This window comes from Telluria sp. LT2P80 (genome assembly GCF_059685955.1).
In genome coordinates this window covers 57,672-288,357 of record NZ_JCASIO010000001.1, presented here as the reverse complement: position 1 = coordinate 288,357, position 230,686 = coordinate 57,672, and the positions used below count along the sequence as shown (strand labels likewise).

At 64.7% G+C, this 230,686-nt stretch carries 198 protein-coding genes, 12 tRNA genes and 1 pseudogene (1 of these 211 running past the window's edge); 119 read left to right on the top strand and 92 right to left on the bottom strand.

The features are described 5' to 3' along the window. From AC56LW_RS01270 to AC56LW_RS01255, 4 genes and pseudogenes are all read left to right on the top strand, one after another. Positions 1–600: the 3' portion of an alpha/beta fold hydrolase gene (locus AC56LW_RS01270; RefSeq protein ID WP_499630851.1), read on the top strand. Its footprint begins 294 nt before the window's first position; only the last 600 of its 894 coding nucleotides appear in the window; its start codon lies beyond the left edge, outside the window; the stop codon is at positions 598–600. Positions 601–875: 275 nt separating this feature from the next. Next, positions 876–1,250, top strand: a complete 375-nt coding sequence (locus tag AC56LW_RS01265; RefSeq protein ID WP_499632842.1) for a tyrosine-type recombinase/integrase — start codon at positions 876–878, stop codon at positions 1,248–1,250. A 563-nt stretch (positions 1,251–1,813) separates the two neighbouring features. After that, positions 1,814–2,818 carry a CFI-box-CTERM domain-containing protein gene (locus tag AC56LW_RS01260; RefSeq protein WP_499630848.1) on the top strand — a complete coding sequence of 335 codons (1,005 nt, stop codon included), beginning with the start codon at positions 1,814–1,816 and terminating at the stop codon, positions 2,816–2,818. A 444-nt stretch (positions 2,819–3,262) separates the two neighbouring features. After that, positions 3,263–3,629 (top strand): annotated as a pseudogene (locus AC56LW_RS01255) (transposase); the annotation flags it as partial. A 194-nt stretch (positions 3,630–3,823) separates the two neighbouring features. Here the strand turns inward: AC56LW_RS01255 and AC56LW_RS01250 are convergent. Both AC56LW_RS01250 and AC56LW_RS01245 read right to left on the bottom strand, forming a co-directional pair. Continuing rightward, positions 3,824–5,200: an ATP-binding protein gene (locus AC56LW_RS01250; protein WP_499630845.1), complete on the bottom strand. Its 1,377-nt coding sequence runs from the start codon at positions 5,198–5,200 to the stop codon at positions 3,824–3,826. Beyond that, positions 5,190–5,852 carry a response regulator gene (locus AC56LW_RS01245; RefSeq protein ID WP_258834815.1) on the bottom strand — a complete coding sequence of 221 codons (663 nt, stop codon included), beginning with the start codon at positions 5,850–5,852 and terminating at the stop codon, positions 5,190–5,192. Before AC56LW_RS01245 ends, AC56LW_RS01250 begins: the two co-directional genes overlap by 11 nt. 160 nt (positions 5,853–6,012) lie before the next feature. On the opposite strand from AC56LW_RS01245, the gene AC56LW_RS01240 reads away from it, so the two are divergent. The 5 genes from AC56LW_RS01240 to AC56LW_RS01220 all read left to right on the top strand — a co-directional run bounded on the left by AC56LW_RS01240 (position 6,013) and on the right by AC56LW_RS01220 (position 14,249). Then, on the top strand, positions 6,013–8,055 hold the full coding sequence (locus tag AC56LW_RS01240) for a glycoside hydrolase family 97 protein (protein WP_499630842.1): 2,043 nt from the start codon (positions 6,013–6,015) through the stop codon (positions 8,053–8,055). A 149-nt stretch (positions 8,056–8,204) separates the two neighbouring features. After that, the gene (locus AC56LW_RS01235) at positions 8,205–9,356 is read left to right on the top strand and encodes an MFS transporter (RefSeq protein WP_499630839.1); all 1,152 of its coding nucleotides are present in this window, start codon (positions 8,205–8,207) and stop codon (positions 9,354–9,356) included. Between the two features lie 46 nt (positions 9,357–9,402). After that, positions 9,403–10,236 carry a PhzF family phenazine biosynthesis protein gene (locus AC56LW_RS01230; protein ID WP_499630836.1) on the top strand — a complete coding sequence of 278 codons (834 nt, stop codon included), beginning with the start codon at positions 9,403–9,405 and terminating at the stop codon, positions 10,234–10,236. A 179-nt stretch (positions 10,237–10,415) separates the two neighbouring features. Further along, the gene (locus AC56LW_RS01225) at positions 10,416–11,174 is read left to right on the top strand and encodes an N-acyl amino acid synthase FeeM domain-containing protein (protein WP_499630833.1); all 759 of its coding nucleotides are present in this window, start codon (positions 10,416–10,418) and stop codon (positions 11,172–11,174) included. A gap of 135 nt (positions 11,175–11,309) precedes the next feature. Next, a complete protein-coding gene (locus AC56LW_RS01220; protein ID WP_499630830.1) occupies positions 11,310–14,249 on the top strand; it encodes a putative bifunctional diguanylate cyclase/phosphodiesterase in 2,940 nt (979 codons plus the stop codon). Positions 14,250–14,329: 80 nt separating this feature from the next. Here AC56LW_RS01220 and AC56LW_RS01215 read toward each other — a convergent pair whose 3' ends face one another. Further along, positions 14,330–14,713: a DUF4124 domain-containing protein gene (locus AC56LW_RS01215; protein WP_499630827.1), complete on the bottom strand. Its 384-nt coding sequence runs from the start codon at positions 14,711–14,713 to the stop codon at positions 14,330–14,332. A 191-nt stretch (positions 14,714–14,904) separates the two neighbouring features. On the opposite strand from AC56LW_RS01215, the gene AC56LW_RS01210 reads away from it, so the two are divergent. Beyond that, positions 14,905–15,897 (top strand): 2-hydroxyacid dehydrogenase, encoded by a 993-nt coding sequence (locus AC56LW_RS01210; protein ID WP_499630825.1) that lies wholly within the window; start codon positions 14,905–14,907, stop codon positions 15,895–15,897. 89 nt (positions 15,898–15,986) lie between these two features. Next, entirely contained in the window at positions 15,987–16,490 is a 504-nt protein-coding gene (locus AC56LW_RS01205; protein WP_499630822.1) for a hypothetical protein, read from the top strand. Here the strand turns inward: AC56LW_RS01205 and AC56LW_RS01200 are convergent. Continuing rightward, positions 16,435–17,757, bottom strand: a complete 1,323-nt coding sequence (locus tag AC56LW_RS01200) for a S41 family peptidase (RefSeq protein WP_499630819.1) — start codon at positions 17,755–17,757, stop codon at positions 16,435–16,437. The two genes, AC56LW_RS01205 and AC56LW_RS01200, sit on opposite strands and share 56 nt — an antisense overlap. Positions 17,758–17,956: 199 nt before the next feature. On the opposite strand from AC56LW_RS01200, the gene AC56LW_RS01195 reads away from it, so the two are divergent. Next, positions 17,957–18,925 carry a threo-3-hydroxy-L-aspartate ammonia-lyase gene (locus tag AC56LW_RS01195; RefSeq protein WP_499630817.1) on the top strand — a complete coding sequence of 323 codons (969 nt, stop codon included), beginning with the start codon at positions 17,957–17,959 and terminating at the stop codon, positions 18,923–18,925. A 13-nt stretch (positions 18,926–18,938) separates the two neighbouring features. Here AC56LW_RS01195 and AC56LW_RS01190 read toward each other — a convergent pair whose 3' ends face one another. Both AC56LW_RS01190 and ompR read right to left on the bottom strand, forming a co-directional pair. After that, positions 18,939–20,324, bottom strand: coding sequence for a sensor histidine kinase family protein (locus tag AC56LW_RS01190; RefSeq protein ID WP_499630814.1), 1,386 nt, complete (start codon positions 20,322–20,324; stop codon positions 18,939–18,941). After that, on the bottom strand, positions 20,324–21,091 hold the full coding sequence (gene ompR, locus AC56LW_RS01185) for an osmolarity response regulator transcription factor OmpR (RefSeq protein ID WP_258834804.1): 768 nt from the start codon (positions 21,089–21,091) through the stop codon (positions 20,324–20,326). The genes AC56LW_RS01190 and ompR overlap by 1 nt, the downstream gene beginning before the upstream one ends. A 200-nt stretch (positions 21,092–21,291) precedes the next feature. Here ompR and AC56LW_RS01180 point away from each other — a divergent pair, with 200 nt between their 5' ends. The 3 genes from AC56LW_RS01180 (at position 21,292) to AC56LW_RS01170 (ending at position 24,356) form a co-directional block, all read left to right on the top strand. Further along, positions 21,292–21,657, top strand: a complete 366-nt coding sequence (locus AC56LW_RS01180) for a hypothetical protein (protein WP_332531124.1) — start codon at positions 21,292–21,294, stop codon at positions 21,655–21,657. Positions 21,658–21,977: 320 nt separating this feature from the next. After that, complete coding sequence (locus tag AC56LW_RS01175; RefSeq protein ID WP_499630810.1) at positions 21,978–23,774, top strand: flagellar assembly protein A; 1,797 nt, start codon at positions 21,978–21,980, stop codon at positions 23,772–23,774. A 99-nt stretch (positions 23,775–23,873) separates the two neighbouring features. Then, positions 23,874–24,356: a chemotaxis protein CheW gene (locus tag AC56LW_RS01170; RefSeq protein ID WP_332531126.1), complete on the top strand. Its 483-nt coding sequence runs from the start codon at positions 23,874–23,876 to the stop codon at positions 24,354–24,356. Positions 24,357–24,374: 18 nt separating this feature from the next. Here AC56LW_RS01170 and AC56LW_RS01165 read toward each other — a convergent pair whose 3' ends face one another. From AC56LW_RS01165 to dapC, 7 genes are all read right to left on the bottom strand, one after another. Next, positions 24,375–26,348 carry an ATP-binding cassette domain-containing protein gene (locus AC56LW_RS01165; RefSeq protein WP_258834801.1) on the bottom strand — a complete coding sequence of 658 codons (1,974 nt, stop codon included), beginning with the start codon at positions 26,346–26,348 and terminating at the stop codon, positions 24,375–24,377. 85 nt (positions 26,349–26,433) lie between these two features. Beyond that, the gene (gene prmB / locus AC56LW_RS01160) at positions 26,434–27,324 is read right to left on the bottom strand and encodes a 50S ribosomal protein L3 N(5)-glutamine methyltransferase (protein WP_499503003.1); all 891 of its coding nucleotides are present in this window, start codon (positions 27,322–27,324) and stop codon (positions 26,434–26,436) included. A gap of 25 nt (positions 27,325–27,349) precedes the next feature. Further along, positions 27,350–28,486, bottom strand: coding sequence for a succinyl-diaminopimelate desuccinylase (gene dapE / locus AC56LW_RS01155; protein ID WP_499630807.1), 1,137 nt, complete (start codon positions 28,484–28,486; stop codon positions 27,350–27,352). Then, positions 28,483–28,842, bottom strand: coding sequence for an ArsC family reductase (locus tag AC56LW_RS01150; RefSeq protein ID WP_499630804.1), 360 nt, complete (start codon positions 28,840–28,842; stop codon positions 28,483–28,485). Before AC56LW_RS01150 ends, dapE begins: the two co-directional genes overlap by 4 nt. Positions 28,843–28,883: 41 nt before the next feature. Then, on the bottom strand, positions 28,884–30,029 hold the full coding sequence (locus tag AC56LW_RS01145) for a PilT/PilU family type 4a pilus ATPase (protein ID WP_332531130.1): 1,146 nt from the start codon (positions 30,027–30,029) through the stop codon (positions 28,884–28,886). Between the two features lie 95 nt (positions 30,030–30,124). Then, the gene (dapD, locus tag AC56LW_RS01140; protein ID WP_258834795.1) at positions 30,125–30,949 is read right to left on the bottom strand and encodes a 2,3,4,5-tetrahydropyridine-2,6-dicarboxylate N-succinyltransferase; all 825 of its coding nucleotides are present in this window, start codon (positions 30,947–30,949) and stop codon (positions 30,125–30,127) included. 42 nt (positions 30,950–30,991) lie between these two features. Continuing rightward, on the bottom strand, positions 30,992–32,206 hold the full coding sequence (gene dapC / locus AC56LW_RS01135) for a succinyldiaminopimelate transaminase (protein WP_499630801.1): 1,215 nt from the start codon (positions 32,204–32,206) through the stop codon (positions 30,992–30,994). Between the two features lie 141 nt (positions 32,207–32,347). On the opposite strand from dapC, the gene AC56LW_RS01130 reads away from it, so the two are divergent. After that, positions 32,348–33,121 (top strand): YoaK family protein, encoded by a 774-nt coding sequence (locus AC56LW_RS01130; protein ID WP_499630798.1) that lies wholly within the window; start codon positions 32,348–32,350, stop codon positions 33,119–33,121. A gap of 28 nt (positions 33,122–33,149) precedes the next feature. On the opposite strand, the gene AC56LW_RS01125 is transcribed toward AC56LW_RS01130, so the two are convergent. Then, positions 33,150–34,160: an AraC family transcriptional regulator gene (locus AC56LW_RS01125; protein ID WP_499630795.1), complete on the bottom strand. Its 1,011-nt coding sequence runs from the start codon at positions 34,158–34,160 to the stop codon at positions 33,150–33,152. Between the two features lie 254 nt (positions 34,161–34,414). Between AC56LW_RS01125 and AC56LW_RS01120 the strand changes: the two genes are divergently transcribed. Beyond that, positions 34,415–35,971 carry a glycerol-3-phosphate dehydrogenase/oxidase gene (locus AC56LW_RS01120; RefSeq protein ID WP_499630792.1) on the top strand — a complete coding sequence of 519 codons (1,557 nt, stop codon included), beginning with the start codon at positions 34,415–34,417 and terminating at the stop codon, positions 35,969–35,971. Positions 35,972–35,980: 9 nt separating this feature from the next. Here AC56LW_RS01120 and AC56LW_RS01115 read toward each other — a convergent pair whose 3' ends face one another. The 3 genes from AC56LW_RS01115 to AC56LW_RS01105 all read right to left on the bottom strand — a co-directional run bounded on the left by AC56LW_RS01115 (position 35,981) and on the right by AC56LW_RS01105 (position 39,320). Then, positions 35,981–37,339, bottom strand: coding sequence for a diguanylate cyclase (locus AC56LW_RS01115; RefSeq protein WP_499630791.1), 1,359 nt, complete (start codon positions 37,337–37,339; stop codon positions 35,981–35,983). 162 nt (positions 37,340–37,501) lie between these two features. Then, positions 37,502–38,695 (bottom strand): aminotransferase-like domain-containing protein, encoded by a 1,194-nt coding sequence (locus AC56LW_RS01110; RefSeq protein ID WP_499454680.1) that lies wholly within the window; start codon positions 38,693–38,695, stop codon positions 37,502–37,504. Between the two features lie 163 nt (positions 38,696–38,858). Then, the gene (locus AC56LW_RS01105; protein ID WP_258834787.1) at positions 38,859–39,320 is read right to left on the bottom strand and encodes a RidA family protein; all 462 of its coding nucleotides are present in this window, start codon (positions 39,318–39,320) and stop codon (positions 38,859–38,861) included. Positions 39,321–39,522: 202 nt separating this feature from the next. Here AC56LW_RS01105 and htpG point away from each other — a divergent pair, with 202 nt between their 5' ends. After that, positions 39,523–41,442, top strand: coding sequence for a molecular chaperone HtpG (gene htpG, locus AC56LW_RS01100; protein WP_499630788.1), 1,920 nt, complete (start codon positions 39,523–39,525; stop codon positions 41,440–41,442). A gap of 81 nt (positions 41,443–41,523) precedes the next feature. On the opposite strand, the gene AC56LW_RS01095 is transcribed toward htpG, so the two are convergent. Genes AC56LW_RS01095 through AC56LW_RS01085 form a run of 3 tightly spaced genes read right to left on the bottom strand, consistent with a single transcriptional unit; the run spans position 41,524 to position 43,620 of the window. Beyond that, complete coding sequence (locus AC56LW_RS01095; RefSeq protein ID WP_499630785.1) at positions 41,524–41,913, bottom strand: GFA family protein; 390 nt, start codon at positions 41,911–41,913, stop codon at positions 41,524–41,526. After that, on the bottom strand, positions 41,910–42,470 hold the full coding sequence (locus AC56LW_RS01090) for an RBBP9/YdeN family alpha/beta hydrolase (protein ID WP_499630781.1): 561 nt from the start codon (positions 42,468–42,470) through the stop codon (positions 41,910–41,912). Before AC56LW_RS01090 ends, AC56LW_RS01095 begins: the two co-directional genes overlap by 4 nt. After that, positions 42,460–43,620, bottom strand: coding sequence for an acyltransferase family protein (locus AC56LW_RS01085; protein ID WP_499630778.1), 1,161 nt, complete (start codon positions 43,618–43,620; stop codon positions 42,460–42,462). The genes AC56LW_RS01090 and AC56LW_RS01085 overlap by 11 nt, the downstream gene beginning before the upstream one ends. Before the next feature lie 575 nt (positions 43,621–44,195). On the opposite strand from AC56LW_RS01085, the gene flhD reads away from it, so the two are divergent. The 16 genes from flhD to AC56LW_RS01005 all read left to right on the top strand — a co-directional run bounded on the left by flhD (position 44,196) and on the right by AC56LW_RS01005 (position 57,233). Further along, positions 44,196–44,513 carry a flagellar transcriptional regulator FlhD gene (gene flhD / locus AC56LW_RS01080; protein ID WP_332531140.1) on the top strand — a complete coding sequence of 106 codons (318 nt, stop codon included), beginning with the start codon at positions 44,196–44,198 and terminating at the stop codon, positions 44,511–44,513. A gap of 52 nt (positions 44,514–44,565) precedes the next feature. Beyond that, entirely contained in the window at positions 44,566–45,165 is a 600-nt protein-coding gene (gene flhC, locus AC56LW_RS01075) for a flagellar transcriptional regulator FlhC (RefSeq protein ID WP_332531141.1), read from the top strand. 22 nt (positions 45,166–45,187) lie between these two features. Further along, positions 45,188–45,973 (top strand): class I SAM-dependent methyltransferase, encoded by a 786-nt coding sequence (locus AC56LW_RS01070; protein WP_499630775.1) that lies wholly within the window; start codon positions 45,188–45,190, stop codon positions 45,971–45,973. 147 nt (positions 45,974–46,120) lie between these two features. Next, positions 46,121–46,975 carry a flagellar motor stator protein MotA gene (gene motA, locus AC56LW_RS01065; RefSeq protein ID WP_332531143.1) on the top strand — a complete coding sequence of 285 codons (855 nt, stop codon included), beginning with the start codon at positions 46,121–46,123 and terminating at the stop codon, positions 46,973–46,975. Positions 46,976–47,027: 52 nt separating this feature from the next. Then, positions 47,028–47,963, top strand: a complete 936-nt coding sequence (gene motB / locus AC56LW_RS01060; protein WP_332531144.1) for a flagellar motor protein MotB — start codon at positions 47,028–47,030, stop codon at positions 47,961–47,963. Between the two features lie 34 nt (positions 47,964–47,997). Continuing rightward, positions 47,998–48,546, top strand: a complete 549-nt coding sequence (locus AC56LW_RS01055; protein WP_499630772.1) for a chemotaxis protein — start codon at positions 47,998–48,000, stop codon at positions 48,544–48,546. An 80-nt stretch (positions 48,547–48,626) separates the two neighbouring features. Next, positions 48,627–48,992, top strand: coding sequence for a response regulator (locus AC56LW_RS01050; RefSeq protein ID WP_332531146.1), 366 nt, complete (start codon positions 48,627–48,629; stop codon positions 48,990–48,992). 41 nt (positions 48,993–49,033) lie between these two features. Further along, positions 49,034–51,193 (top strand): chemotaxis protein CheA, encoded by a 2,160-nt coding sequence (gene cheA / locus AC56LW_RS01045; protein ID WP_499630770.1) that lies wholly within the window; start codon positions 49,034–49,036, stop codon positions 51,191–51,193. Between the two features lie 31 nt (positions 51,194–51,224). Then, the gene (locus AC56LW_RS01040) at positions 51,225–51,728 is read left to right on the top strand and encodes a chemotaxis protein CheW (protein WP_183558070.1); all 504 of its coding nucleotides are present in this window, start codon (positions 51,225–51,227) and stop codon (positions 51,726–51,728) included. An 83-nt stretch (positions 51,729–51,811) separates the two neighbouring features. Continuing rightward, on the top strand, positions 51,812–52,666 hold the full coding sequence (locus AC56LW_RS01035) for a CheR family methyltransferase (RefSeq protein WP_332531148.1): 855 nt from the start codon (positions 51,812–51,814) through the stop codon (positions 52,664–52,666). A 15-nt stretch (positions 52,667–52,681) separates the two neighbouring features. After that, the gene (cheD, locus tag AC56LW_RS01030; RefSeq protein ID WP_332531149.1) at positions 52,682–53,278 is read left to right on the top strand and encodes a chemoreceptor glutamine deamidase CheD; all 597 of its coding nucleotides are present in this window, start codon (positions 52,682–52,684) and stop codon (positions 53,276–53,278) included. Positions 53,279–53,295: 17 nt separating this feature from the next. Next, positions 53,296–54,360 (top strand): protein-glutamate methylesterase/protein-glutamine glutaminase, encoded by a 1,065-nt coding sequence (locus AC56LW_RS01025; RefSeq protein WP_332531150.1) that lies wholly within the window; start codon positions 53,296–53,298, stop codon positions 54,358–54,360. A 129-nt stretch (positions 54,361–54,489) separates the two neighbouring features. Beyond that, positions 54,490–54,888 carry a chemotaxis response regulator CheY gene (cheY, locus tag AC56LW_RS01020; protein ID WP_005666673.1) on the top strand — a complete coding sequence of 133 codons (399 nt, stop codon included), beginning with the start codon at positions 54,490–54,492 and terminating at the stop codon, positions 54,886–54,888. Between the two features lies 1 nt (position 54,889). Then, positions 54,890–55,540 (top strand): protein phosphatase CheZ, encoded by a 651-nt coding sequence (locus tag AC56LW_RS01015; protein WP_332531151.1) that lies wholly within the window; start codon positions 54,890–54,892, stop codon positions 55,538–55,540. Between the two features lie 32 nt (positions 55,541–55,572). After that, positions 55,573–56,787, top strand: a complete 1,215-nt coding sequence (locus AC56LW_RS01010) for an EAL and HDOD domain-containing protein (protein WP_332531152.1) — start codon at positions 55,573–55,575, stop codon at positions 56,785–56,787. A 59-nt stretch (positions 56,788–56,846) separates the two neighbouring features. After that, positions 56,847–57,233: a response regulator gene (locus tag AC56LW_RS01005; protein ID WP_499630765.1), complete on the top strand. Its 387-nt coding sequence runs from the start codon at positions 56,847–56,849 to the stop codon at positions 57,231–57,233. 23 nt (positions 57,234–57,256) lie between these two features. Here AC56LW_RS01005 and panC read toward each other — a convergent pair whose 3' ends face one another. The 5 genes from panC to metG form a co-directional block, all read right to left on the bottom strand. Further along, positions 57,257–58,096, bottom strand: a complete 840-nt coding sequence (panC, locus tag AC56LW_RS01000) for a pantoate--beta-alanine ligase (protein WP_332531154.1) — start codon at positions 58,094–58,096, stop codon at positions 57,257–57,259. Between the two features lie 27 nt (positions 58,097–58,123). Beyond that, entirely contained in the window at positions 58,124–58,993 is an 870-nt protein-coding gene (locus AC56LW_RS00995; RefSeq protein WP_499502977.1) for a segregation and condensation protein A, read from the bottom strand. 14 nt (positions 58,994–59,007) lie between these two features. Beyond that, positions 59,008–59,217: a DUF3460 family protein gene (locus AC56LW_RS00990; RefSeq protein WP_332531156.1), complete on the bottom strand. Its 210-nt coding sequence runs from the start codon at positions 59,215–59,217 to the stop codon at positions 59,008–59,010. A 103-nt stretch (positions 59,218–59,320) separates the two neighbouring features. Next, positions 59,321–60,637 carry an enoyl ACP reductase FabMG family protein gene (locus AC56LW_RS00985; protein ID WP_332531157.1) on the bottom strand — a complete coding sequence of 439 codons (1,317 nt, stop codon included), beginning with the start codon at positions 60,635–60,637 and terminating at the stop codon, positions 59,321–59,323. Between the two features lie 165 nt (positions 60,638–60,802). Continuing rightward, the gene (gene metG, locus AC56LW_RS00980; RefSeq protein WP_499630760.1) at positions 60,803–62,974 is read right to left on the bottom strand and encodes a methionine--tRNA ligase; all 2,172 of its coding nucleotides are present in this window, start codon (positions 62,972–62,974) and stop codon (positions 60,803–60,805) included. A gap of 161 nt (positions 62,975–63,135) precedes the next feature. On the opposite strand from metG, the gene apbC reads away from it, so the two are divergent. The 8 genes from apbC to AC56LW_RS00940 all read left to right on the top strand — a co-directional run bounded on the left by apbC (position 63,136) and on the right by AC56LW_RS00940 (position 66,990). Beyond that, a complete protein-coding gene (gene apbC / locus AC56LW_RS00975; RefSeq protein ID WP_183558121.1) occupies positions 63,136–64,224 on the top strand; it encodes an iron-sulfur cluster carrier protein ApbC in 1,089 nt (362 codons plus the stop codon). Between the two features lie 259 nt (positions 64,225–64,483). Beyond that, entirely contained in the window at positions 64,484–65,875 is a 1,392-nt protein-coding gene (gltX, locus tag AC56LW_RS00970; protein ID WP_499630757.1) for a glutamate--tRNA ligase, read from the top strand. A 91-nt stretch (positions 65,876–65,966) separates the two neighbouring features. After that, a tRNA-Ala gene (locus AC56LW_RS00965) sits at positions 65,967–66,042 on the top strand. A 90-nt stretch (positions 66,043–66,132) separates the two neighbouring features. After that, a tRNA-Glu gene (locus tag AC56LW_RS00960) sits at positions 66,133–66,208 on the top strand. A gap of 92 nt (positions 66,209–66,300) precedes the next feature. Beyond that, positions 66,301–66,376, top strand: a tRNA-Ala gene (locus AC56LW_RS00955). Between the two features lie 75 nt (positions 66,377–66,451). After that, positions 66,452–66,527, top strand: a tRNA-Glu gene (locus AC56LW_RS00950). A gap of 93 nt (positions 66,528–66,620) precedes the next feature. Continuing rightward, positions 66,621–66,696: transfer RNA gene (locus AC56LW_RS00945), tRNA-Glu, on the top strand. A gap of 218 nt (positions 66,697–66,914) precedes the next feature. Continuing rightward, positions 66,915–66,990: transfer RNA gene (locus AC56LW_RS00940), tRNA-Glu, on the top strand. Between the two features lie 80 nt (positions 66,991–67,070). Here AC56LW_RS00940 and AC56LW_RS00935 read toward each other — a convergent pair. From AC56LW_RS00935 to AC56LW_RS00925, 3 genes are all read right to left on the bottom strand, one after another. After that, complete coding sequence (locus AC56LW_RS00935; RefSeq protein ID WP_499630754.1) at positions 67,071–68,990, bottom strand: S8 family serine peptidase; 1,920 nt, start codon at positions 68,988–68,990, stop codon at positions 67,071–67,073. A 24-nt stretch (positions 68,991–69,014) separates the two neighbouring features. Beyond that, entirely contained in the window at positions 69,015–69,272 is a 258-nt protein-coding gene (locus tag AC56LW_RS00930) for a hypothetical protein (RefSeq protein ID WP_499630751.1), read from the bottom strand. Between the two features lie 85 nt (positions 69,273–69,357). Then, complete coding sequence (locus AC56LW_RS00925; RefSeq protein WP_499630749.1) at positions 69,358–70,257, bottom strand: hypothetical protein; 900 nt, start codon at positions 70,255–70,257, stop codon at positions 69,358–69,360. A 364-nt stretch (positions 70,258–70,621) separates the two neighbouring features. Here AC56LW_RS00925 and earP point away from each other — a divergent pair, with 364 nt between their 5' ends. Both earP and AC56LW_RS00915 read left to right on the top strand, forming a co-directional pair. Next, complete coding sequence (gene earP / locus AC56LW_RS00920; RefSeq protein ID WP_499630746.1) at positions 70,622–71,797, top strand: elongation factor P maturation arginine rhamnosyltransferase EarP; 1,176 nt, start codon at positions 70,622–70,624, stop codon at positions 71,795–71,797. A gap of 107 nt (positions 71,798–71,904) precedes the next feature. Continuing rightward, positions 71,905–72,480 carry an elongation factor P gene (locus AC56LW_RS00915; RefSeq protein ID WP_183558142.1) on the top strand — a complete coding sequence of 192 codons (576 nt, stop codon included), beginning with the start codon at positions 71,905–71,907 and terminating at the stop codon, positions 72,478–72,480. A gap of 223 nt (positions 72,481–72,703) precedes the next feature. On the opposite strand, the gene ilvD is transcribed toward AC56LW_RS00915, so the two are convergent. Beyond that, entirely contained in the window at positions 72,704–74,569 is a 1,866-nt protein-coding gene (gene ilvD, locus AC56LW_RS00910; protein WP_499630743.1) for a dihydroxy-acid dehydratase, read from the bottom strand. 175 nt (positions 74,570–74,744) lie between these two features. Here ilvD and AC56LW_RS00905 point away from each other — a divergent pair, with 175 nt between their 5' ends. Further along, positions 74,745–76,337 carry an amidase gene (locus AC56LW_RS00905; RefSeq protein ID WP_499630740.1) on the top strand — a complete coding sequence of 531 codons (1,593 nt, stop codon included), beginning with the start codon at positions 74,745–74,747 and terminating at the stop codon, positions 76,335–76,337. A 4-nt stretch (positions 76,338–76,341) separates the two neighbouring features. Here AC56LW_RS00905 and AC56LW_RS00900 read toward each other — a convergent pair whose 3' ends face one another. From AC56LW_RS00900 to AC56LW_RS00860, 9 genes are all read right to left on the bottom strand, one after another. After that, positions 76,342–76,815, bottom strand: a complete 474-nt coding sequence (locus AC56LW_RS00900) for a TssQ family T6SS-associated lipoprotein (protein ID WP_499630737.1) — start codon at positions 76,813–76,815, stop codon at positions 76,342–76,344. Positions 76,816–76,826: 11 nt separating this feature from the next. After that, positions 76,827–78,104, bottom strand: coding sequence for a PEGA domain-containing protein (locus AC56LW_RS00895; RefSeq protein WP_499630734.1), 1,278 nt, complete (start codon positions 78,102–78,104; stop codon positions 76,827–76,829). Positions 78,105–78,255: 151 nt separating this feature from the next. Beyond that, positions 78,256–79,665, bottom strand: coding sequence for an ATP-dependent RNA helicase DbpA (gene dbpA / locus AC56LW_RS00890; protein ID WP_258834760.1), 1,410 nt, complete (start codon positions 79,663–79,665; stop codon positions 78,256–78,258). A 27-nt stretch (positions 79,666–79,692) separates the two neighbouring features. Then, positions 79,693–79,926 (bottom strand): hypothetical protein, encoded by a 234-nt coding sequence (locus tag AC56LW_RS00885; RefSeq protein WP_332530905.1) that lies wholly within the window; start codon positions 79,924–79,926, stop codon positions 79,693–79,695. A gap of 77 nt (positions 79,927–80,003) precedes the next feature. Continuing rightward, a tRNA-Met gene (locus AC56LW_RS00880) sits at positions 80,004–80,080 on the bottom strand. Between the two features lie 62 nt (positions 80,081–80,142). Further along, positions 80,143–81,285 (bottom strand): methyltransferase, encoded by a 1,143-nt coding sequence (locus tag AC56LW_RS00875; RefSeq protein ID WP_499630731.1) that lies wholly within the window; start codon positions 81,283–81,285, stop codon positions 80,143–80,145. Positions 81,286–81,304: 19 nt separating this feature from the next. Then, the gene (locus AC56LW_RS00870) at positions 81,305–81,514 is read right to left on the bottom strand and encodes a hypothetical protein (RefSeq protein ID WP_183558170.1); all 210 of its coding nucleotides are present in this window, start codon (positions 81,512–81,514) and stop codon (positions 81,305–81,307) included. A gap of 56 nt (positions 81,515–81,570) precedes the next feature. Then, positions 81,571–85,320 carry an AAA family ATPase gene (locus AC56LW_RS00865; RefSeq protein WP_499630728.1) on the bottom strand — a complete coding sequence of 1,250 codons (3,750 nt, stop codon included), beginning with the start codon at positions 85,318–85,320 and terminating at the stop codon, positions 81,571–81,573. Continuing rightward, positions 85,317–86,588 (bottom strand): exonuclease SbcCD subunit D C-terminal domain-containing protein, encoded by a 1,272-nt coding sequence (locus tag AC56LW_RS00860; protein WP_499630725.1) that lies wholly within the window; start codon positions 86,586–86,588, stop codon positions 85,317–85,319. Before AC56LW_RS00860 ends, AC56LW_RS00865 begins: the two co-directional genes overlap by 4 nt. 312 nt (positions 86,589–86,900) lie before the next feature. Between AC56LW_RS00860 and AC56LW_RS00855 the strand changes: the two genes are divergently transcribed. The 9 genes from AC56LW_RS00855 to AC56LW_RS00815 all read left to right on the top strand — a co-directional run bounded on the left by AC56LW_RS00855 (position 86,901) and on the right by AC56LW_RS00815 (position 99,127). Then, complete coding sequence (locus AC56LW_RS00855; RefSeq protein ID WP_499630722.1) at positions 86,901–87,485, top strand: hypothetical protein; 585 nt, start codon at positions 86,901–86,903, stop codon at positions 87,483–87,485. A gap of 77 nt (positions 87,486–87,562) precedes the next feature. After that, positions 87,563–90,292: a DUF349 domain-containing protein gene (locus AC56LW_RS00850; protein WP_499630719.1), complete on the top strand. Its 2,730-nt coding sequence runs from the start codon at positions 87,563–87,565 to the stop codon at positions 90,290–90,292. Then, positions 90,289–90,747 carry a molybdopterin synthase catalytic subunit MoaE gene (gene moaE / locus AC56LW_RS00845; protein WP_183558183.1) on the top strand — a complete coding sequence of 153 codons (459 nt, stop codon included), beginning with the start codon at positions 90,289–90,291 and terminating at the stop codon, positions 90,745–90,747. The genes AC56LW_RS00850 and moaE overlap by 4 nt, the downstream gene beginning before the upstream one ends. Beyond that, positions 90,732–91,118 carry a fluoride efflux transporter CrcB gene (gene crcB / locus AC56LW_RS00840; protein ID WP_332530899.1) on the top strand — a complete coding sequence of 129 codons (387 nt, stop codon included), beginning with the start codon at positions 90,732–90,734 and terminating at the stop codon, positions 91,116–91,118. The genes moaE and crcB overlap by 16 nt, the downstream gene beginning before the upstream one ends. A gap of 97 nt (positions 91,119–91,215) precedes the next feature. Continuing rightward, complete coding sequence (gene yiaA / locus AC56LW_RS00835) at positions 91,216–91,641, top strand: inner membrane protein YiaA (protein WP_499630716.1); 426 nt, start codon at positions 91,216–91,218, stop codon at positions 91,639–91,641. Between the two features lie 113 nt (positions 91,642–91,754). Beyond that, the gene (clpB, locus tag AC56LW_RS00830) at positions 91,755–94,364 is read left to right on the top strand and encodes an ATP-dependent chaperone ClpB (RefSeq protein ID WP_499630713.1); all 2,610 of its coding nucleotides are present in this window, start codon (positions 91,755–91,757) and stop codon (positions 94,362–94,364) included. A 328-nt stretch (positions 94,365–94,692) separates the two neighbouring features. Next, positions 94,693–95,991 carry an isocitrate lyase gene (gene aceA, locus AC56LW_RS00825; protein ID WP_332530897.1) on the top strand — a complete coding sequence of 433 codons (1,299 nt, stop codon included), beginning with the start codon at positions 94,693–94,695 and terminating at the stop codon, positions 95,989–95,991. Positions 95,992–96,446: 455 nt separating this feature from the next. Then, on the top strand, positions 96,447–97,733 hold the full coding sequence (locus AC56LW_RS00820) for a 23S rRNA (adenine(2030)-N(6))-methyltransferase RlmJ (protein WP_499630710.1): 1,287 nt from the start codon (positions 96,447–96,449) through the stop codon (positions 97,731–97,733). Positions 97,734–97,858: 125 nt separating this feature from the next. Beyond that, positions 97,859–99,127 carry an EAL and HDOD domain-containing protein gene (locus AC56LW_RS00815; protein ID WP_499556984.1) on the top strand — a complete coding sequence of 423 codons (1,269 nt, stop codon included), beginning with the start codon at positions 97,859–97,861 and terminating at the stop codon, positions 99,125–99,127. Positions 99,128–99,142: 15 nt separating this feature from the next. Here AC56LW_RS00815 and AC56LW_RS00810 read toward each other — a convergent pair whose 3' ends face one another. Then, the gene (locus AC56LW_RS00810; RefSeq protein ID WP_499630706.1) at positions 99,143–99,892 is read right to left on the bottom strand and encodes an SAM-dependent methyltransferase; all 750 of its coding nucleotides are present in this window, start codon (positions 99,890–99,892) and stop codon (positions 99,143–99,145) included. A gap of 21 nt (positions 99,893–99,913) precedes the next feature. Further along, positions 99,914–100,528, bottom strand: coding sequence for a Maf-like protein (locus AC56LW_RS00805; RefSeq protein ID WP_499630703.1), 615 nt, complete (start codon positions 100,526–100,528; stop codon positions 99,914–99,916). Between the two features lie 96 nt (positions 100,529–100,624). On the opposite strand from AC56LW_RS00805, the gene AC56LW_RS00800 reads away from it, so the two are divergent. From AC56LW_RS00800 to AC56LW_RS00665, 28 genes are all read left to right on the top strand, one after another. Then, positions 100,625–101,122, top strand: a complete 498-nt coding sequence (locus tag AC56LW_RS00800; RefSeq protein ID WP_332530892.1) for a YceD family protein — start codon at positions 100,625–100,627, stop codon at positions 101,120–101,122. A gap of 251 nt (positions 101,123–101,373) precedes the next feature. After that, a complete protein-coding gene (gene rpmF, locus AC56LW_RS00795; protein WP_028104096.1) occupies positions 101,374–101,556 on the top strand; it encodes a 50S ribosomal protein L32 in 183 nt (60 codons plus the stop codon). Positions 101,557–101,768: 212 nt separating this feature from the next. Next, positions 101,769–102,839, top strand: a complete 1,071-nt coding sequence (plsX, locus tag AC56LW_RS00790; RefSeq protein WP_332530891.1) for a phosphate acyltransferase PlsX — start codon at positions 101,769–101,771, stop codon at positions 102,837–102,839. A gap of 19 nt (positions 102,840–102,858) precedes the next feature. Continuing rightward, entirely contained in the window at positions 102,859–103,845 is a 987-nt protein-coding gene (locus AC56LW_RS00785) for a beta-ketoacyl-ACP synthase III (RefSeq protein ID WP_332530890.1), read from the top strand. 56 nt (positions 103,846–103,901) lie between these two features. Next, the gene (fabD, locus tag AC56LW_RS00780; protein ID WP_499502951.1) at positions 103,902–104,837 is read left to right on the top strand and encodes an ACP S-malonyltransferase; all 936 of its coding nucleotides are present in this window, start codon (positions 103,902–103,904) and stop codon (positions 104,835–104,837) included. A 39-nt stretch (positions 104,838–104,876) separates the two neighbouring features. Further along, complete coding sequence (gene fabG / locus AC56LW_RS00775) at positions 104,877–105,614, top strand: 3-oxoacyl-ACP reductase FabG (protein WP_499570520.1); 738 nt, start codon at positions 104,877–104,879, stop codon at positions 105,612–105,614. Positions 105,615–105,826: 212 nt separating this feature from the next. Beyond that, on the top strand, positions 105,827–106,066 hold the full coding sequence (gene acpP, locus AC56LW_RS00770; protein WP_020653257.1) for an acyl carrier protein: 240 nt from the start codon (positions 105,827–105,829) through the stop codon (positions 106,064–106,066). A 42-nt stretch (positions 106,067–106,108) separates the two neighbouring features. Next, positions 106,109–107,356, top strand: a complete 1,248-nt coding sequence (fabF, locus tag AC56LW_RS00765; RefSeq protein WP_332530887.1) for a beta-ketoacyl-ACP synthase II — start codon at positions 106,109–106,111, stop codon at positions 107,354–107,356. 173 nt (positions 107,357–107,529) lie between these two features. After that, positions 107,530–108,084, top strand: a complete 555-nt coding sequence (locus AC56LW_RS00760) for a protein YgfX (protein ID WP_499630699.1) — start codon at positions 107,530–107,532, stop codon at positions 108,082–108,084. Between the two features lie 53 nt (positions 108,085–108,137). Further along, on the top strand, positions 108,138–108,740 hold the full coding sequence (gene rpoE, locus AC56LW_RS00755; RefSeq protein ID WP_332530885.1) for an RNA polymerase sigma factor RpoE: 603 nt from the start codon (positions 108,138–108,140) through the stop codon (positions 108,738–108,740). 72 nt (positions 108,741–108,812) lie between these two features. After that, a complete protein-coding gene (locus AC56LW_RS00750; RefSeq protein WP_499630696.1) occupies positions 108,813–109,127 on the top strand; it encodes a sigma-E factor negative regulatory protein in 315 nt (104 codons plus the stop codon). Between the two features lie 133 nt (positions 109,128–109,260). Further along, positions 109,261–110,724 (top strand): DegQ family serine endoprotease, encoded by a 1,464-nt coding sequence (locus AC56LW_RS00745; RefSeq protein WP_499630693.1) that lies wholly within the window; start codon positions 109,261–109,263, stop codon positions 110,722–110,724. Further along, complete coding sequence (locus AC56LW_RS00740) at positions 110,724–111,029, top strand: glutaredoxin family protein (RefSeq protein WP_499630689.1); 306 nt, start codon at positions 110,724–110,726, stop codon at positions 111,027–111,029. Before AC56LW_RS00745 ends, AC56LW_RS00740 begins: the two co-directional genes overlap by 1 nt. A 181-nt stretch (positions 111,030–111,210) precedes the next feature. Then, positions 111,211–113,004: a translation elongation factor 4 gene (gene lepA, locus AC56LW_RS00735; protein WP_183558236.1), complete on the top strand. Its 1,794-nt coding sequence runs from the start codon at positions 111,211–111,213 to the stop codon at positions 113,002–113,004. Then, entirely contained in the window at positions 113,004–113,933 is a 930-nt protein-coding gene (gene lepB / locus AC56LW_RS00730; protein ID WP_183558239.1) for a signal peptidase I, read from the top strand. Before lepA ends, lepB begins: the two co-directional genes overlap by 1 nt. A 10-nt stretch (positions 113,934–113,943) precedes the next feature. Beyond that, positions 113,944–114,330: a DUF4845 domain-containing protein gene (locus AC56LW_RS00725; RefSeq protein ID WP_499570533.1), complete on the top strand. Its 387-nt coding sequence runs from the start codon at positions 113,944–113,946 to the stop codon at positions 114,328–114,330. Between the two features lie 68 nt (positions 114,331–114,398). After that, on the top strand, positions 114,399–115,217 hold the full coding sequence (rnc, locus tag AC56LW_RS00720) for a ribonuclease III (protein WP_183558245.1): 819 nt from the start codon (positions 114,399–114,401) through the stop codon (positions 115,215–115,217). Then, positions 115,214–116,110 (top strand): GTPase Era, encoded by an 897-nt coding sequence (gene era, locus AC56LW_RS00715; RefSeq protein ID WP_332530878.1) that lies wholly within the window; start codon positions 115,214–115,216, stop codon positions 116,108–116,110. The genes rnc and era overlap by 4 nt, the downstream gene beginning before the upstream one ends. 24 nt (positions 116,111–116,134) lie before the next feature. Then, complete coding sequence (gene recO, locus AC56LW_RS00710; RefSeq protein WP_499630685.1) at positions 116,135–116,953, top strand: DNA repair protein RecO; 819 nt, start codon at positions 116,135–116,137, stop codon at positions 116,951–116,953. Between the two features lie 16 nt (positions 116,954–116,969). Beyond that, positions 116,970–117,752 (top strand): pyridoxine 5'-phosphate synthase, encoded by a 783-nt coding sequence (gene pdxJ, locus AC56LW_RS00705; RefSeq protein ID WP_499630682.1) that lies wholly within the window; start codon positions 116,970–116,972, stop codon positions 117,750–117,752. Beyond that, positions 117,749–118,156, top strand: a complete 408-nt coding sequence (gene acpS / locus AC56LW_RS00700) for a holo-ACP synthase (protein WP_343025526.1) — start codon at positions 117,749–117,751, stop codon at positions 118,154–118,156. Before pdxJ ends, acpS begins: the two co-directional genes overlap by 4 nt. A gap of 18 nt (positions 118,157–118,174) precedes the next feature. Beyond that, positions 118,175–120,175 (top strand): excinuclease ABC subunit UvrC, encoded by a 2,001-nt coding sequence (uvrC, locus tag AC56LW_RS00695; protein WP_499630679.1) that lies wholly within the window; start codon positions 118,175–118,177, stop codon positions 120,173–120,175. 199 nt (positions 120,176–120,374) lie between these two features. After that, positions 120,375–120,953, top strand: coding sequence for a CDP-diacylglycerol--glycerol-3-phosphate 3-phosphatidyltransferase (gene pgsA / locus AC56LW_RS00690; RefSeq protein ID WP_332530873.1), 579 nt, complete (start codon positions 120,375–120,377; stop codon positions 120,951–120,953). Between the two features lie 87 nt (positions 120,954–121,040). Next, a tRNA-Gly gene (locus AC56LW_RS00685) sits at positions 121,041–121,116 on the top strand. Between the two features lie 67 nt (positions 121,117–121,183). Beyond that, positions 121,184–121,259 (top strand) — tRNA-Gly (locus AC56LW_RS00680). A 76-nt stretch (positions 121,260–121,335) separates the two neighbouring features. Then, positions 121,336–121,411: transfer RNA gene (locus tag AC56LW_RS00675), tRNA-Gly, on the top strand. A 37-nt stretch (positions 121,412–121,448) separates the two neighbouring features. Next, positions 121,449–121,524, top strand: a tRNA-Gly gene (locus tag AC56LW_RS00670). A 76-nt stretch (positions 121,525–121,600) separates the two neighbouring features. Next, a tRNA-Cys gene (locus tag AC56LW_RS00665) sits at positions 121,601–121,674 on the top strand. Positions 121,675–121,754: 80 nt separating this feature from the next. Here AC56LW_RS00665 and AC56LW_RS00660 read toward each other — a convergent pair. The 7 genes from AC56LW_RS00660 to AC56LW_RS00630 all read right to left on the bottom strand — a co-directional run bounded on the left by AC56LW_RS00660 (position 121,755) and on the right by AC56LW_RS00630 (position 129,565). Then, a complete protein-coding gene (locus tag AC56LW_RS00660; RefSeq protein WP_499630676.1) occupies positions 121,755–122,162 on the bottom strand; it encodes a hypothetical protein in 408 nt (135 codons plus the stop codon). 101 nt (positions 122,163–122,263) lie between these two features. Then, positions 122,264–123,106, bottom strand: a complete 843-nt coding sequence (locus tag AC56LW_RS00655; RefSeq protein WP_499630673.1) for a universal stress protein — start codon at positions 123,104–123,106, stop codon at positions 122,264–122,266. Positions 123,107–123,168: 62 nt separating this feature from the next. Further along, positions 123,169–124,224 (bottom strand): NAD(P)-dependent alcohol dehydrogenase, encoded by a 1,056-nt coding sequence (locus AC56LW_RS00650; protein WP_499630670.1) that lies wholly within the window; start codon positions 124,222–124,224, stop codon positions 123,169–123,171. Positions 124,225–124,369: 145 nt separating this feature from the next. Next, complete coding sequence (locus tag AC56LW_RS00645) at positions 124,370–125,083, bottom strand: helix-turn-helix domain-containing protein (protein ID WP_499630667.1); 714 nt, start codon at positions 125,081–125,083, stop codon at positions 124,370–124,372. 53 nt (positions 125,084–125,136) lie between these two features. After that, a complete protein-coding gene (locus AC56LW_RS00640) occupies positions 125,137–126,108 on the bottom strand; it encodes a diguanylate cyclase domain-containing protein (RefSeq protein ID WP_499630665.1) in 972 nt (323 codons plus the stop codon). Between the two features lie 161 nt (positions 126,109–126,269). Then, a complete protein-coding gene (locus AC56LW_RS00635) occupies positions 126,270–128,750 on the bottom strand; it encodes a cation-translocating P-type ATPase (protein ID WP_499630661.1) in 2,481 nt (826 codons plus the stop codon). Further along, complete coding sequence (locus AC56LW_RS00630; RefSeq protein ID WP_499630655.1) at positions 128,750–129,565, bottom strand: universal stress protein; 816 nt, start codon at positions 129,563–129,565, stop codon at positions 128,750–128,752. The genes AC56LW_RS00635 and AC56LW_RS00630 overlap by 1 nt, the downstream gene beginning before the upstream one ends. A 272-nt stretch (positions 129,566–129,837) precedes the next feature. Between AC56LW_RS00630 and AC56LW_RS00625 the strand changes: the two genes are divergently transcribed. The 4 genes from AC56LW_RS00625 to AC56LW_RS00610 all read left to right on the top strand — a co-directional run bounded on the left by AC56LW_RS00625 (position 129,838) and on the right by AC56LW_RS00610 (position 133,351). Continuing rightward, entirely contained in the window at positions 129,838–130,251 is a 414-nt protein-coding gene (locus tag AC56LW_RS00625; RefSeq protein ID WP_332530862.1) for an Hsp20/alpha crystallin family protein, read from the top strand. Then, positions 130,248–130,703: a universal stress protein gene (locus AC56LW_RS00620; RefSeq protein ID WP_499630652.1), complete on the top strand. Its 456-nt coding sequence runs from the start codon at positions 130,248–130,250 to the stop codon at positions 130,701–130,703. The genes AC56LW_RS00625 and AC56LW_RS00620 overlap by 4 nt, the downstream gene beginning before the upstream one ends. Positions 130,704–130,712: 9 nt before the next feature. Next, positions 130,713–132,482 carry a PHA/PHB synthase family protein gene (locus AC56LW_RS00615; protein ID WP_499630650.1) on the top strand — a complete coding sequence of 590 codons (1,770 nt, stop codon included), beginning with the start codon at positions 130,713–130,715 and terminating at the stop codon, positions 132,480–132,482. Positions 132,483–132,625: 143 nt separating this feature from the next. Next, positions 132,626–133,351, top strand: a complete 726-nt coding sequence (locus AC56LW_RS00610) for a lipid-binding SYLF domain-containing protein (protein WP_332530859.1) — start codon at positions 132,626–132,628, stop codon at positions 133,349–133,351. A 22-nt stretch (positions 133,352–133,373) separates the two neighbouring features. On the opposite strand, the gene AC56LW_RS00605 is transcribed toward AC56LW_RS00610, so the two are convergent. From AC56LW_RS00605 to AC56LW_RS00590, 4 genes are all read right to left on the bottom strand, one after another. Next, positions 133,374–134,972, bottom strand: coding sequence for a L,D-transpeptidase family protein (locus AC56LW_RS00605; RefSeq protein ID WP_499630646.1), 1,599 nt, complete (start codon positions 134,970–134,972; stop codon positions 133,374–133,376). A gap of 146 nt (positions 134,973–135,118) precedes the next feature. Continuing rightward, positions 135,119–136,177, bottom strand: coding sequence for a TonB-dependent receptor (locus tag AC56LW_RS00600; RefSeq protein WP_499632839.1), 1,059 nt, complete (start codon positions 136,175–136,177; stop codon positions 135,119–135,121). 90 nt (positions 136,178–136,267) lie between these two features. After that, positions 136,268–136,750: a hypothetical protein gene (locus tag AC56LW_RS00595; RefSeq protein ID WP_499630643.1), complete on the bottom strand. Its 483-nt coding sequence runs from the start codon at positions 136,748–136,750 to the stop codon at positions 136,268–136,270. A gap of 8 nt (positions 136,751–136,758) precedes the next feature. After that, positions 136,759–137,226 carry a TonB-dependent receptor plug domain-containing protein gene (locus tag AC56LW_RS00590; protein ID WP_499630640.1) on the bottom strand — a complete coding sequence of 156 codons (468 nt, stop codon included), beginning with the start codon at positions 137,224–137,226 and terminating at the stop codon, positions 136,759–136,761. Between the two features lie 309 nt (positions 137,227–137,535). Between AC56LW_RS00590 and AC56LW_RS00585 the strand changes: the two genes are divergently transcribed. The 5 genes from AC56LW_RS00585 (at position 137,536) to AC56LW_RS00565 (ending at position 143,187) form a co-directional block, all read left to right on the top strand. Continuing rightward, on the top strand, positions 137,536–138,897 hold the full coding sequence (locus AC56LW_RS00585) for an MmgE/PrpD family protein (protein ID WP_499630637.1): 1,362 nt from the start codon (positions 137,536–137,538) through the stop codon (positions 138,895–138,897). A 53-nt stretch (positions 138,898–138,950) separates the two neighbouring features. After that, a complete protein-coding gene (locus AC56LW_RS00580; RefSeq protein WP_499630634.1) occupies positions 138,951–139,886 on the top strand; it encodes a LysR family transcriptional regulator in 936 nt (311 codons plus the stop codon). Positions 139,887–139,961: 75 nt separating this feature from the next. Next, positions 139,962–141,173: a CaiB/BaiF CoA transferase family protein gene (locus tag AC56LW_RS00575; RefSeq protein WP_499630631.1), complete on the top strand. Its 1,212-nt coding sequence runs from the start codon at positions 139,962–139,964 to the stop codon at positions 141,171–141,173. Continuing rightward, entirely contained in the window at positions 141,170–142,147 is a 978-nt protein-coding gene (locus AC56LW_RS00570) for a hydroxymethylglutaryl-CoA lyase (RefSeq protein ID WP_499630629.1), read from the top strand. Before AC56LW_RS00575 ends, AC56LW_RS00570 begins: the two co-directional genes overlap by 4 nt. A 53-nt stretch (positions 142,148–142,200) precedes the next feature. Beyond that, positions 142,201–143,187 (top strand): Bug family tripartite tricarboxylate transporter substrate binding protein, encoded by a 987-nt coding sequence (locus AC56LW_RS00565; RefSeq protein ID WP_499630626.1) that lies wholly within the window; start codon positions 142,201–142,203, stop codon positions 143,185–143,187. Between the two features lie 71 nt (positions 143,188–143,258). Here AC56LW_RS00565 and AC56LW_RS00560 read toward each other — a convergent pair whose 3' ends face one another. Next, positions 143,259–145,460, bottom strand: coding sequence for an EAL domain-containing response regulator (locus AC56LW_RS00560; protein WP_332530851.1), 2,202 nt, complete (start codon positions 145,458–145,460; stop codon positions 143,259–143,261). Between the two features lie 396 nt (positions 145,461–145,856). Between AC56LW_RS00560 and AC56LW_RS00555 the strand changes: the two genes are divergently transcribed. Further along, entirely contained in the window at positions 145,857–146,243 is a 387-nt protein-coding gene (locus AC56LW_RS00555; protein WP_499630622.1) for a hypothetical protein, read from the top strand. A gap of 60 nt (positions 146,244–146,303) precedes the next feature. On the opposite strand, the gene AC56LW_RS00550 is transcribed toward AC56LW_RS00555, so the two are convergent. Both AC56LW_RS00550 and AC56LW_RS00545 read right to left on the bottom strand, forming a co-directional pair. Next, positions 146,304–149,045, bottom strand: coding sequence for a TonB-dependent receptor (locus AC56LW_RS00550; RefSeq protein WP_499630618.1), 2,742 nt, complete (start codon positions 149,043–149,045; stop codon positions 146,304–146,306). A gap of 169 nt (positions 149,046–149,214) precedes the next feature. After that, positions 149,215–149,667, bottom strand: a complete 453-nt coding sequence (locus AC56LW_RS00545; RefSeq protein WP_332530848.1) for an RcnB family protein — start codon at positions 149,665–149,667, stop codon at positions 149,215–149,217. Positions 149,668–149,863: 196 nt separating this feature from the next. On the opposite strand from AC56LW_RS00545, the gene AC56LW_RS00540 reads away from it, so the two are divergent. After that, the gene (locus AC56LW_RS00540) at positions 149,864–150,820 is read left to right on the top strand and encodes a hypothetical protein (RefSeq protein WP_499630615.1); all 957 of its coding nucleotides are present in this window, start codon (positions 149,864–149,866) and stop codon (positions 150,818–150,820) included. Here AC56LW_RS00540 and AC56LW_RS00535 read toward each other — a convergent pair. Then, positions 150,795–152,003 carry a sugar diacid recognition domain-containing protein gene (locus AC56LW_RS00535; protein WP_499630612.1) on the bottom strand — a complete coding sequence of 403 codons (1,209 nt, stop codon included), beginning with the start codon at positions 152,001–152,003 and terminating at the stop codon, positions 150,795–150,797. The genes AC56LW_RS00540 and AC56LW_RS00535 overlap by 26 nt on opposite strands. A gap of 245 nt (positions 152,004–152,248) precedes the next feature. Here AC56LW_RS00535 and AC56LW_RS00530 point away from each other — a divergent pair, with 245 nt between their 5' ends. Together AC56LW_RS00530 and AC56LW_RS00525 are read left to right on the top strand one after the other, a co-directional pair. After that, entirely contained in the window at positions 152,249–153,562 is a 1,314-nt protein-coding gene (locus AC56LW_RS00530; RefSeq protein ID WP_183553327.1) for an MFS transporter, read from the top strand. 12 nt (positions 153,563–153,574) lie between these two features. Then, positions 153,575–154,714 carry a glycerate kinase gene (locus AC56LW_RS00525; RefSeq protein WP_499630608.1) on the top strand — a complete coding sequence of 380 codons (1,140 nt, stop codon included), beginning with the start codon at positions 153,575–153,577 and terminating at the stop codon, positions 154,712–154,714. A gap of 273 nt (positions 154,715–154,987) precedes the next feature. Here the strand turns inward: AC56LW_RS00525 and AC56LW_RS00520 are convergent, their stop codons facing one another. Continuing rightward, positions 154,988–155,917, bottom strand: coding sequence for a LysR family transcriptional regulator (locus AC56LW_RS00520; protein WP_499630605.1), 930 nt, complete (start codon positions 155,915–155,917; stop codon positions 154,988–154,990). Between the two features lie 179 nt (positions 155,918–156,096). Between AC56LW_RS00520 and AC56LW_RS00515 the strand changes: the two genes are divergently transcribed. The 4 genes from AC56LW_RS00515 to AC56LW_RS00500 are packed head-to-tail and all read left to right on the top strand — an operon-like array spanning position 156,097 to position 160,159. Beyond that, positions 156,097–156,894: an HpcH/HpaI aldolase/citrate lyase family protein gene (locus AC56LW_RS00515; protein ID WP_499630602.1), complete on the top strand. Its 798-nt coding sequence runs from the start codon at positions 156,097–156,099 to the stop codon at positions 156,892–156,894. A gap of 26 nt (positions 156,895–156,920) precedes the next feature. Beyond that, the gene (locus AC56LW_RS00510) at positions 156,921–157,763 is read left to right on the top strand and encodes an HTD2 family dehydratase (RefSeq protein ID WP_499630599.1); all 843 of its coding nucleotides are present in this window, start codon (positions 156,921–156,923) and stop codon (positions 157,761–157,763) included. Positions 157,764–157,792: 29 nt separating this feature from the next. Then, positions 157,793–158,950, top strand: a complete 1,158-nt coding sequence (locus AC56LW_RS00505) for an acyl-CoA dehydrogenase family protein (protein WP_332530841.1) — start codon at positions 157,793–157,795, stop codon at positions 158,948–158,950. Between the two features lie 30 nt (positions 158,951–158,980). Then, the gene (locus AC56LW_RS00500; protein ID WP_499632836.1) at positions 158,981–160,159 is read left to right on the top strand and encodes a CaiB/BaiF CoA transferase family protein; all 1,179 of its coding nucleotides are present in this window, start codon (positions 158,981–158,983) and stop codon (positions 160,157–160,159) included. A 64-nt stretch (positions 160,160–160,223) separates the two neighbouring features. Here the strand turns inward: AC56LW_RS00500 and AC56LW_RS00495 are convergent, their stop codons facing one another. After that, positions 160,224–161,207 carry a tripartite tricarboxylate transporter substrate-binding protein gene (locus AC56LW_RS00495; RefSeq protein WP_499630596.1) on the bottom strand — a complete coding sequence of 328 codons (984 nt, stop codon included), beginning with the start codon at positions 161,205–161,207 and terminating at the stop codon, positions 160,224–160,226. 253 nt (positions 161,208–161,460) lie between these two features. On the opposite strand from AC56LW_RS00495, the gene AC56LW_RS00490 reads away from it, so the two are divergent. From AC56LW_RS00490 to AC56LW_RS00480, 3 genes are all read left to right on the top strand, one after another. Beyond that, positions 161,461–163,578, top strand: a complete 2,118-nt coding sequence (locus tag AC56LW_RS00490; RefSeq protein ID WP_499630594.1) for a TonB-dependent siderophore receptor — start codon at positions 161,461–161,463, stop codon at positions 163,576–163,578. Continuing rightward, positions 163,575–166,136, top strand: coding sequence for a PepSY domain-containing protein (locus AC56LW_RS00485; RefSeq protein ID WP_499630591.1), 2,562 nt, complete (start codon positions 163,575–163,577; stop codon positions 166,134–166,136). The genes AC56LW_RS00490 and AC56LW_RS00485 overlap by 4 nt, the downstream gene beginning before the upstream one ends. A gap of 72 nt (positions 166,137–166,208) precedes the next feature. Beyond that, positions 166,209–166,796, top strand: coding sequence for a nitroreductase family protein (locus AC56LW_RS00480; RefSeq protein ID WP_499630589.1), 588 nt, complete (start codon positions 166,209–166,211; stop codon positions 166,794–166,796). Positions 166,797–167,019: 223 nt separating this feature from the next. Here AC56LW_RS00480 and AC56LW_RS00475 read toward each other — a convergent pair whose 3' ends face one another. Together AC56LW_RS00475 and sugE are read right to left on the bottom strand one after the other, a co-directional pair. Beyond that, positions 167,020–167,229: a cold-shock protein gene (locus tag AC56LW_RS00475; protein ID WP_258834693.1), complete on the bottom strand. Its 210-nt coding sequence runs from the start codon at positions 167,227–167,229 to the stop codon at positions 167,020–167,022. Between the two features lie 214 nt (positions 167,230–167,443). Then, complete coding sequence (gene sugE, locus AC56LW_RS00470; protein ID WP_258834692.1) at positions 167,444–167,764, bottom strand: quaternary ammonium compound efflux SMR transporter SugE; 321 nt, start codon at positions 167,762–167,764, stop codon at positions 167,444–167,446. Positions 167,765–167,845: 81 nt separating this feature from the next. Here sugE and AC56LW_RS00465 point away from each other — a divergent pair, with 81 nt between their 5' ends. Then, complete coding sequence (locus AC56LW_RS00465; protein WP_499630586.1) at positions 167,846–168,739, top strand: LysR family transcriptional regulator; 894 nt, start codon at positions 167,846–167,848, stop codon at positions 168,737–168,739. Between the two features lie 141 nt (positions 168,740–168,880). After that, positions 168,881–171,082, top strand: a complete 2,202-nt coding sequence (locus AC56LW_RS00460; RefSeq protein ID WP_499630583.1) for an NADP-dependent malic enzyme — start codon at positions 168,881–168,883, stop codon at positions 171,080–171,082. A gap of 90 nt (positions 171,083–171,172) precedes the next feature. Here the strand turns inward: AC56LW_RS00460 and AC56LW_RS00455 are convergent, their stop codons facing one another. Further along, positions 171,173–172,066, bottom strand: coding sequence for a LysR family transcriptional regulator (locus tag AC56LW_RS00455; RefSeq protein WP_499630581.1), 894 nt, complete (start codon positions 172,064–172,066; stop codon positions 171,173–171,175). A gap of 96 nt (positions 172,067–172,162) precedes the next feature. Between AC56LW_RS00455 and AC56LW_RS00450 the strand changes: the two genes are divergently transcribed. Further along, entirely contained in the window at positions 172,163–173,329 is a 1,167-nt protein-coding gene (locus AC56LW_RS00450; RefSeq protein ID WP_332530833.1) for a mandelate racemase/muconate lactonizing enzyme family protein, read from the top strand. On the opposite strand, the gene AC56LW_RS00445 is transcribed toward AC56LW_RS00450, so the two are convergent. Beyond that, positions 173,330–173,812, bottom strand: a complete 483-nt coding sequence (locus AC56LW_RS00445) for an RDD family protein (RefSeq protein WP_499630577.1) — start codon at positions 173,810–173,812, stop codon at positions 173,330–173,332. Between the two features lie 63 nt (positions 173,813–173,875). Then, on the bottom strand, positions 173,876–174,958 hold the full coding sequence (locus tag AC56LW_RS00440) for a tartrate dehydrogenase (protein WP_499630574.1): 1,083 nt from the start codon (positions 174,956–174,958) through the stop codon (positions 173,876–173,878). 94 nt (positions 174,959–175,052) lie between these two features. Here AC56LW_RS00440 and AC56LW_RS00435 point away from each other — a divergent pair, with 94 nt between their 5' ends. Both AC56LW_RS00435 and AC56LW_RS00430 read left to right on the top strand, forming a co-directional pair. Beyond that, a complete protein-coding gene (locus tag AC56LW_RS00435) occupies positions 175,053–175,982 on the top strand; it encodes a LysR substrate-binding domain-containing protein (protein ID WP_499630571.1) in 930 nt (309 codons plus the stop codon). A gap of 359 nt (positions 175,983–176,341) precedes the next feature. After that, positions 176,342–176,995, top strand: coding sequence for a YitT family protein (locus tag AC56LW_RS00430; RefSeq protein ID WP_499630568.1), 654 nt, complete (start codon positions 176,342–176,344; stop codon positions 176,993–176,995). Between the two features lie 441 nt (positions 176,996–177,436). Here AC56LW_RS00430 and tssA read toward each other — a convergent pair whose 3' ends face one another. From tssA to AC56LW_RS00355, 15 genes are all read right to left on the bottom strand, one after another. Continuing rightward, on the bottom strand, positions 177,437–178,564 hold the full coding sequence (tssA, locus tag AC56LW_RS00425) for a type VI secretion system protein TssA (protein WP_499630565.1): 1,128 nt from the start codon (positions 178,562–178,564) through the stop codon (positions 177,437–177,439). Between the two features lie 123 nt (positions 178,565–178,687). Further along, positions 178,688–180,079, bottom strand: a complete 1,392-nt coding sequence (locus AC56LW_RS00420) for a sensor histidine kinase (RefSeq protein WP_499630562.1) — start codon at positions 180,077–180,079, stop codon at positions 178,688–178,690. Continuing rightward, positions 180,076–180,756, bottom strand: a complete 681-nt coding sequence (locus tag AC56LW_RS00415) for a winged helix-turn-helix domain-containing protein (protein WP_332530826.1) — start codon at positions 180,754–180,756, stop codon at positions 180,076–180,078. Before AC56LW_RS00415 ends, AC56LW_RS00420 begins: the two co-directional genes overlap by 4 nt. Before the next feature lie 7 nt (positions 180,757–180,763). Then, entirely contained in the window at positions 180,764–183,937 is a 3,174-nt protein-coding gene (locus AC56LW_RS00410) for an efflux RND transporter permease subunit (protein ID WP_499630559.1), read from the bottom strand. A gap of 6 nt (positions 183,938–183,943) precedes the next feature. Further along, positions 183,944–185,137, bottom strand: coding sequence for an efflux RND transporter periplasmic adaptor subunit (locus AC56LW_RS00405; RefSeq protein ID WP_499630556.1), 1,194 nt, complete (start codon positions 185,135–185,137; stop codon positions 183,944–183,946). A 121-nt stretch (positions 185,138–185,258) separates the two neighbouring features. Then, complete coding sequence (locus AC56LW_RS00400) at positions 185,259–186,104, bottom strand: CPBP family intramembrane glutamic endopeptidase (protein WP_499630553.1); 846 nt, start codon at positions 186,102–186,104, stop codon at positions 185,259–185,261. Then, a complete protein-coding gene (locus tag AC56LW_RS00395) occupies positions 186,101–186,589 on the bottom strand; it encodes a MarR family winged helix-turn-helix transcriptional regulator (RefSeq protein WP_332530822.1) in 489 nt (162 codons plus the stop codon). Before AC56LW_RS00395 ends, AC56LW_RS00400 begins: the two co-directional genes overlap by 4 nt. A 547-nt stretch (positions 186,590–187,136) precedes the next feature. After that, positions 187,137–188,729 carry a sensor histidine kinase gene (locus AC56LW_RS00390; protein WP_499630550.1) on the bottom strand — a complete coding sequence of 531 codons (1,593 nt, stop codon included), beginning with the start codon at positions 188,727–188,729 and terminating at the stop codon, positions 187,137–187,139. Between the two features lie 23 nt (positions 188,730–188,752). Next, positions 188,753–189,400: a response regulator gene (locus AC56LW_RS00385; RefSeq protein ID WP_499630548.1), complete on the bottom strand. Its 648-nt coding sequence runs from the start codon at positions 189,398–189,400 to the stop codon at positions 188,753–188,755. An 87-nt stretch (positions 189,401–189,487) separates the two neighbouring features. Next, on the bottom strand, positions 189,488–191,110 hold the full coding sequence (locus AC56LW_RS00380) for a sensor histidine kinase (protein ID WP_499630545.1): 1,623 nt from the start codon (positions 191,108–191,110) through the stop codon (positions 189,488–189,490). Between the two features lie 13 nt (positions 191,111–191,123). Continuing rightward, positions 191,124–191,783 carry a response regulator gene (locus tag AC56LW_RS00375; protein ID WP_332530818.1) on the bottom strand — a complete coding sequence of 220 codons (660 nt, stop codon included), beginning with the start codon at positions 191,781–191,783 and terminating at the stop codon, positions 191,124–191,126. A gap of 227 nt (positions 191,784–192,010) precedes the next feature. Beyond that, positions 192,011–193,690 (bottom strand): hypothetical protein, encoded by a 1,680-nt coding sequence (locus tag AC56LW_RS00370; protein WP_499630542.1) that lies wholly within the window; start codon positions 193,688–193,690, stop codon positions 192,011–192,013. 14 nt (positions 193,691–193,704) lie between these two features. Then, complete coding sequence (locus AC56LW_RS00365) at positions 193,705–198,528, bottom strand: SdrD B-like domain-containing protein (protein WP_499630539.1); 4,824 nt, start codon at positions 198,526–198,528, stop codon at positions 193,705–193,707. 84 nt (positions 198,529–198,612) lie between these two features. Further along, a complete protein-coding gene (locus AC56LW_RS00360; RefSeq protein WP_499630537.1) occupies positions 198,613–199,923 on the bottom strand; it encodes an NEW3 domain-containing protein in 1,311 nt (436 codons plus the stop codon). Between the two features lie 128 nt (positions 199,924–200,051). Next, positions 200,052–200,603 (bottom strand): hypothetical protein, encoded by a 552-nt coding sequence (locus AC56LW_RS00355; RefSeq protein ID WP_499630534.1) that lies wholly within the window; start codon positions 200,601–200,603, stop codon positions 200,052–200,054. Positions 200,604–200,921: 318 nt separating this feature from the next. Between AC56LW_RS00355 and AC56LW_RS00350 the strand changes: the two genes are divergently transcribed. The 4 genes from AC56LW_RS00350 to AC56LW_RS00335 are packed head-to-tail and all read left to right on the top strand — an operon-like array spanning position 200,922 to position 205,529. Continuing rightward, a complete protein-coding gene (locus AC56LW_RS00350) occupies positions 200,922–202,619 on the top strand; it encodes a methyl-accepting chemotaxis protein (protein WP_499630531.1) in 1,698 nt (565 codons plus the stop codon). Positions 202,620–202,636: 17 nt separating this feature from the next. Next, positions 202,637–203,455, top strand: a complete 819-nt coding sequence (locus AC56LW_RS00345) for a CheR family methyltransferase (RefSeq protein WP_332530812.1) — start codon at positions 202,637–202,639, stop codon at positions 203,453–203,455. Continuing rightward, positions 203,452–203,943 carry a chemotaxis protein CheD gene (locus tag AC56LW_RS00340; RefSeq protein WP_499630527.1) on the top strand — a complete coding sequence of 164 codons (492 nt, stop codon included), beginning with the start codon at positions 203,452–203,454 and terminating at the stop codon, positions 203,941–203,943. Before AC56LW_RS00345 ends, AC56LW_RS00340 begins: the two co-directional genes overlap by 4 nt. Then, entirely contained in the window at positions 203,940–205,529 is a 1,590-nt protein-coding gene (locus AC56LW_RS00335; protein WP_499630524.1) for a chemotaxis protein CheW, read from the top strand. The genes AC56LW_RS00340 and AC56LW_RS00335 overlap by 4 nt, the downstream gene beginning before the upstream one ends. A 55-nt stretch (positions 205,530–205,584) precedes the next feature. On the opposite strand, the gene AC56LW_RS00330 is transcribed toward AC56LW_RS00335, so the two are convergent. Then, complete coding sequence (locus tag AC56LW_RS00330; protein ID WP_499630522.1) at positions 205,585–208,785, bottom strand: hybrid sensor histidine kinase/response regulator; 3,201 nt, start codon at positions 208,783–208,785, stop codon at positions 205,585–205,587. Between the two features lie 99 nt (positions 208,786–208,884). Between AC56LW_RS00330 and AC56LW_RS00325 the strand changes: the two genes are divergently transcribed. After that, entirely contained in the window at positions 208,885–209,583 is a 699-nt protein-coding gene (locus tag AC56LW_RS00325; protein ID WP_499630520.1) for an SOS response-associated peptidase family protein, read from the top strand. Here the strand turns inward: AC56LW_RS00325 and gudD are convergent, their stop codons facing one another. The 6 genes from gudD to AC56LW_RS00295 form a co-directional block, all read right to left on the bottom strand. Then, a complete protein-coding gene (gene gudD / locus AC56LW_RS00320) occupies positions 209,584–210,924 on the bottom strand; it encodes a glucarate dehydratase (protein WP_499630517.1) in 1,341 nt (446 codons plus the stop codon). It abuts the gene before it with no gap. Positions 210,925–210,962: 38 nt separating this feature from the next. Beyond that, the gene (locus AC56LW_RS00315) at positions 210,963–211,931 is read right to left on the bottom strand and encodes a Bug family tripartite tricarboxylate transporter substrate binding protein (RefSeq protein ID WP_499630514.1); all 969 of its coding nucleotides are present in this window, start codon (positions 211,929–211,931) and stop codon (positions 210,963–210,965) included. A 30-nt stretch (positions 211,932–211,961) separates the two neighbouring features. Further along, on the bottom strand, positions 211,962–213,035 hold the full coding sequence (locus tag AC56LW_RS00310; protein WP_499630511.1) for a porin: 1,074 nt from the start codon (positions 213,033–213,035) through the stop codon (positions 211,962–211,964). Positions 213,036–213,191: 156 nt separating this feature from the next. Next, entirely contained in the window at positions 213,192–214,076 is an 885-nt protein-coding gene (locus tag AC56LW_RS00305) for a LysR substrate-binding domain-containing protein (RefSeq protein WP_499630509.1), read from the bottom strand. Between the two features lie 60 nt (positions 214,077–214,136). Beyond that, the gene (gene alr, locus AC56LW_RS00300; protein WP_499630506.1) at positions 214,137–215,279 is read right to left on the bottom strand and encodes an alanine racemase; all 1,143 of its coding nucleotides are present in this window, start codon (positions 215,277–215,279) and stop codon (positions 214,137–214,139) included. After that, positions 215,245–216,537 carry a D-amino acid dehydrogenase gene (locus tag AC56LW_RS00295; RefSeq protein ID WP_499630503.1) on the bottom strand — a complete coding sequence of 431 codons (1,293 nt, stop codon included), beginning with the start codon at positions 216,535–216,537 and terminating at the stop codon, positions 215,245–215,247. Before AC56LW_RS00295 ends, alr begins: the two co-directional genes overlap by 35 nt. Before the next feature lie 112 nt (positions 216,538–216,649). Here AC56LW_RS00295 and AC56LW_RS00290 point away from each other — a divergent pair, with 112 nt between their 5' ends. The 3 genes from AC56LW_RS00290 to AC56LW_RS00280 are packed head-to-tail and all read left to right on the top strand — an operon-like array spanning position 216,650 to position 218,800. After that, positions 216,650–217,135 (top strand): Lrp/AsnC ligand binding domain-containing protein, encoded by a 486-nt coding sequence (locus tag AC56LW_RS00290; RefSeq protein ID WP_183553235.1) that lies wholly within the window; start codon positions 216,650–216,652, stop codon positions 217,133–217,135. Between the two features lie 59 nt (positions 217,136–217,194). Next, positions 217,195–218,256: an NAD(P)H-dependent flavin oxidoreductase gene (locus AC56LW_RS00285; protein ID WP_499630500.1), complete on the top strand. Its 1,062-nt coding sequence runs from the start codon at positions 217,195–217,197 to the stop codon at positions 218,254–218,256. Between the two features lies 1 nt (position 218,257). Further along, positions 218,258–218,800, top strand: coding sequence for a flavin reductase family protein (locus AC56LW_RS00280; protein ID WP_499630497.1), 543 nt, complete (start codon positions 218,258–218,260; stop codon positions 218,798–218,800). Here the strand turns inward: AC56LW_RS00280 and AC56LW_RS00275 are convergent. From AC56LW_RS00275 to AC56LW_RS00260, 4 genes are all read right to left on the bottom strand, one after another. After that, entirely contained in the window at positions 218,779–219,240 is a 462-nt protein-coding gene (locus tag AC56LW_RS00275; RefSeq protein WP_499630494.1) for a hypothetical protein, read from the bottom strand. The two genes, AC56LW_RS00280 and AC56LW_RS00275, sit on opposite strands and share 22 nt — an antisense overlap. A gap of 18 nt (positions 219,241–219,258) precedes the next feature. Then, positions 219,259–220,092: a universal stress protein gene (locus AC56LW_RS00270; protein WP_499630491.1), complete on the bottom strand. Its 834-nt coding sequence runs from the start codon at positions 220,090–220,092 to the stop codon at positions 219,259–219,261. Positions 220,093–220,185: 93 nt separating this feature from the next. Continuing rightward, positions 220,186–220,581 (bottom strand): MAPEG family protein, encoded by a 396-nt coding sequence (locus AC56LW_RS00265; RefSeq protein WP_499630488.1) that lies wholly within the window; start codon positions 220,579–220,581, stop codon positions 220,186–220,188. Between the two features lie 89 nt (positions 220,582–220,670). Continuing rightward, a complete protein-coding gene (locus AC56LW_RS00260) occupies positions 220,671–221,900 on the bottom strand; it encodes a metal-dependent hydrolase (RefSeq protein WP_499630485.1) in 1,230 nt (409 codons plus the stop codon). Positions 221,901–222,061: 161 nt separating this feature from the next. Between AC56LW_RS00260 and AC56LW_RS00255 the strand changes: the two genes are divergently transcribed. Beyond that, the gene (locus AC56LW_RS00255) at positions 222,062–223,696 is read left to right on the top strand and encodes a methyl-accepting chemotaxis protein (RefSeq protein ID WP_499630482.1); all 1,635 of its coding nucleotides are present in this window, start codon (positions 222,062–222,064) and stop codon (positions 223,694–223,696) included. Positions 223,697–223,775: 79 nt separating this feature from the next. Beyond that, positions 223,776–225,209, top strand: coding sequence for an oxygen-independent coproporphyrinogen III oxidase (gene hemN / locus AC56LW_RS00250; RefSeq protein WP_499630479.1), 1,434 nt, complete (start codon positions 223,776–223,778; stop codon positions 225,207–225,209). Between the two features lie 8 nt (positions 225,210–225,217). Here the strand turns inward: hemN and AC56LW_RS00245 are convergent, their stop codons facing one another. Together AC56LW_RS00245 and AC56LW_RS00240 are read right to left on the bottom strand one after the other, a co-directional pair. After that, positions 225,218–225,700 (bottom strand): hypothetical protein, encoded by a 483-nt coding sequence (locus AC56LW_RS00245; RefSeq protein WP_499630476.1) that lies wholly within the window; start codon positions 225,698–225,700, stop codon positions 225,218–225,220. 115 nt (positions 225,701–225,815) lie between these two features. Continuing rightward, on the bottom strand, positions 225,816–226,781 hold the full coding sequence (locus AC56LW_RS00240) for an arsenic resistance protein (protein ID WP_499630473.1): 966 nt from the start codon (positions 226,779–226,781) through the stop codon (positions 225,816–225,818). Between the two features lie 89 nt (positions 226,782–226,870). On the opposite strand from AC56LW_RS00240, the gene AC56LW_RS00235 reads away from it, so the two are divergent. Further along, entirely contained in the window at positions 226,871–227,218 is a 348-nt protein-coding gene (locus tag AC56LW_RS00235) for a hypothetical protein (protein WP_499630470.1), read from the top strand. Between the two features lie 139 nt (positions 227,219–227,357). Beyond that, positions 227,358–229,190: a DUF885 domain-containing protein gene (locus tag AC56LW_RS00230; protein WP_499630468.1), complete on the top strand. Its 1,833-nt coding sequence runs from the start codon at positions 227,358–227,360 to the stop codon at positions 229,188–229,190. A gap of 87 nt (positions 229,191–229,277) precedes the next feature. Here AC56LW_RS00230 and AC56LW_RS00225 read toward each other — a convergent pair whose 3' ends face one another. Both AC56LW_RS00225 and comJ read right to left on the bottom strand, forming a co-directional pair. Then, positions 229,278–229,649, bottom strand: a complete 372-nt coding sequence (locus AC56LW_RS00225) for a hypothetical protein (protein WP_499630466.1) — start codon at positions 229,647–229,649, stop codon at positions 229,278–229,280. 526 nt (positions 229,650–230,175) lie between these two features. Beyond that, the gene (gene comJ / locus AC56LW_RS00220; protein ID WP_499630463.1) at positions 230,176–230,637 is read right to left on the bottom strand and encodes a competence protein ComJ; all 462 of its coding nucleotides are present in this window, start codon (positions 230,635–230,637) and stop codon (positions 230,176–230,178) included. Positions 230,638–230,686: the final 49 nt, after the last annotated feature.

Genomic DNA, 230,686 nt, shown 5'->3' with positions numbered 1-230,686 from the left:
TTTGCCACCTTCCGCGTGCTGGCCCACGATCGCGGCGCGCGCGTGGCGCACCGGATGGCGCAGGACCATCCGCAGGCCGTCGAGCGGATGGCGCTGCTGGACATCGCGCCCACGCTGGCGATGTACGAGCAGACGTCGGACACCTTTGCGCGCGCCTACTGGCACTGGTTCTTCCTGATCCAGCCGGCGCCGCTGCCCGAGCGCCTGATCGAGGCCGACCCGGCTGCGTACGTGCGCGATGTGATGGGCAAGCGCAGCGCGGGCCTGGCGCCTTTCGATCCACGCGCGCTGGCCGAATACCAGCGCTGCCTGGCATTGCCGGGCGCCGCGCATGGCATCTGCGAAGACTACCGCGCTGCGGCGACGATCGACCTCGAGCACGATCGGGTGGACCGCGATGCCGGACGCCGTTTGGCGCTGCCGCTGATGGTGCTGTGGGGCGAGCAGGGCGTGGTCGGACGCTGCTTTGATCCGCTCGCGGAGTGGCAACGGGTGGCGGCTGATGTGCAGGGCGGGGCGCTGCCGTGCGGGCACTACATTGCCGAGGAAGCGCCGGATATGCTGCTGGAACGGGTGTTGCCGTTTCTGGTGCAAGGCTGAATCGGAAAACTAATAGCATAAGGCGACAATGGCCGATATTTATGCAATAGTAACCCGCATCAACTGTGGGGCGGAATGGCTTATCGGTTTACAGGACGAACTTGAGCGATCGCCCCAGTAATACTCAATTGCGATGGCACGGCGGAAAGAATATTTGCTGTCAACTTGGCTAGAAACCAAAGCTTATACAGTACGCTCCTCAGTGTATTCAGTAGATAGGGGCTTTTCCGAGGACCGCAGTAAACAGGCCGTGGAATGCTCGAAAAACAGCCTGAATAGTTCTCCCTCTGAATTTATCTCCAATCCACTTTATTCAGAGCTTCACATGGCTCCAAACCACTTCGCTCCAGCCTGGGCAAATCCGACACCTTCTTCGTGTCACATCGGCCACGAGCAGGCAGAGGAGGCGAGACTGTTTGGTCCTACTGCTCGGCTTGACAGCCGGCATGCGCGTAACCGAGCTTGCGCAGATCGAAGTTCAAGACGTGCTGTTCCGGCCCGGCGCGCGTCGGGACGAAATCAGCCTTCGCGTAGCGATCACGAAAGGGGGCCGACAGCGTTGCATCTACCTCATCCACGTAAAGGCCATCGAGGTGCTTAATCGATACCTGGAATATCCGAATGGCGCGCCGTCTACGCACGACGAGTGAGCTAGGCCGCTACCGGGCCTTAGAGAAGGCGAGCAAACTCATCCTTACGCACAGCGGGGGCAAGTTCCACCTCAATACCAAGCGCCGCGTGATCTGGGCCGGCGAGCCTGTCGACTACCTTGCTTGCGAAAGCCTGCAGTCTCACATCACAAAGCTGTACCGCGACGCTGCATACGGGGCGGCTCGTCACACAGCGGCCGCCGTACGATGAGATCACGGTTGATCCAATAGGGCGAATAAGTCGAAACAGTCCAGTTGCTGCTTTGGCACGCCGAGCTTGATCAGGTTTGTCCGTACCTGCAAGTGTCGCAGAAAAAGCTCGAAAAGATGTTCGCCACAGTTCACTAGCTAGCCAAGTCAAAAAAACACACCCAAAAGACAACAACTGCAGGGCATTGTTATGGTTGTCATGTTTTATTCCATCAATGCTTATCGACTTATTAAGCGTTAGCTTATAATATTGCAAATACGAAACTCGTGTTGTCGCACGATCAAATCCCGTCAGCGATGCGCATTTGTGCTACGCACACCGCTGCACCCATGTACAAACCAAGGATAAATCAATGACTACCAGAACCGTAACATATTCTTCATGTGGGAAGAATCAACAGGTACCTGCAGATTTAATTGCTGCGCACTGCATGTACTGTGGCCAGACTGTTACCATTCAGGGCTTGACGCAAGTATCAATGGGCCCGGCTCTCGAGAACCTACTGGGTATGGCACGTACGGCTGAATCGTCTAATAACGTTGACGAAGCGGTAGCGTATTACAACCGGGTACTTGAAATGAATCCTAACCTGGCCGAAGCATGGATCGGCAAAGGGCGCGCCGCGGGCTTTCAGTCAACATTGGCATATTTGCGAATTAACGAAAGTGTTGTGGCGTTCAATCATGCGATCGCCAACACACCAGTCCAGCAGCGTGATCATGTGATCGACACATGTGTAGCTGAAACAAATGGGCTGGTGGCGACTATTTACGGCATGTCTGTAGATCAGGCTCACCAGTTCGCCGCCGTTGACGGGCAATGGGCCGACCATATCGGCCGTGTGACGCAACTGCTTCAGGCTTTAGAAACCGTACGGGCTTGGAGACCTGATGATAAAAATACGCTTGAGAATATTGTTACCTTATGTTCGCAGTTAATTGAAGGTGTGCAATATGTTGGTTTTGACCAAGTTCCCAAAGCAAATTTTCTTGTTCCTCAGTTTGAGCAAGAGATTCGTGACCAAATGCTGTCTGCGGCGAACCGTCTAGCGGAGCTTAACCCGGACTTTGTAATACCGAATCCGGTAGCTAAAAAGCCGGCATCTGCGTGCTTTGTGGTCGCCGCGGCCATGGGAAGCGAAGATCACCCGACGGTGGAGACACTTCGCCAATTCCGCGATCGTTGGCTGAACAAGCGGAGCTTGGGACGTGGTTTCATTTCGTTCTATTATCGCCGGGCTCCAGCTGCCGCTGATTACATCCGACATAGAAAACTCGCGAGGGCTGTAGCCTACGCCATTCTAGTGGCCCCAGCTGCTGCCGTTGCCCGCGTTATTCTGAGCAGTATTCGACGTTGACAAACGTATTGTCCGAATTCGAAGCGTTGAAACGTCGCATAGGTAAGGCAGCAGCATGCTTTAGGGCCTCGGTGACGTCACCGGATGTCAACAGAAACCCTTTGGTTTTGGTGGCACCTTCATTGCTTGATGAAGAATAGGGAAAAACACATGGCCGATATTTATCTCTAGAATGTTGTTGACGAAAACGGAAAGACCTAGACCATTCATGCAGAGCGTACCGAGTCGCCGTTTAAAGGGCACGAGTTCGACGCTTATTGGAGCCGAGCTCTGGACGGGACGGATTGGGCCGTATCTGATGTTGAAACGGGTGCTTTGGTTATGACCGGGGACACAAATATGAATGGATACTCCCCTGCAAAAAGAGCACGTTCAGAAGTAGAATTTTCTACTTAAGAAAGAGAAAGTTCTACATGAAGACGTCCCTGCTTTACTGACAGCCAGATCATTACCATCCTCAAGCAGGCCGAAGCCTGCAACCCGGTACAGGAGCTATGTCGAGAACATGGCATCAGCAATGCCACGTTCTACAAGTGGCGCACCAAGTTCGGTGGTATGGAAGCGTCACCGATGGCACGCATGAAGGAGCTGGAGGAGGAAAGCCATCGCCTCAAGAAGATGTATGCAGAGGAGCGTCTCAAGGCTGAAATTGTCACCGAGGCCCTCACAAAAAAATGGTGGCGCCATTTCAGCGGCCGGAGATGGCGCAGTGGCCGTTGCCCAACGGTGAGCCACAATCAGCTTGGCTTGCCAGGCGTCCGGAATCAGCCAGACCTGCTACCGAAACAAAGCCAAGCTGGACGCGGAAAACAACGTGCGAGAGCAGAAGGAACCGATCAAGGTATACAACTGAGCCACGGTCGCTAGTGAAATTGGGATGTCCTACGAGTTTATTCAGAAGTTGGCTATTCGATCGAATGTGGTAACAACGGCGTCACGGAAACGGCGCTTGGCGGTGTAAGCGATTGACCGCGGCGCTCAAGAATCTCTTACCACCAAGAAAAGCTAGCCGACGGCGCCAGTGAACGTGATGGTCGCGCACACGCCGCGACCATGCTCGCCTGCCTCCAGCGAAATCGTGCCGCCATTTCTCGCCGCACCCCGTTCAGCAATCGCCAGCCCCAAGCCAGAACCCAGCTGCTCCTGCCCCGGCACCCGGTAGAACCGCTCGAATACCTTGTCGCGCAAATCCGGCGCAATCCCCGGCCCCCCGTCGCAGATCGCCAGCCGGTAGCCATGAGCAGCACGCGTCAGGTAAACAGTGATGCGGCCATCCGTCGGTGAATACTTGATTGCGTTGCTGATCAGGTTATCGACCGCCGACGCCATGCTTTCCAGATGCAGCGGCAGCATGCCGCCGGCGTCCGGGGCAGCGTCGAATTCGATCTCGATATTGCGTTGCACCGCCAGGTGCGCTGCCGTTGCCACGCGCTCACGAACGAAATCGGCCACGTTCGTCAGCGGACACGCCTGCGCCACCTGCGGTTCGGCCCGTGCGCGTTCGAGCGCCAGCAATTGGTGCACCGTGTGCGTGGCGCGCGCGACGCCGCTGCGCAGGCCGGCCGCCGGCTCGGCGCAGCGCTCGGCCATCTCGGCGCCGGCGCGGCTCATCAAGACGTGGGCGTTGATCTGGATGGCCGCCAGTGGCGTCTTGAGTTCGTGCGCGGCGTCGGTCAGGAACTCGTGTTCGTGCTCGATGCGTTGGGAGAGGCGATGCATCAGGCCGTTGATCGCCACCACCAGCGGCGAGAGTTCCTTGTACTTCGAGTCGGGCAGCGGCGTCAGGTCGGCATCCGTGCGCTGGGCGATGCTCGACGCGATCGAGCGCAGCGGCCGCAGGCCAATGCCGACGATCAGCCATGCCGGGATCAACAGCAGCGGCAGGCTGAAGAAGGTCGACGACAGTAAAAAGCTCACGCCCCAGATGGTCAGCATCCACTCGTCGTCGACTTCGTGACGGCGCTCGACGACGATGCGGTTGGTCGCGTCATGCGCTGTCCAGCGTACCCAGCCGTAGGCGCCGCGCGCGGCCACCTCGGGCAGCACGTCCGGCAGTTCCGGCATCGAGTTGTAAAGCAGGCGGCCATCGAGCCAGACGCGCACGCGCACGCGCGAGTGGTAATCGAGCTCCTTGAACATGCGCTCGCGGTTCACCTCGATCGCAGCGAGGGCTGGCAGCATGCGCTCGGGCCGCGCGCCGGAGTCCACCAGGTGCGACAGGATGTTGAGCGTGTGCGCCTTGTTTTCGCTGAAGGTGCGCGTGCGCTGCGTGACCTTGGCTTCGTAGAACATCCACAGCACGCCGATGATCGCGACGCTGACGATTACGCCGGCAAAGCTGAACATCAGGCGCCGGAACAGCGAGGACTGCCTAAACGTCACGCTGCACCATGTAGCCGACGCCGCGCACGGTGCGGATCACGCCTTCGCCCACTTTCTTGCGCAGGTTGAATATGTGCACGTCGAGCGTCTGGCTCTGGCCTTCGCCGGAGGGCAGGGCGCGCCGTTCGAGCTCGACGCGCGTGAGCACGCGGTTGGCCTGCTTCATCAAGGTAAGCAGCAGCGCGAATTCGGTTTTTGACAGCGTGACGCTCTGGCCGGCGCGCGTGACGAGCATGCGGTTTTCGTCCAGTTCGATGTCGCCCGCCACCCACAGGTTTTCTTCGAGTGCACCGTGGCTGCGGCGCACGATCGCGCGCAGGCGCACCAGCAGTTCGGGAATCTCGAAGGGCTTGATCAGGTAATCGTCGGCGCCCAGGTCGAACCCCTTCAGGCGGTCCTGCAGGCTGTCGCGCGCGCTGATGATCAGGACCGGCAGGCGCACGCCTTCATCGCGCAGCGCGCGCAGCACGTCGGTGCCGTCGCCATCGGGCAGGCCCAGGTCGAGCACCACCGCGTCGAACGATTCGCTGCGCATGCGCGCGGCCGCGCCCTGGGCCAGGCGCAGCCAGACTGCCGTGTGGCCTTCGTCCTGGAACACCGACAAGAGTGCCTGGCCGATCGCCAGATCGTCTTCGATCATCAGAATTTTCATGCCGGAAGTGTAGCAGTGCGCTGCGCTTCGGGCGTCGCAGCGAATCTTCAGATTCGCTTTAGCCATACGTTGACCGCGCATCCCCGATGCCGGACTATCCGGGGCGACCGCTTTCAGGTTGAAAATGCAATAGAAAACAAGACGAGACAGGAGACGAAGGATGCGTACCAGTTTATTGAAGATGAGCCTCGTAGCGCTGGGCATGGTGATCAGTACCGGCGCGTTCGCCGCCGAAGATCTGATGGCCACCGTCGAGTCGCCCGGCAAAGTGCTCAAGGTGTCGTTGCAGGTCGCCCCGGACGGGCGCCTGTCGTACCAGGTCGAGCGCAATGGCCAGCCGGTCATCGCCCCGTCGCGCCTGGGCTTCGTGCTGGCCAGCGACAAGCCGCTCGATGCCGGCTTCGCGATGGAGCGCCATTTGGTCACGGCCCATGACAGCACCTGGGAGCAGCCGTGGGGCGAGCGCCGCACGGTGCGCAATCATTACAGCCAGCTGCGCGTGGACGTCCACCAGAAGAAGGATGGCCGTCGCCTTGCCATCGTGTTTCGCGTGTTCGACGATGGCGTGGGCTTTCGCTACGAATTCCCGAAGCAGGCCAATAACCGCGCCGTGCACATCGCTGACGAGCTGACCGAATTCGTGGTGGCGCAGCCAGCTACCGCCTGGTGGCAGCAGGCCGGTGAAGTCTGGGCGCTTGAATACCCGATCCAGAAGACGCCACTGCGCGAAGTGGGCATGGCCAACACGCCGATGACGGTGCGCATGGAAAACGGCACGCACATCGCCTTCCACGAAGCCGCACTGGTCGACTACGCGTCGATGTGGCTGCGCCGGGTCGAAGGCCAGCGCCTGCGCGCGCACCTGACCCCGTCCGCCAATGGCGCGCCCGTCGTACGCACCGGCAGCTTCACGACGCCGTGGCGCACGATGCAGATCGCGGGCGATGCGGCGGGCCTGTACATGTCCGACCTCGTGCTGAACCTGAACGAGCCGAACAAACTGGGCGACGTCTCGTGGGTCAAGCCATCGAAGTACGTCGGCGTCTGGTGGGACATGCACCTCGAAACCAAAACCTGGGCCGCGGGCGACCGGCTCGGCGCGACGACCGAGTACACGAAGCGCTACATCGACTTCGCTGCGAAGAACGGCTTCCGTGGCGTGCTGGTCGAAGGCTGGAATCCGGGCTGGGACAGCGACTGGGCCGGCAACGGTGCGGACATGGACTTCACCCGTTCCACCCCGCGCTTCGACCTGCCGGCACTGGCAGCGTATGGCAAGCAGAAGGGAGTGCACCTGATCGGTCACCACGAGACCGGCGGCAATATCGCGCACTACGAGAAGCAGCTGGATGCGGCGCTGCGCCTGTATGCAAAGAACGGCGTGGACAGCATCAAGACCGGCTACGTGACCGATGGCGGCGCCGCCCAGTTCATGGGCAAGAATGGCAAGGTCCACTTCGGCTATACGGATTCGCAAGAGGGCGTGCGCCACTACCAGAAGGTGGTCGAGGATGCGGCGCGCTACAAGATCGCGATCAATACGCACGAGCCGGTCAAGGACACGGGCCTGCGCCGCACGTATCCGAACTGGATCTCGCGTGAAGGCGCGCGCGGCGTGGAATACAACGCCTGGGGCAATCCGGTCAACAGCGTCGAGCATGAGGCCAATCTGGTGTTCACCCGCATGCTCAGCGGTCCGCTTGACTATACGCCGGGCATCCTGAGCCTGGAAGGCAAGGACAAGAAGCCGTTCAACTCGACCCAGGCCAAACAGCTGGCCAACTTCGTCGTGATCTATTCGCCGGTGGTGATGGCGGCCGATCTGATCGAGCACTACGACCGCTATCCGGGCGCGTTCAAGTTCATCCGCGACGTGCCGACCGACTGGGACGATACGCGTGTGCTGCATGGCGCCGTGGGTGAATACGCGACCATCGCGCGCAAGGATCGCAACTCGAGCGCCTGGTACGTCGGCTCGGTCACCGATGGCAATGCGCGCACGCTCGATCTGCCGTTGTCGTTCCTCGATGCCGGCAAATCGTATGTGGCCGAAATCTACCGCGATGGCGACAAGGCCGACTACCGCAGCGAACGGCGCTTCGACTTGGTGATCGAGAAGCGCAATGTCAAGAGCACCGACACCATCAAGATGGTGCTGGCGCCGGGCGGTGGGCAGGCGATCCGGCTGGTGCCGGCCGGCTGACCGACCGTTAGTCAAAGAACCGGCGCCCGCGGGCGCCGGTTTTCGCATATCCTGTCGGACTGTTCTGTCCACCCGCGTCGTCCATGTCCACATCTTCCTCGCCGTCCAGCACCACCTCCGCTACCACCCCGGCCGTCCCGGGTGCGGTCATGCAAATCCTTCTCTCGGTTGCCTTCGTCCACCTGCTCAACGATTGCGTGCAGGCGGTGCTGCCGTCGATCTACCCGCTCCTGAAGCACGAATTCAACCTGACCTTCACCCAGGTCGGCCTGATCACGCTGACGTTCCAGTGCACTGCCTCGCTGCTGCAGCCATGGATCGGCCTGTACACCGACAAGCGGCCGATCCCGTTCCTGCTGCCGGCCGGGATGTGCGTGACGCTGTTCGGCGTGGGCCTGCTCGCGTGGGCGAACAGCTATCCGATGCTGCTGGTTGCTGCCGGCATGATCGGCGTGGGCTCGTCGACCTTTCACCCGGAAGCCTCGCGCGTGGCGCGCCTGGCGTCGGGCGGGCGCTTCGGGTTTGCACAGTCGGTGTTCCAGGTTGGCGGCAATGCCGGCTCGGCCCTGGGGCCGTTGCTGGCGGCGGCGATCGTCGTCGGCCGCGGGCAGGCCGAGATCGCCTGGTTCATGTTGCTGGTGCTCGTTGCGGTGGCGGTGCTGGTGGGCGTGAGCCGCTGGTACAGCAACCACCTGATGAACATGGTCAAGAAGGCCGCGCTGCATGCCGGTCCGGCGTTGCCGCGCAAGAAGGTGATCCAGGCGCTGGTGGTGCTGGCGCTTCTGGTGTTCTCCAAGTACATCTATATGGCGAGCCTGCAGACCTATTACACCTTCTTCCTGATCGAGAAGTTCAAGCTACCGGTGGGCACCGCGCAAATGTACTTGTTCCTGTTCCTGGCATCGGTGGCGCTCGGCACGTTCGCGGGCGGGCCGATCGGCGACAAGATCGGGCGCAAGCGCGTGATCTGGTTCTCGATCCTGGGCGCGGCGCCGTTCACCATCGCGCTGCCGTACGCCGACCTGTTCTGGACCGGCGTGCTGTCGGTGATCATCGGCCTGGTGATGTCGTCGGCATTCTCGGCCATTGTCGTGTTCGCACAGGAACTGGTGCCGGGCAAGGTCGGCCTGATCTCGGGCATCTTCTTCGGCCTGATGTTCGGCATCAGCGGCGTGGGCGCGGCTGCAATGGGCAGCATCGCCGACGTGCACGGCATCGCGCAGGTGTACCAGATCGCCTCGTTCCTGCCACTGCTGGGCATCCTGGCCGTGCTGCTGCCGCGCATCGATACCCGGCGCTAGCGGCCCGGCGCTATGATGGGTGTTTCCAATCACTGAGGAAGCATCCATGCGCCAGGATATTGAACTTCTCGCCGCCTTCGACGACCACGGTGAGGGCGGGAATCCGGCCGGCGTCTGGATCGGCGCGGCCTTGCCGCCGGCTGCCGAGATGGCCGCGATGGCGCGCGACGTCGGTTTTTCTGAAACCGCGTTTGCCGCGCCCGAAGGCGAGGGGTGGCGCGTGCGCTACTTTTCGCCTGCTTCCGAGGTGCCGTTCTGTGGCCATGCGACGATCGCCCTGGGCGCTGCGCTGGCACGCCGACATGGCGCTGGCCGCTTTGCGCTGACCCTGAACGCCGCCGCCATCACCGTCGAGGGCCGGCAGGATGGTGCCCGGCTGCAGGCGGCCCTGCAGTCGCCGCCCACCCGCAGCCGGCCCGCGCCGGCCGCTCTTGTCGACGCTGCGCTCGCGCTGTTCGGCTACGGGCACGCCGACCTCGATCCCCGCCTGCCGCCCGCATGCATCCATGCCGGCGCTGATCACCTGTTCCTGGCACTGTCCAGCCGCGCTACGCTGGCGGCGATGGATTACGCCCTCGACGCAGGTCAGGCATTGATGGCCAGCCACGGCCTGGTGACGGTCGTGCTGGCCTGGGCCGAGCACGATAATCTGTTTCATACGCGCAACGCTTTTGCGTCCGGTGGCGTGCTCGAAGATCCGGCCACGGGCGCCGCGACGGCAGCGCTGGCCGGGTATCTGCGCGATCTCGGCTGGCCGCATGGCGGCCGGATCGAGATCGTGCAGGGCGAGGACATGGGCATGCGTTCGCTCATTACTGCCGAATTTACCAATGTAATTGGCAGCCCGATCCGTGTGGCGGGCAGCGCGCGGATGCTGTGATTGCGGCAGCCATTATGCAACGCACATGGTGTGCGTGACGCAGCCATTTTTCCCGGTTTCCCGCTCATTCAAACTGAAGGTGAAAAGTACGCCTGCTCCGCAAATCGATTTTCCGTAAGCGGATTGATAATTGAATCCAGTTAATTTCTGTTTCACTCAATCAACCCAGGAGTCCCGCCATGGAGCAGTTCACCGCCGCCGTCATCAACCCAGCCACGCTGTCGCGACCACGTTCCGTGCGTCCCCCGGCCGCCGGCAGCGTGACCGAACGATTGCCGTTCACGATCCGCCGGGTACAGACCCAGGCCGACCTGCAGAAGGCCGTGCGGATCCGGCACGCCGCCTATGCGCGCCACGTGCCGGATTTCGCACGCACGCTCGCGCAGCCTGAAGCGGCTGACTTCGATGCCGACACGATCGTGCTGCTGGCCGAGTCCAAGCTCGATGGCACGGCGATCGGCAGTACCCGCATCCGCACCAATCTGCACCGGCCGCTGGGTGTCGAAGAATCGGTGGTGCTGCCTGACTGGCTGCAGGGCAAGCGGCTGGTCGAGGCAACCCGGCTGGCCGTCGACGAAGGGCGGGTGGGGCGCATGGTAAAAATTGCATTGGTCAAGGCGTGTTTCATGTATTGCGAAGACAACGCGATCGACTTCTCGGTGGCGACGGGCCGCCCGCCGGTCGACCGGCAGTACGAGCAGATGCTGTTCGTCGACGTGTTCCCGGAAGATGGCCTGGTGCCGCTGCGCCATGTCGGCAATATCCCGCACCGCGTGATGGCCTTCGAGATCGCCACCTTCCAGCAGCGCTGGACCGAAGCGCGGCATCCGATGCTCGACTTCTTCTTCAACACGCTGCACCCGGATATCGACATCGGTCCGGTCGTCGTCCCATCGGTGCAGGCATGGCCGGCGCGGGAAGAACTGGCCGTCGCCTGAGACCCTGTTGCACGGCGCGCGATCGACGTTTGTTCAACTACGAAGGGCATGACGGCACTACGCTAAAGCTGTATCCTTGCGCTTTAGTGGCCGTCGCTGTCTGCACGGTGGTCACGCGTATTACCAAGGCCGCTCATGCCCAAGCTTTCCCATCAGTTTCGTGCTTCGCTGCCATCCGCGTTGCAAGCGGCGGTCGAACTGATTCTCAAGATATTTTCTTACTACCTCATCCCGATCGGGATCGCGGTGGTGTCGCTGATCGCGCTCGTTTTCTGGCACGACGAATACCGCACCAGTGGCGACGTGCCATTGACGATGCATGTGCTGGCCGATCCGGCCGGCACACTCGATCCTGCCAGCGCACTCGGGCAGGCGCGCGCGCGCCCGCTGACCAACACCCATGACACCCATCTGTCCGAAGCACCGGTCTGGTTCGTCGTCGAACCGATGCCGCGCCCGGGTGCACAGGTGCTCGAATTCCCGTCGCGCCATGCACTCGATATCGCCTGCTGGAATGCGGTCTCGCTGGCCCCGCTGGGCACTGCCAGCCGCAGCGACAGCACCGGTCTGCTGAGCGCCGACAAGGCCGGCTTCGCGCTGAGCGTCGCGCCGTTGCCGCGCCAGTTGCTGTGCCGCGGCACGTTCGCGGGCCCGGCCCGCCTGACGGTCGTGCAGTGGCCCATCGAGCAGTATGTGCTGTCGGTCAAGCAGTATCACCGCAAGTCGGGGCTGCTCGATGGCGGCATGATCGTGCTGGCGCTGTTCATCCTGATCACGGCACTGATCAACCGGCAGCCGGTGTACGTCATGTTTGCCGGCTGGCTGATCCTGAACCTGCGCGTGGGTGCGCTGTCGGCCGGCTGGGACATCCAGTGGCTCGGCCAGGCGGTACCGTCCGAATGGCTGCTGCGCAGCCGCGCCGTCACGTTTACGATGTACGGCATCGCGACGCTGACGCTGTACCAGGCGCTGCTGAAGGATCACCTGGCCGAGATGCGCTACGTGGTGCCGATGCGGGTCATGCAGTGGCTGTGCATGCCGATGCTGGCCGCCGCCATCCTGGTCCCGTATGGCATGTACCTGCCGCTGATGTGGGGCATCCTGGCGTGCTGCTTCTCGTTGATGACGATCGGCCTGTTCAAGATCATCGTCGAATCGCGCACGCGGGTCGCGGCCTGGTTCGCGGCGTCGTTCGCCGTCACCTTCATGGCGTCGCTGGCCGAGGTCGCGTCGGCCGCGTTCGGCATGCGCGAACTGCTGGGCGTGATCAACAGCGTCACCGCCGCGCTCGCGTCGAGCCTGCTGGCGGCGCTGGCCGTGGCCGAGCAGATGCGCATGGAAACCGAGAAGCGCCAGGAAGCGCAGGAAGAACTCGAGCATGCGTACAAGGCGATGCCGGTGGGCCTGTTCACGCTCGATATCTACGGCCACTTCCTGAGCGTGAATCCGGCGCTGCAGAAGATGCTCGGCATGACCGACTTCACGGCGGGCCGTACGGCGTGGCGCCAGTACTTCACTGAAGCGAGCTGGGCCGCTCTGCACGAGCAGGTCCATGCGAAAGTCGAAGCCGAGATGGAGCTGACGAGCCGCGACGGCGGCCAGCGCTTCCAGGTCAGCGCCACACTGGCCAGGTCGCGCATCGAGGGCGTGCTGCAGGACACCACCGAAAAACACAAGGCCACCGAGCAGCTGCGCTTCATGGCCAATAACGATCCATTGACCAAGGTCTTCAACCGGCGCGGCATCGAGCGCGAGTTCAGCAATGCCAGCGCTAGCCTGGCCGCCGGTCGACCGATGGCGCTGGCATATGTCGACCTCGACCGCTTCAAGCTGATCAACGATCTGTTCGGGCACGGCGCCGGCGATGAAGTGCTCAAGCAGGTGTGCGAGCGCATGGGCGCGATGCTGGCCGGCGGCCAGCAACTGGGCCGCGTGGGCGGCGACGAATTCGTGATCGTGATGCCCGAGACAGCGATACCGCTGGCCTCGATCATCGTCCGCGGCATCGTCGACCGGCTCGGCAGCACGCCATACCGCGTCGGTGACAAGGCGTTCCACGTGCGGGCGTCGGTTGGCCTGATCGAAGTGGTGCCAGGCATGCCGATGAAGGATGCCGTCTCCACCGCCGACCGCGCCTGCCGCGAAGCCAAGACCGGCACGGGCGACGGCCTGGTCGTGTACGAGCGCGACGCCGATGCGTTCCGTCAGCGCGCCGCCGAACTCGACCTGGTCGAGCGCCTGTCGGGGCCGGCCGCCACCGATGGCCTGCTGCTTGAGATGCAGCCGATCATGTCGCTGCGCACGCCGTTCGAATCGCTCAATTTCGAGGTGCTGCTGCGCATGCGCGAGCCGGATGGCCGCATCGTGCCGGCCGGCGCCGTGATTGTCGCCGCCGAAAAGAGTGGGCGCGCGAGCGTGATCGACCGCTGGGTGCTCACGAGTACGCTGGCCTGGATCGCCGAGCACAACGACGAACTGGTCAATACCCGCTTCGTCTGCATGAACCTGTCGGGCGCATCCCTCAATGACGAGCGCTTTGTGCAGGACACGTTCGACATTCTCGGCCGCTATGTGCACGTGGCCAGCCGCCTGTGTCTCGAAATCACCGAAAGCGTTGCCTTGCACGATCTGGACAACACGCGCCGCTTCATCGACCAGGTACGTGGCTTCGGCGTGAAGGTGGCGCTGGACGATTTCGGCGCCGGCTACACCTCGTTCTCGTACCTGAAAGAGCTGCCTGCGGACGTGCTCAAGATCGACGGCAATTTCATCGTCAATATCAACGCGCATCCGGCTAATGTGGCCATTGTGGAGGCCATCGTGAGCCTTGCCGTGAACCTGGGCATGAAGACAATCGCGGAATGGGCCGAGGACGCGGCCACGGTCCAGACACTGCAGGAAATCGGTGTCGATTACGTGCAGGGGTTCGTCGTGGCGCGCTCGATGCCACCCGAGCGCATTCTGGAGGGCCGCTCCAGTGCCAGCTTCATTCAGGATGCCGCGTTGCTGGCATTGTTGAGCGAGTGGGACAAGCCGCCCACGTCACATCTGGCCAGCGTCACGCGCTTGCATTAACCGGTCACGCTCACGGCAGCTCGTTCAGCCATGCAAAATGCCGTTCAGTTTGCACTGAACGGCATTTCTTGCATTGGGGGTCAGTCGAGGCCCGCCAATGCCGGAGTCGACCGCACGTCACTCAATACGAACTGGGCGCGCGCCGCCTTCAGCGTGGCAACGTCACTGGCCAGCGGTATTTCTGCTGCACGCGGGGTCGGAACATAACTACGTTGCATCGCGCGCGGTGGCGGCAAAACGCTGGCCTCGGCGACCAGAGGGTACGCGTGGACACGGGTCACGCCTTCGTTGGCTGGTTCGCTCGCCATCTGCACGGTCGTTGCGCCGACTTCACAAGGGCGGTCGGTCAGCGTCACGCGCCCTTCGTCATCGACGCACTTGACGATGCTGGTCTCGGAAAACGCGACCGGTGCAGCCATCATGGTGGCGGCCAGCAGGCACAGTTGGCAGAAATTACGCTTCATGATCGACTCCTCGGCTTTGTTTTAATTTCAACAATTTAATTGTCTTATTTGCATCATTTTTCTTCTGTGCGCCAATTCACACAGGCTTGTAGGCCTGCGCGCCGTCCGTTTGACAGCGTGCGACGGTAAGACTGTCCTTATCGCGTCCGAGGGCGTATAAGGGCTTGTTCATCATCCAGCAGGAGACTCGTGTGAAAACAGCCGTATTCAGTGCACGTCGCTATGACAAGACCATGCTGGCGCAGGCCAACGATGGCGTCGGCCATGCGTTGCTGTTCATCGAAGAGCGGCTCAGTGTCCAGACGGCGAGCCAGGCGGCCGGGTGCGTGGCGGTCTGCGTGTTCGTCAACGACACGGTCGATGCTGCCGTGCTGGAGATCCTGGCGCGGCAGGGCACGCGCCTCGTGGCCACGCGCTCGACCGGCTACAACCATATCGACGCCGCCGCCGCGCGCCGGCTCGGAATCGAAGTCGTGCGCGTCACCGACTATTCGCCCAATTCGGTCGCCGAATTCGCGGTCGGCCTGTTGCTGGCCGTGAACCGCAAGATCGCGCGTGCCAGCGTGCGCACGCGCGAAGGCAACTTCGACCTCGACGGTCTGATGGGCTTCGATTTGCATGGCAAGACGGTCGGCGTGATCGGCACCGGCAAGATCGGGCTGATCTTTGCCCGCATCATGGCCGGTTTCGGCTGTACGCTCGTGGGTCACGACCTGTATCCGACGCCGGCGTTCGAGGCGCTCGGTGGCCGCTACACGGGCGTGGACGAGCTGCTCGCCTGCAGCGACGTGGTCTCGCTTCATTGCCCGCTGCTGGACGCGACGCACCACATCGTCGATGCGGCCGCACTGGCGCGCGTCAAGCGCGGCTGTGTGCTGATCAACACCAGCCGCGGCGGGCTGGTCGATACCGATGCCGTAGTCCAGGCGCTCAAGACCGGCCAGCTGGGCGGTCTGGCAATCGACGTCTACGAGCAGGAAGCGAGCCTGTTCTTCCAGGACCTGTCGTCGACGATCATCCTCGACGACGTGATCCAGCGCCTGGTGTCGTTTCCGAACGTGATCGTCACCGGGCATCAGGCGTTCTTCACGGTCGAAGCGATCGGCCAGATCATGCGCACCACCATTGACAGCATCAGCGCATTCGAGCGCGGCGAGGCGCTGGTCAACCGCATTCCCGGCTGATGCAGGGCGCATGAATCGTCCCGCTTGCTGGACAGCGCACCTGGCCTGCGTTACGGTGCAGGGAGCACGCCAGCCACAAAGGAGCACACATGCACATCGAGACGATCCGCTTCGAGCGGGTATTTGACGTCCAGTCGGAGATGTTCAGTTTTGAGTCGGGCGGAAAACGCGAGTTTGCTGTGGCGTTCGATCGCAAGAGTGTGCCTGCCACAGGCTCGACGTTTGCCGTTGCATTCGAGGAGGCGGGCAACTGGCAGACGGTGAGCGGCTGGCGTGACCTGTCGACCACCAGGGTGAAGCTGCAACGCAGCGCCTGGGGCATCGCGATTGATCTGCTGCTGGATATGTACCTGTACGGGATTCCCATCCTTGTCATCGTGCTGGGTGGCGCGCTGCTGCTGGGTGGCCCGTGGGCGGCCTTGTTGGCCGTTGTCCTGATGGTGCTGGGAGCCTGTGCGATCGTCGTCGGCGGCGCCCTGCACAACCGCCAGATCGAGCAGGCGCTGCTTGCCGTCTCGCCGGATCAGGCGCGCACGGTCACAGCGCCTGACACGCAGGCGCGGCACCCGGATCCCACGGCCCCTGCGCGCTGAGCAGAGCACCCTTCGGTGCGCCGCCCGGTGGATCGAGCACGAACCGCGGTATCCACAGCGTCAGGCCCGACTGCGGCAGCGGCACGCCATACACGCCGCCAGACTGGCTGCGCCTGGCCGCGCCGCCGGATCCGACCAAGGTGGCAAAGCCGAAGTCCTGCATCACGTTCGCAAACAGCACGCTTGACGAGTAGGTCAGCGGACCGATTGCCACCTGGACCTTGCCGTTGAAGCGGGCTGGGTGATCGGGTTGCGGTTCGCGCCAGGTGGCGATCTGCGTGTGGATGATCTGGCCGACCTGTTCGCCGCGCTCGGGGTTGGCGCGCAACACGCGCTTGACGGCGCTCGAGCCGACGCGGTAATGCGCCGTCGCCAGGTACGGCATCAAGCCGTCGAGCCACATGACGTCGTCGCCGCCGGTGTTGGCGCGGATGTCGATGACGAGGTGCCTGATGTGTTCCTGCCGCATGCGTGTGAACGCGGCCTGCGTAAAGGCAACGAAGTCTGCCAGGTGGGCGCTATCGAACGAGCTGACGGTCATGACCGCCGAACAGCCGGGCACGGTGTCGAGCCGGTACAGGCGCGCGATGTCCACCTCGTCCTGCAGCATGCGCGGCTGGTCCGTGCTGCCGGGGATCGCAAGTTCGCTGCGCTGGCCATCACGTTCGATCACGAGCCGGTACTGCTGCGCAGGGCCGAGCGTTTTCCAGTGATACAGCCACCAGCGCTGCGCCAGCAGGGCCATGCGCATCGCGGGCGTATCGCCGTGGACGCGGGATGCCAGGCTGGCCACGAGCGTGTCGGCCGGCACACCGTCGATGGCGACGATGCGCGCGCCGGCCAGGGGTGACGCTGCGCCTCCCAATGCAGCATCGATGACGAGGCGGCCCTGCGAATCGAACGCCACATTGAACGGGAACAGGGCGCCGCCGGCAGCGCGGTGCGCTGCGGTATCTGCGCGCCAGTCGGTCAGCGTGATCGCAAGATGTCCGTCGGCCAGCAGCGGATTGATGCGGGCCACCTGGCGCCACGCTTCATCGCGCGTCATCGACGCCGGCAGGTCGCGCCCGATCGCTTCCAGTGCAGCAGTCACGGCCGCGTCGCTCGTCGAAAAACCCGGGTCCGGATGCTGGTCGCGCACGGTCCTGAGCACGAGATCGATATCCTGTTGCAGCGCTTGTTTCGTGATGACGGGCGCGGCGTGCGCAGCTTGCCCCAACAGCAGAAAAGCGAACCAACTGGTGACGGCAAAATGCAACGGATACATATGCTTCCTCGGTGTATGCAACGTGGCGTCTCCTGCGACGATCGGTTACTGTGCCAACAATTACATCGAAAAACTATCTGATTGGCAACGTCTGCATACGATTGTTCAGCCACCTCGCCGTCGGGTTTGACGTTCGTCCGGGTGGCCGATAGACTGCGCCATCGTCTTCCTTACCCATGCCCCTGAAAGGACCACCCGCATGACCATGCTCCAGCTTCCCACGTATGACGACGTCGTCCAGGCCGCCGAACGCATTGCCGGCGCCGCGCACCGCACGCCGGTGCTGACCTCACGCACCGTCAACGAGGAGTTCGGCGCCGAGGTGTTCTTCAAGTGCGAAAACATGCAGCGCATGGGGGCCTTCAAGTTCCGGGGCGGCTACAACGCGCTGGCCAGGTTCAGCCCGGCGCAGCGGCGCGCTGGCGTCGTGGCGTTCTCGTCGGGTAATCACGCGCAGGCGATCGCGCTGTCGGCGCGGCTGCTGGACATCCCGGCCACGATCATCATGCCCGAGGACGCGCCGGCCGCGAAGGTCGCCGCCACGCGCGGCTATGGCGCCACCGTCGTGACCTACGACCGGTATACCGAGGACCGCGAGCAGATCGGCCGCGCGCTGGCCGAGCGTGATGGCCTGACGCTGATCCCGCCGTATGACCACGCGGACGTGATTGCAGGGCAGGGCACCGCGGCCAAGGAACTGTTCGATGAGGTCGGCCCGCTCGACGCGTTCTTCGTGTGCCTGGGCGGCGGTGGGCTGCTGTCGGGCTCGGCACTGGCCACGCGTGCCTTGTCGCCTGGGTGCCTGCTGTATGGCGTCGAACCAGAAGCGGGCAACGATGGCCAGCAGTCGTTCCGTACCGGGCAGATCGTGCATATCGACACGCCGCGCACGATCGCCGATGGCGCGCAGACGCAGCACCTGGGGCAGCTGACGTTCCCGATCATCCAGCGCGACGTCGATGACATCCTGACCGTCAGCGACGACGAACTGGTGGCGTGCATGCGGTTCTTTGCCGAGCGCATGAAGATCGTCGTGGAGCCGACGGGGTGCCTGGGCTTTGCGGCGGCGCGCAAGATGAAGGACAGCTTGCGTGGCAAGCGGATCGGCGTGCTGGTCAGTGGCGGGAATATCGATCTGGCCCGCTTCGCGAGCCTGATCGGGGCTTGACCCCGCTAAGCGCTCAGGCCGCCAGCGGCAACGCCACCTGCAGCAGGAAACCGCCACCGTCGCGGTTGCTCACTTCGAGCCCTGCATTGTGGCGCGTGAGCACCCGCTCGACGATGGCCAGGCCCAGCCCGGCCCCATTGGCCTGGCCCCGCGCGCTGTCCAGCCGCGTGAAAGGCTTCATCAGTTGCGCGATCTGGTCCGGCGGCACGCCGACGCCATGGTCGCCGATCTCGATCACGGCGCGTCGGCCGTGGCCCGTTGCTTTCACGCGCAGCACGATGTCGATCTCGGTGTAGTCCTGCCCCGGCGTGACGCCGTAACGGCGGGCGTTCTCGATGATGTTGTTGATCACGCGCCGCAGGTCGGTGGCGTTGCCCTGTACGTGCACGTCCGGCATCAGGTCGGTCCTGATGCGCAGGCTCGGGATGCGGCCCGCGTGGTGGCCGATGTCCGCCAGCAGCTCTGACAGATCCACCGGCACGAACGTGGCCGCTTCGGTCGGCTTGGCGTAGTCGAGGAACTGGCCGATGATGGCGTCCATCTGCGCGATGTCCGATTGCATGCCGTCGCGCGCTTCCTGCGACAGGTTGGCCATCTCGACCTCGAGGCCCATGCGCGCCAGCGGCGTGCGCAGATCGTGCGAGATGCCGGCCAGGATCACGGCGCGGTCCTTCTCGACCTGGGCCAGGTCTTCAACCATCTGGTTGAAGCTGCGATTGGCCTCGATGATCTCTTGCGAGCCTTTTTCGGGCAGCCGCGCAGGGCGCTCGCCCTTGGCGATGGCGCGGGCAGCCGACGTCAGGCGCGCCAGCGGCCGGTTGACGAGGCTCGAGATCAGCGCTGCGCCCAGGACCGACAGCAGGCCGACGACCACTGCCCAGCCGAGCCACTGCACGCGCGTCAGACCCGCCAGACGCTCGCGCTCGAGCATCAGCCAGTATTTGTCATCCTCGATATTGAAGCTGATGTAAAAGCCGGGCACGCCATTCACGCCACTGGAAAAGCGGGTGTCGGCGCCGAGTCGCTCGCGCACGATGGCGGCAATCTCGGGCATCAGGGGATTGTGCGGTGGCGGATCGATGATGTCCGTGTCTTCGAGCGTGAAGATGCGGATGCCTTCGTTCGACGCCAGTTCGAGCAGCAGTTCGAGCCGCAGGTCGGGCGCCGAGTGCGTCAGCGCGGCCTTGGTGATGGTGACGACGGACACGACCGTTTCGGCCGTCTGCTGCACTTGCGGGCCGCGCTGGTAGACGTTGATCATGCCGATCCAGGCGCCCATCGAGACGGCGGTGAGCACCGACATCAGGAAGAACGTGCGCCAGAACAGGCCGCTCTTGAACCAGGCAAAGCGCACGGCGCGATGCGCCGCCGCGAGCGACGTAAATGCAGGAGGCTTCACTAGCGCGGCTGACCCTCAGGGATGAACACATAGCCCAGGCCCCAGACGGTCTGGATGTACAGCGGGCTCGAAGGATCGGGTTCGATCAGCTTGCGCAGGCGCGAGATCTGGACGTCGAGCGAGCGGTCGAACACTTCGTATTCGCGGCCACGGGCCAGTTCCATCAGCTTTTCGCGCGACAGCGGCTGGCGTGCATGGCGCGCAAACACCTTGAGCACCGAGAATTCGCCGGTGGTCAACGGCACGGTCTCGCCGTTTTTCTTCAGCGTGCGCGTGCCGAGATCAAGGATGAAGTCGCCGAACTCGAAGGTTTGCGGGGTTTCCGATGGCGCGCCCGGGATTTCGTCGGGGCCTTTGCGGCGCAGCACCGCGCCGATGCGGGCCACCAGTTCGCGCGGGTTGAACGGCTTGGGCAGGTAGTCGTCGGCGCCCATCTCGAGGCCAACGATGCGGTCGACGTCTTCGCCCTTGGCGGTCAACATGATGATCGGGGTCTGGTCACCGGCGCCGCGCAGGCGGCGGCAGATCGACAGGCCGTCTTCGCCGGGCAGCATCAGGTCGAGCACGAGCAGGTCGTAGCGTTCGCGCAGCCACAGCTTGTTCATGGCGGGTGCACTTTCGGCAGTCACGACCTGGAAACCCTGTTCGGTCAGATAACGGCGCAGCAGATCGCGCAGGCGCACGTCGTCATCCACGACCATGATCTTGGCGGAGTGGCCGCCCTGCGTGCCCGTACCCACGTTAATGTTCGAAGTCGATGAAGTCATGGAACTGTCCAGAATTGTCAGATGAATGTCGCTATGGTAACTTCTTATGGCGGCGCCGCAGGCACGACTCAGCTCAGCCATTACAATGTGTTACAAACTTTACCCAATTAGTCTTACCCCGCCTGCGCGATCAACCTACACTGGCGTCAAGTGATCAACACAGCTTATCCGTTTATCAGGCATCACGGAAGAGGAACACCATGAACCACGCGCTCAACGACAATCCAGCAGCACCCGGTACCGCTCGCGGCCGGCTCGCCCGGCTTGTGCGCCTTGGTGTTTTCGCCTGCGCGTTTGCAGCAACCGGTGCCGGCGCTTTGGCCCAGGACCAGGACCGCAACCGCCGCAGCGACGACGTCCAGGCGCGCGAGCGTTACGACATGCAGGCCCTGCGCGACGCGCGCGCATTCGAAGTGCGCGAGCAGGGCCGCCGCAATGCCGAGGTCCAGCAGGACACGGTGCGTGAAGAGCGGCCTCGCGGGCGCCTGTCGCCGGACGAGCGGCGCGACCTGCGCCGCCAGATCAAGGAAGGTGCGGATCTGTATCCCAATTCGCGCCGCCGCTGACACGCGGCTGCTTCAGCAAAACGACGGCGCCTCTGGCGCCGTTGTCGTATTTGGCGTTTGATCGGTATCAATCGCACGCGGCCGGCCCGCCTCGCTAGTCCGATGCCCACCCTGTGCATTTTCTTTTTCGCAAATTTATTGCTATATGTTTATTTAGTTAGCGCAACATGCTATGTTGGCGAGCGCCTTACTGTTGGTAAGGTCAGCCACCAACAACATCCGCAACCTGGAGCGCAAACGTGTCCGATGTCGTCTTATCTTCTGTAGCACGCTTTGTCTCTGACGGACCAGAGCACTGCATCGTTCGGCGCGAGGACGGCGTGTACGCCGACCCGGAAGCGCTCGGCACGACTCTCGTGGCGGCGCTCGACAGCTTGCTGCGCGCCGGCCACTACCTGGCGGGACTCGATTACCCGATACTCATCAAGGCGCTGTATGGCCATGGCCCGGCATTGCCGCGCGATGCCGCGGGCCGGGTGCAGGTGCGCATCGCCGCTGACATTCGCCCGTTCACCCCGGCCCGCCAGGCGCTGTACCGTTCAGTGAAAATCACGGACGGCCAGGCCGAATACTATTTCGAGCCGGTGGTCGAACCCGATCCCGACGGCGGCGAGCGGCCAACCGCGCTCGATGCCGACGAATTTGTCGCCGACATGTGGGTCAAGGGGATCCGCTTCGGCGCCGATGTCGCCGCCATCGCGGAGGCCATCGGCAAGGGCGCGGCCGGGCGCTACGTGGTGGCGCGCCGTTTGCCGCCCGTCGACGGCGACGCCGCGCGCGTCGAAGAAGTCACGAACGAACTGCACCGCAGCGATGCGCCGCTCGAACTGGCCAATGGCAAGCTCGACCTCATGAGCTTCCAGAATCGCTTTCCGCAAGTGCGCATGGGTACACGCCTGCTGCGCAAGGTGCCCCGCACGGCGGGCAGTCCCGGTTTCGAGCTGACCGGCATTCCGCTCCTGGCCGAGATCGGCAAGGACCTCGACCTGGCCGCCTATGCCGCCGAAGGCACCGGTATCGACGTCGTTCCTGCGGGCGAATTCCTGATCGCGCGCCGCGACGGATTTCTGAATGTCGACCCGAAAAGCAGCCGCATCGCGATCTCCGACAAGATCGTCAGCCGCGATGGCGTCAGCGCCAGGACCACGGGCAACCTGAACCTGAGCGGCGACTACGAAGAATTCGGCGAGGTGCAGGAACAGCGCACCATCGAAGGTGACAGCATCACCGTGCATGCGGACGTGTATGGCCACGTGCTCTCGCGCGGCGGCGCCGTCCGCCTGGAGCGCAACCTGGTCGGCGGCAGCGCGCGCAACATGAATGGCGGCGTGCGCGTGCTGGGCGTGGCCTCCAGCGCCACGATCCAGGCGGCCAAGGGGGACGTGGTGCTGGGGCGGGCCGAGAACTGCGTGATTTCCGGTGCGCGCATCCGGGTCGAGACCGCGATCAACTGCGAGATCATGGGCGACGACGTCGAGGTCACGCACGCCGAAGGCAGCGCGATTGCCGGCCGGCGCGTCCGGATCGGCCGCGCCGCGCCCTGGAAGCAGGGCGAGATGCTGGTATATCTGCTGCGGCCCGATTGCGCGCGCATCGACGATGCGATGGCCCAGGTGCGCGAGCGCATCGGGCAGTTCGGCCAGCTCGCGGCGCGCCACCGCGCATCGATCGAGACGCTGACGGCCCAGCCGCATCTGAGCAAGTACCTGAAGATCGCGCCGCGCATCCGCAGCGGCGATCTGGTGCTCAAGCCCGAGCAGGTGCCGCAGTTCCAGCGCATGACCGATACCGCGGGGCCCGCGCTCAAGGAGCTTGGCCGCTTGTCGGACGAAGCGAAAAAGCTCGACGCCGAACGGCAGTCAGGGATGGCGGTGCTGGGCCGCCTGGAAGCGCAGCGTTATGACCGCGTCGGCGCGGCGCAGATTGCACTCGAGGCCATTGCCGGCGAGGTGCAGGTGCGCGCATTGCCGTACGAGCCGGATCTTGGCTGCATCTGGGACCAGGGGCCGCGCGACATCCGGCTGCGCCTGCGCGATGCCATCGGCACCGAATTGTTGCATGCAGGCCGCGAGGGCGCCTGGGCCTGGGATTCCGCATCCGCCGTCTCGCCGGGATGATCCTTTCCGCCCAGGGGGCGGCCAGTTCAAGTTGATGGTAGTCAACATCAGGCCGGGAGGCAGGCATACGATGGTGGTCGGACTGACGAAGGATCCACCATGCACACCACATCGCGCGCGCCACGGTCTGGCGCACCCCGGGATTACCTCAGCTTCATGCTCGACGGGCAGGAGTACGGACTCGATTGCGCGCGCGTGCAAGAACTCAAATTGCTCAAGTCCCTTGAACGCTTCGCGGAAGATGGCGACATCATCGGCGGCGTGGCGTTGTCGCATGGCGTGATCCTGCCGGTGATCGACATGCGTACCACTGCCACGCAAGTGGTGAATGCGCACGGCGGTGTGGTGCATCCCGATACCGACGTGATCATCCTGCGCCTGTCGAGCGGCCTGGTGGGAATGGTCGTGGAAGGGGTGACTGGGATCGTGCACGTGCGCCCGGAAGCCGTGCAAACCGTCCCGGGCGAAGCGGGCGCCAGTTACCTGATCGGCATTGCCCGCATCGACGGCCGCTGCGTAATCCTGATCGACATCGATGGCCTGATGTCGTTGTCGCCGCGGCGGCCGCTCAGGGCCGCCTGACGGCGTCGTACTGCCAGCTTACGCCAGCGCTTCCAGCTGTTCCTGCAATTCCAGCCACTCCATCTCGAACGTTTCCAGATCGCGTGCCACGAACGCCTGGTCGGCCACCAGCGTCTTGAGACGATCCTTGTTCTGCGCATCGTAGATCGTCGGGTCGAGCAGGGCGGCATCGATCGTGGCCTTCTTGGCCTGCAGCTTGGCCATCTGCTCGTCCAGACGCTTGACCTTGTTCTCGATCGGCTTGCGCTGCGCGGCGTTGCGCTGGCGCTCTTCGGCGCCCAGGCGCTTCTGTTCCTTGCGCTCGGCCGGCGTGGCGCTCGGCACCGGCGCGACGGGCGCAGCGGCCTTGGCCAGCGGCAGGATGTCGGTGCCCTTGCCCAGCTTGGTCTTGAACAGCCAGTCCTTGTAGTCGTCCAGGTCGCCGTCAAATGGTTGCAGGCGGCCGTCGGCAACGATGATGAATTCATCGGTCGTCGCGCGCAGCAGGTGGCGATCGTGGGACACGACGATCAGCGTGCCTTCGAACTGCGCCAGCGCCATCGTCAGCGCCTCGCGTGTTTCCAGGTCCAGGTGGTTGGTCGGTTCATCGAGCAGCAGCAGGTTTGGCCGCTGCCAGACGATCAGGGCCAGCGCCAGACGCGCCTTCTCGCCGCCCGAGAACGGCTTGATCGAGCTGGTCACCATATCGCCCGGGAAGTTGAAGCTGCCCAGGAAGTTGCGCAGTTCCTGCTCGCGCACCGTCGGCGCGATTTTGGCCAGGTGCCACAGGGGCGACTCGTCATGGCGCAGCATCTCGACCTGGTGCTGGGCGAAGTAGCCGATCGACAGGCCTTTACCAATGGTCGCTTCGCCGGTCAGTGGCATCAGCTCGCCGGCGATGGTCTTGATCAGCGTCGACTTGCCGGCGCCGTTCACACCCAGCAAGCCAATGCGCTGGCCGATGGTCAGCGAAAAGTCGATGTGGTTGACGATGGTTTTCTTGCCGACCTTGTCGCCATGCTCGTCGAGCAGGAAGTAGCCGGCATCGACCTTGTCGAGCACCAGCAGCGGATTCGGTGCCGACAGCGGCTCGCGGAAGTCGAACGAGAATTCGGCTGCGGCGCGCAGCGGTGCCAGCTCTTCCATCTTGGCCAGGGCCTTCATGCGGCTCTGGGCCTGGCGTGCCTTGGAGGCCTGCGCCTTGAAGCGGTTGACGAACGACTCGAGGTGCGCGCGCTGGCGCTGCTGCTTCTCGAGGGCGCCGGCGGCCAGGATCATCTGGGCGGCGCGCTGGCGCTCGAAGCCCGAGTAGTTGGCCGTGTAGCGCTTCAGCTTGCGCTCGTCGATGTGCACAATCACGTTGACCACTTCATCGAGGAAGTCGCGATCGTGGGAAATGATGATCAGGGTGCCCGTGTAGCGCTTGAGCCAGTCTTCGAGCCAGATGATCGCATCCAGATCCAGGTGGTTGGTCGGTTCATCGAGCAGCAGCAGGTCGGACGGGCACATCAGCGCCTGCGCCAGGTTCAGGCGCATGCGCCAGCCGCCCGAGAAGCTTGCCACCGGCTGGTTCATCTGTGCCAGCGAAAAGCCCAGACCCAGCAGCAGCTGTTCGCCGCGCGACTGCACCGTGTAGCCGTCGGCGTCGGCCAGCATGCCGTGCAACTCACCCAGGCGCATGCCGTGGGCGTCGACGTCCGGGTGCGATTCCAGTTCTTCCAGCTCGGCCTGGAGTTTGCGCAGGCCGACGTCGCCGTCAATGGCGTAGTCGAGCGCCGCGCGGTCCAGCGCTGGGGTTTCTTGCGCCACGTACGCCATGCGCCATTTGGCCGGGAAGTCGATCTGGCCCTGGTCCGGGTGCAGCTCGTTACGGAGCATGCCGAACAGGCTCGATTTGCCGGCGCCGTTGGCGCCGATCAGGCCGATCTTGTCGCCCGGGTTGAGGGTCAGGTCGGCATCGACGAGCAGCGGCTTGGTGCCGCGCATCAGGCTGACGTTCTGGATACGGATCATGGTGTGGGACGCTTGAAAGTTGACGTGCAGCGTGGGGTGGGCAACCGAGTCGCCAACCCCACGGATAAAAGAAGGATGCGGATGATTACGCGTTTTGCAGCTGTTCGGCCGTCAGCAGGAACACGGCATCGTCGCCGATGCTGGTGGTCAGCCAGGTCAGGCCCAGGTGGCCGAACGCGGCTTCGGCGTACTCGCGCTCGTTGCCGATTTCAACCACCAGGATGCCTTCCGGCGTCAGGCGCTCGGCGGCGCCGGCGATGATCTTGCGCACCAGGTCCATGCCGTCTTCGCCACCGGCCAGCGCGATCTGCGGCTCGACCATGTATTCCTGCGGCAGCGTGCGCATCGATTCGGCATTCACGTACGGCGGGTTGGTGATGATCAGGTCGTATTTCTTGAACGGCACGTTCTCGTACAGGTCGGACTCGATCGGGTTCACACGCCCTTCGAGTTTGTATTCGCGGATATTTGTCTCGGCAACGGCCAGCGCATCCTTCGAGATGTCGATCGCATCTACGACCGCGTTGGCAAACGTATCGGCCATCATGATCGCAAGGCAACCGCTGCCGGTGCACAGCTCAAGCACGTTTTCCACGCCATCCGGGTCCACCAGCCATGGGCTGAACTGCTGCGGAATCAGCTCGGCAATGAACGAGCGCGGCACCAGCACGCGTTCGTCGACATAGAAGCGGTACTCGCCCAGCCATGCCTCTTTGGTGATGTAGGCGGCCGGCACGCGCTCGGTCACGCGGCGCTCGATCACGGCCAGCACCTGCAGCACTTCGTCGTCCAGCAGCCTGGCGTCGAGGAACGGCTCCAGGCGGTCGAGCGGCAGCTTCAGGGTGTGCAGGATCAGGTAGGCGGCTTCGTCGAACGCTTCGACGCTGCCGTGGCCGAAGAACAGCTTGGCACCGTTGAAACGGGTGATCGCATAGCGCAGCAGGTCGCGCGGCGTGGAGAATGAGGTGGTGGTCATGGCCTGGATGATGGGTTGTAGGGCTTCAAGCGGCCAGCAGGCGCTGGAGCGTACGGCGATAGATATTCTTCAGGGGATCGATGTAGCGCAGTTCGATGTGCTCGTCGATTTTATGAATGCTGGCGTTCGGTGGGCCGAATTCTATCACCTGAGGGCAGATGCGGGCGATGAAGCGGCCATCCGAGGTGCCGCCGGAGGTCGATAATTCGGTATGGACGCCCAGTTCGTCGCTGATTGCGGTGCAGACGGCGTCCGACAGCGTGCCTTTCTCGGTCAGGAAAGGCAGGCCCGACAGGGTCCAGTCCAGATCGTAGTCCAGGCCGTGGCGGTCGAGGATCGCATGCACGCGCGCCTGCAGGCCTTCGGCCGTGCTGGCGGTCGAGAAGCGGAAGTTGAAGTCCAGACTGACGCTGCCGGGAATCACGTTGTTGGCGCCCGTACCGGCGGCGATGTTCGACACTTGCCAGCTGGTGGGCGCGTAGTACTCGTTGCCTTCGTCCCAGACTTCCAGCGTCAGCTCGGCCAGTGCCGGCGCGGCCTGGTGGATCGGATTGCGCGCCAGTTGCGGATAGGCGATGTGGCCCTGAATGCCCTTGACCGTCAGGTGGCCCGACAGCGAACCGCGCCGGCCATTCTTGATCGTGTCGCCCAGCACGTGGTTCGAGGTCGGCTCGCCCACCAGGCAATAGTCGGGCGCGACGCCCCGTTCTTCGAGAAGGTCGCAGACGATGGCGGTGCCATCGACCGCCGGGCCTTCTTCGTCGCTCGTGATCAACAACGCGATCGAGCCGCGGTGCTCCGGACAGGCGGCAATGAACTCTTCGCACGCGACGACCATCGCCGCGATCGATGTCTTCATGTCGGACGCGCCGCGCCCGTACAGTTTGCCGTCGCGTTGCGTCGGCATGAACGGCTCGGATGTCCACTGGTGCAGCGGACCGGCCGGCACCACATCGGTATGGCCGGCAAACACGAACAGCGGTGCATTCTCGCCCTTGCGGGCCCACAGATTGGTCACGCCGTTCGAGACGATCGTCTCGCACACGAAGCCCAGCGGCGCCAGCAGTTCGATCAGGCGCTGCTGGCAACCTTTGTCCTGGGGCGTGATCGAGTCGAGCGCGATCAGCTCTTCGGTGAGCAGCAGGGTGCGTGACGGCCTCATGCTGCCGCCCCAAATTTCTCTTCAAATACAGCCGGCGAAAAACCGACCGTCACCGGGCCGGCGCCTTGCACGACCGGGCGCTTGATGACCGACGGGTTCTCGAGCATCAGCGCCATGGCGCTGTCGGCATCGACGATGGCCGCCTTGCGTTCGTCCGGCAAGTTGCGCCAGGTGGTGCCCTTGCGGTTGACCAGCGTAGTCCAGTCGAGGTCTTGCAGCCAGGCCTTCACCAGTTCAGGCGTGAGCCCTTGCTTCTTGAAGTCGTGGAACGTGAAGTCGATGCCGTGATCCTGCAGCCAGGTGCGGGCTTTTTTCACGGTGTCGCAATTGGGGATGCCGTAGAGGGTAGTCGTCATGGGATATGCGGAAAAGAGGGCGGCAGCGCCGCCCTGGAACATCAGGAGTTGAGCGTGAACTCGGTGAACGAGGCGCCGCCCTTGGGCTCGCTGGCCTTGTCGTCCATCTGCTGCTGGACTTGGCTATCGGGCCCGTTGTTGAGCAGCCAGAGCAGGTTGGTGGCCGAGTCGGCGTTGGCCAGGCCTTCGTCCTGCGTCACGTGGCCTTCCTTGATCAAGTGGAACAGGGCGCCTTCGAACGATTGCGAGCCGGCCGACAGGCTCTTGTCCATTGCTTCCTTGATCTGGCTGATTTCGCCCTGTTCGATCAGGTCCGCAATGTAGCGGGTATTGAGCATGACTTCGACTGCCGCGCGGCGCGCGCCGCCGGCAGCGGCTTTCACGAGCCGCTGCGACACGATGGCCTTGATGCTCGACGCCAGGTCTTGCAGCAGCGCGTTGCGGTTTTCCAGAGGGTAGAAGCTGATGATGCGGTTGAGCGCGTTGTAGCTGTTGTTGGCGTGCAGCGTGGCCAGCACCAGGTGGCCGGACTGCGCATAGGCCAGCGCGGCCTGCATTGTCTCGCGGTCGCGGATTTCGCCGATCAGGATGCAGTCGGGCGCCTGGCGCATCGAGTTCTTCAGCGCAATGCCAAAGTCGTGCGTGTCGCTGCCGATCTCGCGCTGGTTGACGATCGATTTCTTGTTCTTGAACAGGTACTCGATCGGGTCTTCCAGCGTCAGGATATGCCCGGTGCGCAGGTCGTTGCGGTGGTCGAGCATCGACGCGATGGTGGTCGACTTGCCCGAGCCCGTGGCGCCCACGACCAGCATCAGGCCGCGTTTTTCCATGATCAGTTCGGCCAGCACCGGCGGCAGGCCCAGCTCGGCCAGCGGCGGGATGGTCGCCGGGATAAAGCGGAACACGGCCGAGATCGAGCCACGCTGGCGGAACGCCGACAGGCGAAACCGGCCCACGTTCGCGACCGACACGCCCATGTTCAATTCGTTGTCGCGCTGGAGTTCGTCGATCTGTTCTGGCGTCGCGATCTCGGACAGCAGCGACAGGATGTTCTCGGGTTCGAGGCGATGCTGGTTGATGGGGATGAGCGCACCGTTGATCTTGATGTGCACCGGGGAGTTCACGGCGAAGAACATGTCGGACGCGTTCTTCTCTTTCATCAGCTGGAACAGGCGGTCCATGGCCATCGCATCGTCTCCGTCATTCGGGGGAGTTACAAAAGCCAGTTGAGCAGGGCGGGCACGCCGCCCCGTTCAACCAGCCGTACTGACTACTTGCGCAATCAGTCGCCGCGCAGCAGGTCGTTGATCGCCGTCTTCGAGCGCGTCTGTGCATCGACGCGCTTGACGATGACGGCGCAGTACAGGCTGTACTTGCCGTCGGCGGATGGCAGGCTGCCCGACACGACGACCGAACCCGACGGCACGCGGCCATACGACACTTCGCCGGTGGCGCGGTCATAGATCTTGGTCGACTGGCCGATGTAGACGCCCATCGAAATCACCGAGTTCTCTTCGACGATCACGCCTTCGACGATCTCGGAACGGGCGCCGATGAAGCAGTTGTCTTCGATGATGGTCGGGTTGGCCTGCATCGGTTCGAGCACGCCGCCGATGCCCACGCCGCCCGACAGGTGGACGTTCTTGCCGATCTGCGCGCACGAACCGACCGTGGCCCAGGTGTCGACCATCGTGCCTTCATCGACGTAGGCGCCGATGTTGACGTACGACGGCATCAGGACGACGTTCTTGCCGATGAAGCTGCCGCGACGTGCGACGGCCGGCGGCACCACACGGAAACCGCCACGAGCGAAGTCTTCGGGCGTGTAGTCGGCGAACTTGGTCGGGACCTTGTCGTAGAACTGGATGTCGCCCGAGACGACCGGCACGTTGTTCTCGAGGCGGAACGACAGCAGCACGGCTTTTTTGAGCCACTGGTTCACGACCCAGGTGCCGGTGTCCTTCTGCGCGACGCGCAGGCTGCCGTCGTCGAGGCCGGCGAGCACGTGGGCGACTGCGTCACGCAGTTCGGCGCTGGCGCTGTTCGGGCTGATGTCGGCGCGCTGTTCCCAGGCGGTGTCGATGATGTTCTGGAGTTGTTGGGTCATGGTGCTGGTCTTGGTTGGAATGATTTCAGGGGTGCGCAGGCGTCAGGTGAGGCCCTGGCAGAACTGGACGATGCGGTTGGCCGCTTCCAGTCCTTCGTCGACGCTGGCCACCAGGGCCATGCGGATGCGGTCCTGGCCCGGGTTCTGCCCGTGCGCATCGCGCGCCAGGTAGCTGCCCGGAAGGACCGTGACATTATAGTCGGCGTACAGGCGCCGTGCGAAGTCGACATCCGACAGCCCGGTGCGGCGCACGTCGGCCCACAGGTAGAAGCCGGCGTCGGGCAATTCGACGTCCATCACCTGCTTGAGCAGCGGCGTGATCAGATGGAATTTTTCTTTGTACAGCGTGCGGTTGTCCTGCACGTGCTGCTCGTCGTTCCAGGCCGCGATCGATGCCGCCTGCACCGGCGGCGACATCGCCCCGCCGCAATAGGTGCGGTACAGCAGGAAGCGCTTCATCGCCACCGGATCGCCCGCCACGAAGCCCGAGCGCATGCCCGGCACGTTCGAGCGCTTCGACAGGCTCGAGAACACGATCAGGTTGCGGTAGGGCTGCTCGCCACTGCTGCGGCCCAGCTGGTGCGCTGCTTCCAGTGCGCCCAGCGGGGGCGCGCTGCCCGTATAGATCTCGGAATAGCATTCGTCCGCCGCAATCAGGAAGCCCCAGCGGTCCGACAGCGCGAACAGGTCGCGCCAGTCGTCCAGCGTCAGCGTGGCGCCCGTCGGGTTGCCGGGCGAGCACACATACATGAGCTGCACGCGCGGCCAGACCTCTTCTGGCACGCTCGCGTAGTCGGGTGCAAAATTGCGGCCCGGTTCCGAGTTGACGAACCACGGCGCGGCGCCGGCCAGGTAGGCCGCGCCCTCGTAGATCTGATAGAACGGGTTCGGGCACACCACCAGCGGATCGGGCTTCGATGCGTCAATCGTGCACTGCGCGATGGCAAACAGCGCCTCGCGCGAGCCGTTCACCGGCAGCACCATCGTGGCCGCATCGAGCGCGGGCAAGCCGTAGCGCCGTTCGAGCCAGCCGGCGATTGCGGTGCGCAGTGGCTCGCTGCCGATCGTGCTTGGATAACTGGCCAGGCCCGATACCGCATGCATCAGCGCTTTCTCGATGAATGCGGGCGTCGGATGCTTCGGCTCGCCGATGCCAAGACTGATGGGTGCGTAGTCCGGGTTCGGTGTCACGCCGGCAAACAACTGGCGCAGTTTTTCGAACGGGTAGGAGTGGAGTTTGTCGAGATGGGGATTCACGGCGATACCAGTGTGCGCTTTTCGCTAATTTTTCATTATAGCGCCAGGAATCGCTGCCACGGGGCATACGATTTAAGTGATTTGCGGTAACATCTAACGTCAATACCCACCCGTGATGTTCACGCTGAAAGCCGATTTTCCGTGCCGATCAATTACGCGCGCAGCCTGACTGGACACGCCCGCACGCCGGGCGCCAACCGCCACCTGGGCGTGGCGCTGGCTTTCGTTGCCGGCGCCATCAATGCGGGCGGCTACCTGGCGGTGCGCGAGTACACGTCGCACATGACCGGCATCGTCTCAAGTGCGGCCGACCATCTCGTGCTCGGCCAGACCGACCTGGTGCTCGCCGCGGTGGGTGCCTTGCTCAGCTTTTTGCTGGGCGCGGGCAGCACCGCGATTCTCGTCAATCTCGTGCGGCGCCAGGGCCTGCATAGCGGCTACGCGCTGCCGCTGGTGCTCGAGGCAATCCTGCTGCTGGTGTTCGGCATCCTGGGCGCGCGGCTCAACGACATCGATGCGCTGTTCACCCCGCTGACCGTGATGCTGCTGTGTTTCATGATGGGCTTGCAGAACGCCGTCATTACCAAGGTCTCGCACGCCGAAATCCGCACCACCCACATGACCGGCATCGTCACCGACATCGGCATCGAGCTGGGCAAGCTGGCGTACTGGAACCGGGATGGCGGCCTGCGCCAGCCGAAGGTCACTGCCAACCTGGGCCGCCTGGGCCTGATGGTGGCGCTCCTGGTCGCATTCTGCATTGGCGGCGTGGCCGGTGCGCTGGGCTTCAAGCATTTGGGTTATCTGTCGACGATCCCGCTGGCCGGCTTCCTGTGCGTGCTGGGGATTGTGCCTGTGGTTGACGACACGCTACGCGTGCTCGGGCGCGCCCGACGGGCCGGGCACGACGCCTGAACGCAGTTTGCCGGCCCTGAGTGACCGCTCACGCAGCCTGCGCGCGCCAGGCGCCGGGATTGACACCGCTCCACTCGCGAAACGCGTGCGTGAACGCGCTCTGGTCCTGAAATCCCAGCAAAAAGGCAACGTCGGCCAGGCCCAGTTCGCGCCGCCGTAAATAATCCTGCGCCAGCGCGAAGCGCACGCCATCGAGCACCTGCTGGAAGCTCGATCCAGCCTCGGCCAGCTTGCGCTGCAGCGTGCGCGCCGACAATCCCAGTTCTGCCGCCACCGGCGCCAGGCGTGCCTGGCCATCGGGCAGCCGCGGCGTCAGCGCCGCCGTCACCCGCGCCACGATACCGTCGGCGACCAGGACGCGCTGCGCCAGCAGCCCCTCGGCATGCTGGTGCAGCACCGGGTAGAGGCTGGGGTCGGCGTTCGGCACCGGCATGTCGAGCAGCGCCACGTCGAAGGCGGCGCAGTGGCGTGGCGCGTCGAAGGTGGGCGCACTGCCCAGCACGCGCCGGTATTCGTCGTGGCCGTGGCCGGGATCGGCGTGCCGGAAGCGCATCGCCTGCGGTAGTAGCGGCCGGCCCGCCATCCAGCTGCCGAACACGGCAATGCCGGCATACACGCTTTCGGCCAGGTGACGCGTGGCGTCCGGATAACGGCTGATCCATTCGTACTGTGCCTGCGGCCCCTCGATCCCCAGCCGGCTGCGGCCCAGGTCGTGCGCGAGCGATTCATAGCGCTGGGTCAGCGCCATCGCATGGCCGAAACTGCTGCAGGCCAGCAGCAGCAGGCCATAGGCGCTGTAGGTTGCGGGCCGCACCTGTTCGCCGACATGCAAACCGAAAAACGGATCGTTCGCCAGCCGCGCGCCAGCATCGAGCAGGGCGATGTAGCGTGCTGTCGGCAGGGTGGCAGGAAGCGGGTCGAGTGCATCGGCGGCAAGGCCGACGGCAGCGGCAAGCGCATCGTGCGTAACACCGCGGGCAAGGGCAGCATGGAGCAGCGCCTGCAGGTAGGCGCCAGTCACGCGGGCGGTATTGGGCAAGTGTGGCGTGATGGAGCAAGGCGATGGCATAAATGCGCAATACAGTTGGCGAAGCCCTGACTAGTCTGGCAAAAAGGGCAACTTGTGCCCAGTATAACGGGAAGCGTATCGATGCGGCGTTGGAACGGCTGGAGTAACGAAGTAATGGCGGTGCGACTGCAAAACCGGCCCCGGGCGTTGGATGTCCGGCCATGTGCGCTGTTGTGCCGGTCCGGTCCCGCCGGCTGCATGCGTGCCGCCTGTATGGTGCGGCCATGACGACGTTCCCGCCACCGCGCGACTGGGATGTGCTCGTGATCGGCGGCGGCATCACGGGCGCCGGCATCCTGCTTGAAGCGGCGCGCCGCGGCCTCAAGACGCTGCTGGTCGAGCAGGCCGATTTTGGCTGCGGCACGTCGAGCCGCTCGTCGAAACTGATGCATGGTGGCCTGCGCTATCTGGCGGCCGGCAGCCTGCGCCGCACGCGCGACGCGGTGGCCGAGCGTGAAGCGCTGCTGCGCGCGGCGCCCGGCCTCGTCGATGCACAGCCGTTCGCGTTTGCGAACCATGGCGCCGACCTCACGCGCCGCCTGGGCCTGCTGTCGATGCTGCGCGTGGTCGACCTGCTCACGGGCCGGCGCGAACCGCAATGGCAGCGCCAGGACGCCCTGCGCAAACCGGCCCCGGATGCGCCCGATCCGCGCAGCGCCGGCAGCATCCGCTACACCGACGCCAAGACCGACGATGCGCGCCTCGTGCTGCGCGTGCTGGGCGAGGCGCGCACCCATGGCGCGGTGGCGTGCAATTACGTGACCGTGCAATCGCTCGTGCGCGATGGCGGCAAGGTGCATGGCGCCTTGCTGCGCGACGAACGCACAGGCGCCGAGACGGCCGTGCGCGCCCGCCTGGTGATCGACGCCACCGGCGCGCCGCCGGCGCCTGCCAACGCCGGCGGCAACGACAAAGCACCCCGCCTGCGCTGGCTGCGCGGCAGCCACCTGCTGCTGCCGGCCGACCGCCTGCCACTGACCGAAGCCGTCAGCCTGCTGCATCCGGTGGATGGTCGTCCCGTGTTTGCCTTTCCGTGGGAGGGCGTGACGCTGGTTGGCACGGCCGACATCGATCAGGCCGACGACGTCAACGCTCAGCCGAGCATCACGCGCGGCGAATTCGATTACCTGATGGCGGCCGTGCAGGCCCAGTTCGCGCCGCTGGCGCTGGTCGATGCCGACGTGCTCGCCACGTTTGCCGGCGTGCGCCTCGTGTTCGACAGCGGCAGCGACGGCGTATCGATCAGCGACAAGCGCGAGCATCTGGTGTGGTCCGAGCCCGGCCTGGTGTCGGTCGCGGGCGGCACGCTGACCACGTTCCGCCTGGCCGCGCGCGACGTGCTGCGCGAAGCGGCCCGCCAGTTGCCGGGCTGGCAGATGCGCACCGAGCGCGGCGCCGTGTTCGCGCGCGCCAGTGCGCCGGCGCGGCGCGACCTGCCGCCCAATGTGCTGCGCCGGCTGACGGGCCGCCACGGCGCGCACGTCAAGGCGCTGCTTTCTGCCGCGCACGCGGGCGAGCTCGAATGCATTCCAGGCACGCACACGCTGTGGGCCGAGCTGCGCTGGGCGGCGCGCGCCGAACAGGTGTACCGCCTCGACGACCTGTTGCTTCGCCGCACGCGCCTGGGCATCCAGCTGACCGACGGCGGCGCCGCCCTCATGGGTCGGGTGCGCGCGATCTGCCAGAAGGAGCTTGGGTGGGACGATGCGCAGTGGGAGGCGCAGGAAAAACGGTATATCGCGGCCTGGCGGTTGCAGCACGCGGTGCCGCCTTCCTCGTAACGGGCAGGCTCAGGGCGCGCGGCCGCCGCGCACGGTTTCCAGCGTCGTCCCTGCCTGCAGCATGACGACCTGATTGCGTCCGCGCGCCTTGGCCTCGTACATGGCCCGGTCGGCCGAGATGAACAGCGAGCGCAGATCGTCGAACAGCGTCGGCACGATGCAGGCCACGCCCAGGCTGGCCGTGACCACGCCGGTGCCGTCGGCGCGCGGGTTCGGCATGGCCAGGCGCTCGATGTGGGCGCGGATCGTTTCACCGAGACTCGCAGCGTTTGCGGCGCTGGTATCGGCCAGCAGCACGACGAATTCCTCACCGCCGTAGCGCGCTGCCAGATCGGTCGGGCGCATCGCATGCGATTGCAGCGCTTCGGCGATCGACTGCAGACAGGCGTCGCCGGCGGCGTGGCCCAGGCTGTCGTTGTAGCCTTTGAAATGGTCGACGTCGATCACGATCAGCGACAGCGGCTGGCCATTGCGGATCGCGCGCTGCCATTCTTTTTCGAGGAAGGCGTCGAAGTGGCGCCGGTTGGCGATGCGCGTGAGCGGGTCGACCAGGGCGGCATGCTGCAGCGCCGTCTCGGACTGCTTGTGGTGCGTGATGTCGTGCAGCAGGATGACGAACAGGGTTTCGTCGCCGGCCATCGGCGAGAGTCCCATGTCGATCGCACGCAGTGCACCGTCGGGCTGGTGCAGCAGCACTTCGCGCGTGCCCCGGCAGCGTGCAGCGGCATTCTCGTCCGATGGGTTGGCGAAGAAGGCGGCATAGTCGTGGGCCGCCGGCGGCTCGAGCAGATCGCACAGCGGGCGCCCGACGAGCAGGCTGCGGGGCTGCGCCAGGAAGCCTTCGCTGGCAGGGTTGGCAAAGGCGATGCAACCGCTTGCATCGACGAGCATCAGGCCTTCGTCCATCCCGTCGACGACCAGCTGGAGGCGCTCGGCCTGCTGTTTCTGGCTGTCGCTGCTGCTGCGCAGGCGCAGCTGGGCGCGCACGCGCACGCAGACTTCGGCCATCCGTACGGGCTTGGCGATGTAATCGGCGGCGCCGGTGTCGAAGCCGGCGACGACGTCATCGGTCTCGCTGCACTCGCTGATGAAGATGACGGGGATGTGGGCGGTGTCAGGGGAGCGCTTGAGGCGGCGGCAGATTTCCAGCCCGTCGAGGTCGGGCAGGCGTACGTCGAGCAGGATCAGGTCGGGCTGCACGCGCAGCGCAATGTCGAGTGCACGTTTGCCGGTGCCGGCGACGAAGGTCTGGTAACCCTGCTGTCGCATCATGTCCTGCAACAAGCCGACGCTGTCCGGGGCGTCGTCGACGATCAAAATGGCGGATTGGCGCGCCGGAGCTGCAAGCGCTAGAGCAGGGTACATCATCAGTTGCGGAAAGACCTCATCAGTGTGCGGAAATCATAACCGCAATCCGAGGTAATCAGACAACTGATCTTGCCAGAAACCCAGCACGTAATACGGTTGTTGCAATAATGCAACTGAACCGTTATTGGCCCGCGGACGGATCGCGGGCCAATCGGGGAGGTATTACAGCATGCCGGCGATGAGCTTGCCCAGGATGGCGATGCCTTCGCGGATGCGTTCAGGTGGCACCGTCACGAACGACAGGCGCAGCGTGTTCGACGCCGGATCGTTGGCATAGAACGGCGCGCCCGGCACGAACGCCACTTTGGCGGCCAGCGACTGCTCGAGCAGTTTCATCGCGTCGATCTGCTGTGGCAGCGTGACCCAGATGAACATGCCGCCTTCCGGTTCGGTCCAGCTGACGCTCGTCGGGAAGTGTTCTTTCATCGCGTCGAGCATGCACTGGCACTGGTCGCTGTACAACTTGCGGATGGTCGGGATGTGCTCGTCGAGGAAACCGTCCTTGACCACTTCGTGCACGACCATCTGCGTGAGCTGCGCGGTGTGCAGGTCGGCAGCCTGCTTGGCCAGCTCGAGGCGGCGCACCAGCGGCAGCGGGGCGCACACGTAACCCAGGCGGATGCCGGGCGTCAGCACCTTCGAGAACGAGCCCATGTAGATGACGCCGTCCGGGTTCATCGCGACCATCTTCGGCATCGGCTCGCCGCGGTACGACAGCGAACCGTACGGATCGTCCTCGATCAGCGGGATGGCCAGGCGCGCGCAGGTTTCCACCAGTTCGCGACGGCGTTCGAGCGACAGGCTGCGGCCGGTCGGGTTCTGGAAGTTCGGCAGCGAGTACAGCATGCGCGCGCCCTTGGCGACGGCGTCGATCGACGACGGCACCAGGCCGTGCTCGTCGGTATCGACCGATTTGAATTCGGGGCGGTACACCGAGAACGCCTGCAGCGCGCCCAGGTAGCTCGGGGTTTCGACCAGCACGCGGCTGCCTTCGTCGACCAGCACCTTGCCGAGCAGGTCGAGCGCCTGTTGCGAGCCGGACGTCATCAGGATCTGTTCCGGCAGGATGATCGAGCCTTCGGTCGACAACGAATTGGCAATCCATTCGCGCAGCGGCGCGTAACCGTCGGTCGGGCCGTATTGAAGCGCCACCTTGCCGGCTTCGCTCAGCACCTTGTCATAGGCCGCCTTCATGCGCTCGACCGGGAAGGTCGCAGGCGACGGCAGGCCACCGGCAAACGAAATGATGTCCGGACGCTGGGTGATCTTCAGGATTTCGCGGATGAAGGAGCTTTGCAGCTGCGCGGCGCGTTCCGAGAACTGCCACTGGATAGGATTAGGGTTGTCGATTTTCATACTTGTCTCGCAGGAAGGGGCACGGTCGTGCCGGGCCATTATATAGAACACGCCGGGTAGGCGATCTCTTGTCGGCGGACGGCGCCGGGTCAGCGCCACCCGTCATGACAGTAAAGGAAACACCGGCGAATGTGCGCCGGTTATTGCCACGCAAACGCTGTTTTTATGCCACTTCCACGATCATTTCGATCTCGACGCACGTGCCGCGTGGCAGCGATGCGACGCCAAAGGCCGACCGCGCGTGCTTGCCAGCGTCGCCGAACACTTCGCCGATCAGTTCCGACGCGCCATTGGTGACCAGGTGCTGCTCGTTGTACTCCGGGGTCGATGCGACCAGGCTCATCAGCTTGACGATGCGCTTGACACGGGTCAGGTCGCCGCCGACGGCTTCCTGCAGCGTGCCGATCAGGTCGATGGCGACCGAGCGCGCAGCAGCCTGGCCGTCGGCGGTGGTCTTGTCGCGGCCCAGGATGCCGGCGTTCGGCGAACCGTCGGCGTTCTTGGCGATGTGGCCCGAGATGAACACGAGGTTGCCGGTCTGGACGTACATGACGTACGCTGCGGCCGGGGTGGCTGGCGCTTCCAGCGTGATGTTCAGTTCTTTGAGTTTGTCGTAGACGGTCATGGAATTTCCAGGGTGCGTGAATGAATCCGGTATTGTACGTCGAGCCGGCGGCGCTGCCCAACCACCGGGTTTGGGAGTACCCATCTACGGGGTCACGGGCGCCGCGCGATATTGCTTATCAAAAATATCTCTTGAAATCCCCCGGCAGGGCCACATATGCGTCCGGGTCTGACCAACCCTATTGTCTTTAACGAGGAACAAGATGGCACATGCCGAAAAAGAAACCCTTGGATTTCAGGCTGAAGTAAAACAGCTGCTGCAACTGATGATTCACTCCTTGTACTCCAACAAGGAAATCTTCCTGCGCGAACTGATCTCGAACGCGTCGGATGCCTCCGACAAGCTGCGCTTCGAGGCGATCAACAATGACGCCCTGTACGGCAACGACCACGAATTGAAAATCAAGGTGGCGTTCGACGCTGCCGCCAAGACGATCACGATCTCGGACAACGGTATCGGCATGAACCGTGACGAAGTGATCTCGCACCTGGGCACCATCGCCAAGTCGGGCACCAAGGAATTCTTCAGCAAGCTGTCCGGCGACCAGCAGCAGGATGCCGCGCTGATCGGCCAGTTCGGCGTGGGCTTTTACTCGGGCTTCATCGTCGCGTCGAAAATCACGGTCGAGACCCGCCGCGCAGGCGCCGACGCGTCCGAAGGCGTGCGCTGGGAGTCCGCCGGTGAAGGCGACTACAGCATCGAGCAGATCGACAAGACCGGTCGCGGCACCGACGTGATCCTGCACCTGCGCGACGGCGAAGAAGAACTGCTGTCGGCCTGGAAGCTCAAGTCGATCATCCGCAAATACTCGGACCACATCTCGCTGCCGATCGTGATGCAGAAAGAAGAGTGGGACGAAGAAAAGAAGGAAACCGTCCTGAAGGACGACGTCGAGACCGTGAACCAGGCCAGCGCGCTGTGGGCACGCTCGAAGAACGAGATCACCGAAGAGCAGTACAACGAGTTCTACAAGCACGTCTCGCACGACTTCCAGGAACCGCTGACTTATACCCATAACCGGGTCGAGGGCCGCAGCGAATACACGCAGCTGCTGTACGTGCCGGCGCACGCGCCGTTCGACCTGTGGGACCGCAACAAGCGCGGCGGTATCAAGCTGTACGTCAAGCGCGTCTTCATCATGGACGATGCCGAGCAGCTGATGCCGACCTACCTGCGCTTCATCAAGGGCGTGATCGACTCGAGCGACCTGCCGCTGAACGTCTCGCGTGAAATCCTGCAGGAATCGCGCGACGTGCGCGTGATCCGCGAAGGTTCGACCAAGCGCGTGCTGGGCATGCTCGAAGAAATGGCGAACTCGGACGAGCAGGCCGGCAAGGACAAGTACGCGACCTTCTGGAAGGAATTCGGCCAGGTGCTCAAGGAAGGCGTGGGCGAAGATGCGACCAACAAGGACCGCATCGCCAAGCTGCTGCGCTTTGCGTCGACCGCCAATGACTCGGATGCCCAGACCGTCTCGTTCGCCGATTATATCGGCCGCATGAAGGAAGGCCAGGACAAGATCTATTACGTCACGGCCGAAAACTACAATGCCGGCAAGAACAGCCCGCACCTGGAAATCTTCCGCAAGAAGGGCGTTGAAGTCATCCTGATGACCGACCGCGTCGACGAGTGGATGCTGTCGTTCTTCACCGAGTTCGAAGGCAAGGAACTGGTGTCGGTCGCCAAGGGCGGCCTGGACCTGGGCGGGCTGGAAGACGAAGCCGAGAAGAAGGAACATGCCGAGACCGAGGCTGGCTACAAGGAGCTGGTCGAGAGCATGAAGGGTGCGCTGGGCGAGAAGGCCAAGGAAGTGCGCGTGACGTTCCGCCTGACCGATTCGCCGGCCTGCCTGGTGGCGGACGACAACGAGCTGTCGGGCAACCTGCTGCGCATGCTCAAGGCAGCAGGCCAGGACGCACCGGAATCCAAGCCGATCCTCGAGATCAACCCGGACCACCCGCTGGTGCAGCGCCTGAAGTACGAAGACACCACGAGCCCGCGCTTTGCCGACTGGTCGCACATCCTGTTCGATCAGGCGATGCTGGCCGAAGGCGGCAGCCTGAGCGATCCGGCGTCGTTCGTGAAACGCTTGAACGAGATGCTGCTGGCTGGCGCGAAGTAAGCGCCTGATCGGTCAGCGTAAAAGCCGCCGTTCCCGTCACCGGGAGCGGCGGTTTTTTTTTGATGAGCGCTGCTGGTCCACCTACAAGTGACGCACCTCGGCTGGCGCCGTATGCCAGTTGTCGTTGCGGCCATCAATGTAGCGCACCGGCGCGGCCATGAGCGCATCGACCGGTAGATCGTCCAGGCTGGCGGCCGTCACGGCAATGAACGGACCTGCAGCGACGGTCGTGAAGACATGGATGCCGCAGGTACTGCAGAACGCGTGGCCATCACGGCGCGCACCAAAGCGGTAGTCGCGCAGCATCTCGTGACCCTGCAACAGGCGAAACGCCGTTGGCGCGACGACAAAGGCCCAGAACCGCATCTTGGTGCAGATCGAACAGTTGCACTTGACCGTGCCGGCGGCCAGGTCGATGTCGGCGTCATAGCGTACTGAACCGCAGTGGCAACTGCCGTGAAAGGTGGTCACGTCGATTCTTTTTGCGCCGTCACGTCAGCGCAAAACGCGTCCAGCAGACGCATGCCGTCGGGCCAGTCGCCATAGCCCGAATCGGTGGTGACGTGGCCGGCGTCGCCGATCTCGACCAGTTTGCTGCCCCAGGCGTCGGCAAACGACTGGGTGCGCGCGAGGCTTGCATAAGGATCGTTCGTGCTCGCCACGATCATGCTGGGAAACGGCAGCGGCGTGCGCGGGATTGGCGCCCAGTTGCCGGCCGGGATCGGGAACGATGGCCGTTCCACGTCGCTGGGAGCCACCAGAAAGGCGCCGGCCACTTTCAGGGGAGAGCCCGACAGCGCCCAATGCGCCACCAGCATGCAGCCCAGGCTATGCGCAACCAGCACCGGGGCGCCGCTGCAGCCGGCAATGGCTTCTTCCATCTCGGCCACCCACTCGTCGCGGTCGGGGTTGGTCCAGTCGCGGTGGGCCGCGCGGCGCCACGCGGGATTGCGTTCGTGCCACAGCGATTGCCAGTGCTGGGGACCGGAGTTGAACAGGCCGGGCAGGATCAATACGTCACACGTCATCTTGTTTCTCCTTGATGGGGTTGGTCGGCGCCGAGGCCAGGACTGCACGCTGCGCAGGGCGCCGCAGCGGACACAGCGCGCGCTCGAACAGGCGCTTGAACACGTCCTTGCGTTGCTCGGTCACCATGCCGAGCAGGGCCGTTGCGAGGGCGACGGCGGCCGACAGGGCCAGCACGTCAGTCACGCTGGCGGGATCATGCGGATACAGCACGGGCCAGCCGATCAGCACCAGCGCATGCGACAGGTACAGCGTCAGCGTATAGGCGGCGAACAGCCGGATGGGGCGCGCCACGCGCAGCAGGCCGGTAAAGCCGGCGAAGCGGGCGCAGGCGAAATTGAGGACGACGATCATGCCGAAGGCGTAGTCGGCCAGGAACCGGTCGGCGTTGCCGAGTGCAACGTACTGCCCGAGCCAGCTGGCCCTGCCGGCTGCGCGTAGCAGTTCCTCCGTGCCGTATGCCTCGTACGCCACCAGCAAGACCATGCTCAGTGCCCAGCCGGCGCGCGCCGTGGTGCGGCCCAGGCTGTAGCGCGCCTGCCAGTGGTACAGCGCGACGCCGGCCAGCCAGACGGGCAGCAGGAGCCACAGTTTGTAGCCCATGATGGCCAGCATCAGGCCGATCGCCGGCAGGCGCCATGGCTGGCGCACATAACAGGCGACGCCGAACAGCACGTAGAACCAGACCTCGTAATTGAGCGACCACCAGGGGCCGAGCCAGGGCGGGTACTCCGACAGTGTCCACAAGTCGCCCATGAACAGCAGGTGGAACGGGATATAAAACCAGGGTTTGGCCACCTGGTAGCTCGCGCCCATGCCGGGAACATGCGGCCCCTGGCTCAGGTAAGCGCACAGAAAGCCCAGCAGGAGCACGGGCAGTGCCACCGAATAGATCCGGGCGGCGCGCGCGACGGTAAAGTCGATTGCATCGGGGCGGCGCATCTGCGTGGTGTAGGCAATGACGAAGCCGGACAACACAAAGAAGGCCATGACCGATTCATGGCCAAGCAGCGTCCAGTGCTGGGAACCGGGAATATCGACCAGCTTGAACATGCGCATATGCATCAGCACCACGGCCACCGCAGCCAGGAAGCGCACCAGGTCGAGGTACACCGAGAACGGCTGGTTGAGGGGAGTGGGAGGAGCGCGCATTGCATTAATAGTAAAGCAAAACGCCGATTGCACGATTTTTGGCCAGGGACGGATACGTCGAAAAAAATCGTCAAAAATTTTTGCAGCGCACCCTAAAGTTCCCGCGGGACCATCCGATAACAATCCCAGATAGGCAGCAAACCGCGCACATTATTCAAAAATAGTTGCGGGTTACCCTAAAGTTGGTGGCGAGGCTGCCGTAAATGGAAGAGCAGACGGCGTCGGGCAGGTTGTGTGGTCAGCAAAAATGGTGAAAATTTTTTCAAACTGACCCTAAAGTTGTTCCGCGGGCTGCCGTTAAAGAGATAAGCGGCAATTGCCGAGTGGCAAAATTGCGACAAACGCGATTTGTTGCTGTACATCATCAAGGTGCTTTCCTGCGCCAAACAGCCCCGATTTTTACGGCGGCTTCATAGGGAACCAGATGGGTTTGTCAGACAAACTCCTATGGATCCGTCTCGTCGTTCACTGACTGAAAATACAGACTTTCTCCAATTTGAGAATAGTTTCCCCACGGTCAGAATCTATCTCATCGGCAACACAACGGCAGCCGACACAACGACTGGAGAGAGAAAATGACGATGAACGACATGATGGCTGAAATTCGCGACGCTAACCTGAGCTACCTGATGCTGGCTCAGCAAATGATCCGTGCCGACAAGGTCACTGCCATTTTCCGCCTGGGCGTCTCGGCCGACATCGCCGACCTGATCGAAGGCATGAGCAACGCGCAAATCCTGAAGCTTGCTGGCGGCAACATGATGCTGGCCCGCTTCCGCTTCGACGACAGCGCAATCCTGTCGATGCTGACGAGCCACACCAAGGAACGCAGCCTGGCCCAGTCGCACGCAGCCATCCTGATGGCCGGCCAGCCAGTCGAAGAGATCGTATAATCGTTGTCAGCGGTCTTGCTGTAAGGCCGACAGTGCCGGGAGCCGTATCGCCATGAGTAAAAAGAGCGTTGTCACCGAGGCGCAGGAAATCCAGCTCGCCATTGAACTGATCAACCTGGGCGCACGCCTGCAACTGCTCGAGACCGAAGTCTCGCTGTCGCGCGAACGCCTGCTCAAGCTGTACAAGGAGCTCAAGGGTGTCTCTCCACCCAAGGGCATGCTGCCGTTCTCGACCGACTGGTTCCTGACCTGGCAACCGAATATCCATTCGTCGTTGTTCATCAATATCCACCAGTTCCTGGTGGAGCATGCCGGCGCCACCGGCATCCAGGCCGTCATGAAGGCCTATAAACTCTACCTCGAACAAATGCCGCCGGCGCCGAACGAAGAGCCGTTGCTCTCGCTCACGCGCGCCTGGACGCTCGTGCGCTTCTTCAATGGCGGCATGCTGCAACTGGCCCCCTGCAGCAAGTGCCAGGGCAAGTTCATCGTCAATGCCCTCGACCTGAACAGCGACTACCTGTGCGGCCTGTGCCACATGCCTTCACGCGCCGGCAAGACGCGCAAGGCCAAGGAAGCGCTCGACCAGGCCCGGGCCGACGAACAAGCCGAACAGGCGGGGCAGCAGGCCGAAGGCCTGGACCCGGCCTGATCCAGCCCGCCGGCTGCCACCCTTGCCAGCATCACCTTCCTCCCCGTCGCCCCGGCGCCTGCTGGGCGCGCCCGCGATCCGGGCGCTGCTGCTGCAACTCGCCGCCTTTCCCCTGACGCTCGCCGTCGTCTACCTGCTCGCCACGGGCGGCCTGGTCGTCTCATACTGGCACGTGGCCCTGGTCCAGGGCCTGCTCGCTGCAGGCTTGACCTGGTGGCGCGGCCTGGCCATCTGGTGGCGCGCGATCCAGTTCGGTTTCCCGCTGGCGCTGCTGGCCACCAGCACGCTGGCGATTCCGCCACTGGCGTTCCTCGTCGTCTTTCTGTTCCTGCTGCTGCTGTACTGGTCGACCTATCGCACGCAGGTGCCGTATTACCCGTCCGGGCGCAAGGTGTGGGAGGCGGTCGACGCCGCGCTGCCGCAGGGCAGGGCGCTGCGCGTGATCGACATTGGCAGTGGCATCGGCGGACTGGTGCTGGCGCTGCAGCACCGTCGGCCAGATGCGCGCATCGAGGGTATCGAACTCGCGCCGCTGCCATGGCTCGCCAGTTTCGCGCGCGCGAAGCTGGCGCGCAGTCCCGCCGCCTTCATCCGTGGCGACTATGAGCGACTCGACCTGGGCGACTACGACGCCGTGTTCGCCTACCTGTCCCCGGCTGCAATGACCGCGCTATGGCGCAAGGCCGCGCGCGAGATGCGCCCCGGTTCGATGCTTTTCAGTTACGAATTCATCGTTGTCGGACAAACACCGACGCGTGTTGTGCATCCATACACAGGCGGGCCCGCTTTGTATATATGGGACTTTTAAGAGACAAACGGTGAGTTTTCGGGGTGGTTTTGCTTGCCGGACAGCACTTCTCCAGCTAAAGTAATTCCCTGAATAAACATTTTCTGAAATTACCGGTTCCGAGTCGACATGTCGCGACGCGGCGCGGGTTTTCTGGAGCAAAATCCCTTGTTAGTTATTGTTGGTTACATCATCGTCTGTGCCTGCGTGTTTGGTGGCTTTGCCCTGGCGGGTGGGCACCTCGCATCGCTGTGGCAACCCATCGAGCTGTTGATGATCGGTGGCGCCGCGTTCGGCGCTTTGTTCGTCGGTAACAGCGGCAAGGCAATCAAGGCGACGCTCAAGGCGTTTCCCAGCATTTTCAAGGGCTCGAAGTACACGAAGGACATGTACATGGAACTCATGGCGCTGCAATTTGACGTGCTGTCCAAGGTCCGCAAGGAAGGCCTGATGTCGATCGAAGGCGATATCGAAGCCCCGGACGCGTCGCCGCTGTTTTCCAAGTATCCGGCCGTCGTGTCCGACCATCACATCATCGAATTCATGACCGATTATCTGCGCCTGATGGTGTCGGGGAACATGGACGCGATGCAGATTGAAAACCTGATGGACAACGAGATCGAGACGCACCACCACGAAGGCGCCATTCCGGCCCACGTGATCGCCAAGATCGGTGACGGCCTGCCGGCCTTCGGTATCGTGGCGGCCGTGATGGGCGTGGTGCACACGATGGAATCGGTTGGCTTGCCGCCGGCCGAACTGGGCATCCTGATCGCCAAGGCGCTGGTCGGTACCTTCCTCGGCATCCTGCTGGCCTATGCGTTCGTCAGCCCGCTGGCGACCGTGCTGGAGCAGAAGCTCGAAGAGTCGACCAAGATGTTCCAGTGCGTGAAGGTGACGCTGCTGGCGAGCCTGAACGGCTATGCGCCGGCGCTGGCCGTCGAATTCGGCCGCAAGGTGCTGTACTCGACCGAGCGCCCGACCTTCGCCGAGCTCGAAGAACACATCAAGAAGAAGAAGTAAGCCGCGATGACCGCATCCTATCTTTCGCCGCAGTACACCAGGGAGCATGAGCGTGGCTGACGACAACGCACGTCCCATTGTCATCAAGCGCATCAAGAAGGTGGCCGGCGGCCACCACGGCGGCGCCTGGAAAATTGCGTACGCCGACTTCGTGACCGCGATGATGGCGTTCTTCCTGCTCATGTGGTTGCTGGGCTCGACCGCGAAGGGCGACCTGGTGGGCATCTCGGAATACTTCAAGACCCCGCTGAAGGTGGCGATGCAGGGCGGCTCGGGCTCGGGCGATTCGTCGTCGGTCATCCAGGGCGGCGGCGAAGACCTGACGCGCACCGCCGGCCAGGTCAAGCGCGGCGACTCGGCGCCGGTCAGCAAGAGCTACGACCTGCAGGCGGCCAAGGCTGCGCTGGCGCGCGAAGAAGGCGAGCGCCTGAAAAACCTGAAGGCACGGATCGAGTCGGCCATCGAGGTCAATCCGATGCTCAAGAAGTACCAGAACCAGCTGCTGCTCGACATCACCAGCGAAGGCTTGCGCATCCAGATCGTCGATGAAAAGAACCGCCCGATGTTCGCGATGGCCAAGGCCGAACTGCAGCCGTACACGAAGGAAATCCTGCACATCATCGGCATGGTTCTCAATGAGGTGCCGAACAAGCTGGGGATTTCGGGCCATACCGATTCGACGCCGTATCACAGCGACGCCGGCTACAGCAACTGGGAACTGTCGGCCGACCGCGCGAACGCGTCGCGGCGCGAGATGGTCCTGGGCGGCTTGCAGGACGACAAGGTGCTGCGCGTGGTGGGGCTGGCCTCGGCCGCCCACCTCGACGCCACCGACCCGTTCAGCCCGATCAACCGGCGCATCAGCATCATCGTCATGAACAAGCGCACCGAAGATGCGGTGCGGCGCGATGCATCCACGCTGGACGTGCCGGCCGAGGACGCCGAGGCGGCAGCGACGGCAACGTTAAATGCGGTGAAACCGCGATGACCGACGCTGTGCGGGCAGGTTTGGAGAGAACACGATGACAAGAAAAAAGATACTCGGATCGCATGTCAAGCGCCTGCTGTCAGGCGTGTCGGTGCATGGCCGGCGCCACCTGACCGAAGTGGAAGCCGATCTGCTCCAGACCGAATTGCTGCTCGAAGAAGCTATCGACAAGCTCACCGGCAGCTTCGTGGCAGTGCACGCCGTCGTCGGTGCGCGCCAGGAAGCGATCGACCGCATGCTCGCCGGCGGCGTGCTGTCGCTTGAAGATCGCGTTCTGCTGGGCTCGATGTCGGACGACGTGAGCGAGCACGTGAACACGGCCATTACCAGCATGCAGTTCCAGGACCTGACGGCGCAACTGATCGAACGGACACTGCGCCGCGTCGCGGGCTTGCGTGACTTTCTGGGCACGCTGAACGACCATGGCGCAGGGATCGCACCGGACCACGGCAGCGACGAAATCGTTGACCGGCTGGGCCAGGTCAGCGTCGCGCTGGCGATCCAGTCCCTTCAGTTGCGCAGCAAGCTGCGCAGGTCGGTCGAACAGAAACACCTGGAAAGTGGCGACGTCGAGCTGTTCTGACCGCGCCGCCGCCGCACCGATTTTACTCAACAACCAATTCAACCCGGGCCCGCCCGGTGTAAAAACAGCAGGAGCACAAGATGGCAAAAACGATTCTCGCAGTCGACGATTCCAGTTCGCTACGCCAGATGGTGGCTTTCAGTCTGAAAGCCGCCGGCTACCATGTGGTGGAAGCCGTGGACGGCCAGGATGGCCTCGACAAGGCGAAGCTGCAGGCCGTCGACCTGGTGCTGACCGACCAGAACATGCCGAAGATGGATGGCCTGGCGCTGATCAAGTCGCTGCGCACGTTGCCCGGCTACGCGAAGACGCCCATTCTGATGCTCACCACCGAGTCGTCGGATGAAATGAAATCCAAGGGCCGTGCTGCCGGCGCCAATGGCTGGCTGGTCAAGCCGTTCGATCCACAGCGCCTGATCGAGGTGGTCAAAAAAGTGATCGGTTAAGCCATGAATTTTGGCTTAGGCAACCACGAGCGGACATCCCCATGAGCATCGACATCAGCCAGTTTTACCAGGTCTTTTTCGACGAAGCAGAAGAACTGCTCGCCGAAATGGAGCGCCTGCTGCTGGGCGTCGATCTGGCAGCGCCCGACGCCGAGGACCTGAACGCGATTTTCCGCACCGCGCACTCCGTCAAGGGCGGCGCATCGACCTTTGGCCTGACCGACATGTGCGACGTCACCCACGTGCTCGAGTCGCTGCTCGACCGCATCCGCAAGGGCGAGATGGCACTGACGTCGAATCACGTGGACGCGTTTTTGGCGGCCAAGGACGCGCTCAAGATGCAGCTCGACGGGCATCGCCATGGCAAGCACGTCGACCACGAAGTCGTCGCCAACGTGCGCATGGCGCTGCACGACCTGGCCGAAGGCCTCGTGCCGGCGGCGCCAGTGGTCGCACCGTCGTACCTGTCGGCGCCGGCACGCGTTGAAGTGCCCACCGAAGGCGCGCACCGCTACAAGATCGAACTGCCGCAAGTGGCGCAGCGCGACATCGATGCGCTGGTCGACGAGCTCGGACTGATGGGCCGGATCTCCGTCGCGCCGCTCGACGGCGGGCGCACCGCCGTCATCATCACGACGCTGGAAAGCCTGGATGACATCATCGCCATCTGCTCGTTCGTGCTCGATCCCGATGACCTGAAAATCTTAGAGGCGCCGGCGCTCACGCCCGAGCAGCGATTGATCGAAGCGGCCGAACGCAAGCGGATCGAAGATGACCAGGGCTACGGTTTCTTCGGCCCGGACGACGATATCGCCCCTGCCGCGGGCGAGCCGTCCGAAGACGAACTCGGCTACGGCTTCTTCCAGCCGATCGAGCAGATCCGCGCTGCCGCCGGCATTGTCGACAGCGCGCCGGAACCGGTAGCGGCGCTTGCCACGCAAGCCCAGAACGTGGTGGAGCACCTGGCCGAACTGGCGCTGGAAAAGAAAGCCGCGCGCAAGGATGACAAGAACGAGTCGTCGTCCATCCGCGTGTCGGTCGAAAAAGTCGACCAGCTGATCAACCTGATCGGTGAACTCGTCATCACCAATGCAATGCTCGAGCAGCGCAGCGCCGTACTCGATCCGATCCTGCACGAGCGCCTGCTGTCGTCGGTCAGCCAGCTCGACCGCAACACGCGCGAGCTGCAAGAGGCGGTGATGTCGATCCGCATGATGCCGATGGACTTCGTGTTCTCGCGCTTCCCGCGCATGGTGCGCGACCTGGCCGGCAAGCTCGGCAAGAAGGTCGACTTCATCACCAATGGCGCTGCGACCGAACTCGATAAAGGGCTGATCGAGCGGATCGTCGATCCGCTGACGCACCTGGTGCGCAACTCGATTGATCATGGCGTCGAAATGCCGGCCGCGCGCATTGCCGCAGGCAAGAGCGAAGCAGGGCGCCTGTTCCTGTCGGCCGGGCACCAGGGCGGGCATATCGTCATCGAAGTGGCCGACGATGGCGCCGGGCTGAACCGCGAAAAAATTCTGGCCAAGGCGGCGCAGAACGGGCTGGCCGTGGCCGACACGATGACGGATGCCGAAGTCTGGCAACTGATCTTCGCACCGGGCTTCTCGACCGCCGATACCGTCACCGACGTGTCGGGCCGCGGCGTGGGCATGGATGTGGTCAAGCGCAATATCACCGCGATGGGCGGCACGGTCGACATTCGCTCGGCGGCCGGTTTCGGCACGACGATCTCGATTTCGCTGCCGCTGACGCTGGCGATCCTGGATGGCATGTCGATCCGCAGCGGCGAAGAAATCTATATTTTGCCGCTGTCGTTCGTTGTCGAATCGCTGCAGCCGACGCCGCAGGACGTGCGCGAGATCGCCGGCCGCGGGCGCGTGCTGAAAGTGCGCGGCGAGTACCTGCCGATGATCCCGCTGTACCAGATGTTCGATATCGAACCGGTGCACCGCGACCCGTCCGACGGCATCGTCGTCATCCTCGAAACCGAGGGCAAGAAGGCCGCGCTGTTCGTGGACGAACTGGTCGGGCAGCAGCAGGTGGTCGTCAAGAACCTGGAAGCGAATTACCGAAAAGTGGCCGGGATTTCCGGCGCAACCATCATGGGCGACGGTGGTGTTGCCCTGATCCTCGACGTGGCAGCGCTGGTGCGCTCGTCGCGCCAGCTGGCCGACGATCCCGTCGTTCAATAAATTCTATTTTCACTGCAAACAAAGGAATACCATGTCCAACCTGGCAAACACCCTCTCGACCGACGGCACCGCGCACGACGGCGCCGGCAGCGAATTCCTTGCCTTCACCCTGGGCTCGGAAGAATACGGCATCGATATCCTGAAGGTGCAGGAAATCCGCGGCTACGAAGCCGTGACCCGCATCGCCAACGCCCCCGAATTCATCAAGGGCGTGATCAATCTGCGCGGCATCATCATTCCCGTGGTCGACATGCGCATCAAGTTCAAGCTGGGCACGCCGGTGTACGACCAGTTCACCGTCGTGATCATCCTGAACATCGGTGGCCGCATCATGGGCATGGTGGTCGACAGCGTCTCGGACGTCACCACGCTCACGCCAGACCAGATCAAGCCGGCCCCGGAAATGGGCAGCGCCTTCAATTCGGACTACATGATTGGCCTGGGCACCGTCGACGAGCGCATGCTGATCCTGGTTGACATCGACAAGCTGATGTCGTCGAGCGAAATGGGCCTGATCGACAAGCTGGCGGCGTAAGCCACCCTTCTGCGTCGGCACGAAGCACAACAATCCGGCAGGCTCGTCGAGTCCGCCCATCGTATCCAAGAAAGTCACGCACAGTGCCGCAGCAGAAAACAGAAACCAATAAAGAGTTCGATTTCACCCGGCGTGATTTCGAGCGGGTGCGCGCGCTGATTCACCAGCGCGCCGGCATCTCCCTGGCCGACAGCAAGCAGGAGATGGTCTACAGCCGCCTGGCCCGGCGCCTGCGCGCGACCGGCATCCAGTCGTTCACGCGTTACCTGGATGACCTGGAAGCAGGGCGCATGGACCGCGAATGGGAGTCGTTTACCAATGCGCTGACCACCAACCTGACGTCGTTCTTCCGCGAGGCCCATCACTTCCCGCTGCTGCTCGAGCACCTGGTGGCACTGCACAAGAAGGATTCGCGCCCGCTGCGCATCTGGTGCTCGGCCGCGTCCACCGGCGAAGAGCCGTATTCGATCGCGATGACGGCCTGCGAAGCGTTCAACACGCTGACGCCGAAGGTCGAGATCATCGCCACCGACATCGACACCAATGTGCTGGCCACGGCGTCCAATGGCGTGTACCCGATGGAGCGCATCGAGAAGGTGTCGCCGGAGCGCCTGCGCCGCTTCTTCTTGCGCGGCAAGGGCGCCCACGAAGGCATGGTGCGCATCCGCCCCGAGTTGCGCGCGCTCGTGACGTTCAAGCCGCTCAATCTGCTGGCCGATGGCTGGCCGCTGGATGGGCAGTTCGACGCGATCTTTTGCCGCAACGTGATGATCTATTTTGACAAGCCGACCCAGCGCACCATCCTGAGCCGCTTCGTGCCGCTGATGAAGAGCCACGGCCTGTTGTTTGCCGGCCACTCCGAGAACTTCCTGTATGTGTCCGATTCCCTGCGCCTGCGCGGCAAGACCGTGTATGAACTCGACGCGCGCACGGCGTAAGAACGAAGGGCGACCATGAACAGCCAATTCGCAACCAATCTGTACCACGACCGCACGTTCGCGATCGATGCCGCCAAGATCCTGCCCGGCGAGTACTTCTACACCAAAGAGAACATGCTGATCGCGACCGTGCTCGGCTCGTGCGTATCGGCCTGCATCCGCGATCGCGTCACGGGCCTGGGCGGCATGAACCATTTCATGCTGCCTGACGGCGCGGCCGAGCCCAACAACCCGGTATCGGCCTCGATGCGCTACGGCACCTTCGCCATGGAGATCCTGATCAACGATCTGCTCAAGGCCGGCGCGCGCCGCGAACATCTTGAGGCGAAGGTGTTCGGCGGCGGCGCCGTGCTGCGCGGCTTTACCGCGATGAACGTCGGCGAGCGCAATGCCGCGTTCGTCATGCAGTTCCTGAAGACCGAACGGATTCCGGTGCTGGCCGAAGACCTGAACGACATCTACCCGCGCAAGGTGTTTTTCTTCCCGCGCACGGGCAAGGTGCTGGTCAAGAAGCTGATGCAGACCCATAACGACACGCTGGCCAAGCGCGAACTCGATTACGCCAAGCGACTCAAGGTCGAACCGGTCGGCGGCGCGATCGACCTGTTCTGAGCAACCACGGAGACACCATGAAAATCAAGGTCCTGATCGTCGACGACTCGGCATTGATCCGCAGCGTGATGAGCGAGATCGTCAATTCGCAACCCGATATGGAAGTGGTGGCCACGGCGCCCGACCCCCTTGTCGCGCGCGAGCTGATCAAGAAACACAATCCGGACGTGCTGACGCTCGACGTCGAGATGCCCAAGATGGATGGCCTCGACTTTCTCGAAAAACTGATGCGCCTGCGCCCGATGCCGGTGCTGATGGTCTCGTCACTGACCGAGCGCGGCTCGGAAATCACGATGCGCGCGCTGGAGCTTGGCGCCGTCGACTTCGTCACCAAGCCCAAGATATCGATCCAGAGCGGCATGCGCGAGTATGCCGACATGATCGCCGACAAGATTCGCGGCGCCGCGCGTGCGCGCATCGCACCGCGTAGCCGCACGCCCCAGGTGGCCAGCACGCAACTGTCGGCGCTGAGGAGTCCTCTCATTTCTTCTGAAAAACTGATCATCATCGGCGCGTCGACCGGCGGGACCGAAGCCATCCGCGAATTTTTGATGCAGATGCCGTCCGATTGCCCGGGCATCCTGATTGCCCAGCACATGCCGGAAGGCTTCACCACGTCGTTCGCCAAGCGCCTCGATTCGCTGTGCAAGATCAGCGTGGTCGAGTCGGCTGGTAACGAGCGGGTGCTGCCTGGCCACGCGTATATCGCGCCCGGCCACTCGCACCTGTTGCTGGTGCGCTCCGGTGCGAATTACATGACGCGCATCGAGCAGAGTCCGCCCGTGAATCGCCACCGTCCATCGGTCGATGTGTTGTTTCGTTCCGCTGCGCAGGCGGCCGGTAAAAACGCCGTTGGTGTTATCCTGACCGGGATGGGCAAGGACGGCGCGGCGGGCATGCTCGAGATGCGTGAAGCCGGCGCCCACAACTTCGCTCAGGACGAAGCGAGCTGTGTGGTGTTCGGCATGCCGCGTGAAGCGATTGCCATCGGCGCTGCACATGAGGTCGGTCCATTGCAGGCTTTACCGCGCCTTGTACTCGACCATCTGGCGGCCCAAGGCGGCCGGGCGTTGCGTGTTTGAGCTGAATTCATCATCCTTCCATGCTTTGTGGGCTATTTTATCGCCGTAGAGCAACAAAAATGCTATTCTTGCGTCTGTAAAAGTAGCTTACCCAACAAACCAAATTAGTAGATTCAAACGGAGTAATTCATGGCTGATCCAAAGATGCGTTTTCTGGTTGTTGACGATTTCTCGACGATGCGCCGCATTGTCAGGAATCTGTTGAAAGAACTGGGTTATGCCAACGTCGACGAAGCAGAAGATGGCGTCATGGCGCTGGCAAAACTGCGCAGTGAATCGTTCGACTTCGTCGTGTCGGACTGGAATATGCCGAACATGGACGGCCTGACGATGCTGCAGAATATTCGCGCCGATCCGGCACTGGCCAAGCTGCCGGTGCTGATGGTGACTGCCGAAGCGAAGAAGGAAAACATCATCGCGGCAGCACAGGCAGGCGCCAGCGGCTATGTCGTCAAGCCATTCACGGCAGCGACGCTCGACGAAAAGCTGAACAAGATTTTCGAGAAACTGGACAAAGCCGGAGCCTGAAATGGTTGAGCAGAACACCGCGCCTGTTGCCGGCGCGTCCACGCACGATGAGGTGCTGAGCCGGGTCGGTCACATGACCCGTGCGCTGCACGAGAATCTGCGCGGTCTGGGCCTCGACAAGTTGATCGAGAAGGCCGCAAGCGACATCCCCGATGCGCGCGACCGGCTCGACTACGTGGCGCAGTTGTCCGAACAGGCGGCCAAGAAGGTGCTGGACTCAACCGACGCGGCCGGCCCGCTGCAGGATGCCATCGAAGCACGTTCGACCGACCTCAAGGCAGGTTGGCAGGCGCTGCTCGACGCGCCTGCAGGTGAGGCAACGGATGCGCAATGGCGCGCGCTGGCGCAGCGCACGATCGCTGGCCTGGACGAGTCGCGGGCCGGGGCGGTTGCCACCCGCAGTGAACTGATGAGCATCATGATGGCCCAGGATTTCCAGGATCTCACGGGCCAGGTCATCGGTCGCATCACGGGCATTGCCCAGAACCTCGAAAAGCAACTGGTCCAGGTCCTGATCGATTTCGCACCAAGCGAGATCAAGCGCGAGCTGGACAATGGCCTGATGAACGGTCCGCAAATCAAGCCGATGGGTACCGAAGTCGTGGCAAACCAGGGGCAGGTCGACGACCTGCTCGACAGTCTCGGGTTTTGAGCTTGCGCCGAGCAATTTGAAACGGCGCCTCCATGCATCGCACCAACTTCATTGTCCGTGAACCGCTGCTCGATCCCCGGCAGCGTGTTCTCGGTTACGAGCTGTCGTGGCAACAGCACGACGGCCGTATCCCGACCGGCCCCGACCTTGAAGGCCTGGTCGGCTTTGTCGCCGAGCACGTCAACCATGTCGACCAGGGTTGGCTGCTGCGCGACAAGATCCTGTTCCTGGACGCCGTACCCGCCATGCTGTCGACCGATGCACTGCATGCGCTGCCGCCGGAACGCACCGTCCTCGCCTTCGATATCCGCCAGTTGACCGACGTCGACGTGCGTTCGGCCGTGCAGGCCGTGCGCGCCGGTGGCGTGGGTGTGGCCATTCGCGGCTGCGACCTCACGCTGCTGGGGCGCAATCTGGCACCGTACGCTTCATACGTCGAGGTGCGCTTTACCGGCGTCAACGTGGCGGACCAGGCCCGGACCTATGCGAGCGCCAAGCATTCTTCGCTGCGCATGGTCGGGCGGCCGGTGGGCACGTGGGCCGATTTCGATGCCTGCGCCGCGCTCGGGCTCGATGCCTTTGTCGGCAAGCTGCACCTGACCCCGCGACCGGGCAATCCCGTCAAGGGCATGAACCCGAGCCAGCAAATCATCCTGCAACTGATGCAGATGGTGCAGGCCAATGACGACGTGGCCCGGCTCGAAAGCGTGCTCAAACGCGACCCGGCATTGACCTACAAGCTGCTGCGTTACATCAATACCGCCGGCTTCGGCGCGGGCCGCGAAGTGCAGTCGCTGCGCCAGGCCATCTCGCTGCTCGGCTACGCGCCGCTGTACCGCTGGCTGGTGCTGCTGCTGGCCACGGCCAGTGCGAGTGGCTATTCGCCGGTGCTGATGGAAACGGCTGTCGTGCGCGGCCGCCTGGCTGAATTGCTGGGGCAAAAAGCCCTGGGCCGGGGCGCCGGTGAACACCTGTTCGTGGCCGGCATGTTCTCGCTACTCGACCGTCTGCTGGGCCTGTCCATGCAGGAAGTGCTCGATGCGATCCAGTTGCCCGATGAAGTGGTCAAGGCATTGACGAAGCGCGAAGGCAGTTACGGGCCCTACCTGGCGCTGGCCGAAGCATGCGAGCTCAATTCGAACCTGGTGGCGTCACTGGCGGCGACGCTGGGGCTGAGTCCGTCCGACGTCAATGAGGCGCATCTGTCGGCGCTGGCGTGGGCGCAGAGCGTGGGGCTGGACGGCTAGTCTGTCGCCCCCTGTGCATACGTGGCGGCGTCCGTTTGGCGGCTCTGCTAGCATGCCGGATGAAAAATATTCTCCTGGTCGACGATCTGGGCATTGATGTCATGCTAACGCGACTTGCCCTGCAAGAATTCGCGTTCGACCACGAACTGGTCGTGGCAGGCGATGGCGCCCAGGCGTACGAGATGCTTCGCGAGCAGCGCTTCGATCTGCTGCTCCTCGACATCAAGATGCCGCAGGTCGACGGGTTCGAGCTGCTGGCGCGTCTGCGCGCCGAGGCGCTGGCCGGGATGCCCGTCATCATCGTGTCGGGGTCCGGTCTGGCAGCCGACCGTGAGCGCGCCCAGGCGCTGGGTGTCGACGCCTATGTGCAGAAAGCCGTCGATTACACCGGGTTCAAGCGGGAGTTGAAGGCAGCGCTGGTGCGCCAGGGCTGCCCGGCGGGCTGAGGCCCGCGGGGCGGCCCAAACGATCAGATTTCCAGATTGTCGATCAGGCGCGTGTTGCCCAGCTTGGCTGCGGCAAGCACGACCAGCGGTGCGCCATTCGTCAGGTCGGCCGCATCCGGTGCCTGCAGGTCGCCGCGCTTGCGCACCGAGATGTAGTCGGGTTTCCAGCCACGCTCGGCCAGCGCCGCCATCGCGCGCGCTTCGACTTGCGCGATATCACGCTCTCCACCACGCACGCTGTCGGCCACTGCATTCAAGTTCTGGTACAGGGTCGGCGCTTCGGCCCGCTCGGTCTCCGACAGATAACCGTTGCGCGACGACAGCGCCAGACCATCTTCGGCGCGGTAGGTCTCGGCGCCGATGATCTGGGTTGGCATGGCGAACTGGCGCGCCATATTGCGCACGATCATCAGCTGCTGATAATCCTTCTTGCCGAACACGGCCACACGCGGCTGCACGCACGAGAACAGCTTGGTGACCACCGTGCAGACACCTTCGAAGAAGCCGGGGCGGAATTCGCCTTCCAGCGTGCTGCCCAGGCCGTCAGGCGGGCGCACCCGGTACTCTTGCGGCTCCGGGTACAGATCCTTCTCGGTCGGCGCGAACAGCACGTAGACGCCTTCTTTTTCCAGCTTCGCCACGTCTTCGTGGAACGTGCGCGGGTATTTGTCGAAGTCTTCGTTGGGGCCGAATTGCAGGCGGTTGACGAAGATCGACGCGACGACCGGATCGCCATGGCGGCGCGCCAGACGCATCAGCGACAGGTGGCCTTCGTGCAGATTGCCCATCGTTGGCACGAATGCCGTGCGCAGTTGGCCGCTGAGCTGGTCGCGCAGTTCGTCGATGGAAGAGATGATTTTCATGATGGATCGGGTCAGGAGAGGCCGGCGTTATGCCGGCGAATAGGCCAGTCGCACGTAGATCGGTGCAAACGGTTCGGCCTGGGTAATTTCAATCAGGGTTTCTTTGGCAAGTTCGAGCATCGCGACGAAGTGCACCACGACAATCGGCACCGTGTGCTGGCCCGCGAACAGGTCGCCGAACTCGACGAAGCGCTGTGACTGCAGCGTGCGCAGGATGGCCGACATGTGCTCGCGCACCGACAGTTCCTGGCGGCCGATCCGGTGATGCTGGGTCAGCTTGGCGCGGCGCAGTACATCGAGCCAGGCGCGCTGCAAATCCCACGGATCGACATCGGGCAGCGGCTGAACCAGGCCCTGTTCGACGAACAGCTCGGGCCGGACAAAGTCGCGGCCTTCCTGCGGTACGTTGCCCAGTGCGACGGCGGCGGTCTTGATCTGCTCATAGTCCAGCAGACGACGCACAAGTTCGGCGCGCGGGTCGCCCGCATCCTCGATCAATTCGTCCTGGCGCTTGGGCAGCAGCATGCGCGACTTGATCTCGATCAGCATTGCCGCCATCAACAGGTATTCCGCGGCCAGCTCGAGATTGCTTTTGCGGATCTGCTCGACATAGACGAGGTATTGCAGGGTGACCTGCGCCATCGGGATATCGAGGATATTGAAGTTTTGCCGCCGGATCAGGTACAGCAGCAGATCGAGCGGTCCTTCAAATGCGTCGAGAAAGATCTCAAGCGCATCGGGCGGGATGTACAGGTCATTCGGCAAGCGCGTGAGCGGTTCGCCGTACAGGCGTGCCAGGGTGGCGTCGACCGGCGCAGGATGCGGTGTTTCCATGGCGGGCTGGACAGCCTGAGTGTGTACCTCGTCGTGTCCGTCAGCCGCCCCGTCGGGCATCATGCGCGCGACCGTCCTCAGACCTTGTTCTGGTACGGATAAGCTTGCTGGCGCAGGCGCGACTCTTCAGTGCGTGCCTGTTCGTCGAGCGAGACAGGGGACTTGTCCCACAGCAGCGCGCGACCGGCCACTTGGCCGGCATCCATCTCTGGATGCTGTTTCTTCAGTTCCGAGATGAACTTGGTGTGCTCGGATTCGTAGTTCACGTGTTTTTTCGAGAAGATCATGATTGGCTTCGTGGATGCAATGGAACAGCGGCTTGACGAGACCTGGAGCGGGACAGAATCTTGCGCCCCGCCCCAGGTGTCGTCAAGTATGACGATGTCAGGCTTACTTGTGCAGCGCGTTCAGCTGGCGCGCGATGATGTCGTGATTCAGCCACAGCACCGGGGCGATCTTTTCCGACGCGCCATGGAACATCAGCGGGCCGGCGCCTTCCAGGACCAGGCTCGACAGGTGATCGGTGATCAGCGCTTTCTTGTCCTTGTGCAGGGCCGTGATCGCTTCCGAAGTGCCGATCATCACATCGGCCAGGGCCGGCGTGTTGTCCATCGGCCAGGCTTCGAAATTGCGGAACTCGGCGCTGGTGGCGTCGTTGTTGTAGCCCTCGATCGTGTCGAGCAATTGCTGCAGTGACGTGTCGTCGCCCAGCAATTCTTCGCAGATACGCCACTGCTCATCGGCCCAGGCGCCGCCGCCTTCGCGCTTGAGCGCGACCAGCAACGGGAACAGCGACAGTTCCACGCCGACAAAGATGTCCGACGAATTCGTGCGGATTTCCGGGCAGTTGAACACCGTGGCAGTGATGCCGTTCTTCCACGCCGCTTCAGCCACCGACTCCAGGCGCATCTTGGCGTAGCCCTGCGTGTAGTTGGTGTAGGTCTGCCAGTGGTACTCGCCGCCGATCAGGATCTCGGTGCCGTGGTAGCCATACGCCGTGTAGCGCACTTCGCCACCAGCCTGGGTCACGCGGTCGCGGATCGTGGCCGACGCATCGATCAGGTACTTGAGCGTGTTGGCCGAGACTTCGTCGAAGTTCATCAGGATCAACTTGCCCAGATCGCTCTCGAGCAGGGCACGCGACGACATGAAACGCTCGCCGCGGCCTTTGTAGATGCGATTGGCAATGGCCAGGAAGGCCTTGATCTTCGGGATGCCGCCCGCCATGGTATGGGCGAAGAACACGTTCGCACCCTGTGGCACCAGCTTGTCGACTTCCTGCATGACTTGCGCGGCCGAGGTCGTGAAGCGGCGCACGCCGGCTTCGCGGCAACGCTCGATGTGCGCCCAGTCCAGCGTTTCTTCTTGCCAGGTTTTCAGCGTGATACCCGACAGCATTTCGGTCGGGTTCTTTTCGCCCTCCGGTGCATCCATGTCGAAGCCGGCCATCAGCGGCACATTGATGATGCGGCCGCCCAGTTTTTCTTCGGCTTCGGCCAGTTCAGCCGCGTCCAGCGGGCGCAGGGCGCCGGTCTCGTCGCGGCGGCCCACGGTGATGCCGACGATCGTCATGCCGGCGGCGCGCGCCTCGTCGATCAGGCCATTCACGTAGCCGCGGCCGAACAGTTCACCGAACAGGACGAACACGTCGCCTTTGCGGAACACGTTGGCGGTCGGAATATGGCGCAGGGGAGTCAAATCGGTCATGGTTCTTGGCTACCTATCAAAAGAGTTTGTAGGGCGTCTTGTCATAGTTTAAACATGGCATTGTACACCCGGTACTGGCCCCGGAATTCGCACCCCGGGGCCGGCCAGTGGCTGGCTGGCGGCCACGTCATCGTGGCACGCCAGACCAGCCGCTGTCGTGAAGCATCAGCGGATGCGCATGCCTGGCGTCGCGCCCGGCATCGGGTCGAGCAGGTACAGACCCGGATTGGTTTTCTCGTCAGCGCTTGATGCGCACAGCACCATGCCTTCGGACACGCCGAACTTCATCTTGCGCGGTGCCAGGTTGGCCACCAGCACTGTCAGCTTGCCGATCAGGTCTTCCGGCTGGTATGCCGACTTGATGCCCGAGAACACATTGCGGTGACGGCCTTCGCCGACGTCCAGCGTCAGGCGCAGCAATTTGGTCGACCCTTCGACGTGTTCGCAGTTGACGATTTTCGCGACGCGCAGGTCGATCTTGGTGAAGTCGTCGATCGTGATGGTCGGAGCCAGGGCTTCGATGTCGCCTTCGTCCGACGCGTCGGTCACTGGCGTAGACGCCGGGGCGATCGCCTCAGCGGCTGCCGGCGCGGCGATCGCCGGAGCAACTGCCGCCGGGACCGGCTTGTCGAACAGGTTCTCGACCATCTTGGCGTCGACACGCTGCATCAGGTGCGTGTAGGTGCCGATGGTGCGGCCGAGCATCGATTCGTAGACGGCGGCGCCATGGGTGTCGGCCCAGCTCAGTTCAGCGTCGCCCAGGAATTCGGCGACGCGCGCGGCTACTTGCGGCAGCACCGGTTGCAGCATGATGGTCAGTTGACGAAACAGGATCAGCGCGGTCGTGCAGACGTCGTGCAGTTCGGCCGTTTTGGTGTCGTCCTTGGCCAGGATCCATGGCTTGTGCTCGTCGACGTACTGGTTGATGACGTCGGCAATCTCCATGATTTCGCGCAGTGCACGGCCGTATTCGCGCGCCTCGAAGCTGGCGGCCACCGATGCCTGACGCTCGGCACCATCGTGCATCAGTGCCTTGCAGATCCAGTCGCGGCCCAGCGGCGAGACGCTGTCGGCCAGTTTGCCGTCGAAGCGCTTGGCGATGAAGCCGGCGCAGCGGCTGGCGATATTCACGTACTTGCCGATCAGGTCGCTGTTGACGCGGGCCACGAAGTCGTCGCCGTTGAAGTCCAGGTCTTCCACCCTGGCGTTGAGCTTGAAGGCCAGGTAGTAGCGCAGCCACTCCGGGTTCATGCCCAGTTCCAGATAGCGCAGCGGCGAGATACCGGTGCCGCGCGACTTCGACATTTTTTCATTGTTCACCGTCAGGTGGCCGTGGACGGCGACCTTCAGGTTGTCGATGATCGGGTGGCCCGAGAAATTCAGCATCGCCGGCCAGAACAGCAGGTGGAACGAGACAATATCTTTGCCGATGAAGTGCAATTGCTCGGCAGCCGGGTCGTTCAGGAACGCCTCGACATCCAGACCCTGCTTGTCGAAGTAGTTTTTCAGGCTGGCCAGGTAGCCGACCGGCGCGTCCAGCCACACATAGAAGAACTTGCCCGGTGCATCCGGAATCGGGATGCCGAAGTAGGGCGCGTCGCGCGAGATGTCCCAGTCGGCCAGCTTTTCGCCGGCTTCGCCCAGCCACTCCGACACCTTGTTGACCATTTCCGGCTGCAGGCGGCCCGGGGTGTTCAGCCATTCTTTGAGAAACGCGAAGCAGCGCGGGTCGGACAGCTTGAAGAAGTACTGCTCCGATGGCTTGAGCACGGGCGTGGAGCCGGTGAAGACCGAGAACGGGTTGATCAGTTCGGTGGGCTGGTAGGCAGCGCCGCACACTTCGCAGTTATCGCCGTACTGGTCCTTGGCATGGCACACCGGGCACTCGCCCTTGATGTTGCGGTCGGCCAGGAACATGCCCTTGACCGGATCGTAGAAGCGATCGACGGTCTTGGTGACGATCAGGCCGGCATCGCGCAGCTTGCGGTAGATGCCTTGCGAGAGTTCGACGTTTTCGGGCGAATCGGTGGAATACCAGTTATCGAAGGCGATATGGAAGCCATCGAGATATTGCGCGCGGCCGGCGGCGATCTTGGCCACGAATTCCTGCGGCGTGATGTTTTCTTTTTCGGCCGCGATCATGATCGGCGTGCCGTGCGTATCGTCGGCACAGACGAAATGCACTTCGCGTTTCTGGCCGCCCTGCGCATTGCCTTCGCGCTGCATTCGCTGGAAGCGGACCCAGATGTCGGCCTGGATGTATTCCATCATGTGGCCGATATGGAAGGCAGCATTGGCGTAGGGCAGTGCGGTGGTGACGAACAGCTTGCGGGTCATGGTTGAAACGCTTCGGTTATATGAAAAGAAGCATTTTAACAGCGGATGGCCCTGTGCGCGCAGGGGGTATTCCCCGTGGTTTACGACCAACAGGCTGGCTGCCCTGCCGTTTTGCGCTACACTTCGCCCCAATATCAATCGGAGAACACCTGGAGAGCACCATGAGCATCACTGAAAGCGATATCAAGACGGCATTGGCGAGCGTAATCGACCCCAATACCACCAAGGATTTCATCACCACCAAGTCGATCAAGAACATCAATATCGACAATGGCCAGGTCACATTCGAACTGGAACTGGGCTACCCGGCCGCCAGCCAGGTCGAGATGCTGCGCCAGATGGCAGCCAGCGCCGTGCTGGCCCTGCCAGGCGTCGAAGGCGTGGCCATCCGCGCCTACAGCAAGATCGTCTCGCACACGGTCCAGCGCGGCATGAAGGTCATGCCGAACGTGAAGAACATCATCGCTGTTGCCTCGGGCAAGGGCGGCGTCGGCAAATCGACGACGGCCGTGAACCTGGCCCTGGCGCTGCACGCCGAAGGCGCCAGCGTCGGCATCTTGGATGCCGACATCTATGGTCCGTCGCAGCCGATGATGCTGGGCGTGAGCGGTCGCCCGCTGACCAACGACGGCAAGAGCATGGAGCCGCTGGAAAACCACGGTATCCAGGTGTCGTCGGTCGGCTTCATGATCGATCCGGATGAGCCGATGGTGTGGCGCGGCCCGATGGCCAGCGGCGCGCTGCAGCAGCTGCTCGAGCAGACCAACTGGCGCGACCTCGATTACCTGATCGTCGACATGCCGCCAGGCACCGGCGACATCCAGCTGACGCTGTCGCAGAAAGTGCCGGTCACGGGCGCCGTGATCGTCACCACGCCGCAGGACATCGCCTTGCTCGACGCGCGCAAGGGCCTCAAGATGTTCGAGAAAGTCGGGATCCCGATCCTGGGCGTGGTCGAGAACATGAGCACCCACACCTGCACCAACTGCGGTCATACCGAAGCGATCTTCGGTCACGGCGGTGGCGAGAAGATGTGCGCCGATTTCGGTATCGAGTTCCTCGGCGCGCTGCCGCTGACGATGTCGATCCGCGAGCAGGCCGATGCCGGTCGTCCGACCGTCGTCGCCGATCCGGATGGCGCCGTCGCTGCGGTCTACAAGCAGATCGCCCGCAAGGTCGCGATCAAGATCGCCGACAAGGCCAAGGACATGAGCAGCAAGTTCCCGAGCATCGTCGTCAGGAACGACTGATCTCAAGCCTGGCCGGGCCTGGTGCCCGGAGCCGTTTCATAAAGCCCCTGCGCAACGCTGTTGTACAGGGGCTTTGTTCATTTTGCAGGGCCGTGTCGTGCAGGGAGGCGGCCGGTGGCGCTGCGCGCGCCCGGCATGGCCGCTTGACCCGTCGCGCCGTGGTGCGCCGTTGAAGAGACTGGGCAAGGGGCCGTGGGGATGCATGCTGGCCGGCCGGGCGTCGGGGTAGAATACGCCTTTTACCTGATTGCTTTCCGCCATGACCGTCCGCACCCGTTTTGCTCCCAGCCCGACCGGCTATCTCCACGTTGGCGGCGCGCGCACCGCGCTGTATTCGTGGGCCTACGCCCGCCACTTCGGCGGCACTTTCATCCTGCGCATCGAAGACACCGACCTCGAACGCTCGACGCCCGAAGCCGTGCAGGCCATCCTCGACGGCATGAAGTGGCTGGGCCTGGAGCACGACGAAGGCCCGTTCTACCAGATGCAGCGCATGGACCGCTACCGCGAAGTGGTCGCCGGCATGCTCGACGCCGGCACCGCCTACCTGTGCTACTCGTCGCCTGACGAAGTGGAAGCGATGCGCGAGCGCATGCGCGCAGCCGGCGAGAAGCCGCGCTACGACGGCACCTGGCGCCCTGAAGCCGGCAAGGTCCTGCCGGCCGTGCCGGAAGGCGTCAAGCCGGTGGTGCGTTTCAAGAATCCACTCGATGGCGACGTGACCTGGACGGACGTGGTCAAGGGCACGATCACGATCGGCAACAAGGAACTCGACGACCTGGTCATCGCGCGCCCGGACGGCACGCCGACCTATAACTTCTGCGTCGCGGTCGACGACTGGGACATGAAGATCACGCATGTGCTGCGCGGTGACGATCACGTCAACAACACGCCACGCCAGATCAACATCCTGCGCGCGCTCGGCGCCGAGTTGCCGCTGTATGGCCACCTGCCGATGATTCTCGGCACCGATGGCGCAAAGCTGTCCAAGCGCCATGGCGCCGTGAGCGTCATGGATTATCCGGAGCAGGGCTATCTGCCTGAAGCGATGCTCAATTACCTGGCGCGCCTGGGCTGGAGCCACGGCGACGACGAAGTATTTTCGATGGCGCAGTTCACCGGGTGGTTCAATCTGGAACACCTGACCGCATCGGCGGCCCAGTTCAATCCGGAAAAGCTGAACTGGCTGAACAACCACTATATCAAGGCAGCCGACAATGAGCGCCTGGCTGCACTGGCGCTGCCAAAGCTCGAGCGCGACGGTGCGCGCTTCGATGGCGCGCCGGCGCTGCCAACCGTGCTGGGCCTGATGAAGGAACGCGCGAACACGATCAACGAGCTGGCCGATGCTGCCATGCTGTTCTACCGCGATCCGCAGCCGGACGCCGAGCAACTGGCGCTGCACCTGACGGAAGCCGTGCGCGCGGCGCTGGCGCTGTTCGCTGAGCGCTGCGCCACGGTGGCGTGGGACAAGGCGTCGCTGGCAGCGATGATCAAGGAAGTATTGGCTGCCCACAGCCTCAAGATGCCGCAACTGGCCATGCCACTGCGCCTGCTGCTGACAGGCCAGTTGCAGACGCCGGCGATCGATGTGGTGCTCGAGTTGTTTGGCCGCGACGTCGTGCTGGCGCGCGTGCAGAAGGGGTTGTAACAGCCCGCATTGGACACCCCGCTTCGACGTCTCAAAACGTTGTTTGCGAAATGCAAGGGTGTCCTATATAATGCTCGCACTTCAGCGCTGCGGGGGTATAGCTCAGCTGGGAGAGCGCTTGCATGGCATGCAAGAGGTCAGCGGTTCGATCCCGCTTACCTCCACCAACTCTGAAGTGTGGCAGTGGTTTTGCCTCGGTTGTAATGTGAAGCTGTGTAGCCAGCAGCAAAGTAGTAATGCAGTATCGGTTGTTCATGGTCCCCATCGTCTAGAGGCCTAGGACATCACCCTTTCACGGTGAGTACCGGGGTTCGAATCCCCGTGGGGACGCCAGCTTGCTGGTTAGAATAACAAGACACAGTATGCAAGCAGCATGCGCTACTGGTCGAAGCAGGTGCAGTGTAGTAAAATGTTGTTTTCCCGTGGGGGGTATAGCTCAGCTGGGAGAGCGCTTGCATGGCATGCAAGAGGTCAGCGGTTCGATCCCGCTTACCTCCACCACGTAAAAGAAAACGACATTGAGTAGTACCGCAGTACGAGTAAAGCAAGCACAGTAAAAGTTTCAGCAAGTCCAGGGTCCCCATCGTCTAGAGGCCTAGGACATCACCCTTTCACGGTGAGTACCGGGGTTCGAATCCCCGTGGGGACGCCAAGAATTTGGCAGATGTGCCGCGCCAGCGGCGGCGCATGGAAGTCAGCAGCATCATGTAGTTGTAGTGCGCTCGTTAGAGCAAAACAGTTTTAGGTCCCCATCGTCTAGAGGCCTAGGACATCACCCTTTCACGGTGAGTACCGGGGTTCGAATCCCCGTGGGGACGCCAGTTTAAAACCGGGGTAGACCAACGCGCTTGCGCGGAGAGGTGCTCCGGTTTTTCTATTGTGCCACTACATTTGTGTGCGCAATGATTTGGTTGTAAAGTAGGATCGCAGGATCGTTATTGTGATGGCTTGCGAAGGTTGCGACAGTCTTGTGATGTTTTGCGTTGCAGTCAGCAGCATCGGGCAACACGCAGTCGGTAATATGCAGCACCAGTTTTAGGTCCCCATCGTCTAGAGGCCTAGGACATCACCCTTTCACGGTGAGTACCGGGGTTCGAATCCCCGTGGGGACGCCAGACAGAAAGCCGGAGCCGGCCACGACAGTGGGGCTCCGGTTTTTTTTCGTCTGCGACAGGCTTGCGCGGCGCTTCGTACTTCACCAACCTGACACCCGCAGCGTGCCGAACGGATATGGCAGCGTCGGCCCTTGATTTGGCATGCCCTGATGCTGCATGCCCTGCTGTTGCATGCCCTGATGCTGCATGCTGACCCCCACCGCGCTGAGCCATCCACCGTCATGGGTGGCCATGCCATGCATGCCAACCGGCGCACCAAACCCTGCTGCCGTGCTCTGCCAGGGCATCGTTTGCTGCGCCGTAGGCAAGCCCAGCGCCACCAGCGCATCGGGCAAACCATAGCCGATGTGGTTGGGATCATTCAGCGTGACAGGGCGCGCGCTCATCCGTAGAACGTGGAATAGCCGTTCAACCCGTTCCGGCGAGCGGGCCTGCAGCATCGACCCGAATTCGGGCCTGTGTGCCAGCACGAGTGCAGCCAGGCCCGACACATGTGGCGCCGCCATCGATGTCCCGTCCCATGCGGCGAAATTATTTGGCGGCACCGACGACACGACAGCCACACCGGGCGCGCACACATCGACCTGTGGTCCGAAGCAGCTGAAGCGCGCCGTGAAGTAGCCATACACGTCGATGTCGGCGCCGATGGTTTCCGCATGGTAGCTGTCGGACGGGAACTCACCGATCTTGCCGATGGCCGCGACGGCCAGCACATGTGACGATGACGCCGGATATTGCACGGCAGCGGCCGAGTTGCCGGCGGCGGCAATGCAGGCCACCCCGGCCTGCTTGGCGCGCACGATCTGGCGCTCGAGTGCTTCGGAGGGCGCCGAGCCGCCCAGGCTCATGTTGACGATGTCGATGCCTTGCTCGATGCAGTATTCGAGGGCGTCGATCAGCTGACTCACCTGGCCACCGGGGAACAGCTTGCAGACGTGAATTTCGGCCTCGGGGGCGAAGCCGCGGATACCCCAGGCGGGATCGGTGGCGGCAATCACGCCGGTGCAGTGCGAGCCATGGCCGAGCGTGTCGACATTCCAGGTGCTGCGGTCGGTGCGCTTGTTGATGACGTCGAAGCCTTCGTGGATCTCGTTCAGATTGCCATGCGTGGTAGCGGCGCCGGAATCGATGACGGCCACCTTGATGCCACGCCCGCGATAATGCTGGGGCACCTGGTCGAGGCGCATGGCCCGCGCCCCCCAGCCCATCGCATTTTGCTGCGGCAGGCCGCGCAGCGCCGGCCATTCGGCCAGGGGGCGCAGCATGACGACGTTGGCCTCTTGCAGGCTCAGGTCGGGATCGCGCTGGTAGAAGCTCCAGTAATCGGCGCGTGGTTTTACATACAGGCCGCTGATCGTGTGGGGATCGTCGCCATACAGGCGCAGGTGCGCCACGCCGTCGGCGCCGGTGACTGCAGTGCTGGGCAGCACGCCACCGAACAGCGAGACCTCGACCTCGGGCAGCGGCGCACCGTCAGTGCCCACGACCGCCAGCAAGAGTTCGCACTGCGGGCCCTGGTAGGGCGTGAGCGAGCTGACCAGGTCGGGGCGGCGCAGCATGGGGTCGAGCAGTGCGAGGTGCTGGTCGCGTTCGACGAGCAACTGGCCCTGGCCGCGCTGCAGCAGTTCGCCGGCTTTTTGATCGGTCATGCGCGCGACGACAACGCCCTCGGCACCGTCGCCCATCGACGATGGCCCGAAACCGGCTGTGGTCAGCCCGGCGCGCGGCGTGATGGTGTCGACCACGTCGATATCAGGCATGGCGGTGAGCGCTTGCTGCACCGATGACAGGCCCAGCGGCGTCATCCAGCTGCTGGTGCCAAATGCGCCGAGCACGGCACGCGGCGCCACCAGATATTTTTTCTTGCGCTCGGTGACCGGGCGCCCGCGCGCAGGGGTGGGGCTGCTGCCGGTATCGGCGCGGGCGTCTCCTGCGCCGTCATGCAACTCGGTGGGCGTCTGCTGCGAATCGGCAGCACCGCCTTTTGCTTGTTTGGCCATAGTGTGTCCTTTGCCCGGCGCCGCTCAGTCGGACAGTGAGAGGGGTTCGTCGGGTTCGATCGTTAACTGGTCAAGAGTCTGCTGCCGCAGCCGCTCGGCGGTGGGCGCGTCGGTTTCGACGACTGCCGTGTGTGGCGGGCCGGACGATGGACCGATCAGGTCGACAACCTGCACGCCGGGTTCGGCGCTCAGGATCGCCAGGAACCGGACGAGTTCGTTGTCGTCGCTCGCAGCGCGCACGATGTAGCGGCCGGGACAAGCAGGGGGCAGGGAAGCCGGCATGGCGGGGACTCCTCGGCGCCAGATCACTGCAGGCAGTTGCCTGCAATAATCTGGCTATATGTCATGGTGTGGTGTGGTTCATGGTTTAGTGCACGGTTTGCTGGCCGAACTGGCCAGACTGGCCGTACTGCGCTTGCTGACCGGTGAACTGGCCACCGAGTTGTCCCCCGGGCTGGTTGCCGAACTGCTGCCCATACGGATCAACGGATGCGGGTATATAACGGCCAAGCTGCGCCGCCACGCCGCCGATCGCGGCGCCCAGACCCTGGTTGCCCAGTTGCTCGCCGATGAAGCCGCCGACCGGCCGTGCATACTGGGTGATCGCATTGCTGAGCCAACCCTGCGGCGCCAGTTGACCGCCTTGCTGCACGATTTGCTGTTGCAGCATGACAGCCTGTTGCTGGACCTGCTGCAGCAGTTGTTGCAATTGCTGCTGCTGGGCCTGCAACTGCTGTAGCTGGACCATCGGGTGTTGCTGCTGGACCTGCTGCTGCGCTTGCGGGTCGGCGCCGAGCGGCAATAGCCGGGCATAGCCGGAATAGTCGCTGATCATGTTGCCGAGGTGGCGGTTGCCGGTCAGGTTGCCGACCAGGGCGCCGGCAGGCTTGCCGATCGTGCTGATCAGATTGCCGAAGAAACCGCCTTGCGGGGTCAACTGCCCTTGCAGCTGCTGCATCTGCTGTTGCTGCTGAAGTTGTTGCAGTTGTTGCAGTTGCTGCAGCTGTTGCATCTGCTGGAGTTGCTGCAGCTGTTGCGGATCGATCTGCTGCTGCACACCCATGGCAGCGGCGGGATCGACCGAGAATGGCGACAGGTGACCGAGGAAGTTGCCGGCCATTTCGCCGATGCGCCCACCCGCGCCACTATTGCCAAACCAGCCCCCGATGCCACGGCCAACGGCGCCGCCTAGTGCGCCGCCGAACATGCTGCCCAGGCCTTGTGGTGCAAACTGTGGTTGACCAAATGGTTGTTGAAATTCGTTCATGGTGCTAAGCCTCCGGTTGATCGGTCGCGCTGAGGCTGGCTTGAAACAGCAAGGGCCTGCCACAAACGACCGTGTTCATATGATTCGCGCCGCGGCGTGACCGGTGGCGCGAGGGAAGGGCAGGATGGCGGCCTTTCGAGGCTGCTTTTCCTGCAGGTAGGCGTTCGACCGGTGCCTGGCAATGAAGTTTTGGTCTTATGGCGATGTGGGCAACGTTAAAATCGCGCTTTGCGGTAGCGCAGACGCGCGTCAGAAAGCTCCAACTTTCTTCGCGATGCGCACTGGGGCCTGAGAAAAATCACCACGTAAATCCGGGTTAGAATGACGACCCTCGTCTCCGCGCGTCAAAGCACCGCCCGCATCCATGTCCCTGTCTTCCTCCGCGCCGTCACTGGCGATTTTCTGCAAGGTCATCGATAACTATGGGGACATCGGCATCTGCTGGCGCCTGGCGCGCCAGCTGTGCCACGAGCATGCGCTGGCGGTCACGCTGTGGGTCGACGACCTGGTCAGTTTCCGGCGCATCTGCCCCGAGGTGGATCCGGCAGCGGCGCAGCAAGCGATACAAGGCGTCACAGTGCGTCACTGGCAGGATCCGGGTGGCCAGTTCGACGCCCGTGACATCCCCGACGTCGTCATCGAGTTCTTCGGTTGTGAGCTGCCGCCCGATTATCAACGGGCCATGGCCGCCCGCACGCCGCGCCCCGTATGGCTGAACTACGAGGGCTTGACGGCCGAGGACTGGGTCGAGGGCTGCCACTGCCTGCCATCGATGCATCCCCGCCTGCGGCTGACCAAGCATTTCTATTTCCCGGGCTTTAATGCGCGCACTGGCGGGCTGCTGTACGAAGCGGGACTGGACGCGCGCCGGCGTGCGTTCCAGGAGGATCGCGCCGGCGTCATGGATTTCCTGGCGCGGTTCGGCGTGACCGCGGCCGAGGCAGCAGGGCGCAAGGTGTCGCTGTTCTGCTACCTTGACGCGCCGGTAACCGCACTGTTCGACACCTGGCGGGGCGGCGCCACCCCCACGCTGTGCCTGGTGCCGGAAGGCGTCGCGTCCGCGCAGGTCAGCGCCTTCCTGGGTACCGCGCCAGTGGCCGGCGCGAGCGCAAGCCAGGGCTCGCTGACCGTACGCGTACTGCCATTCCTGCCCCAGGCCGATTACGACCTGTTACTCTGGGCCTGCGACGTCAATTTCGTGCGTGGCGAAGATTCGTGGGTACGGGCGCAATGGGCCGGTCGTCCTTTCGTCTGGCACATTTATCCGCAGGACGAGAATCTGCACCACAAGAAGCTGCGCGCGTTCCTGGCGCTGTACGCGCGAGGGGCGCCGGCACTGACGGCGTACATGCTTGGCTGGAACGGTGCGCAGCCGATGGATGATCACCGGGCCGCCTGGAATGCCCTCGACGCCACGTTGCCCGACATCGCAGCGCAGGCCGATGCGTGGCGCCAGACCGTGCTCGCGCGGGGCGATCTGGTCACGCAACTGCTCGATTTCGTGCGCGATCTGCGGTTTGCCCAGGAAAACAGCGTATAATGCCCGGTTAGTTTCTAACGGATTCCGACGATCAAACGCAGGTCCGGGGCCTTCGGCCCACCAGCCGGCGATGATTTAATGCAACTATCTTTTTACGTAAAATATCTATGAAACCCGCAAAAGAAATTCGTGTTGGCAACATCATCATGGTTGATGAAAAGCCGTTCATCGTGCTGCGTTCCGACGTCAATGGCTCGAGCCGCACGGGCTTCACCTACAAGTGGAAGATGAAGAATCTTCTGACCAATGCACCGCTGGAAAACGTGTTCCGTGGCGATGACAAGTTCGACGTCGTCGTGCTGGACAAAAAGCCAGTGACCTACTCGTACTTCGCCGATCCGCTGTATGTCTTCATGGACGCCGATTACGAACAGTTCGAAATCGAAGAAGAGAACCTGGGCGACGCGCTGCACTACCTGAAAGACGGTATGGAATGCGAAGCCGTGTTCTATGACGGCAAGGCCATCTCGGTCGAACTGCCAACCACGATCGCACGCCAGATCGTGTACTCGGAGCCAGCAGTCAAGGGCAACACGTCGGGCAACGTCCTGAAAGAAGCCAAGATCGAAAACGCCATCGAAGGCAAGCAGCACACCGTGATGGTGCCGTTGTTCGTCAGCGGCGACGACATGATCGAAATCGATACCCGCACCAACGAGTACAAGAAAGTCGTGCGTAACTAAGCACGGGTTTCCCCATAAAAAAACGCTGCCTCGGCAGCGTTTTTTTATGGGCGGGGCAAACCAATTCGTACCACATCGGATGATGCGGTGACGTAGGGTGGACGGCTTTGCCGTCCACGCGTTCAATCAAGCCCATCGAACCATACGATTTAACACAGCGCCGGTTTGGTTTGAACGCGTGGACGGCGTAGCCGCCCACCCTACAGCGCCGTACCAAGCAACCCTACTTGCGGCGCAGCTGCGCCAGATCCCGCACCGCGCCGCGATCGGCCGACGTGGTCAGCGCCGCATAGGCCTGCAGTGCCTGCGAGACGTAACGCTCGCGCCCCAGCGGCAACCAGGCGTCCGCGCCCAGTGCGTCCATCGCCGCACGGCGGTGCGCCAGTTCCTCGGTCGTCACGCGCAGGTTGATGGTGCGCTCGGGGATGTCGATGTCGACCATGTCGCCTTCCTGCACCAGTCCGATTGCGCCGCCTTCGGCCGCTTCGGGCGACGCATGTCCGATCACCAGGCCCGACGAGCCACCCGAGAAACGGCCATCGGTAAACAATGCGCACGCTTTGCCCAGGCCCTTGGACTTGATGTACGAGGTCGGGTACAGCATCTCCTGCATGCCCGGTCCGCCTTTCGGGCCTTCGTAGCGAATGATGACGACGTCGCCAGCCGTGACGTTGTCGCCCAGGATCGCTTCGACCGCCGCGTCCTGGCTCTCGAACACGCGCGCCTTGCCCGAGAATTTGAGGATGCTTTCGTCCACGCCGGCCGTCTTCACGATGCAGCCTTTTTCGGCGATGTTGCCGTACAAGACTGCCAGGCCGCCATCCTTCGAATACGCGTGCTCGCGGTCGCGGATGCAGCCCATTGCGCGGTCGAGGTCGTTCTTTTCGTAGCGCTCGGCCTGCGAAAACGCCACCTGGGTCGGCACGCCGCCCGGTGCTGCGCGGAACCACTGGTGCACGGCTTCGTCGGTACTGACCGCGATGTCGTATTTTTCAATGGCCGCAGCCATCGTCGGGCTGTGGATCGTCGGCAGCGACGTGTCGAACAGGCCGGCGCGCGCCAGCTCGCCCAGGATCGAGAAGATGCCGCCGGCGCGGTGCACGTCTTCGATATGGTATTTGTCGGTCATCGGCGCCACCTTGCACAGGCAGGGCACCAGGCGCGAGATGCGGTCGATGTCGGCCATCGTGAAGTCGACTTCGGCTTCGTGCGCGGCGGCCAGCAGGTGCAGCACGGTGTTGGTCGAGCCACCCATCGACACGTCGAGCGCCATCGCGTTCTCGAACGCGGTCTTGGTCGCGATCGAGCGCGGCAGCACCGAGTAGTCGTCTTCCTCGTAGTGGCGCTTGGCGGTCTCGACGATCAGGCGGCCGGCGCGCAGGAACAGTTCCTTGCGGTCGGCATGGGTCGCGACGATCGTGCCGTTGCCCGGCAGCGCCAGGCCGAGCGCCTCGGTCAGGCAATTCATCGAGTTGGCCGTGAACATGCCCGAACACGAGCCGCAGGTCGGACAGGCCGAGCGCTCGATCTCGGCCACGTCGGCGTCCGACACGGAGGCGTCGCCAGCCTTGATCATCGCATCGATCAGGTCGAGCTTGATGACCTTGCGTTCGTTGTTCACGACCTTGATGACCTTGCCGGCTTCCATCGGACCGCCCGAGACGAACACGGTCGGAATGTTCAGGCGCATCGCGGCCATCAGCATGCCGGGTGTGATCTTGTCGCAGTTCGAGATGCAGACCATCGCGTCGGCGCAGTGCGCGTTGACCATGTATTCGACCGAGTCGGCAATCAGGTCGCGCGAAGGCAGCGAGTACAGCATGCCGCCGTGGCCCATCGCGATGCCGTCGTCGACGGCGATGGTATTGAATTCCTTGGCCACGCCGCCAGCCGCTTCGATCTCGCGTGCGACCAGCTGGCCCAGGTCTTTCAGGTGGACGTGGCCCGGCACGAACTGCGTGAACGAGTTGACCACGGCGATGATCGGCTTGTCGAAGTCGCCGTCTTTCATGCCTGTGGCGCGCCACAGGGCGCGGGCGCCTGCCATATTGCGACCCTGGGTCGTGGTGTGTGAACGGTAAGTCGGCATGGCAATCTCCCAGAATAATGCAAAAACAATGATTGGATCAGGGTGATGGCTGGCGCTGGATTTGTCCAATATATGATCGACGCGTCTGTGAGTCGTTTCACCTATCACAGCCCGGCAGTTCGCCTGTCACGTTGCTGCTATGCTATTGCTTGACCATTTGACGGAGTACACAGGCATGGAGCGCAGGGATTTTGTACGAATGGGTGTGGCCGGGACGGTATCCGGTTCGGTTGCCGGCACGAGCATGCTGGCACACGCCGCGCCATCGAAAACGGCGCCGGCCGCCATCCTCGAGGCCGGTGTCTACGCGCAGGGGCAGGCCATGCGCGCCGGCAAGCTGACGGCGCACGAGCTGGCCTCGCGTTACCTGGCCCGCATCGCGGCCATCGACCGCGCCGGCCCACGCCTGCGCTCGGTCATCGAAATCAATCCCGACGCGCTCGAGATCGCCCGCGAGCGTGACCGCGAACGCAAGGCCGGCAAGCTGCGCGGCCCGCTGCACGGCATTCCGGTCCTGTTGAAAGACAATATCGCTACCGCCGACAAGATGAGCACGACGGCAGGCTCGCTGGCGCTGGATGGCGTCAAGGCCCGGCGCGACGCCCACATCGTGGCCCGCCTGCGCAATGCCGGCGCTGTCATCCTCGGCAAGACCAATCTGTCGGAATGGGCGAACATGCGCTCGACCCGTTCGACCAGCGGCTGGAGCGGACGCGGCGGCCTGACCCGCAATCCGTATGCGCTCGACCGCAACACGAGCGGCTCGAGTTCCGGCTCGGCCTCGGCAATGGCAGCCAGTCTGGCCACGCTGGCCGTCGGCACGGAAACCGATGGCTCCATCGTCTCGCCCGCGTCAACCTGCGGCATCGTCGGCATCAAGCCGACCCTGGGCCTGGTCAGCCGCAGCGGCATCATTCCCATCGCGCATTCGCAGGACACGGCCGGGCCGATGACGCGCAGCGTCGCCGACGCGGCGCTGCTGCTGGGAGCACTGGCCGGCGCCGACCCGCAGGATGGCGCCACGGCGCGTGCCCCCGCCATCAATTATGCGAACGCGCTGCGCAAGGATGGCTTGCGCGGCAAGCGCATCGGTGTGGCGCGTGACTTTTTTGGCGGGCATGACGGTGTCAATGCGCTGATCGAGAAGGAACTGGGCGTGCTCAGGGCGCAGGGCGCGGTGCTGGTCGATGTCACGGTGCCCAATACCGACAAGTATGGCGCGTCCGAACTGACCGTGTTGCTGCACGAATTCCGGCCCGACCTCGAAGCGTGGCTGGCGACCTATGCGCCGCATGCGCCGGTCAAGACCATGGCCGACATCATTGCGTTCAACCTGCGCAATGCAGCGCGGGAGATGCCGTTCTTCGGTCAGGAACACCTGATCGCAGCGCAGGCGGCGGGCGGCCTGCAGGCGCGCGACTACGTGAAGGCACTGGCGAATAACCAGCGCTATTCGCGCGACAAGGGGATCGATCAGGTGCTGCGTGCCTACAAGCTCGACGCGCTGGTGGCGCCGACCGGCGGGCCGGCCTGGCTGACTGACACCGTCAACGGCGACCATTACGGCGCAAGTTTTTCATCGCCTGCAGCGGTGGCCGGCTATCCCCATATCACGGTGCCCGCAGGGTTTATCCACGGTTTGCCGGTCGGGCTGTCGTTCGTTGGCACGGCGTGGAGCGAGCCGGCGCTGATCGGGATGGCGTACGCCTACGAGCAGGCCAGCCGGCGCCGCCGCGCGCCGACCTACCGGGCGCGCGTCAGCGCGTAAATCACTAGCGGCGCGCCGCCCCCTTGGCCTGGCTGAAGACCGGGCCCCACAGCGGGTGGCCGTGTTCGCCGGGGCTCAGGTCGAAGCCCGGATCAAGCCGGAACGCGCCGTCGAACGTCTCGCGGCACAGCGCCTGGCGCCCGCTCACGCAATAGCTGAACGCCGTGTATTTGGCGGCCGACAGGCGTTCGCGAGGGGTGCCGGTTTTCATGTCGGCGCTCGTCAGGCGCCGGATCGCACCGTTGTAATCGCCGTCGTTGTACAGCGCGATGCCTTCGCGCAGTGCGACATCGCTGCGGTCGACCGTGCCGGCGGCAGGGCGGTTCGTGCGGTCTGCACGCTGGGCACGTTCAGCGCGCGGACGCGCGTCGTCAGCGCGGGGATGGGCGCGCGCGGCTTCCTTGCCGCCCAGTGCCGGGCCGAATTCGGCGCAGCCAGTCGCCATCACGGCGATCAGCGCCGCAGGCAGGTGTTTCATGAAACGGGTGCTCAAGGCGTTTTCTCCTCGGTGAAATCAAGTTCGATCGTGCTGCTCTGGCCTTCGACCGACTGCACGGTCACCGTGTGCTCGGGGAAGCCCGGGTTGACGATGCGGATCGTGTGCTCGCCCGGCGGCAGCGTGATGTGTTTGAGCGGCGGCGTGGCGCCGCGCTCGACGCCATCGACGACGATCGTCCCCCACGGCTGGATCAGGAGTTTATAGGTGGTGCCGGCGACAGCCGCTTCGGGCGGTGTGCCCTGCGGCGCCAGGCGCACGGCGGTCGGTGGTACGGCAACGTCGGGTTTGGCTGGCGGCGGGGTGGCAGTGGTCGCGCGCGGTGCGGTCTCGTCGATGACGGGGGCGTCGAGCCGTGGCGGTTCTTCGGCCAGCGTCACCAGCGGCGCGGGCGCGGCTGCCGGCACGGGCGCCTCGGGCGTCTCCGGCAGCGCCGACCTGTCTTTCATGCCGCTCAGGTCGGCCTGGCGCGTCAGTGCGAACAAGGCGGCCAGCGCGGCCAGGATCAGGAGGATGGCGCCGACGATCAGCGGCCAGCGTGTCTTGTTGCGCCGGGCAGCGACCGGCGTTGGCGCGGGCGCCATCGGCGTCGATGCATTGGCGGCGGCGCGCATCGGGAGCGGACCGGGGGCGGGGGGTGGCGCTGCCGGCGCTGGCTTTGGCACCGCTACTGGTTCAGGCGCGCGGACAGGTTCTGGCGTCGGCGGAGGGGCTGGCGTCGGTGCCGGCGTAGGCATTGGCAGCGGCACCACTGGCGCCACGGGCTCGTCATCGATCGGTGGCAGCGAGATGGCGGGCTTCGGCGCGATGACGGCAATGCCCAGCAGGCCGCGCATCTGCTCGATGGTTTGCGGCCGCACGGCGGGGTCGGGCGACAGGCAGCGGTCGAGCGCCGCGAGGAAGCTCTCGCTGTACTCGGTCAAGCCCAGCGTGCGCAACAGCGTGAGCGGTGCCAGTTCCTGCGAGATCGCGTAGTGCATCACGGCGGCCAGGTCGTACAGGTCGCGCGCTTCGTAGTCGGCCGGCACGGCAGTGTCGGGCAACTCGCTGTAGCCCGGCACCAGCATCGGGTCGCCGGCCTCGAGAATATGCAGGCTGTCGGGCGTGATGCGGCGGTGCGGCACGTTCATGCCGTACTGGACTTCGAGCGATTGCAGCACCTGACGGATGATGCGGCGGCACCATGGCTCGCTGACCATCTCGTGGTTGTACTCGACGATCTCGCGGACCGTGCGGCCGTCGAGTTGCTGCGGGGGCGTGCTGGGGTTCATGGCATCTTGCCGGTCGCCGCTTGCGCGGGCCGAACGAATGTTTATTTATTGCAAATAATGCCAGATTTGTGGGGAAGACGGTACCCCCAACTTAAGCGTGCGCGGCAGATGGGGTAGTAGATGCGCGGCAAGTACGCTGCCGCGCAACCGTTCAGGCGTCGAGAAAACGCATCTTGAACCAGCGGCCCTTGATGACGCCAAAGCCCGGTCCCGGCGCGTCGCCTTCGCCCAGGCGCTTGACGGCAGCCTGCGCCACGCTGCGCTCGAGTGCGACGTAGCTGTTGAATTCGCCGATATTGATCTTGCCGACCTGGTCTTTCGTCAGACCGGCGTCGCCCGTCAGCGCACCCAGCAGGTCGCCCGGACGCAGCTTGGCCTTCTTGCCGCCGGCGATCACCAGCGTGACCATTGGGGCCGGTGCGGCCGGTTCGGCGTCGTCGCCCAGCGCAGCCAGGCTTTCCCAGACGGCTGGCTGGTCCTGGTACTGCTCGATCAGGCCAACCCATTTTTTTTCGTTCGGCGCGCACAGGGTGTGCGCCATGCCGCTGCCGCCAGCACGGCCGGTGCGGCCGATGCGGTGCACGTGGACTTCGGGGTCTTTCGACACGTCCACATTGATCACGGTGTCCAGGTCGGCGATATCCAGGCCGCGCGCAGCGACGTCGGTGGCCACCAGCACCGAGCAGCTGCGGTTGGCGAACAGCACCAGGATTTCATCGCGTTCGCTCTGTTCGAGTTCGCCGTACAGCGCGCGCGCCGAAAAGCCTTGCGCCTGCAGTGCGTCAGCCAGTTCGCGGCAACGCGCCTTGGTGTTGCAGAAGGCCAGCGCCGACACGGGGCGATGATGGCGCAGCAGGCGGCCGACCGCATCTTCGCGGCCTTCGAAGCCGATCTCATAAAAACGCTGGTCGATCTGCTCGAAGCTGTGCTTGCCCTCAACCTTCACTTCCAGCGGATCGCGCAGGAAGCCTTGCGTGGCAAAGCGGATATCGTCCGGGTAGGTGGCCGAGAACAGCAGTGTCTGGCGATGCTTTGGCGTGGCCGACACGATGCCCGCGATCTCGTCGTAAAAGCCCATGTCGGTCATGCGGTCGGCTTCGTCCAGCACCAGCGTCTGCACGTTGGCCAGGTCGAGCGTCGCGCGGCCCAGGTGGTCGCGAATGCGGCCCGGCGTGCCGACGACGATGTGCGCGCCATGTTCGAGCGACGCAATTTGCGGCCGCATCGACACGCCGCCGGTCAGCGTCAGGATCTTGACGTTGCCCACGCCGCGCGCCAGCCGGCGCAGTTCGCCGGCGACCTGGTCGGCCAGTTCGCGCGTCGGGCACAGCACCAGGCCCTGGATCGCGAACCAGGCCGGATTGAGCTTGTGCAGAATGCCGATGCCGAACGCCGCGGTCTTGCCGCTGCCGGTCTTGGCCTGGGCGATCAGGTCACTGCCCGCCAGGACGGACGGCAGCGTTTCCGCCTGCACCTGCGTCATGTGGTCGTAACCAAGGGTGGTCAGGTTGGCGAGAAATTGCGGCGTGAGGGCCAGCGAGGTAAACGAATCGGATTGCATGGAAGCCTCCAGCCGGCAGGGCCGACGCTATTGGGGATCGGGCGCCCAGACCGGCAGGCCGGTCAGGTCGAGCTTGTCGTCGCGGCGCCAGACAGGCAGGCCGGAGTTGTCGGTTTCGTCGATCAGGCAGAGTTGTTCTTGCTTGAGCGAACCGCGGCGGGGACGAGGGCCGGTGCGTTTGGGTTCGGTGACCGTATCGAGCGGCGCTGCCGGCTCGAAACCAGGCAGGTCGAACGTTGCGTGGTCTTTCTTGTCTCTCATCCTCTGCCTTCGAGGTTGCATCTTGTTGCCATAGAAAACAAAAGCCCGGCTCTGTGAGTCGGGCTTTTGTATTGAATTGGTTGCGGGGACAGGATTTGAACCTGTGACCTTCGGGTTATGAGCCCGACGAGCTGCCAGACTGCTCCACCCCGCAGCGCAATTATAGCGCGCTGCGCAGCAATATGCAATGCGCGACGTGCAGAGGGGGTAAATCCCTCAAATGGCGCTGCTGCGCAGGCGCCACAGCGACGTGACTTCCTGCGAGCGCGCCGCGTGCAGCGGATCGTCGGCATCGGTCGCGCGCGGGTGCACGGGCCGCGTGTCGTGGCGCTCGATGACTTCCAGACCACCTGCCGCAATCCATCCAAGCAACTGATCGCGGCTGCGCAGGCCCAGGTGCTCGGCAAAGTCCGACATGATCAGCCAGCCTTCGCCACCGGCCTCCAGATGGGCACCGAGGTCCGCCAGGAACGCGCGCAGCATGCGGCTGTCCGGATCGTAGATCGCATACTCGATCGCCGAACTCGGCTTGCCCGGCAACCACGGTGGATTGCAGACAACCAGCGGCGCGCGGCCGTCCGGGAACAGGTCGGTCTGCGCGATCTCAACCTGCGCCGCCAGGCCCAGGCGCTCGATGTTTTCGCGCGCGCAGCCCAGCGCCCGCGGATCGACCTCGGTTGCCAGCACCTGCAGGCCGCGCCGCGCCAGCACGGCCGACAGCACACCGGTGCCAGCCCCGATGTCGAATGCGCGCCGGGCGCTGGCAGGCAGCGGCGCCTGCGCGACCAGTTCAACGTATTCGCCGCGCACGGGCGAGAACACGCCGTACCACGGGTGGATGCGGTCGCTCAGCGCCGGAATCATGACGCCCTTGCTGCGCCACTCATGGGCGCCGATCACGCCCAGCAGTTCGCGCAGCGAGGCGACATACGGCGCATCGACCGCGCCGTAGGCTTCCAGGCAAGCCTGTTGCGCATCGGGCGCGCGGCGCAGGGGGATGCTGTGATCGGCCTCGAACGGCAGCACCAGCATTGCCAGCGTGCGGGCGCGCTGCAACTGGGAGAGGCGATGGCGGTGGAAGGCTTCGAGTGGCGTGGGCACGGCCTTGCCGGCCTTGGCGCGGCGTGGGCGCTCGCCCTTGTGGTCGATCCGGCGCGCGAGCGCCTGCACCAGCTGGCGGGCGTTCTGAAAGTCGCCGCGCCACAGCAGCGCCGTGCCGTCGAGCGCCAGCCGGTAGGCGGCGTCGGCGCTCATCGTGTCGTCGGCCAGCACGACCTTCTTCGGCGCGGGCCAGCCGCTCTCCGAGCGCCAGACGGCCGAGCGTTCGACGCCGTCCTCGACCCATTCGATGCGTGCCATCGCTTGATCCCTATTAGTATTAGTGATGGTGGTTCCAGTTGCCGTCGCTCGAGGCAAGATAGGACGCAACGGCGTCGGCATTGCCGGTGGCGTGGCGCTTGACTTCACCGCAGCCGCAGATGCCCTGGTAAGGCTGGATGTGCGAGCAGGCGGAGACTTTTTGCAAGTAGACGGTGACTGGCTTGGTGCATTTTGCGCACTTGAACGTCAGGGTACGGGCTGGTTTCATGATCACGGAGCAGGTAGAGGAGAGGAGGGCGGCATTTTACACCGCCTGGCCCGGCGTCATTCGACCACCACCGCGCTGCTGCCGCCACCCGCCGGGCGCACCAGCACCTTGGTTGCGATGCGCTCGGTCATCTCCTGCACGTGCGAAATCACGCCCACCTTGCGGCCCAGTGACTGCAGCGCGTCCAGCGCGTCCATCGCCACGCCCAGCGTTTCGCTGTCGAGGCTGCCGAAGCCCTCGTCGATGAACAGCGACTCCACCCGCACCCGGTTCGATGACAGCGAAGCCAGCCCCAGCGCCAGCGCGAGCGACACCAGGAACGATTCGCCACCGGACAGCGAATTGACCGAGCGTACTTCGCCGCCCATGTCCTGGTCGCGCACCATCAACGCCAGCGACGGCATGCCCGCGTAGCTGACGCGCTCGAGGCGATAGCGTCTGGCCAGCTGCGCCAGGTGCGCATTCGCATAGCCAAGCAGCACGTCGAGCGTGAACTGCTGCGCGTAATTGCGGAATTTCTTGCCGTCGCTCGAACCGATCAGCTCCGACAGCTTGCCCCAGCGCTGCTCCTGCACCTGCTGCTGCTCGATCTCGCGCAGGCTCGACGCGGCGGCCACGCGCCGCTCGTCGTCCTGCATGACCCGCAGGCGTGCCGAGGTCGATGCTTCGATCGCCGCATGGCGCTCGGCCTGGATCGCGTCGAACGCCGCCGTGACGGCCTCGACCGGCTGGCCGTCCGGCGGGGCCGACGCCAGATGCGCCAGACGCTGGGCGCGCCGCTCGTTCAGGATGGCGGTGGCCTGGCCGACCTCGGTATCGATCGCATTCAAAGCCATGCGTTCCTGCGCCAGCCAGGCCGTGCCCACTTGCAGCAGGCGGGCCAGCGCATCCAGATTGGCGATGTCGTCCACGCCGTCGGGATCCTTGCGGTAGTCCTCCAGCCAGTCGGCCAGGGCGGTGGCCGCCGCCGCGCCGGCGCTGTCGAGTTGCGCCACGCGCTCGACCAGGCCCGCCAGTGCGGTGCGCGCCGTCGTTTCGCCCTGTGCCGCGTGCTGCGCCACCAGCTGGCGCGCCGCGAGTTGTTCACGCGCGCCGGTGACGGCGGCATTCAGTTCGCGCTCGACCTCGCGTGCCGGACGGCCGGCCCACAGCGCGGCGCGCGCCGTGCGTTTTTGTGTGAGCTCGGCGTCGATGCGTTCGAAGTCGAGTGCACTGCGCGCGCCGGCGGCGTCGATTTCGGCGATGCGCGTGGCCAGCGCCGTCGTTTCCACGTCCAGTGTGGCAATCGTGGCAGTAGCGCGGGCCAGCGCGTCGGTCTGGTCACGCCACGCGGCGGCTTCGTGCCCGCGCGCCCCGCGCCAGGTGGCCGGATCGCGGCGCCATGCTGCTTGCCAGCCATCGCCATGCGCGTCGGCCAGCGGGCCGTCGAGTTCGGCCAGCAGCGCGGTCAGTTGCGCGCTCGCTGCCTCGTGGCGCAGCGTGTGGGTCTTGAGCGCGGCTTGCAACCCGGCTGCCGCTTCGCGCTCGGCTTCTGCTGCCGAGCGCAGGCGGGCCAGGTCGGACTGGGCGGCGTCGACGTCGTGCTGGGCCGCGTCGCGGGCAACGGCGGCGGCGCGCCACTGTTGTTCTTGCCGGGCCAATGCGTCCAACGCGTCGCGCAGCGCGCTGCGCTGGGCAGCGAACCAGTCGGCGCGTTCGGCGGCCGGCGGCGCGGCCGCCGCCAGCGGGTCGGCGTGCCAGGCTTGTTCGAGGCTGGCGACGCGCTCGCTCAGCGTGCTGCGCTCGTGCGCCAGCGCCGCCAACCGCTCGTGCGCCGCGCCGGCTGCCGCCGCATTCTGCGCCTGCAGCGCGTTGTTGCCGCGCACGCGCAGGCGGCAGCCGTCGACTTCGGCGCGCAGGCTGGTGAGCATGTTTCTCAACGGTGCAGCCTGATGGGCATATGGATGCTCGTGCGCGCCGCAGACGGGGCAGGGCGCGTCGTCGTCCAGATTCGCACGCAACTGTTCGACATCTGCCGCGCATGCGAGTTCCGCTGCCGCCAGCGAGCGTTCGGCCTGCGTCATGGCCGCTTCCAGCGCTGGCGCGCCAGCGCGTACCTCGGCCAGTCCCTGTTCGGCGCCTGAGCGCGCTGTCTCCACGCGATCGATGTCGCGCGCGAGGCTGGTCAGCGTAGCGTGCGCGGCCGCCAGGTCATTCCAGGTGCGCTCGGCCTGCGTCAGGCGTTCGCGGCGCACATCGAGAGCCTGGCGTTCGGCGCCGATGGCGTCGGCATCGACACCGGCCAGCGCGGCCATCGCCGCGCGGCGCGTCGTCTCCAGCGCATCGAGGCGCTCGGTGCTGGCCGCGAGCGCGCTCGTGGCTTGCGCTTCGCGCCCGGCAGCGCCCAGTGCCTGGGTCTGGATGGTCTCGGCCGCCGTCTGGTTGGCGGCCAGCGTGGCAAGCGTGTCTTCGCCCTGGCGCAGCAATCGTTCCCATTGGCCCCAGGCACCGGCCACCGCGTCGAGGCGCGACCGGGCTGCCAGCCAGGCGGCAGCGTTATCGCGGGCTTGCTGCGCACGTGCCAGTGCAGTCGATTTGGCCGCGTGCTGCTCGCGGGCCTGGCGCGCCTGCATGCGCGTGGCGTCGAGCGCCGACTGCGCCTGCACGTGGTTTGGCGCCAATGTCGCCAGCGCCGCATCGAGGGCCTTGGCGTCATCCAGTTGCGGCGTTGCTGTACGCAGTGCTGCTTCGGCGGCATCCAGCTGCGCGGTGGCTGCGTCGGTCTCGGCCACGCTGCTGCGTCGCACCTCGAGCGCTGCCGCCAGCTGGGCCTGCGTCGTCTCGATGGCGGAATGGGCTTGCCGACGCTCGGCTTCAAGGCGCTGCACCTCCATGCTCAAGGGTCGCGCCGCCTGCACCGCGTCGAGGGTGGCCAGGCGCTGGCGCCGCTCGCCGGCATCCGCGCGCTGCGCGTTGGCCGCCGCCAGTGCCTGTTCGGCCTGCGCTTCACCGCGCGTGAGCTTGTCCAGTTCCTGGTGCCAGCGCAGTTGTCCCTCGAGCAGGGCGTGGCGATCGTCCAGCGCTTGCCGGGCCAGGTCGGCGTTCGTGCGTTCGGTGTCCAGCAGCGCGCGGTCTTCCGGCGACAGCGGGGCCGCATTGGCCAGTTTCGATTGCAGCACCTGGGTGCGGACCTGTTCGGCTTTGTAGCGCTCGAACGCCCGGCGCGAAATGTCGCTGTAGATCGTCGTGCCGGTGAGCGTTTCGAGCAGTTCGCCACGCTCGTTCTCGTCGGTTTTGAGGAATGCCGAGAATTCGTTCTGGGCCAGCAGTACGGCGCGCGTGAACTGTTCGAACGACAGGCCGATGCGTTGCACGATCTCTGCCGCGGCTTCCGTATTGGTGCCGCCGACCGGGATCAGTTCGGGCAGCCGGTTCAGCGAAATCTTGACTGGTTGCAGCGCGCCGTTGGGCTTGTTGCGCGAACGCCGCACGGCCCAGCGGGCGCGGTAACGCCGGTCGTCGCTCCCCACAAAGTCGACCTCGGCCCAGCCTTCGGCGGCGCCCCGGCGCAGCAGCGTGCGGGCATCCTGGGCGGTGACGGTTTCTTCGCCCACATCGGGCAGGCGCGTGCTCGAGCGCTTCAGCAGCCGTGGCGTGTCGCCATACAGCGCGAGGCACAGTGCGTCGAGCAGGGTGCTCTTGCCGGCGCCGGTTGGGCCGCTGATGGCAAACAGGCCGGCGGAGGCAAGCGGCTCGGATTCGAAATCGATGGCGAATTCGCCCGCCAGCGAAGCGAGGTTCTTGCCGCTGATACGCAGGATCTTCATCGCGGCTCACCTTCTACCGCGTGGAACAGTTCGGCAAACGACGCGATCTGCTCGGGCGGGGCCTCGGCGCCGTATTTCTGTAGCCACAGGCGGCGGAACACATCGTCCGGCTGTAGCTGCGCCAGTTGATCCAGGCTCAGCGCGAGTTCGGTGTCGTCGGTGACCACGTGCTTGCGGGTCGGTTCGATCTTGGCCAGACGCACTGGCCTGCCGGCCAGTACCGCCTCGATGCGCGCGCGCAGACCGGGTTCCGGCCCGTCGAGCAGCACCCTGACTTCGAGAAAGGGCCAGGCATGCTGCGGCAGGTCGGGATCGAGTTCGAGCGCCTCGAGCGCCGCGAGTGCCTCGTCGAGCGGCGCAGGTTTGGCCGGCACCCGCAGCAAGGCCACCGCGCGGGGCACGAACAGCGGCGTGACCTCCGCGGCATGATCGCCCTCCAGGTCGATCCGCAGCACTTGATGCTGGTAATTGACTTCGGAAAACGACAACGGCAGCGGACTGCCGCTGTAGCGCACGTTCTCGCGCCCGCCGACCTTCTGGGCCAGGTGCAGGTGGCCAAGTGCTGCGTAGGCGATGCCCGGATCGAACATGCTGCTTGGCAGCGCCTCGGTGCCGCCGATGACGATGCGGCGTTCGGAGTCGAGCGACGCCTGGCCATCGACCATATGGCAGTGGCCCATGGCGATGATGGCCTGGCCCTCCGTGGCGCGGGACCGCGCCAGCGCATACGCCTGGCGGTACAGCAGGGTGGTGCCCTGCAGATAAGGATCGAGCCCTGGCGCATCGCTGGCCCCATCGCCCGCCGCGGCGCGCAGGCGCGGGACGTCGCCAGGACGCAGGAACGGCACGGCCAGGCACCAGGCGGCAACCTTGCCGGCACGGTCATGCAGCGGCACCAGCAGCCGGTCGAGGTCGACCTCGCCATCGCTGCTGCGCAGCACGTTGCCCACGACAATCGTGCCATAGGCCTCAAGCAGCGGCGTGGGGGCTTCCAGCCGGCCGGCGGAATCGTGGTTACCCGCGATGACCACCACCTGCAGATGGGGTACGCGGCTGCGCGCCTGCTGCAGAAAGCGATACAGCTGGCGATGTGCTGCCGACGATGGATTGGCGTTATCGAAAATATCGCCGGCGATCAGCAGCACGTCGATGCGCTCCGCGTCCAGCGTGTCGACCAGCCAGTCGAGGAAGCGCTGGTGTTCGTGGATCCGGTCGAAATTGTGCAGGGTCTGGCCAAGATGCCAGTCGGAGGTGTGCAGCAGCCGCATGGGGAGTTCTACCGTTGGGAAAGCCGAAATCGGGGCCTACTATAACGCAGCCGGCGACCCGTCGTGGCGCGCCGTGCAATACCATCTCGCAAGCATGTTGTGTGGGGAAATTCGTCGTGCCTGACCCCGCTCTTGTTGTCAAATCGCATTTGACGAACATCAAACCTGGCCAGGACTGTGTCTCTACACTAGCTAGTTCTTGTCGCCGGCTACTACTACAAAATCCATCGCCGGCTACCCCGATACCCGCATCCCCAGCCGATCCGGCATGGCCTCGCCATGCGCGCTGGCGGCGCATTGAGAGGAGACATCATGCTTACTTCCACCTACACGCTGGTGGCGCTATCCGTCGAACAGGCCCGGGCGCGCGTCGATTTGCAGGCGCTGCTCGAGCGCTGGCGGCCCGCCGCCTGGTGGGGCGAGCCGCCAGCGGCGCACCAGTATCAAGCGGCCTGTGACGCGCTGCGCCAGGTCAGCGACGCGTGCCACTGGCGCAAGCTCGACAAATTCGTGTTGCCGGCGCTGCGCCGGCGTGGCGCCGATGCCGGCGCGCTGCTGGCCGAACTCGATGCGCTGAGCCGGCGCGCGCACGCGGCGCGCATGGCGGCTCAGGCCGCCGCTGCCGAAGGCGATCCCGGCTGCCTGGCGGCGCTGGAGGCATGCTGCGAACTGCTGCTCGAGCGCATCGAACGCGAAGAGCGCGAGTTGCTGCCGCTGGCGCGCACGCTGATTCCCGGCGACCACTGGTTCACGATTGCCAACCAGATGCTGGCCCACGACTCGGTGCAGAACGAACAGCGCGACACGGGGCGCGGCGTGGTGCGCGCCAGGTTTCCCGCAGAAGTTTCAACAAGGAAATCGTCCGCCTTGCCGCCCGTCGTGCCCATCGTGAATTAGCCGCTGCAGCAGGGCGTGCGCGCCGGTTGACGCCATGTTCTTTGCTATGATGGCAGTTTTAGCGGTGCGAATTTCCTATGTTCGATTTTCTCTTCAAGCGGCAGGGCAGCAAGCCGGCCGCGTCCGGCGAGCAACAGGGCGCCGTCAAGCCGGCCCCGGCAAAATCGGGTGCAGCCCAGCCCGCCGTTAGCAAGACCGCTGGCAAGGCCGGTAGCAAAGCCAATAACAAGGCCAAGGCGGCAGCAGCCGCAGCAGCAGAGCAGGCGGCAAACCATGCCGCGGCGCAGGCAGCCGAGGCGCGCGCCGCCGTGGCCAGCGCCCGTGAGCGTCAGGCCGCGCAGCTCAAGGCGCTCGGCAACGACGAAGCAGCCGCCGCCGAGTTCATCCTGCAATCCCCATTTTCCGAATTGCGTCTGGCCGCCGCTGAGCTGCTCCATGGCCGCGAGCACCTCGAGCGCGTGTACGGCGCGATGCGCAATGTCGACCGCCGCGTTGCCAAGCTCGTGCATGGCCGGCTCGACGCGATCCGCCACCACGAAGCCGAACTGCGCCGTGGTGAAGACACGCTGGCGCAGGCGCGCGCCATGCTGGGGGATGTGTTGCTGACGCCGAACCACGTTGGCGAACTCGACCGCAAATGGTCGGTCATCCGCGCGCCAGAGCTCGCTGCCGACTTCGAGGCCGTGCGCGCCCAGCTTGGCGCGCGTCTTGAAGCGCAGGTGCAGTTGCAGCGCGCCATGATCGATCGCCTGACGGCGTTGCGCCAGCTCGACGGGCAGGGGCTGGACGCCGCCGCGCTCGGCGAGGCGCTGGCCCGCCTGCAGCAGGAGCAGGCAGCGGCACTGGCCGACCCTGGCCACCCATCGCTGCCGCGTGCGCTGGTCGGGGAGGTGAGCAATGAACTGGCGCGCCTGACGGCCAGCCTGGCCACCGCCGAGAAGGATGCCGCAGCGCTGGCTGCCCGTGACGCGGCCCTGGCCGCATGGGCGGCGCAGCCGCAAGAAGAATTGACGCCGGATACCCTGCGCCGCGAATGGCAGCGCCTGCCGGCCATGCCCGTCAACGCCGCCGCCTCTGAAGCGCTGCAAGCGCGCTTCGACGCCTTGCTCGCGTCGTTCTCGCAAGCGATCCGCAAGCCGAAAGCGGTCCCGGTTGCAGCACAAGCAGGCGCACCAGCCGATAGCGGCGCCGCGCCCGCCAAAGACAAGGGCGCCGACCAGGCCTTCCTCGACCAGTTAGAGGCGCTCGAAGCCGCCCTGCAGCAGGGCTCGCTTGGGACCGCCGCAGAAATCGACAAATCGCTGAAGGACGCCAAGGACAAGGGCATGCGCCTGACGGGCGCCCAGCTCGAGCACCTGACCCATCTGCGTGCCGACCTGAAACGCTTGTCGGACTGGGCGCGCTGGGGCGGCAATGTGTCGCGCGAAGAATTGATCAAGACAGTGGAGACGCTGGCCACGCAGAACCTGGCGATGGGCGAACTGGCCAAGAAGGTCGGCAGCATGCGCGAGCGCTGGAAGGCGCTCGACACCTTGTCCGGCCCGGCACCGCGCAGCCTGTGGGAGCGCTTCGACGCCGCCTGCAGCGCTGCCTACGCGCCGGCCGCCGCGCATTTCCGTCAGTTGGCTGACGAGCGTCATGCGAATGCCGCGCGCGGCCAGGCGCTGGTCGATGAAGCCCAGGCCGAGATCGCCAACCTGCAGCAGGACAATGCCGACTGGAAGCATGTGTCGGCCACCGTCCAGCGCCTGCGTACGGCCTGGAGCCATCTGGGCGCGGTCGACCGCAAGGAAAAGAAACGTCTCGACGGTTTGTTCTCCGAGGCACTGACGACGCTGCAGCGGCCGCTGGAAAACCAGCGCAAGGTCGAAGTCGCCGTGCGGGAACAACTGATCGAAGAAGTCCACAAGCTCGACCCGAACGAACGGCATGCCGTCGACATGTTGCGCGAGTTGCAGAGCCGCTGGCAAGAGCATGCGCGCGCGCTGCCACTCGAACGCAAGGCCGAGCAAGCGCTGTGGCAGCGTTTCCGCGCTGCCTGTGATGCGCTGTTCGCGGCCCGCAAGGAGCATGCGCACGCGGCCGACAGCGAACGCCGCACCCACGAGGCGGCCAAGGAAGCGCTGTGCGCCCGCCTCGAAGCAGCCGCAGGTGATGCGACACCGTCCAATGTGGCGAGAATGCTGCGCGAAGCGGCCGCCGAATGGCAGGCGATCGGCCCGGTACCGCGCGCCCACGAGGCGCGTATCGAGGGGCGTTACCAGGCCGCCGTGGCTCAGGTGCAGGGGCAGGTGGCCGAGGTGCGGCGCGCCGCCGACACGGTCCTGGCCGGCGTCGTGCGCGACAAGCTGCGCCTGATCCAGGCGCTCGAAACAGCAATCGCCGATCCGGACAGCAATGCCGGCACCCACACGCAGGGTGACGACTGGCGTGCCCGCTGGGCGGCACTGGCCCCGGTCGATGGGGGTTACGAGCCGATCCTGCAGAAGCGCTTCGACGCGGCGCTGGCGGCGCTCGAAGGCGATCGCGCCGCGTATGCGCGCCAGCTCCAGGAAAACCGGCCGCGCCTGTTGAACGATCTGCTGCGCCTGGAGATCGCTGCTGGCATCGACAGCGGCGCCGAATTCGCCCGGGACCGCCTGCGCCTGCAGGTCGAGGTGCTGCAAAGCTCCCTCAAGTCGGGCCAGAAGCCGGGCGGCAATACGGCCGAGCTGCGCGCGCTGCTGGCGCTGCCGGCCTTGGCCGACGTGCGCACTGAAACACGCATCGAATGCCTGATGCTGCGTCAGCCGAAGGAGGCGTCATGAACAATGTCCGTGTGCAAACCGGCGACTTCGACCTCGGCCTCGAGGTCGCGCGCCTGCGCGAGGGCGACGCCCGGGTCGGCGCTGTCGTGGCATTCGTCGGCACTGTGCGCGACCTGAACGACGGCGCGCAGGTCGCGGCGATGGAACTCGAGCACTATCCCGGCATGACCGAGAAGGCGCTCGACGACATCGCCGCCCAGGCCGCGGCGCGCTGGCCGCTGTTCGCTACCCTGGTCATCCACCGCGTGGGGCCGCTGCTGCCGCTCGATCAGATTGTGCTCGTGGCCGTCACCGCCGCGCACCGGGGCGATGCGTTCGCGGCCTGCGAATTCATCATGGATTACCTGAAGACGGAAGCGCCGTTCTGGAAGAAGGAAGACACGCCGGACGGCGCGCGCTGGGTCGATGCGCGCGTGACGGACGATACAGCGCGGGCGCGGTGGCAAGCCCGCTGAATTTTCTCGCTGTCGGGCTCGGCGCCGCCATCGGCGCCTGGCTGCGCTGGGGCCTGGGCCTGTGGCTGGGCAGCCTGCACGGCTTTGTCCAGATCGGCACGCTGGCGGCCAACCTGCTCGGTGGCTTCCTGATCGGCTGCGCGCTCGCGTTCTTTGCCGATCAGCCCGGACTGGCGCCGCACTGGCGCCTGTTCATCATTACCGGCTTCCTCGGTGGCTTGACGACCTTCTCCAGTTTTAGTGGCGAATCGATGACGCTGCTGCAGCGCGGCGATATTGGCTGGGCGCTGGCCCACACGGCCTTGCACCTGATCGGCTCGCTGCTGTGCTGCATGGCCGGTTTTGCCCTGCTGCGTACCCTGCGCGGGTAAAGTCGGCGAAGCAGGGCGGGTTTGCCTGACAACGCACAATTTGCCCGGTTGAAGCATGCTAGAGTTTCCGTCCAGCAAATACATACGGGGCTCGATCATGCATACTCATTACCGGCCGACCGCGGCCTTCGTCGGTGCCTCCTGGGGCGCACTCATCATCGGCATGGCCGCCTATCTGATTGGCCTCTGGAACGCGCAGATGCAGCTGAACGAGAAAGGTTATTACCTCGTGCTGCTGCTGTACGGCCTGTTCGCCGCGATTTCCCTGCAAAAAACAGTGCGTGATCGTGCAGAAGGCTTGCCCGTCACGGGACTGTATGTGTCGCTGTGCTGGTTCTCGCTGATGGCAGCGATCGGGCTGCTGGGCATCGGCCTTATCAACGCCACACTGGCGCTGAGCGAAAAAGGCTTTTATGCGATGTCGTTTGCGCTGTCATTGTTTGCCGTGGTTGCCGTGCAAAAGAACGTGCGCGATCTGCAGGCGGCCGGGCCGGCACCCGAATCCAGATTGTCTGACAGCTAACTTCTTTTTTCTTTGTAGGTGTTTTTCTTACGTGTGGCCCGACGGGGTGCTTGAAAAGCATCCCGTCATCCCAATCTTGTATCGCAACCAAGAACAAACTCAGGAGTCACACCATGCGACAAGATAAATTGACGACCAAGCTTCAGGAAGCGCTGGCGGATGCCCAGAGCCTGGCAGTCGGCAACGACAACCAATACATTGAAACAGTCCACCTGCTGGTGGCGCTGCTGAACCAGGACGACGGCAGTGCGCGCTCGCTGCTGCAGCGCGCCGGCGTGAACGTCGGCGCGCTGTCCAATGCGCTGAAGGCCTCGCTCGAGCGCCAGCCGAAGGTCACCGGTACCGGCGGCAACGTCCAGGTCGGGCGCGACCTGATGGGCCTGCTGAACCTGGCGGACCGTGAAGCGCAGAAGCGCGGCGACGGCTTCGTCTCGTCCGAAATGATCCTGCTGGCGCTGCTGGAAGACAAGTCCGACGCCGGCCGCCTGGCCCGTGAAAACGGCCTGGCGAAGAAGTCGCTCGAGGCGGCGATCCAGGCCGTGCGCGGTGGCGAGAGCGTCAATTCGCCCGAAGCCGAAGGCCAGCGCGAATCGCTCAAAAAATACACGCTCGACCTGACCGAGCGCGCCCGCGCCGGCAAGCTCGATCCGGTGATCGGCCGCGACGACGAAATCCGCCGCGCGATCCAGGTGCTGCAGCGTCGCAGCAAGAACAATCCCGTGCTGATCGGTGAACCGGGTGTGGGCAAGACCGCCATCGTGGAAGGCCTGGCGCAGCGCATCGTCAATGGCGAAGTGCCCGATTCGCTCAAGGGCAAGCGCGTGCTGTCGCTCGACATGGCGTCGCTCCTGGCCGGCGCGAAGTTCCGCGGCGAATTCGAAGAGCGCCTGAAAAGCGTGCTGAAAGAGCTGGCGCAGGACGAAGGCCAGACGATCGTCTTCATCGACGAGCTGCACACGATGGTTGGCGCGGGCAAGGCCGAAGGCGCAATGGACGCCGGCAATATGCTCAAGCCGGCCCTGGCGCGCGGCGAGCTGCACTGCGTGGGCGCGACCACGCTTGATGAGTACCGCAAGTACGTCGAAAAGGATGCTGCGCTCGAGCGCCGCTTCCAGAAGATCATTGTCGACGAGCCGAGTGTCGAGGCGACGATTGCCATCCTGCGCGGGCTGCAGGAGAAATACGAGCTGCACCACCAGGTCGACATCACCGACGCGGCGATCATCGCGGCGGCCGAGCTGTCGCACCGCTACATCACCGACCGCTTCCTGCCCGACAAGGCGATCGACCTGATCGACGAAGCGGCGGCGAAGATCAAGATCGAGATCGATTCGAAGCCCGAAGTCATGGACCGGCTCGAGCGGCGCATGATCCAGCTGAAGATCGAGCGCGAAGCCGTGCGCCGCGAAACCGACGAAGCGTCGCAGCGCCGCCTTGAGCTGCTGGGCGACGAAATCACGCGTCTGGAGCGCGAGTACAACGACTTCGAAGAAATCCTGAAGGCCGAGAAGGCCGCGGTGCAGGGCACCACGCACATCAAGGAAGAAATCGAGCGCATCCGCTACCAGATGGAAGAAGCGCGCCGCCAGAGCAATTGGCAGCAGGCATCCGAGCTGCAGTATGGCCGCCTGCCTGAACTCGAAGCGCAACTGCGTGACGCTGAAGCCAGCACCGCGCGCGCCGAACTCGACGGCCAGAAGCCCAAGCTGCTGCGCACGCAGGTCGGGGCTGAAGAAATTGCCGAAGTGGTTTCGCGCGCGACCGGCATTCCTGTTACGCGCATGTTGCAGGGCGAGCGCGACAAGCTGCTGCACATCGAGGACGAGCTGCACAAGCGCGTTGTGGGCCAGGACGAAGCCATCGAAGCGGTGTCGGACGCGATCCGCCGTTCGCGCGCTGGCCTGTCCGATCCGGACCGCCCATATGGTTCGTTCATGTTCCTGGGGCCGACCGGTGTCGGTAAAACCGAGTTGTGCAAGGCGCTGGCAGGCTTCCTGTTCGATACGCAGGACGCAATGATCCGCATCGACATGAGCGAATTCATGGAGAAGCATTCGGTTGCCCGCCTGATCGGCGCGCCGCCAGGTTACGTTGGCTACGAAGAGGGCGGTTACCTGACCGAAGCCGTGCGGCGCAAACCGTACAGCGTGATCCTGCTCGACGAGATCGAAAAGGCGCACCCGGACGTGTTCAATGTGTTGCTGCAGGTGCTGGACGATGGCCGCATGACCGATGGCCAGGGCCGCACGGTCGACTTCAAGAACACGGTGATCGTGATGACGTCGAACCTCGGTTCGCACCGGATCCAGGCCATGGAAAGCGATGAGCCGGCAGTGGTCAAGATGGCGGTGATGGCCGAGGTGCGCGGGCACTTCCGCCCCGAGTTCATCAACCGCATCGACGAGATCGTCGTGTTCCATGCACTCGACGAGAAGAACATCGGCGCCATTGCGCGCATCCAGCTGCAGATTCTGGAAGCGCGCCTGGCCAAGATGGACATGACGCTCGATATCGACGAAGAGGCGCTGCAGAAGATCGCCGAAGCAGGATATGACCCGGTGTATGGCGCAAGGCCGCTCAAGCGCGCGATCCAGCAGCAGATCGAAAATCCGCTGTCGAAAGCGATCCTGTCGGGCCGCTTCGGACCGAAGGATGTAATTCCGGTTCGGGTGCGGGGTGGTGAGCTGACCTTTGGTGAGCAGACAGTCGAACTGGCGAAGTAAGCCGGTTCGCTTGACATGAAAAGGGCGCGGCAATTGCCGCGCCCTTTGTCGTTTCTTGACAGAAAATAAGACGCCAAATTTCAGGATGCGAAATGATCATCGTGCAATGCGAAATGCGCAGCATGTCAGAGGGCGCTTTTCTTACCATCGTAAGAAATTTCATTCCGCATCATGATATAGAGATTGCAAGCCATTGATATTATTGGTAATTATTTTAGTCGTATGTCTTATAGAAGACTGATGGTGCCACGCACAAACGGCTTTATGATTGTCTCAACGGATTCGCAGGCTCGATCAAACGTCTTACCACCCTTCAGGAGAACACACCATGACTACCCGTGAACAGCAAATCGCCGAACTGCAGCAAGACTGGGACACCAATCCACGCTGGAAAGGCGTCGTGCGCAATTACACCGCTGCCGACGTCGTCCGTCTGCGTGGCTCGGTGCGCATCGAGCACACGCTGGCCAAGCGCGGTGCCGAGAAGCTGTGGAACCTGGTCAATGATGAGCCGTATGTGAACGCCCTGGGTGCGCTGACCGGCAACCAGGCCATGCAGCAGGTGAAAGCGGGCCTGAAGGCGATCTATCTGTCGGGCTGGCAGGTGGCGGGCGACGCCAACGCCGCTGGCGAAATGTATCCGGACCAGTCGCTGTACCCAGCCAACTCGGTACCGCTGGTCGTGCGCCGCATCAACAACACGTTCCAGCGCGCCGACCAGATCCAATGGTCGGAAGGCAAGGATGACATCGATTACTTCGCCCCGATCGTGGCCGATGCCGAAGCCGGTTTCGGCGGCGTGCTCAATGCCTACGAGCTGATGAAGTCGATGATCGAAGCCGGCGCATCGGGCGTGCACTTCGAGGATCAGCTGGCGTCGGTCAAGAAATGCGGCCACATGGGCGGCAAGGTGCTGGTGCCGACCCGCGAAGCCATCGAGAAACTCAACGCAGCCCGCCTGGCAGCCGACGTGATGGGCACCACGACGCTCGTCATCGCCCGCACCGATGCCGAAGCAGCCGACCTGCTCACGTCGGACGTCGACGCCAACGACAAGGAGTTCTGCACCGGCGAGCGCACGGTCGAGGGTTTCTTCCGCGTCCAGCCGGGCGTCGAGCAAGCGATTTCGCGCGGCCTGGCCTACGCACCGTTCGCCGACCTGGTCTGGTGTGAAACCGGCAAGCCCGACCTCGAGTTCGCGCGCCGCTTTGCCGAGGCGATCCACGCCAAGTTCCCGGGCAAGATGCTGGCCTATAACTGCTCGCCGTCGTTCAACTGGAAAAAGAACCTGGACGACGCGACCATCGCCAAGTTCCAGCGTGAACTGGGCGCGATGGGCTACAAGTTCCAGTTCATCACGCTGGCCGGCTTCCACTCGCTCAATTACGGCATGTTCAACCTGGCCCACGGCTACGCCCGCACCGGCATGTCGGCCTTCGTCGAGCTGCAAGAAGCCGAATTCGCCGCCGCTGAAAAAGGGTTCACCGCCGTCAAGCATCAGCGCGAAGTGGGCACCGGCTACTTCGACGCCGTGACCCAGGCCATCCAGCAGGGCCAGAGCTCGACCACGGCGCTGCACGGCTCGACTGAGGACGAACAGTTCTTCGAAGAAAAGAAAGTCGCCTGATCGATCCGACGTAGGGTGGACGGCTTCGCCGTCCACGCGGTGATGGTGATCGTTGCCGTCGCCGCGCCGGATGGGCTTTCAAACAACGCCGCTTTCGTTCCGAATGATCTTTCGGATAGCGATCAGCCGACTCCGCTTGCGTCCTCAATGATCTCTCGGATAGCTATCAGCCGACTCCGCTTACCTCCTCAATGATCTCTCGGATAGCGATCACCGCGTGGACGGCGGAGCCGCCTCGCCGGCCGCGTCCACCCTACATTGCCGGAAGTCCGTACCCGCATTCGCGAAGTCCGTACCGCATCTGCGCAAGTCCGTACCCACATTCCCGCAAGTCCGTACCTGCATTCCCAAAAGTTCGTACCCGCATTCCCAGCCGCGGTCGGTTGTAGTGGATAATGGCGCCTAATATCGCCGCCAGTTTCGCGCGGCAACGTCACTTTTAGGAATTCCAGCTTATGTTGAGCTACCGCCACGCCTTCCACGCGGGTAACCACGCCGATGTCCTCAAGCACTTCATTCAGGTGCAACTGCACCAGTACATGAACCAGAAGGATGCCGCCTATACCTATATAGATACCCACTCGGGCGCCGGCGTGTACGCACTCGACAGTTTCCAGTCGACCAAGACCGCCGAATTCGATACCGGCATCGGCCCGCTGTGGGGCCTCACTGACGTCCCGGCGCCGCTGAAGGAATATCTGGACCTGATCAAGGGCATGAATCCGAGCGGCAAGATGCGCTATTACCCGGGCTCGCCATATGTTGCCGAGCAGATGGCGCGCGAGCAGGACCGCCTGCGCCTGTTCGAGCTGCACCCGGCCGATTGCAAGATCCTGGCCGATAACTTCCGCAAGCTCGATGCGCACAAGGCCGAGCAGGGCGAACGCTCGCGCGGCCGCCGCGTGATGATCGACCGGGGCGACGGCTTCGACAGCATGAAGGCCTTGCTGCCGCCACCGTCGCGCCGCGCGCTGGTGCTGATCGACCCGCCATACGAAGTCAAGGATGACTACAAGCGTGTGAAAGAAGCACTCGACGACGCGCTGCTGCGCTTCCCGAGCGGCATCTACGCTGTCTGGTATCCGGTGCTGCAGCGCATGGAATCGCGCCAGTTTGCCGATCGCCTGAAGCGCGTGCCGGCCAAGGAATGGCTGAACGTCACGCTGACGATCCAGACCCCGACCCCGGACGGCACTGGCCTGCACAGCTCGGGCATGTTCATCCTGAACCCACCGTACACGCTCGAGCCGATCCTGCGCGAAGTGCTGCCGTATCTGGTGCGCGTGCTGGGCAAGGATGCCGGCGCACGCTTCACGATCGAAAAGGGTACCCAGGTCACGGGCACGGCCCTCGGTCGCAGCGCCAGCCGCACCGATGGGGCCGCCGGCATGCCGCGCCAGCCGATTGGCAATGCGCGCCGCGCCAGCCCGCTGTCGGGCAAGGGCAGTCTGCGCCTGCCGGGCCAGGTCATGCCGCGCGAAGGCGACGAGCCGGCAGCGCCGGTCAAGCCATCCCGCACTGGCACGGGCCGTCCGACGCAGGATGCTGGCCGGCCGGGTGCGCCGCCGCGCTCGAGTGCGCCAAAGACTGCTGCACCTCGCGCGCCCCGTGCGCCCGGCGCCCCATCGCGCGCGGCGTCGGATGCTGCCGCGCCGCGTGCACCCCGCACCGGTGGCGATCGCCCGGCAACGCCGGGTGCCCCGCGCACCGGCCGCACCCGACAGGGCGGCCGCCGCAGCTAGCATTCGATTTGATGTCGAAATGCTAAGATTGATGTTTTTGTAGTATAGTCGGTGCAGGTGGTGCGCGGGTGCGTGCTGCCAGCGCGCCGCGATCCGCTGTGACAGTTTCCAGGAGTAATATTTCAATGCATGCTGATGCAACGGCAGCGGTCTTGGTGCCGTCTGACGATTTTTTCCTCGCACGGCAACCCATTCTCGGGCGCGACCAGCAATTGCTGGCGTTCGAACTGCTGTTTCGTGCTGCCGGCGAGGACGAAGACGCCAAGCTGACCGACGGCGCCGCCGCGACGGCGGCCGTCATTTCGCATGCGTCCCAGCTCGGCATGGAGCAGGTGGTGGGCGATCAGCTCGCCTTCGTCAATGTCGACGCCGTCGTCCTGATGAGCGACTTCGTGCGCTTCCTGCAGCCGCATAAAGTCATTCTCGAAATCCTGGAAACCGTCAAGCCCACGCCGGAGTTGCTGGCGCGGGTGGACGAACTGAAAAACCTCGGCTTCAAGTTCGCCGTCGACGACGTCATCGAACATTCGCCCGAACTCGATCAGCTGATTTCGCTGATCGACATCATCAAGGTCGATATCAAGGGCGTGGCCCCGGATGCGCTGGGCGATCTGGTCGCGTCGCTGAAAAAGACCGGCAAGCGCCTGCTGGCTGAAAAAGTCGAGACGATCGAAGAATTCAAGCTGTGCATGGAACTTGGTTTCGAATACTTTCAGGGGTATTACTTTGCGCGGCCCGTGATCCTCAGCGGCCGCAAGATCGCGCCGACCGAAGTCGTACTGCTGCGCTTGCTGGAGCTCGTCAATTCCAATGCCGACAACCAGACCATCGAAACGGCCGTCAAGCGCGATGCGCTGGTCAGCCTGAACCTGCTGCGCCTGGTCAATAGCCGCGCAGTGCCGGGTCCGCGCATCGAATCGCTGTCACAGGCGCTCGCGGTGCTGGGCCGGCGTCAGCTGGGTCGCTGGCTGCAGATCCTGCTGTACACGGCGGCGGGCGCGCAGGTCTCGCTCGACTCGCCATTGCTGCAACTGGCCACTACGCGCGGCAAGCTGCTCGAACTGATGACGCTGCGCGTACGCCCCGGCGACACGGCCAGCGCCGACCGCGCCTTCACGGTCGGCATCATGTCGCTGGCCGAAGCGCTGTTCTCGGTGCGCATGGCCGACATCCTCGTGCATGTCGAGGTCGCGCATGACGTGCGCGATGCGCTGATCGACCGCGATGGCGACTTCGGCACGATGCTGCGCATTGCCGAGCTGCTCGAGACGGCCGTCGGCGGCCGCAAGCTCAATGCCGAACTCAAAAAGATCGGGCTGACGGTGCCCGAGGTACGCGAGATCGAACTGGCAGCGTTCGACTGGGTCCGCGAGCTGACCCACGACGTGCGCTAAAGTCCGACCGATCCTTTATTGCCCCAGCAGCAGGAACACGGTCGGCTTCTTGTGGAAGTCCGGCCCCTTGTCCGCCCCCAGCGCTGCCTTCCACTTCGTCGCCGTCATGGTGCGCACCGATTCGCTCGGCAACGACAGGTCGGTGGCCACGCACACCAGCGTGCCCGGCTGGCAACCCGCCACCAGTGCTTCGAGCATCGCGCCGTTGCGGTACGGCGTTTCAATGAACAGCTGTGTCTGGCGCTCGCCGCGTGAACGGGTTTCCAGCTCGCGGATGCGTTTTGTGCGCAGCGCCGCATCGGTCGGCAGATAGCCGTTAAAAGCGAAGCTCTGGCCGTTCAGGCCGCTGGCCATGACGGCCAGCAGCAGCGATGACGGGCCGACCAGCGGCCGCACGGCAATCCCGTGCTGATGCGCCAGGCGCACGAGGTCGGCGCCGGGATCGGCAACCGCTGGCACGCCTGCCTCTGACACCAGGCCCGCATCGCGTCCTGCCAGGAGCGGCGCCAGCAATTGCGTCAGCGCCGCGGCCGGCGTGTTCACGTTCAGTTCGGCGATCTCGATTTCCTGCAGCGGCTTGGCCAATGGATGGTCGATGGCGATCAGTTTCAGGAACGCGCGCGCCGTCTTGGCGTTTTCGGCCACAAAATAATCGAGCGAGCTGGTCAGTGCCTGCACTTGCGTCGGCAGCAGGCCATTCAGGCAGCCGGGCGCGGCGTCGAGTGGGCCGAGGGTATTGGGAATCAGGTACAGGGTGCCGGGCATGGGTTCGTTTCAGATAAGTGGTCAGGTGCCGAAGAAGCGCACGCCGGCGCGCCGCAGCATGCCGGTCAGGGCGATGAGCGGCAAGCCGGTGAGGGCGGTCGGATCAAGCGAGTGAATGTGTTCGATCAGGGCAATGCCCAGGCCTTCGTTCTTGGCGCTGCCGGCGCAGTCGTACGGCTGTTCGATGCGCAGATAGGCGTCGAGTTCGGCATCTGGCAGGTCGCGAAAACGCACGCGAACCTGCACATTGTCGACCTGGACAGCGGCGGCAGGGTTGGCCGCGCGCCCGTCCCACAGGCACAGGGCCGTATGGAACACGACTTCACGGCCCCGCATCAACTGCAGCTGGGCCAGCGCGCGCGCATGGTCGCCCGGCTTGCCGATCTGCAGATCGTCGAGCGTGGCAACCTGGTCGGAGCCGATCACGAGTGCGCCCGGATGCAGGCGTGCCACGGCCTCGGCCTTGGCGCGCGCCAGGCGCAGCGCGGTTGCCGGTGGCGTTTCACCTGGCAGCGGGGTTTCATCGAGATCGGGCGCGATGGCCTCGAATGGCAGGCCGAGCCGGCCCAGCAATTCGCGCCGGTAGGCCGAGCTCGAGGCGAGGATCAGGCGGGGCGGGGTAGAGCTTGTTATCATGCGGCCCTCGGGATAAATCGGCAGCGAAGCCACAGTTTCATGGCGCTGCGGTGAAAAGCCTGCTATTATCGCAGGTTTTCCGGGACGACTTTCTAAATGAGCGCTTTCATTATTGATGCCTTCGAGTTTTGCAAGAGCGATGGTTTTCGTGAAGGCAGCACGCCCCTGGTCGAGATGACCCGGCTGGCCGCAGAGAGTTCCGAAAAAGGCGGCGACATCCGCTGGACGATGCAAGGTGGTCAAACCCGTCACGGTTATCCGTCGCTGACCCTCGAGGTCGCCGGTCACGTGAAGCTGGAATGCCAGCGTTGCCTGCAGCCTATGGATTACGACATCGATTCGTCGACCATGCTGGTGCTGGGTAAAGATGACGAAGAAGCCGATGCCATCGAGATCGTTCTCGACGACGACAGCATCGATGTGATCGTCGGCAGCCGCACTTGCGATATTCGCCAGTTGCTCGAAGACGAGGCCCTGCTGGCATTGCCGCAGTCGCCAAAGCACGATGTCTGCCCAGAAACCAAGCTGCTGGACAGCCTGAAGAACGAGAAGCCGTCGCCATTTGCCGGCCTCAAGAATCTCAAGACAGAATGAATTAGTACCAACAAAGAGCAGGATCGGTTTCGCAGTACGGTGGCGGCAGCGTAGAAAGCATGTCGCCCAAAATTTGCAAAGAATGTGTCAGACGCGTGCAGCGCTCGAGTATGGCATTGGTAGTAGAAGTAGACGGAAACGTGTCGGCAATCCCGGGAGACATCCTTGAAGATTGCTGCTGGGATACTCGATGCGCAAATCGTTGCACGTCGAATGTGTTAAAATTTTAGAACTTAGTATTAGGAGTTATCATGGCTGTTCAGCAGAATAAAAAATCCCCATCGAAGCGCGGTATGCACCGTTCGCACGACTTCCTGGTTGCACCAAACCTGGCAGTCGAGCCAACCACCGGCGAAACGCACCTGCGTCACCACATCAGCCCGAACGGTTTCTACCGTGGTCGCAAAGTTCTGAAGACCAAAAACGACGAGTAATCGACGTCCTGGCTTTTAGAACCATGAAAGCGGCGCAACGTATGTTATCTGCGTGGCGCCGCTTTTTCTTTGGCATCTGCTCAGGCATTGTTGGCATCACGGGCATGTGTTTCGCCCCGTCATGTTGAGCAGCGCGGATCCTGTGCGCCTCCTGGCGACGAATCGATCCCATCTGGCCGCCAGTCCTGTGTGAGCCGCGGCATTCCCAATACATGACCATAAAAATTTCCATTGACTGCATGGGTGGCGATCACGGCCCGTCAGTAACCATTCCGGCAGCAATCTCGTTCCTCAAGAAGCAGGATGACGCCGAGCTCGTGCTCGTGGGCGTCGAAGAGGTGCTGCGCGCAGAACTCAAGAAACACCACGGCGACAAATTGCCGCGTCTGACGATCAAGAACGCGACCGAAGTCGTCGCGATGGACGATCCGATCGAGGTGGCCCTGCGCCGCAAGAAGGATTCGTCGATGCGTGTGGCGATCGAGCTGGTGAAGGACGGCAGCGCCAATGCCTGCGTCTCGGCCGGCAATACCGGCGCCCTGATGGCCGTCTCGCGCTACGTGCTCAAGACGATGCCCGGCGTCGACCGTCCAGCGATCTGCTCGATCATGCCGAACCAGAAGAACGGCCCGACCTATATCCTCGACCTGGGCGCGAACGTCGATTGCGAACCGCATCACCTGCACCAGTTCGCGATCATGGGCTCGGTGCTGTGCTCGGCGATCGAAGGCATCCCCCGCCCGACCATTGGCCTGCTCAATGTGGGCACCGAAGACATCAAGGGCAATGAGGTGGTCAAGGCCACCGGCGTGCTGCTGCGCGACGATGCTGCCCGCGGCAAGCTCAATTTCTACGGCAACGTCGAAGGCAATGACATCTTCAAGGGTACCGTCGACGTCGTCGTCTGCGACGGTTTCGTCGGCAACGTGATGCTCAAGGCGATTGAAGGCCTGTCGCGCTTCATGAAATCCACCTTCAAGTCCGACATCATGTCGATGGTCGGCGCCGTGTTCGCACGCAAGGCGATGAAGAAACTCAATCCCGAGCGCTACAATGGCGCCGGTCTGCTGGGCCTGAAGGGCCTGGTGTTCAAGAGCCACGGCGGCGCCAACGCCTATTCGTTCGAATGGGCGATCAAGCGTGCCTACGAGGCCGCGCACAATAATGTGCAAGAACAGTTGTCGGCACTAATTACCGAGCTGATGCCGAATTCAACGGGCGCTGCCGAAGCGCCCATGCCGGTGCTCGAGCCCGTGTCCACGATCGAGCGCCAGGCGCAATAACCGAGCGGATGGTGAAGCAATGACCCTGTACAGCAAAATCACCGGCACCGGCAGCTACCTGCCGGCCAACCGTGTCACCAATGAAGCGCTGGCCACGCGGCTGGCCGCGCAAGGTGTCGAAACGTCGCACGAATGGATTGTTACCCGCAGCGGCATCGAGGCGCGCCACTTCGCCGCCGCCGATGAGCTTTCATCCGATCTGGCCGTGCACGCCGCGCGCCGGGCGCTCGAGATGGCTGGGCGCGAGGCGGGCGACATCGACCTCGTCATCGTCGCCAGTTCCACTCCCGACTTCCACGGCAGCTTCCCGAGCACGGCCTGCATCGTCCAGCAAAAGCTGGGGATGGCCAATGGCAGCGCTGCCTTCGACGTGCAGGCGGTCTGCAGCGGCTTCGTCTACGCGCTGTCGACCGCCGATGCGTTCATCCGCGCCGGCAACCACAAACGCGTGCTCGTGATCGGTTCCGAGATTTTCTCGCGCATCGTCGACTTCAATGACCGCGGCACCTGCGTGCTGTTCGGCGATGGCGCCGGCGCCGTGCTGCTGGAAGTGTCGAATGAGCCGGGCATCCTGGCCACCAAGCTGCACGCCGATGGCAGCCATGCCGACATCCTGTCGATCCCGGGCAATCTGGCGGGCGGCGCCGTTGCCGGCAGCGGTTTCCTGCACATGGACGGCCCGGCGGTGTTCAAGCTGGCCGTGTCGGTGCTCGAGAAAGTTGCGCACGAAGTGCTCGATACCGCCGGCGTTACGCCGGACCAGATCGACTGGCTGGTGCCGCATCAGGCCAATATCCGCATCATGAACGGCACCGCCAAAAAACTTGGCCTGCCGCTGGAAAAAATGGTTGTCACCGTCAATGAGCACGGCAATACGTCGGCCGCCTCGATTCCGCTGGCGCTCGACCAGGCGATGCGCGATGGCCGCATCAAGCCGGGCCAGAACGTGCTGATGGAAGGCGTGGGCGGCGGCTTTACCTGGGGCGCCGTGCTGGCGCGCATGTAACGCTTCGCAATCATAGCGCGGCACTCCCAAGAACCAATTACTACGGATACATCACGATGAGCAACTTCGCATTCCTGTTTACCGGACAAGGCGCCCAGGCAGTGGGCATGCTGAACGGTTTCGCCGGCAACCCGGTTGTCGACCGGACCGTGCAAGAAGCCTCCGACGCCCTCGGCTTCGATCTGCAGCGCCTGATCGCCGACGGCCCGAAAGAAGACCTCGATCTGACCACCAACACGCAGCCGGTCATGCTGACCGCCGCCGTGGCCGTGTACCGCGCCTGGATCGCGGCCGGCGGCCCGATTCCGTCCGTTGTCGCCGGCCACAGCCTGGGTGAATACTCGGCGCTGGTCGCCGCTGGCGTGATCCCGTTTGCCGACGCCGTGCCGCTGGTGCGCTTTCGCGCGCAGTCGATGCAGGACGCGGTGCCGGTCGGGCAGGGCGGCATGGCCGTCATCCTCGGCCTGCAGGCCGACGACGTGCGCGCCGTGTGCGCCGAAGCCGCACAGGGCGAGGTCGTCGAAGCAGTCAACTTCAACGAGCCGACCCAGATCGTGATCGCCGGCCACACGGCTGCGGTCGAGCGCGCCTGCGAGATCGCCAAGGCCAAGGGCGCGAAGCGCGCCATGAAGCTGTCGGTCTCGGCGCCGTTCCACTCGTCGCTGCTGAAACCCGCATCGGATCGTCTGCGCGAGTACATGCGCACGCTGACCTTTGCCGTGCCACAGATCCCCGTCATCAACAACGTCGATGTCGTCGTATTGAATGATCCGGAGCAGATCAAGGATGCGCTGGTGCGCCAGGCCGCCGGTCCGGTGCGCTGGGTCGAGACGATGCAGAAGATGGCGCAGGACGGCGTCACGCAGGTCATCGAGTGCGCACCGAGCAAGACGCTCGTGGGCATGGCCAAGCGTATCGATCCGGCGCTGGTCGGCGACGCACTGGTCGACCAGGCTGCGCTCGAGCGCGTGCTGGCCACGTTCAACGCATAACGCTGGCGCAGCACCAACAACCCCAACAAGAGGACCACCATGAATCTGGAAAACCAAGTCGCCCTGATCAGCGGCGCATCGCGCGGCATCGGCAAGGCCATCGCTCTCGAACTGGCCCGCCAGGGCGCGAAAGTCGTCGGCACCGCCACCAGCGACGCCGGCGCGCAGGCGATCTCGGACTACCTGGCGCCGTTCGGCGGCAAGGGCGTCGTCCTGAACGTGCTCGACAGCGAACGCTGCGCGGCCGTCGTGGCGGATGTGCAGAAGGAATTCGGCAGCCTGTCGATCCTTGTCAACAATGCCGGCATTACCCAGGACAACCTGGCCATGCGCATGAAGGACGACGAGTGGGACGGCGTGATCGCCACCAACCTGACCGCCGTCGGCCGCCTGTCGCGCCTGGTGCTGCGCGGGATGATGAAGGCCAAGGCTGGCCGCATCATCAACATCACGTCGGTCGTGGGCGCCTCGGGCAACCCGGGCCAGATGAACTATGCGGCGGCCAAGGCCGGCGTGGCCGGCATGACCCGCGCGCTGGCGCGCGAGATCGGCAGCCGCAACATCACCGTCAATTGCGTCGCGCCGGGCTTCATCGATACCGACATGACCAAGTCGCTGGGCGACGACCAGCACGCTGCATTGCTGACCCAGATTCCGCTGGGCCGCCTTGGCCAGCCGGAAGACATCGCGCATGCAGTGGCGTTCCTGGCCGGTCCGCAAGCGGCCTATATCACGGGCACCGAGCTGCATGTGAACGGCGGCATGTACATGAATTAAGTATATTAAGCATCAAGCACGAAATCAGAAGCAATAGAGGGAAGGATTGCACGATAATTGGCCCCGTTTGAACAGGACGATATCGGTGCAATCCCGACTTTTAGCAGGACTTTCCGGCGAGTTAGGCGCAGTCGCCGAAAATAGTTTTTCAGGTCGCAAACCTGATAAAATGCGCGCACTTTCCGCAACACATACCTTAATGGAGCTACAACATGTCGGATATCGAACAACGCGTTAAAAAAATCGTCGCTGAGCAACTGGGTGTTGCTGAAGCAGACATCAAAATCGAATCCTCGTTCGTTGACGACCTCGGTGCTGACTCGCTGGACACCGTCGAGCTGGTGATGGCTCTGGAAGATGAGTTCGAAATGGAAATCCCTGACGAACAGGCTGAGAAGATCACCACCGTCAAGCAAGCCATCGACTACGCTACCGCGCACGTCAAAGCCTGAGTCGGGGTCTAGTAGTCGCTTTACAGTTTTTGGGAGAATCGCTTGAGTCGTTCACGCAACCGCCGTGTCGTCGTCACTGGCCTGGGCTGCATTTCACCAATCGGTAACACCGTTACCGAAGCGTGGGATGCAGCGCTGGCTGGCAAGTCGGGTATTGCCGCCATCACCAAGTTTGATGCGTCGCAATTCACGACCCACTTCGCTGGTGAAGTAAAGAACTTCGTCGTCGAGGATTACCTGCCGGGCAAAGAAGGCCGCCATATGGATAGCTTTATCCATTACGGCATGGCAGCCGGTATCCAGGCCCTGCAGGATTCGGGCCTGGTTGTTACCGAAGAAAATGCGGACCGCATTGGCGTGGTGATCGGTTCGGGCATCGGCGGCTTGCCGCTGATCGAAGCCACCAAAGAGGAATACATGAACCGCGGCGCACGCCGTATTTCGCCATTCTTCGTGCCAGCCTCGATCATCAACATGATCTCGGGCGATCTCTCGATCAAGTTCGGCCTGCGTGGCCCGAACCTGGCCATCGTCACCGCTTGCACCACCGGCCTGCACAGCATCGGCGCGGCAGCGCGCCTGATCGAATACGGCGACGCTGACGTGATGATCGCGGGCGGCGCCGAGTCGACCGTGTCGCCACTGGGCCTGGGCGGCTTCGCCTCGGCACGCGCACTGTCGACCCGTAACGATGATCCGGCCACGGCATCGCGTCCATGGGACCGCGACCGCGACGGCTTCGTGCTGGGTGAGGGCGCCGGTGTCATGGTCGTCGAAGAGTATGAGCACGCTGTCGCGCGCGGCGCCCGCATCTACGCTGAAGTCATCGGCTTTGGCATGAGTGCAGACGCCAACCACATCACCTCGCCGGTCGAGGATGGCAGTGGCGCGGCACGTTGCATGGTCAATGCCCTCAACAACGCCGGCATCAATGCCGACCAGGTGCAGTACGTGAATGCGCACGGCACCTCGACGCCATTGGGCGATGCTGCAGAAGTGCGTGGCATCAAGCGCGTGTTTGGCGACCATGCCAAGAAGATTGTCGTGAATTCGACCAAGTCGATGACCGGTCACCTGCTTGGTGGCGCCGGCGGCCTGGAATCGGTGTTCACGGTACTGGCGATCCATAACCAGATCTCGCCGCCGACGATCAACATCTTCAACCAGGATCCCGAGTGCGACCTGGACTTCTGCGCCAACACGGCGCGTGAGATGAAGATCGATTACGCGGTGAAGAACTCGTTCGGTTTCGGCGGTACCAACGGTACGCTCGTTTTCGCGAAAATCTGAACTTGACCAGCCCCATCCCGGTCGAACGGGATGGGCGCTTCTGTAGCCCGGTGCATTGCCCGCTTGTTGTTCCACAGCGGTGATGTTCCGGTGCTGGCGGCAACGTCCGCAGCTTGCCCGCCGGGCCAGCCGATTCTTGTTATTCCTGTTTCCCTCGTTGTATGAACTGTGCGGTGTCTGTCATCGTCCGGCCGTCGCGTTGCCTGTATTGGCTGTGCGCCGCGCTCGGTGGCGCCCTCATTGCGACCGCATTGGTCATCGGCCTCGGCACGCCTGAACGCTTCGCGTTGGGCGGGCTGGTCGCCCTTGTGCCGCTGGTCGGCGCTGCGGCGCTGGGGTGGCCGTTGATACGCGCACGCCATCGTCTGCAGGCTTGCTTACAGGCTGATGCCCATGCACTTTTGCCCAAATTTGGAACGGTACACCGCCTTGATATTTCTGGACTTGGGCAGCTACGCCTGACGGTACAACAAGAGATGCGCGCGGCCGGTGCACTGCACGTAGCGGGTTCATCCGGTCCCACGTCCGAAGGCGTTGCGGTGACGCTGCTGCCGGGCGCCACGGTCTGGCCGGGCTGCATTCTGCTGCGTCTGCGCACGGCGGCTGGCAAGACGGTAGCGCTCGTCGTACTGCGCGACAGCCTGTCGCCAGGCGACTTTCGAGCGCTGTCCGTGGCCGTACGGTCGTTGGCGCAGGGTGCGCGCGACGAAGCGACAAAAATACTTTGAACTTATTGCAGGGGATCAACTCTCAGGAGAGGGTCGCCAATGGGGCATGGTCCGTGACGACAGAACGCGAGAGTGATCAGTTGCTGGTGGAGCGCGTGCAGGCAGGGGAACAGAAGGCGTTCGATCTGCTCGTCTCCAAGTACCAGCGCCGCTTGATGCGCCTGGTGTCGCGTCTTGTTCACGATCCGGCCGAGGCCGAAGACGTCGTGCAGGAAACGTTCATCAAGGCGTACCGGGCACTGCGCCATTTTCGCGGCGATTCCGCGTTTTATACCTGGCTCTATCGGATCGGCATCAACACGGCCAAGAATTACCTGGTGACCCAGGGCAGGCGCGCGCCGACCTCGACTGAAACGGACGCGGAAGGGGCTGAAGGCTTTGACGACGCGGACAGCCTGCGTGACATTAATACACCGGAGTCAATGCTGGCCAGTAAGCAGATCGCCCACACGGTGAATGCGGCCATGGAAGCGCTGCCCCTGGAATTACGCACGGCAATTGTCTTGCGCGAAATAGAAGGACTCAGCTACGAAGAAATATCCGAAGTCATGGCCTGTCCCATCGGTACGGTGCGCAGCCGTATTTTTCGGGCGCGCGAAGTCATTGCCGAAAAATTGCGGCCTTTGCTTGAATTTCCGGTTGACAAACGACGGTAGGTAGCGGGATCGTACGAACACAGCATTAAGATTGAACTTACCGTGAACACACCGACGTCGACGGACACTCCGATGGACACCAACGAGACACTACGCGCGCATATCTCCGCACTGGTCGACGGCGAATTGCCGCAGGCCGATGTGGAGTTGGCGTTTGCCGCACTTCAGGAAAAGGATGGCAAAGCGGCGTGGGACCGGTATCACCTGATCAGGGACACGCTGCGCGCCACGCCCGCGCCAGCGCTGTCGCCCGGCTTTGCCGAACGGCTGGCGGCGCGCCTGGCGGCTGAGTCGGTGGCATTGGCACCCGAAGGTGGCGATGGTGCCAGCAGCGCCACCGAATCGACGGCTCAGGCAGCCATCCTCGCCAATCCCGGCGCTTCCTGAGCCGCGCTTCCTCCTCAGGTCAAGCTGTCACGCTGTGCGGCCCGGGCCGTCCTGCACGCGACGCCTCGCGACGCGACAAAGCGCCGTTTTTGGCTTACCATTTGGTCAATCTTAGCCATTCAACAGCGAATCCATGACCAGTAAAACTGCCAGCCTGCTCTTGTCGGCACTGCTCGTGTCCGGCACCTCTGCATTCACCCTGTCGCCTGCGTATGCCGCTGGCGCCGCACCTGTGTCGGCGCCCACCGTCACGGGCTTGCCCGACTTCACCGATGTGATCGACAAGGTCGGCCCGGCCGTCGTCAATATCCGCACCACCGAGCGCGTCAGCACGCGCGGCGGGGCGCCCGGCGAAGAAGAAATGCAGGAATTCTTGCGCCGCTTCTTCGGTGGCCAGATGCCGCCGCGCGGCGGCCGGCGCGGCCCGCCGCAAGCGGAAGAAGAGCGCGAAGTCCAGCGCGGCGTCGGCTCCGGCTTCATCATTTCGGGCGATGGTTACGTGCTGACCAATGCCCACGTCGTCGAAGGCGCCGACGAAGTCACGGTCACACTGACCGACCGGCGCGAATTCAAGGCCAAGGTGCTGGGCGCCGACCGCCGCTCCGATGTGGCCCTTCTCAAGCTGACCGCCACCAACCTGCCGTACCTGCGCACGGGCGACTCGAGCAAGATCCGGGTCGGCGAATGGGTGCTGGCGATCGGCTCGCCATTCGGCCTCGAAAATACGGTCACGGCCGGCATCATTTCGGCCAAGTCGCGCGACACGGGCGAATACCTGCCGCTGATCCAGAGCGACGTGGCCGTCAACCCGGGCAACTCGGGTGGCCCGTTGATCAATATGCGCGGCGAAGTCATCGGCATCAATTCGCAGATCGCCACCTTGTCCGGCGCGTACAACGGCATCTCCTTCGCGGTGCCGATCGATGAAGTCACGCGCGTCTCCGAACAACTCAAGGCCACCGGCAAGGTCACGCGTGGCCGCATCGGCGTGCAGATCAGCGAAGTCACGCGCGACGTGGCCGAATCGCTGGGCCTGGGCAAGGCGCGTGGCGCCGAAGTGTCGATGGTCGAGGCGGGCGGGCCGGCCGAGAAGGGCGGCATCAAGGTCGGCGACATCATCCTGGCCTTCAACAAGCAGCCGGTCGAGACCACGCGCGACCTGCCACGCCTGGTCGGCGCAGCCAAGGTCGGCAGCCGCGCCAGCGTTACCGTCTGGCGCCGCGGCGCGCAGGTCGAGGTGCCGGTCACGATCGTCGAGCTGCAGGACGAGAAATCGACACCTGGCAAGCCCGCAGCGAAAAAGCCGGCACAGGGCGCGACGGCCAATGCGTTTGGCTTGACCTTGTCGGCCATCCCGCAAGCCGACCGGCGCCAGTTGGGCGTGGAGGGCGGCGTGCTGGTCGAGAACGCAACGGGCGCTGCAGCCAGCGCCGGCATCGAGCCGGGCGACGTGCTCCTGCAGTGGAACAACACGCCGCTGACGAGCGTCGAACAGTTCGCGGGTCTGCTCGCCAAGCATGACAAGGCGAAGCCGGTGGCGCTGCTGGTGCAACGCGACGGCGCCACGCAATACCTGACCATCAAGCCGCGTCCCTGATGCGCGCAGTGCCCGCCGCGCTGCCCGTGCCGTTCACGCTGTATGCGCGCGGGTATTGCCATCTGTGCGACGACATGCTGGCCGCGCTGCGGGCCCTGGAAACCCCGGCGCAGCCGTTCGCCATCACTGTGCTGGACGTCGATGCCGATCCCGCACTGGTGGCGCGCTTCGACGAGCTGGTGCCGGTGCTGTATGGCGCGCTCGACCGGCCCGAGCTATGCCATTACTTCCTCGACCGCGCCGCGGTGCTGGCCTACCTCGAGGGGCAGGCCGGAAATCCCGTTGGGCGTCCCGAAATCCGGTAAAATGCCGGGTTGGCGTGTTTCAAGACGGCCCTCCCCAGAATTGTTTGCTTTGCCATGGCGCTCGCCTGGGGACCGGCACGGCCCCGGCGCGGCGCTTTTTCTGTTTGCCGCGCGCGGCACGTGCACCCTGATTCAGTCGTATCCGCCGCATTCGCGGTCTATTTGGTTTTGAGCTCTGTTAATGAACAACATACGTAACTTCTCCATCATCGCCCACATCGACCACGGTAAATCGACCCTGGCTGACCGCATCATTCAGCTGTGCGGCGGCTTGTCGGACCGTGAAATGGATGCCCAGGTGCTCGATTCGATGGACCTGGAACGCGAGCGCGGCATCACCATCAAGGCCCAGACCGCGGCCCTGCATTACAAGGCGCGCGATGGCCAGGTCTATAACCTGAACCTGATCGACACCCCGGGCCACGTCGACTTCTCGTACGAAGTGAGCCGCTCGCTGTCCGCCTGCGAAGGCGCGCTGCTGGTGGTCGACGCGTCGCAGGGCGTGGAAGCGCAGACGGTCGCCAACTGCTACACCGCGCTCGATCTGGGCGTCGAAGTGGTGCCGATCCTGAACAAGATCGACCTTCCGCACGCCGACCCGGACAACGCGCGCAAGGAAATCGAAGACGTCATCGGCATCGATGCCAGCGACGCGACGATGTGCTCGGCCAAGACGGGCCTGGGCATCGAAGACGTGCTGGAAACGCTGATCGCCCGTGTGCCGCCGCCGAAAGGCGACGCCGATGCGCCGCTGCAGGCGCTGATCGTCGACTCGTGGTACGACCCGTACGTCGGCGTCGTGATGCTGGTGCGCGTGATCAACGGCACGCTGCGTCCGAAAGACAAGATTCTGCTGATGGCGACCGGTTCGGTGAACCTGGTCGAAAGCATCGGCGTGTTCACGCCGCGCTCGGTCTCGCTGCCGTCGCTGTCGGCTGGCCAGGTGGGCTTCATCATCGCCGGCATCAAGGAACTGACCGCCGCGAAGGTCGGCGATACGGTGACCCTGGCCAACAAGCCGGCGGCCGAACCGCTGCCGGGCTTCAAGGAAGTGCAGCCGCAAGTGTTTGCCGGCCTGTTCCCGGTCGAAGCCAACCAGTACGACGCGCTGCGCGATTCCCTCGAAAAGCTCAAGCTGAACGATGCGGCGCTGATGTACGAACCGGAAGTCTCGCAGGCGCTGGGCTTCGGCTTCCGCTGCGGCTTCCTGGGCCTGTTGCACATGGAAATCGTGCAGGAGCGCCTCGAGCGCGAATTCGACATGGACCTGATCACGACGGCGCCGACCGTCGTGTACGAAGTCGAAATGCGCGACGGCACCATGATCCGCGTCGACAATCCGTCGAAGATGCCTGAGCCATCGAAGATCAACGAAGTGCGCGAGCCGATCGTCGACGTCAACCTGTACATGCCGCAAGAATACGTGGGCGCCGTGATGACGCTGTGTAATGGCAAGCGCGGCATCCAGATGGACATGGCCTACCACGGTCGCCAGGTGAAGCTGCACTACGAAATCCCGATGGCCGAGATCGTGCTGGACTTCTTCGATCGCCTGAAGTCGACCTCGCGCGGTTACGCATCGATGGATTACGAGTTCAAGGAAAACCGCGCCGCCGACGTCGTCAAGGTCGATATGCTGATCAATAGCGAGAAGGTCGATGCGCTGGCGATCATCGTGCACCGCGCCAACGCACCATACCGTGGCCGCCAGGTGGCCGCGAAGATGCGCGAACTGATCCCGCGCCAGATGTTCGACGTCGCGATCCAGGCCGCCATTGGCGCAACGATCATTTCGCGTGAAAACGTGAAGGCACTGCGCAAGAACGTGCTGGCCAAGTGCTACGGCGGAGACATTTCCCGTAAAAAGAAACTGCTCGAGAAGCAAAAGGCAGGCAAGAAACGCATGAAGCAGGTCGGTTCGGTGGAGATTCCACAAGAGGCGTTCCTGGCGATTCTCCAGGTGGAAGACAAATAATGAACCTGCAACCCGTGTTGAGCAATTTTGCCCTGATCCTGTTCGTGCTGATGGTCATCACGGGCATCATCTGGTGCCTGGACCGGTTTGTGTTGGCAAAGCAGCGCCGGCGCGCCGCCGATGCCGCGCTGCGCGAGTACGATGCGCGCAACGCCAAGCTGGTGGCCGAGGGCATCAAGGTCGACCACAACGGCAACCGCGCTGCGATCGAAGCGGCGCACGTGCGCCAGCCGACCTGGGTCGAGTATTCGGGCAGCTTCTTCCCGGTGATTGCGATGGTGTTCATCCTGCGCTCGTTCCTGTGGGAGCCGTTCAAGATCCCGTCGTCGTCGATGGTGCCGACGTTGCTGGTGGGCGACTTCATCCTGGTGAACAAGTACACCTACGGTATTCGCCTGCCAATCATCAACAAGAAAATTATCCAGATCAATGACCCGCAGCGGGGCGACGTGATGGTGTTTAAATATCCAAAGGACATGAGCCAGGATTACATCAAGCGCGTCGTTGGCGTGCCTGGTGATACCATCACCTATGAAGACAAACGCCTGACCGTCAATGGCAAGGCCGTCGAGTACACGCCGCTGGACGATTACCTGGACGACCAGCATCCGGTCTACCACAAGCAGCTCGAAGAAAAACTGCCGAGCCCGGGCGGTTTCACGCAACATCGCATCCTGAACACGGCCGATCGCCGCAACTTTGACTTCCCCAGCGTCGAGCAGTTCCCGCTGCGCGAAGCCTGCGACTATACGGAAGACAAGTTCACCTGCGTCGTGCCGGCCGGCCAGTATTTCATGATGGGCGACAACCGCGACAACAGCGCCGACAGCCGCTACTGGGGCTTCGTGCCAGACCGTAATATCGTGGGCAAGGCATTCGTGGTCTGGATGAACTTTGGCAACTTCAAGCGCGTTGGCGGCATTCACTAAAGGGGTGCGTATGGTCCGGAGCAAACAGCAGGGCGTCACCTTGACCGGCCTGATCGTGGCCCTCGCCGTGATCGGCCTCGTGCTGGTCTTCGCGATGCGCATGATTCCGGCCTATATCGAGTACAACGCGATCAAGACCGCGATCGTCAAGACCAAGGCCGAAGGCGGCACGGTGCGGGCGATGCAGGCAGCGTTCGACCGCAACACCAGCATTAACGACGTCGAAGCTATTCGCGGCGCCGATCTGGTCTTCACACGCGACAATGGCGACCTTGAGATCAGCTTCGCCTACGAAAAACGCCTGCCCCTGGCCGGCAACGTCAGCATCCTCATCGATTTTTCCGGCACCACGGACCCGAGCGGCATCGTTGCCGAGGCCAGTACCGCCGCACCGTAACCGTACTTTCACGCCATATGGACTTCGTGGCAGGGCGCCTGGCGCCGGCCACGCACACGACACCGACAATGAATCATCAGTTATTGCAGACGCGCTTGGGCTACACATTCCGGGATGCCGGGCTGCTTCAGCAAGCCCTGACCCACCGTAGCCATAGCGCGCTGCATAATGAGCGCCTCGAATTTCTGGGCGACTCGATCCTGAACTGCGTCGTGGCCTCGATCCTGTACGAGCGCTATCGTGGCCTGGATGAAGGCGACCTGTCGCGCCTGCGCGCCAATCTCGTCAAGCAGCAGGCGCTGTTTGAAATCGCCCAGAAGCTCGACCTGTCGCAGTTTTTGCGCCTGGGCGAGGGCGAACTGAAATCGGGGGGCTTTCGCCGTCCGTCGATCCTGGCCGATACGCTCGAAGCCCTGCTGGGCGCGATCTTCCTCGATGCCGGCTTCGACAGTGCGCGCGACGTCATCCGCGCCTTCTATATTCCGCTACTCGACACGGTCGACCCGGGCACGCTGGGCAAGGACGCCAAGACGCTGCTGCAGGAATTCCTGCAGGCCAAGCGGATCGCGCTGCCGACGTATAATGTGGTGGCCACGCACGGCGCCGCGCACAGCCAGGAATTCGAAGTCGAATGCCTGGTGCCCAAATTGAGTGTGCAAGTGTTCGGGCGCGGTGGCAGCCGCCGCGCCGCCGAACAGGCTGCGGCCAGTCTGGCCCTGGGCGCCGCCCAGAAGGCGCTGGCCAAGTCGCCTGTGAGCCGCAAGGCCAAGCCGCGCACGGCCCAACTCAAGCTGGCCGGCATCGCCACCAATCAGGGCGGCGCCCCAGACCAATCCTTGGCGCCGGCTGCGGCAAAGCCAGAACAACCAGGAAGCAAAAAAGCATGAACGCCATCCCCGACAATTTCCGCTGCGGCTATATCGCCATCGTTGGCCGTCCGAACGTCGGCAAGTCGACGCTGATGAACGTCCTGATCGGCGCCAAGGTGTCGATCACGTCGCGCAAGGCGCAGACCACTCGCCACCGCATCACCGGCATCCAGACCCGCGACGACGCCCAGTTCATCTACGTCGACACGCCGGGCTTCCAGACCCGGCACGCCAATGCGCTGAACAAGACGCTCAACAAGACCGTCTCGAACACGCTGATCTCGGCCGACGTCGTCCTGTACCTGCTCGAAGCCGGCACCTTCGGCCCGGCCGACCAGCAAGTGCTGGAACTGTTGCCAAAGAACGTGCCGGTGATCCTGGTGCTGAACAAGTCCGACCACGTCAAGGACAAGGCCGTCTTGATGCCGTTCGCGCAAAAGATCGCCGCGATGCGCGAATTCGCCGCTGTCGTGCCGGTCTCTGCCAAGCTGCGCTTCCAGATCGATGCGCTGGAAAACGAGATCAAGAACCACCTGCCGCAGAATGCGCCCGTGTTCGGCCCCGACGACATCACCGACCGCAGCGAAAAGTTCCTCGCGGCCGAGATCGTCCGTGAAAAAGTGTTCCGCCTGTCGGGCGACGAATTGCCGTACACCAGTACCGTGCTGATCGAGCAGTTCCTGCAAGAGGGCAATCTGCGCCGCGTGTTTGCCGCCATCCTGGTCGAGCGCGACACCCATAAATCGATGATCATCGGTAACAAGGGTGCGCGCCTGAAAGAAATTTCGACGCAGTCGCGCCTCGATATGGAAAAACTGTTCGGCGGTCCCGTGTACCTGGAAATCTGGGTCAAGGTCAAATCGGGCTGGGCCGACAATGAAATGGGCCTGCGCGCCTACGGTTACGAGTAAGTTCCCGGAGCGCGCCCACACAGCATGCCGAGCCACGATGACCTGATCGACGACGCGCCCGAGCAGGCGGCTCCACCGGCCGCCAAGCGGACCCGCGCGTCGGCCAGCGCACCGACCCGGACCTCTTCGCGTGACGGCCGCGTGCTGGGCCAGCCCGGCTTCGTGCTGCACAGCTATCCCTACAAAGAAACCAGCCTGATCATCGACATGTTCACGCGCGACCATGGTCGCGTGGGTGTCGTTGCAAAGGGCGCCAAGCGCCCGTTCTCCAAGCTGCGTGGCGTGCTGCAAACCTTCCAGCCGCTGTCCGTGTCGTGGAGCGGCAAGTCCGAGCTGCGCACGCTGATCGACGCCGAGTGGGTCGGCGGCATGCTCCCGCTGGAGCGCACGGCGCTGCTGTGCGGCTTCTACCTCAACGAACTCCTCGTCAAGCTGCTGGCGCGCGACGATCGCCATCCAGCCCTGTTCGACCACTATGTCTCGACCTTGAACCAGTTGGCGCACGGCGAACCTGCGCAAATTGTCTTGCGAAAATTCGAACGGGCCTTACTTAAGGAGACAGGGGTTGCTGCCGACCTGAGTCGCTGCACGACGACGCGCAGCCGGGTGGAGGCGGGCGGTGACTATGTGGTGGACCCTGAGCGCGGCGCCCGCGAAGCCGGTGCCGGCGAAGTCTGGCCGGTGGTGCTGGGCAAGACGCTGCTGGACATGGAGCGCGAAGACTATACTGACCCGGCCACGCAGGCGCAGAGCAAGCAATTGATGCGCTTCCTGCTGGCGCACCACCTGGGCGGCCAGCCGCTCAACACGCGCCAGATCCTGATCGACTTGATGCAACTGTAAAACAAGAGCAAACACCATGAGCTTCCTGAATCCCGTTGGCCAGGTGATCGACCTGGGCGTGAACATCGACCACATCGCCACCGTGCGCAATGCGCGCGGCACGACCTACCCGGACCCGCTGCGCGGCGCGCTGCTGGCCGAGCAGGCCGGCGCCGACCTCATCACGCTGCATCTGCGTGAAGACCGCCGCCACATCCGCGACGCCGACGTGATCGCGTTGCGCCCGCTGCTGGCCACCCGCATGAACCTGGAAGCGGCCGTCACGCGCGAGATGATCGATTTCGCCTGCCGCGTCAAGCCGCAGGACGTGTGCCTGGTGCCCGAGCGGCGCGAAGAAGTCACGACCGAAGGCGGTCTCGATGTCGTGCGTTACTACAACGAGGTCGAAGCGGCCGTGAAGCAACTGAAGGACGAGGGCATCCGTGTCTCGCTGTTCATCGATGCCGACGCGCGCCAGATCGAAGCGGCCGCCGCCGTAGGCGCCACCGTCATCGAGCTGCACACGGGCCGCTATGCGGAAGCCACGCCGGACGAAGTAGCGCACGAGCTGGAACGCATCCGCTTCGGCGCGCGTGAAGGCGTCCAGCGCGGCCTGCGCGTGAATGCCGGCCACGGCCTGCACTACACCAACGTCCAGCCGATCGCGGCCATCAAGGATCTGCATGAGCTGAACATTGGCCACGCCATTGTCGGCCACGCCTTGTTTGTGGGCTTTGAAAACGCCGTGCGCGAGATGAAGGCGATCATGGTCGCGGCGCGCCTGGGCACGGCCTATACGAGCGGGACCGAGCCGGCATGATCTACGGCATCGGCACCGACATCGTCCAGATTTCGCGCGTGGAGGCAGCGCTGGCGCGCAGCGGCCCGCGCTTTGCCGAAAAAGTCCTCGGCCCGCAAGAGCTGGCCAAGTACCACGCCCGCAGCGCCAAGAACGCGGTGCGCGGTCTGCGTTTTTTGGCCACCCGTTTTTCGGCCAAGGAAGCGTTCTCGAAAGCCATCGGTACCGGGATCCGCATGCCGATGACCTGGCGCTCGATGCAGATGCTCAATGCTCCCAGCGGCAAGCCGATGATCGTCTGCAGCGGCGCGCTCGAAGAATTCATGCAGCAGAACCGGCTCAGCGCCCAGGTGTCAATCAGCGACGAAGCCGATTACGGCGTCGCGTTCGTCATCGTCACCCAGGCCCCTGCGCCAACAGCCTGACCCCTTTTCAAGAGATTCATGTCCGAAGCAAAGCCCGTCGTACCCACCACGCCCACTGACAGCGGTGCCGAACTCACGCCCGAACTGACGGCGCGCCTGGGGCGCGAACGCCTGGCGGAGGCGCGTGATCAGTCGCGCGCCGAGGCCAACCGCGAACTGAGCCCGAAGGTCGAACCCGACGTGCGCGCGCAGGTGCTCGCGACCGTCAATCGCCTGCCTGGTTTGCCTGGCGTCTACCGCTACTTCGACGCGGCCGAGAATGTTTTATACGTCGGCAAGGCGCGCAACCTGAAGAACCGCGTCTCGAGCTATTTCCAGAAGAATCTGTCGAGCCCGCGCATCGCGATGATGGTGTCGCAGATCGCGCGCCTGGAAACGACGATCGTCAGCAGCGAGGCCGAAGCGCTGATCCTTGAAAACAACCTGATCAAGTCGCTCAAGCCGCGCTACAACATCCTGTTTCGCGACGATAAATCGTACCCGTACATCAAGATCACGGGCGGCGAAGCGCCGCGCATGGCGTATTACCGCGGCGCGCTCGACAAGCGCAACCAGTACTTCGGTCCGTTCCCGAGCGCCTGGGCGGCCAAGGAATCGATCCAGCTGCTGCAGCGCGTGTTCATGCTGCGCACCTGTGAAGACAGCGTGTACGCCAACCGCACGCGGCCGTGCCTGCTGCACCAGATCGGCCGCTGCAGCGCGCCGTGCGTCAAGCTGATCGAGCCGGAGCAATACAAGCTCGACGTCGAGAACGCCGCGCGCTTTCTGCGTGGGCGCCAGAGCGAAGTCATGGCCGATCTGCAGAACAAGATGCAGACCTACGCGATGGACCTGAAGTTCGAGCAGGCCGCCGGTGTACGCAACCAGATCCAGGCGCTGTCGAAAGTGCTGCACGCGCAAAGCATGGAAACCGTGGGCGACGCCGATGTCGACGTCATCGCCGTCGTGCTGCAGGGCGGGCGCGCCTGCGTCAACCTGGCGATGGTGCGGGGCGGACGGCACCTGGGCGACCGTGCCTACTTCCCGAGCCATGTCGGCGAGTCGCTGGGCGAATGCCCGCTCGACGTCGAGGTGCTGTGCGCGTTCCTGGCGCAGCATTACGCGGGCCAGTACATCCCGGGCACGCTGATCCTGAACGTCGAGTTCGACCAGCCCGAGCTGATCCTGGCGCTCAGCGAGCAATGCGGCCACCGCATCAACCTCGTGCTGCAGCCGGGCGGGCAACGCCGCCAGTGGCTCGAGATGGCGCAGAAGGGCGGCGAGATCGCGCTGGCGCGCCTGCTGTCCGAGCAAGGCTCGCAGCAATTGCGCACGCGCGCGCTGGCCGACACGCTGGGGCTGGAGACAGAAGATCTCGACGCACTGCGCATCGAATGCTTCGACATCAGCCACACGGCAGGCGAGGCGACGCAGGCGTCGTGCGTCGTGTTCCACCACCACGCGATGCAGAACGGCGAGTATCGTCGCTTTAACATCAACGGCATCACGCCGGGCGACGATTACGCTGCGATGCGGCAGGTGTTGATGCGCCGCTACGAGAAAGTGGCGGCCGAGGTGCTGGCCGGCGCCGGCGTGATGCCCGACATCGTGCTGGTCGACGGCGGCAAGGGCCAGGTCGAGATGGCGCGCCAGGTATTCACCGAGCTGGGGCTGGACCTGTCGATGATCGTCGGCGTGGCCAAGGGGGAAGGGCGCCGCGTCGGCCTGGAAACCCTGATCTTCGCCGATGGCCGCCCGGCGCAGGAACTGGGCAAGGAATCGGCGGCGCTGATGCTGGTGGCGCTGATCCGCGACGAGGCGCACCGCTTCGCCATCACCGGCATGCGCGCCAAGCGCGCCAAGACGCGCCAGGCGTCGCGCCTGGAAGAGATCGAGGGTATCGGCGCGAAACGTCGCCAGCGCCTTCTGGCGCGCTTTGGTGGCCTGCGTGGGGTCATCGACGCCAGTGTCGAAGACCTGATGACGGTCGAGGGTATTTCGAGCGCATTGGCCGAAGAAATTTACCGGCAATTGCACTGAAGGTTGGCAGAGAGACGCGGCGCTCTGCGGCGCCGCCAATCTCTGCACCCGGTGTCAACCGGCACCGTGCCACAGCCGTTGAGCTTGCACGCACCGCAGCGTCCGCTGTTCGTCAACATTACCGACGAGTCAACTGGCCCAAACCCCCTTAGCCATGTAGACTTACGGCCAAGCATTTTCCACGGTAATCAGCTCCCCCATGCCTTTAAATATCCCGATTCTCCTGACCTGGTTACGTGTCGCCCTGATTCCGCTGGTGGTCGGCTTGTTCTATCTTCCGTCCGACTGGATGAGCCTGCAGGACCGCAACCTGGCTGCCACGTCCGTCTTCATCGTGGCCGCGATCACCGACTGGTTCGACGGTTTCCTGGCCCGCCGCTGGAACGAAACCTCCGCCTTCGGCGCCTTCCTCGACCCGGTCGCCGACAAGCTGATGGTGGCCGTGGCGCTGCTCGTGCTGGTCCAGCTCGACCGCGTCGACGCGATCATTGCCGGCATCATCATCGGGCGCGAAATCACGATCTCGGCGCTGCGCGAATGGATGGCCCAGATCGGCGCCACGCGCTCGGTCGCGGTCAGCTCGATCGGCAAGATCAAGACGGCGGCCCAGATGACGGCGATCCCGATGCTGCTGTTCCACGACCGCCTGTTCGGCATCGATATCCACTTCTGGGGCGAGTACCTGCTGTGGATCGCGGGCGTGCTGACCGTGTGGTCGATGTTCTACTATCTGCGCCGCGCCTGGCCCCTGATCAAGGAAAAAGCGGGCCCGATTTAATTAGTTTCCGGGCATCCTTGACGTACGGAATAGAATCTCTATAATGCCTGCCTGTTGCGACAACAACGCGACAGATTGAAAGACGAAGCGGGAGTAGCTCAGTTGGTAGAGCGCAACCTTGCCAAGGTTGAGGTCGAGAGTTCGAGCCTCTTCTCCCGCTCCAAAGATTGCAAAGTTGGCACGCGATCTTGGAAAAACGTCTGAAACCTGTCATAATCGTTGTTCTGTACGCGGGAGTAGCTCAGTTGGTAGAGCGCAACCTTGCCAAGGTTGAGGTCGAGAGTTCGAGCCTCTTCTCCCGCTCCAGTTTCGGCTGGTTGTTGCAGAACGTAGCATTGGCGTAGTAAAGCAGTAGATGTGATCAGTAATTGCATGGCTCTAAGCGGGAGTAGCTCAGTTGGTAGAGCGCAACCTTGCCAAGGTTGAGGTCGAGAGTTCGAGCCTCTTCTCCCGCTCCAGTGTCTTGCAAATGGCGTAGTAACGTAGTACTCCCCAGCGGGAGTAGCTCAGTTGGTAGAGCGCAACCTTGCCAAGGTTGAGGTCGAGAGTTCGAGCCTCTTCTCCCGCTCCAGAATTCCAGGAAGATCCATTCTTCCCTTGTTGATGCGGTGCATAACCGCCCGCATCACGAGTGCATCAAATCCTCTGGCGAGGTAGCAAAGCGGTTATGCAGCGGCCTGCAAAGCCGTCTAGGTCGGTTCGACTCCGATCCTCGCCTCCAGAACGCATCGCACGGGCCCTTTCAGGGCCCGTTTTACGTTTGCGCAGACGATACTGTCGACATCCCCGCGACCCAGCACCTCAGCCACAGAGCGGCGGCTGATACCCACGCAACTGCACGGCGGCCAGCGGCCGGATCCTGACGCCGCACCGGTGCGACGAGATGATGGCCGCCAGTGCCGACAACACCTCGCGCCCGATGCCGTGGTCACCGTCATCGACGCGCGGCGACACGTGATGCAACGCGCTGAGAATGCAGGCATTCTCGGCCCGGTGCTCCGCCAGTCCGGCCCACCGGACTTCCTCCATCACACGCTCTTCATCCCGGAAGGCCGTTTCGGTCCCTGCCACCAGGTCCGTCCAGCCGGCTGCGAAGGACGCTTCCGGCTGCGCCGCCAGCGCGTCGATCTGGCGGCACAATTGCGTGTGCGTGTGCCGAAGGGCAGTACCGAGGGCGTGCGCCGCTTCGTCGGCCGTGAGGCTGTGCATGATGGCTCCTTGGCCTGGTGGAAACACGAAGAATGTCTGCGGGTGCGAACAGTCGCCGGCAACCAGCGCGACGCCGGTGCTGCGTCGGAGACCGTGTGTGACTAGTGGCTTGTCAGCACGGGCACGACCGTACCGGCCAGCACGGTTTCAGTGACGCCGCCCAGCACCAGTTCACGAAAGCGCGAATGGCCGAAGTTGCCCATGACGATCAGGTCGTGTGCCCCTGTGGCGGCCAGCCCGAGCAGCGCCTCGCCGATGTTGCCGGTCGGTGCCGGCGCTGGCGTCAGAATCTCGACGTCGATGCCGTGACTGGCCAGGTAGGTGGCAAGCTGGGTGCCCGCCTGGACTTGCGTGCCACTATATTTTTGCGGGTGAAAGCATGCCGCCGTCACGCTGGCCGCGCGGCGCAGAAGGGGCAGGGCGGCGCGCACAGCCCGGCTTGCCTCCATGCTGCCGTCCCAGGCAATCAGGGGCCGGACGGGCACCCTGGTGACAGTGGTCGTGGACGGCACTACCATCACCGGGCACGGCGCATGGATGAGGATAGTGCGTGCCAGCGAGTAATCGTCGGCCAGGATTGCATCGGGGTGGGTGACCTGGCCGATCAGCAGCAGATCGCAATAGCGCGCCTCCAGCGGCAAGGCGCGGATGGCCGATTCTTCGCTGAGTTTGCTTTCCAGCGGTACGACGCCAGCGGCGCGTACCGCGTTTTCAAAGTCCGTCAACGTGCGTTTCGCGTTGTCGGTCAGGAAATTGTAGTCGTCCGGTCCGATGGGCGCGACGCCAGCGGCGGCGCTGCAACGGACGATGAATTCGATCGCGCCCGAGAGGGCGATGCCGGTCAGACGCGTCCCTTCGGCCAGCGCGATCGCCGCTGCCAGCCGGTAGCGTGCTTGCGCCAGTTCCGGCTGGCAGGCGTGGACGAGAATCGATTGGTAGGACATGGATTTCCCCTGGGTTGGTGACGTGGCGAACATGGTCGGGCGGGCCGAACAACGCCTGCTTGTCAGGGCGTGATCGCCACCTTCAGCACGCCGTCCCGCTGATTCGCAAACAGGTCGTACGCTTCTTCGATCTGTTCGAGCCGGAAGCGGTGCGTGATCATCGGCTGCAGGTCGAGCCGGCCGGAGGCAACGATGGCCATCAGACGGCGCATGCGCTCCTTGCCTCCAGGGCACAGCGTGGTGACCAGCGACTGGTCGGCCAGCCCGGCCGCAAAGGCGTCGATCGGCAGCGACAGCTTGCCGGAGTACACGCCCAGGCTCGACAAGGTGCCGCCCGGCTTGAGGGCGCGCAGGCAATGTTCGAACGTCTGCTGGGTGCCGAGCGCCTCGATGGCAACATCGACGCCCTGGCCACCGGTCAGCCGCATGATTTCGCCGACCGGGTCGGTTTCGCGGTAATCGATGGTGTGATCGGCCCCCAGTTGCCGGGCCATCTTCAGGCGCTCCGGGACGGCGTCGACAGCAATGATGCAACTGGCGCCGCGCAGTCGGGCGCCGGCGGTGGCGCACAGGCCGATGGGGCCCTGCGCGAAAATGGCGACCGTATCGCCGAGCCGGATGCCGCCATGTTCGGCGCCACCAAACCCGGTACTCATGATGTCCGGGCACATCAGCACTTGCTCATCGGTCAGGCCGTCGGGAATCGGCGCGAGGTTGGCCACCGCAAACGGCACCTTCAGGTACTCGGCCTGGCAGCCGTCGATCGTGTTGCCGAAGCGCCAGCCGCCGATGGCGTGGCCGCCGCACTGCGAATGGCGTCCGTCCAGGCAGGTATGGCACTGGCCACACGGCGTAATGGCGCCCACGACCACGCGCTGGCCAATCCGGTACCCGGTCACGCCGGGGCCCAGCTCGTGGATCGTGCCAACCGGCTCGTGTCCGATCGTCAGGCCCGGCTTGACGGGATACTCGCCCTTCAGGATATGGACGTCGGTGCCGCAGATCGTCGTCAGCGTGATCTTGATGACGGCTTCGCCGGGCCCGGCGACCGGAATGGGCTTGCGGTCCAGGATGATGCGGCCGGGGCCGGTGAAGACTGCTGCGTTCATCATGCTCATGAAAACCTCCGGTGTCTTCGTGCTTGCCGTCGCGCTGCCGGCGACGACAGGCCGACTGTCGTGTCATTCACGAGGATGACGGGGAGGGGCCGCAAAATCCATGACGTGCATCAAAACCGCCAGTGTGCCCTGGCGGCACGGCCAGTCACACCATCGGGCTGCAGGGCGAGAAGCCGCTTGCCATCTCGGCAATCCGTTGCGGATCGGTCAGCACCACGGCGCGCTTGTCGACTGTGATCAGCCCCAGCTTGGTAAAGCGGCCCAGCAGGCGGCTGATGCTTTCGATGGTCAGGCCAAGATAGCTGCCGATGTCTTCACGCGACATGCGCAACTGAAATTGCGCGGGAGAATAGCCGCGCGCCGCATAGGCCGCTCCCATGTCGGCCAGGAATGTCGCCATCCGCTGCTCCGCCCGCATATGGCCAAGCAACAGCATCAGATGCTGTTCCCGGTTGATTTCGCAGCTCATCAAGCGGTAGAAACGACGATGCAGGCCGGGAATGTCCTCGAACAGGCGTTCAAGCCCCGCGAACGGCAATTCGCACACGATGCTGTCCTCGAGCGCGATGGCGTCGGACTGGTGGATGCCCGTGCCCACGGCCTCCAGCCCCATCAGTTCGCCGGCCATCGGGAAGCCGGTGATCTGGTCCCCCGCAGGACCGCGCCGGCGGGTCTTGAAGAAACCGCAGCGCAGCGCGTACAGGCTGCGCAGTGGCTGGCCGGTGCGGTACAGCGTGTCGCCGGCCGCGACGCGGCGATGCTGGCCAACCAGGCGGTCGAAGCGCATCTTGCTGCCCGAGTCCAGGCCGGTGGACAGGCACAGGCCACCGGTGTTGCAGTCACCGCACTGGCCCTTCATGACTGTTAGCAAACCGGGTGGGGCCGGACCGGGGGATATGCGTAACGGTGCATTCATGGTGGTAGTACCTCATGGTGGTATTGCTTTCCGCCTGCCGTGGTGGCGGCGGAAACATGGATGGGGCGTGCGCTGCCGCTTGCTGCACGCTTGGCGGCATACATCGCGGCGTCGGCATGGGCAATCAGTTTCGCCGGCGTGGTGCCATCACGTGGAAACACGGCGACGCCGATACTGGCTGACAGGCAGATTGCCTTGCCATCGATGACGATCGGCGCGCGCGCGGCAACGGCCACGCGGGCGAGCAGGGCGGCCAGCAGCGCGTCGTCGTGCATGCCGGGCAGTGCGGCGACGAACTCGTCGCCGCCAAAGCGCGCCAGCGTGTCGGACCCGCGCAGTGCAGCGCGCAGGTTCTGGGCGATGCTGGCCAACAGGCGGTCGCCGGCCGGATGGCCCATGCTGTCATTGACCTGCTTGAAACCATCGAGGTCGATAAAGGCGAGCGCCACGCTGGACGAGGCTTCACGTGCGCATGCCAGCAGCTGTTCCAGCCGCTCGCCAAGCAGGACGCGGTTGGGCAGGCCGGTCAGCGCGTCGTAGTTGGCGCGTTCTTCGAGACGGCGGCGCTGCAGGCTGGCGCTGGTGACATCGGCGAACATGGCGATGTAGTGGTGCGGCGTGCCGTCGGCGCCCGGGACCGCAACGATTGTCAGGCGCTCGGCGAACAGGGTGCCATCCTTGCGCCGGTTCCAGGCTTCGCCCTGCCAGTAGCCCTGACTGGTGATCGCTTGCCACATGCGGGCATAGAATGCCTGGTCTTGCACGCCCGACTTGAGGATGCGCGGGTTCTTGCCGCACACGTCGTCTTCGGTGTACCCGGTGATGGCGCAAAATGCGCGGTTGACGGCGAGGATCGTGCCATCCAGGGCCGTGATCATGATGGCGTCGCGGCTGTGATGGAACACGGACGCCGCCAGTTCCCCGGCAGTGCTGGCGCAAGCTGGCTGGATGGCTGGCGTGGATGTCATGACGTTCCGGCTTGGTGTGCTGAATGTATTGACAATAGGCCCATCGCCGGGCCACGTCGAGATCAAGGTGCTGAAGAGGTTACATATTTTATTGATTTTTGATTTGCATCAAAAAAATACCGACTGGTTGTTGACATAAATCTTCACGTGCAGCGAACTGGTCAGTGTTCATGCCGCCGCATCAGCAGCGCCGGCAGCAGCGCGCCTGCCAAACCAATGACGGCCGCGCCAGCGACCAGTAACGGCGCCAGCGCCGCAAACTGGAATGCCGCCGCCAGCCACGGCACGTACAGTGCCAGGGCCAGCAGGCCCAAGGCTGCCGCCACGACCAGCCAGAGGATCCGGTTGGGCTGGCGCAGTGAACCAAACAGGGTCGCGCCAGCCGCGCGGTTGACCAGGATCAGCGACAGGTTGGCAAACACCAGCGTGGTAAAGCCAAAAGCGCGTGCCTGCGCCGGCGCCAGTGCGCCCAGTGCCCAGCCATACGCCAGGGCCACCCCCAGCAGCGGACCGAGGCCCATCGCCAGCGTGCGGGCCAGGGCGGCAGGTGTAAACAGTGGCGCCTGCGCATCGCGGGGCGGGCGCAGCATCGCACCGGGCGCCGCCGGCTCGTTTTCGAACACCAGCGTGCAGGCGGGATCGATGATCAATTCCATGAACACGATGTGCATTGGAAACAGCAACGGTGGCCAGCCGGCGAGGATCGGCAGGATGGCCATGCCGGCGATCGGTGCGTGCATCGAAATGACATAGCGGATCGACTTGCGCAGGTTATCGTGGATCCGGCGGCCGGCGCCGATGGCATCGACGATCGACGCGAAGCGGTCGTCCAGCAGCACCAGCGCCGCTGCCTCGCGCGCCACGTCGGTACCGCGCCCGCCCATGGCGATGCCCACGTGGGCGGCCTTGAGTGCCGGTGCGTCATTGACGCCGTCCCCCGTCATGCCGACCGTGGCGCCGTTCCGTGCGAACGCCTGGACCAGGCGCAGTTTCTGCGTCGGAGCAATGCGCGCGCAAATACTGAGAGCGCCGATGCGCGCATCCAGCGCGGCATCGCCCAGCGCATCGAGCGCCGCGCCGGTGAGGACCGGCGTGTCGGCCAGCCCAGCCTGCCGCGCGATGGCGCGCGCCGTGTCCGGATGGTCGCCCGTGATCATCACCACGCGGATGCCGGCCCCGGCGCAGCGGGCGACGCAAGCGGGGATCTCGGGCCGCAGCGGGTCGGCCAGGGCCAGCAGGCCGGTTGGCGTGAATGGGATATCGGCAGCGCGGGCGGGCCAGCTGGCGCCGGGCAGGGTGGCCTGCGCCACCGCCAGCATGCGCAGGCCATCCTGCGCCATGGACGACGCCGCAGCCAGCAGCCCGGCGCTGGCCCCGGTATCGGCATCGGCATCAGGATTGCACCACCCCAGCACGGTTTCGGGCGCGCCCTTGGCTGCAGCGATCAGGACCCCATCGGGGCGCCGCCACACCTGCACCAGTGCGCGTTGCTGCGCACTCACACCGTATTCGTGCACCAGCGACCAGTCCGGGTGCTGCTGCGCCGGCGGCAGGTTCGCCGCGCCAAGTCGCTGGACGGCCCGGTCGATCGGGTCGGGACCCGTCGCAGTGCTGGCCAGCACGGCTGTTTCAAGCAGCGGCGCCAGCGCGGCCGGCAGGGATTCCTCCAGCACCGGATGGCGCGCGCCGTGCGCATACAGCGCCACCACGTCCATCCGGTTGGCCGTCAGCGTGCCGGTCTTGTCGACGCACAGGACCGAGATGGCGCCCAGCGTTTCGATCGCGGGCAGGCGCCGCACCAGCACCTGCTGCCGCGACAGGCGCCAGGCGCCAATCGCGGGGAACACGGTCATCACGATCGCGAGTTCTTCGGGCAGCATCGACATGGCCAGCGCGATGCCTGCCAGTACGGCCTGCAGCCAGTCGCCGCGCATGAGGCCATAAACCAGCACCAGAACGACGCTGAACGCCATGCCCAGCACGGCAAAGGTGCGCGCCAGCGCGGCGCTCTGGCGCTGCAGCGGGGACGGCGCGGGCCGCAGCGACTGCAGTGATGCGGCAATCCGGCCCAGCTGGCTGCGCCCGCCGGTGGCGGCCACGCGGGCGATCGCGTGGCCCTGCAGCACCAGGGATCCGGCGAACAGCATGGCCGTTGCGTCCTTATCGACCGGCATCGATTCGCCCGTCAGCAGCGATTCGTCGGCCTGCAGTCCGGTGCTGCTGAGCACGTGGGCATCGGCCGGCACGCGGTCGCCTTCGTGGACGGCGACGAGATCGCCGGCCACGATCCCGGCGCTGTCGATGACGTGCCAGCACCCATCGCGCAGGACGTGTGCGCGCGGACTGGCCAGGTCGCGCAGCGCGGCCAGGGCGCGCTCGGTCTTGCCTTCCTGGTACAGGCCCAGGCCGAGGCTGACGGCGACCATCAGGCACAGCAGCAGCCCTTCGTCGAGCTGGCCCAGTGCCAGGTACAGCAGAGCAGCACCCACGAGCAGCAGGAACATCGGCTCGCGGGCGCTGTCGGCGACGATGCGGCGCCAGGTGCGGCGCTCGGTCTCGGCCAGCGTGTTCGGCCCGTCCATGGCGATGCGGTGCGCGGCCTCGGCGGCGCTCAAGCCATCGACCGTCGGTTCGGCGGCCATCAGTGCGCCATCAGCACCGGCACCGTCATGCGGTCCAGCAGCGTTTCCGTGACGCCGCCCAGGACCAGTTCGCGCAGGCGCGGCCGGCCGTAGGCGCCCATCACGATCAGGTCGGCGTCCAGGCAATCCGTGCAGGCCAGCAAGGCGGCGCCGTCGTCGATTGGCGACGGTTCGACGTGCACCTCGCAGCGCACGCCCTGGCGTGCCAGATACAGCGCGAGATCGGTGCCCGGCTCGCGGCCGGTCGCCTCGAACGGCTGGAACAGGATGATCGCTACCAGGCCGGCATCGCGCAACAGAGGCATGGCGCCGGCGACGGCGCGCGTTGCCTGCAGGCTGCCATCCCATGCCAGCATGATGCGCCCGCCGATCGTCTCGTGCCGGCGCACATGGGGAAGCACCAGCACCGGGCGCGCGCTGCCCTGGACCACCTGCGCCGGCACCGGGCCGGCCAGGTGCGCTGCCGCTGGATCGTCGAGGTCGGTCTGGCTGACGACGACGAGGTCGGCGTAACGGCCTTGCAGCGCCAGTCCGCCCGCCGGGTCGTCGTCGGCATAGCGCCGCTCGTGACTGGCCACGCCCGCGGCAGCGGCGATGGCGTCGAAGCGTGCCAGTGCGGTGTCGTGATCGCCCCGGCGTTCGTGTTGCTGCGCCAGCAGCATGGTACTGCCGGCCTCGGCATAGCGCGAGATGCCGGAAAAGGCGCTGCCGACGAGGTGCGCGCCGCAGCGGGCAGCCAGTTGCGCCGCGTACCGCATGCGCGCCTCGGCATGCAGGGAGTGGTCGACGTGAACGACGATGGTCTTGTAGCACATGCTGCACCTCCGGATGGCCGTGACAGCCAGCGTACGGCGCGTCGTGGCGGTCAGTCCAGCGCGACGTTTGCGCTTGGTGCAACCGGTTTCACCGAATTTGACCTGCATCAAACTTGCCGGGCGAGACACGGCGAAGAACGTTCGTCAGGCTTCGCGTCGCCGCGATTTTTGATGCATGTCATATCGGTGTCTGCGCCAGCACGACTAGGATCAATTCGATGCCCGACGACCCGTTGACGGCAGGCGCAGAGACCATCCTCCGGAGAATGACCATGTCCCATTCCATGACCCGTTTCGATCCCGTCGCACGCATGCTGCGTGCCGATCCGTTCCGCACCTTCGATGACTTCTTTGCCGACCTGGCACCGCGCATGCGCATCGACGTCACCGAAAATGGCGACGGCTACCGCGTCAAGGCCGACCTGCCGGGGGTGAAGAAAGAAGACATCAAGGTCAATATCGACGGCAATCAGGTGTCGATCAGTGCCGACACGTCATCGCAGAGCGCGCACGAAGGCGCCACCACCATCTGCGCCGAACGTGCCTGGGGCCAGTTCTACCGCAGCTTCACACTGCCGCAAGCGGTCGATGATGCTGCGGCCCGGGCCGAATTCAAGGATGGCGTCCTGCAGCTGGAACTGCCCAAGAAGGCAGGCGGCAGCGGCACGCCGCTGGCGATCGCGTGACCCCGGACGCCCTGCACGTGCCGACCTTGCCCGCGCAAGCGGCGCCTGAACACCAGCCCATGTTCCGGCGCATCCTGTTGCCGGTCGATGGCTCATTGTCGATGACGCCCCTGGCGCGCACCTGCCTGGCGTATGCCGCCGGCACTGGTGCGGCTGTGGTCGCCGTGCATGTCGTGACGGACGCCGATGCTGCTGGCGCCGGCCGCATCCACGCCAGCCGCATCTTGCAGAACGTGGCCGAGACGGCGCACACGCTGGGCGTGCCGTGCGAGTGCCAGGTCTTGACCGGCGCCGAACCGTGGCGTGAAATCGTGCGCGCCGCGCTCGACCATCACGCTGACCTGATCTGCATGAGCTCGCATGGCCGCCACGGCGCCAGCGAGCACATTCTGGCAAGCCAGACGGCGCGGGTCATCGAGCACGCGCATCTGCCTGTTCTACTGTTTCGCTGAGAGGAGGGTATGCGCATTTCGGATCTGCCATCCCAGCCTGCGACCGGAGCCGCGGCCCCTGGCGAGACGCCGGTGCGCGAACTCGACCGTGCACTGTACGCGCAGCTGGCCTGGTGGACACAGGGCCTGTCCCCGGCCTCGCTGGCGGCGGCGGCCACGGACTGGCTGGTGCACCTGGCCGGCTCTCCTGACAAGCAGCGCGAACTGGTCATCAAGGCGCAGCGCAAGTTGCTACGTTTGGCTACAAGCGCCGCTGCGAGTGCCGATCAGAATGGCGCTCCCTGCATCGCCCCGCTGCCGCAAGACCGCCGCTTCGCCGCGCCCGAATGGCAGGCGTGGCCGTTCAACCTGATCCACCAGGCGTTCCTGTTCGAGCAGCAGTGGTGGTACAACGCCACCACCGGCGTGCCCGGAGTGACGCGGCATCACGAGCAGGTGTGGACCTTTGCCGTGCGCCAGGCGCTGGACATGTTTTCGCCATCCAATTTCCTGCTGACGAATCCGGTCGTGCTCAAAGAAACCTGGCGTTCCGGTGGCATGAATCTGGTCATGGGTTGGCACAATGCGATCGAGGATGCGAGCGGTGCTGCAGCGACGGCGCCAACGGGGTTCGAGCCCGGCCGGGGCGTAGCCCTGACACCGGGCAAGGTGGTGTACCGCAACCGCCTTATCGAGTTGATCCAGTATGAGCCGGCGACCGCCACCGTGTGCGCCGAGCCGGTCCTGATGGTGCCGCCATGGATCATGAAATACTACATTCTCGACCTGTCCCCGGCCAATTCCCTGGTGCGCTACCTGGTCGGCCAGGGCCACACCGTCTTCATGATTTCCTGGAAAAACCCGGACGCGGCCGATCGCGATCTGGGGATGGATGATTATCTGAACCTGGGCGTGATGGCGGCCATCGACCAGGTCGCCGCGCGGCGCCCCGGGTACGCGATCCAGGCGCTCGGCTACTGCCTGGGCGGCACACTGCTGGCGATTGCCGCAGCCGCGATGGCGCGCGACGGCGACGAGCGCCTGGCCAGCCTGACGCTGCTGGCGGCGCAGGTCGACTTCACCGAGCCGGGCGAACTGGGCCTGTTCATCGACGAAAGCCAGCTGAACTTCCTCGACAACGTCATGGCCGGCAAAGGCTATCTCGATGGCACGCAGATGGAAGGCGCGTTTGCGCTGCTCAATTCGAAGGACATGGTCTGGTCGCGCATGGTGCAGAATTACCTGCTGGGGAAGGGCCGGCGCGTCACCAGCGATCTGGCGGCCTGGAATGCCGATGCCACCCGGATGCCGTACCGCCAGCAAAGCGAGTACCTGCGCAGCCTGTATCTCGACAACGATCTGGCGCAGGGTCGCTACCGCGTGGGCGACAGGCCGGTCGCGCTGTCCGACCTGCACTTGCCCATGTTCGTGCTCGGCACCCGGCGCGACACGGTCGCGCCGTGGCTGTCGGTCTACAAGCTGCACCTGCTGGCCGATGCTGAACTCACGTTCTGCCTGACGGGCGGCGGGCACAATGCCGGCGTCGTCAACCCGCCGCTGGCAAGCGGCGGGCACGGCTACCAGATCGCCACGCGCGCTCGCGATGGCCGCTATCTCGATCCCGACGCCTGGTGCGCCGCGGCGCCGCAGCAATCCGGCTCGTGGTGGCCGGCTTGGGAACACTGGCTGCGCAGTCATGCCACTGCGCAGATCGCCTCTAATTCTGTTGTGCCGGCCGATCCTGCCGGACCGGACACGGTGTTCGACGCTGCACCAGGCAGTTACGTGCTGGTGCGATAAACGCGCAGCCGGTGCATCCCATCGGCGGGGCACGGTGACGGCAGTATTTGACGTGCATCATTCAAATTCGTCATCGCTCTCTCCACACTGGATCTTGCGCCCGGTACCTTTCCTGGCGTCCATTCATCCATCAGGGAGTCCCCATGAATACCAAGCAAAAGCGCCGCATGAACACGATCTTCTATGCATTGCTGGCGCATGCCGTCGTCGTCCATGGCGCCGCAGCACAGACGCCGGTGGACACCACGTCGTCGTCCGCAAAACAGGAAGCGATCGCCAGCGAACACGTGCGCGACGCGGTTGCCGTGGTGCGCAAGCTTGACGCCGTCGAGCGCATGCAGGGCGTCTTGACAAGCGCCAAGGGCATCTTCATCGTGCCAAATTACCGGCGTGCGGCCGTGGGCGTGGGCGCGGCCGGCGGCACCGGCATCCTGCTGGTGCGGCGTGCCAGTGGCGGCTGGAGCGACCCCGTCTTTTACAACACGGGCGGGCTCAGTGTGGGCCTCCAGGCGGGCGTCGAGGGCGGTAACCTGGTGCTCATCCTGAACAACGACAAGGCGGTCAATGCCTTCCTCAAGAAAAACAATTTCTCGGTCAATGCGAAAGCCGGCCTGACGGTGGTCAGGTGGAACAAGATGGTGCAGGGCACCGCTGGCGCTGGTGACGTTGTGGCCTGGAGCGATACCCAGGGCTTGTTCGGCGATGTCGCGACGGTGCAAGTCAACGACATCCGCTTCAACCAGAACGTGACGAACGCGTATTACGAGCGCACGCTGTCGGCGACCGATGTCATCAAGGGGACGACCAACAATCCACAGGCCGCGCCACTGGTCGATGCCCTCGTTGCGGCTGCGGAGCCTGCCAAGTGACGGTAGCGTCCCAGCGGCCCGTTCATTCCAGCTGCAGCGCCGCGATCAGCGCGGCGTCGCGCCCGTAAATGTCGGGTGCAAACAAGGCCCGGCCCTGGCGATCGACCAGAGCCGTTGCATAGAACAGCACGACGGGCACCGGCGCGGCCAGCTTGACGAAGCGGTTCTTGCCCGCGCTCATGGCGGCAGTTACCTGCGTACCGCTCCACTGCTGCGGATCGGCCAGCACGAATTGCGCGAGCTCGGCCGGTTGTTCGACGCGGATGCAGCCATGGCTCAGGTCACGGTGCGTGCGCTGGAACAGTTCCCTGGCCGACGTCGAATGCAGGTAGATATTCATCGGGTTGGGCAGCGCGAACTTGACGTCGCCCAGCACATTGCGTGAGCCAGGGCGCTGCCTGACCCTGGCGCCGCCGGCCCGCAGGCGGCTTGCCGCATCGCCGGCGCCAATCTGCAGCACGCGCCCGTCCGATCCCACCAGTTCCATGTCATTCTGCTGCAGATAGGCAGGATTGCGTGCCAGCTTCGGAAGGATTTCATTCTTCTGGATGCTGGCAGGTACATTCCAGTATGGCGCGAATTCCAGGTAGCGCATTTCTCCGATGAACAGCGGCGTGGGCGTGCGGCCGCGCGCGCCCACGATCACGCGCATTTCCAGCGCGGGCGCCGCAAAGTTGTCCCTGGCATCGAAGGCCCACAAGCGGTAGGTGGGCACGTTGACGACGACGACGCGCCCATGCGCCGGAGGCGGTGGCAGCCAGCGCAGGCGTTCTAGCGTCAGCGCCAGCTGGGCGACGCGATGCGCGGGCGGCACCGACAGGGCCGTGACCGTCCCAGTGCCCAGTACGCCGTCTTCATCCAGCCCGTGCCGCGCCTGGAAACCCCGCACGGCGCCCGCCAGTGCCGGTGTATAGATGCCGTCGCTGCCCATGGGCGCCTGCGCGTCCAGATCACCCAGCAACTGCAGCCGCGCCTGCAGCAGGGCCGCGCCCGCATACGGCTCGCCGGCGTGGGTGGCGGCCCGTGCGACGGGCGGCAGCGCGGGCCAGTCCGGTGTCGCACGAGACAGTTCGCGGTACTGTGCCAGCGCTGCCTTGACCCTGCCATACAGCGGAATGGCGGGCGTGGCGGCGTTGATGGCCTGTGCCAGCCCTTGCGCGTCGCGCACGGTGGCCAGGCGCTGGCGCGGGTCGAAGCCGGTGTCGGGCGCTGCGGAAACCCGGCTGGCCCAGGCCGCGCGGCCCCCGTGCAGATCGCACAGGTACTGCATCATCGCGTGGTCGAGGTCGCGCACGAATGCCGCCGATGTGCCCTCCGGGCCGGCCAGCCGCCGGGTCAGCTCGGCCACCTGATAGCGGCGGATGTCGAGGCCATGCTCGGGCGCTGCGCGCAGCAGTTGCAGTGCGAGCGGCGCCAGTCCCTGCGCGCCGGACAGCCAGGATGCATCGGTTGCGGCGATCGGGGCACAAGGATTGACCACGGGCGCCGCGACCTCAACGCCCGCGACGGCATCACGGGCAAATGCGGCGGAACCCGTGGCAGCCTGAAGCAGCAACAGCAGGAGGAGATGCGCAGCGCCGCCATGTGTTTTGGCGGACCAGGTCAGACGGGGAACTACCATGAGGTGTGGTGCATGCGCTGTGATGGAGGGGTCATGTGACAGGCGTCAAAATTACACCCTACGGCGTATGGCAGTCGTTGATCTGCATCAATCCAGCGGATCGCCCGGTGCAACGACCGCGTTACGATGGACGCGGTTTCTCCCGATCAGAAGTAATAACGCAGCGACGCCCCGGCCGTGGCCTGCGGCACGGTCGTCACCAGCAAGCCACCGGCCGTGCCATACGCGATATCGCTGGCGAACTCGTGCGGTTGCAGCGTGGCGAACAGCGCACCCTGGAACTTGCCGAGATCGTAGGTCGCCTTGATGTCGTAGCGCACATAGGTCGGCATGTCGCGCTCGTACAGCGGCGTGCCCATGTAATAGGGATTGCCGGCCGTGACGTACACGTCGCCGCTCAGCGACAGCCGGCCCGGGCCCATCGCGGTGCGGTACTGGACGCCGGCTTTCCACGTGTGTTCCGGCACCGACAGGCGCGGGCCGGCGCCAGGCGCCGGGTTGTCCAGTTGCGCGCGCAGGATGCGGCCGTAGCTCAGGTACGTGTTGAGTGCGCTGCTGATCTGGTAGTGCAGGTCAAGTTCGAGACCGCGGCGCGTGGTCTGGCCGGATGCGACGAACACGTCCGGCGCCGTGTTGATGATCTCGTCGTCATTCTGGATAGCGTAGAACGCGCCGGACACGCTCAGGCCGTCCAGTGGCGCCGCCTTGAACCCGAGGTCGTGCGAGCGCACCCGGCTCGGATCGATGCCGGGATTGCTGCGCCCGCCAAGCGCGCCCAGCGGACCCAGGCTGCCGCTGGTGCTGATCTGCTCGGCCGCCGGCGAGCGGAACCCCTGGGCGATGTTCGCGTACAGCTCGACGGCCGGCAGAACGTTCCAGATCGCGCCGAATTTTGGCGTGACCACCGAGGCTTCGTAGCCGGTCGATGCGGCGGGCAGCTTGCGGTTGACGAGGTCGTAGTCGAAGCGGTCGTAGCGCGCGCCGCCGTGCAGCTTGAGCGTGGGCAGGATGCGGTACTGGCCCTGGATGAACGCACCGTAGGTCAGCAGGTCGAGGGCCTGGTTGTTGACGTAGCTGGCGGTCGGTTGCCGGTTGCGGTATTGCTGCCGAAACGCATCGCCCTTGTCCTGGCGTGCTTCAAGGCCGATTGTCAGCACGCCGGCAGTGCCGAAGGCCCAGGTATTGCCGCCGCGCGCGCCAAAAATGTCGCGCTCATCATAGCCATAGGTGTGCAGCGTGGTGCTGGTCTGGATCGCGCGGCTGCGGGCGAATTCCTCCGTATAGGCGTTGGCGAACTAGCCGGCGTCGCCCGATGCCGGACTGCGGTTGACCACGAGCGTCTTGCGGTGCGCATCGCCAAAGCCCGGCAGGTTGAACATGGTGTCGTGGGGATCGACCAGCCCGGCTTCCATGGCCGGCAGCGACAGGTAGCCGGCGCCGGCATAGTCCGACTTGTAATAGGTGGCGCGCAGGCTGTAGACACCGTCACCGATAGTGGTCGAGAGCTTCCAGAACAGGTTGTTGCGGTCGAGGCTGGCGCCGTGGCGAAAACCGTCGAGGCTGTAGCGGTCGGCCACCACCAGCGAACGGATGCGGCCAAGGTCATTCGACAGCACGAGCGAGCCGCGCCGCCCGCCATAGCTTTCGACGGTCACCGTGGCGCTCGACGGCGTGGCCGCGCCGCCTTCGCGGGTGCGGATTGCCACCGCGCCAGCGCGGTTCTGGTCGCCGTACAGGGCCGAGACCGGGCCCTTGATGACGTCGAACGTGTCGATCATGTCGCCGGTCATCCATTCGAGGAACGCCGGACCGTGGCCCGCGCCGCCCTGGCTCGATGGAATGTTCTGGGCACGCCGTCGATATGGATGGCGGTGTCGGCGCCGTGCGTGCCCTGGGTAGCGAAGCCGCGCATCCGGAAGCCATTGCCGGTGTCGCCCTGGTCGATATTGTTGGCGACCACGCCCGGCACGCGGCGAAACACGTTCGAGATGTCGCGGCCGATGTCGAGCGTGGCGAGGTCTTCGGCCGTCACGGTGGTCACGCTGCCCGGCAGCGAGGCGGCGCCCAGACCAGGCGCCAGCCGTTCGTCGTCGCCGCGCTGGCCCCGGACTTCGACGACCTGCGCCGACGGTGCAGCCGTTGGGGCGAGGTCAGGCGTCTCGTCAGCCGCAACGGCGGCGCCGCCAAACAGGCAGGTAAGCATGACGGCGTGGGAAATCGCACGCAGGCGGGTAGAACGGGTAGCGGATTGCAAGATCGATACTCCAGAGTGGGAGGCAGGTGAGAACAGAATTTGTCAGGTCGGATGGCAGCGGCGTGCGGGTTGGCGGCCCAACGGATAGATGACGACCTTATTGATAATGATATCTCATTACTGAGAGGGCGAATGATATTTCTTGTCAGAATAAGACCCGACCTCGCATCCAGCGACTGATCCGACAGCATCATGCTGGTATCAATTTTTTCTATTTCTACTTGTCGGCTATTGCTCTCTATGATGGTCAGACTGCGCCAGCGGCGCCGCAGCGTGCCGACCACCGATATGAATAATTAAGGAGACCACATGGCTGATCACCAGCACCCGAGCCAGCTGCTCGCCAGCTTCGCTGCCAACCTGCACTACGAGCAGATTCCCGATGCCGTGCGCATGCGCACCGAAGACCTGTTCCTCGACTGGATCGGTTCCGCGCTGGCCGGCCGCACGTCGCGCGCCGTGCAAACCATCGACCGCTATGCACAGACGATGGGGCCGGGCGGCGGCCCCTGCGACGTGCTGATCTCGCGCCGCACGACGACGCCGATGTTCGCGGCAATGGTCAATGCCGCTGCCTCGCACGTCGCCGAACAGGATGACGTGCACAACGGCTCGGTATTCCATCCGGGCGCGGTCGTGTTTCCGGCGGCGCTGGCAGTTGCCCAGTCGATCGGCGCCAGCGGGCGTGACCTGCTGACGGCGGCCGTGGCCGGCTACGAGGTCGGCATTCGCGTCGGCGAATTTCTTGGCCGCTCGCACTACCGCATCTTCCACACGACGGGCACCGCCGGGACGCTGGCAGCTGCTGCAGCAGCGGGGCACCTGCTCAAGCTCACGCCTGACCAGATGCTGCATGCCTTCGGCTCGGCCGGCACGCAGGCGGCGGGCCTGTGGGAATTCCTGCGCGACGCTGCCGACTCGAAGCAATTGCACACGGCAGCGGCAGCCGCGAACGGCTTGACGTCGGCCTACCTGGCGCAGGACGGCTTTACCGGCGCGCGCCGCATCCTCGAAGGCGCGCAGGGCATGGCGGCGGGCATGTCGAGCGACGCCGATCCGGCCAGGCTGACCGACCGCCTCGGCGAGCGCTGGGCGCTGGCCGAGACGTCCTTCAAATTCCACGCGTCGTGCCGGCACACGCATCCGGCCGCCGACGCCTTGCAGCAGGTGATGCGAACCCACGGCCTGCAACCGGAGCAGATCACGCGCGTCGTCGCGCACGTGCACCAGGGTGCGATCGACGTGCTGGGCGCGGTCGTCGATCCGCAAACGGTGCACCAGGCCAAATTCTCGATGGGGACGGTGCTGGGGCTGATCGCGCATTACGATGTAGCCGGCTTGACGCAGTTCGAGGACAGCTTCAATGCGGCGCCGATTGCGGCGTTTCGTGGCAAGGTGGGCATGGAATTCGACGACGAAGTCGACACCGCGTATCCGGCGCGCTGGATCGGCAAGGTGACGGTCGAGACGACCGATGGCCGGCGCCTCACCGGCCGGGTGGACGAACCGAAGGGCGACCCCGGCAACACCCTGTCGCGCCCTGAACTCGAACAGAAAGCGCTGCGGCTGGCGCTGTTCGGCGAGGCGGCGAGCGAGGCCGAGATGCATGCGCTCGCCAAACGCGTCTGGAACCTGGCGGACGCGCCCAGGGTGGGAAACCTGTTTGCCTGAGAAGACCTGATACAGTCGTGACACTCTCGTCTCCCGCTGTATCAGCTTTTTCGATGGCACTGAACAATATCCTCAGAAGGCTGGATCTCACCAGCCTGCAGCTTTTCCTGGCAATCCACGAAGAAGGTTCACTCACCCGCGCAGCCGAACGCGAAGCCATTGCTGTCTCGGCCGCCAGCAAGCGGTTGGCCGACATGGAGGGCGCGCTGGGCGTGGCGCTGATGGTGCGCACGGCGCGCGGCATGACCTTGACCCCGGCCGGTGAATCGCTGCTGACGCATGCGCGCCGCATCCTGCTCAGCGTCGACAAGATCGGCCAGGAACTGGCCGAGCACGCCCAGGGCTTGCGCGGCTACGTGCGCATGGTGGCGAACCTGTCCGCCATCGTCGAATTCCTGCCGGAAGACCTGCGCGCGTTCCTGAACCTGCACGAGCAGATCCGGCTCGACCTCGAAGAGCGTCCCAGCGGCGACGTCGTCAAGGGCGTCGAAGACGGCTTCGCCGAGATCGGCATCTGCTCGGGCGATACGGATACCCGCGAGCTGCACAGCCACCTGTACCGGCGCGACCGCATCGTGCTCGTCATGCGCCACGACCACGCACTGGCCGGGCGTGGCCGCGTGCCGTTCGCCGACACGCTCGACTTCGATCACGTCGGGCTGCACGCGGACAGCTCGATCAACAAGCGTACGCACCTGGCCTCGCGCGCCTCTGGCCGGCCATTGAAAACCCGTATCCACGTGCCCGGCTTTGACGCCGTCTGTCGCATGGCGCAGGTCGGCATGGGCCTGGGCGTGATTCCGCACGAAGTGTTTATTGCCATCGGCCAGCCGCTGGGCCTGGTGGCGGTCGAGATCGACGAGCCGTGGGCCGAGCGCGAACTGCGCATCGTCGTGCGGGAAGAAAAGGGCTTGTCGCCGGTGACGCGGGCGCTGCTCGCGCATCTCGGGGCCGCCGAAGAGCGTTCGCGGTTGACGAAGGCTCGTTGAAAAGAAACGGTTGGACGGGCAGGGCCCGTTGTCTCTATGCTGGGTCGACAAGCTACAACCATCGACGAGACCAGCATGAACCTCAACAACAGCATTCCCGACGGCGCGTTGCGCGGCGTGCGCGTGATCGAAATGGGCCAACTGATCGCGGGCCCGTTCGCCGGCAAGACAATGGGCGAATTCGGCGCCGACGTCATCAAGATCGAGGCGCCCGGCAGCGGCGACCCGCTGCGCAACTGGCGCATGATCAAGGAAGGCACATCGGTCTGGTGGCAGGTGCAGTCGCGCAACAAGCGCTCGATCGCCCTTGACCTGCGCAGCGCCGAAGGCCAGGACATCGCCCGCAAGCTGATCGCCGAAGCCGATGTATTGATCGAGAACTTCCGCCCCGGCACCCTCGAAGGCTGGGGCATGGGTTGGGAGGCGCTGTCGGCCATCAATCCGGGCCTCGTCATGCTGCGCATCTCGGGCTATGGCCAGACCGGGCCGTACCGCGACTTGCCGGGCTTTGGCGCCATCGGTGAAGCGATGGGCGGCCTGCGCCACCTGACGGGCGAACCGGACCGCGTGCCGGTGCGCTGCGGCGTGTCGATCGGCGACACGCTGGCCGCGCTGCACGGCACGATCGGCGTGCTCACCGCGCTGTACCACCGCAAGGTCAATGGCGGCAAGGGCCAGGTGATCGACGTCGCCCTGCACGAGGCCGTGTTCAACGTCATGGAAAGCCTGCTGCCTGAGTACAGCGCGTTTGGCGCCGTGCGCGAAGCGGCGGGCAGCGCGCTGCCCGGCATCGCACCGTCGAACGCCTACCGCTGCAACGACGGCTATGTGCTCATCGCCGGTAACGGCGACAGCATCTTCAAGCGCCTGATGGCCGTGATCGGGCGCGACGACCTGGCCCACGACCCGGCGCTGGCCGGCAATGCCGGCCGCGTCGTGCGCGTGGCCGAGATCGACGCCGCCATCAGCGTCTGGACGGCAACGCGCCCGATCACCGAGGTCCTCGACTTGCTGGGCAGTGCCCGCGTCCCGGCCGGCAAGGTCTATACCGCCAAAGACATCGCGGAGGATCCCCATTACCGGGCGCGCGACATGATCCTGGCCCAGACCACGCGCGACGGTTATGAGCTTGAGGTGCCGGGCGTCGTCCCCAAATTGCTCGGCACGCCAGGCAGCGTGCGCACCTCCGCCCCGGGTCTTGGCGACGATACCGATGGCGTGCTGCGCGAACTGGGATTGAGTGAGCCGGACATCGCCGCCTTGCGCACCAAGGGAGTGGTCGCATGAACCGGTGGAACGGCGCTGGCCGCCGCATCCACATGCAGGAAGTCGGCACGCGCGATGGCTTGCAGGCCGAGTCGGTGTTCGTGCCGACCGCCGACAAGATTGCCCTGGTCAACAGCCTGTCGCAGGCCGGCATGGCCAAGATCGAAGTGACCGCGTTTGTTTCTCCCAAAGCGATCCCGGCGCTGGCCGATGCCCAGCAGGTCATGCTCGGCATCGAGCGCGTGCCGGGCGTGATCTACAGCGCCTTGGTACCGAACGTGCGCGGCGCCGAACGCGCAATCGAGAGCCGCACCGACGAACTGAACCTGGTGATGTCGGCCAGCGAAACGCACAACCTGGCCAATCTGCGCATGACCCAGGCGCAATCGTTCCAGGGCTTGTGCGAGGTGGCGGCCCTGGCGCGGCAAGCGGCGCTGGCTGTCAATATTTCGTTGTCGTGCTCGTTCGGCTGCCCGATGGAAGGCGACGTGCCGGAAGACACGGTGCTGGCCTGGTGCGCGCGCTTCATCGACGAGGCGGGCGCCGGCGGCATCACCCTGTGCGACACAACCGGCATGGCGTACCCGAGCCAGGTGGCATCACTGACGGCGCGTTTTCGCGCAGCCTGGCCACAAACCGAACTGAGCCTGCACTTTCACAATACCCGCGGCATGGGCCTGGCCAATGTGCTGGCCGGGATCGATGCAGGCGCCGACCGCTTCGACGCGTCGCTTGGCGGGATCGGCGGCTGCCCGTATGCACCCGGCGCCTCAGGCAATGTCTGCACCGAAGAGGTGGTGCACGCGCTGCAGTTGATGGGTTACGACACGGGCGTCGATCTTGGCCGCTTGCTGGACGCATCGGCACGACTGCCGGCATTGATCGGGCACGAGACGCCGAGCCAGATCGTCAAGGCAGGCCGGCGGCTCGATCTGCACCGGCCACCCAGGGATTTTGAAGCGATCAGGGAGCGCGCAGAAGCGCGTCCGGCTTGAACCCATGCCATCGCCCGCACAAACAAAACTATTTTAATAATTCAGGAGACACCATGAAATCGATTCACTCGCTGCGCATTCGCGCGGGCCTGCTTGCCGTCGGCGCAGCACTTGCCAGCATCGGCGCGCAAGCGCAGGACAACTATCCCGCGCGCGCGATCACGTTGATGGTCTCGGCCGCGCCGGGCGGCACGACCGACCTGGCCGCGCGCATGATTTCCGATCCGCTGTCCAAGGCACTTGGCAAACCGGTCGTCGTCGAGAACCGGCCGGGCGGGGCGGGCGCGATCGCTGCTTCAGCCGTCAAGCGGGCCAGGCCGGACGGTTATACCTTGCTGGTGCAGTACTCGGGCTTTCACGTCATCACGCCGCACGTGGTCAAGGCAGGCTTTGATCCGATCAAGGATTTCACCCCGGTTGCCAACCTGATCGTGGCGCCGCAAGTGTTCGTCGTGCGGCCCGATCTGCCGATCAAGACCTTGCCCGAACTGGTCAGCTACGCCAAGGCACACCCCGGCAAACTCAATTACGCGTCGTCCGGCAATGGCTCACTGCAGCACGTGACGGGTGAAATGCTCAACCAGATGAGCGGCACGAACATCGCCCACGTGCCCTACAAAGGGACGGGCCCGGCGATTACCGATCTGCTGGGTGGCAATGTCGAAATGACCTTCACGACGGCGCCGCCGCTGCTGGCCCACATCCGGTCCGGCAAGCTGCGCGCGATTGCCGTGACCGGCGACGTGGCGCTGCCGAGCCTGCCCAATGTGCCGACCACCGCGACGATCAAAGGGTACGAGAAGCTCGACGTGAGCTCGTGGTTCGCCGTGTACGCGCCCGCCAACACGCCCAAGCCGATCGTCGACAGGCTGACGGGTGAAATCAAGAAAATCATGGCCACCGACGCCTTCAAGCGCAAGGCGCAGGAGCAGGGTGCGTACGCGGTCTACATGACGCCGCAGGAACTGGCGGCGCATACGAGCAAGGAATATCAGACGTGGGGCACGTTTGTGAAGAATGCGAAGATCACGGGGGAGTGATGGCGTAGCGCACCTGCTGTTGCAGTCACGGCAGGTGTGCTTCACCCGGGCGAGATTCCCCGGGATGCACTTCAGGAATTGAGCACGTTCACAAAGCCGCCCAACGGCATCGGCCGGTGGAACAGAAAGCCCTGCATCGTCGAACACCCATGCGCGCGCAGATAGCGCGCCTGCACTTCCGTTTCCACGCCTTCGGCCACCAGATCCAGATTCAGGCCGCGTGAAATCGAGATGATCGCCAGCACGACCGGATAATGCCCGTCCTCGTCGCTGATCTGCTGCACGAAGGACTGGTCGATCTTGATGGTCTGGATCGGAAACCGGTGCAGATACGCCAGCGACGAGTATCCGGTGCCGAAATCGTCAATGGCCACCGACACGCCCAGTTGCCCGAGCTTCTTCAGCTGCTCGATCGCGTATTGCGGATTGCGGATGCAGATGTTTTCGGTGATCTCGACGGCGATTCGCCCTGGCCCGATGTCGTAGCGCTGCAGGGCATTGCGCATCGTTTCGAAGAATTTGCTGTGGTCGAGATAATGCGGCGACAGATTCAGCGACAGCGTCAACTGGTCCGCACCGTCCGAGCCCCACTGCGCCATGTCGCGGCACAGCGTATCGATCATCCACTCAGAGATCGGCACGATCAGGCCGCTCTCTTCGGCGAATGGCAGGAACTCGGCGGGCATGATCAGGCCGCGCACCGGATGGTTCCAGCGCATCAGCGCCTCGGCGCCGATGATGCGGCCACTGGCGGCGTCGATCTGCGGCTGGTAGTACATCTCGAGTTCGTTGCGCTCGAGCGCGCGGCGCAGATGCTGTTCCAGCGCGACGTTCTGGTGCAGCGCGTCGTGCATCGATGGATCGTAGAAGGCGTGACCGTTCTTGCCGAGGTCCTTCACGCGGTACATCGCAATGTCGGCATTGCGCAGCAGCTCGTCGATCGATTCGCCGTGCTCGGGGTAGAGCGCCACGCCGATCGACGCCGAAATGTGCACCTCGGTGCCGCCCAGATCGAACGGCTGGTGCAGCCGCTCGATGAACTTGTCGGCGACCACGCGCGCATCGTCGCGCGAGCGCAGGTCGGGCAGCACGATCGTGAATTCGTCGCCACCCTGGCGCGCCAGCGTGTCGCCCTTGCGCAGGCATTCCTTCAGGCGCAGCGCCACCTGCTGCAGCAACTTGTCGCCATGGCCGTGGCCGAGCGTGTCGTTGACGAGCTTGAAGCGGTCCAGGTCGATGAACATCACCGCCAGCTCGGTGTGCTTGCGCCGGGCCTGCAGCATCGCCAGGCCGAGCCGGTCCTTGAACAGCACGCGGTTGGGCAGGTCGGTCAGGATGTCGTGGTAGGCTTGGTGATGGATGACGGCTTCGGCACGCTTGCGCGCGCTGACGTCGCGCGCGATGCCGTAGGTGCCGACATAGGTCGGCGTGTGCGGGTCGCGTTTTTCACGGTGCATGCCGATCGCGTTGAGCGAGATCGTCATCACGGACGTGTCGGCGGCGTCGTGCGTGTGCTGCTGGCCCGCGCGGCATGTCACGCGCAGCTCGACGTCGCGCGAGGCCCGCTCGCCGACACGCCGTTCGTTGAACACGTAGAGTGCGCGCTCGTGGTCTTCGGCATGCAGCAGCGCCGTGTAGTGCTGGCCCAGCAGTTCTTCCCGTTCATAACCCAGCATCTGGCAGGCGCGATCGTTGACGTAGGTGAAGCGGCCTTCATGACCGAGCATGTAGATCATGTCGGGGGACGCGTCGACCAGGTAGCGGTATTTTTTTTCGGACAGCGCGAGCGCCGCCACCATGCGACGGTTGATTTGCTGCAGGTCGCGCTGCCTGAGCGCGTTGTCCACCGTGCGCAGCAATTCTTCGCGGCTGAATGGCTTGCGCAGGTAATCGTGGGCGCCGCGCTTCAAGGCCCCGATGGCCGACTCGATGCCGACAGTGCCACTGACAACGATGACGTCGGCCTTCATGTCGTGCTGGTTGATGAAGTCCATGACCTCGTGGCCATCGACGTCCATCATGAGCAGGTCGAGCAGCACCAGGTCGAAGCACTGCTCGGCCAGGCACGCCAGCGCTTCGTTGCCGCTGGCAGCCGTACTGATGGCATAACCACAACCTTTGAGCATTTCCTGCAGCGAGGCCAGCACACGTGGCTCGTCATCGACCAGCAGCAGGCGGGGACGGTGGGGAGGTGGGGTGGTGGATACGTCAAGATGAGTGGGCAGCGTGCCCCGGATGCTGGCCGGGAGTCCGGTAGTTCGAAATCGATTCATCGTCATTCTGTCAAAGCCGTGCGATTTTCTGTGCCTGCTGCCCGTGAGCACTGCAGACGTTCATGTCTTATCTTCCACATCATGCCAGCTTATCCGTTGCATTTGATGCATGACAATGCAATCGTGTGCAGAAATGCGTCATGTCAGATGGGTTTCGTGCCTGTATGACGACAAAACGCCGCAGCACGCACTGCATTTTCTTGATGGCGATCTGTCAAGATTGCTGTTTTGTCTTGGTCCGGTCGTTGCCAGCCAGGCGATCGTGTTCAGGGTAGCGTTGCTCTTCTGATAAACTTGGACGCATGCTGCAAGGCACGTTCATCGGTCAATCGGTCGATCGGCTGTCGGGCTGATTGCAGCGCGCCATTTCTGAAGGAGTCGATCCGGGAGGTCAACGTGGGTGATTTGAACAAGCTATTCTTTGCACTGCTGTTGATGTCAGCAAGCCATGGGCAGGCGGCTCAGTTGAGCACCCAGTCAGATTCACCGGCGGCCACGTCGATGTCTGTTTGTCCGGCTCAGGACATTTCATTTTTCATTCAGCGATTTTCCAGCGATGAGGCGGTGCAACGCAGCTACACCACGGTCCAGTCGACTGCATTTCCCGTGATGCCTCTGGTGCAGGAGCGCAAGGACAATGCGCTTGTCATGCAACTGGAAGACGTGACGGCATCGAATGCGCGGGTCAGTCTGGCTAACCCCGATACCGATTACCTGGTGTCGTATTATTTCAAGATGGACGATTGCTGGAGACTGGTCCGCATCGAGAACCAGTCTCTCTGACGCCGCCCGTCAAACCCGGATCCCACTGTTTGGTGGAATTCCGGGAAAACCGATCAGGCCTTATCTGAACGAGTAATTGGCACTCGCATAAAAACGGCGCCCGCGCGGATCCGTATAGCTTGGATCATATCCCGACAAAAAGTAATACGCCTGGTTCGAATAAGGCGGACTCGTGTCGAACAGATTCTGGATACCGACGCGCAGTTTCAGGTTCGCATTGACCCCATATGCGCCCGACAAATCCCACAGCGAATAATCCTTGACCCGGTTGGCCGCCACCACGCTGCCATTGTCGATATTGATCGCCGTGTTCTGGTCTTCGTAGCCGCTCGAGAACGTATTTTGCAAGCTGGCCGACAGTGGCCCGCGATCCCAGTCAACGCTCACCGTATGGCGCCAGCGCTGGACCACGCCTTTCGTCACGAAGCGGTTCAGATTGCTCACAAACGCATCGCCAGGCGCATTCTGGATTTTCGACGTCAGCACATAAGTGCCGTTCAGACGCCCGCCAAAGCGGCCGATGGCGGTGTCGACGCCGCGTACCGTGAGCGCCAGGTCGAGGCCACGCGCCAGTTGCGCGCCGCGATTGTCCTTGCGCAGTTCGATGTAGTCGATCAGCCCATCCTCGTCGCGATACACCAGGTCGCCATACTTGGCCAGATTGCCGAGGATGATGTCGTCGCCGATTTCACTGATGAGGTTCGTGCGCTTGATGTTCCAGTAATCGAGCGATGCGCTGACATGTTTGCCGGCGGCGAACACGGCGCCCAGCGAGAACTGGCGGCTGCGCTCGGGTTTCAGCGCGTCGTTGCTATAGCGGCGCGTGTCCCAGTTGTCGGCGCAGTCCGAGTAATTGTTCTCGACCGTGGCGCAGTAGACCGGATCGGGCAGGGTGGCCGTGCTGCTGTAGACGGTCGGGCGGTACAGCTCCGTCATCGACGGCGCGCGGAAGCCCCGGCCGGCCGAGCCGCGCAGCAGCAGCGCGTCGCTTGGCCGGTAGGTCAGGCCGATCTTCGGACTGGCCGCGCCGCCCACGTTTTCGTAATGGTCGTAGCGCGCCGACAGCTGCGCTTCCCACTGTTTTGCGAACGGCACCAAGACTTCGCCGTAGACCGCTGCCACATCGCGGCTGTCGCTGGTGGCACGGCCGCCTTCGGGCGCCGCGTCATTGTTGATGTTGTCGCTCAGGAGCAGGGCCGATGGTGTAAATTGGTTTTTCTCGCGCCGCGCTTCGCCACCGATGGCCACCGCCAGGTCGCCGCCGGCCATCGGCATCAGGGCGCGCGACAACTTGACGTCGACGGCATCGAGCGTGCCGCGGGCGCGGCGCACGACATCATCGACCTGGATGCTGTCGATCAGCGCCTGGCCTTCCGGGCTCGATGGGCCAAACGGGTTGATGCGGCCGTCGGCGATTCCTTCGAGCAGCTCGTTGTAGAGCAGGTAGCCGTGGGTGTCGCGGTCCTTGACCGTGTTGACGCTGTGGTTGTAGGCGGTGTCATAATCCCAGCCGCCCAAGGTGCCCGTCACGCCAACGACAAAACGCACGCCTTCGCTGGTGAGGGTGCTGGTGCGCTGGCCCGCTTCGTTCAGGCGCATGCGCAATTCCAGTTCGCCCGGGATGTCGTCGTCCAATTGGTCCAGGCCAGTGCCGGCCAGTTGCGGCACCCGCGAATAATCGATGTAGCCAGCCACGCGCGCCGACGAGCCGGTGTAGTCGGTCTTGGCGCGGCTGAGCGCCACTTCGGCGTACGCCTGGTGCGAGCCCCCCAGCTTGATCACGGCGCGGCTGAGCACGCTGGCCTTTTCGGACTTCGGATACAGCTCGGTGTCGCCCATATAGTTATAGGTACAGGCGTCGACGCCGCCCGTGCCATCCGGCAGATAGACATTGGCCGGCGGCGCGCAGCCCGGGATCGACAGGTTGATCAGGCGGTTCGTGATCGGCTTGCCATTGAGCGTGAAGCCGATTTCCTGCAAGTGGTCGCGCTGGGCCGAGGTCAGGCGGATATTGGCCGGACTCGTGTAGCTGGAGAGCAGGTGACCGAGGCGCTGCTCGACCTGCAGGCCCGGGATGAAGCTGCGCTGCGATGTGCTCAGGGGATTGGTGCGCTGGAAGTCGGCCACGGCGAAGACATTGTAGCCATCGCGCTCGAGCACGCCCTTGCCGGCGCTGAGGCTGGCGGTGCGCTTGCCTGCGCCGCCTTCATCGGTCGTGCCGACGTACACGTTCGCTTCCAGTCCCTGGAAGTCCTTTCGGGTGATGAAGTTGATGACGCCGCCGATGGCATCGGTGCCATACAGCGCCGATGCGCCGTCGAGCAGCACTTCAACGCGTTCGAGCGCGGCCGCCGGAATATTGTTCAGGTCAACACCGCTGTCGTCGCCGGGCGAAGCGAAGTTGGCCATGCGCCGGCCATTGAGCAGCACGAGCGTCGACGAGGTGCCGATGCCGCGCAGGTTGGCGCTGTTGAAGCCGCGCTGGTCACCGCCGACATTGATGCTGGCGCCGTCGGACAGGCCGTTGCTGTTGGCTGAAACCCGTCCCATCAGTTCGGCGGCAGTGGTCACGCCGGTTTTCTCGATCTCGGCACGTGAAATCGTTTGCACCGGCAGCGCGGTTTCAGACTGCACGCGGCGGATCGCCGAGCCCGTGACTTCGACGCGCGGCAACTCCGCTGCCGGGACTGCTGGCAACGTCTGCGCGGCCAGGGGCAGGCTGGCCAGGGCGATGGTCGTTCCAGCGCACGCCAGGAGCACGCCACGCACGGCGCGGGCGCCTGGTTTCAGATTCATAGTCATCAATTCTCCGTTATTACATCAAGCATATTGATTGATAGTAAACGTGCGCAGGGTTGAAGGGATGCAACAGTTGGCGAGGGATGAATGAGTGTTGTAAATATGGTACGCGCATGCGTAAAAAAACCGCCACGTCTTTCGACGGGCGGTTTATAGGGGCATCAGCCAGCTTTTAATTCGCAAACAATACCTGGGCAATAATTCCGGTGGCAATCGTCGCCAACACATAATCGTTACCGGTCTGGACCCAGTGATATCCACGGGGTGGCGCGCTCAGGTGGCGACCGCGCCAGTCATTGACCACGTAGCGATCATGGCGGTATTCCTTGTGCAGCTTGCCGCCGCGGCGCAGGTCGTGGCGTGGGCCGCCACCGCGGGAATCGTCACGCCGATAATACTGGGCGCTGTCGTTGCGGTGCTTGCCATGGTTGGCGCGCGGGCCGTCGTGGCGGTCATTTCGTTTGTCGTCGCGGCGATCATCGTCACGGCGATCATGATGCTGTTGTTGCGAATAGCCGTTGCGGTCGTGATCGCGATCGTTACCGTGATCGCCGCGTTGTGCAAAAGCGCTGCCACTGGCGGTAAAGGTCAATGCAATCAGTGCTGCGATGAACTTCGTTTTCATTATTGTTTCTCCTGGTGGCCGATCCGTTGAATCGATGAGTTCATTAGACTATGGGCGCCGCATAACATGTTAAGAATTCCAGTAAGCAATGCTACAAAGTGTATCCGTGCCGGCTGTCGCCATAATGTGTGAGAAATAGCGCATCGGCGCTGGATATACTCGGTTCGATCGATGCATTCAACCGGGAGGCGCTGTGATGGAAAAACGTCTGCAACAATGGCTGGTCGCGGCGCTCGTGGTGGCCGGCATTGGCGCGGCAGGGCTCATGTGGAGCAGCTCGACACGTGAAACGGTCGTCGATGTGGCCGGCGCACCGCCGCCGGATGCGCCACATGCCGCCGTGCCCGTGCCGGCGCAGGCAGTGTCGGCAGCAGTGCCGGCGTCGGTGCTGGCTGCTGCCGTGAACCCGAACCTGAGTGCGCATGTGGCCGATCTGCTGGCCTCGCACGATCCGCACGATGCCTACGCGGCCTATATGCTCGTGTCCACCTGCGCGTCATTCAACCGGCGGCAGGATCTCGAGGTCCACGACAGCAAACTGGGTGCGAAACGCGCGCTGAACGCCGATGAACGCCGGAACATGACGCGCATGTGCGGCGCGATGACCGAGCGCGAGCGGCTGGCGCGGCTCGATTACCTGGCCACCGCCGTCAAGGCCGGCGTGCCGGGCGCGGCCTGGATGCATGCCGTCGAAGGCCCGTTTGGCGATCCGAGTGCGTTGACGACGCGGCCCGACGATCCCCTGGTGCGCGAATGGAAGGCGACGGCGGCCAGCCAGCTCGACACGGCGGCCGAGGCAGGGGACACGACCGCACTGCTGCTGTGGGGGATGCAGAAGCTGACTGGCTCGGATCTGACGGACAAGCATCCCGTGCAGGGGTATGGCTATCTGGTGGCGGTTGGCCTGATCGACGCCCAGGTCGCGCAGCCTGGCGACCGGTCGCCGCAGATGTTCGCCGAGGGCAGCGGATTGCTGACCGCGCTTGGTGGACAACTGACGCAGGAACAGCGTGCGGCGGCGTTGGTGGAAGCGCGTCGCATCGCTGCGGCGGCAAAAGCGCGGCGTGAGCGCAGCGACAACAAGTCGGGCGTCATGCCGGCGTCGTTGCCGACCGGCGGATTGTCGGCTATGCCGGCGGGTCGTCGGGGCTGACCGTCGCGTTCAATATCGGGCTCAGTGCCGGGCTCAGCGTCGGGCTTAACAACGACGACACATACAGCAGCAGCTTGTCTTCGCTCGCGCCGAGGTCGAGGCCCGTGAGCTCGCCGATGCGGCGCAGCCGGTAGTCGAGGGTGTTGCGGTGGATGCCCAGCGCCTTCGCGGTGGCGGCCGAATTTTCGTTCTGCTCAAACCATGCGGACAGTGTCGCGCGCAGCATGGTGCGGCTCTTGTCGTGCGCGAGCCGCGCGATCGGCATGCGCAGCTGGTGGGCCTGCCAGCCGCTGTCCAGGCCCGATAGCAGTACCGGCAAGGCCATCTCGTAATAGCTGAAGACCTGCTGCTGCGGATGGCGCGCGCGCCCGAGCCGGCTGGCGGTGCGCGCGCTGCCGTACGAGATCGCGGCGCCGTCGATGCCGGGCAGTGCAATGCCCATCGACAGCGTGAACGGCAGCGTGCATTCTTCGCGCAACAGCTGGGCCAGGGCATCGAGACGGCGCTGCGGCGGTGTCTCGAGTCCTTTGCGGGACGGCTCCCAGGCTTCGAGCAGCACCAGTTCGGCGGGGCCGACGGTGGCGGTGAGGGCATCGTCGCGGCGCGCCAGCAGCCGCATCTGCAGCAGCTGCACGGCGCTCGGGGCGTGGTCCACCGGCGCGGGCACGCCCTGCAGTTCGACCAGAAACACGAGCTGCATGCGCTCGATGTCGATCCCGAGCCGCTGCGCCCAGCCTTCGAGTTCGGCCCGTGCGCCCGGCTCGTAGCGGATCAGGTTGAGCACGAACGCTTCGCGGTAGCGTGAATGGCTTTGCAGCGTCTGGGTCAGGGCGGCCTGCTCGAGGATCATCTCGGCGCTGAGGCGCACCAGCTCGCCGAACTGGCGCACGGCGTCGGGTGCGCCGGACAAGCCCACCGCCCCGCAGATCTCGCCGCCGACGCACAGCGGCAAGTTGATGCCCGGCTGGGCGCCATGCAGCTTGTGCGCCGCCGCCGCATCGATTTCGGTGGTGAGCTTCTTGGCCAGCGCCAGCAGGGCGCCGGCATGCAGCTCGCCGACCCGCGCCGCGTTGCCGCTGGCGAGGATCACGCCGTGGGCGTCCATCACGTTGACGTTGAACGGGATGATGCGCATGGTGCGGGCGACGATTTCCTGGGCGAGGCCGGTGTCAAGAATGTGCATGGCGATCTCTGGATGGGAAGGAGCGTTTGTGATTATGCACAATTATGCCGGGGCGGTGGGCGATCCGGGCGGGTAGGGTTGGCATGTTGATTGGGTATGTCGACACTGGTTTTGTCATCAACTTGTGCACATGCCTGAAAAAAGGCAGGAATCAGGCGGCTTGAATTGTGCGTGTCGCCGACGCTTGGCAGCCCTTGTTTGGTTGATAATCTCGATGATTACATGACCATATATTCGGAGACAGCATGAGTACCATTGCCAGCACCCCCGGCGCGAGCCTGCTCGAAGGCGCCTATCGCAAGGCCACGTGGCGCCTGATCCCCTTCATCTTCGTCTGCTACTTCTTCAATTACCTGGATCGCGTCAACGTCGGTTTCGCCAAGCTCGAGATGCTCGACGCGCTGCAGCTGAGCGAGACCGTGTATGGCCTGGGCGCCGGCATCTTCTTCATCGGCTACGTGACCTTCGGCGTGCCGAGCAATCTCATCCTGCACAAGCTGGGCGCGCGGCGCTGGATCGCGGTGATGATGATGACCTGGGGCGCGCTGTCGGCCTGCATGCTGTTCGTGAGCACGCCGGTTGAATTCTATGTGCTGCGCTTCTTCACCGGTGTGGCCGAGGCAGGCTTCTTCCCGGGCATGGTCCTGTACTTCACCAAGTGGTTCCCGGCGCACAAGCGCGGCCAGGTGATGGCGCTGTTCATGTCGGCCATTCCCGTCTCGGGCCTGATCGGCGGCCCGCTGTCGGGCTGGATGCTGAGTCACTTCTCGGCCGGCCAGGGCGGCATGGATGGCTGGCAGTGGCTGTTCCTGCTGCAGGGCATCCCGACCGTGCTGCTGGGTGTCGCGGTGCTGTTCTACCTGAACGACAGCCTGGCGCAGGCGCCGTGGCTGACTGCCGAGGAAAAAACGGCGATGCAGACGGCGCTCGACGAGGACGAGGCGCAGCGCTCGAGCGGCACGCATGCGGTGCATTCGTTTGGCGCCGTGCTGCGCGACTGGCATGTGTGGATGCTCGGCTTCATCTACTTCAGCATCCAGATGGGCGTGTATGCGATTAACTTCTGGCTGCCGTCGATCATCAAGTCGCTGGGCTTCGAAAGCGCCACGACGGTCGGCTGGCTCAGCGCGATTCCTTACCTGTTCGCCGGCGTCTTCATGGTGCTGGTGGGCCGCTCGGCCGACCGCCGGCGCGAACGCCGCTGGCATCTCTCGGCGCCGCTGCTGATGGCGCTGGCCGGCCTGCTGCTGGCTGCGAACTTCTCGGATAACGTGGTGCTGGTGATGATCGGCCTGAGTCTGGCGACGATGGGCGCACTGACCGGCCTGCCGATGTTCTGGCCGCTGCCGGCGGCGTTCCTGGGCAGCGCGGCTGCGGCCGCGGGCCTCGCGCTGATCAATTCGATGGGCCAGATCGCCGGCTTCCTCAGCCCGTTTCTGGTGGGCTGGATCAAGGACGCCACCGGCAGCACGGACATGGCGCTGTACATCCTGTCGACCGTGCTGTTCATCGGCGCGATGCTGGTGCTCGTGGTGCCTGCGCGCCTCGTCAATCGTTGATCGGAGCGGACCATGCACATCGTGATCGCCCCCGATTCATTCAAGGAAAGCCTGTCGGCGCTGGAAGCAGCCAGCGCTATCGAGGCGGGTTTCCGCGACATCTTCCCTGACGCCAGCTATGTCAAGATCCCCGTCGCCGATGGCGGCGAAGGCACCGTCGATGCGATGATTGCCGCAACGGCCGGCCGCCGCGTCGACCTGCGCGCCACCGGTCCGCTGGGCACGCCCGTCGATGCCTTCTACGGCCTGACGGGCGGCGACGTCATCGCCGTCATCGAGATGGCGGCCGCCAGCGGCCTGGAACTGGTCCCACCGGCCGCACGCAATCCGCTGCGCGCGACCAGTCGGGGCACGGGCGAATTGATCCTCGCCGCGCTCGACGCCGGCGCCCGCCGCTTCATCCTCGGCGTGGGCGGCAGCGCCACCAACGACGGCGGCGCCGGGATGCTGCAGGCACTGGGCGTGCAGCTGCTCGATGCGCAGGACGCGCCACTGGCGCCAGGCGGCGCGGCGCTGGCCAACCTCGCGCGCATCGACATCACGCAGCTCGACGCACGCGTGCTCGATTCGGTGTTCGAGGTGGCGTGCGACGTCAGCAACCCGCTGGTCGGCGTAAGTGGCGCCTCAGCCATCTTCGGCCCACAAAAAGGCGCGACGCCGGCAATGGTCGCCCAGCTCGACGCCAACCTGCGCCACTTCGCGGCGGTCATCGCGCGCGACCTGGGCCAGGACGTGGCCGACGTCCCGGGCGCCGGCGCCGGTGGCGGGATCGCCGCGGCAATGCTGGTCTTCCTGAAAGGCCGCCTGCGGCCGGGCAGCGAAATCGTCGCCGACGCCGTCGGGCTAGACGCCGCCGTCGCGCTGGCCGACCTGGTCATCACCGGCGAAGGCCGCATCGACAGCCAAACAGTCAACGGAAAAACCCCGATTGGCGTGGCCCGCGTGGCCGCGCGCCACGGCAAACCGGTGATCGCCATCGGCGGCTGCCTGGGCCACGACGCCAGCGCCGTCCACGCCCACGGCATCGACGCCACCTTCAGCACGATCATGAAAGCCGGCACCGTCGCCGAAGCCCTCGCCAATGCCGAATTCAACCTCCGCACCACCGCCCGCAACGTCGCCGCCACACTCAAACTCGGCCAATCCCTCTAACCCCAACCCCTAATTAGGGTCAGAGTAGAATTATTGAGCAATTGATCCGATTTTTCCACAATGAGGGTCAGAGTCGAATTATTGGGCAATTGCTCGGCACCGCCAACAAGTAGGGTCAGAGTCGATTTATTGGGCAATTCCCAAAAGTTGTCAAACAATTCGACTCTGACCCTAATTATTGCTTTGACTGTCGAGGCTGCCTGACAATTAGGGTCAGAGTCGAATTATTGAGCAATTGCTTTGGCTGCTAGCCAGTGGCTATTGCAGGTGCGGTTAGCGGCCGATCCAGGCGGCGCCGGGCCAGGCGCCACTGAGCACCATTTCTTTCATCAGGCCGACCAGTTCGGGGGCGGCTGCCACGCTGACCGGAGACGCGCGGCGGGTGGCGGCGCGTGCCAGCACGATGCGGCGTGACAGGTCGGGAGTGCCGACCGGTGCGCCGGACAGCGTGCCGTCGCGCAGTTCGTCGAGGATCGCGGAGCTGGGCAGGATGCTGTAGCCAAAGCCTTTGTTGACCAGCGATTTCTGCAGGTCGAGGGCATTCGTTTCGGCCACTACGTCGACACTGATGCCGGCCACCGCCAGCGCGTGCTCGATGATGCTGCGCAGGCCATGTGGTGCGTTTGGCAGGATCATCGGCCGGTCGCGCAGCTGCTTGAGCGGAAACGGCGTCGATGCGTCGATTTCGCCCGGAGGCCCGATCACGTACAGGCGTTCATCGAGCAGCGCTTCGACCTGCAGGCCATTCGAGGCGCGCGTGTCGTACAGCAGCGCCAGCTCGACTTCACCGGCTTCCAGCCACTGCACGACATTGCCTGCATACCCGACATTGATGCCGACCGTGACAGCAGGGTGCTTCGCGCGTACGCGCGCCACCAGTTCGGTCGCCAGCAGATTGCTGGTGCTGGCCAGCAGACCGATCATCAGCCGGCCCGAGATCGCATTGGCGGCCGGGCCGATTTCGGCCCGCGCCTTGTCCAGTTCACGCAGCGCGCGCCGGCCGTATTCGGCCAGCGTGCGGCCGGCGTCGGTCAGCATCATCCCATGGCGCTCGCGCTCGAACAGCAGGGCGCCGCATTCTTCCTCCAGCATCCGGATATGGCGCGACACGGCGGGCTGTACCAGGTGCAGCAGCTCCGCAGCTTTGGTGGCACTGCCCGTTTCGGCAATGGCGATGAGAGTGCGGATCTGCTTGATGTCCATGGTCGTCCTTCAACTGGTCGAGCCATCAACATAAGCTATTCCTGAGCTACCTGCAATACCGGGCTGTGATCCTCACCAGCCATGCGTCCACGTGATCGTGGAATCACTTTTTTCTATTTCTGCACCACACCCATTCAAATTTATGATGGATCTCGATCCCACCACGCGACTGGTTCGTCATGCCTGCCATCCCCCGTTCCTACCTGTTCGTCCCCGGCAACCGCCCCGAGCGTTTTGCTCGCGCGGCAGCCAGCGGCGCCGGCGCCGTCATCGTTGACCTGGAAGATGCCGTCCCGCCCGCAGACAAGGACGCTGCGCGCATGCAGGTGGCAGGGGCGCTCGATCCGTCCATGCCCGTCGTCGTGCGCATCAACGCCGAAGGCACGCCCTGGTTCGAAGACGACCTGGCCCTGTGCCGCCACGCGGGCGTGTCCGCCATCATGCTGCCGAAGGCGGAGTCGGTGGAAAACCTGCAGCGCGTTGCGCAGCTTGGCCTCCCGGTACTGCCGCTGATCGAAACAGCCGCCGGTATGGCGGCGGTCGACGCGCTGGCGCGGATAAAAGGCGTCGCGCGGCTGGCATTTGGCTCGATCGATTTCCAGTTCGACCTGGGCATTGAGGGCGATGACCAGGAACTGCTGTACTTCCGCTCGATGCTGGTGCTGGCCTCGCGCGTGGCCGGCCTGGCGCCCCCCATCGATGGCGTGACCGTGGCGCTGGACGACGATGCTCAGCTGCGTGCGGACACCCTGCGCGCCCGCCGCTTCGGCTTCGGCGCCAAGCTGTGCATCCATCCGCGCCAGTTGGCGCCTGTCAACGCAGGCTTCCGGCCCACGGATGCTGAGGTGGCATGGGCCACGCGCGTGCTGGCTGCAGCGCGCGAGGCCAACGGCGCCGCTGTCGCCGTGGACGGCAAGATGGTCGACCGCCCCGTGATCCTCAGGGCGCAGCGCATCGTCGACGACGCAGCCCACTAGAACAAGATAACGACAGGAGATACATCATGGACAATCTGACCGCCTGGCAGGGCCGCACCGAAGAACGCCTCGACGTCATCACCGCGGCGCCGATCGCGGCGATGGCCGCGCTGCTCGACCGCGATGACCCGGCCCCGACCCCTGGTAGCGCCGTGCCGCCGCTGTGGCACTGGCTGTACTTCCTGCCCGTGCACCGGCAATCGCAACTCGGCACGGACGGCCACGCGCTGCGCGGGGGCTTCCTGCCGCCGGTCGATCTGCCGCGCCGCATGTGGGCTGGCGGGCGCCTGCGCTTCATCGCGCCGCTGCAGGTCGGCGACCAGGCGCGGCGCGTGTCGACCATCGCCGACATCACGAGCAAGGAAGGCCGCAGCGGCAAGTTGGTCTTCGTGCTGGTGCGCCACCTGATCGAAGGTGCAGCCGGCGTGGCGATCGAGGAAGAACACGACATCGTCTACCGCGCCAATCCGCAGCCGGGTGATCCGGCGGCGGCCCCGGTGGCGGCGGACCTTGACCACGACTGGATCCGCGAAATCACGCCCGACCCGGTGCTGCTGTTTCGCTACTCGGCGCTGACCTTCAACGGCCACCGCATCCATTACGACCAGCCCTACGTGACGCAGGTCGAAGGCTATCCCGGCCTGATCGTGCACGGCCCGCTGATTGCGAGCCTGCTGCTTGACCTCTTGCGGCGCGAACGGCCGGCCGCTGTCGTGACCGCGTTTTCATTCCGCGCCGTGCAGCCGCTGTTCGACATCCACCGCTTCAGCGTCTGCGGCCGCGTCGAGCCGGACGGCCACACGATCACGCTGTGGGCCAAGACCCACGACGGCCAGCTGGCCATGCGCGCCGAGGCGCAACTGGCGTAAGCCACCCCAATAAAAACCAGGAGACCGCCATGCACAACGAGCACGATTTTGAAGACATCCGCGACGCGCTGCGCGCCCTGTGCGCCGAATTCCCGGCCGAGTACTTCCGCAAGGTCGACGACGAGCGTGGCTACCCCGAAGCCTTCGTCACTGCGCTGACACAAGCCGGCTGGCTCGCGGCGCTGATCCCGCAGGAATACGGCGGTTCGGGCCTGGGCCTGACCGAAGCCTCGGTCATCATGGAAGAGATCAACCGCTCTGGTGGCAACGCCGGCGCCTGCCACGGCCAGATGTACAATATGGGCACCTTGCTGCGCCATGGCTCCGAAGCGCAGAAGCGCCATTACCTGCCGCGCATCGCCAGCGGCGAACTGCGCCTGCAGTCAATGGCCGTGACCGAGCCCACCACCGGCACCGACACCACCAAAATCAAGACGACGGCCGTGCGCAAGGGCGACCGCTACGTGATCAACGGGCAGAAGGTGTGGATCTCGCGCGTGCAGCATTCCGACCTGATGATCCTGCTGGCGCGCACTACGCCCCTTGCCGAGGTCACGAAGAAATCCGAAGGCATGTCGATCTTCCTGGTCGACATCAAGGACGCGATCCAGCAGGGCATGGTCGTGCAACCGATTCAGAACATGGTCAACCACGAGACCAACGAGCTGTTCTTCGAAAACCTGGAAATCCCGGCCGAGAATCTGATCGGCGAAGAAGGCAAAGGCTTCAAGTACATCCTGGATGGCCTGAACGCCGAGCGCACGCTGATCGCCGCCGAATGCATCGGCGACGGCTACTGGTTCATCGACAAGATCAGCAAGTACGTCAACGAGCGCGTCGTGTTCGGGCGCCCCATCGGCCAGAACCAGGGCGTGCAGTTTCCGATTGCGCGCGCCTACATCAACGTCGAAGCGGCGAACCTGATGCGCTTTAAAGCCTGCGCGCTGTTCGATGCGCACAAGCCGTGCGGCGCCGAAGCCAATATGGCCAAGATGCTGGCCGCCGAAGCATCATGGGAAGCGGCCAACGCCTGCCTGCAGTTCCACGGCGGCTTCGGTTTCGCGTCCGAGTACGACGTCGAGCGCAAGTTCCGCGAGACGCGCCTGTACCAGGTGGCGCCGATCTCGACGAACCTGATCCTGTCGTACGTCGCCGAGCATGTGCTTGGCCTGCCACGCTCGTTCTGAGGAGGCAGGCACATGACACCCATGACACCCCTGCGACCCCTCGACGGCATCACCGTCGTCACGCTCGAACACGCGATCGCGGCGCCGTTCTGCACACGCCAGCTGGCCGACCTGGGCGCGCGCGTCATCAAGGTCGAGCGACCCGGCAGCGGCGACTTCGCACGCGGCTACGATGAACGCGTGAATGGCCTGGCCTCGCACTTCGTCTGGACCAACCGCTCGAAGGAAAGCCTTACGCTCGACGTCAAGCATGCCGACGCCGATGCTGTGCTGGCGGGCCTGCTGGAACGCGCCGACGTGCTGGTGCAGAATCTCGCGCCCGGCGCGGCCGAGCGCCTTGGCTTGTCCTACGACGCGCTGAAGGAACGTCACCCGCGCCTGATTGTGTGCGACATCTCGGGCTACGGTAGCGACGGTCCTTATCGCGACCGCAAGGCCTACGACCTGCTGATCCAGAGCGAATCGGGCTTCCTGTCGATCACGGGCACGCCGGACGAACCATCGAAGGCCGGCTGCTCCATTGCCGATATCGCGGCCGGCATGTACGCGTACACGAACATCCTGGCCGCACTGCTGCAGCGTGGGCGCACGGGCGAGGGCTGCCGCATCGATGTGTCGATGTTGGAGAGCATGGCCGAGTGGATGAGTTACCCGCTGTACTACGCGTATGACGGCGCGGCGCCGCCGCCGCGCACGGGCGCCTCGCACGCGACCATCTTCCCGTACGGGCCATTCATGGCCGGCGACGGCAAGTCGGTCATGCTGGGCATCCAGAACGAGCGTGAGTGGGCAGCCTTTTGCGCCATCGTGCTGGAGGCGCCCGAACTGGCGACCGATCCGCGCTTCAACGCCAACGCGCGCCGGGTCGCAGCGCGCGATGAACTGGCGGCGCTGATCGTGGCAGCGTTTTCGACGTTGACGGCGCAGCAGGTGCGCGAGCGGCTGGAGCTGGCGCACATCGCCAATGCCCAGGTGAACGACATGCACGAAGTCTGGGACCATCCGCAACTGAAGGCGCGCGGCCGCTGGACCGAGGTGGGCACCGCCAACGGTCGCGTGCCCGCGATGCTGCCGCCCGGATTGCCGCACAACGTCACCCCGCGCATGGACGCCGTGCCGGCGCTCGGTCAGCATACGGATGCGATCCTGGCGGAGCTGGGCTACGACGCGGCGGCCATTGTGGCCATGCACGCGCAAGGCGCCGTCTAGCGATCAGCGATAAAAAAAGCCCGCGCCACCATGATGGCGGCACGGGCTTTTTGCGTTGCGCGACTCAGTCGGCGAACGCGCCGTTCTTCTTGTAGATCGGGCCCCACTTGTCGATCTCGGCCTTCAGGTGTGTGCGCAGTCCTTCCGGCGTGGCCTTTGCATCCGACACCGGCTCGGCGCCCAGTTCGGCAAAGCGCGCCTTCACGTTCGGATCGTTGAGCGCCTCGCGCAGCGCGGTGCCAATGCGCGCTACCACCGCTGGCGGCGTGCCTTTTGGTGCGTACATCCCGTGCCACACATACATCTCGAAACCGGCCATGCCCTGTTCGGCCAGCGTCGGCAGGGCCGGCAGCGACGGGATGCGCGTCTTTGTCGTCGCACCGTACACCTTGACGCGGTTGGTGCGGATGTAGGACGTCGTCTGCGTCGTCTGGTCGCACAGCAGGTCGATCTGGCCGCCCAGCATATCGCTCAACGCCGGCGCCGTGCCCTTGTAGGGAACGGTCGTCAGCGGCACGCCGATCGCGCTCAGGAACAGCATCCCGCACTGGTGCGACACGGCGCCCAGACCCGCGTGGCCCATCGTCATCGCGTCCTTTTTCGACTTGATCATCGCGATCAGCTCAGGCAGCGTATTGGCCGCCAGATCTTTGCGCGCCATGAGCACCATCGGCACGTCGGCCACCTGGCCGATGTACTCGAAGTCGGTCATGGGGTTGAAGGCGAGCTTGCGGTACAGCGTGGTGCTGGTGGCCATGCCGTTATGGTGCAGCAGCAGCGTGTAGCCATCCGGCGTGGCGCGCGCGATGCGGCCGGCGGCCAGCGTACCGCCCGCGCCAAGGGCGTTTTCCACGATGATCGATTGCTTGAGCGACTTCGCCATGGTCTGTCCGAGGATTCGGGCCACGACGTCGGTAGGCCCGCCGGCCGAGAACGGGACGACGAGGGTGATGGTTTTCTCCGGATAGTCGGCGGCAAGCGCGGCGCTTGAAGCGAGCAGGGCAATTGCGGCGGTCAGTACCCTGCGTGTGATTGCGTGTGTCGGCATGCGTGTCTCCTGTTATGGGCTTTTGTGATCGAGGCTTCCCCGCGCGTGGCGTTCGATGCAGTCAGGTCATCATAGAATTGAATGACATGCGCACGTAAATAACGTTTTCTGATGCCTCCATCAAAAAAGGCGATAGGTACTGCCGGTGCACGGTGTGCATCTGCAGCAAGTATCGGTGTGCCTGCAGCCGTCATTGAAAATGATTCTCATTCACGATAGAATCTCGGTTTGCTCCTGATTGCTGCTTCCTCTCATGTCCCTGTCCCTTTCCCTGCGTCCATCGCGCCTCGTTCTTGCCCTGTCCCTGGTGTTTCCTCATGCGTTTTTGGCGGCAGCGATGGCGCAGGAAGCCGATGGTGGCGCCATGCCGGCAGTGCGCGTAACCGCCGTGAAGGCGCAGGGGTTCATGCCCAACACTGTCGAAGCCGGGAGCTTTCGCGGCAGTGACGTGATGGATGTGCCATCTACCGTCAACGTCATCACGCGCGACGTGCTTGAGCTGCAAGGCGCTGCCGGCCTGTATGACGCAGTGCGCAATACGGCTGGCGTGACGCGCCAGCAGAACGGTGGCGACACGTGGGACCAGTTGGTCATCCGTGGCATCGCTGTCGAAAACCGCACGAACTACCGCCTCAACGGCTCACTGCCGATCATGAACTTCGGCCAGGTGTCGATGGAGAACAAGGAGCGCGTCGAGGTGCTCAAGGGCGCGACGGCGCTGTATTACGGCTTCACGTCGCCGGCCGGCGTCGTCAACTTCGTCACCAAACGCGCCGGCAGCACGCCGCTGACGACCGTCGGCGCCCAGGTCGACAGCAACGGGACGGTCGTCGCCACGCTCGACGCTGCGCGCCGCTTTGGTGTTGATGACGCGTTCGGCGTGCGCATCAACGCAGCCGGCGGCACACTTGGTTCGCACCTCGATGGCGTCGGCAACGGCAACCGCGGCTTCGCCTCCGGCGCATTCGACTGGCGCGTGAATGCCCGCGTGCGCCTGCGCGCCGATCTCGAATACGACAAGCGCCGCGTGACCGAGCAGGCCGGCGTCAATCTGCCGCCGGCCGTGGGCGGGGTGATCACGCTGCCGCGCGCGGTCGATCCGCGCCGTCCCGTCGGCCCCGACTGGGCCAGGTTTGAAACGCATGCACGCAACGCGCAGCTGCGCGCAGACATCGCACTGAATGACGCCTGGGCCTTGACGCTCGAAGCGGGACACGCCGAAACGAAGCGCGACCGCTCGCTGCCGATCTTCCGCTTCAATAATGCGGCGAGCGTCGCGACCGGGGCCGGGCGCATCACCGGCAACCTGCAGCATGCCGACGTCGATTCGCGCATGCTGCGCGCTGAACTGGCGGGCCAGTTGCGCACGGGTTCCCTGACGCACGAGGTGACGCTCGGCGCGAGCGATACCGACAAGGGGCAGGCGCCGATCTTCCAGACCAACTACATGATCCCCGCACAGAACCTGTATGCGCCGCTGCCGGTGACGAACTTCTCGGTCGGTGCGCGGCCGGCGACGCCCACGACGGCGGCCCTCGATTCGCGCGACCAGGGCCTGTACCTGGTCGATCGCATCAGCATGGGCAGCTGGCAATTCATCGGTGGCGTGCGGCGCGTCGACTACCGCAGCACGCAGGGCGTGAACGACTACGACGCGAGCGAGACGACGCCGATGGCGGCCGTCGTCTACCGCCTGCGTGACGATCTCTCCGTGTATGCATCGGTGGCCGAAGGCCTGGAAGAGGGCGAGGCCGCACCGGCCGGCACTGCGAACGAGGGCACGCGCATGGCGCCGGGCGTAAGCAAGCAACGCGAAGTTGGCGCGCGCTGGCGCACGGCCGGCGGCTTGCTGACGCAGGCGGCATTGTTCGAGATCGAGCGCCCCGGTTACTACACCAACACCGCGAATGTCTTCACCGCCGACGGCGAGCAGCGCTACCGCGGCCTGGAGCTGTCGTCGCAGGGCCGCATCCTGCGCAGTGTGGCCTGGCAGGCGTCGGCCCAGTGGCTCGATCCGGCCTTCCGCAATATCAACACCGCGTACGACGGCAAGCTGCCCGAAAATGCGGCGCGCCGCACCGCCAGCACGTTCGTGGCCTGGGACCTCGATGCGGTGCCGGGCCTGGCGCTGACGGGCGGCGCGTACTACACGGGCCGGCGGCCAGTGAATGACCTGAACCAGGCCTGGCTGGGCGGCACGACGCTGTTGGGCGTGGGCGCGCGCTACATCGGCCAGTTCGCTGGCAAGCGCACCACGTGGCAACTCAATGTCGACAATGCGGCCGACAAACAGTACTGGGCCGGCGCCGGCACGCGCCTGAGCGCAGGCCTGCCGCGCCTGATCAAGCTGTCGATGAAGGTCGCGCTGTGAGTCGCTGGCGCCTGCCGTCGCTGCGCGCGGTCTGGTTCCAGCTGCACTGGTTCGTCGGCATCACGGCCGGCACGCTGCTGGCCGTCATCGGGCTGACCGGCGCGATCATGGCGTTCGAGGATGAACTGCTCGACGTGTTCAATCCGGGCGTCATGACGGTCGACGCCGAAGCACGTCCGCCCCTGGAACCCTCACTGTTGCTGCAGGCGGCGCAGCGCACACGTCCCGGGGAGCGTGTGGTGAGCATCGTGCTGGAAGCGGATCCGGGCAGCACGGCGCTGGTGCGCTTTGCCGCGCCGCCGGGCGAGCGGCGCGGTCCGGACGTGCGCGTGCATCCGTACACTGGCGCCGTGTTGCCGGCGCTGCGTTTCGAGGCCGCGTTCAACTGGGTCGAGGAACTGCATCGCTGGCTGCTGCTGCCGCGCGCGCCGGGGCGCCTCGTGCTGGGCATTCTGGCGCTGTGCCTGGTGGGTCTCGCGCTCAGCGGCCTGTATCTGCGCTGGCCGCGCAAACCCGCCAACTGGCGCACGTGGCTGACCTTCAATACCAGCCTGCGGGGCCGCTCGTTCCTGTGGGCGCTGCACGCGATTGCCGGCACCTGGGCGCTGGTGGCTTATCTGATCGTCGGTGGCACTGGCATCTACTGGAGTTTTGACGTCGTGCGCGACACGGTGCAGGGCTGGGCCGGCAACGAGCGCCGGGCCGCGAACGAAACAAAGGTGCAGCCACGCAAGCGCGCAGCGGAGCCGGATGGTCCGGCCGCACTCGATCCGGCCTGGAACACCTTCCTCGCGCACGCCCCGAACTGGGCCAGTGCGACGATCCGCCTGCAGGAACGCGGCGGCGGTGCCTACCAGTTGACGTGGATTGCGCAGGACGGCCCGCACGAGCGCGCCCGCAACCGCATGTCGCTGCGCGCCAGCGACGGCGCACTGCTCAAGAACGAACCCTATGGCGCGCAAACAGTCGGCCAGCGCGCCCTGACCACGATCCGGCCGCTGCACACGGGCAGCTATTTCGGCCTGCCGGGGCGGGTCATCATGATGCTCGCCAGCCTGGCCTTGCCCGGCTTTGCCATCACCGGCTGGCTGCTGTACCTGGGCCGGCGCCGCCAACAGCGCGCACTGGCGCGCGAACGGGCCCTGGCCATGACGAGCGAACCCACCACGCCAGGCGCCGGCGCACCGATTCTGCTGGCCTTTGCGACCCAGGGCGGTCAGGCTGAACGGATCGCGCTGCACAGCGCCGCGGCGCTGCGCGCCGGTGGCCGCGCGGTCGATCTGCGTGCGGTGTCGGCGCTCAGTCCGGGCGAACTGGCTGGCTACGACCACGCGCTGTTCGTGGCGGCAACCTTCGGCGACGGCGAGGCGCCGGATGCCGCGCGCCGTTTCACACGCGAGCTGCATGCAGGGCCGCTGGCGCTGGCCGGGTGCAAGTACGCGGTGCTGGCGCTGGGCGACCGCAATTACGCGCGCTACTGCGGTTATGGGATCGCGCTCGACCAGCGCCTGGGCGCGCTCGGTGCCACGGCGCTGTTCCCGCGGATCGATGTCGACCAGGGCGACGCCGCGGCGCTGGGCCGCTGGATGCATGCGCTGGGCACACTGGGTGCGGCCGCCGGCACGCAGCCCGCTGCCAATGACCCGGCACCGATGACCGACTGGCGCCTTGTCGCGCGCACGCTGTTGAATCCCGGTAGCCTGGGCGCGCCGCTGTATGAAATCGTGCTGCAGACGACGGCAGATCAGCAGTGGCAGGCCGGCGACCTGCTTGATGTCGCGGCGCGCCACACATCGGCGACCGTCGACGCCTGGCTGGCGGCCAGCGGCCTGGATGGCGCGGCGCGCGTGACCTGGCAGGGCAACCCCCAGACGCTGCGCGACGCGCTGGCCTGGAGCGAGCTGCCCGGCGCCGGCCATCCGTTCGCATCGACCCAGGAATGTGCCGATGCACTCAAGCCCCTGGCGCCGCGCCGCTATTCAATCGCCGGCATTCCGCAGGATGGCGCACTGACGCTGCTCGTGCGCCAGCAGCGCCACGAGCAGGGCATGGGCCTGGCATCCGGCTGGCTCACTGCGCACCTCGCCGTCGGCGGGATGGTCCACGCACGGCTGGCGACGAACCCGGGCTTCCATGGTCCGCAGGATGCGCGGCCCTGCATCTATATCGGCAACGGCTCGGGCATGGCCGGCCTGCGCGCGCACCTGCGCAGCCGCGTGCTGGCCGGGCAGCACCGCAACTGGCTGCTGTTCGGCGAACGTCAGCGCGCCTTCGACAGCCTGTGCATCGGCGAGATCGCCGCGTGGCGCGCCGCCGGCGCGCTGCCGGAATGCGATCTGGTATTTTCGCGCGACGACGCGCCCGAGTATGTGCAGGACCGCCTGCGCGCACGCGCCGACACGCTGCACGAATGGGTCGAGCGCGATGCGGTCATCCACGTCTGCGGCAGCCTGCAGGGCATGGCGGGGGAGGTCGATGCGGCGCTCGCGGCGATTCTCGGCGAGACCGGGCGCGATCGCCTCATCGACGCGGGGCGTTACCGGCGCGACGTGTACTGAGCGTGAATTCTCTGCGCACCGTCAGTTCGTCCCATCCCGGCGCATCGGCGGCGCTGTCGCTATACTGGCGCCATGCAAACCGAGTATCCGGCTGGCGCCGACGATTTCCTGACCATCCTGGCCGCGCGGCGCAACTACACGCTGCGCCGCCTCGTTGCGCCCGGCCCGGACGACGCGGCCCTGCTGCATATCGTCGAAGCCGGCGCGCAGGCGCCCGACCATGGCCTGCTGCGACCGTGGCGCTTCATCCTGATCCCGCAGCACAAGCGGCATCTGCTGGGTGACGTGTTTGCTGCCGCCGTACTGGCGCGCGACCCGGCCTGCGGCGACGAGGCGCTCGCTACGGCGCACGACAAGGCGCTGCGCGCGCCATGCCTGCTGGTGGCGGTGCTGCGCGACGAACCGGGCACCATCATCCCGGCGCACGAAAAACTCGTGTCGCTCGGCTGCGCCATCCAGAACATGCTGGTGGCTGGTCAACTGCTTGGCTTTGCAAGTGGCCTGGCCAGCGGCGCAGCGATGGATTTTGCGGGCATGCGCATTTTGCTGGGGCTCGAGGCGCACGAGCGGGCCATTTGCTTCATCGGTCTGGGTACGGCGTCGACCGTCAAGGCGCCCCGCGCGCGGCCGGATGCGACCGAGTTCCTGAGTAGTTTGTGAACGTGATTGAACGCGTGGACGGCACAGCCGTCCACCCTACGGCAAGGGGCAGTCGTCACGCCACCGACCTGACGTAGGGTGGACGGGTTTCCCGTCCACGCGTTCAACGACCCCCGAACGCCCAGACAGCAAAAAGCCCGCCAACAGGCGGGCTTTTCAGTGTGCGCTGCGGCTGCGCCCACGCTATCTGCGTGGTGCGCGCTGCGGCGTCACGACAGCAGCATCAGATTGCGCAGATGTTGCCGGCTTTTTCGCCTTTAGGGCCGGTCGAGCGCTCGAACGACACGCGCTGATTTTCGGCCAGGCTCTTGAAGCCTTCCGATTGAATATCCTGGAAGTGCGCGAACAGATCGTCGCCGCCGCCATCAGGCGTGATAAAGCCGAAGCCTTTTGCGTCGTTGAACCATTTTACGGTGCCGGTTTGGGTAGTCATGTTGAATTCCTTTGCAGTGACATGGGCAAAATCGCCCAATACGCACGTTCAACCAAGAGAAGATAAAAGCGGGGGAATCAAACTGGACTGCCGGAGGAGGCGAGGCGGGAGAGAAAAGCCAACAATAACAACGACTTGATGTGGTGCATCGTTGAAGATACACGGCTTTTCAAGAATGTCCTAGTCATTTCTTGATTGATTCCCCGAATCGATCTCAGTGTGCAGAAACGAGCTTGAGCCCGACGATGCCCGCCGCGATCATGCCGATGCACGCCAACCGCGCCGGTGACGCCGATTCGCCAAGCACGATGATGCCCACCAGCGCCGTGCCGACGGCGCCGATTCCCGTCCAGATCGCGTAGGCGGTACCGATCGGCAGCGTCTTGAGCACGTGGGCCAACAGGCCAAAACTGACGATCATGGCGGCGACCGTGCCGACCGTTGGCCACAGGCGCGTGAAGCCTTCCGTGTATTTCAGGCCAACGGCCCAGACAATTTCAAACAGTCCTGCGAGGACCAGCAGTATCCAGACCATATTGCCTCCGATTGCGTGAGGTCCGATACTATGTCGAATCCGGTGATGAAAAAAGTCAGTACCTATCAATGGAATTGAACGATGGCGTTTGACCTCGACAACGTAAGAGCCTTCCTGGCAGCGATCGACCACGGCTCGTTTTCCGCGGCCGCACGCGCACTTGGTCGCGTGCCGTCGGCCGTCAGCATGGCGATCGCGAATCTGGAAGCGCAGCTTGACGTGCAGCTGTTCGACCGTACGGGCCGCAACCCGACACCGACCGCGCAGGCACTGGCGCTGCTGCCACAGGCGCGCCTGCTGGCTGAGGGTTTGCAGCGCCTGAACGTGCATGCGCTGTCACTGAGCCGGGGCCTGGAAGCGTCGCTGACGCTGGCGCTCGTGCCCGAACTGCAGGACACCGTGCCATGGAGCGCCGCGCTGCATGCGCTGGCGCTCGAGCATCCGCTGCTGCAGGTCGAGGTGCTGACCGCGCCGCAGGCCGATGCGCTGGCCATGGTGCGCAGCGGGCGCGCCGACCTGGCACTTGTCTTTGAGCGATACGGCGCGGCGCCGTATCAGGCATTCCAGGAAGTGGCCGAGGAGCGCCTGGTGGCGGTCGCGGCGCGCTCCCATCCGATGTTCAAGGGGGCCGAGCAGGCGCAGGTGCGCGACACCGATCTGCTGCTGCAGCGCCAGATCGTCGTGGCGGGACGCGACACCGACCAGGTGGACCAGCGCATCGCAATGTCGTCGCTGCAGTGGAAGACCGATAGCCCGATCGCCGCGCTGGCGCTGGTCAAGGCGGGCCTGGGCTGGGCGTGGCTGCCATCGAGCCAGGTGCGCGAGGCCGTGCAGGGCGGTGAGCTGGTCGAGATCCCCATGGCCAATCTCACCAACGTGCTGCGCTTTTTCGTCGACATCGTGTGGACTGAAGAACGGCCGCTGGGCATGGCAGCAACGCGCTTCATCGAACTCTTGAACGAGCAGAAAATGTGAACGATCGTGCGAGAACCGGTCGCGCACGCGATGGTGTCGGTTCGGCTAGAATGTTTGCCCAACAATGGGAGGATCGTTGCGCGCGCGCCTTGTGGCGGCCCCGCCTCCCACACCGCATCACCCAATAAGCATAGGAAGAACATGAGCACCGACAGTACGCTGAACGAAGCACAGAACACCCAACTGCGGATCGACGCGCTGGAATACCACCGCAGCCCCACCCGCGGCAAGATCGAAGTCATCGCCACCAAACCGCTGTCGAATCAGCGCGACCTGTCGCTTGCCTATTCGCCGGGCGTGGCCTACGCTTGCGAAGAAATCGCCGCCGATCCGGCCACCGCGTTCGATTACACGTCGCGCGGCAACCTGGTGGCCGTGATCACCAACGGCACTGCGGTGCTGGGCCTGGGGAATATCGGTCCGCTGGCCGCCAAGCCCGTCATGGAAGGCAAGGGCTGCCTGTTCAAGAAATTCGCCGGTGTCGACGTGTTCGACCTGGAGCTGGACGAACTCGATCCGGACAAGCTGATCGACGCCATCGCGATGCTCGAGCCGACCGTCGGCGGCATCAACCTCGAAGACATCAAGGCGCCGGAATGCTTCTACATCGAGAAGAAGCTGCGCGAGCGCATGAACATCCCGGTCTTCCACGACGACCAGCACGGCACCGCGATCATCTCGACCGCGGCGCTGCTCAATGCGATGAAAGTCGTCGGCAAGGACATCGGCCAGATCAAGCTGGTCGCCTCCGGCGCCGGCGCCGCAGCGATTGCCTGCCTGGACATGATGGTGCTGCTGGGCGTCAAGCAGGAGAACATCTACGTCGTCGACTCGCGCGGTGTGATCTGGCAGGGCCGCGACGCCAATATGGAAGAAAACAAGGCGCGCTATGCGCAGGCAACCGATGCGCGCGTGCTGGCCGATGTCGTCAAGGGCGCCGACGTGTTCCTGGGCTGCTCGACCGCCGGCGTGCTGACGGGCGACATGGTCAAGACGATGGCCGACAAGCCGGTCATCCTGGCGCTGGCCAATCCCGAACCTGAGATCCGTCCTGAAGTGGCCAAGGCCGCGCGCCCGGACGTCATCATCGCCACGGGCCGTTCGGACTACCCGAACCAGGTCAACAACGTGCTGTGCTTCCCGTACATCTTCCGCGGCGCGCTCGATTGCGGCGCCACGCGCATCACCGACGAAATGAAGCTCGCCTGCGTGACGGCGATTGCCGAACTGGCCGAAGCCGAAGCGAGCGACGTGGTGGCGCTGGCCTATGAAGGCCAGGACCTGGCCTTTGGCCCCGAGTACATCATTCCGAAGCCGTTCGATCCGCGCCTGCTCGGCGCGATCGCACCACGCGTGGCCGAAGCGGCCGCCGCATCGGGTGTGGCAACGCGCCCGATCACCGACATGGACGCCTACCGCGACAAGCTTGGTCAGATGATCTATCACACCGGGTTCTTCATGAAGCCGGTGTTCGACAAGGCGCGCGCCGATGTGCGCAAGGTGGCCTACGCCGAAGCGACCGAGCCGCGCGTGCTGCGCGCAGTGCAAGCCGTGGTCGATGAGGGCATCGCCCATCCGGTGCTGATCGGCGACACGTCGGTCCTGCAGCGCGCCATCAAGGACGCGGGCCTGCGCCTGCGCGAAGGCGCCGACTACACCGTCATTGCGGCCGAAGCCGATACGACGCTGCAGGGCACGCGCCTGCTGGCGGCGGGCACGGTCGATGCGCTGATCTGCGGCATGACCGGCTGCTACGACGACCATCTGGAGCACGTGCGCAGCGAGATCGGCGTGGCGCCAGGTGCCGAAGTGCTGGCCGCGATGAATGCGCTGGTGCTCGACAAGTTCACGCTGTTCATCACCGACACGTATGTCAACGAGCAGCCGAGCGCCCAGGAGCTGGCCGCCATCACGCGCCTTGCAGCCGAGACGCTGCAGCACTTCGGCCTCGAGCCGAAGGCCGCGCTGGTGTCGCACTCGTCGCAGGGTTCGTCCGAGCGGCCTTCCGCCAAGCGCATGCGCGAAGCGCGCGCGCTGCTGGCCGAGCAGTCGCCCGAACTGGCCGTGGTCGGCGAGATCCACGGCGACGCTGCGCTGTCGGAAGAAATCCGTGATCTGTACAAGATCGACGCAGGCTATTCGGGCAGCGCGAACCTGCTGGTGATGCCGTCGCTGGATGCGGCCAACATCCTGTTCAACGTGCTCAAGGTCGCAGCAGGCAAGGGCGTGACGGTGGGTCCGATCCTGCTGGGCGCGGCCAAGCCGGTGCATATCCTGAGCCCGAGCGCCACCGTGCGCCGCATCGTCAACATGACGGCGCTGGCAGCGGCGGCCGTGAAGTAAGGGCGATCACCGGGGCTGGGCCCTGGCCCTGGTGTATTGTCAGCAAAACGGCCCCGATCGGGGCCGTTTTTGCGTCCGCTCAGCGCCACGTCAGGCCCCGAAGTGCGCCACCAGAAAATCGATGAAGGCGCGTGCCCGCGCCGATTGCCGGCGCTTGTTCGGATAGACGACGAACAGGTCGGCCTCGGGCTGCACATACCCGGGCAGCACGATGCGCAGCCGGCCGCTGTCGACGTACTTTGCCAGATCCCACTCCGAGCGCACCAGGATGCCGTGGCCATCGAGCGCCCAGCCCAGCACGATGTCGCCATCGTTGCTCGACAGCGGACCCTGCACCTTGACCGACACTGCGCGGCCTTCATGTTCCAGGCGCCAGACCCCATGCGCCTCGTCGTTCTGCCGGTGCACGATGCAGCGATGGTTGGCCAGATCCGCCAGGCTGGCGGGCATGCCATGCCGTTCGAGGTAGCGCGGCGACGCGCACAGGAGGCGCCTGTTCGACATGATGCGGCGCGCGACCAGCCGCTGGTCGGGCAACTCGCCGAAGCGGATCGCCAGGTCGATGCCGCTCGCGACGAGGTCCACCGGCCGGTCGGTGACGTCGAGCTGCACCTCCACCTGCGGATAGCGCTGCGCGAAGGTGGACACCAGCGGGGCAATCGCCGTGCGCCCGAAGCCGAGCGACGCATTCACCCGCAGCAGGCCGCGCGGTACGGCGCGCGTGCTCGATACGGCTTCTTCCATTTCGTGCAGGTCGGCCAGGATGCGGGTCGCGTAGTGCAGATAGGTTTCGCCCTCGGGCGTGAGGCTGCTGGTGCGCGTGGTGCGGTTCACGAGCCGCACGCCAAGGCGCGCTTCGAGCTGCGCCAGGCGCTTGGTGGCGGCCGGCGGCGTGAGGTCGAGCGCGCGTGCCGCGGCGCTCAGGCTGCCGTGGCGCGCCAGCAGCACAAAGAATTCGAGATGCGAGGCGAGGTCATTATTCACTTTGGGTGAAGAATCTTGTGAACGGGATTCAATCATAACCGCCTTCGCAGCGAATAATCTGGTGTCTCGTTCAACCAGCACATGAGAGACACCGCCATGAGAATCGTCGACATCCGCGAGCAGACCGTTCCGATCAGCTCCCCGATCCGCAATGCCTACATTGATTTCAGCAAGATGACGCTGAGCGTGGTCGCCGTGGTGACCGACGTGATCCGCGATGGCAAGCCCGTGATCGGCTACGGCTTCAACTCCAACGGCCGCTATGGCCAGGGCACGCTGATGCGCGAGCGCTTCATCCCGCGCATCCTCGAGGCCGATCCGACGTCGCTGCAGGACGACACGGGTGCGAACCTCGACCCGCACAAGATCTGGCAGACGATGTTCACCAACGAAAAGCCGGGTGGTCACGGCGAGCGCTCGGTGGCCATCGGCACCATCGACATGGCCGTGTGGGATGCGACTGCCAAGATCGCGGGCGTGCCGCTGTTTCAGTTGCTGGCCGACCGCTATGGCAATGGCCAGCCGGAGCGCCGCGTGTTCGTGTATGCAGCCGGTGGTTATTACTATCCGGGGCAGGATCACGGCAAGCTGAAAGACGAGATGCGCAGCTATCTCGATCGCGGCTACACGGTGGTCAAGAAGAAAATCGGCGGGGACTCGCTCGACGAAGACCTGCGCCGCATCGACTCGATCCTGAGTGTGCTGGGTGACGGGCAGAAGCTGGCGGTCGATGCGAACGGCCGCTTCGATCTGGACACGGCGATCCGCTACGCCAAGGCGCTGTCGCAGTACGATCTGTTCTGGTACGAGGAAGCGGGCGACCCGCTCGACTACGAGCTGCAGGCGACGCTGCGCAACTATTACCGCAATCCGATGGCCACCGGCGAGAACCTGTTCTCGATGCAGGATGCGCGCAACCTGATCCGCCATGGCGGCATGCGCGCTGATCGCGACTGGCTGCAATTCGATTGCGCGCTCAGTTACGGCCTGGTGGAGTACCTGCGCACGCTCGACATGCTGAAGGAGCACGGCTGGTCGGCCAAGCGCTGCATCCCGCATGGCGGGCACCAGATGTCATTGAATATCGCCGCCGGCCTGGGACTGGGCGGGAACGAATCGTATCCCGACCTGTTCCAGCCCTACGGCGGGTTCCCGGATGGCGTGAAGGTCGAGAATGGGCACATCACGATGCCCGATCTGCCGGGGATTGGCTTCGAAGGCAAGGCCGATCTGATTGCGCAGATGCGCAGGCTGACCGATTGATCAGGTGCGGTCGGCGGCGTCGAATTTGACGGGTTGCGTCGCGCCGCCCTTGCGCCGCACGACGACGGTGCCGGCCATCTTGTCGTGCCAGCCCTGCTTGCGCGCGTCGAAGCCGACCCAAAGAATGCCCAGCATCAGCGGGATCATCGAGACGTAGTAGCCCAGGTAGCGGATGATGAACTGGCGCGTGCTTGGCTTGCCACCGGTGCGCGCATCGACAATGATTGCGCCAACGGCCATCTTGCCCGGCGTGGCCGAGAGCTTGATCCATAGCGCGAGTACAAAGGCGGCCGGCAGGAGCCAGTTGATGATGAAGTCGGCCGGGCCCATGACCATCTCTGTGCTGTTCCAATACGCGGCGCCATAGATGGCAGTGAGCAGCGGCAGCGCGACGATCATCACCAGGATGCTGTCGATGAGCGCCGCGCCGGTGCGTGCCCAGAAGCCAACGTATTCCAGTTCGGTCGATTCGTGCGGCTGCATGGTGGCCCCGGGTGATTGTGCTGTCAGGACCCACACAATAACACTGGCCAACCAAGGCGTGGCTTAAGTCTCGAGGTAGCGCGTGACGGCCTGGCCGACTTCGGTGGTATTGGCCGTGCCACCCATGTCGGGCGTGCGCGGGCCTTCGACCAGGCAGCGCTCGATCGCGCCCAGCATGGCGTCATGCGCAGCCGTGTAGTTGGCGTCGCCCTGGCCCAGGAACTCGAGCATCATGGCGCCCGACCAGATCATCGCGATCGGGTTGGCGATGTTCTTGCCGTAGATGTCGGGGGCCGAACCGTGTACTGGCTCGAACAGCGACGGGAAGGTGCGGTCCGGATTCAGGTTAGCCGACGGTGCGATGCCGATCGTGCCGGTGCAGGCCGGGCCGAGGTCCGACAGAATGTCGCCGAACAGGTTCGAGGCCACGACGACGTCGAAGCGTTCGGGCGAGATCACGAAGCGTGCGCACAGGATGTCGATGTGGTACTTGTCCCATTTGACATCAGCGTACTGTTCGCCCATGGCGGCCACGCGCTCGTCCCAGTACGGCATCGAGATCGAGATGCCGTTCGATTTGGTGGCGGCGGTCAGGTGTTTTTTAGGACGGCTCTGGGCCAGGTCGAACGCATACTTGAGAATGCGGTCGGTGCCATGGCGCGTGAACACTGATTCCTGCAGCACAAATTCGCGGTCGGTCCCTTCGAACATCTTGCCACCGACTGACGAGTATTCGCCCTCGGTGTTTTCACGCACGACGTAGAAGTCGATGTCGCCCGGCTTCTTGTTGGCGAGCGGGCAGGGCACGCCGGGCATCAGGCGCACCGGGCGCAGATTGACGTACTGATCGAACTCGCGCCGGAACTTGAGCAGGGAGCCCCACAGCGAGATGTGGTCGGGGACGATGTCGGGCATGCCGACCGCACCGAAGAAAATGGCCTCGAAGCCCGAAAGTTGCGCGCGCCAGTCGTCCGGCATCATCTTGCCGTGCTTGACGTAGTAGTCGCAGTCAGCCCATTCAAACGTGGTGAATTCGAGATGGATGCCGAAGTGTTTGGCGGTGGCGTCCAGGGCGCGCAGGCCTTCGGGCATGACTTCCTTGCCGATGCCGTCGCCGGCGATCACGGCGATCTTGTGGGTTTTCATGGGTGTCTCCTGTAAGCTGATCTGAATGCTTCAAGAATAAGCCAAAACGGCTTGTTTATAATGCTGGTTCTTGTGGTGTTAAGGAACACGGAGCGTGAATAATCTGTTGGAGAATGCTGACTTGCGGGTGTTCGTGACCGTGGCGCGTCAGGGATCGTTTGCGGGCGCGGCGCAGGCGCTGGGCATGTCGGCCGCGTATGTCAGCAAACGGATCGGGGTGCTCGAGGCCGCGCTGGGCGTGCGGCTCTTCCAGCGCACGACGCGGCGCGTCGTCATCACCGAGGACGGCGCGCAGGCGTTTGAACGGGCGCAGGCGATTCTCGACAGCCTGGATGACCTGATCGAGGAATCGGCCGAGCGGCGGCGGGCGCCCAGCGGCCAGCTGCGCGTGTGCAGCAGCTTCGGCTTCGGCCGTCAGGTCGTCGCACCGGCCATTGCCCGGCTGGCGCGCGCCTATCCGGCGCTGCAGATCCGGTTCGAGGTGTTCGACCGGCTGGTCGATCCGGTGGCCGAAGGGTTCGATCTGGATGTGCGGATCGGCGACGAGATCGCGCCGCAGCTGATCGCGCGGCGCCTGATGGTCAATCACCGCATCCTGTGCGCGGCGCCCGCGTATCTGGCGCAGCACGGGACCCCGCGCACGCTGCAGGATCTGGCGGGCCACCAGTGCCTGGTGATCAAGGAGCGCGATCATCCGTTCGGCGTCTGGCGGCTGCGCGCGAAAGGCTGTGAGGAGACGGTGAAGGTATCGGGCGCGCTGTCGACCAATCATGGCGAAGTCGCGCTGCGCTGGGCGCTGGACGGCGCCGGGATCGTGCTGCGCTCGCGCTGGCATGCGCACCCGCTGCTGGCGTCCGGGCGGTTGGTGCAGATCCTGCCCGAGTACGCGCAGGAGGCCAACGTGTGGGCCGTGTATCCGCAGCGGCTGAGCAATTCGGCGAAGGTGCGGGTGTGCGTTGAATTTCTCGAGCGCGAACTGGCGGCGGATATGGCGGCGGATCGGGCACCGGATGCTGGCGCGTAGCGCACCGCAGCGGCGCAATGGGCGGTGTTCGTGCACCGTCAAGGTGCAGCGCACCATCCATTCGCTCATTCGCGACATGGGGCGTTCGTGCGGCTCGACACTGCGCCGCAACATGGGCGATAATGGCGGGCTGTAGCGCGCCGTAACCTGCGTGTTTGCGTGTTTGCGTCTTTTGACCAGACCTGCGCCGCCTGCAGCTTCTCTTACCCATCCGATCATCCGAGGACCATGAACTCTAGCCCGACGCTTGCCGATTCCGTGTGCGCAGCTCCGCGCCGCCACTTTCCCGCTCGCGTGGTGATAGCGCTCGCGCTGACGTGCGCATCGCAGTCCGGTCCTGCATGCGCGATGGTGCGCGCGTGAGTCAGTCTGTCATGTATCCAGGCTCTCCCAGCAAGCCATCGCGACCGATCATCGAGGTCAAGCCGCATTCGACGCTCGATGACGTCTACGGTATCGTCGTCGGCGTGCTGTTCGGCGTGATCGGCATCGTGCTGCTGCACGCAGCCGGCCTGCTCACCGGCGGTGTCGCCGGCATCGCCTTGTTGACGTCGTATTCGACCGGCGTGCCGGTCGGTACGCTGTTCATGATGATCAACGTGCCGTTCTTCCTGTTTGGTTACTTCTTCATGGGCGCGCGCTTCACGATCAAGTCGCTGGCTGGCAGTGCGATGATCATGGGCCTGCTCAAGATCATGCCGTTCGTGCTGGTCATCGACCGCGTGCATCCGGCCGTGGCAGCCCTGGGCGGCGGTACCTTCTGCGGCATGGGCATCCTGGCACTCGCGCGCCACGGCGCTGGCGTCGGCGGCACGGGCATCGTCACACTGTGGCTGCAAAAGCAGTACAACATCAACGCCGGCCGCACCCAGATCATGATCGACAGCGTCATCCTCGCGCTGGCACTGCTGCTGGTTGCCCCACACCAGGTCGCCTGGTCCGCCCTGAGCGCCGTCGCCATGAGCGGCATGGTCATGGCCTGGCACCGCGCCGGCCGCTACTTCGGCAGCTAACCCCAACAATTAGGGTCAGAGTAGAATTATTGGGTAATAGCCTTTAGCAAACGGCCATATTCGAGCCCCTACAGATGAGCTCGTAAAACGTTGCATAAAAATTAGGGTCAGAGTCGAATTGTTTTTCAATTGATTTATAAAAATTGACAAACAATTCGACTCTGACCCTCATTATTTTTTGCTGTTGGTAGCGCTACCTCGTACTAGGCAAATCCTCTCGTGCATTTAATGTCACAAGGGCATTCATAGACTCTTAAAAATCATTCTGAACAATTAGGGTCAGAGTCGAATTAATGGGCAATTACCCAAAGTTGTCAAACAAATCGACTCCGACCCTAAGCTCGGCAGTTAATCTTGCAGATCAATTGGGGTCAGAGTCGAATTAATAAACAATTGATTTATTGAAGTTGGCAAACAATTCGACTCTGACCCTAATTTAAATCAGGGGTTATTGGGGTGGGAGGGTTTTTGCGGGGTGGGGAGCATGTCGGTGCCGACCATGTCGAAAATGCTCAGTTGGCCGCCCAGGCGGATGAAGAGTTCCTGGTAGAGGGCGCCGGTGTTCATATTGCCCCATTCGACGGCGCGCTTGATCAGGTAGGGCGTGGGACTGTGTGGCTCGAGGTGGGCGAGGTAGGTGGCGGCGGCGGCCAGGCAGGCGTAGGCGTCGGCGCGGTCGCGGAATTGGTGGGGCTCGGTTGTGTTTGTAGTGGGCGCGGTGGCTGGTGTTTTGGTCTGTTCTGACGGTGCTTCGGTTGGCACGTCCGCTGGCGCTGGCGCTGGCGCTGGTGCTGGGACTCGTACGGCGCGTTCGTTGTGGAGTGCTGAGAGGATGGCGTGTACCTGGTCGGCCAGGGCCCTCAGGCACGGTGCGGTGGTGGTTTGCGGGGTGTTGAAGGTGCCGTGGAGCAGGGCGATTGTTGCGTGCGCGTCTTCCAGTGCGGTGATGCGCTCGGTCAGGATTGCTGGTGGCATGGCTGCCAGCGTACTGCGGGTCGTGGCATCGACATCACGCTCTTGTGCGGTTTGTTCGCAGTCGGCCCACGTCGTGGCGCAGCCGTCTTCCGTTGTGAATAGCGGTGACTGGCGCAGCGTCGGGGCCAGCTTCTGGTCCAGCCAGCGCAGGATGTTCGCGCGGGCTTCGGTGTCGTCGGTTTCCCGTTGCGGATGCAGGGCGGTCGGGTAACGCTCGCACAGCGTGTGCGCCAGCAGCAGGCAGGGAGCCAGCGCGCCGAGGCCATTTTCGTGGACCTGGGACTCGCACAGCCACGCCGCCAGTTGCAGGTCCTTGCCCTGGGTGCGCAAGGCACCAGCGGCCAGGTTGCTGACGTGCGGCCAATCCGAGCGCTTTGGTTGCCGCTGCCAGACCCCGCGCGGCTGGATATCTTCATCGCCCTGGCGCGCTTCGATAATGGCGCGGTAGACACTCGTTGCGCGTGCCGGCAGGCCTGTCGGATTGGCGGGATCCACCGGCGCTGCCAGCGCCTCGAAGCCGATGCCGAGGTGGCGCAGGAAGTGGTCGTCGGCGCGCCTTGTCAGGTCGCCGTTGGGTGGAACTGGTTCAGGCATGAGGCTCTCCCGTGAATGTGGCCCGACAGAGTGGGGCGCCAATAAAGGCCACACTGTAGCGCAAATGTAGCCGGCAGGGCAGGTGCCGGGAACCTGAGCCGAAGCGCAATCCGATGCTGACGCCTACGCCGACGCCGTCATGGCGCCGATACGCAGCGTGGCGCGCAGACCGGGATGGTTGTCCTCCAGTGTCAGCGTGCCGCCATGCAGGCGCGCCACCGCCGAGACCACGCTCAGGCCCAGCCCCACGCCGGGTGTGCCGCGGCTCGCGTCCACCCGGTAGAAGCGCTCGATGACGCGCGTGCGTTCGTGCACAGGGATGCCGGGGCCATTGTCGGCCACGACGATCTGCACGGTGTCGGCATCGATGCGCTGCGCGGAGATCGCGATCGCGCCGCGCACCGGCGCGTACTTGAGCGCATTGTCGACCATATTGCCCAGCGCCTGCGCCAGCAGCACGGGGTCGCCCACCACGTGCAGGTCGTCCGGGCCGTCAAAGCCCAGCGCGATGTCCTTCAGTTCGGCGACCGGCGCGTAGAACTCGGTCACTTCGGCGCCCAGTGCCGCCAGGTCGACATCGACAAAACCGGCGCGCCGGCTGCCGCTGTCAATTTCTGCCAGCCGCAGCAACGCATTAAAGATGCCCATCACACGGTCGACGTCATCGATCGCCGCGTCGATCTCGACGAAGGTTTCGTCCGGCGCAGGCCGCGCCACCGACAACTCCTCGAGCCGCGCGCGCAGCTCGGACAGCGGCGTGCGCAGGTCGTGCGCGATCGCGTTCGAGACATCCTGCACGCCGGTCACCAGATGCTCGATCTGGTCGAGCATGCGGTTCACGGTGCGCGTCAGTTGCTGCAGCTCGTCGCCATCGCCCGGTTCGACCAGGCGGTGCGACAGCTTGCCCTCGATGATCGAAGCGGTGGTGTCGCTGATGCCCTGCATGCGGCCCAGCAGCGCGCGACGGATCATGATGCCGCCCAGCGCGGCGCTGAGCAGCACCGTGATCGCGCATCCCAGCAAGCCATATCCAAACAGGCGCTCGAGCTTCTGGAAGCGATTCAGGTTACTGGCCACGAGCAGCCGGTAGCCGTCTTCCAGCGTCACGCGCACCAGCTCCACGTTGCGCGGCACGTCGTCGACCACGATCGTCACCCGGCACAAGCCATCGCGATCCGGCACGCCTTCGGGCCAAGCCTGCAGGTTACCTGCCAGCTTGGTGCCATCGGGCGCGACGAACAGCATGATCTTGCGCACGCCGTCGTTTACGCCGTGGACCTGGCTGTCGATCGCAGCGGCCAGCGCGGGCGGGCCCTGGCGGATGAACAGGTTGCTCAGGTGCTGCGCGTCGGATTTGAGCAGCTGGCTGCGCACCTCGCCGATATTGGTGTGCCACGCGTACCACAGCGGCCCGGCGAACATCGCCAGCACCAGCAGCGTCACGAGGCCATAACCGATGGCGATCGTGCGGGCGGAGAAACTGGGGAGCCTGAGCATCGTATGCGCTTCGCTCAAGGCTGGTCGGTCAGCATGTAGCCAGCATTGCGCACCGTGCGCAGAAGGGCCGAAGGAAAGCCGGCGTCGATTTTTTGCCGCAGCTTGCTGATGTGGACATCGATGACATTGGTCTGCGGGTCGAAGTGGTAGTCCCACACGTTCTCGAGCAGCATCGTGCGCGTGACGACCTGGTTCGCATGACGCAGCAGATAGGCCAGCAACTTGAATTCGCGCGGCTGCAGCGCCAGGGTCTTGCCGGCGCGGGTGACGCGGTGCGCCAGCATGTCGACACTCAGGTCGCCCAGCGTCATGACGGTTTCGACGGCCTGGCTTTGCGAGCGGCGCAGCAGCGCGTCCAGGCGCGCAAGCAGTTCGCCGAACGCGAACGGCTTGGTCAGATAGTCGTCGCCGCCGGCGCGCAGGCCGCGGATGCGGTCGTCCACGCCATCGAGGGCGCTGAGGATCAGGATCGGCACCCGGTTACCTTGCTGGCGCAGTGTTTCGATGAGCGCCAGGCCGTCGATCCCACCGGGCAGCATGCGGTCCATGACGATGGCGTCATACGGCTCGGTGATGGCGTAGACCATGCCGTCGCGGCCATTGTCCGCATGGTCGACCGTGTGCCCGGCTTCACTGAGGCCTTTGGTGACGAAGCGCGCGACGCGTTCGTTGTCTTCGATGAGGAGCAGTTTCACGGCGACCTCAATGCGCTTGCGGCTGCGGTTCAGACGTTTCCGCGGCCGCCTCGCCGTCGGCCGGCGTGTCATCGATATGCGTCGGTGTCTTGGCCCGCGACGCGACGATCACGTAGAACAGCGGAATCAGGAACGTGGCCAGGAACGTCGCCGTCAGCATGCCGCCGATGACGCCGATGCCCAGCGCATTCTGGCTGCCCGAACCGGCGCCGCTCGACAACGCCAGCGGCAGCACGCCCAGGATGAACGCCATCGACGTCATGATGATCGGGCGCAGCCGCACCTTGGCCGATTCGAGCGCCGCTTCGACAATGCCCATCCCCTGCATCTGCAGTTCACGTGCGAATTCGACGATCAGGATCGCATTCTTGGCCGACAGGCCGATGGTGGTCAAGAGGCCCACCTGGAAGAACACGTCGTTCTCCATGCCAAAGGCCGTCGCTGCGCTCAGGGCGCCGAGGATACCGACCGGCACCACCATGATGACCGAGATCGGGATCGCCCAGCTTTCATACAGTGCGGCCAGGCACAGGAACACGACCAGGATCGACAGCGCGTACAAGAGCGGCGCCTGCGAGCCGGCCTGCGATTCCTGCAGCGAGATGCCGCTCCACTCGAAGCCGATGCCGTCCGGGAGTTCGCCCACCAGGCGCTCCATGATCGCCATCGCCTCGCCGGAACTGAAGCCCGGCGCCGGCTGACCGAGGATTTCAGCAGACTCGATGCCGTTGTAGCGCGCCATCGCTGGCGAACCCCAGGCCCAGCGCGCACTGGCGAAGCTCGAAAACGGCACCATCTCGCCGGCGCTATTGCGCGCATAGAGCAGCTTGATGTCGTCCGGGTTCATGCGGAACTGGGCATCGGCCTGCACGTACACGCGCTTGATGCGGTTGTCCGTGTCGAGGAAGTTGTTGATGTAGCGCGAGCCCCAGGCCGTCGAGAAGGTCTGGTCGACTTCGGTCAGGTTCACGCCCAGCGCGGCGGCCTTTTCGCGGTCGATGTCGATCTTGTAGGTGGCGTTGTCGGCCTGGCCCGTAAAGCGCACGCGCTGCAGGTTCGGTTCCTTGCGCGCCAGTTCGAGCAACTGGTCGCGTGCCTTGGCCAGCGCATCGTGCCCCAAACCACCGCGATCCTGCAGCTGCAGCGAGAAGCCGTTGGCCGATCCCAGGCCGCGGATCGAGGGCGGTTCGACCGTGTTGATGGTCGCGCCCTGGTAGTTGGCGTAGCGCGCTGCGATGCGGTTGGCCAGCGCCGACACACCCAGCGCTTCGTCCTTGCGCTCGTCCCAGGTCTTCAGGCGCACGAACAGACGGCCCTGATTCTGGCCGCGCTGCGGCTGGCTCGCGCCATTGGTCATGAAGGTGGCTTCGACCACTGCCGATTCTTCTTTCAGCAGGTACTGGCTGATTTCTTCCAGCACGCGGCCCGTCGTTTCCTGGGTACTGCCGGCCGGCGTCTGCACCTGGACGAACATGTAGCCCTGGTCTTCCTTCGGCAGGAAGCCGCCCGGCAGGCGCAGGAAGAGGGCAATGACGGCGCCGATCAGCACCAGGTACACGACCATCCACAGCGCGCGCCGGCCCAGGATGCGCGTCACGCCACCCAGGTAGCGGTCGCGGGTTGCATCGAACGAGCGGTTGAACCAGCCGAAGAAACCCTTCTTTTCATGGTGTTCCGGGTCGACCGGCTTGAGCATCGTGGCGCACAGCGCCGGCGTGAGCGTCAGCGCGATGAATGCCGACAGCAGCATCGAGGCCACGACCGTCAGCGAGAATTCGCGGTAGATCGCGCCCACCGTGCCGCTCGAGAAGGCCACCGGCACGAACACGGCCGACAGCACGAGGGCCACGCCGATCAGCGCGCTGGTGATCTGGCCCATGGCCTTGATCGTCGCTTCTTTCGGCGGCAAGCCGTCTTCGTGCATCACGCGCTCGACGTTTTCCACCACCACGATCGCATCGTCGACCAGCAGGCCAATGGACAGCACGAGGCCGAACATCGACAGCGTATTGATCGTAAAGCCCAGCGCGGACATGATGCCGAACGTGCCCAGCAACACCACCGGCACCGTGATCGACGGGATCAGGGTGGCGCGGAAGTTTTGCAGGAACAGGTACATCACCAGGAACACCAGCACGATGCCCTCGATCAGCGTGTGGGTCACGCCCTTGATCGACGTTTCGATGAAGGGCGTGACGTCGTTCGGATACACGGTGCGCAGGCCGGGCGGGAAGAATTCGCCCAGCTCTTTCAAACGCGCACGCACGGCTTCTGCGGTATCGAGCGCATTGGCGTTCGGCGCGAGCTGGATGCCCAGGCCCGATGCCGACTTGCCGTTGTAGCGCACATCGACGTTGTAGTTTTCGGGGCCCAGCGCCACGCGTGCAACGTCGCCGATGCGCACGGACGAGCCATCCGGCTGGACCTTGACCAGGATGCGCTTGAATTCCTCGGGCGTGCGCAGCATCGTCGCCTGGTTGATCGTGGCGCTCAGGGTCTGGCCCTGGACCGCCGGTGTGCCACCCAGCTGGCCGCCCGAGATCTGGACGTTCTGCGCGCGGATCGCGTCCGTCACGTCGAGCGGCGTGAGTGCAAAACTCGTCAGTTTGACCGGGTCGAGCCAGATACGCATCGCGTACTGGGTGCCGAACAGGTTCATGCTGCCCACGCCCGGCATGCGCGAGAGCGGGTCCTGGATGTTCGAGGCGACGTAGTTGGCGATGTCGAACTTGGTCATGCTGTCGTCGTCGGAAACGAACGCCGCCACCATCAGGAAGTCGGACGTCGACTTGGTCACGCGCAGGCCAGATTGCTGGACCTCGCTCGGCAGGCGCGGGACGGCCGCCTGCAGCTTGTTCTGCACCTGGACCTGGGCGATGTCGGGATCGGTGCCGGCGGCGAACGTCAGCGACGTCGTCGACTGGCCCGTGTCATCGCTGGTCGACTGCATGTACAGCAGGTTGTCGATCGCCGTCATCTGCTGCTCGATCACCTGGATCACGGTGTTCTGCATGGTCTCGGCCGACGCGCCGGGGAACGTCGCCTGGATCTGCACCGATGGCGGCGAGACGGGCGGATACTGCTCGATCGGCATCTTGAGCAGCGCGATGCCGCCGACCAGCATGATCAGCAGCGAGATGACGATCGCGAAGATCGGACGGTTGATGAAGTACTTTGGCATCTTGGATTATTCCTGACGCGCTGTAGTGGCTGCGGCAGGCGCCGCGGCTTCTGGCGCCGCTGCCGGCGCTGCGGCGACCTTGACCACGGTGCCGGGCCGCAGCTTCTGCACGCCGCTGACGATCACGCGTTCGCCGGCCTTCAGGCCGTCATCGACCAGCCAGAAACCATCGACCAGCGCGCCGGTGCGCACGGTGCGCAGTGCGACCTTGTTGTCCTGGCCGACGACCATCACGGTGGCCGTGCCCTGCGGCGTGCGTGTCACGGCAGTCGCGGGCACGCGCATGACCCCCTGGCGCACGCCCTGGCTGACGCTCGCGCGCACGAACATGCCAGGCAACAGCAGCTTGTCGGGGTTCGGGAAGCGCGCGCGCAGCGTGACCGAGCCCGTGGCCTGGTCAACCGTCACGCCCGAAAACGCGAGCGTGCCGCTGCGGCTGTAGGTGCTGCCGTCTTCCAGTTGCAGGCTGACCTTGGCCGCATCGGTACCTTCCATGCGCACGCGACCGGCGGCGATCTCGCGCCGCAGCGCCAGACCTTCGCTGCTCGATTGCTGCAGGTCGACGTACATCGGGTCGATCTGCTGGATCGTCGTCATCAGGGTGGCGGCGCTGCCTTGCACATACGCGCCCTGGGTCACGGCCGACACACTGCTGCGGCCCGCGATCGGCGCGGTCACGGTGGTGTAGCCAAGGTTGATGCGGGCCACGTCGAGGGCCGCCTTGGCGGCGGCGACATCGGCCGCCGCTTCGAGCTGCGCTGCTTCGGCGGTTTCGAATTCCTGCTTGCTCACCGCATTTTCTTTCACCAGCACGCGGTTGCGGTTCAGTTGCGACACATTGCTGGCCAGCGTCGCCTGCGCCCGTTGCAGCTCGGCTTCGGCGCTCTTGACGGCGGCGCGATACGGCGCCGGATCGATCAGGTACAGCGGCTCGCCCTTACGCACGTCGGCGCCCTCGGTGAAGCGGCGCTCCTGCACGATCCCGTCGACCCGCGCCCGGACCTCGGCCAGCAGGAACGGCGCCGTGCGGCCGGGCAGGGCGATGTTCAGCGCGACGTTCGTGGTGGCCATGGTCAGTATGGCGACTTCGGGCACCGCAGGCGGGGCAGGCTTGGGGTCTTTACCGCAGGCGGAAAGCAGCGCGGCGGCCGTTATGGCGGTCGCCAGCGCCGGGCGGCGCGGAAGGGTCATCGAGGGCATGGGTGTCGGATCCGTTTGCAAGGTGGAGAGCGTATTGTTCCCTACCTTCGACTATGCCCGGCGCAGGCTTAAACGGGGGTGGCTAATTCGTTAAATATCGTTAATGTTGGCGCCGCCAGCCTCAGCGCCAGTGCCCACGTCGGTATGCGATCGCGAGCAGCGCGATGGCAGCCATGGACCAGGTGATGCCGGTGACGATGGAACCTTCAACGCCGTAATCCCCGCCGGACAGCCATGCTGGACCGCTTGTGGATACCTGAAGCCAGCCGCGAGCGGGGTGGCCGGAGACAGAGACTGCGAACACGGCATCACACAAGAAATTCCATGCGAAATGCAGGCCGATCGGCAGCCACAGACGGCCAGAGAGCAGATAGGCGCCGGAGAGGGCAAACGATGCCACCGCCGTCATCGCCGCGCCCAGCACGTTGAAACCTTCGTTCGGCATGTGGGCGACAACAAAAATCACGGTCGACACGCCCAACGCAATTTTCGTGCCCCAGAATTTTTGTAGCATGCCGAAGACAATGGCGCGGAACACGATTTCCTCGAAGATGGCCACCATGACTTGTTCAGGAAAAGGCTTCAGCAGCACACCCGGCGCTACTGCGCCAGTGATGATGAAGGCGCCACTGGCCAGCAACACCGAATACGTCGCCACGACGAGCAGCACGCCGATGCCGAGTCCGCGCCATAGTTCACGTCCCGCACCAGCCAGAGCCAGCTCAGTGACCGGGCGGCGCTCCAGGCGCATGACAAACCAGCGATAGCCAGCTACCGCGACAGCAGCCGACAGCAGCATGGGCCAGCCGAGGCGCAGCGGTTTCGGCACGATTTCGGTAAGCCCCAGCGTGACAAACATCGGCGCGATTGTCGCCAGGATGCCCACGATCGCCAGGATCAAAGGATATCGCAGGATGCGTGTGCGCAGCGGAAGTGCGGATGGTACGGCATATTGCTGGGTACTCATGACGGCTCCTCGTGGTTGGTTCGCTCGCGCGCGGCATGGATCCGTGCGCCGAACGGTCGTGCTTCCAGCGCAGCAATTGCTTGCGCCAATACTTCCGACAGCGGGTATGCCAGATCTGCATCCAGCGTCGCAGCGGCCGCAGTCGTCGCCGCCCAGCAGGACTGCAGTTGCGGCAGCAGCGCGCGCCCTTGCTCCGACAACCCGATCAGCTTTTGCCGTCCATCTTCGGATGACATGCGGATGACCAGTTCTTCCTTCAGCATCAATGCAACGGTCTGCGTTGCCGCCGGCTGCGTGATGCCAGCACTTGCGGCAATGTCGCCAATAGTGCGCGGCTCACGTACCGCCAGTGCGCGCATGACGGGGGTATAGCGCGGGCGGTAACTCAGGCCGGCCTCCGTATAGGAAGCAGCCACTGCGCCGTCGAGCAGCTCGATAAGATGGCGCAACTTGGTGCCGAGTCCTTGTTTCATGGATTTGATCATACACTTATTTGTATAAGCGCTTATATAAATTTTGCAAGCTGCCTTTTGACGAGGCAAAATTAAAGGGGCTCATGAAAAACGTGTAGCGGCGCACAGCCGGACCAGGCAAGATGGGACGTTCAGCGCTTGAATCAGCAATCAGGAGACACTGACGTGCCTTTTTCCGTTTTATTCGTTCTGCTATTCATGCTTTGCGCTGTCATCAGTCCGTTGGTAGCAGCGGGAGTCATCTGGGCGCGATGCACACCGCGGTGGCGTCACCTGGGAAGGCGGACGAGCACAATGGGAATTATCCTGGCTGCGCTATCTATTGCGATATATTTCACGCTTCACGCGCTGCTGGGAGAAGACATTCCCCTTAAACCACTGACCGTTGCAATCGCTGGTGGCGCCGGTTTCACGGCTGGGGTATTCGGTATCTGCGCATGGATATGGGCGAGGCGCCGCAAAGACCTGGCGACAGCCGACCGCGCACTGCACGCAGACTGAGGCCAGTCAGCCATCGCAGGCCGGCCTGGCCTGGCCTGGCCCACCAGAATCCGGTGCATCAGACTGCTGCTGCATCCCCAACACCAGCACGCGCCGGCAGCCACAACGCAACTTCAGTCCCATCACCCGGCGCCGACACGATCTCGATCACGCCGCCATGCGCCGTCACGATCTCGCGCACGATGGTCATGCCCAGGCCGTTGCCAGGCACGTCGGGCAGGGCGTTGGCGCGCCAGAAGGCGTCATACACCTGTTTGCGCTGCTCCGGCGTCATGCCCACGCCCTGGTCGCGCACCCGCACCGCGGCGCCTGCCTGCCCGGCGCGTTCCTGCTGCGAGATGCTGACATCGACGATGCTGTCCGGCGCCGAGTAGGCCAGCGCATTGCTGACGATATTACCCAGTGCCTGCTGCACGCGCACGGCGTCGGCCGTCACGTGCGGCAGGTCGGGCGCCACGGCCAGCGCGATCCGTGCGGCGTGCGCGTCGTTGGTCAGCGCGCCCTGGATCTTGGCCATCATGTCGGCCAGGTCGAGCAAGGTCGGTTGCAACTGGGCCGCGCCGCCTGCATCGATGCGCGCCAGGTCGAGCATCTGGTTCACCAGGCCGATCAGGCGCGTGGCCTGGCGGTGGATGATGTCGATCAGCTCGCGCCCGGTGGCCGGGTCGAACTCGCGCTTGAGGAGCAGCTCCGAAAACCCGAGGATGCTGGCCATCGGCGTGCGCAGTTCGTGGCTGGCGGTGCGAAAGTAATCGTGACGCCGCTGGTTGGCGGCGCGCACCCGTTCGCGTTCCGCACGCAGCCCGTCCATGTCGCGCACGGTCGCTACCAGGTGCGCATGCCCGTCGAGCGTCATTTCGGCAATCGAGATTTCGGCCGCAAAGCTGCTGCCATCGACGCGGCGGGCATTGCCCTCGTGGCGCGAGACCACCTGCGGCGCCATGCCGATCAGCGTGGCCGACGAGCGGCCCGCCAGGTCGGTATTGGGCGCGCCGAACAACTGCTCGGCAGCCGGATTGCATGACAGGATCCGGCCTCCCGCGTCCAGCAACAGCACGGCGTCGGGCAGGTGCTCGAGCAGCGTGCGCAGTGAGCGTGCGCTGCTGCGCTCACGCTCGCACGCGGCGCGCAGTTCAATGGTGGCGATTTCACCCGCCACCATGCCCGCCAGGTCACGCAGCATCGCGCGGTCGGTGTCGGAAAACTCGCGCGGTACGCTGTCGATGATGCACAGCGTCCCAATCCGTATGCCGTCCCCGACATCGATCGGTGAGCCGGCGTAAAAGCGCGCCGCTGTCTCGCCGCGTACCAGCGGATTGTCGGCAAAGCGCGCGTCGGCGCGCGCATCGCGCACGACCATCACGTCGTCCTGCAGGATGGCGTGCGCGCAAAATGACACCGAGCGCGGCGTCTCGGTCAGCGCCACGCCGATGCGCGACTTGAACCACTGGCGGTCGGTGTCGACCAGGCTCACGAGCGCGATCGGCACCTTGAACAGGTGCGTGGCCATGCGCGTGATGCGGTCGAACGACGCTTGCGGCGGCGTGTCGAGCAGGTTCAGGTCGAGCAGCACCTCGTGGCGCCGGGATTCATCCGGCGGCAGGGGGGCTGAAGTGGGTGCGGGGTACTGGTTCGGTGGCGTCTCGTTCATGATCGGGTCCTGCGGGATCGGTCTCAGGGAGCCGGTGGCAGCGCCGATGTCACTGCGGCGCGCAGGGCCGCGAGCGGCGCCGGCTTGGTCAGGTAAGGTACATCGTCCGGCAGACCCATGGCCAGCACGGTCGGCTTGTCCATGCCGCTGATGACCACCATCGGCATCGACGCGGTGGCCGGATTGTCGCGCAGGCTGCGGATCATGCCGAAGCCGTCCATGCCCGGCATGTGCAGGTCGCTCACCAGGACATCGGGGCGCGCCTGGCCGATGCACATCATCGCCTCGAAGCCGTTGCTCGCCTTGCGCACGGCGAGATCCATGCCCCAGGTTCCGATTTCCAGTTCGTACAGGCGCAGCAGCGTCGCGTCGTCGTCGACGATCAGCACCGTGCGCGCGGGGGCCAGCGGCAGGATCGGGCGGGCGCTGCTCGCCAAGACGGGCGGCGCGGCAAGCACGGCGCGACGCCCGTCGAGCAGGCGCTCGACCGAGGCATTGGTGATGCGGCGATGGCCGCCCGCCGTTTTCCATGCCTGCAGCGCGCCATTCTCGACCCACATCTGCACCGTGCGCGGCGAAACGCCGATCCGCTCGGCCGCTTGCCGGGTGGCGCAAAAGGCCGACCGGTCACAGGCGGGCTCAGCAATATCTTGACGGTCGGCAATTTTCATATTTTGCTGATTTTACCGGTTCAGATTGGACTGTCAAGGCAAACCGCAAGGTCTCGTCGGCACTGACGGGCACTTGCAACACTCGCCTCAGCGACGGGCCGATGCCGGACCGTCATCGGCATTCGCCACCGGCAGATAGAGGGTGACTTCAGTGCCGACGCCGGCCTCGGATTCGAGCGCGATGCGCCCGCCGTGCAGATCGACGATTTCCTTGAGGATCGTCAGCCCCAGGCCACTGCCTGGCGCCGCCGAATCGCTGTCGACGCGATAAAAAGCGTCGAAGACCTGGGCCTGCTGCTGGGGTGTCATGCCGATGCCGCGGTCGCGCACCCGAATCGCCACCATCGGCCGGTCGCCCCACCGTTCGGGCGCGGCGCGCAGCGAAATCGGCGTGCCGGGAGCGGAATACTTGATGCTGTTGCTGACGATATTGGTCAGCGCCTGCTGCATCTTCTGGGCGTCGGCCGCCAGTGGCGGCAGCCCGGGCGCGATGTCGGTGCTGACGCGGTGCGCCTGGCCGAGACCTTCGAGGGACGCCAGCGTCCTGCTGACCAGATCGCCCACGGGAACAGCGTCGATCTTCAGGTCGTCCCGTCCGCCCGCTTCAATCCGGGCCAGGTCGAGCATCTGGTTGACCAGGCCGACCAGGCGGCCGGATTCACGGTGGATGATTTCCACAAGTTCACGGCTGACGGCGGGATCGAATTCGCGCTTGAGCAGCAATTCGGAAAAGCCCAGCACGCTCGACATTGGCGTACGCAGTTCGTGGGTCGCCGTGGCGAAGTGGCGCCGGCGCCGTTCGTCAGTGGCCCGGTTGCGTTCTTCGGCGGCGCGCCGCTGCGAAATGTCCCGCACCGTCACGGCGAACTTCGGCCGCGCCGCCCACATCATGCGGCAATACGAAAACTCGACCGGGAAGCGGCTGCCGTCCAGGCGCCGCGCGAGCGCCTCGTAGCGCGCGCCTTCGCGCAACTGGCCCGTGCGGCGCATCCGCAGCAGGTCTTCATCCATCAATTCACGCAGCGGCCGGCCGGCCAGCAGCGGGCCGGATGCGCCGAACAGCCTTTCGGCCGCCGGGTTCGCGGCCACGATATTGCCTTGTGCATTGAGCATCAGGATGCCGTCGGGCAGGTGGCCCACCAGTGCTTTTTCCCAGCCTTCGGGCGCGGGGCGACCAGCTGGCCGCGCACGCAATTCGTCGCCGGCGATGGCGGCCAGGTCGCGCAGCGTGGCCATCTGGTCGTCATCGAAATGGCGTACCTCGCGGTCGATCACGCACAGCGCGCCGACCCGGCTGCCGTCCGGCGCAGCCAGCGGAATGCCGGCATAGAAGCGCACGTCCGGCGCACCGGTCACGAACGGGTTATGGGCAAAGCGGGGATCGAGACGCGCGTCGTCGATAATTAGGCCGTTCTCGTGCTCGATCGTGTGCGTGCAGAACGAGGTCACGCGCGTGGTTTCGTGCAGATCGATGCCCACGCGCGACTTGAACCACTGGCGGTCGGTGTCGACCAGCGCGATCAGTGAAATGGGCACGCCCAGCAAACGGCAGGCCAGGCGCGTGATGCGGTCGAACCGTTCTTCGGGCGGGGTGTCGAGCAGGGCGAGTTCGTGCAGTGCGCTGACGCGGGCCTGGTCGGACTGGGGAATGGATTGCGTGGCAGGCAAAGTCGGGGCAACAAAGGGGTGTCGGTCCGGCTCGGAATGCATGATGTCGATCCTGTCAGTCGGGCGCAGCCGCCGCGTCGATGTCACTGAAAATGCGTTCGATCCGGGCGCGCAGTTCAGGGAAGCGCACCGGTTTGGCAAATACCGGAATGTCATCGGGCAGCCCCATCGACTTGATGGTTGCAGGGTCGAGGCCGCTGATGACGATGATTGCCATATTGCCATAGCGCGGGTCAGCGCGCAGTGTACGTACCATGCGGAAACCATCCATGCCCGGCATATTCAGGTCGCTGATCAGGAGGTCGGGCCGCGCTTCGCCGATCCGGATCAGCGCATCGAAGCCGTCGCGCGCCTTGATCAGCTGGGCGTCGAGGCCCCAGCCCGACATTTCCAGCTCGTACAGGCGCAGCAGGGTCGCGTCGTCGTCGGCCATCACGATGCGCCGGCCGGCCGGCATCGACCTGGCAGGGGGCGCCGGCGCTGGCTGGCCGCCGGTGACTGCGTGATTGCGCTGCGCGACCAGGCGGTGTACCGAGGTAAGCAGGATACGGCGGTGGCCGCCGGCGGTTTTCCAGGCTTGCAGCACACCGCTTTCGACCCAGAGCTGCACGGTCCGGTGCGAGACGCCAAGCAGGCTCGCGGCCTCCTTGGTCGAGCAGACTTCTGCGGAAGCGGGGTCGGTCGGCGCGGGCGCTGAACTGCTGTGCGATATCATGAGATAGAATTGTGCTGGTAGTTAAAAGCCTCCCGACCGGGGGCCGACGACCCACCCCGTCGCGTGTCGTCAGGGTGACAGCGCGTCGGAACAGACGGATCAAGCCACCTGGATGCGTAACAATACGCATAGGCAAGTCAACAATCTATCAAATTATCACAAATTACGATAGTGAAACGTGATAACTCGTTTCTGTATTGTAACTTGCGGTCATGAACAGCGGCGCATTATTGTACTTTTACCGTCACGGTGACGGTGCCACTGGCCCCTGGTGCCAACGTACCGGTGATGCCCCACTCGATCTTGCCATTGGCGCCCACATCGGGTTTGGCGGCGACTGCGCAGGCCAGGCCAGAGGGCAGCGTACCGCAGCTGCTGTCGGCATAGGTCGTGAAGGCCGGCGTGGTGTCTTCGATCTTCAATTGGGTCAGCGTGGTGGTCCCGCTATTCTCGAACGTGATCGTATACAGGATCGTGCTGCCCGGCGTTGCATTGGCCTTGTCGACTGCCTTGGTCAGCTTGAAGTCGTCGCAGGTCTGGCAGATGCCTTCGACCGTGACGACGATTTCGCCCAGGCCGATCCCCAGCAGCTTGAGCAGCGGATCAGCCACGCCCCTGAGCACCGGCGCGATCAGCGGGCTGACCACGTTCTTGACCAGCGTCTTGACGAGTGGTTCGACCGCCCCCTGCAACAGCCCCAGAGCCGGCATGCTGCGGATCTGCAGATTCGTCACCAGGCTGTTGGCTGCATTCGTGATGAAGGTCGTGCTCGAACTCACGGTGCGCGTCTGCGGGAACGTGCCCGTCATCGTCACGCTCGTCGAGAACGGCGCCTGGCCACGCACGATGCTCTTGATGTCGAGTGCGATATTCACCGGCACCAGCCCCAGCGCTGAGGCCTGCAGCGACCCGATCGTGCCGAAGTCGACGTCCGAGTCGAGGATCGCACGGCTGCGGTTGAAGAACACGCTGTCGTCGATCTTGCCGATGAAGATGTCGGACACGCCCGGCGCCACCTGCAGCGTGACGGCCTTGGTCGCAGCACTCACGGCCGAGAGGCTGCCCTGGCCGCGCGCGACTTCCACATACACGTCCAGCTTGCCAATGCCAACCGACGCGCTTTGCAGCAGTCCCACCCCGATCAGCGAATCGGTGGCCGGGGTCAGCGATACCAGGTCCATCTTGAGCTTGAGGCGGATCGCGGCCGAATGAAAGGTCGACCCCGTCGGCCCGCACACGTACGCCGGCGGCTCGATCACCTGCGCATACAGTTGCAGGTTGTTGACCACGCCGGTCGCGCCCAGGAGGCCACCCGAAATCCCGACCGGCTGCGGCGTGGTCAGCACGTTGCGACGGTTGTACAGCTGGACCAGTCCGGTGAACATGTCGAGCGCGTTGACCGTGCTGGTGCCGAGCGAACCGGTGTCGGCCGTGACCTTGACCAGGTCGCCCAGGCGCACGGTGCCGCCCACGCCATTGAGCTGCGAGGCCAGGCTGGACAACGCACCGGCCAGTTGCGGCTTGGCCTCGGCCTGCGCCTCGACTGCCAGCGCGTTAACGATCTGCACCAGCGAGACGTTGGCGCTCAATGCTTGCGCCGGGGTCGATACGCCGATATCTGTCTTGAGCACGTTCAGGAAGTTCAGCAGGTTCAGGTTGCCGCTGGCCAGCGCGTTCCAGTCGACCGCACTCAGCGAGGTACCGGTGCCGAGCATGCCGCCCAGCAGCGGGCCGAGCAGGGCGCTCTTGCCCGTGTCGACGCTGGCCAGGCGCGGGCCGGCGGTGATGCAGGCGCCGGTCACCGTGCAGTCGGCCTTGGCCGGTAGGGCGCCAAGCAGGCAGGCCAGGGCCACGAAGACGCGCAGCCAGGCGTGGCGAAGGCGGGACGAGAGCAGTGCGAAAGTCATGTCGGTATCCTTGATTACTTGAGCAGGTCGCCCGAGAGCAGGCCTTGCAGCGTGTTCTCGTCGAACTTCATGCGTACCCGGAAGTACACGCCCTTGGCCGTGGCATCGGCGCCGGCCAGGTCGCGTTCCTTGAAGCCGAGCAGGTTGTAGCCAGCCGAGACCCACATATTGCGTTGCAGCTGGTAGCCCGCCTCGATGCCGGCCGCGTACTGGCGGCCGCGCGTGTCGCGGTCCATGAGCATCTGCGCCGTGGCGCCGATGTCCCAGTCGGCATTGATCTCGTGCGTCACGCGGCCGGCCACCAGGTGGCTGACCGTGCGGTTCGACAGGCCGCTCGACTGGTCCATGGCCATCTTGGCGGCGTAGCGGGCGCTGACGGTGGTATCAAGGCGCAGCTGCCAGTTGGCGCCGACCGAGACGGCGTGCACGGCGCGCTTGAGGTCCGCCAGGCCGTCGTCGCGTTCGAGCTTGTACTCGTACTTGGCCAGGCCGTTTACGCCGATCGATTGCAGCGCGCGGTAGGCCACGCCGCTTTGCAGCAGCTCGGTCACGCGCATGGTCTTGCTGGCATTCGAGCGGGTGGCGGCCAGCGTGTTCTTGCCCAGGAAGGTCCAGCTGTCGTCGATCTTGTAGGCCAGGCCCAGCGTCGAGAGCAGGCCGTCGCTGTCGGCGCCGTGGCGCAGTTCGAGGCGGGCGTTGCCGGTCCAGGTCGGATGGCGGCTCACTTCGATGGCGCCGGTCAGCGCGATCGCTTCATTGTTGTTGGCGCCCGAGAGTACCTTGACGCGCTCGAAGCTGGTGTTGGCGCGCACACCGTCGCCCAGCGTCCACAGATTGCGCAGGCCCAGAGCTGCTTCGGCCTGGCGTTCGCCGGTCACGGTGCCCGCTGGCGACGTGCCGCCGGCGCGGTATTCCGAGAACACGCGGCCGTCGTGCATGTAGTCGGTATCGACGCCGAACACGGTGGCGTGGCGCTGCTGGCCCTGATTGAGCGCATAGGTCGAGCCCAGGCTGCTGATCAGTTCATGGCGGCCGTACACACGGCTGCCGCCGGCGAAGCGGTAGTCGCCGCCCAGCGCCACCATGCGGCGGCCATTGTCGTGGATATCCTGTTCGCCTTCGACGAACACGCCGGCCTGCGGCAGGCCAGGGATCTGCATGCCCAGCTTGGCGCGCACGCTGGTCAGGTCGGGCTGGGCCACGATGACCCCGGCGCCGCCTTCTTCACGTGCATGGCGCATGCCGACTTCGGCTTGCAGGCCATTGTCGAACGCGTAGCCGGCGAAGAGCTGCACGCCATTGCGGGTGGCGTCGGTGGTCAGGTCGGCCGTGTGCAGGCCTTCCAGGCCGACGCTGGTGCGTTCGGTGAAGCGGTAGCGTACATTGGCGCCGCCTTCGGTGCGGCCCTTCGGCAGATTGGCCGATGGATTGTCGAAGTTGGCGTCGGCGCGGCCCAGGAACAGGTGGCTTTCGAGCTTGCCGTCGGTGCGGTTCGCGTCAAAGCGTGCGGCTCGACCCGACAGGCCGGCTTTTTCCATCTGCGCCGCTTCGACGATGACGACGGTTTTTTCATCCGGCTTGACGCTGGCGTTGACGCTCACCAGGCGGGTCGGGGCGGCCGGGTTGCGGTCTTCGACGGCGCTGGCGCCGACCTCGACGTGGCTGCCGATCTGGTACTGGGCGGCCACACCGCCAACCAGGAAGCGCGCGCCGTTCTGGTCGACTTCGTACGCCAGGCGCAGGCTGACCGGGTTCAGGTTCTCGTCCAGGCTCGGCACCGGGGCGCGCAGCAGGATGCGGCCGCTGAGCGGATCGATGTCGTAATCGACGTAGCGCACCAGGGCGCGGCGCGACAGGATCACGCCGGTCTGGTCGCGGTCACGCACGATGATTTCGATGTGCTCGCTGTTGATGACCATCAGGCCGCCGCCGGTGAGGAACGGGCCCGAGGTGCCGTTGGCGGCGAATTCTTCGACCATCTGACGGGTGCTGTCGTAGCTGAGGAACGAGTCGACTGTCAGGCCATCGAGTTCGGCGTGCTGGCGCAGGCCCGTCAGGTTGCGGTTGTAGGCGCCCAGGTTGCGCGCCGGGGTCACGCCTGGCGGCACGAAGTCGCCGAACAGTACGTACGAGCGGTTGCGCTCGGCCTTGACGTACAGGCGGCCGGCCGATTGCGCCTCGAAGCCGCGGCGCGCATCGTCGCCATAGGTCGGGTAGAACGCAAACGGGTTGATATCGCGGAACATCTTCGGCTCGGTGTCCTTGTCCGAGTCGTACGACATCGTCAGCAGCGTATCGGCGCCGATCTGGCCTTTGGCGAACATCGCGGCGCGGGCGCCGGCGTTGACGGTCTCGCCCCCGGCCACATGGCGCAGGCGGTCTTCGAAGCCGTCGAAATCGCGCAGCGGGGTCGCGGTATTGCCGCGGCTGCGGTTCAGGCTGAACGCGCCTTCGACGACGCCGGCCGCTACCATCGGGCGCAGGGCCGGCAGGAAGCGCAGCGTGTTTTTGGCGCGCAGCAGGCCGCTGGTGGCTTGCAGGCGGGCTTCGCCGGCGTCCGGCGCGCTGCGCAGCGCGAATTCGGCGCTGCCGCCTTCGACGAAGACCTGGTGGCCAGGCTCACGTGGATCGAGGTCCGGCTGGTCCCACTGGCCGGCGCTGGCCTCCAGCGTGACCGGGGTGCGTTCGGCGATCAGCACGCCGTTCGCGTCTTCGAGGCGCACGGCGACCATCGCCAGCGAGCGGCCATCGGCCGGGGCCGATTCAGCGAGTGGGGCGACCGACAGGCGCGCCAGGGCGCCCGGCACGACCACGTCGACGACGCTGCTGCCGCGCGGGTTGCCGAAGCTGTCGGTTTCGCGCACTTCGATCAGGTTGTGGCCGGGTTTCAGGGTCACGCCGACATAGTCGCGCAGCTCGAGCGCCTGGGCTGCGACCGTGTCCTGCTTGCCGATATGGCTGTCGTCCACGGCCACGCCATCGACCAGCAGCGTGAAGCTCGAACCGGCGCCGCCCTTGACGCGGATGGTCGGCTGGGCGTGCGGCAGGATGGCGCCGTCGGTCAGGCCAATGAAGCCCAGGCGGTTGGTCACCGTGGCCAGGTCCAGCTCGGGCGCTGCCTTCGCGGCGGCCGGGGCTGGCGCGGTCAGCACGGCGGCCGAGGCCAGCACGGCGCGCAGGCGGGCGGCCCGGGCCTTGATCGCTTCCAGCACGTCGGGATTGCAGCCACTCAGCGCGAAGTCGGCGCGCGCCAGTTCGCCGTCCTTGAGGTCGACGAAGCGGCTGCCGGCGTCGCCCGCATTCCGGTTCGACAGCACGGCCAGCTGGCCGGCCACCACCGTGCTCAGGTCGACTTTCGCCACGTGGGTACGCGGGGCAATGTCGGCGAAGCTGTAGCGGCCATCGGCATCGGTCTGCGAGAAGCTGCCGTCTTCCAGGTAGATGCGCACGTCGGGGATGCCAGGCTCGCCCGGGTCGCGCTGGCCATTGACATTGCAGTCGGCGAACACGTCGCCCAGGATGAAGCCCTTGCTGCTGAAGATGCCGGCTTCGACCTTGACCTTGGCCGCGGCCACCGACGAGACCAGCGCCAGCGGGGCGCCGCTGGTAGCCTGGGCGCGATTGATGCCGTCGCCCTGCAGCGCGCCGCCGCCAATGCGCACGCGGTAGCGCAGCACGCGGTTCGATCTGGCGGCCAGCGTATCGAGGGGAATGCGCAGCGTCGGGCCGCGGTTCTCGAACCGGTCGGTCACGAGCGCGCCATCGATGCGCAGCGTGCCTGGCACGAAACTGAAACCGGCCGGCAGGCGGTCTTCGACCATCACGTCCACCAGCGCCTGCTCGGCGGTGTTATGCACGCGCACCGTGTAATCGAGCACGTCGCCCACTTCGACGATGGCGCGCGACGCATTCTTTTCGACGTACAGCACGCCCGGGATCGGGTCGAGCGGCACGTCGATCGTGACCACGCCCGAGGTTTCGCTGACGATGAATTCACCGCCGAACGAACCGTACAGGTTGGTGGTGCGGCCAGCCGGCAGTTCGCCAATGGCGCGCTTCGACGGGAAGCCGTAGTTCGACGGCGGGGTCACCTGCAGGCGGTACAGGCTCGGTGCCACCAGCGGAAACTGATACATGCCGCCGCCATCGGTGATGACGGTGCTGGGTGCCGGCGTGACGCCATCCACGCCGAATACGCGGGCCGGTGCACCTGGCGCGCCGCCGTTGCCGGCGCCGCTGATGTCGATCAGGGTTACGGTTGCGCCCGGCAGCGGCAGGTTGCTGCGGCTGTCGTAGACGATGCCGATCGGGTCGACCAGGATCGCGGTCTGGATCATGCCGCTGCCGCAGCCTTCGACGCTGGCCAGCAGGGTGTCGTTCTTCATGACTTCGATGATGCCGTCGGCAGCGTCGTCCTCATGGTCTTCGTCGTCGCGGTAGCTCGCGGCGACGGCGCTGAAGCGGTATTCGCCCGTGTCGGCGCCGGTTTCGCGCGCCGGGAAGGCTTGCCGGTCGCCCGTCAGCGTGGAGGTCAGCGTCACGCTGACCTGTTCGGCAACATTTTTGTCGATGTTGCACTCGGCAGCATCGACCTGAAGAAACAGGTTGCCGTTGAGTTCGGCTGCGCGCGCCACGCGGCTGTAGGCGGCCGACGTGTAATAGGTGATCGCGTCGGGGCGCGTGGCGCGCACGGTGTTCGATTCGATGGTGATGCTGTTGCCGGCCGCGCCGACGAAGGTCGCGCTGGCACGGTTGTTGATGGCGGCGCCCGCGTCGCAGGCCAACCACAGGACAAGGCTCATGCAGAGAAATACGAGGTGTCGGAGGAGGGTGGTCATGGCGCGCGCGGGAGTCTGGGAATTCGAAGGCAGCGCCGCCGGAGCGGCGCTGCGTTGGGGTAGCGATGGATTACGTTGCTGTGCTTAGTCGATCTTCACGCCGAAGGCCATCGTGTTCGACTGGCCCGGGGCCAGGTTGCCGACACTGGCCGAGACGCTGCCAACGAGGCCGGCGGCCGGCGCCAGGATCGAGCCCAGCAGCGTGTTGGCCGGAGCGCCGGCATGGTAGGTCGTGTTGGCCGGGATCGTGTCGGTCATGACCATGGCGTTGATGGTGGTCACACCCTTGTTGGTACCGACGATCTGGTAGCGGATGCAGGCACCCGGTACGGCGCCGGCCGTGATCGGTGCGTTGCTGAATGCGGTATCGGCGGTGCCGTCGCAGTTGGCGTCCAGCGCCTGGGTCTTGACCAGCTCGACGAGCGAATCGGCAGCGGCAACGGTGACGGCTTCATGGATGCGGTCGGCCACGCCGGTGGTGCCCGAAATCGCGCGGAAGTACAGGTCGGTCGTACCTGGCGCGGTGCCGGCCGGCGGCGTCACTTCGGCCGTCACGCGCACGTTGGCGCCGGCGGCGACGGTGGCGTTGGTGATGACCGCGCCGTTTGCGTCCTTGAAGACCACGGTCCAGCCGGTTGGCAGGACTTGCGTGCCGAAGGTGCCGTCGGTGCTCGCCTGCAGATTGAAGGTGTCGGGGCTGCCACCGGTGTTGTTCAGGAACAGGACGAACGAGGTCATCGTGCCGGCCGTCGTCGTCTTGGTTTCTACGGCAGCAGCTTCGACGCCAGGCCCGGCACCCGGTGCGCCGGCGCCGGCCGAGTTGGCAGTGATGTCGATCACGGCGCCGGCCGAGACGGTGGTGGTGTCGATGCTGGCGGCGGTGACCGCGCCGTTGAAGCCGCTGGTGGCGCGGACGGTCAGCGCATTGGTGGTGCCGTTGGCGGCGCCGGCCGGCAGGGAAGCGACGGCCACGAAGCGGAAGGTGGCGCCGGCAGCCAGCGGGCCGGTGCTGGTGATCGGAGTCGCATTGTCGGCCACGCCGTCACCGTTGGCGTCCGCATAGAACACGACGCCGGTCATGTTCAGCGTGCCAGTGTTGGTTTGCGACAGGGCGAAGGTATCGCTGCCATTACCGGTGTTGGTCACGCTGTGGGCGTAGGTGACCGAGGTGCCGGCGCCGGCGTTCTTGGCGGTACCGGCCGGCATGGTCAGGCTGGCGACCTGCTGCACGGTCGTGATCACGGTGTTCGACTGGACCGTCTTGGTGCCGGTGGAATCGTTATAGGTGGCGGTGGCCTGGTTGGTGATCTGGGTGCCGGCCGCAGTGGCGGCGTAGGCGCCGTTGGCGGTTGCCAGCAGCGCTGCTGCGGCGACGAGCTTGAGATGGGTTTTCATGGCTGCTTCCTTGTAATGGGACTTGCGTGAGTCAGGATCGAACAGGGTGATCGGGTGTTATGTTAATAAAAAGACAACTATTGGCACGGTGTTGCAGAGCGACGCCGAAACGTCAGGAAATCAAATGGTCAGGAGCGTGCGAGCCTGGACGACGGCGGGACACCGACACGCATGCGCGATGTCACGGTGGCGGCCTTGCCGGGCGCGAGATCGCCCAGTTCCCAGCGCAGGAAGCGGTATTGCTCGGGTGGTACCGGTTCGATTGTCCGGCGACCGTTGCGATTGACTTCACGGGTCAGGGGCAGGGGACTGAACTGTTTGCCGTCGAGACTGGCCTGGACCGCTTTCGGGGCAGCGCTGCCGTCGAGGTAGACCATCGCGCCTTCCGGTACCGGCAGCGTTGCCGCCACTGCCTTTGCGATCGACTTGCCGTGGTTCTGGTAGGTCACCTGGTATTCGATGGTGTCGCCAGGGTTCGCTTCGGTAGCAGGCACCAGCTTTTCGCCGCCCTTGTCCTGGGTCACGACCTGGAACGCTTGCAGGCGGACATCGACCGCCTGCGCATCGGCAGCGAACACCTTCGTGCCGGCCAGGACCGTGATCCAGAACAGCAGGATCATCACGATGCGCATCAGCAGGGGATTCGTTGCAGTCAAACGGTATTGGTTGGAAGTGGTCATGGTTTCGTTTTTACTGGATTGTTGATGTGAGGAATTTTATCGTCTTTGCTGAATTTCTCAAGAAAAATATTTCGTTTTGACTGGTTTGGTTGCGCCGAAGGAACATGTTGAACATGATTTTTGTCCCCGTGCTGGTGCGAAAAATGGGGAGCGCTAACCTGAAATAGCTTTTGCCGTTGTTGTGAGGCAACAAAAGTCAGGCCGAATCAATACTCTGACTTTGCTGGATTTACTGTTTGTGCGAAATGACGCATGATGGAGACATGCACCCGTTGCGTCGTCGCCCGCAGCGTCTTATCCACCTATCTCACTGAATTTATGGAAACGATCTATCTGGAATCGCCTGATGCGCTGCAAGACCTGCGTGCGATCTATTCGGCGCTCGACGGCGCCCAGGCCATCGTCGAATTCGATTTGAATGGCAACATCCTGCGCGCCAACGACAACTTCCTGAGCGTGACGGGCTATACGGACGCCGAGCTGGCGGGGCGTCATCACTCGATGTTCTGCGAGCGCGAGCTGATCGATTCGCCGGCCTATGCCCGTTTCTGGCAAGACCTGGGCGCCGGCAAGGCGGACCGCGCCGAATACAAGCGCATCGCCAAGGGCGGGCGCGAATTCTGGATCAATGCATCCTACAATCCGGTCAAGGACAGCTCGGGGCGCGTCGCCAAGATCATCAAGTTCGCTACCGACATCACGGCCGAGAAAATCCGCGCTGCTGAAACCACCGGCCTCGTGTCGGCAATCGGCCGCGCGCAGGCCGTGGTCGAATTCGACATGAGCGGGGTCCTGCTCGATGCCAATGCCAACTTCCTCGACCTGCTCGACTACGCGCTGGAAGACGTGCGCGGCGAACACCACCGCGTGTTTTGTGACGACGAATACGCGTCGAGCGCGGCCTATCGCCGCTTCTGGGGCAAGCTCAATCGCGGCGAATTCGACGCCGGCCGCTACAAGCGCCGCGGCAACAACGGCAAGACCGTGTGGATCCAGGCGACCTACAACCCGATCTTCGACGCCAACGGCAAGCCGGTCAAAGTCGTCAAGTTCGCCACCGACATCACCGCGCAGGTGCTGCTCGAAGAAGCTGCCGTCCAGCGCGCCGAAGACGAGCGCCGCAAGGTCGGTCTGCTGCTCGAACAGGTGGCGCGCGCCTCGGCCGGCGACCTGACCGGCACGATCGATACCAGTGGCACCGAGCCGCTCGACGAACTGGGGCGCGGCGTGATGAAGATGATCGGCGACCTGCGCAGCGTGATCGGCGATGCCGTCTCGGCCGCCGGCAAGCTCAATGTGTCGTCGCGCACGATCGCCGAGCGCTCCAACACGGTGGCTGCCAGCGCCCAGGCACTGGGCGCGACGGTCGAACAGATGAACGCGTCGGTCGACGGCTTGACTGCCTCGATCAACACGATCGCCCGCAGCACGCAGGAAGCCAACAGCCTGGCCCAGTCGACCCGTGACGAAGCCGAGATCGGCGCCAAGGCGATTGCCCGCTCGATCGAAGCGATGGCGATGATCAACCAGTCGTCCGAAGACATTGGCGAGATCGTCAAGGTCATCGGCGAGATCGCCGGCCAGACCAATATGCTCGCCTTCAATGCGGCCATCGAAGCAGCGCGCGCCGGTGAGCACGGCCTGGGCTTTTCGGTCGTGGCCGACGAAGTGCGCAAGCTGGCCGAGCGTTCGTCGCAGGCGACCAAGGAAATCTCGAAGCTGATCAACGAATCGGTGCGCCGCGTGGCGCAGGGCAGCGAAATCTCGCGCCAGGCCAGCGAAGCGTTCGACCGCATCACCAGCGGCGTCGGCAAGACCTCGCTGGCGATCGCCGAGATCTCCGACAGCGCCAGCGAGCAGTCGCTCACGGCCAAGGAAGTCTCGGCCGCGATCCTCTACATCGCCCAGGAAACCGAGCGGTCGGCCGGCTCGTGCGACAGCATCGCCCGTTCGACCGAAGGCCTGAACGAGCACGCCACCCACCTGAACAACACTGTCGCCCGCTTCGTGGTCTGAAGCACGAGGAAACGGCCATGGAACTGCGCGACGACCATCTCTCCGCCCTGATCGCCCTGGTGCGCCAGCACACGGGCATCGCGATGAACGAGCACAAGCGCGTCCTGCTGCAGGGGCGCCTGCTGCCGCGCCTGCGCGCGCTGGGCATTGCCTCGTGGGCCGGCTATATCGAGCGCCTGGCCAGCGATCGCACCGAGGTCACGTCGTTCATCGACTCGGTGACCACCAATGACACGGTGTTCTTCCGTACGCCGGCTGTCTGGGCCTGGCTGTCGGAGACGTTCCTGCCGGCGTTCGCGGCGCAGCACCGCGCCGCGCCGCTGCGCATCTGGTCGGCCGCTGCAGCCACCGGTGAAGAAGCCTATTCGCTGGCCATGAGCTGCCTCGAATACCAGGCGCACGCACCCGGCCTGCGCTTCGAGATCCTGGGCACCGACATCTCGCATGCGGCGCTGGCCACGGCGCGCGCCGGCGCCTACCGCGGCCGCAGTGTGGAACGCTTCGAGGCCGATCGTCCGGCCCTGTTTCGCAAGTACCTGGTCGCGCATGGCGACGGCGTGAAGGTCGGTCAGGATGTCGCGCAGCACGTGCGCTTCGACCAGCACAATCTGCTGGGCCGCCCGCCACGGGGCGCCGCGTTCGACCTCGTCATGCTGCGCAATGTGCTGATCTATTTCGACGCCGAGCACCAGCAGCAGGTGCTGGCCGGCGCCCGGGCCGCGATGCGGCCCGACGCCCGCCTGGTCCTGGGTGAACAGGAATCCATCACCCGCCTGCAGACCGCGTTCGCGTTCGAGCAGGCCCATGTTTATCGTATTGGCGGAGAACCATCATGAGTATGCAAAGCCTGAGCCAGATGTCGCATGTCTTGTCCGGCCAGATGCAGATCGGCCACGGCCACCAGGTTCTGACCGCGCTGCTCGGCTCCTGCGTCGGGATCGGCATGATCTGGCGCAAGCAGGGCCGGTGCGGCCTGGCGCACTGCTTCCTGCCCGATGGCGTGGAAGCCGGGGAGGGCTCGGCCCGTTACGTCAGCGCGGCCGTGCCGCGTCTGCTGGCAATGATGGGCGTGCGGCGCGAGCAGTACGACGAAGTCGACGTCGTCATCGCCGGCGGTGCGCGCATGCTGAACCTGCGCCCGGTGGGCGGCGCGGTCGGCACGCGCAATATCGAAGCGGCCCGCTCGCAACTGTCGCTGCGCGGTCTGCAGGTGCGTTTCCAGGACGTGGGCGGCTCGCAGGGCCGGCGCCTGTCGATCGATTGCGATCAACAGACGTTCAGCGTGGTGCGCATCGCGCGCGAACAGGAGGCGCTGGCGGCATGAACACGGACACTGCAACGATGACAGATGTGCACGCGGCCGTGACGGCCATCGAACAACAGATGGCCGGGGCGGCGCGCGTGCTGCGCGAAGCGGCCGGCATGGAAGTGATGGGCACGTTCTTCCTGGCCGGGCAGGAGTTCGCGCTGCCGGCATTGAACGTGCGCGAAGTGGTGGGCATGCCGGCGCGGATCACGCCGATCCCGCTGTCGCCGCGCTGCCTGGAGGGCATCTTCACACTGCGCGGCGCAGCGATTCCGCTGCTCAACCTGGGCCGCATTTTCGATCCTGCTGCACCTGGTGTGACGGGCGAGCAGCGCGTGGTGATCATCGACGTCGACGACATCCAGGTCGGCCTCGTGTTCGACGCCACCGGCGAAGTGCTGCGCGTGCGGCCCGAGCAACGCGCCGGCCTGCACTGGCAACAGGACACTGCGCGCGGCGTCATCGCCGGCACGATCACGCTGGCCGATGGCGCGCGCGTGCTGCAGCTGCTCGATGCCGATGCGCTGGTGCGGATCGATAACGTGCCCCAGGTACGCGCCCATGCCAGCGTGGCGCGCGACGCCTGGCGCATGCGTTTCCTGCGCCAGGCGCAGGGCCGCAAGTGCATCTCGTTTACCGTCGGCGGCCTGCGTTTCGCGCTGGCGATGGAAGCGATTCAGGAAATCATGCGCGTGCCCGAACTGCTGCCGTCGGTCATGGTGGGGCGCCTGTGCAAGGGCTGGCTGAACCTGCGCGGCGTGCCGGTCGGCGTGGTCGACTTCGGCGCGTTGCTCGGTTGCGGTCCGTCGCAGTCCGAGCCGCTTGATGCACGCGTCCTGATCGTGCGCATCGGCGACGAGCAACTGGGCCTGCTGGTCGATGCGGTCGACGACATCCGCCCGTACTTCGACACCGACATCCTGCCCATCCCGCTGCTGGGCACCGCGCGCGGCGCGATGTACCGCGGCTGCCTGCCCAACGGAGAACTGGGCGACAGCCTGTTCCTGGCCCATGACCATCTATTCTCGGAGTCGGAAGTGAGCGACATCTGCGCCGGCCATCGCCGCCTGTATGCACAAGAAGCCAGCGCTGCCTGCGCTGCCCGCAAGATGACCGGCGCGCGCCACGTGTACCTGGCGTTTTCGCTCGATACAGGCTGGGCCGCCGACATCAGCCAGGTACGCGAGATCGTCGATTTCGACGGCGCCGTCACCCGCCCGCCCGGGATGCCGGCTTGCGTGCACGGCATGATGCAGGTGCGCCAGCAGATGGTATGCGTCATCGACCTGCGCCTGTTGTACGGCATGACGCCTTTGGCCACAGCGCCGGCGAGCGATGCGGCGCGCCGCATCCTGGTGCTCGAGCACGACGGCGAGCGGTTCGGCCTCATCGTCGACCGCGTCGACACCATCCTGTCACTGCCGGACACCCAGCGCCGCCCATCGCCGCAGCTACTGCGCGTGAACGGCCCGCAAGACATGCGCCAGGACAGCGCCGAAGTACTCGAAGTGCCCGGCATCGACGGGCGCGACGACGTGCTGACGTTGTTCGACAAGGAGAAGTTCATCGTCACGTTACGCCAGCAATTGGGCGCGGTGCATTGAGCTGCGCGCCCTCCAGCTGATTCAATGGCCCCGCGGGGCCATTTTTATTTGTGCATCAAGCCAGCCGCACCAGCAACGCTTCGAGCTGCTGCGCATCATACGGCTTGGACAGAATCGCATCCGCGACGCTGGATGCCTGACTAGCCCCGCTGGCAAACGCGATGCGCGTCTGCGGCAGACGCGCCTTGATCTTCAGGGCCAGTTCATCGCCTTGCATCTTCGGCAGGTGCAGGTCGGTCAACACGATGTCGGGCGCCCGGTCCAGCAAGCCCAGCGCGGCTTCGGCGTCGGCCGCTTCCAATACCTCATACCCCAAAAAGCGCATCAGTTCAGCCGTGTTCTCGCGGATGGCGTCGTCGTCTTCCACCAGCAGCACCCGCGCCTTCGCCGCCACCGGCGCCGCCACCGTGGCCGGCAGACTGGCCGCCAGCAGCGCATTCTTCTGCTGCTGGTTCGACAGCACATGCCGCACCTTGCGCGCCAGATTGTCGCGCGTGTACGGCTTGCCGAGCAGTTCGACACCGGCGTCGAGCCGGCCGCCGTGCACGATCGCGTTCTCGGTATAGCCCGACGTGAACAGCACCGCCACGTTCGGCAAGCGTTCGCGCGTCTTTTTGGCCAGCTCGGGGCTGCGCAGCGGTCCGGGCATCACGACGTCGGTAAACAGCAGGTCGATGTGGATGCCGCTGTCGACCACCGTCAGCGCCGCGCTGGCGTCGTTGGCGCGCAGCACGCGGTAACCCAGGTCGGTCAGCATGTCGACCACCGTCAGGCGCACCTGCTCGTCGTCCTCGACCACCAGCACCGTCTCGTGGCCGCCGGTGACCGGTTGCAGCAGCGGCTCGCCCGCATGGTCCTCGACCTGCAGGGAGCGGGGCAGGTAGATCTTGATCGTGGTTCCTTCATCGACCTCGCTGTAGATCTTGACGTGGCCGCCCGATTGCTTGACCAGGCCATACACCATCGACAGGCCCAGGCCCGTGCCTTTGCCTTCGGGCTTGGTCGAGAAGAACGGTTCGAAGGCCTGGTCGATGACGTCCTGCGGCATGCCGCTGCCGGTGTCGCTCACGGCCAGCATCACGTACTGGCCGGGCGTGACTTCCGGGTGCGCCAGGCAATAGGTGGCGTCCAGCGCCGCGTTGGCCACTTCGAGCGTCAGGCGCCCGGCGCCTTCCATGGCGTCGCGCGCGTTGATCGCCAGGTTCAGGATCGCGTTCTCGAGCTGCGCCGGGTCGACCTCGGTGGTCCACAGGCCGCCCGAAATCACCATCTCGATGTCGATCTCTTCGCCCAGCGCACGCCGCATCATGTCGTCCATATTGCCCAGCAGGCGCCCGATCTTGACTGCCTTGGGTTCGAGCGGCTGGCGCCGCGCGAACGACAGCAGCGAGCTGGCCAGCTTGGCGCCCCGTTCGACGCCGCTCATGGCATTCTGGACGCGCTTCTGGATCTCGGGCAGGCCGTCGGCGTGGCGTGCGATGAGTTGCAGGTTGCCACCGATGACCTGCAGCAGGTTGTTGAAGTCGTGTGCCACGCCGCCGGTGAGCTTGCCGATCGTTTCCATCTTCTGCGACTGCTGCAGCGCCGCCTCGGTGCGGCGCATCACTTCCATCTGCGCCAGGTCGGCGCTGATGTCGCGGCCCACGGCGTGCACGTACTGCAGGTCGGGCGACGCGGTCCACGACAGGTTGCACCATGAACCGTTTTTGCGCTGCCAGCGGTTCTCGAAGCGGAACATCTGGCCCCCCAGGCGCAGCGCCTCCATCTGCTGCGCCGTCACGGCGCGGTCGTCGGGATGCACGAGCGCGAGCATCGGCGTCCCCAGCACCTCGGCCTCGGTCCAGCCGAGGATGGCCGTGAAGGCCGGATTGACCGCGAACAGCGTGGCGTGCAGGTCGGCCACCAGCATGATGTCCTTCGACAGGCGCCACATGCGGTCACGTTCGGCGGTGCGGCGTTCGACCCGTTCTTCCAGGCTGGCATTGGACAGTGCCAGCGCGTCGGACGCGCGCTTCTGGTCTTCGATGTCGATGCTGCTGCCGATCCAGAGCGATGCTTCGCCAGCCTCGCCCGGGGAGCGGTGGGCGCGCACCAGATGCCAGCGGTACTGGCCGTCGTGGCGGCGCAGTCGGATTTCGGCGTCGATCGGCGCGCCCGTCGCCACGCTGGCCTGCCACACGGCGCGGTAGCGCTCCATGTCGTCCCGATGCACGATCGCCTGCCAGCCCAGACCCAGCGCTGTGTCGGGCGACGTGCTGCAGCCGGCGTACTCACGCACGCGGTCGTTGATCCATTCGACGCTGCCGTCGTCATGCGCCGCCCACACGTGGTTCGGCATCGCCTGCGCGAACGTGCGAAAGCGCGTTTCGCTCGCGCGCAGCGCGCGCTCGGCGTGCACCCGCTCGGTGACGTCGTTGCCGAGCACGAAGGTGGCGAACACGGCGCCGTCGGCGTCGCGCAGCGGTTGCAGCACCACGTCGATGAAGGTGCTGGTCGGCCCGTCCTGGCCGGGATTGTTCAGCACCAGTTCGACACCTTCGGCGCGAAACGCCGTGCCATCGGCGAAACTGCGATCGAGCTGCTCGACCAGGCCGTGCGCAGCCAGTTCGGGCAAGGCCTGCGCCACCGGCATGCCGAGCAGGGGGCGCCTGCCGGTCAGCGTGCGGTAGGCGTCGTTGGTCAGCGCGTAATGGTGTTCGGGGCCGTCCAGCAGGCACATGAAGCCCGGCGCCTGCTCGAACATCGTGTGCAGGCGCGCGCGCTCGGCCTGGATGTGGCGTTCGGCCTTGACCTTGCTGGAGGTTTCGACCACGACCGCCATGACGCCGGCGACGACGCCATCTCCGTCGCGGATCGGGGAATAGTCGAGATTCATCCAGACCTGCTCGGGCGGCCCGCCGCGGTGCAGTGTGAGTTCCTGGTCGCGGTAGCTCAGCGTGCCGCCCGCCAGCCCGACCCGCATCACGTTGTCGTTGAACTCGGCCACCTCCGGCCAGCCTTCGCGTACTTTCGAGCCCAGCAGCATTGGGTGGCGCCCGCCTGCGATCACCCCGTAAGCCTCGTTGTAGATCATGTAGCCATCCGGGCCCCACAGTGTGGCGATCGGCGTCGGCGTGGCCATGATCAGTGCGACGGTTGTCTTGAGCACGCTTGGCCAGTCGTCGATCGGGCCGAGATCGGTGCTTTGCCAGGGGTAGGCCAGGACCAAACGCGAGGTTTCGTCGATTTCGGGCAGGAAGGGCAGGCTGGCTGGCATCGTGGGTAAAATGCTAAAAAATGGACGCTGGTATTTTACACTTGGACCGCTGAGCAGTGACGCATCATTACCGATAAGAAATATTTTTGGAGTACAGCCATGTGCGTGAATTACCGCCCCCCGACCCCGGAGATGTTCAACGGCCGCATCGGCGCGTTCAGCCAGTTGCCGCGCGACTGGCAATGGCCCGAAGAAACGTGGAAGGATTACGATGCGCCGATCCTGTGCGCCGCGCCCGGGCTCGCGCCGCAGGCGCGCGTGGCGAGCTACGGCATGGTCCCGCGCCGCCACATTCCGCCTGACGTGAAACCGTTCGACACGATGAACGCGCGCGCCGAATCGCTCGTTGCGCGCCGTTCGTTTGCGTCGGCCTGGCGTCGCCTGCAACTGTGCGCGGTGCCGATGCTGTGGTTTTACGAACCCTGCTACGAAAGCGGCCGCGCCGAACGCACGGCGATCGGCATGCGCGACAAATCGCTGTTCTGGGTGGCCGGGCTGTGGCGCGAGTGGCAGGAAGCGGACGGCAGCATGACTAGTGCCTTTACCCAGATCACGATCAACGCCGACACGCATCCCTTGATGCGCCGCATGCACCGGCCGGGCGACGAAAAGCGCTCGCTCGTGCTGCTGGGCGACGACGAGGTACGCGACTGGCTGGGCAGCCGCGACCTCGATGTGGCGCACAGCTTCCTGCGCCATTTTCCGGCCGAGGCGATGACGGCGTGGCCGGCACCGCTGGCGCCCAGGCGCGCAGCGCCGACCGCGGCGCCGGTACCCGTCAATGGCGAGTTGTTCTGATCAGCGCAGCAGGCACGGGCGCTTGTTGTCGAACTGCCAGTCGCGGATCAGATACTGCATCGCGACTGCATCGTCGCGTGCACCCAGGCCGAGATTCTTGTAGGCCTGGTGCGCTGCTTCGAGCTTGTCGGCATCGAGCTCGATACCCAGGCCCGGGCGCGCCGGCACCTGCACCATGCCGCCCTCAATGCGCAGCGGCTCTTTGGTCAGGTGCTGGCCATCCTGCCAGATCCAGTGGGTGTCGATGGCCGTGACGCGCCCCGGCGCGGCGGCGCCCACGTGCGTGAACATCGCGAGCGAGATGTCGAAGTGGTTGTTCGAGTGCGAGCCCCAGGTCAGGCCAAACATCTCGCACAACTGGGCCACCCGCACCGAGCCCTGCATGGTCCAGAAGTGCGGGTCGGCCAGCGGGATGTCGACCGACTGCAGCTGGATTGCATGGGCCATCTGGCGCCAGTCGGTCGCAATCATGTTGGTGGCCGTGCGCAGGCCCGTGGCGCGGCGGAACTCGGCCATCACTTCGCGGCCCGAGTACCCGTTCTCGGCGCCGCACGGGTCTTCGGCGTAGGCCAGGATGTCGTGCTTGTCGCGGCAGACGCGGATGGCGTCGGCCAGCAGCCAGCCGCCATTCGGGTCGAGCGTCACGCGCGCCTGCGGGAAGCGCTCGTGCAGGGCAACGATCGCCTCCATCTCTTCATCGGCGCCCAGCACGCCGCCCTTGAGCTTGAAGTCATTGAAGCCGTAGCGCGCGCGCGCCGCTTCGGCCAGGCGCACGATGGCCTCCGGCGTGAGGGCCTGCTCGTTGCGCAGGCGCAGCCACGGATCGACCGCATCGGCCTCGCTGCGGTAGCCCAGCGGCGTCTTGCCGCTGTCGCCCACGTAGAACAGGTAGCCCAGCATCTCGACCGCCGTGCGCTGCTGCCCTTCGCCCAGCAGCGCCGCCACCGGCACACCCATGAACTGGCCGAGCAGGTCGAGCATCGCCGATTCGACGGCCGTGACGGCGTGAATGGTCGTGCGCAGATCGAACGTCTGCAGGCCGCGGCCGCCAGCATCGCGGTCGGCAAACGCGCTGCGCATCGCGTTCAGCACCTTGTTGTAGTCGCCCAGCGTGGCGCCGATGACGAACGGGCCAGCGTCCTCGATGGTCTGGCGGATCTTTTCGCCGCCGGGCACTTCGCCCAGGCCGGTATTGCCGGCGCTGTCGGTCAGGATCACGATATTGCGGGTGAACCAGGGGCCGTGCGCGCCGCTCAGGTTCAGGAGCATGCTGTCCTGGCCCGCGACAGGGACGACGCGCAGGCTGGTGATGACGGGGGCATTTGCCGAAGTAGGGGACATGATGGGCTGCTTGAAAAAAGTGTTGAATGGGTCTGGCGTCAGTCCAGCGTGATCTTGCCGTTGGTGATCACCTCGCGCCAGCGGGCCAGCTCCTGCGCCTGGAACTTGGCGAATTGCTCAGGCGTCGAGGCGACAACCTCGAAACCCTGTTCGGTCAGTTTGGCGGCAATCTGCGGATCGTGCAGCGCGCCCGTGATCGTCGCGTGCAGCGTGGCCTTCACATCCTTCGGCAAGCCTTTTGGCGCCGCGATGCCCTGCCACGAATAGACGTCGACTTCCCTGACGCCGGCTTCGCCGAGCGTCGGCACGTTCGGCAGCACCGCCGAGCGCTTGCTGCCCGTGACGGCCAGGGCCTTGAGTTTACCGGCCTTGATGTGGCTGAGCACGACGTTGATGTTCTGGAAGGATGCATTGGCATGGCCGCCCAGCAGGTCGGTGATCGCGGGTGCGCCGCCCTTGTACGGCACGTGCAGGCCCGAGGTGCCGGTCTTTTGCCAGAACAGCGCCGTCGTCAGGTGGTCCGAGCTGCCAGCGCCGGACGTGGCAAACGTGATCTTGTCCGGATTTTTCTTCAGGTAGGCGACGAAGTCCGCGACCGTGGTGGCCGGCACGGTGGCATTCGTCACCAGCACGTTCGGGGCCTGCACGGCCACGGTCAGCAGGTCGAAGTCCTTCGACGGATCGTAGGGCAGCGTCTTTTGCAGCAGCGGGTTGACCGAATACACGCCGATGGAGGCGACCATCAATGTGTAGCCATCGGGCGCCGCGCGCTTGACGTAGCCACCGCCCAGCGCGCCGGTGGCGCCCGGGCGGTTGTCGACCACCCACGGCTGGCCCAGTTTGGCGCTGACCTTCGGACCGATCGCGCGGGCGATGGCGTCGGTGGAGCCGCCCGCCGGGAACGGCACGACGACATTGATCGCCTTGTCCGGAAAACCTGCCGCCTGCACGTTACCTAGAATTGCCAGTCCAATGAACAGGGATGAAACCTTGGTACGAATCGTCATTGTGTCTCCTCGTTATTGTGGTGTCAGAACTCAGAAGCTGTGGCGCACGCCCAGGTTGTAGGCGGTGTCGCCGCTGCCCGATTCGGTATTGTTCGCCACCGTGTAGCCGGCGCCATTGCGGTTGTCGACGTGGCCGTAGGCGGCGTACAGGCCGGTGCGCTTGGACAGTGCGTACAGGTAGCCGATGCCCCAGGCATTGGCATCCTGATTGAAACGGGTGCGGTCATCCTTGTGCAGGACCGACGCCAGCAGCGTGCCGCCCATGACCGGGGCCGAGATGCCGAGCAGGTAGCTGCGCCCGTCCGTCGATGGTGTCGGCCGCGTCCCGCCGTACGGGTTGTTGGGGTTGTTCAAAGGCGCGGCGTTGTCGCCCTTGTCGCTGCTGATGCCCGAGTGCAGCTTGATCCAGCCGGCGTTGTACGAGGCTGCGAGCAGGATGTTACGGCCGATCGACCGGTCCACTCTAGGTGCGGCGCCATTGGCCGCGACGTCAGTGTTCTTGTGGTTGTAGACGAGGCGCACGGCCAGCGGACCGGCCGCGTAGCCAATCGCGCCGCCGAACTGGCGCCCCGCGGCCGAGCGGCTTTGCTCGCCCACGCTGTAGGCCAGTTCGCCGTCGAAGCCGTTCTTCTTTGGCGTGGCGTAGGTGATGGTGTTGCTGGTGCGGATATTGGTGCCGTTGTGGGGAAACAGGCTCTTGGCGCTGCCCGCATAGCCGGTGTTGAACGGGTCGACGATCGAGACCATCGCCGTGTGATACGGCGTGTACTGGCGTCCGAGCGCTACCGAGCCCAACTTGGTGCGCAAGCCGACGAACGCCTGGCGGTTGAAGATCGTGCCGGCAGCATCGATTTCGCCGGTGTCGATCTTGGTACCGCCTTCGAGCGTGAAGTAGGCGGCCATGCCGTCGCCCAGTTCCTCCACGCCGCGCAGGCCGAAGCGCGAAGCGGCGGCGGCGCCGCTGGTGACCTTGGTGACGCGGCCGGCGGTACCGCCATCCTCGACGACGATGGCGGCGTCCACCAGACCGTAGAACGCGACCGACGTTTGGGCATGGGCCGTGCCGGCACCCAGTAACAGGACAAGCGCTGCTGCTGTTTTCAAGACTGTCTCCTTTGTTATGTGGTCGGACCTTATGTGATCCGTACGCAGCCTTCGGCAGTCGCTTGCCCGGGGCTGGGTCCATCATAGAGCGGAGATCAATGCCGAATCAATCCAAAGGCTGTCGCCACCAATACAGGAATTGAATCAATGCCGGCGTCAGGCAGGATGGAACGACGCCAGTACCTGCTGCTTGAGCAGTGCCAGCACGGGATTGTCGTTGTCGCGCCGGTAGGTGGCCACCAGGTGCACCGGGTCGGTGGCCACCTTGCGCAGGACGATGCCTTCGAACTTCAGCCGGGCCGCACCTTCGGCGATCAGGGCCGCGCCCATGCCGGCGCCGACCAGGGCCAGCATCGTGTGAACCTGGCCGATGTGCTCGACGATGTCCGGTACCACGCCGGCCTTTGCAAACCGTTCGCTCAGCATCTGGTAGAACGGGCGCGCCTCGTAGGGCGAATACATGACGAACGGCTTGCCGTGAAAGCAGGCCAGGGTGGGTGCCTCGGGCCACAGGTGGGCGTCGCTTTCCTGGATCGCCAGCATCAGCGATTCGGTCACCATCAGGATGCTTTCCAGTTCACTGTTGATGGTGTGGGGACGCATCAGGCCAAGGTCGATTTCACCGGCGTTCAGCGCTTCGACCTGCGCCGTGCTGACCAGTTCCTTGAGATTGAGGGCGACCTCGGGACAGGCCTGGCGGATGCCGCGCACGACGGCCGGCAACAGGCTGTAACCCGATGCGGCGCTGAAGCCGATCGTCAGCGAACCCTGTTCGCCGCTGGCGGTGCGGCGCGCCTTGACCGCCGCTTCCTGCGCGAGGCGCAGGATCCGGGTCGCTTCAGGCAGGAAGGCCGCGCCGGCGGCGGTCAGCGTGACCGAGCGGCTGGTGCGCTCGAGCAGGGCCACGCCCACGCTGTGTTCGAGCAGCCGGATCTGGCGGCTCAGGGGCGGCTGCGTCATGTTCAGGCGCTCGGCTGCGCGGCTGAAGTGCAGCTCTTCGGCGACCGCGACGAAGCAGCGCAGCTGGCTGATTTCAAACAAGGGTTACCTCTTCACCAGGATACGGCGGGTCGCCGGGCGAATAGTGTAACCGGTGAAGAATTACGCGCCTGCGTAGTTTCGGTGGAAACGGCTGCCCAGGCGCGTGAGCACCTCATACCCGATCGTGCCGGCCTGCGCCGCCACATCGTCCACTGTCTGCTGCGCGCACAGCAGGCCGACGCTCTGGCCCGGCGCAATGCGCTCGTCCGGCACGCCGGTCACGTCGAGCGTGATGCTGTCCATCGACACGGTGCCGACGAAGGGCACGGCAACGCCGTCGACGTACGCATACGAGCGGCCGCTCAGCGCGCGCAGCCAGCCGTCGGCGTAACCGATCGCGATGGTCGCGATGCGGCGCGGGCCGGGCGCCACGTAGCGCGCGCCGTAGCCGACGATGTCGCCCGCGTCGATGCTGCGCAGCTGCACCACGCGCGCAGCGAGTGACACCGCCTGCGCCAGCGGATTGACGCCACCTGGCTGCGGATGGATGCCGTACAGCGCCGCGCCCGGGCGCAGCAGGTCATGGTGAAAGGCCGGGCCAAGAAACACGCCGGACGAATTGGCCAGGCTGCCCGGCACGCCGGGAAGCAGCGCGCGCACGGCATCGAAACGCTGGCGCTGGTGCACATTGAGCGGGTGCTGGGCTTCGTCGGCGCAGGCCAGGTGGCTCATGACCAGTTGCGGGCGCAGGCCATCCAGCCAGGCCGGGTCCTGGCGCAGGCGCTCGACGTCCGCGCCCGCCAGGCCCATGCGCGCCATGCCCGTGTCGAACTGCAGCGCGGCCGGCAGCACGCGGCCGGTTTCCCGGGCCAGCGCGCGCCACTCTGCGAGCTGGCCCGGATCGTTCAGCACCGGCACCAGGTCGTGCGCCAGGCAGTCGCGCGCGGCGCCCGGCATCGCACCGTGCATCACATAGATGGTGGTCCCGGCCGGCAGCAGCGTGCGCAGGCGGATGCCTTCGTCCAGGTGCGCCGTGAAGAACGTGCGGCAGCCTTCGGCCACCAGCGCGGCGGCCACCGGCGCCATGCCCAAACCATAGGCATCGGCCTTGAGCACGGCGCCGCATTCGACGCCGCCGCCAAGCGCGCGGAGATGTCGGTAGTTGGCCCGCACCGCGTGCAGGTCGACGGTCAGGTACGCGCCTGCGCGTGCTGCGGACGTCATCGGATTACGCCCGTGCCAGTTCGGCATCAGGAGAGACATCGCGCGCACCGGCGTAGCGGAACACGGCCAGGTCGTCGGCGCGGATCGCCGGCGTCTTGCCGCCCACCAGATCGGCGATGACCATGGCCGAACCGGCCGCCATCGTCCAGCCCAGCGTGCCGTGGCCCGTATTGAGGAACAGGTTGCGCAGCGGCGTGGCGCCGACGATCGGCGTGCTGTCCGGCGTCATCGGGCGCAGGCCGGTCCAGAAACTGGCCTGGGCGGTGTCGCCGGCGCCGGGGAACAGGTCGTTGACCACCAGTTCGAGCGTTTCGCGGCGGCGCGGATTGAGGTCCAGGTTGAAGCCCGACAGCTCGGCCATGCCGCCCACGCGGATGCGGTCGTCAAAGCGTGTCACGGCGATCTTGTAGGTTTCGTCGAGGATGGTCGAGACGGGCGCGCGCGCCGCGTCGATGATCGGTACGGTCAGCGAGTACCCCTTCATCGGGTACACCGGCACCGGGAACCAGCGCTGCAGCAGGGCGCGCGTGTGGCTGCCCGTGGCCAGCACGTACTGATCGGCGGTGAACACGCCCTTGTCGGTGACGATGCCGGCGATCTCGCCGCCGGCCTGCTCCAGGCGGCGCACCGTGGTGTCGAACTCGAAGCGCACGCCCAGGTCGCGCGCCATGGCGGTCAGGCGGGTGGTGAACAGCTGGCAGTCGCCCGTTTCATCGTTTGGCAGGCGCAGGCCGCCCACCAGCTTGTGCGAGACATTCGCCAGCGCCGGTTCGGCTGCAGCCAGTTGCGCACCTTGCAGCACTTCGTACGCGACGCCAGCGTCGCGCAGCACATCGATGTCCTTGGCGGCGCTGTCGAATTGCTGCTGCGTGCGGAACAGCTGCACGGTGCCTTGCTGGCGGCCTTCGTAGGCAATGCCGGTGTCGCGCCGCAGCTGGCGCATGCAGTCGCGGCTGTATTCGGCCAGGCGCACCATGCGTTCCTTGTTGACGGCGTAGCGCGCCGGGTCGCAGTTGCGGTACATCTCCCACATCCACTGCAGCTGGAACAGCGTGCCGTCGGGCTTGATCGACAGCGGCGCGTGGCGCTGGAACAGCCATTTGGCGGCTTTCAGCGGAATGCCGGGCGCGGCCCACGGCGAGGCGTAGCCGGGCGAAATCTGGCCGGCATTGGCGAAACTGGTTTCGAGGGCGGGACCGGGCTGGCGGTCGATCACGGTGACTTCATGCCCGGCCAGGGCCAGGTAATACGCGGTGGTGACGCCGACCACGCCGCTGCCCAATACGATGACACGCATAATTTCCTCGAAAAGAATCAGGATTTGGTAAAGCTTGCCATCGTACCGCCAGAAGCCTGATAATTGTTTCTGTTAATACGGCAGTTTTCAGAAAAAATTACGGAGTTTGCCCATGCGCGTACAAAAGGCCTCGAACCGCATCCTCGACCGCATCGACCTGCATATCCTGTCGGTGCTGCAGCAGGATGCACGGATCGTCATGAAGGACCTGGCCGAGCAGGTCGGGCTGTCGCTGACGCCCTGCATCGAGCGCGTCAAGCGCATGGAACGCGACGGCGTGATCATGGGCTACTACGCGCGCGTCAATCCGCAGGCGCTGGGCATGCAGATCCTGGTGTTCGTCGAAATCAACCTGCACCAGAAATCGGACAAGGCCTTCGAGCGCTTCCGGCGCGCGATGCTGGCCATTCCCGAGGTGCTCGAATGCCATCTGGTATCGGGCGACTTCGATTATCTGATCAAGGCGCGCATCCCCGAGATGTCCGAGTACCGGCGCCTGCTGGGCGAGATCCTGCACGTGGCCGATGCGGGCCAGTCGAAAAGCTATGTGGTGATGGAAGAACTGAAGGAGACGCTGGCGCTGTCGATTCCGCGCTAGGGCAGCGCGCCGGGCGACGCACTATACTGGTGGCCAATCCAACCACCCATGGAGTGCCCGTGAACACCTTGACGACGCTGCTCGGCATCCGCCATCCGATCATCCAGGCGCCGATGGCGGTCTTCGGCACCCCGCAACTTGCGGCGGCCGTGACTGACGCCGGCGGCCTCGGGTCGCTCGCGCTGGGTCACGTCACGCCAGCGCTGGCGGAAAGCGCGATCACGGCGCTGCAGGGGTTGACGGGCGGCCCGTTCAACGTCAACTTCTTCACGCACGCGCCGGCGCAGCCCGATGCGGCGCGCGAGGCGCGCTGGCTCGAGCACCTGGCGCCGCACTTCGCGCGCACGGGCCAGGCCCCGCCGGATGCGCTGCGCGAAATCTACCGCAGCTTCCTGGACGACCCCGACATGCTCGAGGTGCTGGTGCGCACGCGCCCGGCCGTGGTCAGCTTTCATTTCGGCGTGCCGACCGCGCAGCAGATCGACACGCTGCACGACGCCGGCTGCGTGCTGATGGCCACCGCCACCAACCCGGTCGAAGCGCGTGCCATCGAGGCGGCCGGCATCGACATCGTCGTCGCACAAGGCTACGAGGCGGGCGGGCATCGCGGCATCTTCGATCCGGCCGTGCCCGACCCGGCGCTCGGCACGTTCGCGCTGGTGCGCCTGCTGGCCAAGGCCGTGCGGATTCCGGTGGTCGCGGCCGGCGGCATCATGGACGGGCAGGGCATTGCTGCCAGCCTGCGCCTGGGCGCGAGTGGCGCGCAGATGGGGACGGCCTTCCTGGCCTGCCCGGAGGCGCAGACGTCAACGCATTATCGCGCGCTGTTGACGCAACCGGATCTTGGCACAGCCGTCACCGCGACGATTTCAGGCCGGCCGGCGCGCGGCATCATCAATCACTTTGTCAACGAAATCGACACGCCCGGGCATCCGCCGGTGCCCGATTATCCGATCGCCTACGACGCCGCCAAGGCGCTGCATGCGGCCGCCAGCAGCAAGGGGCTCGATGACTATTCGGTCAACTGGGCCGGGCAGGCGTATGCGCTGGCGCGCCCGATGCCGGCGGCGCAGCTGGTGACGCTGCTGGCCGAAGAAATGCGCGCTGCGCGCGAAGCATAGGATGGCGCGCAAGCCCGATCTGCCGCTGCACGAGGTCCGCCGTTTTCTGGAGCCGGGACCGGTGGTGCTGGTCACGTCCGCCCACGCGGGCGAGCGCGACGTGATGGTGATGGGCTGGCACACGGTGATGGAATTTTCGCCGTCACTAATCGGCTGCGTGATCTCGTCCGCCAACCACAGTCATGGCCTGATCCGCGCCAGCGGCGAATGCGTGATCAACCTGCCGACCAGCAGCCAGCTCGAGGCGGTGCTGGGCGTGGGCTCGACGTCCGGTGCCGACATCGACAAGTTCGCGGCGTTCGGCCTGACACCGGAACCCAGCGCGCTGGTAGCGGCGCCATCCATCCGTGAATGCCATGCCCAGTTCGAGTGCCGGCTGCATGACGACAGTCTGGTTGAACGCTACGATTTTTTCATCTGGGAAGTGGTAGCGGCGCGCGCGGCGGCGCGGCCGCGGCATCCGGAAACGCTGCATTACAAGGGCGATGGCACGTTCATGGTGGCGGGCAAGGTGATCCGGCGTCAGCGCGATGGCTTGAAGTAGTCGCGCCGCTTCAGTGCGCCCGCCAGGTGGCTGCCCTGGCGGCCTGGGGGCGCGCCAGGCATCGTCACCAGCGCGAGGTCGGTGGAAATGCGATGCAGCGACAGCAGGTCGAGCAGCGCCGCAATGAGGCGCCGCCCGAGCGCGATGTCGCCTTCTTCGATCAGCGGCAAGGCGCGGTGCAGCGCCGCCAGAACGACGGCGTTGTCGGCCAGATGATCGTGCCGGCGGTGATAGTCGAGCAACTCCATGACCGTTTCTTCGTGCCGGAATCTTGCTTCGACCAGGGCCACGAGCACGGTAAACTCGCGCACGAAATCGGCATCTGGCGTGCGGGCAGGATCGAGCGCACACGCCAGGCGCACGCACAGGCGGCGCCTGGCGTGGCGCATGGCAGCGCCGATGGCGCCCGCCCCACCGCCCGGAGAATGGCGAAAGCCCATGGTGTGATCAGTGCGCGATCAGTGCGCAATCAGCAGCGGCACCGGCGCGCTGCCGAGCAGGTCGCGCGTGACGCCGCCCAGGAACCATTCGCGGTAGCGGCTGTGGCCAAAGGCGCCCGTTACCATCAGGCCTGCGTGGACTTCGCCCGCCATGTCGATCAGCGCGTCGCTCTCCCGTGCACGGGTATGCGCGACGGCGACATTGACCTTCACGCCGTGACGCGCCAGGTACAGCGCCATATCCGCACCCGGTTCGTCGCCGTGCAGCTCGGACTGGCGTTCGGGGTTGATCAGCCCGAGCGTGACGCTGCCGGCACCCGCGAGCAGGGGCAGGGCGGCGCAGATGGCGCGCTGGGCCGGCATCGAGCCATCCCAGCCAACCAGCACGTTGCCGGCGATCGGCGCGCCGTCGTAGGCGGGGGGCACCACCAGTACGGGACGTGTACCACCCAGTGCCAGGGTCTGCGGCAGGGCGTGTTCGACGCCGAAACGATCGTTGGGGTCTGGCTGGCTGACGACAATCAGGTCGGCATAGCGCGACTGCAGCAGCAGGCCGTCGTGCGTGCTGCCCTCGAACAGGCGCGCCTCGGCGCCGACGATGCCAAGGCGCTGCGCCTGCTCGATGAACGCGTCAAGCCGGATGCGGACGTCGTCGCGCAGCGCCTCGAATGCGCGGTCGGACAGTGGCACGGCCATGCCGCCATTGAGCACCGCATAGTTGGCCAGCGAAATGCCGGTGGCGCCGGCGCCGACGAGGTGGGCGCCGTGCATCTCGGCCAGCACTGCCGCCGCGCGCAACCGGCTGGCCTGGCCCGCACCGCCGTCGATCTGCACCAGGATGGTCTTGAACATGGTTGACTCCGTTCGTATGGGGCGTGCAACGCTGCACGACACGAAAAGCATACGCCCGGCGCGCGCCCATGTCAGGCGCGCGTTTGATGCAGGTCAAGCAGTCAGCACAGCGGCCAGTACCATGACCAGGCCGGCCAGCGACACGAGCCATACCAGCGAGCGCACGTAGGGAATCCCGGCCGCATACAGCGGGATGTAGACGATGCGCGCGATCAGATACATCCAGCAGCCCCACAGCGTCAGGTCGCCTTCGCTGCCCGACACGTGTGCGATCAGGACCGCGCCGATGAACAGCGGCAGCGTCTCGAACAGATTGGCCTGCGCGCGTTGCAGGCGCGCCGTGACGGCCCGCGGTGGCGGGGCTTCGCCGTCGCGGGCGCTGGCGTTGTACTGGATACCGGTCTCGGCGGTGCGCAAGTTAGCCGTCAGCATGATCTGGAGCAGCGCCAGCACGAGGGTCCAGGCCAGCAGGATCAGTTCGGTCGTCATTGTTGTTTCCTTGTTATGTGGGTAGACGGGAGCAGTGTCGCGCCTTTCCCGTGTTCAGGCGCGCACTGCTGACCGGCCCGGCTGGAAGGTCAGGGGCGAACCTGCCCCTCGCCCAGCAGGTCGCCCCGCGGCCGTCCCCACTGGGGCACGGGCGCCGGACATGGCAGGCTGGCCATCGCGCCGTACGGCAGCGTCGAGAAATTGTCTTCGCCGGGCGCAGAAAAGCGGATGTCGGTAGCCGCGCCGTCGATCAGCGATGGCACGCGCGCGAAGCGCAGCCAGGCGTCGAACTGGCAATTGTCGCGCTGCAGGCCGCGCAAGCCGGCCAGGCTGCCGCCTTCGCGATACTTCCAGGCGAAATCGGCAGGCGCGCTGCCCGGCATGCCGCCGAAGCGCGCGGGGCAGGCGTCCACGCCGGTCACGCCCGGCGCCAGGCTCAGCACGCCAAGGCGGATCGCATAACTGCCGGCGCCGCCATTGTCGGTCACGGTCGCGAACGACCAGCACAGCGGGTTGGACGGGAACGCCGACAATGGCATGTCGAGCACGCGGCTGCCGGGTTCTACCTGGGCCAGGGCGCTGCGGATCTGTTCGCGCGCCAGATGCCCGGCCACCCCCTGGATGGCGATGAAGCCCATGCAGACGACGATCGCCGTGACGAGGCCTGCGGTGCCGGCCCGGCGCGAGGCCAGCACGACGACGCCGGCCAGCAGCATCAGCCCAAGCAGCGAGCCCCACTGCAGGAAGCCCATCGTGAAAAACAGCACCGGCGCGGCCAGCATCAGGCCGGTGAGCAGCGGGCGCAGCACGCGGCCCGGCACCTGCAGCGCCAGCGCCACGCCCAGTGCGGTCCAGAACACGGGTTCGACGATGAACACGATGTCGCCATACAGCCAGCGCGCATCGAGCGGATAGAACGGGTGCAACCCGTACACGTTCAAAAAATCGAATGACAGGTGCAGCACCATGCCGAGCGCGGCCGTCGCAAGGATCGCGGTGCGCGCCGTCCGGTCGCCCTGCATGAGCCGCCGCGCACCCGGCCACAGCAGCCACATCAGGCCCAGCAGCAGGGCGATCTGCGGCAGCGCGAACAGCAGCGTGTGCGTGTGCCCCCGGTGGTGCAGCAGATAGCCCAGCGGCGGGGCCAGCAGCGGCGTGAGCACCAGATCCAGGTCAGGGAAATTGCTGGCCAGCGCGCCGGTGGCCAGCAGGACGCGGCGACGGGTGCGCCCGCGCTGCGGATCGGGGTGGGCAGGCAGGGCGCGGTCGACGAGTTCGCCGAGGGCCAGGCCGACGAGGGAGTGGGTCAGATTATCCATTTGCAAAGTTTATCCTGAAAAGCAACACCCTGACCCCTGCTACGGATGACGCACGCGCTACAGGGAAGTGACCTGGCCATTTTTGATCCAGATCAAATTTTTTTAGGAAAGTTGTCCGTACAATCCAAAACTTGCATTAAGGCAATTTCAAGGAGAGCGCAGTGCGTCACAACCAGCCCGTCACCACGACCGAATACCGGTTGCAACCGGGGCAGTCTATCGTCTCGAAAACGGATACCAAGGGCCGCATCACCTATGTGAACCCGAGCTTTGTCGAGGTCAGCGGTTTTTCCGAAGCCGAGCTCCTGGGCAAAGCCCACAATCTGGTGCGCCATCCGGCCATGCCGCCCGAGGCATTCGCCGACATGTGGCGCACGTTGCAGGGCGGTGAGCCGTGGACTGGCCTGGTCAAGAACCGCCGCAAGAATGGCGACTTCTACTGGGTCGTGGCCAATGTGGCGCCGATCCGCGAGCACGGCCAGATAACGGGCTATATGTCGGTGCGCACTGCGCCCACGCGCGAACAGGTCGAGACGGCCGGCGCGCTGTACCGCAAGTTCACGGATAACGAGGCGCGCGGACTGGCCATCGTGCGGGGGCGCGTCGTGCGTACCGGTCTGGGGCTGGAGCGTCTGCTGCGTCTGCTGCGCGATGCGCCGCTCGGTCAGCGGCTCGGCTGGCTGATGGGCGGTCAAGCGCTGCTGCTGGCGGCGCTGGGCCTGGCGGCCGGGGACGGCGTCTGGCGCGCGGCCGCCGGCGTGGGCGCGCTGGCGACGCTAACGGCCTGGTACGGGCTGCAACGCAGCATCGTGCGACCGCTGCACGACGCGATCGCCACCGTTCACGCGCTGGCCGGCGGCGACCTGGCGCACCCGGCGCCCACGCCGGCGGCCGGCAGTGGCGAGATGGGCCGCCTGCAACTGGCGCTGCGCCAGTTGACCGTCAACCTGACGGCGGTCATCGGCGACGTGCGCGACAACGTCAGCTCGATCGAGCACGCCACACGGGCGATCGCTGCCGGCAATGCCGACCTGGCCAGCCGTACCGAAGCGCAGGCCGCGAGCCTGGAGCAGACCGCGGGCAGCCTGGGCAATATTGCCGAGGCGGCAAACCGCAACACGGACAGCGCCGTGCGCGCCGATGGCATGGTGCTGGCCGCCACCACCGTCGCCGGGCACGGTGGCCAGGCCGTCGAGCGGGTCGGCGCGACGATGGAGGAAATTAGCGCCTCGTCAAACCGGATCGGCGACATCATCGGCCTGATCGACGGCATCGCATTCCAGACCAATCTGCTGGCGCTGAATGCCGCCGTGGAAGCGGCCCGTGCCGGCGAGCAGGGCCGGGGATTTGCGGTCGTGGCCGGCGAGGTGCGCAGCCTGGCCCAGCGCACGGCCGGCGCCGCCCGTGAAATCACGGGACTGATCGAAGCGTCACGGGCGCATGTGGCCCAGGGCGGGCAGCTGGTGGGCGCCGCCGGCCAGACGATGCGCGACGTGGTCGGCAAGGTGGCCGATGCGGCTGCGATCATGAGTGCGATCACAGCCGCGAGCCGCGAGCAGGCGCTGGAAATCGACGGCGTGAATGCGGCCATGGTCGAACTCGATGCGATCACGCGGCGCAATGCGGCCCAGGTTGAGGAATCCGCTGCAGCCTCGGGCAACGTCGCCGATGAGGCGGCGCGCCTGTCCCTGGCGCTGTCGGTCTTCAAATTCCGGAGCACGGGGAGGGCGGCTAATGCCGACTTGGCCGCGTTTGATGCACCGCATGGATTCATTCGGCATGGATCAATAAGCTGATCGCTGTTGGCGCCGCGTTGCTTCCTGCAACGCGGTCATTGCCGCAGTTTGCTGAAATCTTTTGCTGGAGTTGTTCATCATGCCGGGTCACGCCGAAATCCCTCCTGCGGTACGTTCCGCCATCGTCTTTCCTGCCGCCCGCTTCGATGGCGCCCTGCTGGCCCGCCTGGGCAAGTCGGGGCCGCGCTATACCTCGTACCCTACTGCCGATCGCTTCGGCGTCGACTTCGGCCCCGGCGACTATCTCGCCGCTGTGGCAGCGCGGCGCCAGCGCGGCGGGCGTCCGCTGTCGCTGTATGTGCACATCCCGTTTTGCGACACGGTCTGCTATTACTGCGCCTGCAACAAGATCGTGACGCGCAAACACGAGCGCGCCGCCACCTACCTCGATTACCTCAAGCGCGAGATCACGATGCAGAGCCAGCTGTTTGCCGGCATGAACGAGGTCGAACAACTGCACTTCGGTGGCGGTACGCCGACCTTTCTGCTCGATGCCGAAATGGACGACCTGATGGCGCATCTGCAGGCCAGCTTCCGTTTCGCGCCGGATGCCCTTGGTGAGTACGGGATCGAGGTGGATCCGCGTACCGTGTCGCCCGAGCGGGTGCACAGCCTGCGTCAGCAGGGGTTCAATCGCATCAGCCTGGGCGTGCAGGATTTCGATCCGGACGTGCAGCGCGCCGTGAACCGCGTCCAGCCCGAAGCCGAGACCGTGGCCATCATCGACGCCGCGCGCGCCGCCGGTTTCCGCTCGGTGAGCATCGACCTGATCTACGGCTTGCCGAAGCAGACGCTGGTCAGCATGGCGCAGACGCTCGACAAGGTCATCCAGGCCAGCCCGGACCGTATCTCGGTCTACCACTATGCCCACATGCCGCACCTGTTCAAGCCGCAGCGGCGCATCCTGGAGGCCGACATGCCGAGCGCCGACACCAAGCTCGGCATGCTCCAGTTGTGCATCGAGCGCCTGGGTGCGGCCGGTTATGTGTATATCGGGATGGACCATTTCGCCAAGCCGGGCGATGACCTTGCCGTGGCCCAGCGCCAGGGCCGGCTGCACCGCAACTTCCAGGGCTATTCCACCCATGCCGACGCCGACCTGGTCGCGTGCGGCGTGTCGAGCATCGGCGCCGTGGGTGCGACCTACAGCCAGAACGCCAAGACGCTCGAGGACTACTACGCGCTGATCGATGCCGGCGCGCTGCCGCTCCAGCGCGGCATCCGTCTGGGCATGGACGACCTGCTGCGCCGCGCGATCATCCAGAAGCTGATGTGCCAGTTCGAGTTGTCGGTCGCCGCCATCGAACAGGCGTTTCCGATCGTGTTCGCCGACTACTTCGCGGCCGAACTGGCGGCGCTGCGCGAGATGCAGGCCGATGGCCTGGTGCAGGTGGACGACGCGTGGATCAGCGTCACGCCCAAGGGGCGCCTGTTGATCCGCAACCTGTGCATGGTGTTCGATCGCTACCTTGGCCAGCAGGCCGGTGGGCCGCGCTTCTCGCGCACGATCTAGGCGTCGGGTCAGTCCCGCACGACGCGCACCACGACCGCCACCATTACGACCAGCACCGCCAGCACGCCCAGCGCCGCCAGGATGACGCCATACCACGGGCGACGCGTGTAGGCACCGCCCGTGATGACCGCGACATAGCGCTCCTGGGCGCGGCCGCCCCAGACATGCCAACCGGCCAGCAGGCCGATCGTCGCCGAGACGGGCGGCGCCAGGTTGCGTCCGACGATGTCGCTCACGCCAAGCAGGACGCCGAACGTGACGAAGTAACCGAGCAACATGCAGCACCAGGCCCGCGCTTCCAGAGACTGGTCGTCTTCGCCCAGCGTATCCCAGTTGCACATGTGGATATAGGCACTGAAGGCAGGCGAGAGCAGCAGGCCCAGATACGTCGCCGCGCGCGGATTCCACAGGGGCAGGTTCGCGTCCAGGGTGCAGGCCTTGCTGGGCGTCGTCGGGGGCGCCTCCGGTGCGACCTCAAGAAGGGTTTCCACGGCAGTCTCCATTGATTTCCATATGGAAACATCATGACCGTGCACCGATGGATCATCCTTGATGCCGGGCAGGTCACGCCAAGACGCCGCACCATGCTCTGCGCTGGCCCAAGCGTCAGTCGGCGTCGCCGGCGCCCAGGCGTGCGATGGCGCGCACGTAGACCAGTTCGGCGATCAGTTCGACCAGCGTCTGCGTCACGATGATCGCCGGCAGCAGCGGCAGCGTGCCCGGCACGGCCAGCGCCAGCGGCAGGATCACGAGCGAGTTGCGGGTGGCGCCGCTGAAGGCGACGGCGCGCGCGGCGGGCGCTGTCAGCCGGCACAGCCGCGCGACGAGCCAGCCGGCCAGTGGTGCCAGCACCGCAAAGGCGAGGTAGACGGGGATGACGGCCAGCGCGGCAGCGCGCGCCTGGGCCAGCTGCGGCAGCACGGACGCCACCACGACGAACAGCACGAGCGCCGTGGCCGGCACCGGCAGCACGCCAAGCGCCGCGGCGGCCCGCGCACCGGTGCGCGTGCGCGCTGCCCAATACTGCACGGCGCCCGCCAGCACCAGCGGCGCGGCGATCAGCCAGAGGAAGGCGTCGATGAATGGCGCCGGCTGGATCAGAGAGGCGGCAGCGTCGCCCAGCAGGATGCGCAGGTAGACCGGCAGCAGCGCCATCTGCGCCACCAGCAGCACGGGCGTTGCGGCCAGCAGGGCGCGCGCATCGGCGCGGCCCAGGTGCGAGAACGTGACCACGTAGTCGATGCAGGGCGCGAGCAGCACGAGCAGGACGCCGAGCCGGATCAAGGGATCGGGCGGCGTCAGCGGCAGCAGGCACGCGACCAGCAGGGGAATCACGAGAAAGTTGGTGACCAGGAGCGCGGCCAGAAAGCGCAGGTGCGTGAAGGCGCGGCCAAGTTGGGCCAGCGGCACCTGCAGAAAGGTCACGAACAGCATGAAGGCCAGGGCCGGATTGACGACGGCGGCCAGCCTGGAGGTTGCCGGCGTCAAGCCCGCCACGATGGTGGCCATCGCAACGGCGCCGAAGTAGATGGCGATCTGCCGGTGTTCCAGCTTGTCGCGCAATGCCTGCATGGGTGTGTCGCCTCGTCGGATGAATGGTGCCGGTATTGTAAGATGCCGCTGTCGATCGATCGGGAGAGCATGTGCAGTACCGGAACCTCATGTTGTACTGGCTGGCCCTTGGCCTTGGCGGGCTGCTGGCTTTTCGCGTGCCCGGTGTCGGCTTCGCGCTCGGTATCGGTGCGCTGCTGTATTTCGTCTATGCGATTGGCTACTGGCTGATGTTCGTCGTGTTCCTGCACACGCGACCGCGCAGCCGTTTCGTCTTCGGCATGACCCGGCGCACCTTCGCGATCCGGCTGACCATCGGCGCGGCCGTCGTGTGCATCGGCAGCCTGCTGCTGGGCTGGAAGGTGCTGGCCTGCATCGCGGCCGCGCTGCTGTGTTACTGCGGCGAGAGCGTCTTCAAGGACCGGATGTTGACGGCGGCGCGCGGCTATACGGATTGACGGACGTTCGTTGTCGGTAGCGCGGTACTTACGCCGCACGGCAACACCGATGTTGTCGATCTGTTTACTTCCATGTTAGATTCTTGACGGCAAAAAGCAGCCACCGCCGACGACAGACAATCACAAGGAAGCCCACGACATGCCATTGACCCGCCAGCGCAGCACGCGCGCCATCATCGCCGCCCTGTTTGTTCCCGCCATGCTTGCCGGGGTGGCCTTGCCGGCAGCAGCCGCGCCAGCATCCGTCGCGCAGGCCAGCGCGAGCAAACCGGACGCCGCGTTCAACGTCTGGGCCGACCGCTTCGCCGAAGACTGGGTGCGCCTGTCGCCACAGACGGCAACGTCGACCCAGTACTTCAGCGGTGCCGAGCAGGCGCGCCTGGATCGCGAACTGACGCCGTTGACCGCCGCGCATCGCCAGAAAGCCGTGGCGCTGGCCCGCGAAGGCCTCAAGCGCCTCGATGGCTTCAACGCTGCGCCGCTGGATGCGACCCAGAAGATCTCGGCATCGGTGATGCGCTGGTCGCTGGAAAACGTGATCGCGAACGAGCCGTTCGAAGACTACAACTTCGTGTTCTCGCAGTTCAGCGGCGTGCAGAATGGCCTGGTCAACTTCATGACCAACACGCACCCGATGCGCAACAAGCAGGATGTCGACAGCTACCTGGCGCGCCTGGACCAGGTGGGCATGCGCATGGACGAAGCGCTGGTGCGCGCACGGGGCGCCGCGGCCAAAAAGCTGATCCCGCCGCGCTTCATCCTCGAGCGCGCGCAGTTCCAGGTCGACCACTTCCTCAAGCCCTCGGCGGCCGACAACGTGTTCGTGACGTCGCTGACCGAGCGCAGCGCCGAGCTGAAAGACCTGACCCCGGAAGCGCGCAGCGCCGCCATCGCCCGCGCTACCAGGATCGTCGAGACGAAGGTGCGCCCGGCCTATGCGCGCGTGCAGGCCTTCATGGCCGAGATCCATCCGGCCACCACCGACGTGGCCGGCATCTCGCGCCTGCCGAACGGCGCCGCCGCGTATGCGCGCGCATTGGAAAACTTCACCAGCACCAAGCTCAGCGCCGACCAGATCCACACGATCGGCTTGCGCGAAGTGGCGCGCATCGAAGCGGAGATGGACAAGCATCTGAAGTCGCTGGGCCTGAGCGAAGGCGGCATCGAAGCGCGCATGAAGCAGCTCGACGCGCGCTTCCAGCCGAAGGGCGAGGGCGATCCGCGTCCGGGCATCATCGCCAGCTACAACGAGATGGTGCGCGACGCCGAGCGCCGTAGTGCGCCGCTGTTCAACCTGAAGCCACGCGCACCGGTGGATGTGCGCCGGGTCCCGCCGATGACGGAGCCGTCGGCCGCCGCCCACTACAGCATGCCGGCGCCGGATGGCACGCGCCCTGGCATCTTCTGGGTGCCGCTGGTCGGCCCGACGTTCCCGATGATCCGCATGCGCAGCCTGTCGTACCACGAGGCCGTGCCGGGCCACCACTTCCAGCTCGCGATCCAGCAGGAGATGAAGGATCTGCCGAAGTTCCGCAGCCAGCGCATCTTCAGCGGCGGCAGTGCGCACTCGGAAGGCTGGGCGCTGTACACCGAGCGCCTGGCGGTGGAGCAGGGCTGGTATGAAGGCGACGTGCCGGGCCTGCTCGGCGCGCTGGGGTCGGAACTGTTCCGCGCCCGCCGCCTCGTGGCTGACACCGGCCTGCACACTAAGAACTGGACGCGCCAGCAGGCGATCGACTACGGCATGGGCGTGCAGGAAACCGAGCGCTACATCGTCTGGCCCGGCCAGGCCAATGCCTACATGATCGGCATGCTGCGTATCCTGGAACTGCGCCAGAAGGCGCAGACCGAACTGGGCGACAAGTTCTCGCTGCCGGCGTTCCATGACCTGGTGCTGGGCGCCGGGTCGGTGCCGCTGGATGTGCTGGGCAATCTGGTGGACAACTGGATTGCGCAGCAGAAGAAGGCGTGATGGCGGGCGCAGGACGTTAGCGCGTTTTTCGCAGAGCCGGTGAGATGATGACATCCCCGCGCAGGCCTGGCCTGCGCGGGGATGTTTTTATAAAGCGCGCATGGCCGCAGGCATGTGGTCCGACCCGCAATTCTGCAGCGGGACGTGACGCGCATCCACTGGACCGAACCAGTCGTACACGCTGGCGAAGCCGCCAGTGCGAAGGACCCACGCCTTCTTTGTTTTGGTGTTCATGACGATGGTGTGGCGAAAGCCATCCGCCACCTTGCTGTTGTCCCGGACCGCAACCCGAATGAATGATCCGGAATCCGTCATGTCCGGCGCTGTCGCTGCTGGAATCGGCGTTTCAAAACCTGAGAACGAGATGCCGTAACGGGTTGATAACGCCTCGGACAAGGGGCATGCAGCAGCCTGAAATGAACACAGGATGAGCGCAGCGGCGACAGCAAGATGTTTCATGGATTGGTTCGTGGTGGTTTCGGGATGACTGCGTTGGGCGACCTGAAGTTTAGCGCAATCCAAGCGAGCAATGCGCCAATCCAGACGCATAAAATTGGCTCTGCAATCATTTGCAGTCCGGTGGATAAGGCGTGTGGTCCCGGAAGGCCAATTGCTGAGCTGAGCGCGATGACCGGCAAGCAGAAGATGGGCACCAGTCGACACTGCGGTCGCCCCAAGAGCCTCAGTGGACTGAATAAAAGAATCGCATAGGCGATTAACTTGCACCAGATGATCAGTCTCGACGAGGCTGCTCCGCCGAAGAGGAAATACGGAAGCATGGCGAGCATTCCCAAAACGAATGCAGCAATGTACCCAAGCCATGAGCGTGCACGCATAGTTATCTTTCAGGGAGCGCAATAAGTACTGCTGGCCAAATCCGGCCGATCGCGTCAGCTTAGCAGACTGCCCGGCCATAAAGCCGCTGGCTGTCCCGACTGGCAGGAATTAACCCGAAGGGGGTAGTGCGACATGACGTCAAGCCGCGTTAGGCACGTTGCTTGCGTACCTGGACTGGGCCCATTGGGGCAGGCCAAAGCTGGAGGTGGTATTGGTCCCTGCCCGCAAGCCCATTGGCAAAGACAGAGTCAAGCCCTTCAAAGCTGGCACGGACACGATACGACCCCGTGGGTATGTTGATGCGCACTGCGTCTGGAAAATAATCCGTGCAGCCTGCCGCGACGATCGTTCCGCTTTCGACTGCGATGGAGCATTCGACAACGTGATCAAACTTGTCGGCATCGAGTAAAGGCGCATGCTCCAACACGGCGATCGTGACGGGTACGTCGCTGTTGCTGACCGTGCCGATTCCGACGGTACCTGGAGCAACCGCCAGCAGACGTTCGATAGCAGTATCCGTCCAGGCGTCAGAGAGATTGCTGTCGACTTCCTCGTCCTGAATGTAGAACTGGTGGTAATCGGCGAATAAAGTCAGCTTGTAATATGGCATCGGCACCTTGCTCAATTTCTGTTACCAATTAATCGCGACAACGTCAGGG

Coding starts and splice junctions, on each gene's coding strand:
- AC56LW_RS01230 (WP_499630836.1), top strand. CDS start 9,403: ATGCGCCAGGATATTGAACTTCTCGCCGCCTTCGACGACCACGGTGAG.
- AC56LW_RS00355 (WP_499630534.1), bottom strand. CDS start 200,603: ATGACCACTTCCAACCAATACCGTTTGACTGCAACGAATCCCCTGCTG.
- AC56LW_RS00660 (WP_499630676.1), bottom strand. CDS start 122,162: ATGCACAGCCTCACGGCCGACGAAGCGGCGCACGCCCTCGGTACTGCC.
- AC56LW_RS01120 (WP_499630792.1), top strand. CDS start 34,415: ATGACGACGTTCCCGCCACCGCGCGACTGGGATGTGCTCGTGATCGGC.
- AC56LW_RS00645 (WP_499630667.1), bottom strand. CDS start 125,083: ATGAAGGGCCAGTGCGGTGACTGCAACACCGGTGGCCTGTGCCTGTCC.
- moaE (WP_183558183.1), top strand. CDS start 90,289: ATGAACAATGTCCGTGTGCAAACCGGCGACTTCGACCTCGGCCTCGAG.
- AC56LW_RS01225 (WP_499630833.1), top strand. CDS start 10,416: ATGGAGCAGTTCACCGCCGCCGTCATCAACCCAGCCACGCTGTCGCGA.
- AC56LW_RS00750 (WP_499630696.1), top strand. CDS start 108,813: ATGGACACCAACGAGACACTACGCGCGCATATCTCCGCACTGGTCGAC.
- AC56LW_RS00925 (WP_499630749.1), bottom strand. CDS start 70,257: ATGAACGAATTTCAACAACCATTTGGTCAACCACAGTTTGCACCACAA.
- clpB (WP_499630713.1), top strand. CDS start 91,755: ATGCGACAAGATAAATTGACGACCAAGCTTCAGGAAGCGCTGGCGGAT.
- sugE (WP_258834692.1), bottom strand. CDS start 167,764: ATGGTCTGGATACTGCTGGTCCTCGCAGGACTGTTTGAAATTGTCTGG.
- AC56LW_RS01220 (WP_499630830.1), top strand. CDS start 11,310: ATGCCCAAGCTTTCCCATCAGTTTCGTGCTTCGCTGCCATCCGCGTTG.
- AC56LW_RS01015 (WP_332531151.1), top strand. CDS start 54,890: ATGGTTGAGCAGAACACCGCGCCTGTTGCCGGCGCGTCCACGCACGAT.
- earP (WP_499630746.1), top strand. CDS start 70,622: ATGTCCCTGTCTTCCTCCGCGCCGTCACTGGCGATTTTCTGCAAGGTC.
- cheA (WP_499630770.1), top strand. CDS start 49,034: ATGAGCATCGACATCAGCCAGTTTTACCAGGTCTTTTTCGACGAAGCA.
- AC56LW_RS00990 (WP_332531156.1), bottom strand. CDS start 59,217: ATGATCTTCTCGAAAAAACACGTGAACTACGAATCCGAGCACACCAAG.
- dbpA (WP_258834760.1), bottom strand. CDS start 79,665: ATGCAATCCGATTCGTTTACCTCGCTGGCCCTCACGCCGCAATTTCTC.
- AC56LW_RS00820 (WP_499630710.1), top strand. CDS start 96,447: ATGTTGAGCTACCGCCACGCCTTCCACGCGGGTAACCACGCCGATGTC.
- AC56LW_RS01010 (WP_332531152.1), top strand. CDS start 55,573: ATGCATCGCACCAACTTCATTGTCCGTGAACCGCTGCTCGATCCCCGG.
- AC56LW_RS00595 (WP_499630643.1), bottom strand. CDS start 136,750: ATGATCGACACGTTCGACGTCATCAAGGGCCCGGTCTCGGCCCTGTAC.
- AC56LW_RS00445 (WP_499630577.1), bottom strand. CDS start 173,812: ATGCAGCCGCACGAATCGACCGAACTGGAATACGTTGGCTTCTGGGCA.
- AC56LW_RS01105 (WP_258834787.1), bottom strand. CDS start 39,320: ATGACCGTCTACGACAAACTCAAAGAACTGAACATCACGCTGGAAGCG.
- AC56LW_RS00235 (WP_499630470.1), top strand. CDS start 226,871: ATGTTGTACTGGCTGGCCCTTGGCCTTGGCGGGCTGCTGGCTTTTCGC.
- uvrC (WP_499630679.1), top strand. CDS start 118,175: ATGTCCGAAGCAAAGCCCGTCGTACCCACCACGCCCACTGACAGCGGT.
- AC56LW_RS00450 (WP_332530833.1), top strand. CDS start 172,163: ATGAGAATCGTCGACATCCGCGAGCAGACCGTTCCGATCAGCTCCCCG.
- alr (WP_499630506.1), bottom strand. CDS start 215,279: ATGTCTCTCCTGATGCCGAACTGGCACGGGCGTAATCCGATGACGTCC.
- AC56LW_RS00515 (WP_499630602.1), top strand. CDS start 156,097: ATGCCTGCCATCCCCCGTTCCTACCTGTTCGTCCCCGGCAACCGCCCC.
- AC56LW_RS00390 (WP_499630550.1), bottom strand. CDS start 188,729: ATGAACGAGACGCCACCGAACCAGTACCCCGCACCCACTTCAGCCCCC.
- hemN (WP_499630479.1), top strand. CDS start 223,776: ATGCCGGGTCACGCCGAAATCCCTCCTGCGGTACGTTCCGCCATCGTC.
- pdxJ (WP_499630682.1), top strand. CDS start 116,970: ATGAGCTTCCTGAATCCCGTTGGCCAGGTGATCGACCTGGGCGTGAAC.
- ompR (WP_258834804.1), bottom strand. CDS start 21,091: ATGACTTCATCGACTTCGAACATTAACGTGGGTACGGGCACGCAGGGC.
- AC56LW_RS00800 (WP_332530892.1), top strand. CDS start 100,625: ATGAGCGCTTTCATTATTGATGCCTTCGAGTTTTGCAAGAGCGATGGT.
- AC56LW_RS00870 (WP_183558170.1), bottom strand. CDS start 81,514: ATGAAACCAGCCCGTACCCTGACGTTCAAGTGCGCAAAATGCACCAAG.
- AC56LW_RS00550 (WP_499630618.1), bottom strand. CDS start 149,045: ATGACTATGAATCTGAAACCAGGCGCCCGCGCCGTGCGTGGCGTGCTC.
- AC56LW_RS00810 (WP_499630706.1), bottom strand. CDS start 99,892: ATGCCCGGCACCCTGTACCTGATTCCCAATACCCTCGGCCCACTCGAC.
- apbC (WP_183558121.1), top strand. CDS start 63,136: ATGAGCATCACTGAAAGCGATATCAAGACGGCATTGGCGAGCGTAATC.
- AC56LW_RS00805 (WP_499630703.1), bottom strand. CDS start 100,528: ATGATAACAAGCTCTACCCCGCCCCGCCTGATCCTCGCCTCGAGCTCG.
- AC56LW_RS00565 (WP_499630626.1), top strand. CDS start 142,201: ATGAAATCGATTCACTCGCTGCGCATTCGCGCGGGCCTGCTTGCCGTC.
- rpmF (WP_028104096.1), top strand. CDS start 101,374: ATGGCTGTTCAGCAGAATAAAAAATCCCCATCGAAGCGCGGTATGCAC.
- AC56LW_RS00860 (WP_499630725.1), bottom strand. CDS start 86,588: ATGCGGCTGCTGCACACCTCCGACTGGCATCTTGGCCAGACCCTGCAC.
- AC56LW_RS00345 (WP_332530812.1), top strand. CDS start 202,637: ATGGAACTGCGCGACGACCATCTCTCCGCCCTGATCGCCCTGGTGCGC.
- AC56LW_RS00465 (WP_499630586.1), top strand. CDS start 167,846: ATGGCGTTTGACCTCGACAACGTAAGAGCCTTCCTGGCAGCGATCGAC.
- AC56LW_RS00525 (WP_499630608.1), top strand. CDS start 153,575: ATGCACATCGTGATCGCCCCCGATTCATTCAAGGAAAGCCTGTCGGCG.
- comJ (WP_499630463.1), bottom strand. CDS start 230,637: ATGCCATATTACAAGCTGACTTTATTCGCCGATTACCACCAGTTCTAC.
- AC56LW_RS00560 (WP_332530851.1), bottom strand. CDS start 145,460: ATGAATCGATTTCGAACTACCGGACTCCCGGCCAGCATCCGGGGCACG.
- AC56LW_RS00605 (WP_499630646.1), bottom strand. CDS start 134,972: ATGGTAGTTCCCCGTCTGACCTGGTCCGCCAAAACACATGGCGGCGCT.
- cheD (WP_332531149.1), top strand. CDS start 52,682: ATGAACAGCCAATTCGCAACCAATCTGTACCACGACCGCACGTTCGCG.
- AC56LW_RS00895 (WP_499630734.1), bottom strand. CDS start 78,104: ATGAACCCCAGCACGCCCCCGCAGCAACTCGACGGCCGCACGGTCCGC.
- AC56LW_RS00530 (WP_183553327.1), top strand. CDS start 152,249: ATGAGTACCATTGCCAGCACCCCCGGCGCGAGCCTGCTCGAAGGCGCC.
- AC56LW_RS00330 (WP_499630522.1), bottom strand. CDS start 208,785: ATGCCAGCCAGCCTGCCCTTCCTGCCCGAAATCGACGAAACCTCGCGT.
- AC56LW_RS00225 (WP_499630466.1), bottom strand. CDS start 229,649: ATGAAACATCTTGCTGTCGCCGCTGCGCTCATCCTGTGTTCATTTCAG.
- panC (WP_332531154.1), bottom strand. CDS start 58,096: ATGAAAATCATCTCTTCCATCGACGAACTGCGCGACCAGCTCAGCGGC.
- htpG (WP_499630788.1), top strand. CDS start 39,523: ATGGCACATGCCGAAAAAGAAACCCTTGGATTTCAGGCTGAAGTAAAA.
- AC56LW_RS00540 (WP_499630615.1), top strand. CDS start 149,864: ATGGAAAAACGTCTGCAACAATGGCTGGTCGCGGCGCTCGTGGTGGCC.
- AC56LW_RS00460 (WP_499630583.1), top strand. CDS start 168,881: ATGAGCACCGACAGTACGCTGAACGAAGCACAGAACACCCAACTGCGG.
- fabD (WP_499502951.1), top strand. CDS start 103,902: ATGAGCAACTTCGCATTCCTGTTTACCGGACAAGGCGCCCAGGCAGTG.
- gltX (WP_499630757.1), top strand. CDS start 64,484: ATGACCGTCCGCACCCGTTTTGCTCCCAGCCCGACCGGCTATCTCCAC.
- AC56LW_RS00490 (WP_499630594.1), top strand. CDS start 161,461: ATGTCCCTGTCCCTTTCCCTGCGTCCATCGCGCCTCGTTCTTGCCCTG.
- acpP (WP_020653257.1), top strand. CDS start 105,827: ATGTCGGATATCGAACAACGCGTTAAAAAAATCGTCGCTGAGCAACTG.
- flhD (WP_332531140.1), top strand. CDS start 44,196: ATGACGATGAACGACATGATGGCTGAAATTCGCGACGCTAACCTGAGC.
- AC56LW_RS01025 (WP_332531150.1), top strand. CDS start 53,296: ATGAAAATCAAGGTCCTGATCGTCGACGACTCGGCATTGATCCGCAGC.
- AC56LW_RS00635 (WP_499630661.1), bottom strand. CDS start 128,750: ATGGCCGCCGAACCGACGGTCGATGGCTTGAGCGCCGCCGAGGCCGCG.
- AC56LW_RS00350 (WP_499630531.1), top strand. CDS start 200,922: ATGGAAACGATCTATCTGGAATCGCCTGATGCGCTGCAAGACCTGCGT.
- AC56LW_RS00230 (WP_499630468.1), top strand. CDS start 227,358: ATGCCATTGACCCGCCAGCGCAGCACGCGCGCCATCATCGCCGCCCTG.
- AC56LW_RS00585 (WP_499630637.1), top strand. CDS start 137,536: ATGGCTGATCACCAGCACCCGAGCCAGCTGCTCGCCAGCTTCGCTGCC.
- lepA (WP_183558236.1), top strand. CDS start 111,211: ATGAACAACATACGTAACTTCTCCATCATCGCCCACATCGACCACGGT.
- AC56LW_RS00865 (WP_499630728.1), bottom strand. CDS start 85,320: ATGAAGATCCTGCGTATCAGCGGCAAGAACCTCGCTTCGCTGGCGGGC.
- AC56LW_RS00265 (WP_499630488.1), bottom strand. CDS start 220,581: ATGACGACCGAACTGATCCTGCTGGCCTGGACCCTCGTGCTGGCGCTG.
- AC56LW_RS00545 (WP_332530848.1), bottom strand. CDS start 149,667: ATGAAAACGAAGTTCATCGCAGCACTGATTGCATTGACCTTTACCGCC.
- AC56LW_RS01200 (WP_499630819.1), bottom strand. CDS start 17,757: ATGTATCCGTTGCATTTTGCCGTCACCAGTTGGTTCGCTTTTCTGCTG.
- AC56LW_RS00360 (WP_499630537.1), bottom strand. CDS start 199,923: ATGAAAACCCATCTCAAGCTCGTCGCCGCAGCAGCGCTGCTGGCAACC.
- AC56LW_RS00885 (WP_332530905.1), bottom strand. CDS start 79,926: ATGAGAGACAAGAAAGACCACGCAACGTTCGACCTGCCTGGTTTCGAG.
- AC56LW_RS00900 (WP_499630737.1), bottom strand. CDS start 76,815: ATGAAACACCTGCCTGCGGCGCTGATCGCCGTGATGGCGACTGGCTGC.
- pgsA (WP_332530873.1), top strand. CDS start 120,375: ATGCCTTTAAATATCCCGATTCTCCTGACCTGGTTACGTGTCGCCCTG.
- AC56LW_RS00440 (WP_499630574.1), bottom strand. CDS start 174,958: ATGAAAACCCACAAGATCGCCGTGATCGCCGGCGACGGCATCGGCAAG.
- AC56LW_RS01005 (WP_499630765.1), top strand. CDS start 56,847: ATGAAAAATATTCTCCTGGTCGACGATCTGGGCATTGATGTCATGCTA.
- AC56LW_RS01055 (WP_499630772.1), top strand. CDS start 47,998: ATGACAAGAAAAAAGATACTCGGATCGCATGTCAAGCGCCTGCTGTCA.
- metG (WP_499630760.1), bottom strand. CDS start 62,974: ATGACCCGCAAGCTGTTCGTCACCACCGCACTGCCCTACGCCAATGCT.
- dapE (WP_499630807.1), bottom strand. CDS start 28,486: ATGAGGCCGTCACGCACCCTGCTGCTCACCGAAGAGCTGATCGCGCTC.
- AC56LW_RS01195 (WP_499630817.1), top strand. CDS start 17,957: ATGACCATGCTCCAGCTTCCCACGTATGACGACGTCGTCCAGGCCGCC.
- AC56LW_RS00290 (WP_183553235.1), top strand. CDS start 216,650: ATGCGCGTACAAAAGGCCTCGAACCGCATCCTCGACCGCATCGACCTG.
- AC56LW_RS00400 (WP_499630553.1), bottom strand. CDS start 186,104: ATGAGTACCCAGCAATATGCCGTACCATCCGCACTTCCGCTGCGCACA.
- AC56LW_RS01215 (WP_499630827.1), bottom strand. CDS start 14,713: ATGAAGCGTAATTTCTGCCAACTGTGCCTGCTGGCCGCCACCATGATG.
- AC56LW_RS00395 (WP_332530822.1), bottom strand. CDS start 186,589: ATGATCAAATCCATGAAACAAGGACTCGGCACCAAGTTGCGCCATCTT.
- AC56LW_RS01260 (WP_499630848.1), top strand. CDS start 1,814: ATGACTACCAGAACCGTAACATATTCTTCATGTGGGAAGAATCAACAG.
- AC56LW_RS00610 (WP_332530859.1), top strand. CDS start 132,626: ATGAATACCAAGCAAAAGCGCCGCATGAACACGATCTTCTATGCATTG.
- AC56LW_RS00495 (WP_499630596.1), bottom strand. CDS start 161,207: ATGCCGACACACGCAATCACACGCAGGGTACTGACCGCCGCAATTGCC.
- AC56LW_RS00370 (WP_499630542.1), bottom strand. CDS start 193,690: ATGACTTTCGCACTGCTCTCGTCCCGCCTTCGCCACGCCTGGCTGCGC.
- AC56LW_RS00740 (WP_499630689.1), top strand. CDS start 110,724: ATGCGCGCAGTGCCCGCCGCGCTGCCCGTGCCGTTCACGCTGTATGCG.
- AC56LW_RS00570 (WP_499630629.1), top strand. CDS start 141,170: ATGAACCGGTGGAACGGCGCTGGCCGCCGCATCCACATGCAGGAAGTC.
- AC56LW_RS00520 (WP_499630605.1), bottom strand. CDS start 155,917: ATGGACATCAAGCAGATCCGCACTCTCATCGCCATTGCCGAAACGGGC.
- AC56LW_RS00365 (WP_499630539.1), bottom strand. CDS start 198,528: ATGACCACCCTCCTCCGACACCTCGTATTTCTCTGCATGAGCCTTGTC.
- AC56LW_RS00930 (WP_499630751.1), bottom strand. CDS start 69,272: ATGCCGGCTTCCCTGCCCCCTGCTTGTCCCGGCCGCTACATCGTGCGC.
- AC56LW_RS00315 (WP_499630514.1), bottom strand. CDS start 211,931: ATGACGATTCGTACCAAGGTTTCATCCCTGTTCATTGGACTGGCAATT.
- AC56LW_RS00615 (WP_499630650.1), top strand. CDS start 130,713: ATGCGCATTTCGGATCTGCCATCCCAGCCTGCGACCGGAGCCGCGGCC.
- AC56LW_RS01240 (WP_499630842.1), top strand. CDS start 6,013: ATGCGTACCAGTTTATTGAAGATGAGCCTCGTAGCGCTGGGCATGGTG.
- AC56LW_RS00580 (WP_499630634.1), top strand. CDS start 138,951: ATGGCACTGAACAATATCCTCAGAAGGCTGGATCTCACCAGCCTGCAG.
- AC56LW_RS00725 (WP_499570533.1), top strand. CDS start 113,944: ATGGTCCGGAGCAAACAGCAGGGCGTCACCTTGACCGGCCTGATCGTG.
- AC56LW_RS00510 (WP_499630599.1), top strand. CDS start 156,921: ATGGACAATCTGACCGCCTGGCAGGGCCGCACCGAAGAACGCCTCGAC.
- yiaA (WP_499630716.1), top strand. CDS start 91,216: ATGCATACTCATTACCGGCCGACCGCGGCCTTCGTCGGTGCCTCCTGG.
- AC56LW_RS01205 (WP_499630822.1), top strand. CDS start 15,987: ATGCACATCGAGACGATCCGCTTCGAGCGGGTATTTGACGTCCAGTCG.
- AC56LW_RS00280 (WP_499630497.1), top strand. CDS start 218,258: ATGGCGCGCAAGCCCGATCTGCCGCTGCACGAGGTCCGCCGTTTTCTG.
- AC56LW_RS00380 (WP_499630545.1), bottom strand. CDS start 191,110: ATGCATTCCGAGCCGGACCGACACCCCTTTGTTGCCCCGACTTTGCCT.
- AC56LW_RS01050 (WP_332531146.1), top strand. CDS start 48,627: ATGGCAAAAACGATTCTCGCAGTCGACGATTCCAGTTCGCTACGCCAG.
- AC56LW_RS01170 (WP_332531126.1), top strand. CDS start 23,874: ATGCACACCACATCGCGCGCGCCACGGTCTGGCGCACCCCGGGATTAC.
- AC56LW_RS00650 (WP_499630670.1), bottom strand. CDS start 124,224: ATGAGCATGATGAACGCAGCAGTCTTCACCGGCCCCGGCCGCATCATC.
- AC56LW_RS00295 (WP_499630503.1), bottom strand. CDS start 216,537: ATGCGTGTCATCGTATTGGGCAGCGGCGTGGTCGGCGTCACCACCGCG.
- AC56LW_RS00270 (WP_499630491.1), bottom strand. CDS start 220,092: ATGTTCAAGACCATCCTGGTGCAGATCGACGGCGGTGCGGGCCAGGCC.
- gudD (WP_499630517.1), bottom strand. CDS start 210,924: ATGTCCCCTACTTCGGCAAATGCCCCCGTCATCACCAGCCTGCGCGTC.
- AC56LW_RS00505 (WP_332530841.1), top strand. CDS start 157,793: ATGCACAACGAGCACGATTTTGAAGACATCCGCGACGCGCTGCGCGCC.
- AC56LW_RS01090 (WP_499630781.1), bottom strand. CDS start 42,470: ATGACGTGTGACGTATTGATCCTGCCCGGCCTGTTCAACTCCGGTCCC.
- AC56LW_RS01110 (WP_499454680.1), bottom strand. CDS start 38,695: ATGAAAATCGACAACCCTAATCCTATCCAGTGGCAGTTCTCGGAACGC.
- rnc (WP_183558245.1), top strand. CDS start 114,399: ATGAATCATCAGTTATTGCAGACGCGCTTGGGCTACACATTCCGGGAT.
- plsX (WP_332530891.1), top strand. CDS start 101,769: ATGACCATAAAAATTTCCATTGACTGCATGGGTGGCGATCACGGCCCG.
- AC56LW_RS00935 (WP_499630754.1), bottom strand. CDS start 68,990: ATGGCCAAACAAGCAAAAGGCGGTGCTGCCGATTCGCAGCAGACGCCC.
- dapD (WP_258834795.1), bottom strand. CDS start 30,949: ATGACCCAACAACTCCAGAACATCATCGACACCGCCTGGGAACAGCGC.
- AC56LW_RS00630 (WP_499630655.1), bottom strand. CDS start 129,565: ATGTGCTACAAGACCATCGTCGTTCACGTCGACCACTCCCTGCATGCC.
- lepB (WP_183558239.1), top strand. CDS start 113,004: ATGAACCTGCAACCCGTGTTGAGCAATTTTGCCCTGATCCTGTTCGTG.
- tssA (WP_499630565.1), bottom strand. CDS start 178,564: ATGCCTGAACCAGTTCCACCCAACGGCGACCTGACAAGGCGCGCCGAC.
- flhC (WP_332531141.1), top strand. CDS start 44,566: ATGAGTAAAAAGAGCGTTGTCACCGAGGCGCAGGAAATCCAGCTCGCC.
- AC56LW_RS01115 (WP_499630791.1), bottom strand. CDS start 37,339: ATGATGTACCCTGCTCTAGCGCTTGCAGCTCCGGCGCGCCAATCCGCC.
- era (WP_332530878.1), top strand. CDS start 115,214: ATGAACGCCATCCCCGACAATTTCCGCTGCGGCTATATCGCCATCGTT.
- ilvD (WP_499630743.1), bottom strand. CDS start 74,569: ATGCCGACTTACCGTTCACACACCACGACCCAGGGTCGCAATATGGCA.
- AC56LW_RS00275 (WP_499630494.1), bottom strand. CDS start 219,240: ATGGGCTTTCGCCATTCTCCGGGCGGTGGGGCGGGCGCCATCGGCGCT.
- AC56LW_RS01235 (WP_499630839.1), top strand. CDS start 8,205: ATGCAAATCCTTCTCTCGGTTGCCTTCGTCCACCTGCTCAACGATTGC.
- AC56LW_RS01150 (WP_499630804.1), bottom strand. CDS start 28,842: ATGACGACTACCCTCTACGGCATCCCCAATTGCGACACCGTGAAAAAA.
- AC56LW_RS00535 (WP_499630612.1), bottom strand. CDS start 152,003: ATGCACATTCTTGACACCGGCCTCGCCCAGGAAATCGTCGCCCGCACC.
- cheY (WP_005666673.1), top strand. CDS start 54,490: ATGGCTGATCCAAAGATGCGTTTTCTGGTTGTTGACGATTTCTCGACG.
- AC56LW_RS01085 (WP_499630778.1), bottom strand. CDS start 43,620: ATGCGCGCTCCTCCCACTCCCCTCAACCAGCCGTTCTCGGTGTACCTC.
- AC56LW_RS00385 (WP_499630548.1), bottom strand. CDS start 189,400: ATGAAAATTGCCGACCGTCAAGATATTGCTGAGCCCGCCTGTGACCGG.
- AC56LW_RS00855 (WP_499630722.1), top strand. CDS start 86,901: ATGCTTACTTCCACCTACACGCTGGTGGCGCTATCCGTCGAACAGGCC.
- AC56LW_RS00375 (WP_332530818.1), bottom strand. CDS start 191,783: ATGATATCGCACAGCAGTTCAGCGCCCGCGCCGACCGACCCCGCTTCC.
- AC56LW_RS00410 (WP_499630559.1), bottom strand. CDS start 183,937: ATGCCAAAGTACTTCATCAACCGTCCGATCTTCGCGATCGTCATCTCG.
- AC56LW_RS00625 (WP_332530862.1), top strand. CDS start 129,838: ATGTCCCATTCCATGACCCGTTTCGATCCCGTCGCACGCATGCTGCGT.
- AC56LW_RS00745 (WP_499630693.1), top strand. CDS start 109,261: ATGACCAGTAAAACTGCCAGCCTGCTCTTGTCGGCACTGCTCGTGTCC.
- AC56LW_RS00905 (WP_499630740.1), top strand. CDS start 74,745: ATGGAGCGCAGGGATTTTGTACGAATGGGTGTGGCCGGGACGGTATCC.
- AC56LW_RS00655 (WP_499630673.1), bottom strand. CDS start 123,106: ATGTCCTACCAATCGATTCTCGTCCACGCCTGCCAGCCGGAACTGGCG.
- AC56LW_RS00985 (WP_332531157.1), bottom strand. CDS start 60,637: ATGACCGATTTGACTCCCCTGCGCCATATTCCGACCGCCAACGTGTTC.
- AC56LW_RS01180 (WP_332531124.1), top strand. CDS start 21,292: ATGAACCACGCGCTCAACGACAATCCAGCAGCACCCGGTACCGCTCGC.
- acpS (WP_343025526.1), top strand. CDS start 117,749: ATGATCTACGGCATCGGCACCGACATCGTCCAGATTTCGCGCGTGGAG.
- AC56LW_RS00875 (WP_499630731.1), bottom strand. CDS start 81,285: ATGGCACGCATCGAATGGGTCGAGGACGGCGTCGAACGCTCGGCCGTC.
- AC56LW_RS00785 (WP_332530890.1), top strand. CDS start 102,859: ATGACCCTGTACAGCAAAATCACCGGCACCGGCAGCTACCTGCCGGCC.
- AC56LW_RS00815 (WP_499556984.1), top strand. CDS start 97,859: ATGCATGCTGATGCAACGGCAGCGGTCTTGGTGCCGTCTGACGATTTT.
- AC56LW_RS00260 (WP_499630485.1), bottom strand. CDS start 221,900: ATGGATAATCTGACCCACTCCCTCGTCGGCCTGGCCCTCGGCGAACTC.
- AC56LW_RS00915 (WP_183558142.1), top strand. CDS start 71,905: ATGAAACCCGCAAAAGAAATTCGTGTTGGCAACATCATCATGGTTGAT.
- AC56LW_RS01040 (WP_183558070.1), top strand. CDS start 51,225: ATGTCCAACCTGGCAAACACCCTCTCGACCGACGGCACCGCGCACGAC.
- AC56LW_RS01165 (WP_258834801.1), bottom strand. CDS start 26,348: ATGATCCGTATCCAGAACGTCAGCCTGATGCGCGGCACCAAGCCGCTG.
- AC56LW_RS00340 (WP_499630527.1), top strand. CDS start 203,452: ATGAGTATGCAAAGCCTGAGCCAGATGTCGCATGTCTTGTCCGGCCAG.
- AC56LW_RS00480 (WP_499630589.1), top strand. CDS start 166,209: ATGCAAACCGAGTATCCGGCTGGCGCCGACGATTTCCTGACCATCCTG.
- AC56LW_RS00240 (WP_499630473.1), bottom strand. CDS start 226,781: ATGCAGGCATTGCGCGACAAGCTGGAACACCGGCAGATCGCCATCTAC.
- aceA (WP_332530897.1), top strand. CDS start 94,693: ATGACTACCCGTGAACAGCAAATCGCCGAACTGCAGCAAGACTGGGAC.
- AC56LW_RS00475 (WP_258834693.1), bottom strand. CDS start 167,229: ATGACTACCCAAACCGGCACCGTAAAATGGTTCAACGACGCAAAAGGC.
- prmB (WP_499503003.1), bottom strand. CDS start 27,324: ATGACCACCACCTCATTCTCCACGCCGCGCGACCTGCTGCGCTATGCG.
- AC56LW_RS00405 (WP_499630556.1), bottom strand. CDS start 185,137: ATGCCCTCGATGACCCTTCCGCGCCGCCCGGCGCTGGCGACCGCCATA.
- AC56LW_RS01145 (WP_332531130.1), bottom strand. CDS start 30,029: ATGGCCATGGACCGCCTGTTCCAGCTGATGAAAGAGAAGAACGCGTCC.
- AC56LW_RS00995 (WP_499502977.1), bottom strand. CDS start 58,993: ATGATGCCCGACGGGGCGGCTGACGGACACGACGAGGTACACACTCAG.
- AC56LW_RS00575 (WP_499630631.1), top strand. CDS start 139,962: ATGAACCTCAACAACAGCATTCCCGACGGCGCGTTGCGCGGCGTGCGC.
- AC56LW_RS01245 (WP_258834815.1), bottom strand. CDS start 5,852: ATGAAAATTCTGATGATCGAAGACGATCTGGCGATCGGCCAGGCACTC.
- AC56LW_RS00325 (WP_499630520.1), top strand. CDS start 208,885: ATGTGCGTGAATTACCGCCCCCCGACCCCGGAGATGTTCAACGGCCGC.
- fabG (WP_499570520.1), top strand. CDS start 104,877: ATGAATCTGGAAAACCAAGTCGCCCTGATCAGCGGCGCATCGCGCGGC.
- AC56LW_RS00640 (WP_499630665.1), bottom strand. CDS start 126,108: ATGACATCCACGCCAGCCATCCAGCCAGCTTGCGCCAGCACTGCCGGG.
- AC56LW_RS00850 (WP_499630719.1), top strand. CDS start 87,563: ATGTTCGATTTTCTCTTCAAGCGGCAGGGCAGCAAGCCGGCCGCGTCC.
- AC56LW_RS00335 (WP_499630524.1), top strand. CDS start 203,940: ATGAACACGGACACTGCAACGATGACAGATGTGCACGCGGCCGTGACG.
- recO (WP_499630685.1), top strand. CDS start 116,135: ATGCCGAGCCACGATGACCTGATCGACGACGCGCCCGAGCAGGCGGCT.